224 protein-coding genes, 4 pseudogenes and 2 riboswitches (1 of these 230 only partly in view) are annotated in these 226,349 nt (G+C 62.0%); of the genes and pseudogenes, 89 read left to right on the forward strand and 139 right to left on the reverse strand.

Going from position 1 to position 226,349, the window contains the following annotated elements; all coding sequences use genetic code 11:
• Positions 1-756 carry the 5' portion of a nicotinate-nucleotide--dimethylbenzimidazole phosphoribosyltransferase gene (cobT, locus tag LG281_RS05300; RefSeq protein ID WP_404405083.1) on the reverse strand. It extends 261 nt beyond the left edge of the window, so only the first 756 of its 1,017 coding nucleotides appear in the window; it begins with the start codon at positions 754-756; the stop codon falls past the left edge of the window.
• A 174-nt stretch (positions 757-930) separates the two neighbouring features.
• Between cobT and LG281_RS05305 the strand changes: the two genes are divergently transcribed.
• Together LG281_RS05305 and LG281_RS05310 are read left to right on the forward strand one after the other, a co-directional pair.
• The gene (locus tag LG281_RS05305; protein ID WP_404406628.1) at positions 931-1,752 is read left to right on the forward strand and encodes an adenosylcobinamide-GDP ribazoletransferase; all 822 of its coding nucleotides are present in this window, start codon (positions 931-933) and stop codon (positions 1,750-1,752) included.
• 12 nt (positions 1,753-1,764) lie between these two features.
• A complete protein-coding gene (locus LG281_RS05310; protein ID WP_404405085.1) occupies positions 1,765-2,451 on the forward strand; it encodes a TIGR02281 family clan AA aspartic protease in 687 nt (228 codons plus the stop codon).
• Positions 2,452-2,460: 9 nt separating this feature from the next.
• On the opposite strand, the gene LG281_RS05315 is transcribed toward LG281_RS05310, so the two are convergent.
• A complete protein-coding gene (locus LG281_RS05315; RefSeq protein WP_404405087.1) occupies positions 2,461-3,345 on the reverse strand; it encodes a LysR family transcriptional regulator in 885 nt (294 codons plus the stop codon).
• 64 nt (positions 3,346-3,409) lie between these two features.
• On the opposite strand from LG281_RS05315, the gene LG281_RS05320 reads away from it, so the two are divergent.
• Complete coding sequence (locus LG281_RS05320) at positions 3,410-4,072, forward strand: class I SAM-dependent methyltransferase (RefSeq protein WP_404405089.1); 663 nt, start codon at positions 3,410-3,412, stop codon at positions 4,070-4,072.
• Here the strand turns inward: LG281_RS05320 and sigJ are convergent.
• The 3 genes from sigJ to dusA form a co-directional block, all read right to left on the reverse strand.
• On the reverse strand, positions 4,069-5,007 hold the full coding sequence (gene sigJ, locus LG281_RS05325; protein WP_404405091.1) for an RNA polymerase sigma factor SigJ: 939 nt from the start codon (positions 5,005-5,007) through the stop codon (positions 4,069-4,071). The two genes, LG281_RS05320 and sigJ, sit on opposite strands and share 4 nt — an antisense overlap.
• Positions 4,991-6,178, reverse strand: coding sequence for an NAD(P)/FAD-dependent oxidoreductase (locus LG281_RS05330; protein ID WP_404405093.1), 1,188 nt, complete (start codon positions 6,176-6,178; stop codon positions 4,991-4,993). Before LG281_RS05330 ends, sigJ begins: the two co-directional genes overlap by 17 nt.
• Before the next feature lie 521 nt (positions 6,179-6,699).
• Positions 6,700-7,698: a tRNA dihydrouridine(20/20a) synthase DusA gene (gene dusA, locus LG281_RS05335; RefSeq protein ID WP_404405095.1), complete on the reverse strand. Its 999-nt coding sequence runs from the start codon at positions 7,696-7,698 to the stop codon at positions 6,700-6,702.
• A 130-nt stretch (positions 7,699-7,828) separates the two neighbouring features.
• On the opposite strand from dusA, the gene LG281_RS05340 reads away from it, so the two are divergent.
• Genes LG281_RS05340 through LG281_RS05350 form a run of 3 tightly spaced genes read left to right on the forward strand, consistent with a single transcriptional unit; the run spans position 7,829 to position 9,102 of the window.
• Positions 7,829-8,485, forward strand: coding sequence for a hypothetical protein (locus tag LG281_RS05340; protein WP_404405097.1), 657 nt, complete (start codon positions 7,829-7,831; stop codon positions 8,483-8,485).
• Positions 8,448-8,756 carry a tyrosine-type recombinase/integrase gene (locus tag LG281_RS05345; RefSeq protein ID WP_404405099.1) on the forward strand — a complete coding sequence of 103 codons (309 nt, stop codon included), beginning with the start codon at positions 8,448-8,450 and terminating at the stop codon, positions 8,754-8,756. Before LG281_RS05340 ends, LG281_RS05345 begins: the two co-directional genes overlap by 38 nt.
• 4 nt (positions 8,757-8,760) lie before the next feature.
• A complete protein-coding gene (locus LG281_RS05350; protein ID WP_404405101.1) occupies positions 8,761-9,102 on the forward strand; it encodes an XRE family transcriptional regulator in 342 nt (113 codons plus the stop codon).
• A gap of 74 nt (positions 9,103-9,176) precedes the next feature.
• Here LG281_RS05350 and LG281_RS05355 read toward each other — a convergent pair.
• The 6 genes and pseudogenes from LG281_RS05355 to LG281_RS05380 form a co-directional block, all read right to left on the reverse strand.
• Positions 9,177-9,877, reverse strand: a pseudogene (locus tag LG281_RS05355) (ABC transporter ATP-binding protein).
• A 148-nt stretch (positions 9,878-10,025) separates the two neighbouring features.
• A complete protein-coding gene (locus LG281_RS05360; protein ID WP_404405103.1) occupies positions 10,026-10,247 on the reverse strand; it encodes a hypothetical protein in 222 nt (73 codons plus the stop codon).
• Positions 10,248-10,732: 485 nt separating this feature from the next.
• Positions 10,733-12,085, reverse strand: a complete 1,353-nt coding sequence (locus tag LG281_RS05365; protein ID WP_404405105.1) for an aminotransferase class III-fold pyridoxal phosphate-dependent enzyme — start codon at positions 12,083-12,085, stop codon at positions 10,733-10,735.
• Positions 12,086-12,102: 17 nt separating this feature from the next.
• Positions 12,103-12,759, reverse strand: a complete 657-nt coding sequence (locus LG281_RS05370; protein WP_404405107.1) for an HAD-IA family hydrolase — start codon at positions 12,757-12,759, stop codon at positions 12,103-12,105.
• Positions 12,756-14,021, reverse strand: coding sequence for a Tm-1-like ATP-binding domain-containing protein (locus tag LG281_RS05375; protein WP_404405109.1), 1,266 nt, complete (start codon positions 14,019-14,021; stop codon positions 12,756-12,758). The genes LG281_RS05370 and LG281_RS05375 overlap by 4 nt, the downstream gene beginning before the upstream one ends.
• 20 nt (positions 14,022-14,041) lie before the next feature.
• Entirely contained in the window at positions 14,042-14,812 is a 771-nt protein-coding gene (locus LG281_RS05380; RefSeq protein WP_404405111.1) for an IclR family transcriptional regulator, read from the reverse strand.
• Between the two features lie 99 nt (positions 14,813-14,911).
• Here LG281_RS05380 and LG281_RS05385 point away from each other — a divergent pair, with 99 nt between their 5' ends.
• The 9 genes from LG281_RS05385 to LG281_RS05425 all read left to right on the forward strand — a co-directional run bounded on the left by LG281_RS05385 (position 14,912) and on the right by LG281_RS05425 (position 24,433).
• Positions 14,912-15,922, forward strand: coding sequence for a tripartite tricarboxylate transporter substrate-binding protein (locus LG281_RS05385; RefSeq protein WP_404405113.1), 1,011 nt, complete (start codon positions 14,912-14,914; stop codon positions 15,920-15,922).
• 80 nt (positions 15,923-16,002) lie between these two features.
• Positions 16,003-16,542, forward strand: coding sequence for a tripartite tricarboxylate transporter TctB family protein (locus tag LG281_RS05390; RefSeq protein WP_404405115.1), 540 nt, complete (start codon positions 16,003-16,005; stop codon positions 16,540-16,542).
• A gap of 9 nt (positions 16,543-16,551) precedes the next feature.
• Positions 16,552-18,057, forward strand: a complete 1,506-nt coding sequence (locus LG281_RS05395) for a tripartite tricarboxylate transporter permease (RefSeq protein ID WP_404405117.1) — start codon at positions 16,552-16,554, stop codon at positions 18,055-18,057.
• 16 nt (positions 18,058-18,073) lie between these two features.
• Positions 18,074-19,264 (forward strand): cytochrome P450, encoded by a 1,191-nt coding sequence (locus LG281_RS05400; RefSeq protein ID WP_404405119.1) that lies wholly within the window; start codon positions 18,074-18,076, stop codon positions 19,262-19,264.
• A 15-nt stretch (positions 19,265-19,279) separates the two neighbouring features.
• Positions 19,280-20,764, forward strand: coding sequence for an aldehyde dehydrogenase (locus tag LG281_RS05405; RefSeq protein ID WP_404405121.1), 1,485 nt, complete (start codon positions 19,280-19,282; stop codon positions 20,762-20,764).
• Positions 20,761-22,140: a transaminase gene (locus tag LG281_RS05410; RefSeq protein WP_404405123.1), complete on the forward strand. Its 1,380-nt coding sequence runs from the start codon at positions 20,761-20,763 to the stop codon at positions 22,138-22,140. The genes LG281_RS05405 and LG281_RS05410 overlap by 4 nt, the downstream gene beginning before the upstream one ends.
• A gap of 1 nt (position 22,141) precedes the next feature.
• The gene (locus LG281_RS05415; protein ID WP_404405125.1) at positions 22,142-22,933 is read left to right on the forward strand and encodes an SDR family oxidoreductase; all 792 of its coding nucleotides are present in this window, start codon (positions 22,142-22,144) and stop codon (positions 22,931-22,933) included.
• Complete coding sequence (locus LG281_RS05420; protein WP_404405127.1) at positions 22,930-23,703, forward strand: SDR family NAD(P)-dependent oxidoreductase; 774 nt, start codon at positions 22,930-22,932, stop codon at positions 23,701-23,703. The genes LG281_RS05415 and LG281_RS05420 overlap by 4 nt, the downstream gene beginning before the upstream one ends.
• Before the next feature lie 64 nt (positions 23,704-23,767).
• Complete coding sequence (locus tag LG281_RS05425) at positions 23,768-24,433, forward strand: TetR/AcrR family transcriptional regulator (protein ID WP_404405129.1); 666 nt, start codon at positions 23,768-23,770, stop codon at positions 24,431-24,433.
• Positions 24,434-24,445: 12 nt separating this feature from the next.
• On the opposite strand, the gene LG281_RS05430 is transcribed toward LG281_RS05425, so the two are convergent.
• The 9 genes from LG281_RS05430 to LG281_RS05470 form a co-directional block, all read right to left on the reverse strand.
• Entirely contained in the window at positions 24,446-25,549 is a 1,104-nt protein-coding gene (locus tag LG281_RS05430) for a hypothetical protein (protein ID WP_404405131.1), read from the reverse strand.
• An 82-nt stretch (positions 25,550-25,631) separates the two neighbouring features.
• Positions 25,632-27,116, reverse strand: a complete 1,485-nt coding sequence (locus LG281_RS05435) for an amidase (RefSeq protein WP_404405133.1) — start codon at positions 27,114-27,116, stop codon at positions 25,632-25,634.
• Positions 27,117-27,155: 39 nt separating this feature from the next.
• On the reverse strand, positions 27,156-28,133 hold the full coding sequence (locus tag LG281_RS05440) for a branched-chain amino acid ABC transporter permease (protein WP_404405135.1): 978 nt from the start codon (positions 28,131-28,133) through the stop codon (positions 27,156-27,158).
• On the reverse strand, positions 28,130-28,996 hold the full coding sequence (locus tag LG281_RS05445; protein ID WP_404405138.1) for a branched-chain amino acid ABC transporter permease: 867 nt from the start codon (positions 28,994-28,996) through the stop codon (positions 28,130-28,132). Before LG281_RS05445 ends, LG281_RS05440 begins: the two co-directional genes overlap by 4 nt.
• A complete protein-coding gene (locus tag LG281_RS05450; RefSeq protein WP_404405140.1) occupies positions 28,993-29,649 on the reverse strand; it encodes an ABC transporter ATP-binding protein in 657 nt (218 codons plus the stop codon). The genes LG281_RS05445 and LG281_RS05450 overlap by 4 nt, the downstream gene beginning before the upstream one ends.
• 25 nt (positions 29,650-29,674) lie before the next feature.
• The gene (locus LG281_RS05455) at positions 29,675-30,415 is read right to left on the reverse strand and encodes an ABC transporter ATP-binding protein (RefSeq protein WP_404405142.1); all 741 of its coding nucleotides are present in this window, start codon (positions 30,413-30,415) and stop codon (positions 29,675-29,677) included.
• An 11-nt stretch (positions 30,416-30,426) separates the two neighbouring features.
• A complete protein-coding gene (locus LG281_RS05460) occupies positions 30,427-31,722 on the reverse strand; it encodes an ABC transporter substrate-binding protein (protein WP_404405144.1) in 1,296 nt (431 codons plus the stop codon).
• 121 nt (positions 31,723-31,843) lie between these two features.
• Positions 31,844-32,161 carry a 2Fe-2S iron-sulfur cluster-binding protein gene (locus LG281_RS05465; protein ID WP_404405146.1) on the reverse strand — a complete coding sequence of 106 codons (318 nt, stop codon included), beginning with the start codon at positions 32,159-32,161 and terminating at the stop codon, positions 31,844-31,846.
• A gap of 18 nt (positions 32,162-32,179) precedes the next feature.
• A complete protein-coding gene (locus LG281_RS05470) occupies positions 32,180-33,427 on the reverse strand; it encodes an NAD(P)/FAD-dependent oxidoreductase (RefSeq protein WP_404406630.1) in 1,248 nt (415 codons plus the stop codon).
• A 173-nt stretch (positions 33,428-33,600) separates the two neighbouring features.
• Here LG281_RS05470 and hpaR point away from each other — a divergent pair, with 173 nt between their 5' ends.
• From hpaR to hpaI, 8 genes are all read left to right on the forward strand, one after another.
• Complete coding sequence (gene hpaR / locus LG281_RS05475) at positions 33,601-34,140, forward strand: homoprotocatechuate degradation operon regulator HpaR (protein ID WP_404405148.1); 540 nt, start codon at positions 33,601-33,603, stop codon at positions 34,138-34,140.
• A gap of 87 nt (positions 34,141-34,227) precedes the next feature.
• Entirely contained in the window at positions 34,228-34,647 is a 420-nt protein-coding gene (locus tag LG281_RS05480; RefSeq protein WP_404405150.1) for a 5-carboxymethyl-2-hydroxymuconate Delta-isomerase, read from the forward strand.
• Positions 34,634-36,151, forward strand: coding sequence for a 5-carboxymethyl-2-hydroxymuconate semialdehyde dehydrogenase (hpaE, locus tag LG281_RS05485; RefSeq protein WP_404405152.1), 1,518 nt, complete (start codon positions 34,634-34,636; stop codon positions 36,149-36,151). Before LG281_RS05480 ends, hpaE begins: the two co-directional genes overlap by 14 nt.
• An 82-nt stretch (positions 36,152-36,233) precedes the next feature.
• The gene (hpaD, locus tag LG281_RS05490) at positions 36,234-37,214 is read left to right on the forward strand and encodes a 3,4-dihydroxyphenylacetate 2,3-dioxygenase (protein ID WP_404405154.1); all 981 of its coding nucleotides are present in this window, start codon (positions 36,234-36,236) and stop codon (positions 37,212-37,214) included.
• A 12-nt stretch (positions 37,215-37,226) separates the two neighbouring features.
• A complete protein-coding gene (gene gabD / locus LG281_RS05495) occupies positions 37,227-38,681 on the forward strand; it encodes an NADP-dependent succinate-semialdehyde dehydrogenase (protein WP_404405156.1) in 1,455 nt (484 codons plus the stop codon).
• Positions 38,678-39,538 carry a fumarylacetoacetate hydrolase family protein gene (locus tag LG281_RS05500; RefSeq protein WP_404405158.1) on the forward strand — a complete coding sequence of 287 codons (861 nt, stop codon included), beginning with the start codon at positions 38,678-38,680 and terminating at the stop codon, positions 39,536-39,538. Before gabD ends, LG281_RS05500 begins: the two co-directional genes overlap by 4 nt.
• Positions 39,538-40,344, forward strand: a complete 807-nt coding sequence (hpaH, locus tag LG281_RS05505) for a 2-oxo-hept-4-ene-1,7-dioate hydratase (protein ID WP_404405160.1) — start codon at positions 39,538-39,540, stop codon at positions 40,342-40,344. The genes LG281_RS05500 and hpaH overlap by 1 nt, the downstream gene beginning before the upstream one ends.
• Before the next feature lie 9 nt (positions 40,345-40,353).
• The gene (gene hpaI, locus LG281_RS05510; RefSeq protein ID WP_404405163.1) at positions 40,354-41,166 is read left to right on the forward strand and encodes a 4-hydroxy-2-oxoheptanedioate aldolase; all 813 of its coding nucleotides are present in this window, start codon (positions 40,354-40,356) and stop codon (positions 41,164-41,166) included.
• Between the two features lie 57 nt (positions 41,167-41,223).
• On the opposite strand, the gene LG281_RS05515 is transcribed toward hpaI, so the two are convergent.
• A complete protein-coding gene (locus tag LG281_RS05515) occupies positions 41,224-42,102 on the reverse strand; it encodes a helix-turn-helix domain-containing protein (protein ID WP_404405165.1) in 879 nt (292 codons plus the stop codon).
• Positions 42,103-42,213: 111 nt separating this feature from the next.
• On the opposite strand from LG281_RS05515, the gene LG281_RS05520 reads away from it, so the two are divergent.
• Both LG281_RS05520 and LG281_RS05525 read left to right on the forward strand, forming a co-directional pair.
• Positions 42,214-43,776 (forward strand): 4-hydroxyphenylacetate 3-hydroxylase N-terminal domain-containing protein, encoded by a 1,563-nt coding sequence (locus tag LG281_RS05520; RefSeq protein WP_404405167.1) that lies wholly within the window; start codon positions 42,214-42,216, stop codon positions 43,774-43,776.
• 10 nt (positions 43,777-43,786) lie between these two features.
• Positions 43,787-44,299 (forward strand): flavin reductase, encoded by a 513-nt coding sequence (locus LG281_RS05525; RefSeq protein WP_404405169.1) that lies wholly within the window; start codon positions 43,787-43,789, stop codon positions 44,297-44,299.
• A gap of 895 nt (positions 44,300-45,194) precedes the next feature.
• Here the strand turns inward: LG281_RS05525 and ftsH are convergent.
• On the reverse strand, positions 45,195-47,066 hold the full coding sequence (gene ftsH / locus LG281_RS05530; protein ID WP_404405171.1) for an ATP-dependent zinc metalloprotease FtsH: 1,872 nt from the start codon (positions 47,064-47,066) through the stop codon (positions 45,195-45,197).
• Between the two features lie 319 nt (positions 47,067-47,385).
• On the opposite strand from ftsH, the gene groL reads away from it, so the two are divergent.
• The gene (gene groL, locus LG281_RS05535) at positions 47,386-49,011 is read left to right on the forward strand and encodes a chaperonin GroEL (protein ID WP_404405173.1); all 1,626 of its coding nucleotides are present in this window, start codon (positions 47,386-47,388) and stop codon (positions 49,009-49,011) included.
• 91 nt (positions 49,012-49,102) lie between these two features.
• On the opposite strand, the gene LG281_RS05540 is transcribed toward groL, so the two are convergent.
• Positions 49,103-51,691 (reverse strand): cation-translocating P-type ATPase, encoded by a 2,589-nt coding sequence (locus tag LG281_RS05540; protein ID WP_404405175.1) that lies wholly within the window; start codon positions 51,689-51,691, stop codon positions 49,103-49,105.
• Positions 51,692-51,711: 20 nt separating this feature from the next.
• Entirely contained in the window at positions 51,712-54,183 is a 2,472-nt protein-coding gene (gene ppsA, locus LG281_RS05545; RefSeq protein WP_404405177.1) for a phosphoenolpyruvate synthase, read from the reverse strand.
• A 167-nt stretch (positions 54,184-54,350) separates the two neighbouring features.
• On the opposite strand from ppsA, the gene glk reads away from it, so the two are divergent.
• Complete coding sequence (gene glk / locus LG281_RS05550) at positions 54,351-55,376, forward strand: glucokinase (protein WP_404405179.1); 1,026 nt, start codon at positions 54,351-54,353, stop codon at positions 55,374-55,376.
• Between the two features lie 12 nt (positions 55,377-55,388).
• On the opposite strand, the pseudogene LG281_RS05555 reads toward glk, so the two are convergent.
• Positions 55,389-55,681 (reverse strand): annotated as a pseudogene (locus tag LG281_RS05555) (transposase); the annotation flags it as partial.
• A gap of 225 nt (positions 55,682-55,906) precedes the next feature.
• Between LG281_RS05555 and LG281_RS05560 the strand changes: the two are divergent.
• Positions 55,907-57,943, forward strand: a complete 2,037-nt coding sequence (locus LG281_RS05560) for an FAD-dependent oxidoreductase (RefSeq protein ID WP_404405181.1) — start codon at positions 55,907-55,909, stop codon at positions 57,941-57,943.
• A 1-nt stretch (position 57,944) separates the two neighbouring features.
• Complete coding sequence (locus tag LG281_RS05565; RefSeq protein WP_404405183.1) at positions 57,945-58,973, forward strand: proline racemase family protein; 1,029 nt, start codon at positions 57,945-57,947, stop codon at positions 58,971-58,973.
• 30 nt (positions 58,974-59,003) lie between these two features.
• Here LG281_RS05565 and LG281_RS05570 read toward each other — a convergent pair whose 3' ends face one another.
• The 8 genes from LG281_RS05570 to dctP form a co-directional block, all read right to left on the reverse strand.
• Entirely contained in the window at positions 59,004-59,975 is a 972-nt protein-coding gene (locus tag LG281_RS05570) for a LysR substrate-binding domain-containing protein (protein WP_404405185.1), read from the reverse strand.
• Positions 59,976-60,049: 74 nt separating this feature from the next.
• A complete protein-coding gene (locus tag LG281_RS05575) occupies positions 60,050-61,396 on the reverse strand; it encodes an NAD(P)/FAD-dependent oxidoreductase (protein WP_404405187.1) in 1,347 nt (448 codons plus the stop codon).
• The gene (locus LG281_RS05580; protein ID WP_404405189.1) at positions 61,397-62,170 is read right to left on the reverse strand and encodes an NAD(P)-binding domain-containing protein; all 774 of its coding nucleotides are present in this window, start codon (positions 62,168-62,170) and stop codon (positions 61,397-61,399) included. It lies immediately after the preceding gene.
• Positions 62,170-63,678, reverse strand: coding sequence for an aldehyde dehydrogenase (locus LG281_RS05585; protein WP_404405191.1), 1,509 nt, complete (start codon positions 63,676-63,678; stop codon positions 62,170-62,172). Before LG281_RS05585 ends, LG281_RS05580 begins: the two co-directional genes overlap by 1 nt.
• Positions 63,679-63,681: 3 nt before the next feature.
• On the reverse strand, positions 63,682-64,599 hold the full coding sequence (locus LG281_RS05590; protein WP_404405193.1) for a dihydrodipicolinate synthase family protein: 918 nt from the start codon (positions 64,597-64,599) through the stop codon (positions 63,682-63,684).
• Positions 64,600-64,701: 102 nt separating this feature from the next.
• Complete coding sequence (locus tag LG281_RS05595) at positions 64,702-66,000, reverse strand: TRAP transporter large permease (protein WP_404405195.1); 1,299 nt, start codon at positions 65,998-66,000, stop codon at positions 64,702-64,704.
• A 6-nt stretch (positions 66,001-66,006) separates the two neighbouring features.
• Complete coding sequence (locus LG281_RS05600; RefSeq protein WP_404405198.1) at positions 66,007-66,525, reverse strand: TRAP transporter small permease; 519 nt, start codon at positions 66,523-66,525, stop codon at positions 66,007-66,009.
• Positions 66,526-66,608: 83 nt separating this feature from the next.
• Complete coding sequence (dctP, locus tag LG281_RS05605) at positions 66,609-67,619, reverse strand: TRAP transporter substrate-binding protein DctP (RefSeq protein ID WP_404405200.1); 1,011 nt, start codon at positions 67,617-67,619, stop codon at positions 66,609-66,611.
• Positions 67,620-67,887: 268 nt separating this feature from the next.
• Here dctP and LG281_RS05610 point away from each other — a divergent pair, with 268 nt between their 5' ends.
• Genes LG281_RS05610 through LG281_RS05620 form a run of 3 tightly spaced genes read left to right on the forward strand, consistent with a single transcriptional unit; the run spans position 67,888 to position 69,268 of the window.
• Positions 67,888-68,832: an ornithine cyclodeaminase family protein gene (locus LG281_RS05610; RefSeq protein ID WP_404405202.1), complete on the forward strand. Its 945-nt coding sequence runs from the start codon at positions 67,888-67,890 to the stop codon at positions 68,830-68,832.
• Positions 68,833-68,871: 39 nt separating this feature from the next.
• Positions 68,872-69,090, forward strand: a complete 219-nt coding sequence (locus LG281_RS05615) for a proline racemase family protein (protein ID WP_404405204.1) — start codon at positions 68,872-68,874, stop codon at positions 69,088-69,090.
• On the forward strand, positions 68,999-69,268 hold the full coding sequence (locus LG281_RS05620) for a proline racemase family protein (RefSeq protein WP_404405206.1): 270 nt from the start codon (positions 68,999-69,001) through the stop codon (positions 69,266-69,268). The genes LG281_RS05615 and LG281_RS05620 overlap by 92 nt, the downstream gene beginning before the upstream one ends.
• Positions 69,269-69,302: 34 nt before the next feature.
• On the opposite strand, the gene LG281_RS05625 is transcribed toward LG281_RS05620, so the two are convergent.
• From LG281_RS05625 to LG281_RS05645, 5 genes are all read right to left on the reverse strand, one after another.
• Complete coding sequence (locus LG281_RS05625) at positions 69,303-69,476, reverse strand: TIGR02186 family protein (protein WP_404406632.1); 174 nt, start codon at positions 69,474-69,476, stop codon at positions 69,303-69,305.
• 9 nt (positions 69,477-69,485) lie between these two features.
• On the reverse strand, positions 69,486-69,794 hold the full coding sequence (locus LG281_RS05630) for a transposase (RefSeq protein WP_404406634.1): 309 nt from the start codon (positions 69,792-69,794) through the stop codon (positions 69,486-69,488).
• A gap of 352 nt (positions 69,795-70,146) precedes the next feature.
• Positions 70,147-70,617 (reverse strand): 6,7-dimethyl-8-ribityllumazine synthase, encoded by a 471-nt coding sequence (locus LG281_RS05635; RefSeq protein WP_404405208.1) that lies wholly within the window; start codon positions 70,615-70,617, stop codon positions 70,147-70,149.
• Positions 70,618-70,683: 66 nt separating this feature from the next.
• Positions 70,684-70,814, reverse strand: a riboswitch (FMN riboswitch).
• Positions 70,815-70,898: 84 nt separating this feature from the next.
• Positions 70,899-71,081: a hypothetical protein gene (locus LG281_RS05640; RefSeq protein WP_404405210.1), complete on the reverse strand. Its 183-nt coding sequence runs from the start codon at positions 71,079-71,081 to the stop codon at positions 70,899-70,901.
• A gap of 49 nt (positions 71,082-71,130) precedes the next feature.
• Complete coding sequence (locus LG281_RS05645) at positions 71,131-71,376, reverse strand: TetR/AcrR family transcriptional regulator (protein ID WP_404405212.1); 246 nt, start codon at positions 71,374-71,376, stop codon at positions 71,131-71,133.
• Between the two features lie 132 nt (positions 71,377-71,508).
• A riboswitch (TPP riboswitch) is annotated at positions 71,509-71,632 on the forward strand.
• A 91-nt stretch (positions 71,633-71,723) separates the two neighbouring features.
• On the opposite strand from LG281_RS05645, the gene thiC reads away from it, so the two are divergent.
• The 8 genes and pseudogenes from thiC to LG281_RS05685 all read left to right on the forward strand — a co-directional run.
• Positions 71,724-73,526 carry a phosphomethylpyrimidine synthase ThiC gene (thiC, locus tag LG281_RS05650; RefSeq protein ID WP_404405214.1) on the forward strand — a complete coding sequence of 601 codons (1,803 nt, stop codon included), beginning with the start codon at positions 71,724-71,726 and terminating at the stop codon, positions 73,524-73,526.
• Positions 73,527-73,531: 5 nt separating this feature from the next.
• Positions 73,532-74,539, forward strand: coding sequence for a glycine oxidase ThiO (thiO, locus tag LG281_RS05655; RefSeq protein WP_404405216.1), 1,008 nt, complete (start codon positions 73,532-73,534; stop codon positions 74,537-74,539).
• Complete coding sequence (thiS, locus tag LG281_RS05660) at positions 74,508-74,705, forward strand: sulfur carrier protein ThiS (protein WP_404405218.1); 198 nt, start codon at positions 74,508-74,510, stop codon at positions 74,703-74,705. Before thiO ends, thiS begins: the two co-directional genes overlap by 32 nt.
• 4 nt (positions 74,706-74,709) lie before the next feature.
• Positions 74,710-75,498, forward strand: a complete 789-nt coding sequence (locus LG281_RS05665; RefSeq protein ID WP_404405220.1) for a thiazole synthase — start codon at positions 74,710-74,712, stop codon at positions 75,496-75,498.
• A 245-nt stretch (positions 75,499-75,743) separates the two neighbouring features.
• The gene (locus tag LG281_RS05670; RefSeq protein ID WP_404405222.1) at positions 75,744-76,358 is read left to right on the forward strand and encodes a thiamine phosphate synthase; all 615 of its coding nucleotides are present in this window, start codon (positions 75,744-75,746) and stop codon (positions 76,356-76,358) included.
• Positions 76,355-77,326, forward strand: coding sequence for a ThiF family adenylyltransferase (locus LG281_RS05675; protein ID WP_404405224.1), 972 nt, complete (start codon positions 76,355-76,357; stop codon positions 77,324-77,326). The genes LG281_RS05670 and LG281_RS05675 overlap by 4 nt, the downstream gene beginning before the upstream one ends.
• The gene (thiD, locus tag LG281_RS05680; protein ID WP_404405226.1) at positions 77,323-78,066 is read left to right on the forward strand and encodes a bifunctional hydroxymethylpyrimidine kinase/phosphomethylpyrimidine kinase; all 744 of its coding nucleotides are present in this window, start codon (positions 77,323-77,325) and stop codon (positions 78,064-78,066) included. The genes LG281_RS05675 and thiD overlap by 4 nt, the downstream gene beginning before the upstream one ends.
• Before the next feature lie 100 nt (positions 78,067-78,166).
• Positions 78,167-78,531 (forward strand): annotated as a pseudogene (locus LG281_RS05685) (IS481 family transposase); the annotation flags it as partial.
• 557 nt (positions 78,532-79,088) lie between these two features.
• Here LG281_RS05685 and LG281_RS05690 read toward each other — a convergent pair.
• From LG281_RS05690 to LG281_RS05710, 5 genes are read right to left on the reverse strand one after another with little or no spacing between them, the layout of a single operon-like run.
• Entirely contained in the window at positions 79,089-80,105 is a 1,017-nt protein-coding gene (locus LG281_RS05690) for a branched-chain amino acid ABC transporter permease (protein ID WP_404405228.1), read from the reverse strand.
• Positions 80,102-81,055: a branched-chain amino acid ABC transporter permease gene (locus tag LG281_RS05695; RefSeq protein ID WP_404405230.1), complete on the reverse strand. Its 954-nt coding sequence runs from the start codon at positions 81,053-81,055 to the stop codon at positions 80,102-80,104. Before LG281_RS05695 ends, LG281_RS05690 begins: the two co-directional genes overlap by 4 nt.
• On the reverse strand, positions 81,048-81,770 hold the full coding sequence (locus LG281_RS05700; protein ID WP_404405232.1) for an ABC transporter ATP-binding protein: 723 nt from the start codon (positions 81,768-81,770) through the stop codon (positions 81,048-81,050). Before LG281_RS05700 ends, LG281_RS05695 begins: the two co-directional genes overlap by 8 nt.
• The gene (locus LG281_RS05705) at positions 81,767-82,513 is read right to left on the reverse strand and encodes an ABC transporter ATP-binding protein (protein WP_404405234.1); all 747 of its coding nucleotides are present in this window, start codon (positions 82,511-82,513) and stop codon (positions 81,767-81,769) included. Before LG281_RS05705 ends, LG281_RS05700 begins: the two co-directional genes overlap by 4 nt.
• 4 nt (positions 82,514-82,517) lie before the next feature.
• Positions 82,518-83,843 (reverse strand): ABC transporter substrate-binding protein, encoded by a 1,326-nt coding sequence (locus tag LG281_RS05710; protein WP_404405236.1) that lies wholly within the window; start codon positions 83,841-83,843, stop codon positions 82,518-82,520.
• 142 nt (positions 83,844-83,985) lie between these two features.
• Between LG281_RS05710 and LG281_RS05715 the strand changes: the two genes are divergently transcribed.
• The gene (locus LG281_RS05715) at positions 83,986-84,126 is read left to right on the forward strand and encodes a hypothetical protein (RefSeq protein ID WP_404405238.1); all 141 of its coding nucleotides are present in this window, start codon (positions 83,986-83,988) and stop codon (positions 84,124-84,126) included.
• Positions 84,127-84,458: 332 nt separating this feature from the next.
• Here LG281_RS05715 and LG281_RS05720 read toward each other — a convergent pair whose 3' ends face one another.
• The 3 genes from LG281_RS05720 to LG281_RS05730 all read right to left on the reverse strand — a co-directional run bounded on the left by LG281_RS05720 (position 84,459) and on the right by LG281_RS05730 (position 86,346).
• Positions 84,459-84,665 (reverse strand): hypothetical protein, encoded by a 207-nt coding sequence (locus LG281_RS05720; protein WP_404405240.1) that lies wholly within the window; start codon positions 84,663-84,665, stop codon positions 84,459-84,461.
• Positions 84,666-84,757: 92 nt separating this feature from the next.
• A protein-coding gene (locus LG281_RS05725) for an IS5 family transposase (protein WP_404400528.1) occupies positions 84,758-85,512 on the reverse strand; the annotation gives its coding sequence in 2 pieces (ribosomal slippage) (positions 84,758-85,179 and positions 85,179-85,512; 756 coding nt in all).
• Positions 85,513-85,591: 79 nt separating this feature from the next.
• Positions 85,592-86,346, reverse strand: a protein-coding gene (locus tag LG281_RS05730; protein WP_404400528.1) for an IS5 family transposase whose coding sequence is annotated in 2 segments (ribosomal slippage) — positions 85,592-86,013 and positions 86,013-86,346 — 756 coding nt in all. Because the reading frame shifts where the segments join, the coding sequence is not laid out codon by codon here.
• Between the two features lie 287 nt (positions 86,347-86,633).
• On the opposite strand from LG281_RS05730, the gene LG281_RS05735 reads away from it, so the two are divergent.
• Positions 86,634-86,771, forward strand: coding sequence for a hypothetical protein (locus LG281_RS05735; protein WP_404405242.1), 138 nt, complete (start codon positions 86,634-86,636; stop codon positions 86,769-86,771).
• A 246-nt stretch (positions 86,772-87,017) separates the two neighbouring features.
• On the opposite strand, the gene LG281_RS05740 is transcribed toward LG281_RS05735, so the two are convergent.
• From LG281_RS05740 to LG281_RS05755, 4 genes are all read right to left on the reverse strand, one after another.
• The gene (locus LG281_RS05740) at positions 87,018-87,845 is read right to left on the reverse strand and encodes a 3-keto-5-aminohexanoate cleavage protein (protein WP_404405244.1); all 828 of its coding nucleotides are present in this window, start codon (positions 87,843-87,845) and stop codon (positions 87,018-87,020) included.
• 75 nt (positions 87,846-87,920) lie between these two features.
• Positions 87,921-88,142, reverse strand: a complete 222-nt coding sequence (locus tag LG281_RS05745; protein ID WP_404405246.1) for a GDCCVxC domain-containing (seleno)protein — start codon at positions 88,140-88,142, stop codon at positions 87,921-87,923.
• Positions 88,100-88,327, reverse strand: a complete 228-nt coding sequence (locus LG281_RS05750; RefSeq protein WP_404405248.1) for a DUF3179 domain-containing (seleno)protein — start codon at positions 88,325-88,327, stop codon at positions 88,100-88,102. Before LG281_RS05750 ends, LG281_RS05745 begins: the two co-directional genes overlap by 43 nt.
• Positions 88,225-88,512, reverse strand: a complete 288-nt coding sequence (locus LG281_RS05755) for a hypothetical protein (protein ID WP_404406822.1) — start codon at positions 88,510-88,512, stop codon at positions 88,225-88,227. The genes LG281_RS05750 and LG281_RS05755 overlap by 103 nt, the downstream gene beginning before the upstream one ends.
• Before the next feature lie 190 nt (positions 88,513-88,702).
• Between LG281_RS05755 and LG281_RS05760 the strand changes: the two genes are divergently transcribed.
• The 4 genes from LG281_RS05760 (at position 88,703) to LG281_RS05775 (ending at position 94,212) form a co-directional block, all read left to right on the forward strand.
• Entirely contained in the window at positions 88,703-89,671 is a 969-nt protein-coding gene (locus LG281_RS05760) for a TAXI family TRAP transporter solute-binding subunit (RefSeq protein ID WP_404405250.1), read from the forward strand.
• 116 nt (positions 89,672-89,787) lie between these two features.
• Positions 89,788-92,430: a TRAP transporter permease gene (locus LG281_RS05765; protein ID WP_404405252.1), complete on the forward strand. Its 2,643-nt coding sequence runs from the start codon at positions 89,788-89,790 to the stop codon at positions 92,428-92,430.
• A complete protein-coding gene (locus LG281_RS05770) occupies positions 92,427-92,855 on the forward strand; it encodes a universal stress protein (RefSeq protein ID WP_404405254.1) in 429 nt (142 codons plus the stop codon). Before LG281_RS05765 ends, LG281_RS05770 begins: the two co-directional genes overlap by 4 nt.
• 13 nt (positions 92,856-92,868) lie before the next feature.
• Complete coding sequence (locus tag LG281_RS05775) at positions 92,869-94,212, forward strand: aspartate aminotransferase family protein (RefSeq protein WP_404405256.1); 1,344 nt, start codon at positions 92,869-92,871, stop codon at positions 94,210-94,212.
• A 45-nt stretch (positions 94,213-94,257) separates the two neighbouring features.
• Here the strand turns inward: LG281_RS05775 and LG281_RS05780 are convergent, their stop codons facing one another.
• From LG281_RS05780 to LG281_RS05805, 6 genes are all read right to left on the reverse strand, one after another.
• Complete coding sequence (locus LG281_RS05780) at positions 94,258-95,271, reverse strand: Gfo/Idh/MocA family oxidoreductase (protein ID WP_404405258.1); 1,014 nt, start codon at positions 95,269-95,271, stop codon at positions 94,258-94,260.
• Positions 95,272-95,309: 38 nt separating this feature from the next.
• Positions 95,310-96,212: a sugar phosphate isomerase/epimerase family protein gene (locus tag LG281_RS05785; protein ID WP_404405260.1), complete on the reverse strand. Its 903-nt coding sequence runs from the start codon at positions 96,210-96,212 to the stop codon at positions 95,310-95,312.
• A gap of 72 nt (positions 96,213-96,284) precedes the next feature.
• Positions 96,285-97,076 (reverse strand): ATP-binding cassette domain-containing protein, encoded by a 792-nt coding sequence (locus tag LG281_RS05790; RefSeq protein WP_404405262.1) that lies wholly within the window; start codon positions 97,074-97,076, stop codon positions 96,285-96,287.
• Between the two features lie 39 nt (positions 97,077-97,115).
• Positions 97,116-98,132, reverse strand: a complete 1,017-nt coding sequence (locus LG281_RS05795; protein ID WP_404405264.1) for an ABC transporter permease — start codon at positions 98,130-98,132, stop codon at positions 97,116-97,118.
• 108 nt (positions 98,133-98,240) lie between these two features.
• Positions 98,241-99,185: a sugar ABC transporter substrate-binding protein gene (locus tag LG281_RS05800; RefSeq protein ID WP_404405266.1), complete on the reverse strand. Its 945-nt coding sequence runs from the start codon at positions 99,183-99,185 to the stop codon at positions 98,241-98,243.
• Between the two features lie 95 nt (positions 99,186-99,280).
• Positions 99,281-100,099 carry a TIM barrel protein gene (locus LG281_RS05805; protein WP_404405268.1) on the reverse strand — a complete coding sequence of 273 codons (819 nt, stop codon included), beginning with the start codon at positions 100,097-100,099 and terminating at the stop codon, positions 99,281-99,283.
• A gap of 216 nt (positions 100,100-100,315) precedes the next feature.
• Here LG281_RS05805 and LG281_RS05810 point away from each other — a divergent pair, with 216 nt between their 5' ends.
• Positions 100,316-101,347 carry a LacI family DNA-binding transcriptional regulator gene (locus tag LG281_RS05810; RefSeq protein WP_404405270.1) on the forward strand — a complete coding sequence of 344 codons (1,032 nt, stop codon included), beginning with the start codon at positions 100,316-100,318 and terminating at the stop codon, positions 101,345-101,347.
• 253 nt (positions 101,348-101,600) lie between these two features.
• A complete protein-coding gene (locus tag LG281_RS05815) occupies positions 101,601-102,908 on the forward strand; it encodes a GGDEF domain-containing protein (RefSeq protein WP_404405272.1) in 1,308 nt (435 codons plus the stop codon).
• A gap of 16 nt (positions 102,909-102,924) precedes the next feature.
• On the opposite strand, the gene LG281_RS05820 is transcribed toward LG281_RS05815, so the two are convergent.
• The 3 genes from LG281_RS05820 to LG281_RS05830 all read right to left on the reverse strand — a co-directional run bounded on the left by LG281_RS05820 (position 102,925) and on the right by LG281_RS05830 (position 106,479).
• Positions 102,925-103,812: an alpha/beta hydrolase gene (locus LG281_RS05820; RefSeq protein ID WP_404405274.1), complete on the reverse strand. Its 888-nt coding sequence runs from the start codon at positions 103,810-103,812 to the stop codon at positions 102,925-102,927.
• 10 nt (positions 103,813-103,822) lie between these two features.
• Complete coding sequence (locus LG281_RS05825; RefSeq protein WP_404406636.1) at positions 103,823-104,923, reverse strand: NAD(P)-dependent alcohol dehydrogenase; 1,101 nt, start codon at positions 104,921-104,923, stop codon at positions 103,823-103,825.
• A gap of 83 nt (positions 104,924-105,006) precedes the next feature.
• Positions 105,007-106,479, reverse strand: coding sequence for a benzaldehyde dehydrogenase (locus LG281_RS05830; protein ID WP_404405276.1), 1,473 nt, complete (start codon positions 106,477-106,479; stop codon positions 105,007-105,009).
• 335 nt (positions 106,480-106,814) lie between these two features.
• On the opposite strand from LG281_RS05830, the gene LG281_RS05835 reads away from it, so the two are divergent.
• Entirely contained in the window at positions 106,815-108,572 is a 1,758-nt protein-coding gene (locus LG281_RS05835; RefSeq protein WP_404405278.1) for a sigma 54-interacting transcriptional regulator, read from the forward strand.
• Between the two features lie 42 nt (positions 108,573-108,614).
• On the opposite strand, the gene LG281_RS05840 is transcribed toward LG281_RS05835, so the two are convergent.
• Positions 108,615-109,091 carry a YbaN family protein gene (locus LG281_RS05840; protein WP_404406638.1) on the reverse strand — a complete coding sequence of 159 codons (477 nt, stop codon included), beginning with the start codon at positions 109,089-109,091 and terminating at the stop codon, positions 108,615-108,617.
• Positions 109,092-109,288: 197 nt separating this feature from the next.
• Positions 109,289-109,742, reverse strand: a pseudogene (locus tag LG281_RS05845) (ATP-binding cassette domain-containing protein); the annotation flags it as partial.
• A 463-nt stretch (positions 109,743-110,205) separates the two neighbouring features.
• Here LG281_RS05845 and LG281_RS05850 point away from each other — a divergent pair.
• The 3 genes from LG281_RS05850 to LG281_RS05860 all read left to right on the forward strand — a co-directional run bounded on the left by LG281_RS05850 (position 110,206) and on the right by LG281_RS05860 (position 112,980).
• Positions 110,206-110,616, forward strand: coding sequence for a DUF3775 domain-containing protein (locus tag LG281_RS05850; protein WP_404405280.1), 411 nt, complete (start codon positions 110,206-110,208; stop codon positions 110,614-110,616).
• A gap of 25 nt (positions 110,617-110,641) precedes the next feature.
• Positions 110,642-112,363, forward strand: a complete 1,722-nt coding sequence (polX, locus tag LG281_RS05855; RefSeq protein WP_404405282.1) for a DNA polymerase/3'-5' exonuclease PolX — start codon at positions 110,642-110,644, stop codon at positions 112,361-112,363.
• A gap of 62 nt (positions 112,364-112,425) precedes the next feature.
• Positions 112,426-112,980: a PadR family transcriptional regulator gene (locus LG281_RS05860; RefSeq protein ID WP_404405284.1), complete on the forward strand. Its 555-nt coding sequence runs from the start codon at positions 112,426-112,428 to the stop codon at positions 112,978-112,980.
• 10 nt (positions 112,981-112,990) lie between these two features.
• Here LG281_RS05860 and LG281_RS05865 read toward each other — a convergent pair whose 3' ends face one another.
• From LG281_RS05865 to LG281_RS05875, 3 genes are all read right to left on the reverse strand, one after another.
• On the reverse strand, positions 112,991-114,100 hold the full coding sequence (locus LG281_RS05865; RefSeq protein WP_404405286.1) for a M24 family metallopeptidase: 1,110 nt from the start codon (positions 114,098-114,100) through the stop codon (positions 112,991-112,993).
• A gap of 75 nt (positions 114,101-114,175) precedes the next feature.
• Complete coding sequence (locus tag LG281_RS05870; protein WP_404405288.1) at positions 114,176-115,774, reverse strand: ABC transporter substrate-binding protein; 1,599 nt, start codon at positions 115,772-115,774, stop codon at positions 114,176-114,178.
• A 2-nt stretch (positions 115,775-115,776) separates the two neighbouring features.
• Positions 115,777-116,445 (reverse strand): helix-turn-helix domain-containing protein, encoded by a 669-nt coding sequence (locus LG281_RS05875; protein ID WP_404405290.1) that lies wholly within the window; start codon positions 116,443-116,445, stop codon positions 115,777-115,779.
• A 136-nt stretch (positions 116,446-116,581) separates the two neighbouring features.
• On the opposite strand from LG281_RS05875, the gene LG281_RS05880 reads away from it, so the two are divergent.
• Genes LG281_RS05880 through LG281_RS05900 form a run of 5 tightly spaced genes read left to right on the forward strand, consistent with a single transcriptional unit; the run spans position 116,582 to position 120,668 of the window.
• Positions 116,582-117,664, forward strand: a complete 1,083-nt coding sequence (locus LG281_RS05880) for an ABC transporter permease (RefSeq protein ID WP_404405292.1) — start codon at positions 116,582-116,584, stop codon at positions 117,662-117,664.
• On the forward strand, positions 117,664-118,566 hold the full coding sequence (locus LG281_RS05885; protein WP_404405294.1) for an ABC transporter permease: 903 nt from the start codon (positions 117,664-117,666) through the stop codon (positions 118,564-118,566). The genes LG281_RS05880 and LG281_RS05885 overlap by 1 nt, the downstream gene beginning before the upstream one ends.
• Positions 118,566-119,402, forward strand: a complete 837-nt coding sequence (locus LG281_RS05890; protein ID WP_404405296.1) for an ABC transporter ATP-binding protein — start codon at positions 118,566-118,568, stop codon at positions 119,400-119,402. Before LG281_RS05885 ends, LG281_RS05890 begins: the two co-directional genes overlap by 1 nt.
• Positions 119,399-120,151, forward strand: coding sequence for an ABC transporter ATP-binding protein (locus LG281_RS05895; protein WP_404405298.1), 753 nt, complete (start codon positions 119,399-119,401; stop codon positions 120,149-120,151). The genes LG281_RS05890 and LG281_RS05895 overlap by 4 nt, the downstream gene beginning before the upstream one ends.
• 10 nt (positions 120,152-120,161) lie before the next feature.
• On the forward strand, positions 120,162-120,668 hold the full coding sequence (locus tag LG281_RS05900; protein ID WP_404405300.1) for a GAF domain-containing protein: 507 nt from the start codon (positions 120,162-120,164) through the stop codon (positions 120,666-120,668).
• Here LG281_RS05900 and LG281_RS05905 read toward each other — a convergent pair.
• Genes LG281_RS05905 through LG281_RS05915 form a run of 3 tightly spaced genes read right to left on the reverse strand, consistent with a single transcriptional unit; the run spans position 120,665 to position 124,995 of the window.
• Positions 120,665-121,879 carry an efflux RND transporter periplasmic adaptor subunit gene (locus LG281_RS05905; RefSeq protein WP_404405302.1) on the reverse strand — a complete coding sequence of 405 codons (1,215 nt, stop codon included), beginning with the start codon at positions 121,877-121,879 and terminating at the stop codon, positions 120,665-120,667. The two genes, LG281_RS05900 and LG281_RS05905, sit on opposite strands and share 4 nt — an antisense overlap.
• Positions 121,880-121,883: 4 nt before the next feature.
• Complete coding sequence (locus LG281_RS05910; protein WP_404405304.1) at positions 121,884-124,247, reverse strand: ABC transporter permease; 2,364 nt, start codon at positions 124,245-124,247, stop codon at positions 121,884-121,886.
• Positions 124,248-124,266: 19 nt separating this feature from the next.
• Positions 124,267-124,995, reverse strand: a complete 729-nt coding sequence (locus LG281_RS05915; RefSeq protein ID WP_404405306.1) for an ABC transporter ATP-binding protein — start codon at positions 124,993-124,995, stop codon at positions 124,267-124,269.
• Positions 124,996-125,080: 85 nt separating this feature from the next.
• On the opposite strand from LG281_RS05915, the gene LG281_RS05920 reads away from it, so the two are divergent.
• On the forward strand, positions 125,081-125,557 hold the full coding sequence (locus tag LG281_RS05920) for a GbsR/MarR family transcriptional regulator (protein ID WP_404405308.1): 477 nt from the start codon (positions 125,081-125,083) through the stop codon (positions 125,555-125,557).
• 4 nt (positions 125,558-125,561) lie between these two features.
• Here LG281_RS05920 and cfa read toward each other — a convergent pair whose 3' ends face one another.
• Together cfa and LG281_RS05930 are read right to left on the reverse strand one after the other, a co-directional pair.
• Positions 125,562-126,677 carry a cyclopropane fatty acyl phospholipid synthase gene (gene cfa / locus LG281_RS05925; RefSeq protein WP_404405310.1) on the reverse strand — a complete coding sequence of 372 codons (1,116 nt, stop codon included), beginning with the start codon at positions 126,675-126,677 and terminating at the stop codon, positions 125,562-125,564.
• Positions 126,678-126,778: 101 nt separating this feature from the next.
• Entirely contained in the window at positions 126,779-127,033 is a 255-nt protein-coding gene (locus LG281_RS05930; RefSeq protein WP_404405312.1) for a hypothetical protein, read from the reverse strand.
• Between the two features lie 184 nt (positions 127,034-127,217).
• Between LG281_RS05930 and LG281_RS05935 the strand changes: the two genes are divergently transcribed.
• From LG281_RS05935 to LG281_RS05950, 4 genes are all read left to right on the forward strand, one after another.
• Positions 127,218-127,592, forward strand: coding sequence for a YciI family protein (locus LG281_RS05935; protein WP_404405314.1), 375 nt, complete (start codon positions 127,218-127,220; stop codon positions 127,590-127,592).
• Positions 127,589-128,860: an RNA polymerase sigma factor gene (locus LG281_RS05940; protein WP_404405316.1), complete on the forward strand. Its 1,272-nt coding sequence runs from the start codon at positions 127,589-127,591 to the stop codon at positions 128,858-128,860. The genes LG281_RS05935 and LG281_RS05940 overlap by 4 nt, the downstream gene beginning before the upstream one ends.
• Positions 128,861-128,933: 73 nt before the next feature.
• Complete coding sequence (locus LG281_RS05945; protein WP_404405318.1) at positions 128,934-129,851, forward strand: alpha/beta fold hydrolase; 918 nt, start codon at positions 128,934-128,936, stop codon at positions 129,849-129,851.
• 115 nt (positions 129,852-129,966) lie between these two features.
• Positions 129,967-130,371: a GFA family protein gene (locus LG281_RS05950; protein ID WP_404405321.1), complete on the forward strand. Its 405-nt coding sequence runs from the start codon at positions 129,967-129,969 to the stop codon at positions 130,369-130,371.
• A gap of 10 nt (positions 130,372-130,381) precedes the next feature.
• On the opposite strand, the gene LG281_RS05955 is transcribed toward LG281_RS05950, so the two are convergent.
• The 6 genes from LG281_RS05955 to LG281_RS05980 form a co-directional block, all read right to left on the reverse strand.
• Positions 130,382-132,001: a methyl-accepting chemotaxis protein gene (locus LG281_RS05955; protein ID WP_404405324.1), complete on the reverse strand. Its 1,620-nt coding sequence runs from the start codon at positions 131,999-132,001 to the stop codon at positions 130,382-130,384.
• 304 nt (positions 132,002-132,305) lie between these two features.
• Complete coding sequence (locus tag LG281_RS05960) at positions 132,306-133,856, reverse strand: GNAT family N-acetyltransferase (protein WP_404405326.1); 1,551 nt, start codon at positions 133,854-133,856, stop codon at positions 132,306-132,308.
• A gap of 143 nt (positions 133,857-133,999) precedes the next feature.
• Positions 134,000-135,139, reverse strand: coding sequence for a PQQ-dependent sugar dehydrogenase (locus LG281_RS05965; protein WP_404405328.1), 1,140 nt, complete (start codon positions 135,137-135,139; stop codon positions 134,000-134,002).
• Positions 135,140-135,248: 109 nt separating this feature from the next.
• Complete coding sequence (locus LG281_RS05970) at positions 135,249-135,959, reverse strand: D-lyxose/D-mannose family sugar isomerase (protein WP_404405331.1); 711 nt, start codon at positions 135,957-135,959, stop codon at positions 135,249-135,251.
• A gap of 63 nt (positions 135,960-136,022) precedes the next feature.
• Positions 136,023-136,394: a VOC family protein gene (locus LG281_RS05975; protein WP_404406640.1), complete on the reverse strand. Its 372-nt coding sequence runs from the start codon at positions 136,392-136,394 to the stop codon at positions 136,023-136,025.
• An 85-nt stretch (positions 136,395-136,479) separates the two neighbouring features.
• Complete coding sequence (locus LG281_RS05980; RefSeq protein ID WP_404400978.1) at positions 136,480-137,451, reverse strand: IS110 family transposase; 972 nt, start codon at positions 137,449-137,451, stop codon at positions 136,480-136,482.
• Positions 137,452-137,789: 338 nt separating this feature from the next.
• On the opposite strand from LG281_RS05980, the gene LG281_RS05985 reads away from it, so the two are divergent.
• A complete protein-coding gene (locus LG281_RS05985) occupies positions 137,790-138,743 on the forward strand; it encodes an IS5 family transposase (protein WP_404400976.1) in 954 nt (317 codons plus the stop codon).
• A gap of 197 nt (positions 138,744-138,940) precedes the next feature.
• On the opposite strand, the gene LG281_RS05990 is transcribed toward LG281_RS05985, so the two are convergent.
• Positions 138,941-141,421, reverse strand: coding sequence for a glycosyl hydrolase 2 galactose-binding domain-containing protein (locus LG281_RS05990; RefSeq protein WP_404405333.1), 2,481 nt, complete (start codon positions 141,419-141,421; stop codon positions 138,941-138,943).
• A 153-nt stretch (positions 141,422-141,574) separates the two neighbouring features.
• On the opposite strand from LG281_RS05990, the gene LG281_RS05995 reads away from it, so the two are divergent.
• The gene (locus LG281_RS05995) at positions 141,575-142,057 is read left to right on the forward strand and encodes a methyltransferase family protein (RefSeq protein ID WP_404405335.1); all 483 of its coding nucleotides are present in this window, start codon (positions 141,575-141,577) and stop codon (positions 142,055-142,057) included.
• Between the two features lie 27 nt (positions 142,058-142,084).
• On the opposite strand, the gene LG281_RS06000 is transcribed toward LG281_RS05995, so the two are convergent.
• The gene (locus LG281_RS06000; protein WP_404405337.1) at positions 142,085-143,977 is read right to left on the reverse strand and encodes an ABC transporter ATP-binding protein; all 1,893 of its coding nucleotides are present in this window, start codon (positions 143,975-143,977) and stop codon (positions 142,085-142,087) included.
• An 88-nt stretch (positions 143,978-144,065) separates the two neighbouring features.
• Positions 144,066-145,937, reverse strand: coding sequence for an ABC transporter ATP-binding protein (locus LG281_RS06005; RefSeq protein ID WP_404405339.1), 1,872 nt, complete (start codon positions 145,935-145,937; stop codon positions 144,066-144,068).
• Positions 145,938-146,375: 438 nt separating this feature from the next.
• Between LG281_RS06005 and LG281_RS06010 the strand changes: the two genes are divergently transcribed.
• A complete protein-coding gene (locus tag LG281_RS06010) occupies positions 146,376-147,815 on the forward strand; it encodes a sensor histidine kinase (protein ID WP_404405341.1) in 1,440 nt (479 codons plus the stop codon).
• Here the strand turns inward: LG281_RS06010 and LG281_RS06015 are convergent.
• From LG281_RS06015 to ccmI, 9 genes are all read right to left on the reverse strand, one after another.
• Complete coding sequence (locus LG281_RS06015; RefSeq protein WP_404405343.1) at positions 147,812-150,712, reverse strand: bifunctional [glutamine synthetase] adenylyltransferase/[glutamine synthetase]-adenylyl-L-tyrosine phosphorylase; 2,901 nt, start codon at positions 150,710-150,712, stop codon at positions 147,812-147,814. The genes LG281_RS06010 and LG281_RS06015 overlap by 4 nt on opposite strands.
• A 24-nt stretch (positions 150,713-150,736) precedes the next feature.
• A complete protein-coding gene (locus LG281_RS06020) occupies positions 150,737-152,155 on the reverse strand; it encodes an ATP-binding protein (RefSeq protein WP_404405345.1) in 1,419 nt (472 codons plus the stop codon).
• Positions 152,156-152,415: 260 nt separating this feature from the next.
• On the reverse strand, positions 152,416-153,087 hold the full coding sequence (locus tag LG281_RS06025; RefSeq protein WP_404405348.1) for a winged helix-turn-helix domain-containing protein: 672 nt from the start codon (positions 153,085-153,087) through the stop codon (positions 152,416-152,418).
• 98 nt (positions 153,088-153,185) lie between these two features.
• Positions 153,186-154,703 carry a Do family serine endopeptidase gene (locus LG281_RS06030; RefSeq protein WP_404405350.1) on the reverse strand — a complete coding sequence of 506 codons (1,518 nt, stop codon included), beginning with the start codon at positions 154,701-154,703 and terminating at the stop codon, positions 153,186-153,188.
• Between the two features lie 341 nt (positions 154,704-155,044).
• On the reverse strand, positions 155,045-155,803 hold the full coding sequence (locus LG281_RS06035) for a sulfite exporter TauE/SafE family protein (RefSeq protein ID WP_404405352.1): 759 nt from the start codon (positions 155,801-155,803) through the stop codon (positions 155,045-155,047).
• 88 nt (positions 155,804-155,891) lie between these two features.
• Positions 155,892-156,356, reverse strand: coding sequence for a cytochrome c-type biogenesis protein (locus LG281_RS06040; RefSeq protein WP_404405354.1), 465 nt, complete (start codon positions 156,354-156,356; stop codon positions 155,892-155,894).
• A complete protein-coding gene (locus tag LG281_RS06045) occupies positions 156,353-158,326 on the reverse strand; it encodes a heme lyase CcmF/NrfE family subunit (RefSeq protein WP_404405356.1) in 1,974 nt (657 codons plus the stop codon). Before LG281_RS06045 ends, LG281_RS06040 begins: the two co-directional genes overlap by 4 nt.
• Before the next feature lie 9 nt (positions 158,327-158,335).
• A complete protein-coding gene (gene ccmE / locus LG281_RS06050) occupies positions 158,336-158,767 on the reverse strand; it encodes a cytochrome c maturation protein CcmE (RefSeq protein WP_404406642.1) in 432 nt (143 codons plus the stop codon).
• Between the two features lie 6 nt (positions 158,768-158,773).
• Positions 158,774-159,853 carry a c-type cytochrome biogenesis protein CcmI gene (ccmI, locus tag LG281_RS06055; protein WP_404405358.1) on the reverse strand — a complete coding sequence of 360 codons (1,080 nt, stop codon included), beginning with the start codon at positions 159,851-159,853 and terminating at the stop codon, positions 158,774-158,776.
• Positions 159,854-159,977: 124 nt separating this feature from the next.
• Here ccmI and LG281_RS06060 point away from each other — a divergent pair, with 124 nt between their 5' ends.
• Together LG281_RS06060 and LG281_RS06065 are read left to right on the forward strand one after the other, a co-directional pair.
• A complete protein-coding gene (locus tag LG281_RS06060) occupies positions 159,978-161,048 on the forward strand; it encodes a hypothetical protein (RefSeq protein ID WP_404405360.1) in 1,071 nt (356 codons plus the stop codon).
• Positions 161,045-163,039 carry an FAD-dependent oxidoreductase gene (locus LG281_RS06065; protein WP_404405362.1) on the forward strand — a complete coding sequence of 665 codons (1,995 nt, stop codon included), beginning with the start codon at positions 161,045-161,047 and terminating at the stop codon, positions 163,037-163,039. Before LG281_RS06060 ends, LG281_RS06065 begins: the two co-directional genes overlap by 4 nt.
• 159 nt (positions 163,040-163,198) lie before the next feature.
• Here the strand turns inward: LG281_RS06065 and LG281_RS06070 are convergent, their stop codons facing one another.
• The 16 genes from LG281_RS06070 to LG281_RS06145 all read right to left on the reverse strand — a co-directional run bounded on the left by LG281_RS06070 (position 163,199) and on the right by LG281_RS06145 (position 176,702).
• The gene (locus LG281_RS06070) at positions 163,199-164,446 is read right to left on the reverse strand and encodes a hypothetical protein (protein WP_404405364.1); all 1,248 of its coding nucleotides are present in this window, start codon (positions 164,444-164,446) and stop codon (positions 163,199-163,201) included.
• A gap of 136 nt (positions 164,447-164,582) precedes the next feature.
• Complete coding sequence (locus tag LG281_RS06075; RefSeq protein WP_404405366.1) at positions 164,583-164,936, reverse strand: hypothetical protein; 354 nt, start codon at positions 164,934-164,936, stop codon at positions 164,583-164,585.
• A 206-nt stretch (positions 164,937-165,142) separates the two neighbouring features.
• Positions 165,143-166,501 (reverse strand): ATP-binding protein, encoded by a 1,359-nt coding sequence (locus tag LG281_RS06080; protein ID WP_404405368.1) that lies wholly within the window; start codon positions 166,499-166,501, stop codon positions 165,143-165,145.
• Positions 166,501-167,160 carry a response regulator transcription factor gene (locus LG281_RS06085; protein WP_404405370.1) on the reverse strand — a complete coding sequence of 220 codons (660 nt, stop codon included), beginning with the start codon at positions 167,158-167,160 and terminating at the stop codon, positions 166,501-166,503. The genes LG281_RS06080 and LG281_RS06085 overlap by 1 nt, the downstream gene beginning before the upstream one ends.
• Positions 167,161-167,178: 18 nt before the next feature.
• Positions 167,179-167,475 (reverse strand): hypothetical protein, encoded by a 297-nt coding sequence (locus tag LG281_RS06090; protein ID WP_404405372.1) that lies wholly within the window; start codon positions 167,473-167,475, stop codon positions 167,179-167,181.
• Positions 167,476-167,553: 78 nt separating this feature from the next.
• Entirely contained in the window at positions 167,554-167,904 is a 351-nt protein-coding gene (gene mazF / locus LG281_RS06095; protein WP_404405374.1) for an endoribonuclease MazF, read from the reverse strand.
• Positions 167,888-168,130, reverse strand: coding sequence for an AbrB/MazE/SpoVT family DNA-binding domain-containing protein (locus LG281_RS06100; protein WP_404405376.1), 243 nt, complete (start codon positions 168,128-168,130; stop codon positions 167,888-167,890). The genes mazF and LG281_RS06100 overlap by 17 nt, the downstream gene beginning before the upstream one ends.
• Before the next feature lie 52 nt (positions 168,131-168,182).
• A complete protein-coding gene (locus LG281_RS06105; protein WP_404405378.1) occupies positions 168,183-168,932 on the reverse strand; it encodes a glycoside hydrolase family 108 protein in 750 nt (249 codons plus the stop codon).
• Between the two features lie 30 nt (positions 168,933-168,962).
• The gene (locus LG281_RS06110) at positions 168,963-169,907 is read right to left on the reverse strand and encodes a DUF2793 domain-containing protein (protein ID WP_404405380.1); all 945 of its coding nucleotides are present in this window, start codon (positions 169,905-169,907) and stop codon (positions 168,963-168,965) included.
• A complete protein-coding gene (locus LG281_RS06115; RefSeq protein ID WP_404405382.1) occupies positions 169,904-173,662 on the reverse strand; it encodes a glycoside hydrolase/phage tail family protein in 3,759 nt (1,252 codons plus the stop codon). The genes LG281_RS06110 and LG281_RS06115 overlap by 4 nt, the downstream gene beginning before the upstream one ends.
• A gap of 61 nt (positions 173,663-173,723) precedes the next feature.
• The gene (locus LG281_RS06120) at positions 173,724-174,158 is read right to left on the reverse strand and encodes an NlpC/P60 family protein (RefSeq protein ID WP_404405384.1); all 435 of its coding nucleotides are present in this window, start codon (positions 174,156-174,158) and stop codon (positions 173,724-173,726) included.
• The gene (locus LG281_RS06125) at positions 174,155-175,033 is read right to left on the reverse strand and encodes a DUF2163 domain-containing protein (RefSeq protein ID WP_404405386.1); all 879 of its coding nucleotides are present in this window, start codon (positions 175,031-175,033) and stop codon (positions 174,155-174,157) included. Before LG281_RS06125 ends, LG281_RS06120 begins: the two co-directional genes overlap by 4 nt.
• Positions 175,030-175,662, reverse strand: coding sequence for a TIGR02217 family protein (locus LG281_RS06130; RefSeq protein WP_404405388.1), 633 nt, complete (start codon positions 175,660-175,662; stop codon positions 175,030-175,032). The genes LG281_RS06125 and LG281_RS06130 overlap by 4 nt, the downstream gene beginning before the upstream one ends.
• Positions 175,662-176,195 (reverse strand): hypothetical protein, encoded by a 534-nt coding sequence (locus tag LG281_RS06135; protein WP_404405390.1) that lies wholly within the window; start codon positions 176,193-176,195, stop codon positions 175,662-175,664. The genes LG281_RS06130 and LG281_RS06135 overlap by 1 nt, the downstream gene beginning before the upstream one ends.
• Complete coding sequence (locus LG281_RS06140; protein ID WP_404405392.1) at positions 176,179-176,391, reverse strand: rcc01693 family protein; 213 nt, start codon at positions 176,389-176,391, stop codon at positions 176,179-176,181. Before LG281_RS06140 ends, LG281_RS06135 begins: the two co-directional genes overlap by 17 nt.
• Entirely contained in the window at positions 176,388-176,702 is a 315-nt protein-coding gene (locus tag LG281_RS06145; protein ID WP_404405394.1) for a gene transfer agent family protein, read from the reverse strand. The genes LG281_RS06140 and LG281_RS06145 overlap by 4 nt, the downstream gene beginning before the upstream one ends.
• 84 nt (positions 176,703-176,786) lie before the next feature.
• On the opposite strand from LG281_RS06145, the gene LG281_RS06150 reads away from it, so the two are divergent.
• Together LG281_RS06150 and LG281_RS06155 are read left to right on the forward strand one after the other, a co-directional pair.
• Positions 176,787-177,047, forward strand: coding sequence for a CopG family ribbon-helix-helix protein (locus LG281_RS06150; protein ID WP_404405396.1), 261 nt, complete (start codon positions 176,787-176,789; stop codon positions 177,045-177,047).
• Between the two features lie 2 nt (positions 177,048-177,049).
• Entirely contained in the window at positions 177,050-177,322 is a 273-nt protein-coding gene (locus LG281_RS06155; RefSeq protein WP_404405398.1) for a type II toxin-antitoxin system RelE/ParE family toxin, read from the forward strand.
• Here the strand turns inward: LG281_RS06155 and LG281_RS06160 are convergent.
• From LG281_RS06160 to LG281_RS06230, 15 genes are all read right to left on the reverse strand, one after another.
• Entirely contained in the window at positions 177,319-177,732 is a 414-nt protein-coding gene (locus LG281_RS06160; RefSeq protein WP_404405400.1) for a phage major tail protein, TP901-1 family, read from the reverse strand. The genes LG281_RS06155 and LG281_RS06160 overlap by 4 nt on opposite strands.
• A 94-nt stretch (positions 177,733-177,826) precedes the next feature.
• Positions 177,827-178,231 (reverse strand): DUF3168 domain-containing protein, encoded by a 405-nt coding sequence (locus LG281_RS06165; RefSeq protein WP_404405401.1) that lies wholly within the window; start codon positions 178,229-178,231, stop codon positions 177,827-177,829.
• Positions 178,231-178,572 carry a phage head closure protein gene (locus tag LG281_RS06170; protein WP_404405403.1) on the reverse strand — a complete coding sequence of 114 codons (342 nt, stop codon included), beginning with the start codon at positions 178,570-178,572 and terminating at the stop codon, positions 178,231-178,233. Before LG281_RS06170 ends, LG281_RS06165 begins: the two co-directional genes overlap by 1 nt.
• Entirely contained in the window at positions 178,569-179,147 is a 579-nt protein-coding gene (locus LG281_RS06175) for a head-tail connector protein (RefSeq protein ID WP_404405405.1), read from the reverse strand. The genes LG281_RS06170 and LG281_RS06175 overlap by 4 nt, the downstream gene beginning before the upstream one ends.
• 79 nt (positions 179,148-179,226) lie before the next feature.
• On the reverse strand, positions 179,227-180,471 hold the full coding sequence (locus tag LG281_RS06180; RefSeq protein ID WP_404405407.1) for a phage major capsid protein: 1,245 nt from the start codon (positions 180,469-180,471) through the stop codon (positions 179,227-179,229).
• Positions 180,472-180,648: 177 nt separating this feature from the next.
• Positions 180,649-181,143, reverse strand: a complete 495-nt coding sequence (locus tag LG281_RS06185; protein ID WP_404405409.1) for an HK97 family phage prohead protease — start codon at positions 181,141-181,143, stop codon at positions 180,649-180,651.
• Positions 181,140-181,289, reverse strand: coding sequence for a hypothetical protein (locus LG281_RS06190; protein ID WP_404405412.1), 150 nt, complete (start codon positions 181,287-181,289; stop codon positions 181,140-181,142). The genes LG281_RS06185 and LG281_RS06190 overlap by 4 nt, the downstream gene beginning before the upstream one ends.
• On the reverse strand, positions 181,289-181,477 hold the full coding sequence (locus tag LG281_RS06195) for a hypothetical protein (RefSeq protein ID WP_404405414.1): 189 nt from the start codon (positions 181,475-181,477) through the stop codon (positions 181,289-181,291). The genes LG281_RS06190 and LG281_RS06195 overlap by 1 nt, the downstream gene beginning before the upstream one ends.
• A 2-nt stretch (positions 181,478-181,479) precedes the next feature.
• On the reverse strand, positions 181,480-182,601 hold the full coding sequence (locus tag LG281_RS06200; protein WP_404405416.1) for a phage portal protein: 1,122 nt from the start codon (positions 182,599-182,601) through the stop codon (positions 181,480-181,482).
• A gap of 419 nt (positions 182,602-183,020) precedes the next feature.
• Positions 183,021-183,455 (reverse strand): type II toxin-antitoxin system HicB family antitoxin, encoded by a 435-nt coding sequence (locus LG281_RS06205; RefSeq protein ID WP_404405418.1) that lies wholly within the window; start codon positions 183,453-183,455, stop codon positions 183,021-183,023.
• An 11-nt stretch (positions 183,456-183,466) separates the two neighbouring features.
• Complete coding sequence (locus tag LG281_RS06210; protein WP_404405420.1) at positions 183,467-183,655, reverse strand: type II toxin-antitoxin system HicA family toxin; 189 nt, start codon at positions 183,653-183,655, stop codon at positions 183,467-183,469.
• A gap of 240 nt (positions 183,656-183,895) precedes the next feature.
• A complete protein-coding gene (locus tag LG281_RS06215; protein WP_404405422.1) occupies positions 183,896-184,189 on the reverse strand; it encodes a hypothetical protein in 294 nt (97 codons plus the stop codon).
• 76 nt (positions 184,190-184,265) lie between these two features.
• On the reverse strand, positions 184,266-185,495 hold the full coding sequence (locus LG281_RS06220; protein ID WP_404406643.1) for a DNA-packaging protein: 1,230 nt from the start codon (positions 185,493-185,495) through the stop codon (positions 184,266-184,268).
• Positions 185,496-185,549: 54 nt separating this feature from the next.
• Positions 185,550-185,981 carry a hypothetical protein gene (locus LG281_RS06225; RefSeq protein ID WP_404405424.1) on the reverse strand — a complete coding sequence of 144 codons (432 nt, stop codon included), beginning with the start codon at positions 185,979-185,981 and terminating at the stop codon, positions 185,550-185,552.
• Between the two features lie 168 nt (positions 185,982-186,149).
• Complete coding sequence (locus LG281_RS06230) at positions 186,150-186,629, reverse strand: SRPBCC family protein (protein ID WP_404405426.1); 480 nt, start codon at positions 186,627-186,629, stop codon at positions 186,150-186,152.
• 143 nt (positions 186,630-186,772) lie between these two features.
• On the opposite strand from LG281_RS06230, the gene LG281_RS06235 reads away from it, so the two are divergent.
• Both LG281_RS06235 and ilvA read left to right on the forward strand, forming a co-directional pair.
• Positions 186,773-187,567, forward strand: coding sequence for an ion transporter (locus LG281_RS06235; RefSeq protein ID WP_404405428.1), 795 nt, complete (start codon positions 186,773-186,775; stop codon positions 187,565-187,567).
• Positions 187,568-187,627: 60 nt separating this feature from the next.
• Complete coding sequence (gene ilvA, locus LG281_RS06240) at positions 187,628-189,145, forward strand: threonine ammonia-lyase, biosynthetic (RefSeq protein WP_404405430.1); 1,518 nt, start codon at positions 187,628-187,630, stop codon at positions 189,143-189,145.
• Between the two features lie 154 nt (positions 189,146-189,299).
• Here the strand turns inward: ilvA and LG281_RS06245 are convergent, their stop codons facing one another.
• Positions 189,300-189,683 carry a VOC family protein gene (locus tag LG281_RS06245; RefSeq protein WP_404405432.1) on the reverse strand — a complete coding sequence of 128 codons (384 nt, stop codon included), beginning with the start codon at positions 189,681-189,683 and terminating at the stop codon, positions 189,300-189,302.
• A 112-nt stretch (positions 189,684-189,795) separates the two neighbouring features.
• Between LG281_RS06245 and LG281_RS06250 the strand changes: the two genes are divergently transcribed.
• The gene (locus LG281_RS06250; RefSeq protein WP_404405434.1) at positions 189,796-190,323 is read left to right on the forward strand and encodes an NADPH-dependent FMN reductase; all 528 of its coding nucleotides are present in this window, start codon (positions 189,796-189,798) and stop codon (positions 190,321-190,323) included.
• Positions 190,324-190,330: 7 nt separating this feature from the next.
• Here the strand turns inward: LG281_RS06250 and LG281_RS06255 are convergent, their stop codons facing one another.
• The 3 genes from LG281_RS06255 to LG281_RS06265 form a co-directional block, all read right to left on the reverse strand.
• The gene (locus LG281_RS06255) at positions 190,331-190,684 is read right to left on the reverse strand and encodes a DUF1304 domain-containing protein (RefSeq protein WP_404405436.1); all 354 of its coding nucleotides are present in this window, start codon (positions 190,682-190,684) and stop codon (positions 190,331-190,333) included.
• 81 nt (positions 190,685-190,765) lie between these two features.
• On the reverse strand, positions 190,766-191,149 hold the full coding sequence (locus tag LG281_RS06260; RefSeq protein WP_404405438.1) for a VOC family protein: 384 nt from the start codon (positions 191,147-191,149) through the stop codon (positions 190,766-190,768).
• Positions 191,150-191,218: 69 nt separating this feature from the next.
• Positions 191,219-191,857 carry a type VI secretion system-associated protein TagO gene (locus LG281_RS06265; RefSeq protein ID WP_404405440.1) on the reverse strand — a complete coding sequence of 213 codons (639 nt, stop codon included), beginning with the start codon at positions 191,855-191,857 and terminating at the stop codon, positions 191,219-191,221.
• Between the two features lie 146 nt (positions 191,858-192,003).
• Between LG281_RS06265 and LG281_RS06270 the strand changes: the two genes are divergently transcribed.
• Complete coding sequence (locus tag LG281_RS06270; protein ID WP_404405442.1) at positions 192,004-194,910, forward strand: insulinase family protein; 2,907 nt, start codon at positions 192,004-192,006, stop codon at positions 194,908-194,910.
• 19 nt (positions 194,911-194,929) lie between these two features.
• Here the strand turns inward: LG281_RS06270 and LG281_RS06275 are convergent, their stop codons facing one another.
• Positions 194,930-195,442, reverse strand: coding sequence for a DUF1697 domain-containing protein (locus LG281_RS06275; protein ID WP_404405444.1), 513 nt, complete (start codon positions 195,440-195,442; stop codon positions 194,930-194,932).
• Positions 195,443-195,585: 143 nt separating this feature from the next.
• On the opposite strand from LG281_RS06275, the gene corA reads away from it, so the two are divergent.
• From corA to LG281_RS06295, 4 genes are all read left to right on the forward strand, one after another.
• A complete protein-coding gene (gene corA / locus LG281_RS06280) occupies positions 195,586-196,557 on the forward strand; it encodes a magnesium/cobalt transporter CorA (protein WP_404405447.1) in 972 nt (323 codons plus the stop codon).
• An 18-nt stretch (positions 196,558-196,575) separates the two neighbouring features.
• On the forward strand, positions 196,576-196,773 hold the full coding sequence (locus LG281_RS06285) for a dihydrofolate reductase family protein (protein WP_404405449.1): 198 nt from the start codon (positions 196,576-196,578) through the stop codon (positions 196,771-196,773).
• 713 nt (positions 196,774-197,486) lie between these two features.
• Entirely contained in the window at positions 197,487-198,032 is a 546-nt protein-coding gene (locus LG281_RS06290) for a TetR/AcrR family transcriptional regulator (protein WP_404405451.1), read from the forward strand.
• Between the two features lie 2 nt (positions 198,033-198,034).
• Positions 198,035-198,724, forward strand: a complete 690-nt coding sequence (locus LG281_RS06295; RefSeq protein ID WP_404405453.1) for a DUF1295 domain-containing protein — start codon at positions 198,035-198,037, stop codon at positions 198,722-198,724.
• Positions 198,725-198,729: 5 nt separating this feature from the next.
• Here the strand turns inward: LG281_RS06295 and LG281_RS06300 are convergent, their stop codons facing one another.
• Together LG281_RS06300 and LG281_RS06305 are read right to left on the reverse strand one after the other, a co-directional pair.
• Entirely contained in the window at positions 198,730-199,641 is a 912-nt protein-coding gene (locus tag LG281_RS06300) for an alpha/beta hydrolase fold domain-containing protein (protein ID WP_404405455.1), read from the reverse strand.
• A 113-nt stretch (positions 199,642-199,754) separates the two neighbouring features.
• The gene (locus LG281_RS06305; RefSeq protein WP_404405457.1) at positions 199,755-200,816 is read right to left on the reverse strand and encodes a hypothetical protein; all 1,062 of its coding nucleotides are present in this window, start codon (positions 200,814-200,816) and stop codon (positions 199,755-199,757) included.
• Positions 200,817-201,159: 343 nt separating this feature from the next.
• Between LG281_RS06305 and ilvD the strand changes: the two genes are divergently transcribed.
• The 3 genes from ilvD to LG281_RS06320 all read left to right on the forward strand — a co-directional run bounded on the left by ilvD (position 201,160) and on the right by LG281_RS06320 (position 206,251).
• Positions 201,160-203,007 carry a dihydroxy-acid dehydratase gene (ilvD, locus tag LG281_RS06310; protein WP_404405459.1) on the forward strand — a complete coding sequence of 616 codons (1,848 nt, stop codon included), beginning with the start codon at positions 201,160-201,162 and terminating at the stop codon, positions 203,005-203,007.
• A gap of 135 nt (positions 203,008-203,142) precedes the next feature.
• Positions 203,143-204,108, forward strand: coding sequence for a DMT family transporter (locus tag LG281_RS06315; protein WP_404405461.1), 966 nt, complete (start codon positions 203,143-203,145; stop codon positions 204,106-204,108).
• Positions 204,109-204,445: 337 nt separating this feature from the next.
• Positions 204,446-206,251: an ABC transporter ATP-binding protein gene (locus tag LG281_RS06320; protein ID WP_404405463.1), complete on the forward strand. Its 1,806-nt coding sequence runs from the start codon at positions 204,446-204,448 to the stop codon at positions 206,249-206,251.
• A 119-nt stretch (positions 206,252-206,370) separates the two neighbouring features.
• On the opposite strand, the gene LG281_RS06325 is transcribed toward LG281_RS06320, so the two are convergent.
• From LG281_RS06325 to LG281_RS06335, 3 genes are all read right to left on the reverse strand, one after another.
• A complete protein-coding gene (locus tag LG281_RS06325) occupies positions 206,371-207,054 on the reverse strand; it encodes a hemolysin III family protein (RefSeq protein ID WP_404405466.1) in 684 nt (227 codons plus the stop codon).
• An 89-nt stretch (positions 207,055-207,143) separates the two neighbouring features.
• Entirely contained in the window at positions 207,144-207,956 is an 813-nt protein-coding gene (locus LG281_RS06330) for a glycosyltransferase family 25 protein (protein ID WP_404405468.1), read from the reverse strand.
• 91 nt (positions 207,957-208,047) lie between these two features.
• A complete protein-coding gene (locus LG281_RS06335; RefSeq protein WP_404405470.1) occupies positions 208,048-209,100 on the reverse strand; it encodes a diguanylate cyclase in 1,053 nt (350 codons plus the stop codon).
• Positions 209,101-209,286: 186 nt separating this feature from the next.
• On the opposite strand from LG281_RS06335, the gene chrA reads away from it, so the two are divergent.
• On the forward strand, positions 209,287-210,681 hold the full coding sequence (chrA, locus tag LG281_RS06340; RefSeq protein ID WP_404405472.1) for a chromate efflux transporter: 1,395 nt from the start codon (positions 209,287-209,289) through the stop codon (positions 210,679-210,681).
• On the opposite strand, the gene LG281_RS06345 is transcribed toward chrA, so the two are convergent.
• The 3 genes from LG281_RS06345 to LG281_RS06355 form a co-directional block, all read right to left on the reverse strand.
• Positions 210,678-211,481 (reverse strand): class I SAM-dependent methyltransferase, encoded by an 804-nt coding sequence (locus LG281_RS06345; RefSeq protein WP_404405474.1) that lies wholly within the window; start codon positions 211,479-211,481, stop codon positions 210,678-210,680. The genes chrA and LG281_RS06345 overlap by 4 nt on opposite strands.
• 67 nt (positions 211,482-211,548) lie before the next feature.
• Positions 211,549-212,769 carry a lytic murein transglycosylase gene (locus LG281_RS06350; RefSeq protein WP_404405476.1) on the reverse strand — a complete coding sequence of 407 codons (1,221 nt, stop codon included), beginning with the start codon at positions 212,767-212,769 and terminating at the stop codon, positions 211,549-211,551.
• A 205-nt stretch (positions 212,770-212,974) separates the two neighbouring features.
• Positions 212,975-213,937, reverse strand: a complete 963-nt coding sequence (locus tag LG281_RS06355) for an SEL1-like repeat protein (RefSeq protein ID WP_404405478.1) — start codon at positions 213,935-213,937, stop codon at positions 212,975-212,977.
• Positions 213,938-214,052: 115 nt separating this feature from the next.
• On the opposite strand from LG281_RS06355, the gene aac(3) reads away from it, so the two are divergent.
• Positions 214,053-214,889 carry an aminoglycoside 3-N-acetyltransferase gene (gene aac(3) / locus LG281_RS06360; protein WP_404405480.1) on the forward strand — a complete coding sequence of 279 codons (837 nt, stop codon included), beginning with the start codon at positions 214,053-214,055 and terminating at the stop codon, positions 214,887-214,889.
• Here the strand turns inward: aac(3) and LG281_RS06365 are convergent.
• Positions 214,886-215,362: an SRPBCC family protein gene (locus LG281_RS06365; RefSeq protein ID WP_404405482.1), complete on the reverse strand. Its 477-nt coding sequence runs from the start codon at positions 215,360-215,362 to the stop codon at positions 214,886-214,888. The two genes, aac(3) and LG281_RS06365, sit on opposite strands and share 4 nt — an antisense overlap.
• A gap of 295 nt (positions 215,363-215,657) precedes the next feature.
• Between LG281_RS06365 and LG281_RS06370 the strand changes: the two genes are divergently transcribed.
• The gene (locus LG281_RS06370; RefSeq protein WP_404405483.1) at positions 215,658-216,452 is read left to right on the forward strand and encodes a prephenate dehydrogenase/arogenate dehydrogenase family protein; all 795 of its coding nucleotides are present in this window, start codon (positions 215,658-215,660) and stop codon (positions 216,450-216,452) included.
• On the opposite strand, the gene LG281_RS06375 is transcribed toward LG281_RS06370, so the two are convergent.
• Positions 216,437-216,820: a DUF779 domain-containing protein gene (locus tag LG281_RS06375; protein WP_404405485.1), complete on the reverse strand. Its 384-nt coding sequence runs from the start codon at positions 216,818-216,820 to the stop codon at positions 216,437-216,439. The genes LG281_RS06370 and LG281_RS06375 overlap by 16 nt on opposite strands.
• 111 nt (positions 216,821-216,931) lie before the next feature.
• Positions 216,932-218,452 carry an aldehyde dehydrogenase gene (adh, locus tag LG281_RS06380; protein ID WP_404405487.1) on the reverse strand — a complete coding sequence of 507 codons (1,521 nt, stop codon included), beginning with the start codon at positions 218,450-218,452 and terminating at the stop codon, positions 216,932-216,934.
• Positions 218,453-218,729: 277 nt separating this feature from the next.
• On the opposite strand from adh, the gene LG281_RS06385 reads away from it, so the two are divergent.
• The 4 genes from LG281_RS06385 (at position 218,730) to LG281_RS06400 (ending at position 222,204) form a co-directional block, all read left to right on the forward strand.
• Positions 218,730-220,565 carry a sigma-54-dependent Fis family transcriptional regulator gene (locus LG281_RS06385; protein ID WP_404405489.1) on the forward strand — a complete coding sequence of 612 codons (1,836 nt, stop codon included), beginning with the start codon at positions 218,730-218,732 and terminating at the stop codon, positions 220,563-220,565.
• Between the two features lie 81 nt (positions 220,566-220,646).
• Complete coding sequence (locus LG281_RS06390; protein WP_404405491.1) at positions 220,647-220,994, forward strand: ArsR/SmtB family transcription factor; 348 nt, start codon at positions 220,647-220,649, stop codon at positions 220,992-220,994.
• Positions 220,994-221,476 carry an SRPBCC domain-containing protein gene (locus tag LG281_RS06395; protein WP_404405493.1) on the forward strand — a complete coding sequence of 161 codons (483 nt, stop codon included), beginning with the start codon at positions 220,994-220,996 and terminating at the stop codon, positions 221,474-221,476. Before LG281_RS06390 ends, LG281_RS06395 begins: the two co-directional genes overlap by 1 nt.
• Before the next feature lie 2 nt (positions 221,477-221,478).
• Positions 221,479-222,204, forward strand: a complete 726-nt coding sequence (locus tag LG281_RS06400) for a DNA alkylation repair protein (RefSeq protein WP_404405495.1) — start codon at positions 221,479-221,481, stop codon at positions 222,202-222,204.
• 62 nt (positions 222,205-222,266) lie between these two features.
• Here LG281_RS06400 and LG281_RS06405 read toward each other — a convergent pair whose 3' ends face one another.
• Positions 222,267-222,680, reverse strand: a complete 414-nt coding sequence (locus LG281_RS06405; protein ID WP_404405497.1) for a curlin — start codon at positions 222,678-222,680, stop codon at positions 222,267-222,269.
• A gap of 180 nt (positions 222,681-222,860) precedes the next feature.
• On the opposite strand from LG281_RS06405, the gene LG281_RS06410 reads away from it, so the two are divergent.
• Both LG281_RS06410 and LG281_RS06415 read left to right on the forward strand, forming a co-directional pair.
• The gene (locus LG281_RS06410; RefSeq protein ID WP_404405499.1) at positions 222,861-223,271 is read left to right on the forward strand and encodes an antitoxin Xre-like helix-turn-helix domain-containing protein; all 411 of its coding nucleotides are present in this window, start codon (positions 222,861-222,863) and stop codon (positions 223,269-223,271) included.
• Positions 223,265-223,963: an RES family NAD+ phosphorylase gene (locus LG281_RS06415; RefSeq protein ID WP_404405501.1), complete on the forward strand. Its 699-nt coding sequence runs from the start codon at positions 223,265-223,267 to the stop codon at positions 223,961-223,963. The genes LG281_RS06410 and LG281_RS06415 overlap by 7 nt, the downstream gene beginning before the upstream one ends.
• A 75-nt stretch (positions 223,964-224,038) precedes the next feature.
• On the opposite strand, the gene csgH is transcribed toward LG281_RS06415, so the two are convergent.
• The 4 genes from csgH to LG281_RS06435 form a co-directional block, all read right to left on the reverse strand.
• A complete protein-coding gene (csgH, locus tag LG281_RS06420; RefSeq protein ID WP_404405503.1) occupies positions 224,039-224,449 on the reverse strand; it encodes a curli-like amyloid fiber formation chaperone CsgH in 411 nt (136 codons plus the stop codon).
• A gap of 204 nt (positions 224,450-224,653) precedes the next feature.
• Positions 224,654-225,088, reverse strand: coding sequence for a curlin (locus tag LG281_RS06425; RefSeq protein WP_404405505.1), 435 nt, complete (start codon positions 225,086-225,088; stop codon positions 224,654-224,656).
• A 178-nt stretch (positions 225,089-225,266) separates the two neighbouring features.
• Positions 225,267-225,728, reverse strand: coding sequence for a preQ(1) synthase (gene queF / locus LG281_RS06430; protein WP_404405507.1), 462 nt, complete (start codon positions 225,726-225,728; stop codon positions 225,267-225,269).
• Positions 225,729-225,868: 140 nt separating this feature from the next.
• Positions 225,869-226,135: a hypothetical protein gene (locus LG281_RS06435; protein WP_404405509.1), complete on the reverse strand. Its 267-nt coding sequence runs from the start codon at positions 226,133-226,135 to the stop codon at positions 225,869-225,871.
• Between the last annotated feature and the right edge of the window lie 214 nt (positions 226,136-226,349).

Below are 226,349 nucleotides of genomic sequence, written 5' to 3' on the forward strand. Positions count from 1 at the left end.
GAAACCGTCGACGATGACCGGGATTTTCTGATGCCGGGCGGCGATGATCGCGCCGAGCATGGCCGCGATCTCGCGGCCGCCGAGATTGGCGAGAACGTCAAACGGCGTATTGAGCTTGCCCGCGTGCCGCTCGAGCGCCCGGTCCACAGCGCCCGCCTTACGCTTGAGCCCATCATCGTCCACACCGGTACCGCGCCCGACCCAGTCGGCTCCAGTGCCACCGAAAAGGCCCGCATAGACCGCCGCCGCAACCGTCGTGTTCCCGATCCCCATTTCGCCGAGGCAGAGTAAATCCGGCTCCCCGGCGATGGCCTCCATACCGTAGGCGATGGTCGCCGCGCAGGTTTTCTCGTCCATTGCCGGCACCACCGTGATATCTCCGGTGGGCACGTCGAGCGCCAGCTCGAACACACGCAGGTTGATCTCGTGCAACGCGCAGATCTGCGAGATTGCCGCGCCGCCCTTGGTGAAATTCGCCACCATTTGCTGGGTCACCTCACGCGGGAACGCTGAGACGCCTTGGTCGGTCACCCCGTGATTGGCAGCGAAGATCGCAACCATGGGATCGTCCATGGTAGGCTCGGGCTTGCCCTGCCAGCGCGCAAGGAATTCGACGAGCTTTTCAAGCTGTCCCAGCGACCCCGCCGGCTTGGTCAGCTGCGCGTCGCGCGCCCTCACGGCCTCTACCGCCTGCGCGTCGCCCTCCGGGCCGAGCATCAGAAGATCTTCGAAATCGGCGAAGGCAGAGGCAGACATGGCGGCTCCCGGATTCGGATGCGAAAGCGTTTCCAGGAAAAGTTGGCAGACTTTTCCTGGAAACGCGGCAAGACAAAATGCCAACGCATGTTCGCGATTCAGAGAATCGCGAACATGCGTTAGGTAGGGAAGAGACTTTTGAGCCATCCGAAAGGGAAACGCAAATTGAGTTCAGTGGACCCGTCCAATTCTCCACGCAACGATAATGCCGCGCCCCCGCAATCGGGGAGCCTCAAGGCCGATCTGGTCATGGCGCTGCGCTTTTATTCGCGCTTGCCCTCAGGCTCGGCACCGCACGAACGCCCCGATCTCAAGAGAATCGCAATGGCGCTGCCCTTCGCGAGCCTCGTGATCGGCATTGGGCCGGCGGCTGTGCTGTTTATCGCGACCGTAAGCGGCATGCCGCCCCTCTTCGCCGCCCTCCTCTCGCTCGCGATTTTCGCGATCGTTACCGGCGCGATGAGCGAGGACGCTGTCGCCGACGCAGCGGACGGGCTGTTCGGCGGCGCGACGCGCGAACGCCGGCTCGAAATCCTCAAGGATAGCCGTCACGGCACCTATGGCGTCCTCGCCATCGTTTTCGTTATCGGGCTCAAGGCCGCCGCGCTTTCGGCCATTGCCGCGCGCAACCCGCTTGCCGCGATGCTCGTCTGGCTGGCGGCAGCAACGCTCGCGCGCTCGGCGTCGTTCTATTTGCCGCTGACCCTCGGCCAGGCCCGGACCGACGGCGCGGCGGCGACGGCGGGCGTAGTGAGCCGGAACGCGTTTGCCATCGGCTCGGTTTTCGCCGCGCTCGTCGCCTTTGTCCTCGCCGCGCCATTTGCCGGCATTCTCGGCTTCGTGCTTGCAATCGTTCTGGGCGGGCTCACCCTTTTCGCCTGGACACGGCTTTGTGACCAACTCGTCGGCGGCGTTACGGGCGATTTGATCGGAGCGGCACAGGCTCTGGTTGAAATCGCCCTTCTGGCTACCTTTATGCGTATGATCGTGACCTAGTCCGGGCTCCAGATGCTCATTGTCGCCATAGCCCTTCTGATCACCATCGGCCTTGCGCTCGCCATCAGCGCGGATGCCGGCGCGTTGTTCGGACTTACCCAGGGCGAAACCGCTCAGGTTATCCCGTTGCTCGTCATCGGGACGCTGATCGCTTCGGCGGTGATCGGGCGCCGGCAGCGCTGGGGCCAGGCGGCCGCAAACATGGTCATCTGGGTTACCATCGCCGGGGTTCTGATGCTGGGCTATGCCTACCGGTTCGAACTCTCCAACATAGGCCAGCGGATCATGGGCGAACTGCAGCCGGGCGCCGCACTCGTCGATCCATCGACAGGCAACGTCCGCATCACCCGCTCCATGGGCGGCAGCTTCCACGTCGACGCCGAAATCAACGGCACCAGGATCCCCATGATCTTCGATACCGGCGCCTCGGCCGTCGTTCTCACCGCCAAGGACGCCGCCGGCGCCGGACTCAACCCCGGAACCCTGCGCTATACAATCCCCGTCCAGACCGCCAACGGCACCGGTTATGCCGCTCCGGTCACCTTAGATGAAATCACCATCGGCAACATCACCCGCACCAATATCCGCGCCTTCGTCATCCAGGACGGTTCGCTCGACACGAGCCTATTGGGCATGACCTTCCTCGAAACGCTTTCGCGCTACACGGTGAGCCGCAACGCGCTCGAGTTGCACGATTAGGGGCAGGACCTAGCCCAACGCCTCGGCCAGAAAATCATAGACGAGCCGGATTCGGCGGCTCGTGTGCAATTCGCGATGCGTCACGAGCCAGAGCGGCACCGGGATCGGCTCTATCCCCGGCACAACCGGTTCGACGCCAGGCACGGTTTTCGCGATGCTCTCGATCATCATGCAAATCCCGAGCCCTTGCCGCGTCATTTCCCACGCGACAAGGAAATTCTTGGTCGTCCATTTGAAGTTCCGGTGCGTTACGGGCACACCCCGCGCATTGAGCTCGGCGAGATAGCCGCCGTCATCGGCAAATCCGATAAAGGCTCTGTCCGCAAGATCCTCCATCGTTCCGGGCCGGCCATACCGGTCGAAATAGGATGTAGCAGCGTAAAGCTGCGCCGTCGTGGCAGCGCAGCTCTTGGCGATGAGATCGTCCTGCTCGGGCTTAACGTGACGCAGCGCGATATCGGCCTCCCGCCGCATCAGATCGTCGATATCGTTGGATGCGATAACCTCGACCTGGATGCCCGGTGCCACCTCATAAAGCTGCCGCAGGATATCCGGCAGAATATAAGCCGCAACGGATTCGCTCGCGGTGATCCGCACCAAACCCTCGACGGCCTGCGATTGCCCCGATGCGACCAGCGAAATCCGGCTTGCCGCGTCCCCCATTGCGCGAACATGCTCAAGCAACTCGCGCCCTGCTCCCGTGAGCGAGAGCGACCGCCCTACCCGCTCGAACAGCATCACCCCCAGATCGTCCTCGAGCGCCGCGACCTGCCGGCTCAATGTCGGCTGGGTCAGCCGCAACGCCCGCGCGGCAGCCGACAGCGATCCCGCCTCAACCGTGGCGAGAAACGCCCTGATCTGGTTCCAATCGAACGATACAGCCTGCCAATTCATGCATATATGTATATTGAAGCTGCAAATTTCCGCAATTCCCTGCGGTCCTCGAATATGAAATGCTTTGCTCGACGACAAATGGAAGCCGGACAGCGCAATGGCCGAACTGAGTAGATTCTGGGACAACATAGCGGACAAATACGCCAGCCAGCCCGTAGCGGATGAGGACGCGTATCAGACCAAACTCAAGGTCACGCGCACCTATTTCACGCCCGAGAGCGAGGTGCTCGAGTTCGGCTGCGGGACCGGCTCGACCGCTATCGCGCACGCTCCCTTCGTCAAGCACATCCGGGCCATCGATTTTTCTGCGCGCATGCTCGAGATTGCACGGAGCAAAGCCGAGGCGGCGGGGACCGCCAACGTCACCTTCGAGCGCGCCGACATCATCGCACTCGACGCCGCTGACGGGTCTTTCGACGCTGTCCTTGGCCTGTCCGTCCTGCATCTGCTCAAAAACCGCGACGAGGTCATCGCGAAAGTGTATCGACTGCTCAAGCCCGGCGGCGTGTTCGTTACGAGCACGGCCTGTCTTGGCGACACGATGCCGATGAGGCTGTTCGGCGCCATCGCCCCAATAGGCCGCGCCTTTGGCCTACTGCCCCAAATCAACGTCATGACGCACGAAAGTCTCCTGCGGGCCTTCACCGATGCCGGCTTCGACATCGTCCACAATTGGCGGCCAGGCAAGGGCAAGGCCGTATTCGTCATCGGCAGGAAGCCAGGCTAACCCGCGCGCCGGTCCTCCACCGTGCGGAACCCGAGCGCCCTTGCGAGATGGGCCAGTTTGTGCGGGTTGAGCACAGCAATGATGCTGCTGATCCGCCCGTCCTCGGCCGTGATCTGGATCACCGAAACGAGCACGCCGCCTTCGGCGATGAGAATTGCCGGACGGCCATTGACTGTCCGGACGAGAACTTGTGTCGCCCCTGAGAGCTGTCGCGTCAGGCCGATATAGAGCTTCGCCACAGCGTCGGGGCCCTCGATTACGCGCCGCGCCGCGCTGACCACCCCCCCGCCGTCAGATTGCGCTACGACGTCTTCGCTCAGCAACGCCACGAGCCCCGGCAGGTCACCGCCACGGCAGGCGTCGATAAAACCGTCGAGGAGACGCCGGTGCTCGTCGGGGTCGACCGAGAAGCGCGGCCTTGCCGCCTTCATGGCTCTGCGTGCGCGGGCGTGAACCTGCCGGCAGGCGGTTTCGGTGCGCCCGACGATCTCACCCACTTCGGTGTGCGAATAGTCGAACACTTCCCGCAAGAGGTATACCGCGCGCTCGAGCGGCGAGAGTTGCTCCATCGCCGTGAGCAATGCGGCGGAGACGGTTTCGGCCATCAAGAGATCGGCTTCCGCAGGCGGCTGGACGGCCTCGGCGCCAGACCGGTCGTCTTCGCCTTCGGTCAGAAGCGGTTCGGGCAACCAGGGGCCGACATAGACTTCCCGCCGCGCGCGGGCGCTTCTGAGGCGATCGAGGCATAGCCGGGTGACTGCGGTGGTCAGGAACCCCGCCGGATTTTTCACCGTTCCGCGCGGCTGGGCATACCAACGCATGTAAGCGTCCTGCACGACATCCTCGGCTTCGCTCGCCGCGCCGAGCATCCTGTATGCCAAGCCGCACAGGCGTGGCCGATGCGCTTCGATTGTGGCCTCAGGCTGCTCTCTCATCGTCCGCTTCTTTTACCGGCCTATGGGGCAGTGCCCGTGGCGCATGACCCGTGCGGGCCGAAAAGTTGAAAGGAATGCCCTTCGCTTCAAGGGCCAGCGCGCGCCATGTATACCGGCAAATTGCCTCCTTGAACCATGCGGCGCGCCGTCCCGTGAGGATTTTCCCTGTTGGCGTGGCGGGCGTGTCCGGTGTGCTGCGCGCGGCCCATTGAACCAGACCGTCGCGGCGGCCGAGACTAACGCAGTAAAACGCCAACCCGAAATCGAACGGCTCAAGCATCGGATCACCACCTTGGCCCGCGGCAATCTCGCGGGTCAGGTTGTCGCCGGCATGCGCGCCCGAAGGCAGCGCGCTTTTGCAGCCTAGGGGCATCGGATCGCCCGGATCGACCGCCGGCGCGCAGATATCGCCCGCTGCGTAGACGTTGGGGTGCGAGAGCGAACGCAAGAACGGATCGACCATAACCTGACCGGCGCCGTTGATGGCAAGGCCGGCATTTCGCGCCAAGGGTGGCACGGTGAAGCCGGCGGTCCAGATGCTCAGGTCACAGGAAAATTCGGCCAGCTCCGTTACCGAACGCCCTTCCTCGAGCGTCACGCCCATCCGGTGGAGCGCGCTCAGAAGATAGTCGCGTGCGGGCACCGACCATCCGCTCCCGACGGGCCCGCGGCTGATCAGCCGCACGTCGAGATGGGGCCACGTTTCGGCAATTTCCGTCGCCGCTTCTATGCCGGTCAACCCGCCACCGACAACCGCCACACGGCCCCGCCCCGTCTGCGCAAGCGCGCGGAGCCGGTCGCGAAGCGGAATGGCATTGCCGGGATCGAGCGTGTGCATGTCGTTGGTCTCGGGTGCGCGGGTGCGCGATCCGAGAGCGAGGACCAGCCGATCCCAATCGTGCGGCTTTCCCTCGACGGTCAGCGTTTGGCGTTCGGCATCTATGCTTTCGATATGGCCAACAACCAGGTCAACCCCGGTGCCCTTGAGCAGTGCCGAAAGGAAGCGCGGGACCGGCGCTTGCCCTGCTGCGACCTGATGCATCCGAATACGCTCTATAAAGTGCTCCGAGTCATTAACGAGCACGATCCGCGCGGCGCGCGGTTTCCGACGCGCAAGCCGCAGTGCCGCTGCCGCACCAGCGTAGCCGCCACCGGCAATGAGGATGTTCATCTCACGTCCTTTCGTTTCGTCTATCTGTCCCTATGACGAAACAGCGGGCTGAAACGTGACGCCGGGTTGACCCGGCGGGGTCAATCGAAAATGCAATCCGATAGAAGCCTTTGGCACAAAGTTATCTCCGCACCTTCAAGCTGAACGATACTGTCCGTACGGTTTCGCTTGTGATGAGCGCAGGTACCACGAATATCTGGGCGGGACCGGTCCGGGTCCGATGGGAGTCGTCCCAGCGGAGGCCCAAACGTCACCGTGGCCAGCCACAGCGATCCTGTGGTCACCGGGGAAACCTGGCGGGGATTGGCCCCAGCCCGAGCGGACGCCAAGCCAAAAATCCCGGACGTATGCGGCGAGGCTCGCTTCGCATTTATATAATCAGTATGAGGCGCGTCTCGCCGCATACCGCTCACGTTATTTGACACCGAGGCTTAAAGGCCATCGGACGAATAGGTGTGTTTTCCAAAGCCTGTTAACACTTATGGATAGGGGTTAACAGGCCCTGGTTTCGGCAGGACCGCTCAGGCAACTTTCTCGTGGACCGTGTCGATATTCACGCACGCGAAGGCATCGGCGATCACCTCGGGTCCGGCGCCAGGCTTGGCGGCGTCAACGCTCAGGATTTGCCGGAAGCGGCGTGCGCCGGGCAGCCCGTTGGCGAGCCCAAGCATATGCCGCGTGATCTGGTTAAGCCGCGCGCCCTTCGTCAGCTCGCGTTCGGCATAGGCCATCATCGGCTCGGCGATATCTCCGAGGCGCGGCGCGGGGTCCGTCGTACCGAAAAAGCGCGCGTCGACATCCGCAAGGATCATCGGATCGTGATATGCTGCCCGCCCGAGCATGACGCCATCGACGTGTTCGAGATGCAAAGCGCTATCGTCGAGCGAAGTGATCCCACCATTGATCATCACGGGAAAATCGCCGAGCCGCTGCTTGAGCCGGTAGACCCGCTCGTAGTCGAGCGGCGGGATATCCCGGTTTTCCTTGGGCGAAAGCCCCTGCAGCCAAGCCTTGCGCGCATGGACGTAAAGCGCATCGATGCCGGCGGGAAGTACCGCGTCGGCGAAGCGATTGAGATCCTCCTCGCTGTCCTGATCGTCAATCCCGATCCGGCATTTGACCGTCACCGGCGTGTCTGTCGCATCGATCATCGCCCGCACGCAATCTGCGACCAGTTCAGGTTCGGCCATCAGGCACGCGCCGAACCGTCCCGACTGCACCCGATCGGACGGGCAACCGACATTGAGATTGATCTCATCAAACCCATTCCGGTCGCAAATCGCGGCCGCCCGCGCGAGTTCATCTGGATCGGACCCACCGAGTTGAACGGCGATCGGATGCTCGGTCTCGTCATAGGCCAGCAACCGCTCGGTATCTCCGTGCGTCACCGCCGCACTCGTCACCATCTCCGTGAACAAGAGCGCCCGCCTGGTCAAAAGCCGGTGCAAATAGCGGCAATGCCGGTCCGTCCAGTCCATCATGGGTGCAATGGAGAATCTATGTGCTTGATTATACTGCATTATTCCTGCATTATCATGGGACTAACCGAGAACGTGTGCACTGGTTTTTGGACCAAATTGCACACGTTTGTACCACTTTTGATCTCTCTGTGCACACACAGCGCACACGACGGAAAGGAGTGCACACGCAATGGCGACCTTCGTAAAACTGGGGTCCGGGAATTGGCGGGTGCAAGTCCGGCGCAAGGGCCGATATATATCCGAGACCTTTCGAAGACGAAAGGACGCCGAAGAGTGGGCCCTCGATATCGAGCGACGGATCGACAAAGGCCAAGAGCCGTCCGCGCTGAAAAAGAGCCAGGTTAAGCTGCTATCCGATTTGATTGCTTTGCACCTTGAGGACATGCACGAGGTCGGGCGGCCTATCCGTCGCTCTAAGGCAGCGGTGATGGAGGCGCTAAAGGCCAAGATCGGAAAGGTTCGCATCCGTGATCTCACTCGAGAACGGCTTGTTGAGTATGGACGAACCCGTGCCAAGGAGGGGGCTGGCCCCGCAACTCTGGCTATCGATTTCTCATTTCTGCGGACGATCATCACTCACGCTGCTGCGGTTCATGGCATTGACGTTTCTGCGGAGAACGTGCGTCTTGCACGCGTAGCGCTTACACGACTGGGCCTCATCGGTCGTTCGTACGAGCGCGATCGCAGGCCTCTGGAATCCGAGCTTGAAAATCTGATTGATCATTTCGAATCCAATCCACGCCAACTCATCCCCATGGGGAATCATCCGGTTTGCAGTTGCTACAGCCATGAGGCAAGCAGAGATTTGTTCCCTGCACTGGGCTGACGTTGATCTTAAGAGGCGCGTTGCCACTATTCGCGATCGCAAAGACCCCAGGCGTAAAGTTGGCAACCATCAACGCGTGCCGCTGATCAATCTGACCGGGTATGACACCTGGCAGATGCCCTTGGAACAAAAGATCGTCACGCGCGGTAAAGGACGGGTCTTTCCACATAACAGCAGGTCGGTGGGAACAGCTTTTCGGCGCGGTTGCAGAGTCAGGGATCTACACTTCCATGATCTTCGACATGAGGCGACAAGCGGAGGGAGGGGTTGATTAAATGAGTGGACGTCGTTCTTTTAACGATCTCACCAAGGACTTTACTTCGGACCGCCGCGAGCGTGTCGAGGTCAAGAAGGCCGCCTTGCGTACAGCGATGCCTTTATATGAGTTGCGACAAGCTCGTGCGTTGACGCAACAGGCGTTGAGTGAAGCTTTAAACGTCAATCAGCCGGCCATTGCGAAAATGGAGCGCCGAACGGACATGTATGTCTCAAACCTGCGCTCCTATATCGAGGCAATGGGCGGGCAACTCAAGATCGTGGCCAAGTTCACCGAAGGTGACGTTACGATTACGAATTTCGCTCAGGTCGGAGATAAGCAAGACGCTCCAGTCCAATAGCGAAGAGGACTACTACCCTCGCCGCCCACACGCCTGCCAGACGTATGCCACAGGTTCCGATTGGTTTCGCGCCGTCAGGCGAGATAGGCCTTATGCAAAATATCGGGACTGGTGTTGAGCAGATGCGGCTCGCCCAATAATGTGAACCGCCCGCGCGACATCACGTGAACCTCGACAGCGTTTTTCAACGCCAGCGCTGTAAACTGCTCGATCAGCAACACCCCGACACCATCTTCCGTCAGGTTGACCAGCCCGCCCGTCAGCCGCTTGACGATCAGCGGCGCCAGCCCCAGGGACATCTCATCGACAAGAATGAATTTGGGCCGCGCCACGAGCCCCTGCCCCAATACCAGCATCAGCTGCCGACCACCCGACATCGAGCCGGTGCGCTGCGTCTTGCGCTCGGCCAGTTCGGGAAAGATGGCGAACACATCCTCGACCGCCCGGGCCGCATCAGCCGGTGTGTGCTGGAAACCGGCAGCATGCAGATTGTCCTCGACGCTCTGCCCGCTGAGCAACCTATGCCCCTCCGGCACGGCGGCGACACCTGCCGACCGGTTCGCCTCGGGCGTCTTTCCCGCCAGCGGAACGCCATCGATTTCGACCGTTCCGGCCGCAACAGGCAAAACCCCGCCAGCACCAGCGAACTCTTGCCCGTACCGTTGGCACCGAGCAGCGCAGTGATGCAGCCACTCTGCAAGGTGAAGGCCAGGTCGTGAACCACCTGCTTTCCACCGCGCCTAATGGCCAAATCGCGAATGCTCAATGTACTCATGCCAGTTCCTCATCGACGCCCAGATAGACCGCGCGCACCACCGGATCGATGAAAACCTTTCGGGTCTCGCCGACTGCGATGAGCTTGCCGAAATCGAGCACCATCGTCTGCACGCAGACCGCATGGATGAGATCGACATCGTGATCGATCAGAACGTAACCGCGCCGTTGAACCCGTGAAGCGGGGCCACCTGGCGGTTATCCGCCAGCGCCCGCATCATCAGGCCGGTTCGCGTCCGGCTGAGGAAAAGCCCCATCCCAACCGTGACCACGATGCCTGAAACGAGGGCGATCAGCCGGGTTGCGGTCACGCGGACCGTCAATGGGTCGATGGCCCAGCTAAAGGAAATACTGTCGGTCGCAAGCGACACACATAACGCGTCGGCCCGGAGAAAAGCGCCCAGGCGCTTGCGAGCAGGACATAGCCTGTCATTCCCAGCAGCAATCCCACGCCCCAGGCACCGAGCGGCGGTGGCAACCAGGCAAGCTCCGCGAGCGCGGCAAGGATAAGCACAATCCCGGAGATGGTACGGCTCATTTGCGCACCACCTTTTCAAAGAGCCCCGAGGACCGCCACAACAGAATCGCCAGAAAAATCGCGTAGGTTGCCACCAGCGTAAGGCCGGGCTCAACATAGGTCGCCACCAACGTTTCGACGAGCCCAAGCAAAAGCAAAGCGCGCTGTATGGTTGACGTCGATGCCAACGAGCGGCGCAGAATCCGGTGCCACAGCGATCGCCCGGATCGTCGCCCCCCTGCGCAGTCCCTTCTCGGCGGTTCCTAGAACCTTAATAGCGCCCATCGACGGGGTGTCTTCAAGACCCCGAAGTACGCCGGGCGCAAGAGGCATGAGACCTTACCCCACGCAACGCAAGCCAGTATCCAACGCTTCGCCGATCTTTCGGATATCTCTGGCACTGAGGACAAGCGGAGGGGAGAGGATGATGTTGGAACCGGACACGCGCAGCATGACGCCGGCGTCGTACGCCGCATCTGAAACCTTCCCCATGATCGCCTTGTCGGCCGGCTTCTTGGTCTCGCGATCGGATACAAGTTCCAACGCCGCCATGAGCCCCTTGTAGCGAACATCGCCAATGACCGCGTGCTTGCGTTTGAGCCCTTCGAGCATGTCCGCCAGCTCAAGCCCGCGCGCAGCGGCGTTTTCGTCGACCTTCAGGCGCCGGGTTTCGGCAAGCGCTGCAAGCCCGGCGGCGCAGCCAACCGGATGGCCGGAATAGGTGTAGCCATGCCCAATGGAGCCGAAGCTGGTCTTGTCAGCCTCGAACACATCGGCGACCTTCTCCCCGATCATCGCCGCCCCAAGCGGGAAATAGCCGCAGGTGACCGCTTTGGCGATAGTCATCATGTCCGGCTTTACACCGTGAAGGCGAGAACCGGACCATGCGCCAGCGCGCCCGAAACCGGTCACGACTTCGTCGGCGATCAGCAGGATCTCGTGCCGGTCACAAATCTCGCGGACCAGCCGCATGAAGCTTTCATGCGGTACGATCACCCCGCCCGCGCCCATCACCGGCTCCATTATGAACGCCGCGATGGTATCGCCTCCCTGGAAGGCGATTTCATCTTCCAGCGCCTTGGCACAAAGCCGGGCCAGCCGCTCGGGATCGGTCTCATCGAACGGGTTGCGATAGGTATAGGGCGCCGGGACATGAAACACGCCCGGCATTAAAGGCTCATAGTTCCGCCGGAAATTGGCATTGCCATTTACCGACGCACCGCCGAAATGGGTGCCATGATAGCCCTTTTTCAAGGCGATGAATTTCGTCCGGTCTCCCTGCCCGCGAATCTTCCAATATTGCCGGGCCAGCCTGAGCGCGGTTTCCACCGAATCCGATCCCCCGGATGTGAAGAACGCTCTTGCCATTCCGTCCGGGGCAAAGAACTCGACCAACTCATAGGCCAGTTCGATCGAGGGGCCAGTCGAGGTGCCGCGAAACCCCGAATAATAAGGCAACGCATCGAGCTGCTCGGCAATCGCACGTTTTATCGGATCGCAACTGTAACCCAGATTGACGTTCCACAGCCCGCCCACGGCATCGAGCACGGTGCGGCCTTCGATATCGGTGATATGGGTCCCCTCGCCCTTCATGATGACGCGCGGCGGAGCCTTCCGCATTTCCGCCGGATGGGCCATGGGATGCCAGATCGGCTTGCCGTTTTGTTCAATGAGAAAATTGCTGTCGCGCATGGAACTTCCTTGGAAATTTAAAGAACGAGGCCGAAATGGGTGAGGGCTTCGGCATAGGATTGACGGGGCGCAAGCACATCGAAATGGACCGCCCGCATGCCGGCCTTTTTGGCGCCGGAGACGTTGCGCTGTTGGTCGTCGACAAAAACGCACGCCTGCAGTGGCAAGCCCAGCGCCTCCCCGACGGCGGCGTAGGCCCTCGGGTCGGGCTTTAGAATGCCGGTATAGGTGGCATCGACGATTGTCTCGAAAAGCGGGATGATCGAAAGCCGTTGGCGAAGTTCGGTCCCGTAGAAGAGGTCCAGTTCATTGGACAGGATGGCCAACCGGACACCGCTCTCATGCGCGCGTTTTATCGCAGCCACCGCCTCGGGCCGGATTGTGGCGTCCGGGTCGGCACCGCGGGCGCGCTTGACGAAGGTTTCCATCCGGTCCCAGTCTTCGCCAACAAGTTTGCCGACTTCGCGCGTACGGGTCAGCCAATAGTCGCGTTCGCTGATCTCGTCGGCTTGCATGGCTTGCCAGAGCGGGTCGGACGCCGGGTCGAACGGGCCGCGCCACGTGAGACTGCCCGGCGCCAGCGCGAGCGCCTTTTCCGTCACATCGTGCGTCTCGAAAAGGGTACGCGTGACGACTCCGCCGAAGTCGAGCACCAGGGCTTGGGGTTGCGTCATACCACGGTCTCCGGTCGCGCTGGTACGCCGGGCGGGACGACGCCTTCGGCCACCCACGCGTCGAAAATCTCGAGGGCCTTGGCGACGAAGGCAGCGCTGTTGATGTGTTCTTCGAGTTCATGGAGCGCAACGCCAGCCGGAACGGCTCGACGCATTTCATCGACAAAGGCCGCGAGCGCTTCGGGCTCGTAGAGCGGCTCGCCTTCCTGATCCCACTGCTCGATACCGCCCGTCGGCAGAATGAAGGCGGTCGGCCCCTGAGCGACGCCCAATTTCTCCCCGATGGCGCGCGCAACACGGCGGCGCGTTTCCCCATCGCTCGTCGCCGAGGCAATCAAGCGGTTATGGGCATGATAGGGGCGATCCTCGTATCCCTCGGGCGTTGGCTGCCAGGTGGGAAAATCAACCATATCTATGGCGCCGGGCGCAACGATTTGCGGGGTGCCGGAACGACCGGCGTTCTCCAGCCTGTCGGCCCCGGAGGTGACGACTGAACCTGCCAGGTGATTGGCCACTTCCTGCAAGCTGAAATCCATGACTGCAGCCAATGCATTTTGTGCCGCAAGCCCTTCAAGGGCACGCCCGCCCATGCCGGTGGTATGAAATACCACCGGTTCATAACCACGCTTCTCGAGCTCGGGACAAAGCGCGACCATATAGGTGAGGCAGCTCTTGCCCAGCGAGCTGATCGCCACCACCGGGCGCCGCTTCGTGTCGATCTTGCTGGCGCGCGCTGCGCCGACCACCGCGCCACAGGCCTGGGCCAGAACCGATTTGCACGCTGAATTCAATCCATAGAGACCACCGGCCCAAAGGATCATCATCAAATCCGGGGCGATGCGATCGGGGGGAATGAGGTGTGAATAGGCGATGGTCGAGACCACAAATTTCGGGACGCCGATGGGCAGACCCAGCGCGACGTCGAGCGCCAGATCTGTCCCCATGGTGCCGCCGATCGCCAGCATACCGTCAATTTTTCCCTCGTCGTGAAGGTTGCGCGCAAGGCGCGCCGCTCCATCCGACATTGCCGTCATGGCCTCGTTCTCGTCGCCGAGCGCAATGATGTCCGGGACCGTCGTTCCCGTCGCGGCGGCGACTTCGTGCTTGTCAAATTCTGGCTGATATGGCGGGTCGCCGAGAATGCTGACATCGAGCATCAGCGGCACGCCTCCTGCCTCGGTAAGGCACTTGCGGATAAATTCGAGCTCGTCGGCCTTGGTGTCACCGGTCCCGATCACCAATATCCTGGGCGTTTCCCCCATCCCTAACTCCTCTATCAACCTCAAGCCCGCAGCGCGACGCCATATCTGCGGTCGCCATTGAGCAATTCAGAAATCTCCCGCGCCGCTTGGGCCGCGGCCCGTCCGCGCGCCGATACGGAGGCTTGGGGCGTTCGCGCCAGGGGCGCGGCAACCGCCAGCGTACCGAGCGCGAAACCATCCGCACCCAATATCGCTGCGGCGACACTGTAGACGCCCTCCTCATAGCCTTGGGCATTGGTGGAATAGCCCTGCCGCCGGGTCGCTTCGATAATGGACATAAGGGCAGCCGGATCGGTAACTGTGTGCACGGTGAACGCAGTAAGCGGCTGCGCCAGTGCCTCCTTGCGTATGGAGGGGTGCGCCTGCGCCAAATACGCTATTCCGGATGCCGTCGAATGCAGCGGCAGAAAAGCGCCCACGTCAACATTGACCCTGTTGGCACGCGCCGGGTGCTCGACATGAATGGTTGCCAGCGTTCCGTTTCCGGCTTCAGCGAGATGAACAGTCTCGCCCGTTTCCTCCGCCAATGCGCGAAGGAAGGGCAGTGCTGTCTGGAGGAGAGGCAACCGGACTTCACGGATGCGCGCCAGCCGGGTCAAACCGGCGCCCAGGCGATAAAGGCGGGTTTCGCTGTCCTGCTCGATGAACCCGTGGCTCGACAGGGCAACAAGCAGCCGCCGGACAGTCGCCTTGTCATAGCCTGCCCGGCGCGACAGCTCGGTCAGTCCGAGTTCCAGTCCGCCGACGTCAAATACCTCCAGCAACGCAAGCGCCTTGCCCACCGTGCTCATCTCAACTCCATATACTTAACATGCGAAATACCTTGACAGAGGCGCGCGATCCTTGCAAGTCTATATTTAAAATACAGGTTCAAATAATGAACCGACGACATGCGTAAAGCTAACGGCGCCACCGCTACACACCGCCGGCGCAGATACCAAAGAGAGGGACCTTCGATGAAAACAAACATTCTGCTTCCACTTGCGGCGAGCGTTCTGGCGCTTGCCGCCGCAATTCCGGCATATGCCGAGTATCCTGAAAAGCCGGTGAGCTTTGTGGTGCCATTTCCGCCCGGCGATCTGGAAGACGTGCTCACCCGCATGATTGCGGAAGACTTCCAGGAAAAGTACGGTGTCGCCGCCGCCGTCGTGAACAAACCCAGCGAAGGCGGTCCCTTCCCCGGCGCGGTGGATGTGGCGGTTGCGCCGGCGGACGGCTATACGATCGGGTCTTTCGTGATGGACGTCCCTATCATCGGACCGGAGGTCGGTATCCCGGCCCTTGCGGATTCCCCGTTTGAGCCTCTCGGCATTTTTCTGACCTACCCCTTCGTCATCGCCACTGACGCAGATGCGCCATACTCCACGATGGAAGAGCTCGCCGACTACGCGCGGGAAAACGAGGTTTCCCTCGGCCACTTCGGCTCGTTCCTTGTACCGACGCAGGCCACGTTCGCGGCGTCGAAAATCATGGGCTTTGAATGGGGGACGGACGCATCGAGCGCCGCGCTGGATTGCAATACGCTCGCTTCAGGCGATTTCGAAGTCATCAACACCACGATTCAGCAGATTTTCCCCTGCCTCGATCAAGTAAAAATTCTGGCATCCATTACCCAGGAACCTCTAGAGGTCGTTGACAACGTGCCGATGCTCGGCGAGGTCACCCCCAGACTCAATCTCAACCTGTGGAACGGTCTGTTCGTGCATAAAGACACGCCACAGGACGTGCGCGACAAGATCATCGCGGTTGCGCAGGAGACTATGGCTTCCGAGCGCGCGCAGCAATTGGCAGCCGACACCGGTGCCCTGATCTATTGGATGGATGCAGAGCAATCTGTCCGGCAAATTCAAGGCGATACAGCGACCTTGAATGATATCAACACTCTGATCGAGGCCCACTAGGATCAGTTGTCCTTGGAAGCGGGGGCGAACCGGCCCCCGTCTTTGCCTCATCACTCTGCCTCGCTGCTACCGGACGCACCATGGAACACGAAAACGCAAAGCCGCACGTCTTCCCCAATGCCCGAAAGCCCGGCGAACTTCTATTCGCCATTCTGATCCTGATCATCGCTCTTCTGCTCATCAGCCAGATTGGCGAACAGACGACGTGGCTTGAGGGGAAAGGCTGGTCGGCACAGCCGCGTCTATGGCCACTGGTCGGACTCGGGACGATGTCGATTTTCGGCGCGCTGCACCTGTGGTGGACGAGCCGCAGTCGTCGCACCCCCGGACGGTGGCGAGAGGCCCTGGTTTGGGTTTCATCGCTCGAATATGTGCTCTGGTATCTCATCTACGTCGCCTCGGTGCCCTACGCCGGATACCTGCTCTCGACTGTGGTTTTCTGCCTGTTTCTAACCTGGCGCGCCGGCTATCGCTCCACCCGCATCTTCCTTGTGGCGGCGCTATTCGGACTGGGGGTCGTGCTGTTCTTCAAGTCGGCACTGAACGTCAAAATCCCGGGCGGTGCTATCTACGAATACCTGCCCGCCTCCGCCCGCTACTTCATGCTCCGCTATTTCTGAGGACCGGCGATGGACCTTCTGCTTTCAAGCCTTGCCATTATCGGCCGTCCGGACGTGATCCTGGCGCTGCTGGTCGGCTCCATCGGCGGTGTCGTCGTGGGGTCAATGCCGGGTGTCGGCGCGGCCGTGGCCATTGCCATCATGTTGCCCGCAACCTTTTCGCTCGAACCAATCGTGGGATTGACCGCCCTCCTCGGGATTTACGGCTCTTCCATGTTCGGCGGAGCGATTCCAGCCATTCTCATCAACACGCCCGGAACCCCCGTCAACGCGCTCACCACCTATGACGGCTTTCCGATGACCAAGCGCGGCGAAGGCCGTCGCGCGCTTTCGCTCGCCTATTCGGCATCCTTTTTCGGCGGCATCTTCTCGATTCTCTGCCTTATGCTGATGGCACCGCTTTTGGCGGAAGTCGCGCCAATGTTCGGCGCACGCGAGATTTTCCTCGCGGCACTTCTCGGCATCGTATTGGTCGTCCTCACGCATCGCGGCCAGATCCTGAGCGCGGCCATGCTGGCGGGCTTTGGCATTTTCCTTGCCACCGTTGGATTGGAGCCAACGGCTTACACCCAACGATTCACCTTCGGGGCGACCTGGCTGACCTCGGGTATCGATCTCATCGTTGTGGTGATCGGGCTTTTCGCCCTCTCTCAGGCGTTCCTGCTTCTGACCGGACGCGATGCAAGCCATAAGATGCCGCCCGTGAGCGGACGCTTTCTGCAAGGGCTGGCAGAGCTCTTTCGTTACAAGCGGATCGCGGCCTTTGCCTCGTCCTGCGGGGTCGTATGCGGTATGATCCCGGGCGTCGGCGAATTCATGTCGCAATTCCTCTCTTATTCCTACGCCCAGCGCACCTCGAAGACGCCGGAGCTTTTCGGCAAGGGCAATCCCGAGGGCATCGTCGCCTCGGAAGCGGCCAACAACTCGGTTCCCGCAGCCGCCATGGTCCCTCTCCTCGCGTTGGGCATTCCAGGGGAAGAGCTGACCGCAATGATGCTGGCGGTCTTTTACGTGCACAACGTCATTCCCGGTCCGCAGCTCTTTGCCGGGCAGATGGACTTCGTTCTGGCGCTCTACATCGCGCTCCTGCTGCTCAACGTTCTGGTCATCGTCTTTTTGATGTTTTCGACCAATCTGCTCATGCAGGTGATGCGCATCCCGCACCGCTTCTTGGGGATGATGATCCTCACATTCAGCCTGATCGGTGTTTATTCCTTGCGCAACTCGCTGACCGATTGCGCGGTCGCCGCTGCGATTGGCGTGTTCGGCTTCATCTTGAAACGACTGGAATTGCCCACCTCCCCCATCATCCTGGGCATGGTGTTGGGCGGGCTTATGGAAGACAAGCTGCGCACCGCCATGGCTCGGGTCAAAACGCCTTGGGACTTCATCGACCGCCCCATCGCCTTCATTCTCTTTTGCATGCTCGTGCTGGTCATCGGGCTGCATATCTGGGCAACGGTCAGGGCGCGGCGAGCCGCGGAACGAGGGTCGGAGGATGCCGTCAATGTCTGAGCGAGGAGGATCGTCCATGAGTATTGCACACGAGATCACAATCGAGGCGCTCGAGCGCGATCCCTATCCGATCTACGCCCGGCTGAGGCAGGAAAGCCCGGTGGCGTGGGTTCCCGCCGCGAACGTCTGGTTCGCAACCCGTTGGGAGGACGTCGAGGTGGTGACGAAGTCGCCCGATATCTTCACGGCGGAAGCGCCAACATCTCCCGTAGAGCTTTCCTTCGGCAAGCCGACGATCCTGACCGTGGACGGCGATCAGCACAAGCAGTTGCGCGGTGGCATCGATCCGCACTATCGCCCGCGTAAGGTGGCGGAGTATGTCCAAGCTCTGGTGACGCCGATTGCGGAGGAGTTCTTGGCCAAATTCGAGTCCGCTGGCCGGGCGGACCTCATGGCCGATTATTTCGAGCCTATTTCCGTCCTCAGCCTCGCCCGGTCCTTCGGGTTCGGCGATCTCGATGTGGCAACGTTGCGCCGCTGGTTCCACGGCCTGTCCCAAGGCGCGATCAACTACGAGCAAGACCCCAAACGCCAGGAGATTTCCGACAAGACCTGTGCGGAAATCGATGCAGTCACGATCCCCATGCTCGAAAGGCTCCGAGAGGCGCCGGACAGCTCACCCCTTTCACACATGTTGCATCACAACATGCCGGAAGGTGAAACGCGGCCTGCCGAGTTCATTCTGCCTTCCGTCAAAGTAACGCTTCTCGGCGGCATGCAGGAGCCCGGCCACGGTGCCGGGTCCACCCTTGTGGGCCTCTTGCAAAACCCCGAGCAAATGGAGGCGCTGCTGGCCGATACCGATAGGCTGTTGCCCAAGGCAGTGGCCGAAGGCCTGCGCTGGGTCGCGCCCATTGGAACGCAGATGCGCCTGGCGCAGACCGATATCGAGCTTGGCGGCGTCACCATTCCCGCCGGCAGCCCTGTTGCCGCCATCCTTGCGTCCGCCAACCGCGACGAAAGCCGTTTTGCGGCACCCGACCGGTTCGACATTCATCGTGAAGAGACCAGCATGGCGACATTCGGCTTTGGCCACCATTTCTGCGCCGGACGCTGGTTCGCCGCGGCACAGATCGAAATTGCCCTGCGCCTCCTGCTTTCCAGGCTGCCGCACCTCAAGCTCGATCCCGACAATCCGCCCGAGTTTCGTGGTTGGGAATTCCGCGCGCCTACAACGCTTCATATCACCTTCCCGCCTGCGCACTGATCGAAAGACCAAGAGATGGATCAAGCAGCAATAGATCGCCTGCGCACGACACCAGTCGCCGAAGGACATCTCTGGATCGACGGCAAGACCTGCCCCGGTGCCGATGGCGGGCGCATGGACGTCATCTCCCCGATCGACGGCACAGTGCTGACGACGATCGCCGATGCCTCGGCACAGGACGTGGACCGCGCCGTCGCGGCGGCCCGGAGCGCGTTCGACACGAAGAGTTGGTCGCGCGCGGCGCCGGCTGAACGCAAAAAAGTCATGCACAGGATCGCCGATCTGATCGAAGCCCATGCCCTCGAGCTCGCCGTGCTCGGAGTGCGCGACAACGGCACCGAGATTTCGATGGCGCTCAAGGCGGAGCCCGGCAGCGCGGCGGCCACCTTCCGCTACTACGCCGAGGCCATCGACAAGGTCTATGGCGAGATTGCACCGACGCCAGACAATGTGCTGGGCCTTATCCACCGCGAGCCCGTGGGCGTAGTAGGTGCGATCGTGCCGTGGAATTTCCCGCTGATGATCGGTGCATGGAAGATCGCACCGGCGCTCGCGGCGGGCAATTCGGTAGTTCTGAAACCAGCGGAAACGGCTTCGCTGTCCCTTCTGCGCCTTGCTGAACTCTGCCATGAAGCAGGCCTGCCGGACGGCGTCCTCAACGTCGTCACTGGGCGCGGCGCTGTGGCTGGCGAGGCTCTCGGCCTCTCGATGGATGTAGATGTCCTCGCCTTCACCGGCTCGGGGGGTGTTGGCCGGAAACTGCTCGAATACTCCGCCCGCTCCAATCTCAAGCGCGTCTATCTCGAACTGGGCGGCAAATCGCCGAACCTGGTCTTTGCCGATGCGCCGGATCTCGATGCCGCCGCCAAGACTGCGGCCTTCGGCATTTTCCGCAATTCAGGCCAAGTGTGTGTCGCCGGATCGCGTCTCTTGGTTGAGCAGTCTATCCATGAAGCGTTCGTCGAAAAAGTCGCGGCCATCGCGGCGAAGATGAAGGTTGGCGATCCGCTGGACCTCACCACCCAGGCCGGAGCGATCAACAGTTTGGGGCAGCTTGAGAAAAATCTCTCCTTTGTGGCGCAGGCGCAGGCGGAAGGAGCAATCCTCGCTACAGGCGGAGAACGCATCCTGCGCGATACCGGTGGCTTCTACATGGCCCCCACGGTGCTCGACGCCGTAGCGCCCGAAATGGAGGTGGCGCGCGAAGAAGTGTTCGGGCCGGTTCTCACCGTACAGACCTTCGAAGACGAGGCAGAGGCGATCCAGCTCGCCAACGCCACCGCCTATGGCCTCGCATCCGCCGTCTGGACCGCCGACCTTTCACGCGCGCATCGTATGGTACGCGCGATCAAGGCGGGCGTGGTGCACGTCAACACTTATGGCGGTGCGGATGCCACTGTTCCGCTGGGCGGCGTGAAACAGTCGGGCAATGGCCACGACAAATCCCTCCACGCCCTCGACAAATTTACCGATCTCAAAACTGCGTGGATTGCCCTGTGACCACAAGTGTCTCCCGGATCGTCGACCATCTGATCGACGATGAACAAGCCCGCTTCGCGGCCAGCCACCCCCGTTCCGCGCATGCCTGGAAAACGGGCAGAAGGACCTTTCTTTACGGTGGCCCGTCCCACTGGATGCGCCGCTGGGCGGGTGGTTTTCCGATCTATGTGGATGAGGCGCGCGGCTGCCATGTGCGCGACATCGACGGCAACAACTATGTCGACTTCTGTCTTGGAGACACCGGCGGCATGTGCGGGCACGCACCGGAAGCCGTAACCCGCGCCGCCGTCCGCCAGCTCGAGCGCGGTACCACCCATATGATGCCGACCGAGGACAGCCTGTGGGTGGGCGAGGAACTCGGACGCCGTTTCGGCCTGCCCTATTGGACCCTCACGACATCGGCTACCGACGCCAATCGGGGCGCGATCCGTATCGCCCGCATGATCACCGGCCGCGAGAAGGTACTGGTCTTCTCCGGCTGCTACCACGGCGGCGTGGAAGAAGCCCATGTGGAGTTGCGCGACGGGAAAATGGGCATGCGTAACATGATCCACCCCAATGGGTTCGATCATGCGCGGCTATGCAAAGTCGTCGAATTCAACGATGCAGAAGCCCTCGAAGCAGCCCTCATGGACGAGGACGTCGCCTGCGTCCTCATGGAACCGCTGATGACCAATTTCGGCATGATCCCGGTGGCGGACGGCTTCCATGACGCCGTGCGGGCGGCAACGCGGCGGACCGGGACGCTTCTCATCATGGATGAGACGCACACGATTTCCTGTGGGCCGGGCGGATACACGCGAGACCACGATCTTGAACCCGACATCTTCGTCGCTGGAAAGGCCATAGCCGGCGGCATCCCGGCGGGCATATTCGGTTTGTCCCGCGAGACGGCGGAACGGCTGTGGCAACAGATACCGCACGTCAATCCGCGCCAGCGCCAATCCTCCCATTTCGGCATCGGCGGAACGCTGGCGGGCAATGCGCTGACAGTTGCGACCATGCGCGCGGTTCTCGAAGAGGTGCTGACCCCCGAGAACTATGCGCGCATGCACACCCAAGCGGAACGGCTCGCGCAAGCGGCGGAAAGCGTCATCGCCAAACACAGCCTGCCCTGGCACGTCACACGCATCGGTGGGCGGGTCGAAATCATGTTCGCGCCCGACCCGCCACGGAACGCCGCGGATTTCCGCGCCACCCGGCGCAGCGATCTCGAAACGCTGCTGCACGCCTTTTACATGAACGAGGGCATACTCGTGACACCCTTCCACACCATGTTCCTCATGTGCCCCGCGACCGAGCCCGCAGATGTGGATCGCCACACCGAGGTTTTCGCGCGCTTCGTTGATAAACTCACTGACGCGGGGCTGGCCTGACATGGCCTTCGATCTTTCCGGTCAAATTGCTCTGGTGACCGGCGGCGGACGCGGCATTGGCGCCGCCATCGCGACGCGGCTGGCTGAACACGGCGCTCACGTGACAATCGTCAACCGCACGGCGGAGGCGGCGCAGGCAGTCGCCGACGCTCTGTGCGGCCGTGGGCTCTCAGCCGGCACACTACCCTGGCCCGGCTCGGAGCGCGCGGCGCTTAAAGGCCTCGTGGATGAGGCTGTAGGGGGGAAAGGCCGGCTCGATATTCTCGTCCATAACGCCGGTGGCTGTCCCTGGGCGGGTGTCGAGGAGTTGACCGAGAGCCAATTGGCGGACGCGCTCGATATCAACCTTAGAGCCTTCATATGGCTCGTTCAGGCGGCGATTCCGCATATGCGCCGCCAGGAATATGGCCGGCTTCTCGTCACCTCCTCGGTATCGGCCCGTGTGGCCATGGGCGGCGGCGCGCATTATTCCGCCGCCAAGGCCGCCGTAAATGCCTTCACGCGCGGCGCGGCCTTCGAGGTGGCACGCGACGGGATCACCGTGAACGGGGTCGAACCGGGCTTTATCGCAAAACCGGGGCGCGGAACCCTGAGTACACCCGAGAAACAGGCGGAGATCTCCCGCTACGTTCCGATGGGCCGCATGGGCGAGGCGGACGATATCGCCAACGCCATGCTGTATCTGGCTTCTCGGGAAGCCAAATATGTCACCGGGCAGACGCTTATCGTCGATGGCGGCTCCACCCTGCCGGAGACCGGCTATGCGGTAGAAAACCAATGGGGGCTCCGATGAGCGGAAAACTTACAGGCCGCACGGCCCTGATTTCGGGCGCCGCGACAGGGATGGGACGCTCCACGGCAATGCGGTTCGCCAATGAGGGGGCACACGTCATCCTGTTCGGGCTCGGCGGCCCCGACCTCGATGAAGCCGCGGCGTTGACCGGTGGCACGGCGATACATGGCGATGTCACTCAAAGCAGCAACGTAGAGCGCGCCGTCGACGCCTGCGACGGGCGCCTCGACATCGTCGTCAACGCGGCGGGGATCATTCTTCTCGACGAACCCGAAACGGTCTCCGACGAGAGCTGGGAAAAGAGCTTTGCCGTCAACTTGACCGGCGCGATGAAAGTCTGCCGCGCAGCGCTGCCGCTCCTCAAGCGCCAGGGCGGTGCCATCGTCAACATCGCTTCAGTCGCTGCCTTCAACGCCAGCCCGGCCAACGCCGCATACGCCGCGAGCAAGGCGGGGCTGGTTTCCCTGACCCGCACGCTTGCTTACGCCCACGGGGCGGACGGCATCCGCGCCAATGCGGTCGCGCCGGGTTGGGTCCGCACACCGATGAGCGAATACGAAATGGTGGAAGCGGCACGGGCCAACGGGACGACGCCGGAGGACGAGTTCACGCAGCTCACCTCCCGGATCGCGCTCAAGCGGGTGGCCGAGCCCGACGAGATCGCCGCCTGTTGCCTGTTTCTTGCCTCCGATGACGCATCGTTTGTCACCGGAACCGTACTGGTCGCCGATGGTGGAGGTCGGTCGCCGACCCAAAACAGGGCGGTTTAGGGGTCAACACGCTGCCCTTTAGAGGGTAGTGTAGCCTCAGTATGCCAACTACCTTCAGATATCCATGCCTGCACTGACGATCGAGAAAAAGTCTGGCTATCATCACAAGGATCTGCGCCAGGCCCTGTTGATGGCGGCGCTCGCCTTGACGGTCGAGCGCAAATCCCCCTCATTTTCGCTGCGCGAACTGGCGGCAAAGCTCGGGGTCAGCCATTCGGCGGCCTATCGGCACTTCCCCGACAAGGCCAGCCTGCTCGACGCTCTGGCGACCGAGGGCTTTCGCAAGCTGACCGACTATCAACTGACCGCTATGAGCAAGGCGGGAGACGATCCGCTCGCGCAACTTTACGCGCTCGGCACAGCCTATGTCCGTTTCGCACAGGAAAATGAGGGCTTTTTCGTTCTGATGTTCAGTCCGGATTTACCGCCCGCGGGCACCGGGAGCGACCGGGTTGTGGAAGACGACAAGGCGTTCGGCAACCTGACAGCGGCCATTGTCAGATGTCAGGAGGCCGGTATCGTGATGAAGGCTGACCCCGAAAAGCTCGCGTCCTACCTCGTCCTTTCCGCCCACGGGCTTGCGTCCTACGCGGCGCAAGGCCGCGCAGGACGCTTTGCCACGGACTATGAGCGGGACGATTTCCCGGCCCGCGTCGCCCGGCTCACCCTGACGCCCCTGCTGACGAAGCCGCCCGCTCCCAGAGAGATCGCAGCACTCGTGCAGGGGTGATGGGCTGATCGCTCAAAACGAGACGTTGAAGGACGCCAGCAGCGTCTGGTTCGAACGGTTGCCGTTCAAGCCCTGGTGCCGGGTATAGCCAAGCACGACTTGGTGACCGTCACTCGTCATCATCGATGCGCCGACTGAGCCGACGACATATGTGCTCTCGTCCACGTAGGCGTTGAGGTCGTTGATATATTCATGCTCCAACCCGAGCGAGGCGTTCAGGGCCCACTGGCCGGGCGCCGCCTGTTGCTGCACCCCAAGGCTGCCCCAAACCATGCCGTAATCCTCGGTATCGCCCACCACGCCGGAGGATACGGCACCAAAACTGTCCGCGGTGGCCTCGATGAAGTTGCGCTGGAAGTTCGCCCCGAGGATCGGGCGGAGTACCCAACCCTCCGGCATAAAGGCAATGTCGTCGGCGCCGAAGGTCCCAACGAGTTCCGTCTGGGCGTAGAACCGATTGTCGCCTTGAACATGGCTGTAGCCGATGGCGGGAATCTGAAGGTCGGACTCGCCCACAGAGTATTCCGCCCGTGCAGAGACGCCCCAATTGTCAGTGAACCTGTGCAGCACGTCGCCGCGGATCCCGAACCCATTTCGCTCAATTGTGCCGGGAAGTGTGCCAGTCCCAGCGATCGCGACGTCGGCGCGTTCTATAAAGGCACCAGCGCTCACCATCGTGTCGACGCTCGGAAAGGTCATATATTGAAGGCTGGCGCTGGGATTGAATGCGTTCTGCTGCACCTGGTTGGGCGCACCATTGGGCGCGGCAAGTGTCGCCACAAACCGCAGATAAGAATTGCCGTCGGGCAAAGCCTTGAGCACCGAGAAAGGCAGGACGGCATCCGTGCTGGCATCCTTGTAGCCGGTGGTGGACCCGCCTGGCGCGGTCGCTGCGCCGATAGTGCTACGCGATTGGCCGATGCGGCCCTGCGTCGTGCCCCATTGCTCATTGGAATAGAACGACCCGAGCAATCCGGCCTGGCCGAGATTGATCTGGGCAAGCACACCGGGCGGCAGCGGCGGCATGCCCGGCGGTGGGCCATCCTGGGCGACTGCAGTGCCTACGCTTAAGCAACAGGCGATTGCCCCGCAGCTCAACATTGTTCCGATCTTCATATGCCCCCTCCTCCGTTGGGTTCTTTTTTGACGGCACAGCGCCGCCGATTTCGTTGCCCGGGGTACGGGCAACGGTTTTGAGTCATGCCTCTGTCGCGGATAATTCCGGCGCGCTGAAGCCGCCGAACGCTTCATCGCAGAGCTGCGCAAACCGGATGGTCGTATGGTCTTCGAGCTGGGCGCCCATGATCTGAATGCCCGCGGGCATTCCATCCACACGGCCATCGAGCGGACGGACGGTGCTGGGCAGGTGCCCGAGCGTGGCCACTCCCGGCCAGAGCAGATTGTCGAGATAAGGCCGTTTCCCACCGCTGACACTCAGGGTGCGGTTTAGCTGGGCGATGGGGCCGTGGCCGTCTTCCGTCATGTGCGGAAACGCAACATTCATCGACACCGGACACAGCAGGACATCGAAATTGGAAAACCATTGCTCCCAATCGGCAAAGAGCTTCGCCTGCCGGCTGGCGAGGCCTGCCCAGTCGCGCAACGACTGGTGGGTTGCCCGTGCCAGGCGCGCTTCATAGCTTCCCGCCGGCTTACCGTCCGCCACTGCCTTATAGGCCGCCAGTTCAGCTTCAGGCGAACCCGATCCGATCACGCCAAAGAGCATGTCGAGATAAAGCGCATCGGTCCCTTCGAGATGGTCGGGGGTCTTGGCCAGCCGCGTGACGCTGGCGCCTTCCCGCTCGAGATTACCGGCGAATTCCTCGATCAGAGCGGCATATGTGTCGTCCACCGGATAACCGCCCGTCCAGACAGCGACGCGGAAATCCTTCAAATGATTATGGCGGGCCTTGGGCAGTGCGAGCGACCATGCATTTGCCGTCGCACCGCCCGGCCCGGCCAGCAATCCCAGCGCCAGTTCCAGATCCTCCGCACTGCGCGCGAGGGGCCCGCATACGGACAAAGGGGCAGCGGACAGTTCACCGGGCGCGGGCGGAATATGGCCACGGGCGGAGACGATGCCATAGGTCGGCTTGTGCCCGTAGACCCCGCAATAATGGCTTGGAATGCGGATCGACCCGCCGATGTCGCTGCCGAGTTCAAGCGCTGAAAACCCGGCTGCGAGCGCTGCTGCCGAGCCACCCGACGAGCCGCCGACGCACCGGTCGGGGTTCCACGGATTGCGCGTGGTGCCGTAAATCGGGTTGTAGGATTGATGATCCGAGGCGGCGACCGGAACGTTGGTCTTTCCGTATATCACCGCCCCTGCCCCGCGCAGGCGGGCGACAGCATCCGCATCGTCCTCGGGGCGGTAGCCGGCGAGGTCGGGGATGCCCGCTGTCGTCTTGAAGCCGCGAACCTCGAAAGTATCCTTGATAGTCATCGGCAATCCATCCAGCGGACCTGCCTTGCCCGCGGCCCGGCGGGCATCCGCTTCAGCGGCCGCCGCGCGCGCTCTCTCGATGTCGCGCTCGACCACCGCGTTCACCTTGTCGCCATGCCTCGACAGGCGCGCCAGATAGTGGTCGAGGATTTCGACGGCGCCGATGCGGCGCGCATTCAGCGCGTCGAGCGTTTCGGTTGCACTCCAATAGTGCGGCTCTGCCGTGTTCGGCGTTTTCATCAGGCTTTCCTTTCCTTGGAGCGTGTCCAGAAAAAGTGGTCACCACTTTTCCGGTTCGGACACGCGACGAAACAGGGATTTTCGGCGGGTCGCCAAATTCGTAAGAGCGGGCCACAAGCCGCGCGGCGCGAGCAGCAGGGTGGCGATGGCGATGACACCCATCACGATCCAGTAGGTGCCGCCCGAAAAGCCGAAGGCCGCCATGGTTTCTCGCAAGCCGATGAAGATTGCGACGCCGAGAACCGGTCCCGCCAGCGTGCCGAGACCACCGACGACGGCGATGAACATCATTGCGACTGCCCAATTGACCTGGAAGGCATCCGCAGGCGCAACGTAGAGTGCCGTCATATAGAACAACGCGCCCGCAGCAGCGCAGCCACCGGCGGATAGAGCGAAGACGAAAAGATAAAGGACATACACGTTGACCCCGGCGCTGGCGGCAGCCGGCTCGTTGTCGCGCACACACAAAAGCGCAAGCCCCAGGGGCGAACCGAGAAAGCGCCGTAGCGCGACCATAAGCGCCACGCACCCGAAGGCACCGATAAAGAAGATCAGTTGCTCGGGATTGCCGGCGAAGATTTCCCCGTTCGGACGCAGCACCATGCCAAAGCTGCCACCGAGCCACTCCGCCCTGAACGTGAGCGCTTGCGCAATCTCGGCCACCACCCACATGCCGATGGCGAAATAGGCGTGTTTGAGATTGAAGACGATCGCGCCCAGGGGAATGGCGATAAGCCCCACGAGGACGGGGACGATCAACAGCACGAGCCAGGGCGACAAGGCCGTATTGTTCGCTATGAAGAACAGCGCGTAAGCCCCCATGCCGACAAAGGCCTGATGCCCGAGGGAGACCTGCCCGCCATAGCCGGCCAAAAGGTTCCACATCTGCGCGAGAAAGAGGAGAACCAGCACCTCCGAGAAGAGGAACAACAGCCCCGGATCGATCAAAAGGGCACCCGCCCCGGCAAGCGCTGCTCCCACGGCGAGCGTCAAGCCGTCACGCACCATGGCGTTCATGACAACCTCCCCAATGCGGAACGGATAAGCAGGCCTGCAAAAAAGAATATGTGCACATAAAGCAGGCCCGCATTGCCGTCGATCCGAGTGCTGACGACCTGCACCAAGCCCAGAACAACCCCGGCAATCAGCGCCCCGCGCATCGACCCCAGCCCGCCCAGAACGACGACCTCGAACGCTATGATGAGATGGGCGACGCCGGAGAATGGTGATACGCTCGCACGCATCGCAAGCAACACGCCCGCAAGCGCCGCGAGACCGGCCGAAAGCGCGGCAACCTGGATATGGATTTTCTTCACCCGGATGCTCATAAGCGCGGCGATATCGGGAAGGTCCGATACCGCTCGGACCTGGCGTCCGAATTCCGTTTTCGCGATGACGAACGCCAAAATGCCGAAAGCGATGAGGGCCAGCGCCAGGGTGAGGACTGGCAACAGGCCGATAGACAGGCCGAAAAGCGCGAACCGCGCCTGCCCCAACCCCTGAACGTCCAGGCCGCGCAGGTCGGCTCCGAGGGTTTCGACAAGCAGATTGCGCATGATGATGGCGATGCCGAATGTGACCAGAAGCGGCACCATCGGATCGCGGAACGACATTGCGCGTTCGATGAACACAACCTGTAATCCCGCGCCGATCGCTGCACACCCCAGGCCCGCAATAGGCAGGACGAGCCAAAGTGGCAAGCCGGGCACCAGCGCCAGACTGCCGACGGTGATGAAAGCACCCAAGGTGATCATTTCGCCGTGGGCGAGATTGACGACCCGCAAGACCCCGAAATTGAGCGCAAGCCCAGCGCCGATCAGGCCATAGAGTCCCCCAAGGGTGAGGCCGTGGAGCAGGATTTCGAAGACTGCGCCAATCATGCGGCAACTCCGAAATACGCGCTTTTGAGACTATCGGCCGTTACACCATCGGCGCTGCCGCGGTGAGATATCCGTCCCTTGAACAGGCAAACGACATCGTCCGCATGCGCGCACACGCGCTCCACGTCCTGATCGACGATGATGAGCGAAACGCCTTCCGCCCGCACCCGATCGAGCGCCGCATAGACTTCCATGGTGACGCGCGGAGACAGGCCGAGCGAGATTTCATCGCAGAGCAGAATGGCCGGATTGGAGGCGAGGGCCCGGCCGATCGCGACCATCTGTTGCTGCCCCCCGGACAAGGTGGACGGGCGCTGCCGCCTCTTTTCCTTAAGGATGGGAAACAGGGTGTAGATCGTTTCGAGCGTCCAGGGCCCGTCGCGATGACCGCGACCGATCATCAGGTTTTCCTCAACCGATAAGGACTCGAACAAGAGACGCCCTTCGGGCACCAGCGCCAGGCCCAGGCTGGCGGACGTCAACGGATCACCCGCCTTTAGCTGGTGCCCGTTGATTTCTGCCCGTCCGCTCCAGCGCGGGACCAGCCCGCACAGCAGCCGGAGCAGGGTCGATTTTCCGGCGCCATTGGCTCCCACCATGGCCAGGACTTTTCCTGCATCCAAGCTAAGGCTCACGCCGTCGAGCGCCTGCATTTCGCCGTGCCAGGCGGCAACGCTGTCAATTGTCATCAATGACGTCATCGGGCACACCCAGATAGATTTCCTGAAGATCGTCGCTTCCCCACACTACGTCGAATTCCCCGTCGAGTTTCTTGGCGCCGCCATCCATCACCACGAGGCGGTCGCAAACGCCGTGCAGGGCGAAGGGGATATGCTCGACCCAGACGACCGTGCGATCGGTCTTGAGCTGTCTCACCAGATTCATCATGGTTTCGATCTCCGGCTCGGTGAGACCCGCCGCGATTTCGTCGAGCAGCAAAACTTTCGGGCGGGCGGCTATCGCCTTGGCAAGTTCGAGCCGTTTCCGGTCCAAAAGGCCGAGCGACCCGGCTTGCGCCATTCCGCGCCCGGTAAGCTGACAGAGACCGAGCACCTCCTCGGTCCACTCCTGCGCCTGCCGCCTGGGTAGGCCGGCCCCAAAGAGCGCGGCGACGCGCACGTTGTCCATCACGCTGAGCCGCGCAAAGGTTTGCGGGATCTGGCTGGCGCGGGCTATCCCAGAGCGCACGCGGGCATGGATCGGCAGGCGGACGATATCGCGCCCATCCAGCACGATCTCGCCACGACTGGGCCTGATGGAGCCCGCCAAGAGGGCGAGGAGCGAGCTCTTGCCGGCCCCATTGGGGCCGATCAGTCCCACGCACTGGCCGGGCACCAGATCCAGGTCGACGTTGTCGACCGCCGTGACCGCTCCGAACCGCTTGGACAGCCCCCTTGCTTGGAGGACAGCGCTTTCCATTCCGAGCCGCGCTAAAGCGAGGTCAGCGCCACCATCTCGTCATCGAGAGGGATGGCCGGCATGTTGGCATTGTTCACGACACGCAGGTCGTAGTCATACTGACCCGAGCTACGCCGCCATTGCCCGCCGACGATGGGCGTGATGGCAACGCTTTTGACCGGGCTGGACGCGAAATTGACCGGACCGATAACGGTATCAACGTTCAGCGCCGCTATGGCATCGCGGATGGAATCGTTGTTGGTGGGGTCGTCCGCCTTCGCCAATGCGGCAAGCCCAACCTCCCACAGCGCATGGCCATAGCCGAGCGGCTGCGTCCATTGCTTGCCCGTCTCCTCCTCCCACTGCCCGGCAAGGTCGGCAGCGCCCTGGCCAGTGAGCGATGAAGCAAAGGGGAAATTCGGGGTCCACCAGACCTCGGTCGCCATGCCGTCGCCACGATCTCCGAGCGCCGAAACCGCGCTGGGGAACAGGAAGGCAGCCGCCATCGCGCACGCCTTGGGCGTGTAGCCTGCCTGCGCAACCTGGTTCCAGAACGGAATGAAATGGTTCGGGTACATGAACCCCGACACGATGTCGCACTCCGCTCCCGCGAAGGCTGAAACGGCGCGCGAAAAATCGTTGGTCGCGAGCTGGAACATGCCGGCACCGACTTCTTCATAGCCCGCTTGACTAAGCGCGGCGGGAAGACCAAGCGCCGGATGAGCCAGCCCCTGACCCGCGGGATTGTCGAGATATGTCGTTCCAACCTTCTTATTGGTTTCAAGGGCATCGAACATGCCCACGAAACTCTGCATCACCGCATCGGAGCCGGCAAAGAAGTGGAAGGTATAGGGAAAGCCTTTGTCGGGCGTGCCGCCGCGCGGGAACATCCAGCCTTGCCAGGGCACCATGCTCGAGATCGTCGGTACGCCACGCGCATCGGCCAGCTCGCCTATGGCAGCCGCTGCCTCGCCATCCTGGGCGAGAACCAGATTGCACCGCTCGCGCATGACCAATTCGCTGGCGACCGAGGCCGAGCGATTGGCATCGGACTGGTTGTCTCGCACCACAAGCTCGACATTGTAGGTCTTGCCATTGAGCACCAGCCCGCCGCTCAGATGCTCGCGCATCTTTTCGATAGTCCAGTTTTCGGTCTCACCGAACGCAGCGCGGACGCCGGACAGGGACCCGACATAGCCGATCTTGATGGTGGAATTGGCCGCTCGTGCAATCGCTGGCGCATACAGCCCGGAGGCTAGAACAGCGGCGCCTCCCCTCTGCAGCAGCTTCCGGCGCGATATGACGCTTGAGTGATTTGATCCGGACATGGTTCCTCCCAAAACCCAATGTAACCAGTGGTCACATTATGGACACACCTTGATGTACCCGTCAACGCGTCGGGGACAAAATAATACACATGTGAATTATTAGGTCAGATGCATATTCGGGCTAGGCGCCCGCTACTTGGACGGTCAGCCCCTCGAGACGATCCGACACGGGAATTTGGCAGGCCAAACGGCTATTGCTCTGTCGTTCGGTTTCCGCAAAATCGAGCATCTCGGACTCGTTCTCGGAGATCTCGGGCAACCCGTCGAGAAAGTCGGGCGCCACCAGAACGTGGCAGGTCGCACACATCGCCGAACCGCCGCATTCACCGACAATTCCGACAATGCCGTGTGCAACCGCCGTTTGCATGAGCGACGTGCCGGTCGTCGCCTCGATCGTGCGATGGGTTCCGTCGGGCTGGATGAAAGTGATCGTGGGCACGGTTCCTCCTCCTATTCTTTATTGAGCGGCCGCCGAGGCAGCCTTCAGGCTGGCCTTGAGATCGAAGCCGGGGCTGCCCACGTGTTCGGGCGTGATCCGGATATCCCTGACCAAGACTTGGCGGGCCGCAAGGTGATCCCCTGGCCGTCCGACACTTTCCACGGCTGCGATGTTGCCATTGCGAAAGCGGAAAACCGAGAAGGCACCGGCATCCGGATTGCCGCACACCACACGGTCGTCGCCCGCCGCGCCAAGGCCGGCAATCTGAAGTTTCGCTGGGCCCTGGTCACTCCAGAACCACGGCACAGCACCATAGGGCTCGTGTGCAAGACCGAGCAGACGCCTTGCAAGGACGCGCGCCTGATCGGTTGCGTTCTGTACCGATTCCAGACGAATCAAGCCGCCGGCATGCGGATTGGGATGGCGTGCGCAGTCGCCGATGGCGGAGATATCCGGATCGCTTGTCGCCATATGCGCGTCGACCACGATCCCGTTCTCCGCCTTTAGCCCGCACTCCTCCCCCAGTTCGGTGTTGGGAACGACCCCCACGCCGGCGAGCACCAGATCAGCTGCCACCTCTTCCCCGCCATCGGTCTCGATCGTGAGCGCCGTGCCGTCGACATCCGTTATGCGCGCAACCGTCGCGCCGAACAGGAACCGGGTTCCCCAGCCTTTGTGCAGCCGTTCAAAATACGACGATATCTCGGGTGAAACCGCGCGGGCCATACCTCGATCCGCCTGCTCTATCACCGTGACGTGCACTCCGCGGCTGGCGGCGACGGCGGCAAATTCGAGGCCGATAAAACCCGCTCCGATCACAGCAATATTCCGGCAATCCTCGAGGCGCGCCCGTAGCCGCCGCGCCTCTTGCGCCGTGCGCAGGTAGGTCACGCCAGGATGATCGGCGCCCTCAACGGACAGGCTGCGGTTCCGGGCTCCCGTCGCAAGGACGAGATGGCCGTAATCGAGATGCACCCCCGAGGACAGCGCCACCGTATGCGCTTTCCTGTCGATAGCGACCGCGCGGCAGGATGTAAAAAGTTCGATCCTGTTTTCGGCAAAGAACGCGTCCGGACGCTGCCGGATCACGCCGTCGTCCGCTTCGGGTTTCAGATAGGCTTTGGAAAGGGGCGGACGCTGATAAGGCGGCCCCGCCTCATCACCCACAAGGCAAAGACGTCCACGATATCCCTGTTGCCTGAGTTCCACGGCAAGCTGAAATCCGGCATGGCCCGTCCCTATGACAACGATGCTATCCACGGTCACCCCCGCGCGCGGTTTCAACGGCCGGGAGCCTCACATAAATTAGATAACATGTAAACTAGCCTGATTCCGGGTTCTCATCGCTGGACCGCGAAACGCTGGCGACAGGCAGCAATTAACATGTATAACGCGTAGAGACAGATGAATCGAAAGGCCGGAAAATGGGCGAACGCAGCATGAAAAGCGCAAGCGAAAAGAGCGAGCCAGCCGCACGGAGGCACGTACGGTTGCGCGAATTTTCGCGCTCCCTGCCCATGTCGCTCCTCAAGGCCCGTGAAGCCGTTATGGGGCATTTCCGCCCGAGCCTGCACTATTTCGGTATTACCGAGCAACAATGGCGCGTGCTCCGTGCGCTCACCTCGATCGAGACGATAGAGGTTATGGAGCTCGCAAAAGCGACGTTTCTGCTGCCTCCGTCACTCTCGCGCATTCTCAAGGATCTCGAGGAGCGGGATCTCATCACGCGCCGCACGTCTCCCGAGGACATGCGCCGTGGCCTCATCTCCATCAGCGAACGAGGACGCACGCTGATCGATCAAGCAGGGAGCCATTCGGAAGCGATCTATGCCGAGATCACGCGCAGGTTCGGCGCCGAGAAACTTACGCAACTCCAGCAGATGCTGCGCGAACTGGAGACGGCACTGGCCGATCCGATCGAGATTGCCAGCATTCCCAAGGAAGCATTTCAGGTCGATTCGCCCCCGCCGGACAAATAGGTCCGCGCGCCTTAAGCTGAGAAGCGGCTTGACAAACGCGCATAAATTTAACATGTGAATTATAGTGACAACGCAGGATAGCGATCCATGCCGCATCTATCCGTGGAATATTCCGCCAATCTCGATAGCCGAACGGACATCGGTCAGTTCTGCGATCGCCTGTTGCAGGCGATTCTCGAAACTGGCCTATTCGAGGTCGGGGCGGTCCGCGTGCGCGCCATCCGATGCGCGCACTACGCCATTGCTGACAAGAACCACGACAATGCCTTTATCGACCTCAACTTCCGCATTGGCGTGGGGCGCACTCCCGAGGAAAAGAAGCGCGCGGGCGAAGCGATTTTTGCCGCAGCGCAGGAGGCTCTCGCACCTCTGCTCAAAACGCCCCACTTCGCGCTGTCGCTGGAGATCCGCGAAATTGACCCGGAACTGAGCTGGAAGCGCAACACCATGCACGCACGTCTGCGCAATTCGGAAGACCAAGGAACAACACACCATGTCAAAGCTTGAGGAAAACATTGCCAAGGCGGAAGGTTATCTTGCCCGCTTCCGTGAACAGGGCGTGCTCAATCACATCAACGGAGACGCGGTTCCTGCTCTCGATGGCGAGACCTATGAGACACTCTCGCCCGTTGATCTGAAGCCGCTGGCCAAGGTTGCTCTCGGCAAGGCTGCGGATATCGAGCGTGCGACGAAGGCGGCCAAAGACGCGTTTCCCGAATGGGCCGCCATGAGCGGGACCAAGCGCAAGGCATTGCTGCATCGGATCGCCGACGCCATCGAGGCGCGCGCCGAGGAGATCGCCTTCGTTGAGTGCATGGACACCGGCCAGGCGCTGAAGTTCATGTCAAAAGCCGCATTGCGCGGCGCGGAAAACTTCCGGTTCTTCGCCGACCGCGCACCCGAAGCCCGCGATGGAAAGGCACTGCGCGCACCCGGCCAGGTCAATATGACGACGCGCGCGCCTATCGGACCGATTGGGGTCATCACGCCCTGGAATACGCCGTTCATGCTTTCGACCTGGAAGATCGCCCCGGCGCTCGCCGCCGGCTGCACGATTGTGCACAAGCCCGCGGAATTTTCGCCGCTGACGGCGCGGCTGCTCATCGAGATCGCCGAAGAAGCGGGCCTGCCCAAGGGCGTATGGAACCTCGTCAACGGCTTCGGCGAGGATGCCGGCAAGGCGCTGACCGAGCATCCCGACATCAAGGCGATCGGATTTGTCGGCGAAAGCCGTACCGGCTCGCTGATCATGAAGCAGGGCGCCGACACGCTCAAGCGTGTCCACTTCGAGCTCGGCGGCAAGAACCCGGTGATCGTGTTCGCCGACGCCGACCTGGAGCGCGCGGCGGACGCCGCCGTCTTCATGATCTATTCGCTCAACGGCGAGCGCTGCACCTCGTCGTCCCGCCTGTTGGTGGAAGACAGCGTCTATGACCGCTTCACGGCGATGGTTGCCGAGAAAGCAAAACGCATCAAGGTCGGGCACCCGCTCGATCCCGAGACGGTGATCGGGCCGCTGATTCACCCGGTCCATGAGAAAAAGGTGCTGGAATACATCGATATCGGCAAGGCCGAAGGTGCCACAGTGGCCGCTGGCGGCGAGAAATTCGATGGTCCGGGAGGCGGTTGTTATGTTTCCCCCACGCTGTTCACCGGCGCGACGAACACCATGCGCATCGCACAGGAAGAAATCTTCGGTCCCGTGCTGACGGCCATCCCCTTCAAGGACGAGGCCGAAGCCCTCACGCTTGCCAATGACGTCGACTACGGCCTCACCGGCTACCTTTGGACCGCCGATGTCGCCCGCGCCTTCCGTTTCACCGACGCACTGGAAGCGGGAATGATCTGGGTGAACTCCGAGAACGTCCGTCACCTCCCTGCCCCCTTCGGCGGCGTAAAGGCGTCAGGCATCGGCCGCGACGGCGGCGACTGGTCGTTCGACTTCTATATGGAAACCAAAAACATCGCCTTTGCCACAGTGCCCCATGCCATCGCCAAGCTGGGCGGTTGACGAACACCGGAAAGTTTTCGCGTTTTCAAACAGCAAAAGTGGTTTCCACTTTTGCTGAAAACGCTCCAGAGGAGGAGCCCTCATGCCCGTGCCACAACCTAATCTTTATCCGCCGTTCAACATCGTGCGGCTGTCCCATGTAGAGTTCGGTGTCACCGATCTCGCACAGTCTCGCGCCTTTTATGCCGACACGCTGGGATTGCAGGTGACCCATGAAGATGGTGACTGCATCACGCTGCGTGCCATGGAGGAGCGCGGGCACCATTGCATCCTGCTCCGCCGCGCGAAGGAAGCGTCGGCACGGGCGCTCTCGTTCAAGCTTTATGACGAGCCCGATCTGGACAAGGCGCACGACTGGTTCAAGGCGCAGGGCCTGCCCGTCGCGTGGGTGGAGCGCCCTTGGCAGGAGCGGACGTTACGAACGACCGACCCGCACGGCATTCCGCTCGAATTCTATGTGAAGATGGAGCGCCTAGAGCCCATCCATCAGCAATACGCGCTCTACAAGGGCGTAAAACCGCTTCGCATCGACCACTTCAACTGCTTCTCGCCCAATGTCGATGAATCGGTCGCCTTCTACAATTCCATCGGCTTCCGCGTGACCGAATATACAGAGGACGAGGTGACGAAAAACCTCTGGGCGGCCTGGATGCACCGCAAGGGCGGCGTGCACGACATGGCGTTCACCAACGGCGCGGGACCGCGTCTGCACCACACGGCCTTTTGGGTGCCGACGCCACTCAACATCATCGATCTTCTGGATCTTATGGCCACAACGGGCTGGCTTCCGAACATCGAGCGCGGGCCCGGACGGCACGGCATTTCCAATGCCTTCTTCCTTTATGTCCGAGACCCCGACGGCCACCGTATCGAAATCTACTGCTCGGACTATCAGACGGTCGATCCCGACCTCGAGCCGATCAAGTGGGATTTGAAGGATCCGCAACGCCAGACCCTTTGGGGGGCGCCAGCGCCGCGCTCGTGGTTCGAGGAAGGCAGCCTGTTTGCCGACACCCCGGTGCGCGAGGCCGACCTCAAGGCCCAGCCCATCGTCGCACCCTGATTGGACGCCATCATGCAGCTTGAGGATATGGGTCTGTTCCGCGAAGCCGCCCTTGTCGGTGGCCATTGGATCGACGCCGACAAGGACACCGGCATTGCCGTCACCAACCCGGCCACCGGCGCGGTGATCGGCTACGTTCCCAGGCTGGGCGCCGCTGAAACCCGGGAGGCCATTTCTGCCGCCGAGGCGGCCCGAAAGGACTGGGCCGCCCGCACGGCAAAGGACCGCGCCGGTATCCTGCGGCGTTGGTACGATCTCATGATGGCGCATCAGAACGATCTCGCCAGCATTCTAACGCTCGAACAGGGTAAGCCGCTCGCCGAAGCCAAGGGCGAGATCGCCTATGGCGCGAGTTTCATTGAGTGGTTCGCAGAGGAAGGCCGCCGCGTCTATGGCGACATCATCCCCGGCCACCAGCCCGACAAGCGTATCCTCGTGATGAAACAGCCTATCGGTGTGGTCGCCGCGATCACGCCGTGGAATTTCCCCAATGCTATGATCACGCGCAAGGCCGGCCCGGCGCTCGCGGCAGGCTGCGCAATGGTACTCAAGCCGGCCTCGCAGACGCCCTTCTCGGCCATAGCGCTCGCCGTTCTTGCCGAGCGTGCCGGATTGCCACGAGGGCTGTTCAGTGTTCTCACCGGCTCGGCCCGAGAGATCGGCGCCGAGATGACCGCCAACCCCGCCGTGCGCAAACTGACCTTCACCGGCTCGACCGAGATCGGCGCCGAACTCTATAAACAGAGCGCGCCGACCATCAAGAAGCTCGGTCTCGAACTTGGCGGCAACGCCCCCTTCATCGTCTTCGACGACGCCAACCTCGACGCGGCGGTCGAAGGCGCACTCATCGCCAAGTTCCGCAATAACGGACAAACCTGCGTCTGCGCCAACCGCATCTATGTGCAGGATGGCGTCTATGACGCGTTTGCCGAAAAGCTCGCGACAGCCGTTTCAAACCTTAAGACCGGCAATGGCATGGACGATGGCGTCGTCCTGGGCCCACTGATCGATGCGACAGCCCTTGCCAAGGTCGAAGACCATATCACCGACGCTCAGGCCAAAGGCGGACGCGTGATTGCGGGCGGCCAGCGTCATGCGCTGGGTGGCACCTTCTACGAGGCGACGGTTATCGCCGATGTCACCTCGGACATGGCAGTGGCGCGCGAGGAGACGTTCGGGCCCGTCGCGCCGCTGTTTCGGTTCAGTGACGAGGCCGACGTCATTGCAAAGGCCAATGACACCGAATTCGGCCTTGCGTCCTACTTCTATGCCAAGGACCTCTCGCGCGTCTTCCGCGTGGCCGAGGCCCTTGAGTACGGCATGGTCGGCGTTAACACCGGCCTCATCTCGACCGCGGAAGCGCCTTTCGGCGGCGTCAAGTCCTCCGGCCTCGGACGCGAAGGATCGCGCTATGGCATCGAGGAATTCGTCGAAATCAAATATGTTTGCCTCGGAGGTATCCAGTGAATCTTGTCTCCTTTACCGCCGAAGGCCAGCACTTTTGGGGCGTGAGCGTTCCCGGAGGGGTCGTTGCGCTGTCGGCAGACTTCCCGCAATGGAAGACACTGCGCGACGTGATCGATGCCGGTGCCATCGCGACCGTTCTCGCGGCCGGACAGGGCCGCGCCGCGAGCCATGCCGAGGGCCATTTTGCCTGGACCATCCCCATCCCCGATCCCGAAAAGATCATCTGCGTCGGCGTCAACTTTCCGGACCGCAACGCCGAATATAAGGACGGCCAGGAAGCGCCGCCCAACATGTCGCTGTTTGTGCGCTTTGCGCGCAGTTTCACCGGCCATGGGCAGTCACTTGTCCGGCCCCCGGAAAGCCACCAGCTCGACTATGAGGGCGAAATCGCCATTGTGATCGGCAAGGGCGGCCGGCGCATTCCCGAGGCGGAAGCGCTCTCGCATATCGCTGCGCTGACCTTGTGTAATGAAGGCACGATCCGCGATTGGGTGCGGCACGCCAAGTTCAATGTCACGCAGGGCAAGAACTGGGACCGTTCGGGCGCCCTCGGGCCGTGGCTCGTGCCCTTCACGGACCCATCCCAGATCGTCGATGTCACCCTCGTCACGCGCGTCAACGGGGAGGTGCGCCAAAAGGACCGCACGGGCAGAATGCTGTTCCCGGTCGCGCGTCAGATCGCCTACATCTCGACATTCACCACATTGGTTCCGGGCGATATCATCGTCACCGGCACGCCAACCGGCGCCGGAGCGCGCTTCGATCCGCCCATATGGCTCAAGCCCGGCGATGTCGTCGAGGTCGAGGCTGAAGGCGTTGGCACGTTGTGCAACACAATTGCGGACGAGGTCATCTGATGCTCGCGCCAACGGACATCAACGCCGCCGCCGATGCCCTGCTTGAGGCCGAAGCGAGCCGCAAGCAGATCGGCCTTCTCTCGCTCCAATATCCCGGCATGACCATGGATGACGCCTATGCGGTTCAGTCCGCGCTGGTCAAGCGCAAGTGCGAGGCGGGCCGCAGGACGATCGGCTGGAAGATCGGGCTGACTTCCAAGGCGATGCAATACGCACTGAACATCGATACCCCCGATTCCGGCGTGCTGTTCGACGACATGGTGTTTGAGGACGGGAGCACGATTCCGGCCAACCGCTTTATCCAGCCGCGTGTCGAAGCGGAGGTTGCCTTCGTGATGAAGGCGCCGTTGCGCGGGCCCGGCATTACCGTTTTCGACGTGCTCAACGCCACGGATTACGTCGTTCCCTCACTGGAAATCCTCGACACACGCATCCTGCGCATTGATCCCGAGACGAGAACGACCCGCACCATCGTCGATACCATCGCCGACAATGCCGCCAACGCCGGGATCGTCTGGGGCGGGCGCGCCATGCGGCCCGACGAGATCGATCTGCGCTGGATGGGCGCCATCGTCTCGCGCAACGGCGAAGTCGAGGAAACAGGCCTCGGCGCCGGCGTCCTCAACCATCCGGCGCGCGGCATTGCATGGCTCGCCAATCGTCTTGCCCAATACGGTGAGGATGGTATCGAGGCCGGACAGATCGTTCTGGCAGGCTCGTTCATTCGCCCTATCGAGACCCCACACGGTTCGACCATCCATGCGGACTTCGGTCCATGCGGTTCCGTAAGCCTTCATTTCGCGTAAGGATTGCCAATGCCTGCCCCCGAGAACCGCTTCAAACAGGCCTTGCACGCAGGCCAAGTGCAGATCGGACTGTGGCTTGGGCTTGCCAATGCCTATACAGCGGAGATTTGCGCCGGCGCCGGCTTTGACTGGCTGTTGATTGACGGCGAACACGCGCCCAACGACCTGCCGCTGATGATGGCGCAGCTACAGGCTATCGCCGCCGGTCGCGGCGAAGCCGTTGTCAGGTTGCCCATCGGCGAGGCCTGGCAGATCAAGCAGGTGCTCGACATCGGCGCGCAAACCCTGCTGATCCCTATGGTTGAAACGGCCGAACAGGCACGGGCTCTCGTGCGCGCCACGCGCTATCCACCACATGGCGTTCGCGGTGTCGGCGCGGCGCTGGCGCGTGCTTCCAACTTCAACCGCATCGGTGACTACCTCCAGACCGCCGATGAGGAAATCTGCCTTCTCCTGCAGGTGGAAAGCCGCGCCGGGCTTGCCGCAATCGAGGAGATCGCGGCAATCGAGGGTGTGGATGGGATATTCATCGGCCCAGCCGACCTCGCAGCCGATATGGGCTATATCGGCAAGCCCGGTGCGCCGGAGGTCCAGGAGGCGGTGGAAAATGGCCTTGGCCGTATCCTTACGGCAGGCAAGGCGGCGGGCATCCTCACCGCGGACCAGACACTCGCCCGGCGCTATATCGCACTCGGTGCAACCTTCGTGGCCGTCGGTTCCGATGTCGGGCTGTTGACGCAAGGTCTCACGCAACGCCGCGATGCCTTCCGCGCCGATACGGAAGAAACAGGCGGAAAGCCGATCGGCGGCGGCACTTACTGAGCGTGTCCAGAAAAAGTGGTTCCCGCTTTTTCGGTTCGGGAACGCGATAAAACAAACCTAAGAAATGGCCCGGCGGCCATGCCGCTCCCGCCAGGCTTTGGGAGCTTCACCGGTCAATCTGCGGAAAAAGCGTGAGAAATAGGCCGGGTCGTCGAACCCGCAGTCGCGGCCGATATCCTCGACAGAGCGTATCGTAAAGAGAAGCAGCCTCTTGGCTTCCAGAAGCCTGCGCTCCATCACCAGGTCCTTGACCGACATGCCCAGAACCGCGCGGGCTGCTTTGTCCAGCAAATGAGGTGTCGTGGCCAGCTCTGCGACATAGCGGGCAACCGTCCAGTCCTCCCTGAAATGCCGATCGACCACCCGGCGCAGGTCAAGTGCCAGCTTCACTTCGGGTGACGCCGCAGGCAGCGCAACGCTTCCGCCAAGCTGACGCATGAGAGAAAGTACGGTCGAAACCAGGCCGGTCAGCACTTTCTCCCCGGCTCCGCCGTGCTCGCGATAGTCTTCCCGGATCAGACCGATCAGAAGGTCGATGCGGTTCCAGACCGGGCTCTGCGGCTCACCGGTCAGAAATACCGGCGCATCGAGCGCAAGGTCGGTTTGGGGAGCAATCACCTTTAACACATCGTCCGAGACGGAAACCACCACCGCGTCCGACTGCAATTCCACGTCGAAGCCGTGAATGATGTCGCTGGGCACGAAGCTGATCGCAGGAGCAGAAAATGTCCAAGATTGCTCCTCGATCATATATACGCCCGCGCCCTGAAACCAATAGGTAATCTGCCCCATCAGAGGGTGCTTGTGTGGCGAAACATGCCCAAAGTGCGCGCTTTTCCGCTCCATGACGGTTTCGACGTGGAGGAACCCGACATCGAGCGTCTGCGCCGGCTCGCCATAGACGAAGTAACTGGGGACGTCGTAACGCTCATTCATACCGGAAAAAGTACCAGCTATTTGCCCCTTCTGTCCATGTTCATCAGCCCCATCGCGACACATCATAATTAACATGTGAATGAGGCATACCAACGAGAGAGGGAGGGTGCCATGCGCGCCGAGGACGTCAGGGCCGACAAGCAACGGCCGTTTACCGGTCAGGAGTATCTCCAGTCGCTACGCGACGACCGCGAAGTCTATATCAATGGCGAACGGATTGCGGACGTGACGACGCATCCCGCCATGCGCAATTCCGCCCGGTCGATCGCGCGGTTATACGACTCGCTTCACGACGAAAAGTCCAAAGACCGGCTGACCGCGCCGACCGACACGGGCTCAGGCGGTTACACGCACAAATATTTCCGCGTCGCACGCTCGAGCGAAGATCTGGTCGCGCAGCAAGGGGCCATCGCCGATTGGGCCCGGATGACCTATGGTTGGATGGGCCGGACCGCCGACTACAAGGCGGCGCTCATGAACACGCTAGGTGCAAACGCGGACTGGTATGGCGAGTTCAAGGACAACGCGCAGGCCTGGCACAAGCGCGCGCAGGAATCCGTTCTGTTCATGAACCACGCTATCGTCAATCCGCCAATCGACCGGCACAAACCGGCTGATGCGGTCAAGGACGTCTTCGTCCATATCACCAAGGAGACCGACGCCGGCATCTACGTTTCGGGCGCCAAGGTCGTGGCGACGTCCTCGGCGCTGACCCACTACAACTTTCTGGCACAAAGTTCGGCGGCCGTTACCGAGGATCCGTCCATGTCGGTGATGTTCATCCTTCCGATGAACGCGCCGGGGGTCAAAATGTTCTGCCGCGTCTCCTACGAGCAGACGGCCAACACGGTCGGCCATCCCTTCGACTATCCGCTGTCGTCCCGCTTCGACGAGAACGACGCCATCCTCGTGCTCGACAACGTGTTCGTGCCCTGGGAGGACGTTTTGGTGCTCCGGGATGCCAGAAAGATCCTGTCCTTCCACCCGGCATCCGGCTTCATGCACGGCTATTGCTTCCAGGGCTGCACGCGGTTCGCGGTCAAGCTCGACTTTCTGGCCGGTCTTCTTGCCAAGGCGTTGCGGGCAACCGGTGGCGATGCGTTCCGGGGCAATCAGGCGATGCTGGGCGAGCTTATCGCCCTGCGGCACCAGTTCTGGTCGTATTCGAACGCTATGGCGTACAACCCCATTCCTTGGGCGGATGGCGCGGTGTTGCCCAATCTCGAAGCAGCGCTGAGCTACCGCACCTTCATGTCGGAAGCCTATCCTAAAGTGATCGATATCGTGCGCCGCGTCGTCGCATCGGGCCTGATTTACCTGCCTTCTTCGGCCAAGGATTTCACCAATCCCGCGATCAACGACTATCTCGCCAAATACGTTCGCGGCTCCGACGATATGGGACACATCGAGCGTATCAAGATCATGAAGCTCTTGTGGGACGCAACCGGTTCTGAATTCGGCGGGCGGCACGCACTTTACGAACTCAACTACGCAGGCTCGCCCGAAGAGGTGCGTTTGCAGGTGCTGCGCGGCGCGGAACGCGGCGGAACGCTCGCTCAGATGGAGGCCCTGGTGGATCAGTGCCTCGATGATTACGACGAGAGCGGTTGGACCGGAGACACATGGCTACCGCCGCTCGACGCCGCCGCACCTGTGAACAAAGCCGCCGAATAAAGGAGGCGATATGTCCACCCCCGTTTCCAAAACCGAATTTCGGGACGCAATGGCCCGGGTCTGCGCCCCGGTCAACGTGATCACGACCAACGGACCAGCCGGGCGTGGCGGGTTCACCGCCACCGCCATGTGCTCGGTGACTGACGAGCCTCCAACTCTTCTGGTGTGCATGAACACACGTTCGGCGCAAACCGCCCTTTTCACTGAAAACGGCCGCTTCTGCGTCAATGTGCTGACCCAGGAGCACAAGGATCTCGCCGCACGGTTTGCCGGAGGAGAACAGGATATGGTCAGCCGCTACGCAGCGGCCGACTGGTTCGAGATGGCCTCCGGCAATCAGGCTCTCGCCGACGCGATCGTTTCGTTCGACTGCCAGATTACCGATGTTCATCGGGTTGGCACGCACAACGTGCTGATGGGCCAGGTTTCGGACATCCGCTGCCGCAGAGATGGACACGCGCTTCTCTACTTCGACCGGAACTATGTCCACGTCCCGACACAAGCCGGCAGCTTCGGCGGATAAGGATGCTTCGTGCTCTACAGCCATGGGTCGACCATATTAGGACAAGGCACGGTAGGCCGTGTTTCCAGGACCGTCGAGGTGCTGTGGCAAATCGCTGGTCGGTCGAAATTTGGACGCATAGCTGATCTCAATGCAAGGGTATGTTGAGATTCAACGCAAACGTATCGCGGTTGCAGCGACATAGATCATTGCACGATAGCTATCATCGGTTACGATATGGCGCCATTTGCATATCTCTTCATCGATATCGAGGGGCTCTCGCCTCTGTGACCGCTGCGCGATAACGATCTTTGCACCCTGCGCGTTCAGGCGGTCCAATTGCTGTCGTAGGTTTGTCCTCGAGCAGCGCCCCGAACTCGATCCCAGAGATCAGTGGCGCAACACCAACGGTGTCGTACCGATTACCGGTCAGAAGGGTGAAACGGACAAGATTTCCGAGTGCGTCCGTCAGGGCTAGGATCTTAGTCGTCCACCCGCGTTTGGGCTTTCCGATGGCCTGATTTTGAGTCCCCCGTTAGCGCCGTGAACATGGACGATGGCGGCATCGCTCATGGCATACTCTATGTCCGGATCGTCTGATAATACATTAAAAATCCGCTTGAAGACGTCCCCCCCCTCTGCCCAGTAGCGAAAACGCTGGAACACCGTGTTCCAATTATCCAATTCCGCCGGAACCCGCTAGGTAGGCGACAGGTAACACCAGTGCAACGACCGACGCCGCAACGAGCGTCAAGAGGTAAAGCGGTCCAGGATGATGGCCGCACCGCTGGCCGTCGCCGCCGTGCAAACCTGTTGCATATCGCTCGAAGAACGGACTGTGCCTCTCCTCGCCCTGCCAGTCATTGGTCCGTGTCAACTACACTTTGACACTGAGAACAAGGCTGCGCGCAACGCATCATCCGTGTCGAAATCCAGAAGGGGCCGGATTGCCATCTCTTTCGTCAGGCGATCGCCGCACCGCCGTTTGGCTAGCCGGTGGGTTTAGCGCCGGGAAGTCGTCGGGCGTTAGGACCTCGCGGGTCAACAGCAGTTTGGCTCCTGCCTCGAGTTCGTCCGCTCGCTCAAGGAGAATCTGTCTGGCGGAATTGTACGCCGTATCGATCAAGGCCCGTATGGCCGTGTCGATTTCCCGGGCTGTCTCCTCGGAGTAATCTCTTATCTCACTGGCGAACCGCGTGTCCGAGAGCCAGGCTGGAGGTGCCCTTTCAAATGTGCGCTGTCCCACCGCCTCGCTCATGCCATACCGACAGACCATCTGCCAGGCGATATCCGTGGCCTTGGCAAGATCGTCGGTGGCTCCTGTCGAGATCTCCCCAAACGTCAATTCCTCGGCAGCCCGCCCCCCGAGGAAAACGGTCAGCCGGTTTCTCAGTTCGGTCGCAGTCACGAGATACCGGTCCTCGGTGGGCCGCTGGAGCATATGCCCGAGCGAACCAATGGTCCGCGGGATGATCGAGACTTTTTGCACTGGATCGACACCAGGTAAGGCCGACGCGACCAGCGCGTGTCCCATCTCATGGTAAGCGACCCGGTGGCGCTCTACGAGCCCCAGAATGCGGCTGCGCCGTTCAATGCCAGCGACAATGCGCTCGATGGCGGCGACAAAATCGTCCAACGCAACTACACTCGCGTCCCGACGGGTCGCACACAGCGCTGCCTCGTTAACGAGATTAGCGAGATCGGCACCAGTGAAGCCCGGTGTCAGCCCCGCCACATCCTCGAGCTTGAGTTGCGGGTCGAGCCGTACATTGCGGGCATGGACCTCCAGGATGGCTGCGCGCCCCATCCTATCGGGGAGATCGAGGGCCACCTGACGATCGAAGCGTCCTGCACGCAACAATGCGGGATCGAGAATCTCAGGCCGATTGGTGGCACCCAAAAGCACAATCCCGACACGCGGGTCGAACCCGTCGAGTTCCGCCAGAAGTTGGTTGAGCGTGTGCTCCTTTTCGTCATTCCCCCCGAACCCGCCAAAAGCTCCGCGCGCCCGGCCCAAGGAATCCAATTCGTCGATGAATATGATGCACGGGGCGGCTTTGCGGGCCTGTTCGAACAGGTCCCGGACGCGCGCAGCGCCGACGCCCACAAACATCTCCACGAATTCCGAGCCGGAGATCGAAAAGAAGGGAACACCCGCCTCCCCTGCGACGGCACGCGCCAGCAATGTCTTGCCGGTGCCGGGCGGTCCGATGAGTAGAATGCCTTTGGGCACATGGGCGCCTAGGCGGCCATAACTTGCCTTGTCTTTGAGGAAATCAACGATCTCCTTGAGTTCGAGTTTGGCCTCCTCGACCCCCGCTACGTCAGCAAACGAAACGCCAGTGTCGGTTTCGACATAGACTTTTGCACTCGATTTCCCAATCGATGTGAGCCCACCGATGCTCTGGCCGGCAATGCGACGGAAGAACAGCGCCCAGATTCCGATCATAATGACGGCCGGCACCGTCCAGGAGAGGATGGCGGCGAACAGCGTGTTTTCGGTCGCCCCCGTCACCTCCACACCAGCCGCCTCAAACCGATCAGCCACATCGGTATCCACGCGCCGCGCCGTGAAATAGCGGAACCCATCCACCGGCTGCGCGAATTCACCCTCGATCATGCTTTCGGAAATCGTGACCGAGACAATATTCCCGCTATCAAGTTCGTCGAGCGCCTTCGAATACGAAAGGCGCGTGGTCGAGGAAACCGCTGGCCACAGCTGGATGGCAAAGATCAGCAGGAGCGTGCCAAAAAAGAAGGCTATATTGACCAGTTGCTGACGATTCATACTCGGCATCCCGCATCTGCCGGACCGTTCAAATCCATTGACATCTCCCGGGGAATGCAAACGCGTTTGTTCGCCCCCTCCTCCGCAATCACCCGGATACGCAGTTTTCATGCGCGTGTATTATCGGAGGAGGAGGTAACAGGCACACGTTGGGCACGTAACGCCGCGTAACAATCTGTAATAAATTCCGGGTGCGGGCCTGTTTGCGGCACACAAGCACATGAGTCTTTGACGCCGATCAAATACACGCCGGCTGTCGCGCGCCATGATTTCGCGCACATGGCGCCTCCTCGGCGCGGTTCAACTCGGGAATTCGCATATGGCCAAGAATGTTCTGTTTCGGTCCGCGGCACGCGAAAAGGTTCTGCACGGTGCCGCACAGCTCGCCAACGCTGTGCGAGTCACACTCGGACCGCGGTCAAAATCGGTGTTGATCGAAAGGAAATGGGGCGCCCCGATCGTCTGCAACGACGGCGTTACAATCGCCAAGGAATTCGAGCTCAAGGACCCAGAAGAAAACCTCGGCGCACGCATGCTGCGCCAGGCGGCCGAGCGCACGGGCGAAATGGTCGGCGACGGCACGAGCACTGCAACGTTGCTTGCTCACGCGATCCTTGCCGACGGCATCCGCAATGTCGTCGCCGGTGCGAGCGCGGTCGACATAAGGCGCGGGCTCGATCAGGCGTCCCGCCGCGCCATCGAAACGCTCAAGTCGATTTCCAAGCCCGTCTCCACACGCCTCGAAAAGGCCCAGATCGCAGCGCTTTCCGCCCACAACGACGCTGCCATCGGCCAACTGGTCGCCGATGCGATCGAGAAGATCGGTAACGAAGGCGTGGTGACGGTTGAAGAATCCAAGACCACGGATACCGTGCTCGAGGTCGTGGAGGGTATGCAGTTCGACCGGGGATTCATCTCGCCCTATTTTGTGAGCGATCCCGAAAAAATGGAGGCCGTACTCGAAAATGCGCTTGTGCTGGTCGTAGACAGCAAGGTCTCAACCATGACCGACATGATCGCGCTTCTGGAAACGGTGGCCAAATCGGGCCAGCCGCTCCTGATCATCGCCGAAGATGTCGAGGCCGAGGCACTGGCCACGCTCGTGGTCAACCAGTTGCGCGGCACATTGAGGAACTGCGCTGTCAAATCGCCGGGATTCGGCGATCGGCGCAAGGCGATACTCGAAGACATCGCTGTTCTCACCGGTGCTCAGGTCATTTCACACGAACTAGGTTTTCGACTGGAGAATGCAAAACTCGAGCAACTCGGACGGACCGAACAAGCCGTCATCGATAAGGACACAACCACGATCATTGGCGGCGCGGGAGACAAGAAGGCTATCGACGGTCGGATAGAACAGATCCGCCGCCAGATCGCCGATACGACGAGCGATTATGACAAGGAGAAACTCGAAGAACGCCTAGCCAAGCTCTCGGGCGGTATTGCTGTCATCCGTGCCGGTGCGCCCACTGAGGCCGAAATGAAGGCCAAGAAGGACGCGCTGGACGACGCGATCAGCGCGACCAAAGCCGCGATTGCCGAAGGTATCGTACCTGGCGGCGGGTTGGCCCTCTTGCGTTGCATCTCCGCGGTTGCGGAGGAAGAGACCAAATGCGAGGGCGACGTGCGCACCGGCGTTCAAATTCTGAAGCGCGCGCTTGAAGTGCCAGCTCGGCAAATCGCCGAGAATTCGTCCATGGACAGTGGCGTCGTCATTGCGAAAATGCTTGAAGCCAAGTCGGGAACAATTGGCTTCGACGCCAGCCGGCAGCGATATGTCGACCTGATCGAGGAAGGGATTATCGACCCGACCAAAGTGGTCCACATCGCGCTCGAAAATGCCGTCTCGATCGCCGGGACGCTGCTTCTGACCGAAGCAACGATGACCGAGATCCCGGAAGAGCCCGAAAACAGGGCACGGGCGATACCAGATATGGGGATATAAGCCCGAGCACCCGCCCTGCGGCCGACCGGTAGCGCGGAGTGGGCATAGCGCCAAGTCTAGTAATGGAGCGTTTCGGTGCTTTTTTCGCTGGTTATCGCTCTGCCAGGCGGCAGGAAGCGACGCCCAAACCAGATTGAATGACGAGGAGCGGCAGGAATGCTGCAACAACAGCCAGCGCCCAACCTGCCGCACCAGGCATGGTATTGCCGATGACGAAAGCAGCCGCAGGGATCTCAACGACGGCGGCGATCAGCCCCGTGCACACACCCAGCGCGCCCCAGACGAAAGGGTTGGCCACGACCTGGTTCCGAAACAGGTCGACCGAGGCGCGGCGCATATTGAAGACGTGCAAGAGCTGCGCCAACCCGAGTGTGACAAATGCGATGGTGCCGGCCTCGGCGTGGGAGAAGCCCAGCCAGGTACGCGCCAGAATGAAGGCACCGAGCGTCGCCACGGTAATGACGGCACCATAAAGCACGATGGCGATCCATCCGTCGCGCATGAGCAGGGGTTCTTTGGGATCACGCGGCGGGCGGCGCATGACGTCGGGGCTCCCTTCGCCCAGCCCCAACGCAAAAGCCGGAAAGACGTCCGTAACGAGGTTAAGAAAGAGGATCTGCAGCGGCAGCAGGGGAAGCGGCAGGCCCACGAGCGTCGCGAAACCGATGACGGCGATCTCGCTGAGGTTGCACGAGAGCAGATAGGTTACGAAAATCCGGATATTGTCGAAGGTTACCCTTCCCTGCTGCATGGCCGCCACGATCGAGCCTAGCGCATCGTCCCGCAGCACGATATCCGCCGCCTCGCGCGCGACCTCCGTGCCGCGCTGCCCCATGGCAACCCCAACGTCGGCCTTGCGCAGCGCGGGCGCATCGTTGACCCCGTCGCCGGTCATAGCGACCACCTCCCCGCTGCGCTGGTAGAGTGCGACCAAATCCAGCTTTGTTTCGGGCGTGACGCGCGAGAGCACCGCAGCGCCAATGACCTCCCCTTCCTGCCCCGGTTCAAGCGCGGCGAGATCGCCCATCTCGGCAGCGTCGAGTGCGGTGTCCTCCTCGCCGAAAAGGCCAACATCCCGCCCGATCGCCCGCGCGGTTTCCTTATGGTCGCCGGTGACCATGACCACGCGAACACCTGCATCCTGGCACGCTGCGATTGCCTCACGCACGCCGTCGCGTGCCGGATCGCTCAGCCCCGCGAGGCCAATCAGCGTAAGAGCGGCGAAGGGCTCGGCATCGGGCTCGTCCGTCTTTCGAAACGCCAACGCCAGCACGCGCAGCCCTGCGCTGGCCATCGCGCTGCTCTCCGCGAGCCAGTTTGCGCGCGCCGTATCGTCGAGCGGCCGTGCCGCCTCTCCAGCGAGAACCTCTACAGCGAGGCCGATCACCGCCTCCGGTGCCCCCTTTACGGATATCAGGTATCCCGATCCGCTCCTGTTGACGCTCGCCATCATCTTGGTGGCGTGGGAAAAATCGACCTGGTGATGCTCGGGATAGTCCTCAAGCAAGCGCTCTCGGCCAATCCCCGCTTTACCGGCTGCTGCACGCAGTGCGGCGTCGATTGGATCAGCTTGTCCTCCGGCACCGCTAGAGTCGGCCGTACACAGCGCCGCGACCGTCAGCGCCATTTCCCGTTCGGAATCGCCGGTTTGCGGATCGCGCATGTCATGCACCCCGGCACTGAGGCGCAGTTGGGCGAGCGTCATTCTGTTTGCCGTAAGCGTACCCGTCTTGTCGGCGAGAATGACCGTCGTCGCGCCGAGCGCCTCAACGGCAGATAGCGTACGCACGACGGCATTACGTCGGGCCATCCGCCACATGCCTCGCGCCAGAACGAGTGTCGCTACGACCGGTAACCCCTCGGGCACGGCAGCCACTCCCAGCGCGATGGCGGTCTTGCCCATATCCTCGGGGTTTTGTCCGGCAAGGATACCCATCACAAACAGCACCACGATCAGCGTCGCCGTCGCCCAGACCAGTTGTGCACCGAGCCGGTTGAGTTGGGTGAGGAGCGGTGAGCTCTCAGGCTGCGCGTGCCCGGCCAGTTCCGCGATGCGGCCGAGTTTGGTCTTCATGCCTGTGGCGATAACTATCCCTGCCCCCGAGCCGCGGGTGACTGCAGTGCCCTGGAAAGCCATTTCATCGGCATCAGCCTCTGACTCACCGACGCCCTTTGCAACGGGCACCGACTCGCCGGTGAGCGCAGATTCATCACACTGGAGATTGGAGACCTCAACGAGTTTCAAATCTGCGGGCACGATATCGCCGGCAGCGATCAGCACGCGGTCGCCGGGCACGATGTCGCGCGAGCGGATCACCTGCTCGTGCCCATCGCGAACGACCACCGCGTTGGGGACCGTCAGATCGCGCAGCGACTGCATGGCGCGCATCCCGCGCAACTCGCTGGAAAACCCTATCGCCGTGTTGATCACCAGAACTAGGGCGATTGCGGCGGCTTCGATCAGATCACCCGTAAAGACAGAAAATGCTGTCGCTACGACCAGGATGAAGACAATGACGCTCTTGAACTGATCGCTGAGGATGGCCCATGCGCTCTTTGCCCGCATCCGGCGCAGAAGGTTCGGTCCATATCGGGCAAGCCGCGCATGAGCCTCGGCGGTTGTCAGTCCACCGAGATGCTCCGGGGCATCAGGAGCGGGCAATGGCGCGAAGGCCGTCATTCTTGCTCTCTTTAGACGTTTCAGAGGGTGGTACTGCCGTGAGGGCGCGTGGCGGCTCCTCCCCTCTTGCGTTCGCGCTCACTCTTGCCGGATGGTGCCAATGCTTTGTGCATCAGCGCTTCAACCGAGGCGACCCGGCGTTTGACGGCGATAAAGCTGTCCGGGCTCACGGAGATCGAGTCGATCCCGCATTCGACAAGGAATTCGGCAAAGTCCGGGTGGTCGCTCGGGGCTTGCCCGCATAACCCGATCTTGTCGCCCTCCCTATGCGCGGCCTCGATTGCGTGAGCGATCATCCATTTGACCGCAGGGCTTTGCTCGTTGAACTGTTCGGACAGAAGCTCGGAGTCCCTGTCGACGCCGAGCGTCAGTTGCGTCAGGTCGTTCGAGCCGATGGAGAAGCCGTCGAAGCGCCGGGCAAAGTCCTCGGCGAGGATCACGTTGGCCGGGATTTCAGACATGACGTAGACCTCAAGTCCGTTCTCGCCCCGCTTGAGGCCATACTCGGCCATGACTTCGAGCACCTTGTCGGCCTCGCGGACCGAACGGCAGAAAGGGATCATGACGACGACGTTGGTGAAGCCCATATCCTCCCGCAAGCGCTTGATCGCTCGGCATTCGAGCGCGAAACCCTCGCGGTAGTGCTCGGAGTAGTACCGCGACGCACCCCGGAACCCGATCATGGGGTTCTCCTCGTCCGGCTCGAATTCGCCGCCGCCGATCAGACCGGCATATTCGTTGGTCTTGAAGTCGCTCAACCGCACGATGACCGGCTTGGGATAGGCGAAGGCGGCGATGCGGGACAGCCCGCGCGCTAGTCTGTCGACGAAGTATTCCGCCTTGTCAGCGTAGCCGCGCGTCAACTCTGCGATTTTGGCCTTTGCCGCAGCGTTCTTGAGCGTATCGAATTTCAAAAGCGCCATCGGGTGCGCACGGATTGCGTTATTGATGACGAATTCCATTCGCGCAAGCCCCACCCCGTCCATAGGCAGTCGCCACCAGCGGAAGGCCGCGGCTGGGTTGGCGAGGTTGAGCATGATCTGCGTCTTAGTTTGCGGGAGATCCGAGACGTCGAGCTGGTGCTCGGTGATCTCGGCACGCCCTCCGTAAACAAACCCTTCGTCTCCCTCTGCGCAGGAGAGCGTGATCTCCTGGCCCGAATGCAGCAGGCGGGTCGCGTCACCCGTGCCGACGATCGCTGGCAAGCCCAGTTCCCGGCTGACGATCGCGGCATGCGACGTGCGCCCGCCATGGTCGGTGACGATCGCGGAGGCGCGTTTCATGATAGGCACCCAGTCCGGATCGGTCGTTCGAGTAACAAGGATTGCGCCGTCGACGAACTGATCGATATCCTTCACGTCCTCGATCAGGCACACGTCGCCCACCGTGGCGGCGTCGCCAATGGCTATTCCACGGGTCAGCACCTCGCCCTTGCCGGTGACGCTGAACGAGCGGAATACACCCGCAGCCCTATGCGCCTGGACAGTCTCGGGCCGCGCCTGAACAATGTACATCGTGCCGGTTTCCCCGTCGCGTGCCCATTCCATATCCATGGGGCAGCCATAATGCTCCTCGATCGCCACCGCCCAGCGCGCGAGGGTGAGGATCTCATCGTCCGCAAGCACATACTGCTCGCGCTCGGCCTTGGAGGTAGGGACGACCCGGGTCGGCATTTCGCCGCGCCCGTAGATCATCTTGATCGCCTTGGCACCGCGCTTCTTTTCGATGACCGGCACGCGCCCAGGTTCCGCCAAAAGCGGTTTGAAGACCTGATACTCGTCTGGATCCACAGCACCCTGAACGACATTTTCGCCCAACCCCCAGGCGGCGTTGATCAGAACCACCCGGTCGAACCCGGTTTCAGTATCGATGGAGAACATCACCCCGGATCCGCCGGTATCGGAACGCACCATCAGCTGAACGCCGATCGAAAGCGCAACCTTCATGTGGTCGAAACTCTTGGTCTTGCGATAGCTGATGGCCCGGTCGGTAAAGAGCGAGGCGTAGCAGCGGCGGCACGCATCGAGCAGCTGCCTTTCGCCGGAGACATTGAGAAACGTTTCTTGCTGTCCAGCAAAGCTGGCGTCGGGCAAATCCTCCGCAGTCGCACTGGAGCGGACGGCCACGGCAGGATTTTCCTGGCCCACGCGCGCGCCGAGTGCACGATAGGCCTCCACAATACCGTCCGCCACGGCATCGGGAAGGTCTGCGTCAAGGATCATGGACCGGATCTGCTTGCCGGCCTCGGCAAGAGTAGCCGCGCCGCTTTCCCAGCGCGCGATCTGCCCCGCTATGCCGGCGGGCAAGTCGGCGGCTTCAAACGTTCGCCAATACGCCGTTGCCGTGGTTGCGAATCCAGGCGGTACGGCGATGCCTTTGGGTTCGAGCGCGCGGATGAGTTCCCCGAGCGATGCATTCTTGCCCCCTACCGCGGCGACCTCGCCGCGGCCGGTGTCCTCAAACCATACGATCAGCTTTTTGTCAGTCTCCACAGCCGCCTCGCCATCGCAGTTGACTGCGCGGCAGGGTCGCCGCGCCCAGGTGGTGACATTAAGGGTAGAGAGCGGAACCGGCTTTGATACGGATCAAACGCGGCCGCCCGCGCTCGTGCTATTCGGGAAGGCAGGTTGGACCGATACCATTTTACGAGGATGAGCCGATGCCGCCCCTTGCTGACAGCACTTCGCACGCCGATACGCGCCAATCCGGCGCCTATCGCCCCCGCGCTCTGGTGGCTGATATCGGGGGGACGAACATGCGGTTCGCGCTCTCGGACCTCGATGAGCTGACGATCTCCAACTATGCGCTCTTTAAGAACGACCTGTTCGCCTCCCCTTTCGAAGCGCTGTCAGCCTATCTCAAGACCACGCCTGAGCGTCCCGACCATGTCGGCTTTGCCATTGCAGGTTCCGTCGAAGGCGATAGCGTAACGCCGACCAACAAGCGCTGGACGCTGACCGCAGAGGAGGTCCGGCGGGCGACCGGAGCCAAGGATGTGTGCTTCATCAACGATTTCGAGGCTATCGCGCTTTCCCTGCCCACTCTGCCACGCGAGGACCGCGTGCAAATCGGCGGCGCGGTTTCGCGCAACACTGCCCCGATGGCCGTCCTTGGCCCAGGTACAGGGCTCGGTGTTGCAGGGCTCGTGCGCGGGCCCGACCGGGACATTGCCCTTGCTGGTGAAGGCGGCCATGTCGGGTTCGCTGCGCGGACGGCGGAGGACTTCGAGATCGTGCAGGCACTCCAGGCCGATCTCGATTTCGTCTCCGCCGAACAGCTCATTTCAGGGCCCGGTCTCGTTGCACTCTACCAGTTGCTCTGCGAGCGCCATGGGCTGACAACGCCCTCCGTCACACCTGAAGACGTGGTCAAAGCTGTCGACGAGAACGGTGACGTTCACGCCAGGCACGCGCTCACGCTCTTCGCGCGATGGCTCGGCAGCTTCGCGGGGGATGTTGCGCTAACCTTCGGCGCACGCGGCGGTGTCTTTATCGGCGGCGGAATTGCGCCGCGCATTCTGTCCGTGCTCAAGGACGGCCCTTTCCGCCAAGCCTTTGAAGACAAGGGGCGGCTCTCGCGCTACCTCGAGGCTATTCCGATCCATGTGATCACGACGCCCAATGCCGGCCTCAAGGGCGCAGCGCTCGCCGTCTCAGATCGCGCCGCCCGGCCGAGTCGCGGCTAGAACAGATTCGACTTATTCCGGATCATATGCCGCCTTCGGGGTGAATGCTGTGAGGCAGTCGGCGACGACGGACAAGAGTTCGTCGATGGTGCGGGCTGCGGCCTTCCCAAGAAGGGCTTTGAGTTTTGAGAAAGCCATCTCGATCGGGTTAACGTAGGGAGAATAAGGCGGCAGGAACAAGAGCCCTGCGCTAACCTTCTCGATCAGCTCGCGCGCACCGCTGATCTTGTGGCTGGCAGATTGTCCATGATCATGATGTCGCCGGGGCGAAGCTCCGGTGCGAGAACCTGCTCGGCATAGGATTCTGATTGTCTGACCAGGTTACCCGTATTCTTCTCGCGACACCCGCCTCGAGCAGCGCATTGTACGCTGCCTCCCACCACAGGTCCGCAGACCCCCGCCAGCCGCTCTCGTTCATGGTCCGCTCCATATGCCCATCGTATTGAAATGTACATAATCGTCAACACAATTGACACTAATGTACATTTCCAATTATGCTTCCGGCAAATCTCTAGCCCGGAGCCCGGCCGATGTCGAACGACCCCCTCCTTCAGCCGTTCCAGCTCAAGCATCTCACACTGCGCAATCGCATCATCATGACGGCGCACGAGCCGGCCTATCCGGAAGAGGGCATGCCCAAGGCGCGCTACCGCGCCTATCATGTCGAGCGCGCCAAGGGTGGGGTCGCCATGACCATGACGGCGGGTTCGGCGGCCGTTTCCAAGGATAGCCCTCCGGTCTTCAACAACCTGCTCGTCTACAAGGACGAGGTTGTGCCGTGGATGAAGGACATGACCGACGCCGTGCACGAGCAGGGTGCCGCCATCATGATCCAGCTGACCCATCTCGGCCGCCGGACGCGCTGGGACAAGGCATTCTGGCTGCCCGTCGTCTCACCCTCGCACCGCCGCGAGGCGTCCCATAAAGCCTTCCCCAAGAAGATGGAAGACTGGGACATCGAGCGGATCATCACCGATTACGCCGACGCGGCCGAACGGATGAAGGCCGGCGGCATGGACGGCATCGAGCTGCAGGCTTATGGCCATTTGATGGACCAGTTCTGGTCCCCCCTGACCAACGAGCTCGATGCTCCCTATGGCGGCTCGCTGGAAAACCGGCTGCGCTTCACCTTCGATGTTCTCAAGGAAATCCGCAAGCGCGTCGGCCCCGACTTCATCGTCGGGGTGCGCTATACGGGCGACGAGATGCTTGAGGGCGGGTTGACCAAGGCGGATGGCCTGGATATCTCCAGGCGCCTCAAGGAGAGTGGCCTTGTCGATTTCCTGAACGTCGTCCGGGGGCATATCGACACCGATGCCGGGCTGACCGACGTCATCCCGATCCAGGGCATGGCCAATTCCCCGCATCTCGATTTTGCAGGCGAGGTGCGCGCCGCCACCAATTTCCCCACCTTCCATGCGGCCAAGATCCCGGATGTAGCCACTGCGCGCCACGCGATCGCCTCGGGTAAGCTCGACATGGTCGGCATGACCCGTGCCCACATGACCGATCCCCATATCGTGCGAAAGATCATCGAAAGGCGCGAAGATGACATCCGGCCCTGCGTCGGCGCGAACTATTGCCTCGACAGGATCTACCAGGGTGGCGCTGCCTACTGCATCCACAACGCGGCGACCGGGCGCGAACTCGACATGCCGCACACGATCGCGCGGGCGGAAACGCGCAAGAAGATCGTCATCGTCGGCGCGGGCCCCGCGGGCCTCGAGGCCGCGCGGGTCGCCGGGGAACGGGGTCACGAGGTCGTCGTCTTCGAGGTGGCCCCGGATCCCGGCGGCCAGATCCGCCTGACCGCGCAGAGCGAGCGGCGCAAGGAAATGATATCCATCATCGACTGGCGCATGGCACAATGCGAGAAATACGGCGTCACCTTCCACTTCAACACCTGGGCCGACGCCGGGACCGTTCAGGCGGAAAACCCCGACGTCGTCATCATCGCCACGGGTGGCATGCCGCATACCGAGGTCCTGACCAAGGGCAACGAACTGGTCGTCTCGAGCTGGGATATCATCGCCGGCGATGTGAAGCCCGGGTCCAATGTGCTGGTCTTCGACGACGCGGGAGATCATGCCGGGCTTCAGGCCGCCGAAATCCTCGCTGATGCTGGAGGCAGGGTCGAAATCATGACCCCTGACCGGTCCTTTGCGCCCGAGGTCATGGCGATGAACCTGACCCCTTATATGCGCGCGCTCCAGAACAAGGAGGTGACCTTCACGGTCACCTACCGCCTCGAGGCTGTCGAAAAGGACGGCAACCAACTGATTGCGTATGTGGGGAGCGATTATGGCGGGGTTTCCAAGCAACGCACCTTCGACCAAATCGTGGTCAATCACGGCACCGTCCCCCTCGACGAGATCTATTTCGACCTCAAACCGGCGTCCACGAACCTCGGCGAGGTGTCCTATGAGCAACTGATTGCGGGCGTTCCCCAGTCTGTGATCCGTAATCCCGATGGCGGTTTTCAGCTGTTCCGGATCGGCGATGCAGTCTCTGCCCGCAACACCCATGCCGCAATCTACGACGCGCTCCGGCTCATGAAGGACATCTGACATGCGCTCATCCAAGACCATTCATGTGATTTCAGCCCATGCGGAGGGCGAGGTCGGCGATGTGATCGTCGGCGGCGTCCTTCCTCCTCCGGGTGACACGATCTGGGAGCAGAGCCGATGGATCGCCCAAGACCAGACGCTTCGGAATTTCGTCCTGAACGAACCGCGCGGCGGCGTCTTTCGGCATGTCAACCTTCTGGTGCCTCCTAAGCATCCTGAGGCGCAGGCGGCTTGGATCATCATGGAACCTGAAGATACGCCGCCAATGTCCGGCTCCAATTCCATCTGCGTTTCCACCGTTCTGCTCGATGCCGGCCTTGTCGAAATGACCGAACCGGAGACCCATCTGGTGCTCGAAGCACCAGGCGGCCTTGTCCGCGTGCGGGCGGAATGCCGCGACGGCAAGGCCGAGCGCATCTTTGTTCAGAACGTGCCGTCCTTCGCCTCCCGCCTCGATGAGACGCTCGAGGTCGAAGGCCTCGGAACGCTGGCCGTCGATACCGCCTATGGTGGTGATAGTTTCGTGATCGTGGACGCTGCGGCGCTAGGGTTCTCGCTCAATGAAAGCGAAGCGCACGACATCGCAAAGCTTGGCGTCAAGATCACCAATGCCGCCAATGCGCAGCTGGGCTTCGAGCACCCCGACAACCCGGATTGGCGGCATATTTCCTTCTGTCTCTTCGCCGGCCCGCTTTCCCAGGGAGTGCAGGGCCTGGAGGCCGGTGCTGCTGTGGCGATTCAGCCCGGCAAGGTTGACCGGTCGCCTACAGGCACCGCGCTTTCCGCCCGCATGGCGGTCTTGCATGCGCGTGGCCGGATGAAGACGGGAGATCGCCTCACCACGCGCTCGCTTATCGGCTCAACCTTCTCGGGCAAGATCTTGAGCGAGGCGAGTGTTGCCGGCCATCCCGCCATCAATCCGGAGATATCCGGCCGCGGCTGGATCACCGGCATCCACCAGCATATGCTCGATCCATCCGACCCTTGGCCGGGAGGATACAGGCTCTCCGACACATGGGGCGCGCGTTAGTCGCGCCCTAGCCGAGACAATCTGCAGAGCCTACTGCTGTGCAAGCACTTCAAGACGGCTATTTTGCTTCGCGCCCGCAAGACCGGATAAGACGAAATCGATAAATTGGCGCACGAGGGGTCTTTCCAGCGATGCGGCGTTCAGCTTGAGGTAGTAGCCACGATCCACTTGGAGGGGGGCGTCGAAGAGGCGGCAGAGCCGGCCCGCACTAAGGTGTGTGTTAACAAGGTGATGCCAGCCAAGAATGACGCCCCCTCCATTCACAGCGGCATCCAGCAGTAGAGGATAGTTGTTGGTGACCAGGGAAGGTACGGGGAGAGAAATCGCAACACCTGTTGCACGACACCAATCTTCCCAGGTTACAGGGTGCCAGCCGATTGCATTGGCGGACCAATGGGTGCGATGCAATTCGAGCAGATCCGCGCGTTCAAGGCTGTTCGGGCCATCGAACGGGCCGTGCGTTTTCAAGTATTGAGGACTGCACATTGGCTCGACCGTCTCGGGGAAGAGATAGTAAAGCCTTTCGCCGACATCGCAGCGCTCGTTGCCACAGATTATGGATACATCGACTTCGTCGAAGTTCCGCAATGCGTCGTCCTCGTCCGAGGCCAGCATCACGAACCTCACGTCCGGATTGTGAGCCCGAAACTGCTCGACAAAAGGCTGCAACCAGCAAGCCACAGCGGCATTTGTACCCGAACAGGTGATCACTGCGACATCCGGCGGCGACACGATCGCGTCGATACCATCGCAGATATTGTCAAGTCCTCGGCTGACGGCTCTCAGCAGGCTTTCACCGGCGGGCGTCAGTTCAAGACTATTGTGCTTTCGTACGAAAAGGGTGGTGCCGAGAGCCTTTTCCAGCCCACGGATCTGCTGGCTTATTGCCGCCTGCGTGACATTGAGTTCGGTACCCGCCATGGTAAAGCTCAAATGCTTCGCGGCCACCTCAAAAGTGGCAAAGGATCCGAGCGATGGAAGATATCGGCGTTTGGGCAGCATGGCTCAGGTTAAACATTCTTGCTGAATGCAGCAAGCGTGCGACTCTACGGTGGCCGCACCCGCGCCTGTGCGCATCATTCGTGTCTCGCCCGCCATCCCTTCCAGTTCAGATATGCTGTCGCGCCCAATTTCGCCAACGGAGAAGGCGGGAGAACCGATGGTTTCGCTTGCCGCTCAAAGAACTTGGTAATGACAGAACGTTCCCCGCTGGCAAGTTCCGCCGCGGCGATTCCGGTCAATGTTCCGCGCGTCGTCCCCAAACCGTTCTGGCAACAGGCAGCATAGACGCCGTTGTCGATCTCTCCCGTCACCGATACGCCATTCTGAGACAAGCATAAGGGTCCCGACCAAACGTATTCGATCCTGACGTCCCGGAGTTGCGGGAAACGTTCATCGAGTTTTCTACGCATGATCTTCGCCGCGCGACGCATCTTGTATTCGGTGCTTTCCATGCCGGGGCAGAATTCGGCGCAGGTCCGAACGGAAATTCGATTCCCCCCCTGCCCCATGTCGATCCGGCGAACCGTCGTTCCCATCGGATCGGACGGCGTGATCCCCCATCTTTGTTGCCCACCGAGGCGACTGAGAGCGTCCGTGCTCAACTCCTCAGTCATACTGGCAAAGAGGAAAATGTGCATGAGGCGGCCGCGCGCGATGCCGAAGCTTTCGAGTTGACCGTTATTGGCGAGAATTATCTTGCCGGTCGAGACGGCCCCACTGGCGGTTTCGACCCGCCAATTCGCGCCTTGCCGTCGAAAGGCGGTAACCGGGCTGTCTTCATGGACGACGACCTGACGTGACAGACCTTGGGCAAAACCCCTGATGTAGCCCGCGGGCTGGAGCATGACGGTCCCTGGGGTATAGAGCCCCGATACGTAGTACCGGCTGCCCGTTACGTCGAACATTGCCTGTTCGTCCAGCATCTCGTAGCACTCGTCGAGTTCCTGCAGATGAGCACCATAAACCTCGTTCTGCGCGTGACTGCTCGCAGTCGCGGCGCCGTTGATCTTGCCGGCCGGATCGAAATAATTGGCATCGATCGCATACTCCTCGACCGCCTCGCGCGCGAACCTGATCGCCATCCGGTTCAGATCGATCAGGGTGCGATCCAGGCCTCTATTCGCACCGACGTAGTTTTCCGAGGCCAGGTTGTGGGGCAGATCGATCATGAATCCCGAATTGCGCCCGGTGCCTCCCTCGCCAACGCGGGTCGCGTCGAGAACGACGATTTTTGCCCCGGGGTTCAACTGAGCGAGACGCCGTGCCGCGGATAGTCCCGCAAAGCCGGCACCGATCACGGTAAAGTCGGCCGTCACATCGCCCTGTAGGGGCACGGCCGGAGGCAGGGTGCCAAGAATTGCATTCCAGGCCGCGCGTCCGGCGAATGCGGGCAGCCTTCTCGCAACGTATTCGCGCTGCATTTACTGATCTTTCGGAGGCAGATGAAGTCTTGCCCGAAGGCTGTCAAGGCCAGCTTCGAGGGTGGCGAGCGTCCCATTGTCCGCCAGCGCCTTGCTCAACGTCTGGTTCAATCCGCCTTCGGTGCCCAATCCAGCGCGCAATTGCGCAAGATCGGTTCCGGCCTCTTGCGTGAGCACCGTGCAGTATGCGCCGACGAGCCCCGCCACATAGCGCGCAGCTTCACCACGATCACCGGTGAACGCCGACAGCCAGCTTGCAGCGACATCGATCTGGTCAAGCAAGGGCAGCAATACACCGGTGGCCGCAAAATGCGCATTGAGCATCGTTTCCGAAGCGCAGGCGTGGATATGCGCATGCGCGCCGAATATTTCCCGGAGGCGGGTATTGTCTGGATAAACCGCCAGTGGCGTGCCGCCCAGAGGCATCGGTGGAAGCGGAATGGCGACGCAGATCTCGGTGGCCGGCGCGCAAAGCCGCCCAAGCTCGGCAATCGGCATGCCGGCCATCACGGAAATCACCGTCTTGCCGCCCTCGAACGTCAGATTGGGCAGTTCTTTGCGCGCGATATCCGCCAGCAGGCAGAGCACTACGACATCGCTTTCGTCCACGACAGTCTGGTTTGGAGCCCGGCGGAGCCCAGGATACCTTGCCTGCAGCTCCATCGAAACCCGCTCGTTGCGTTCGGAGACGACAATGTCATGACCTGCCTCGGCGATGGTTTGAACCATCGCCGAGGCGATCTCTCCGGCTCCGAGGAAGCCAATTCGCGCCATTATTCCACCTCGGAATCCGATGGATCGCCAAGGTCGATCCAGATGGTCTTGAGCTGGGTATACTGGTCATGTGCATGGATCGAGTTGTCGCGCCCGCCAAACCCGGACTGCTTGTAGCCGCCGAAGGGCGTTGTGATATCGCCTTCGCCAAAGCTGTTGACGGTTACAGTTCCGGCGCGAAGCGCACGCGCGCCACGGATCGCGCGGCGTCCGTTGGCGGTGAAGATCGAGGCCGCCAGGCCATACTGGGTATCGTTGGCCACAGAGATGGCCTCCTCGTAGCTCGATACCGTGATGACAGACAGGATTGGGCCGAAGATCTCTTCGCGGGCGAGCGTATCGTCGTTGCTGCCCACGTCGACGATGGTGGGCTCGACGAAGGCGCCGCCGATGTCCTTGCCGCCAAGCACGATCTGGCTCTTCTTCGCCAGCTTGAGATAGCCGCAGACCTTGTCGTAATGCGACTTCGAGACCAACGCCCCCACCCGCACGGACGGATCCAGCGGGGAACCGACGTTCCATTGACGCGCCGCGGCCTTCACCCGTTCTAGAAGATCGTCCTTGATGTCCTTGTGAACGATCAGGCGCGCGGCGGCCGAGCAGTTTTCACCCATGTTCCAGAAGGCGCCATTGACCACATGCTCGGCGACCGAGTCGAGGTATTCCGCGTCATCCATCACGATGCAGGGGTTCTTGCCCCCCATTTCCAGAACGACTTCCTTGAGGTTGCTGTCCGCCGAATAATGCAGGAACCGCCGCCCCGTCGCCGTCGAGCCGGTGAACGACACCATGTCCACATCAGTGTGCTTGCCCAGGGGCTCACCCACGGCGGAGCCGCTGCCGGTCACGATGTTCAAGACGCCGGCAGGGACGCCCGCCTCGTGCGCCAGTTCGGCGATTCGAAGCGCGGTGAGGCTGGTTTCCCCCGCCGGCTTGACCACGAGCGAGCAGCCTGCAGCCAACGCCGGGCCGATCTTCCAGGCCATCATCAGAAGCGGGAAGTTCCAAGGCAGGACGAGCCCCACGACACCGACCGGCTCGCGCACGATCATTGCAATATGATCGTCCGATGCCGGTGAAACCTGATCGTAGATCTTGTCGATCAGTTCCGCGTGCCATTTGATGCAATGAATGGTCTCGGGCACGTCCACGGTCTCGCAATCGTAGATCGTCTTGCCGCTGTCGAGGCTTTCCATCACCGCAAGTTCGTGCCGGTCGCGCGTCATCAGCTTGCACAGCCGGATCAAGACATCCTTGCGCTCGGCAGGATGCATTTTCGACCAGCGGCCATCGTTAAACGCCTCGCGCGCCTTGGCGACGGCGAAATCCACGTCCTCCGCGTCGCACGCCGCCACATCGGCAAGCTTCACGCCAGTCGCCGGGTTCACGGTCTCGAAGGTCTTGCCCGAGATCGCAGGGCGGAAGCTGCCATCGATGAACGCGTTCACCGGCAGGGTCAAATTGGCCGCGATGGCCTCGTATTCTTCGCGGGTCAAAAGGTCACTCATCGATCAATTCTCCGCCTTGATAGCCGCAATGGTAGTTTTTAGGGTTCGGATGACCTGCTCCAACTCCCGCTTGTCATCCTTGTTGAGGCCGCGCAAGGGCGGGCGCATCGCACCGGTCCGCAGGCCCGCCACTTCAGTCCCATGTTTCACGCACTGGATGAACTTGCCGCCCTGTTCGAGCACGCGCATTAGCGGCATCATGGCCGACATGATCCGGCGGCCCTTGGCGAAATCCCCATGCACGACACAGGTCTCGTAGAGAAAAACATGCTCCTCGGGCAGGAAGTTCGAGCCCGCGCAAATCCAGCTGCGCGCGCCCCAAGCGAAAAATTCCAGCGCCTGGTCGTCCATGCCGCAGGACATCTGGATATGGGGATAGTCGCGGGCCAGAAGGTGCACGCGATTGATATCGCCCGAGCTTTCCTTGATGCCGATGACGTTGCGCGACCGGCAGACGCGATCGAGAAACTCCTCACCCATCTCGACGCCCATACGGCCCGGATAGTTGTAAAGGATGATCGGCAGGTCCGCCGCGCGATCGATAGCGAGGGCGTTCAGCGCATTCTCACGCTCGGTCGGCACCGAATAAGGCGGCGTTCCGAGCAGAAGCGCGTCGGCACCCATATCGCGCGCGCCTTTTGCGAGCGCGATCGAGTCCGGTGTCCGCATGGCACCCGTGCCCACGATCAGCGGTAGACGGCCATTCAGCCTGTCCTTGATAAAGCGGGCCAGTTCAAGCCGCTCTTCCACTGTCTGCGCGTAGTTTTCGGCGGTGGACCCTCCGGAAATGATCCCATGGACACCGTTTTCGACGAGGTGCTCGACGATGTCGGCCAGAGCGTCGAGATCGAATGCGCCGTTGTCGCCGAACGGCGTTACGATAGGCGTGTAGATTCCTTCAAGCGTGAACCTGAATGTCATTGCGTACTTCCATTGACCATATGTGTCGGTTTCGGGAGGCGTTGAGCGCCTCCCGACATTGCTCCGCATCGAACCGGCGGACGGGGTGATGCCGGCTTGCCTTTACGGCATGAACCCGAGAAGGCGCGGCAAGAACAAGGCCAGCGGCGACCAGTAGGTCGTGACGAGCATGACCGGGAATGCCGCAAAGGCCATGAAGTAGAGCGCGGGTTTGATGACTTCGGACATCCCCACATTGCCGACCCGGCAGGCCATGAACAGGATTGGCGCCATCGGCGGACTGTTTGCCCCGATCACGATGCTGGTCCCGATGATCGCTGCAAAATGAACCGGGTCCACGCCAATCTCGGCCATCACCGGCACCATCAACGGGCTGATAATGGCGATCACGCTCACGTCGTCCATGATCATGCCGATCAGGACAAGGAAGATGTTGACCATGAACAGGATCAGCAGCGGATCTTCAAACGTGCCCAATAGAATATCCGTCAGTTCCTGCGGCACGCGCTCCAGCGTGAGGATGCGGCTCGCAACGAAGGAAAAGACAAGAATGATCATGATGACGCCGGTCGTCGCCGCCGCATGGATCATCGACTCCGCGATCTTGCGGAAGCTCAGTTCGCGGTAGACGAACAACCCTACCGGAATCGCGTAAACGACAGCGATTGCAGCGGCTTCGGTCGGCGTGAAGAACCCGCCATATATGCCGCCCAGAATGAGAACCGGCAGCATCAGGGCCGGAAGGGCACGCCATCCGGTTGAGGCGCTTTCCGAAAGCCGCATGCGGAACGGCACCTTCTCGTCATTGCCGCCCAGATTGCGCTTTACATGCACGATGTTGAAGATCGAAAGCGCGATCATCAAAAGGATGCCCGGCCCTATGGTTGCGAGGAAACACGCCGCAACCGATTGCCTTGTGACAACGGCGTAGAGGATCATCGTGATCGAGGGCGGGATCAACAGACCCAGCAACGACGATACGCCAAGCAGCGCACTGGTATAGCCGCGTGAATAGCCGTGCTTTTCCATTGGATCGAGCATGATCGATCCAATGGACGCAACCGCGGCAGAGGCGGTGCCGGAAATGGCGCCGAAGATGCCGCAGGATACGACCATGGACGTCCCCATGCCGGTCTTGGACCGCCCCACGACCGCTTCGACGAACTCGACGAGGCGGCGGGCAATGCCACCCGATTGCATGAGATAGCCGGTCATCACAAACAAGGGCAGCGCCACCAGGATGACCGAATTGACGGACCAGAATCCCGTCGTCATCAGCGAAGAGATATCGACATCGTAGAGGATCGAAAGGATCAGGGTCATGGCCGCGAATGAGAATACGACCGGGACGCCGATCATCATCAAGACGACGACAGCGACAATTGCGATTATTGCGCCCATCCTAGATCACTCCACTTCCGCCGACGGATCGCCGGGCTGAATTGCCTTCCCGGTGATCTCGAGGATCAAGTCCCGGGTTAGATAGATGACGAACAGAATCGACGCGACGAACATGCTCGACTGCGATACCCACCACGGAATTGCAAAAACCGGAGTGGCTTGACCGCGCTCCAGCCCGAAGGAAAAAAGCGACCACGCCCAGGTGACGAACATGATCGCGACACCGAGCGAAATCGCGGTCGACACGATTGACGCCGCACGCCACACCTTGGGGTTCTTGGACAGGACCCGCACGAAATCAGCTGCCAGATGCGAACGGTCGCGGGACGCCAGCGCAGCGCCGAGCATGTAGAACCACATGATCGACAGCAGCATGATCTCCTCCAGCCCGAAGATCGGCGTTTTAAGAACGACTCGGCTGAAAATGCCAACTGTCAAAAGCGCGGCGACGAGGAGTCCAACGACTATCAATATTGGTTGAATGATACGAACGACGATAGCGTCGAGCGTCTTGAGAAACTGCACCGGCTTGCCTCCCCTTCTTGCCTGCTCGTGCATATGTGCTACGGGGCCGCGGTGACCGCGGCCCCGATTGCCATTTCCGATCCTTATTCAGGAACCGAAGCGTTGGCGCGGACGACGTCCATGATTTCGGAGCCAAGGGCTTCCTCGACCTGTGGCCAAACCTCGGCGCGAACACGCTCGACCCAAGCGGCTTTTTCTTCCGGCGTAGGAACGATGTATTCCATGCCCGCCTCTTGCGCGGCTGCAATCCACCTTTCGTCCTCGGCACGCGCCTCGGCGAATTGCGCATCGATCACAGCCGTTGCAGCGTCCTCAACGATCTGACGATCCTCCTCGGACATCCCCTCCCACGTGCCGGCATTCATAAGCAGCGAGTAGGATGAAAAATTGTGCGAGGATTGCACGAAGTAGTCGAGCTGATCGCGGAAGTATTCGTAGTCCCAGTAAATCACGTTGGAGCTATCGCCATCCACGACACCGGTCTGGAGCGAGGTGTAGACCTCTGCCCAGTCGATCGGAACGGCCTGAAAGCCCATAGCCTGAACCGTCTGCGGCAATGGAAAGATCGGCTGCGACCGGACCCGCAGGCCCTCGGCTTCTTCAAAGCTGGTAGCATAGCGCCCCTTGGTGGCGATACCGCCAAAGCCCTCAGGGAACGGACCGAAGTATTTGAGGCCAATTTCCTCATAGACGGGCTCGATGACGTCGCGCACCCAGCCATCCTTACCGAAGGATTCGATGGCATCATCCCACCCCAGAACGAGATATGGGATGTAGTTCACTCCGATGCGCTGATCGTATGAAGTCTGTGGCCAGGTAATCATCATGTCGACGTTGCCGCGAACAAGCTGGTCGAAAAGCTCCTGCTGCCCTCCGAGCTCGCCTTGATAGAACACGCTGACCTCGATGCGCCCGTCCGAGTTTTCCTCGATCATCGACGCCCAGTTCTGCATGGCCTGGCCAAGAACAGAGTCGCGATCCCCGGCTTCACTGGTCAGAACGAGCTCATATTCCTGCCCGTTAGCCTGCACTGCGAAAGCGCCCAACGTTGCGGCAGCGAGTGCTATTGCGGAAATGTTGAAGAGTTTCACCATGGTCCTCCCTTGAACGTAGTGGCATTGGGCAAAATCAGATTACCCCATCCAATCATCATCGGAGGCAGAGTGGCTGGAGCACAAACGAGAATATTCATCGCTCCTGCATAAGTTGAACCTAATGCCCATCGGCAGGATACTCTTGCTTGCTTGGCTTTCGGCATTAGGCAAGATCAATACAGCAATCCAGTAGATCGTTACGGAGCCGCGAAACACGAATCCGCGTCGCGCCTCCGTAACGCAACGTACGACAATCGAGAGAACCACGATGACTTCACCCCGTCTGATCACCTACGATGACGCCGCTGCCCTCGTGGACTGGCCCGGTGCCGTTGCCGCGCTGCGCGAGGGCCACGCCCGCCCCAAGGCCCAGGTGGGCGACATCTTCCTCGGTCCCTCCGAGGGCTCGTTACTCAGCCGCGGCGCGTTTATCGAAGGGCTCGGATTCGGTGTAAAATCGGTCACCGTCTTCGGCGGCAATCCGGCTGCGGGCCTGCCCAGTATTCAGGGCGCGATGTTGATGTTCGAGCCCACGCACGGGACCCTGACCGCGATCATCGACAGCAGGCTCGTCACCGAGCTAAAAACGGCGGCGGATTCCGTTCTGGGCGCCTCCCTGCTCGCCCGGCCTGACAGCGAAACGCTGCTGATCGTAGGCGCTGGTGCGGTGGCGCGTAGCCTGATCGACGCCTATACGGCGCTGTTTCCATCGATCAAGCGCATCCGGATCTGGGCACGCCGAAATGAGCAGGCCGAAGCGCTGGCGCGCGAGGTTCAGGTTGCGGGCATGGACATTGTGGCGACGGCCGATCTCGCCGAGGCGGCGGGGAAAGCCGACATCATCTCGTCGGCCACCATGGCGCGCGAGCCGGTGCTGCGCGGCGCCTGGATCAAGCCCGGTACGCATGTGGACCTGATCGGCGCCTTCAAAGCCGATATGCGTGAGGCGGACGATGCGCTGATTTCTGAAAGCGCGCTCTTTGTCGACAGCCGCGATACCACGATCCATCACATCGGCGAGTTGATGATCCCGATTGCCGCTGGTGTCATCACCGCGGATAGCGTCAGGGGCGACCTTTACGATCTGGTCGGCGGCACTGCACCGGGGCGTCAGTCGGAGACCGAAATCACACTCTTCAAGAACGGCGGCGGCGCTCATCTCGATCTCATGATCGCCGAATACATCGCGCAAGCGATGGAGCACGGAGCCTGATTTCCCGGCGCATACGCCAACCCCGAGGACACAACGAAAATGGCATTCAAGAGAACGATCCATGCTGTGGACACCCATGCCGGCACGCCTATGCGCGTCGTGACCGGCGGTATTCCGCATATCCCGGGGAAAACCGCTTACGACAAGATGAAATGGATGGAGGCGAATGACGACGGATTGCGCAAGCTGCTCCTGCGCGAAGATGGCGGTCCTTCATGCCAAGGGGGAGTTGCCACTCAACCAGGATTTCCGCCATGAGGGAATTCTTGGCAATATCTACATCGGGCAGCTTGTCGAACCCGCAAGGATCGGCGACCGCGCCGCCGTTGTTCCAACGGTCAAGGGCACCAGCTGGATTTACGGCATCAATACGATCGTCCTCGACTATGACGATCCCTTCGTCGAGGGCTTCACCGTTGGCGACACCTGGGCTTGATGAACGGGCTTCTGGGTGATCGGCTACGGCTCTGTCAGCGTCTGAACAGCACGCCACCGAGCCACCCGGTTCCTGCGGCGATGAGGACGGCCGCAACACCGTACAGCGAGCGGACGAAGGCAGGGCGCGAAATGGCGCGCTCGAACAACCCCTGGGTGCGAACGAAGAAGCTCGATGAACTCGAACTTACGACGTCGCTATCGACGATAGCCGGGAGCTAAGCCAAATACGCCTTGTCCTCATGGGAGCCGAGATTGTCCATGCCGACGATATCGCCAGGCTTCAGCGTCGGCATGAGCACGTGTTCGACGTAGAGCAGGAACGGCTCGCCGTTGATCGGCCCGTCGATGAGCCATGGCGCCTCGACCCGGTCGTGGCGCAAGGCGGCAATGAAGGTGGATGTCTTCCAGTGCCTGTGCGGAACCGTAGCCTTGAGGCGCTGACCGCGCGTCGGCCTGCCACGCAGCGCCGCCATGTCCGTCTTGGCCCAAGCCTCATCGATGAAGACGAGGCAGGAAGGGGCGATCCGGCCCCGATACCTGGCGCATTGTGCCCGTCGGCGGGCGACATGGGGGGCGTTGCTGCTCGTTGGCGATCAGCGACTTTTTATGCGTAGGCCCTCCGGCGCGGACGAACTCCCAAACCAAGCAGTTGTCGACAATCAGGCCGTGCTCATCGGCCAGTTCCTTGACAAGGCTGCGCAGCGTGAAGGGCCTCTCGCCGCAAGCGGCGACGCAGCCAATCGGCGTGCTCTCCTGAAAGCTTCTTCGGCTGGTGGCCACCCGTCTTGCCCGGCGTGACACTGCCGCTCTCCTCAAAGCACTTCACCCAACTGATCGCAACCCCGAAGCGCCGTCTGCCGACGGCGCGCGAGTGTTTCAAGCTGCAGCCGATGCAGTGCTGAAGGTGTGACCGGCGTAAAACCCCGTAACCTCAATGGCCGCATCTGCGGCCTCGATGCCCTTCTTTTTGAAGTGTTCAAAGAAGAAGTGATGGTGTTCTTCGGTAGGTTGAAAGTGGTGCGGGGTGAGCGATACCGAGAGTACCGGAACATTCGTTTTCAATTGCACGTCCATGAGCCCTGAAACGACAGCCCCGGCCACGAAATCGTGGCGGTAAATACCGCCATCGACCACAAGCGCTGCAGCAGCAATCGCTTCGTAATGTCCGGTCTGGGCAAGGTTCTGCGCAAGAAGCGGCATTTCGAACGCTCCCGGCACGTCGAAAACCTCTATTTCCGCCGTGGGCGCGCGCTCGGCGAGCCTCTGCTTGAAACCAACCAACGCCTGGTCAACGATTTCGCCGTGCCAGCGTGCTTTGATGAATGCGAATTTGAGGGATTTTGTCATAGCTCAAGATCCTTTCCACATGACAAGATCCCAGAGCGCGAAAAGCGCACAGCCAGACAGCTGCACACTCATTCTCTACCATCCGGACTATTACCGTCGGCCTCGGAATTTCACCGAAGTCTGCTGACCCCTCCAAGGGAAGGCGCTCGCGGGCTATCACCGCCGGTGGGGACTTTCACCCCGCCCTGAGAACACAGCCGAGGTAAGTCAGACCGAGAGGAAAGTCAAACCATGTAAAATGCCAGCGTCAGTTGGAGCTCTCTCCCTTTCGTCCGATCGCCTCAGGTTGCGCAGCGGACGACCATTCGCGTCAGGCTTTGGAGCATGTCATCGAGGTGGGCTTGATCGCGCACGTCATATTTCACTGCCGATGCGAAGTTGACGATTGCGTCGGCGAGCTGCTGGGGTGTCATGCAGGACGCGTGAATTTCATCCTCAGCCGACATCACGAGCTTCTCTACCACGCGGCGAACCCCTTCTTTGGCCTCATCGATTACATTTCTGCTTTCAACCCTACCCCCCGATGATGTCTTCAGCGTTGGATGTCGCATGAAGCATCGCATAGGGTCGCGCCAGATGCTCCAAAACGACGTCGAGCTGTCCGCCGAGGTCGCTGCAGCCTGCCAGTTCTGCCTCGGTTTGCCGGAGCTCGCGATCCATCAAGAAGCGAATTGTCGCCACCAGGATCGCATCCTTGTTAGGAAACGTGTTGTAAAGGGTCTGCCATGCTATGCCCGCCTCAAGAGCGATGTCGTTCATGCTCCTGCTCCATTAATAAAGCTTCGCGTTGCGCAGTTGCGACGCAATCCAGGACAAGCGCCCAGCTTCTGAACGCGCAACGGATGCCTACGGCGCGAGGTTGACAGATCGGCTTAGCCGTTCCAATAATTCGAGCATAGCCAGGGGAGCTCCGGCAAGGAGCTGAGAGGCCGATAGATGCGCAAGGCATCGGCGCGGCGACCCTTTGAACCTGATCCAGTTAACGCTGGCGGAGGGACGGTTGAACCGCAACGGGCGCGTCGTGTATGCACGCGTCCGCGATCGCGGCAGGAATCTCCACATACCGCACGCGTGAATTGGATCTCCAACTGGTCAGGGAGAGCCAAATGAACGCAATAACGCCCACGATCACTGAAGGGCCTTTGCCCGCGTCGCGCAAAATCCATATCGCCGGCACGCGCCATCCGGATATCCGTGTGCCCTTGCGCGAGATCGCCTTGCATCCGACCGCCGACGAGCCGCCGGTTCGGGTCTATGACAGTTCCGGGCCCTACACCGATCCGGATGTCAGGACGGAAATCGAGGAGGGCCTGCCGCGCCTGCGGGAAACGTGGATCGCCGGGCGCGGCGACGTGGAACCCTATGAGGGCCGCGTCGTGCGCCCCGAAGACAACGGCTTCACAAGCGGGGCCAAGCTCACCCCGGAATTCCCCAATCTCAAACAGCCCTACCGCGCCAAACCCGGTCAGGCCGTGACCCAGCTCGCCTATGCGCGCGCCGGCATTGTCACGCCGGAGATGGAGTTCGTGGCCATCCGCGAGAATCTCGGACGCCAGCAGCTCAAGGAGCAGCGCGCGCGAGACGGCGAGAGCTGGGGCGCGGCCCTTCCCGACCACGTGACGCCGGAGTTCGTGCGCGACGAGATCGCCCGCGGCCGCGCCGTGCTGCCAGCGAACATCAATCACCCCGAAAGCGAACCGATGATCATCGGGCGCAATTTCCTCGTGAAGATCAACGCCAATATCGGCAATTCCGCCGTTACCTCCTCCATGGCCGAGGAAGTCGAGAAGATGGTGTGGGCGATCCGGTGGGGCGCCGACACGGTGATGGACCTGTCCACGGGCCGGAATATCCACAATATCCGGGAGTGGATCATCCGCAATTCGCCGGTCCCGATCGGCACGGTGCCGATTTACCAGGCACTCGAAAAGGTCAACGGCATCGCCGAAGACCTCAGCTGGGAGGTGTTCCGCGACACGCTGATCGAGCAGGCCGAACAAGGGGTGGATTATTTCACCATCCATGCCGGGGTGCGGCTGCCTTATGTGCCACTGACCGCGGAGCGGACGACGGGCATTGTCTCCCGCGGCGGCTCGATCATGGCGAAGTGGTGCCTGCATCACCACAAGGAGAGCTTTCTCTACGAGCATTTCGAGGAGATCTGTGACATCTGCCGCAGCTATGACGTCGCCTTCTCACTCGGGGACGGTCTGCGCCCCGGATCCATCGCCGACGCCAACGACGCAGCGCAGTTCGCCGAGCTCGAAACCCTCGGGGAACTGACACGAATTGCCTGGAAGAAGGATTGCCAGGTGATGGTCGAGGGCCCCGGTCACGTACCGATGCACAAGATCAAGGAGAACATGGACAAGCAGCTCGCCACATGCGGCGAGGCACCCTTCTATACGCTGGGCCCGCTCACGACCGACATTGCGCCGGGCTACGACCACATCACCTCCGGTATCGGCGCGGCGATGATCGGTTGGTTCGGCACGGCGATGCTCTGCTACGTCACCCCCAAGGAGCATCTGGGCCTGCCCGACCGCGACGACGTGAAGACGGGGGTCATCACCTATAAGATCGCCGCCCACGCCGCCGATCTGGCCAAAGGGCATCCGGCAGCGCGGATGCGTGACGACGCCTTGAGCCGGGCACGGTTCGAATTCCGCTGGGAGGACCAGTTCAACCTCTCGCTCGATCCCGACACCGCACGGGCTTTTCATGACGAGACGCTGCCGAAGGAAGCGCACAAGGTCGCCCATTTCTGCTCCATGTGCGGTCCGAAATTCTGCTCTATGCGCATTTCGCACGATATCCGCGACGAGGCGCGGCGGGACGGCATGGAAAGGATGGCGGAAAAATATCGCCAGTCGGGCGATCTCTACATGCCGGTCGACCCGGCAGAGTGACCAACATGCGCGTTACCGTGATCGGAGCCGGCGTGGCCGGCCTGGCAGTTGCGGCAGAGCTGATGGCGCGGCAAATTGCCGTCGAGGTGATCGAGCGCGGGCCCGCTCCGGGTCCGCAATCGTGCTCGTGGTATGCCGGCGGCATGCTCGCGCCCTGGTGCGAAGGTGAGACCGCCGAGGAACCTGTGGTCCGGCTCGGGCAGCAGGCAGCGGACTGGTGGCAGGCGCAAGGCGTTGAGGTCACCCGGCGCGGCACATTGGTCGTCGCCCCGTCCCGCGACGGCGGGGAACTTGCCCGTTTCGCGCGCCGGACGGAACAGCATCAATGGCTCGAACGCGACGCGCTCGGTGCGCTCGAGCCCGAGCTGGCGGCGCAGTTTGCAAAGGCTCTCTATTTTCCGCGCGAGGCGCATATCGATCCGCGTCAGGCGCTGGCCGTGCTTGCGCACAAGCTCGAAGCTGGCGGCGTGACGATACGCTACGGCTCAGAACAGGCGCCACAAGCACAGGACAGTACCGTCATCGATGCCAGAGGCTTCGGCGCGCGGGACGAGTTGCCGGATCTGCGCGGTGTCAAGGGCGAGATGCTCGTCCTCAAGACGCGCGATATCGCGATCTCGCGCCCGGTTCGGCTGCTGCATCCAAGGGTCCCGGCCTATCTCGTTCCGCGTGGCAACGGCGTCTACATGCTCGGCGCAACACAGATCGAGAGCGAGGACCGGCGCCGGATCACGGCACGCGGGATGGTCGATCTCCTCAATGCCGCCTATGCCGTCCACCCGGCGTTTGCCGAGGCCGAGATCATCGAAACAGGTGCGGATGTGCGGCCCGCATTCCCCGACAACCTGCCACGGCTTCGATGGCGCGGCGGGACGCTGCACGTCAACGGCCTGTTCCGTCACGGCTTTCTGCTTGCGCCAGCCTGCGCGCGCTTGGCGGCGGAAGCGATTGCGAACCCTGACAACATTCCGGAGATGATGGATGAAGATCGTGGTGAATGGAGAACCGCGTGAGGTCGAGGCATTGCACCTCGAAGCGGTCCTTATGGAACTCGGCTATGGCGATGGGCGCGTCGCGACCGCGTTGAACGGGGAGTTCGTGCCAAAGCCCCTGCGCGCCACGACGACACTCGGCGACAACGACCGCCTTGAGGTTCTTGCGCCGATGCAGGGCGGTTGAAGCGATGCAGCTCTATGACGTGAACATCGCTTCGCGGCTCCTGCTGGGGACCGCCCAATACCCCTCGCCGGCAGTGCTTGCCGGGGCCGTCAAGGCGTCGGGAACCGAAGTCGTAACCGTATCGCTCCGGCGTGAAGCCGGCGGGAACCAACACGGCCAGGCGTTCTGGCGGCTGATTTCCGAGCTTGGTGTGCGCGTACTGCCCAATACCGCCGGCTGCCACAGCGTGAAGGATGCCGTGACCACGGCCCATATGGCACGCGAGGTGTTCGGCACTGCCTGGATCAAGCTCGAGGTCATCGGCGACAACGACACCTTGTGTCCGGACGTGTTGGCGCTGGTGGAAGCAGCACGGATCCTGTGCAGCGAGGGGTTCGAGGTGTTCCCCTACACAACCGAAGACCTCGTGGTTGCCGAACGCTTGCTCGAGGCGGGCTGCAAGGTGCTGATGCCATGGGGCGCACCCATCGGCACGGGACTCGGCCTCAACAACATCTACGGCCTGCGCACCTTGCGTGCTCATTTTGCCGAGGTTCCACTCATCGTCGACGCGGGGATCGGACTGCCCTCACATGCCGCGCACGCGATGGAACTGGGCTTTGATGCCGTGCTGCTCAACACGGCCATCGCGCGCGCCGGCGATCCGGTCGGCATGGCGAAAGCCTTTGCCAGCGCCATCGCAGCCGGCGTGGCAGGCCGCGCCGCCGACCCGATGGAACCGCGCGACATGGCGCGCCCGTCGACACCTGTTTTCGGTTTGGCGAGCCTAGGACCTGTCATCAATTATGGATAGGGGTTTGATTATGCATAAATCGTTCAATACCAAGCGTTTTCCGGAGGGCGGGGTTATCCCCCGTTCTGCGGAAAACGGGCCGGCAGTGGGCGATTTATGCATAACCCTTCGGGCGCGCCATAGTCCGGCCCTTTTCGCGGAAAGTCCCGCTTGTGGACATCAGTCCACGGCACGGCACTTTCCGCGAAAATCGCTCGGACTATGGCGCGTCAAACCCCTATCCATAATTGATGACAGGCCCTAGCATGACACACCTGCTCGACCCGTTCTACCTGATCGTCGATAGCGCCGCCTGGATGGAACGGCTGCTTCCGCTGGGCGTGAAGCTCGTGCAACTGCGGCTCAAGGACCATTCCGATGCCGTGGTGCGCGCAGAAATTCAGCGCGCCAAGACACTCTGCGCGCGCCATGGCTGCCAATTGATCGTCAATGATCACTGGCGCGCGGCGATCGCGCTGGAGTGCGGCTTCGTTCATCTCGGTCAGGGCGATTTGGACGCCGCGGATATACCCGCAATCCGCAAGGCAGGGCTCCGCCTTGGGCTATCGACGCACGATCATGCCGAGCTCGACCGCGCCCTATCCCATGATCCCGACTACGTCGCGTTGGGGCCGGTTTACCCCACCATCCTCAAAAAGATGCCGTGGGCGCCTCAGGGCCTGGCCAGAATCGCCGAATGGAAATCGCTGATCGGAAAACGCCCCCTCGTTGCGATAGGCGGTCTCAATCCCGAGCGCCTGGCCGGCGTCTTTGCGGCCGGAGCCGACAGCGCGGCAGTGGTGACCGACATCACCCTGAGCGCGAATCCCCGAGCGCGCACCCGTCAGTGGCTGAACGCAACGCACAAGAGGCGAAAATGAGCCGATATGCACGTCAGATGATCATGCCTGAATTCGGGGAAACAGGGCAACGGAAACTGCGCGACGCGCGCGTGGTCGTGGTGGGCGCGGGCGGCCTGGGTAGCCCCGTCTTGAGTTATCTCGCCGGTGCCGGCGTCGGACAGATTGCAATTATCGACCCCGATAGCGTCGAAGAGAGCAATCTCCACCGGCAGCCGCTCTTTCGCATGGCAGACATCGGCAAGCCCAAGGCGCAGGCCGCGGCAGCGGCGATCGCACACTACAATCCCGATGTTTGCGTGACGGCACACGCGGAAAGGCTCGAGCCCGCCAACGCGGCGGCGCTGTGCGATGGCGCGGATGTCGTCATCGATGCCGCCGATAGCTTTGCGGCAACCTACACATTGTCCGACCACTGTCTGGCGAGCGGACAAACGCTGGTCTCCGCCTCCGTGCTCGGATTTACCGGCTATGCGGGGGGCTATTGCGGTGGCCGCGCCCCAAGCGTGCGGGCGGTCTTCCCCGATTTACCGCGAAGCGCCGGCGATTGCGCGACGGCCGGCGTCAGCGGCCCGGCGGTCGGCGTTCTGGGCAGCTTGCAGGCGCAAATGGCGATGAACTACCTGCTGGGCATTGCGCCATCACCGCTGGGGATCATGATCCGCGTCGATCTCATGCGGCTATCGGTCTCAAACTTTTTCTTCACCGACGCCGGGGAGCCCGCTGAAGGCCTGCGATTCATTTCCGCCTCCGATCTCCGCCCCAACGACCTGCTTATCGATTTGCGCAGTACGAACGAAGCGCCCGATCCCGTTGCCCCGCAGGCCCTCAGGACGCAAGCGGATCAAGTCGTCAATGTGGTGTCCAACGCCGCTGGCCGTCGCGTCGTGCTGTGCTGCCGCAGCGGGCTGCGCGCCTGGAACGCAGCCCTTTCGCTCAGACAGACCGGACATGAAGACCTCGCGCTGATCGCAGCGGGCCCTGCATGACGTCGCATGTGATCGTCATCGGCGGGTCCGATTCCAGCGGTGGCGCGGGTCTGTCGCGTGATGTCGCCACGCTCGCCGAGCTCGGCCGCGAGGCCCGGCCCGTGCTGACGGCCGTCACCGCGCAGACCCATCGTGCCGTTGCAGCAATCACGCTTATGGACCCTCAGCTCGTCGCCCGGCAACTCATCGCCGCCTTCGAAACCGGACCGGTCGGCGCCGTCAAAATCGGCATGCTTGGCAATGGCGCAATCGTGGCGGCGATCGCGAAGGTGCTCGCGCAATATCGGCCGGTCCCCGTCGTCATCGATCCCGTAATTGCGTCGTCCTCCGGTCGGAGATTGCTTTCCGACGACGGACTTGAGGCACTCAAGCATATATTGATACCGCTCTGCCGTGTGGTGACGCCAAATCTGCCGGAGGCGTCCATCCTGACAGGCACGGATTTGGCGGCATGCGCCCAGGACGTTGAAGCTCAGGCCCGTGTTCTACAAAGCTATGGCGCGCAATTCGCTCTCATCAAGGGTGGCCACGGCGAGGGCGCCGAGGCCATCGACTGGCTGTTCGGCGGCCCTGCCCCACACCGCTTGAGCGCGCCCCGCCTGCCCGTTACCCTGCGCGGCACAGGGTGCACTCTGGCCGCGGCAATCGCGGCCTATCTCGCAGACGATCAGACGACCCGCCGATCATGTTCTTTGGCAAAAGATTTCCTGAGCAAAAAGCTACGCCGCCGTGTGACTTAAGCGCCACCGTGGCATTTCATCGCCCAAGCGCCGAGAGGCTAGGATGTTTGATCCCAGGTTTTGATGGGGCATTCTTATCTTACGAATCAAAGGATGCGCCATGGGCCAAGTTCACCATGGGAGCGCCACGACGACAGCGGCGGTCCGTCGAGCGATACAACATAGTCAAGAGAGCCTGAGGGTGCTCTCGAAGCGGTACGGAATCAATCAGAAAACCGTCGCCAAGTGGAAGAAGCGGTTATCGTCGCTTTCCGGCGCTATACGCTGTTGCCGTTCGACAACTGCCTCTTTGCCCTACAGCCGACAATCCCGCATCTGACACGCTCGTCACTGCACCGCTGCCTGCAGCGCCACGGCATCGGCCGACTGCCCGAAGTCGAAGCCGACCAGCCTTCGAAGAAAAAGTTCAAAAGCTATCCGGTCGGCTACTTCCACATCGATATCGCCGAGGTGCGCACCGAACAGGATAACCCTACACTCAGGCACCCCAATGTCGGGATCCCTACCTTCCAGTCGATGGACACCTTGAGCTGCGACCGATCGATCTGGCTGGGGGGTGAGATCGATATCGATGCAATCAAAGCCAACGATTATGTGCATTGGGAATGTAAAGAGACCAACGAGGGGATGGTTCGACAGGTTATCCGTAGAATTTCTGCCGCTTCAACCTGGTCTACCAAAGGGAAGTATGCGCGTTAAATATATTCGACTCGAAATGGGCACAAACTTTTGCATTCCTTCGGACCGGTCGTTACCATAGATGGCGAAACATCAGAACATATATACAGATACGCTAGACTTATCCTATTCCTCGCTATTATTACTGAATAGCATGCAAGTTACGAACAATTAATTCGCCAATAAGTCTTCGAGATATTCTAATGCATTGACGGTTTTCTGCTCACGAGGCGCGAGGGAGATGCGCAATACTTAACACGCCCACTTCGGCCACCTCGTTGAGATCATCCAATCGACCGAATGCGCATACGACATCGCAAACGCCCGACTTGCCTCAAAAAACTCTAGGCAACCCCACCGGGATCACCGTCGGCTCTAAGTTTGGCTCTTGTGGGCAGAAGCTCTATGCTGGTTTTGCGGCTCAATGTTCCCCATAGCCCATCGGGAAGAAAAAGGGCGAATGCCACGGCAACGGCACCGAGGCCCGCCAGGTACCAGGCGCCAAAGTCTCCAAAAAACTCCTGCAGGAGGAAGAAAACGACTGCCCCGAGGATTGGTCCTTCATAAGTTCTCAGTCCACCGACAAGAACCATAAAAAGCATGAAAACGGTCCACTGGATGCCGAAATTCGTGCGTGGCTGGAAGGTGATGGAGGTGGCCAACCAGATCACGCCGGCCAACGCGCAACCGAACGCCGCAAGCACGAAAATGATCCGCTTTACGCGCATCACATCGATCCCGATGGACGCCGCAGCGTCCTCGTCATCCCGGATCGCCTGGGCGGCCGCGCCAATGCGGCTGCGCAACAGCCAGAAGGTCGCCGAGAGGACGGTCGCGAGCAAACCCAGGCCCATCCAATAGTTGAGATTGCGCCGAGTGTCCGGATCAAACACGTTGAGCGCCAGAAGCGACGTTCCGGTTTCCCCTTGTACAAGGGGGTCGGACATCACGCCAATACGCAAGACTTCCGCGACGACCCACATCGCGATGGCGAATTCGCCCCCCTTGAGACGCAGTACAAAAATCGAGATGGGGACCGCGATCAATGCGGCACCGCCGGCGCCAACGAAAAAGGCGGGATACGGGCTCATCCCGGCTTCCACGAGCCGTAGCGCGAAATAGGCTCCGATGCCGAAAAACGCCTGCTGGCCGACGGAAACCAGACCTGCATAGCCCGCCAGCAAATTCCACATCACGGCGAGAAGAATGTAGACGATGAGCGTTGTCAGCTTGTCGATGACCAGCCCGCTGGCAAGCGCCGGCAGGAATGCCAATGCAATCAAGGCCAGCGTGGCTGCGAAGACCGTTACTCGCCCTGCCCGCGTCCAGCGATCGACGACAAATCCCCCCATATGACTCATGTCTGACTTTCCCCCGATTGCTCGGCAAGTCTCATCCTCGCCGCCGTTCTGCTCCTACCTCTTCCGCCGAGCGACACCCGCAAGCCGCCATGTCTAGCCGCGTGCGCCAGAAACAACCGGCTCGCCAGAACGGCGAGAAACACAAGGTGTCCCGAAAGCTGAAACCATTGCGCGGAAACGGTCGCACCCAGGCTTTGCGCCACGCCCAGCACGATTCCGCCGACAAGCGTTCCCCAAAGTGAGCCGATACCCCCGATCACTACGGCCTCGAACGCAAAAATGAGTTGTGCCGGCCCTGCGTAGGGAGTGATGAGCGCGCGCATGGCGAGGAACGCACCGGCAAGACCCGCAAGCGCGAGCGCGATGGCGGCGGCAGCGCGATGCACGAAACGGGCGTCGATGCCGCAAAGTTCGGCCGCTTCAGGATCGCTCGAGGTCGCGCGGATGGCCCGCCCCAGCTTGGTGAAGCTCAGCGTGAGCTGAAGGGCGACGAGTACCGCCACCGCGACGCCAAAGGTGATAACGGGCAGTTTGCCCACGGAAATGCCGAAGGGCAGTTGCCAGCTGGCCCAGGACAGGCTTCCGATGTGGTTGCCCAAAGACTGTGTATCGGGACCGAACAGGCCGAACATGCCGTTCTGCAACATGGCCCCGAGCCCAAACGTGGTCAGAAGCGGGAGCAAGACGCCGCCGCGCGCGGTGCGCGCGAACAGACCGGCCTGTAGTATCCAGCCCAGCGCCGCCATGGCCGGCAACACGCCTATGAGCGCTACCCAAGGGGAAATACCGAGAATCTCGACCGCGAACAAAACCAGATAAGCGCCGAAGATTGCCAGATCTCCGTGCGCGAGGTTGATGAACCGGACGACACCGAACATCAGCGAGAGCCCTGCGGCGAGGATCGCATAGTAGCCGCCAAGCAATATGCCCTGAATGAACGCATCAAGCATCGGCCATCTCCCTGCCAAGACCGAAATAGGCGTCCGTGATCGCCGACTTTCCCAGCGCGGAAGGCGCGCCCTCTAGCGCGACCCGCCCTTCAAGCATGCAGACGATCCGGTCCGAGAACGCCATCGCGCGGTCCAGGTCCTGCTCAACGACGATCATGGTGGTTTCTCTCGCGCTCTTGAGCGCGCCTAGCGATTGGTACAGTTCCTCCACGGCGACCGGAGACAACCCCAGAGACACCTCATCAAGAAGAAGCACGAGCGGATTGCTCATCAGCGCCCGGCCGATGGCGACAGATTGCCGTTGCCCGCCTGAAAGCCCGCCAGCAGGAACGCGAAGGAGCGGCTTGAGCGCCGGAAAGGCCCCGAGCACGCTATCGAGGTTCCAGGAACCTATCCGACCATTCTCTCCGGCGACCTGGAGGTTTTCCCTGACGGTCATATCGGAAAACAAGCGGCGTCCTTCAGGAACCATGGCGATGCCAGCGGCTACGCGCCTGGACGCCGTCAGCCCGGCAATGCTTTGGCCCTCGAGCGCAATTGTGCCGGATGTCATGGGATGCACACCCGATATGGTCCGAAAGAGCGTGGTCTTGCCCGCGCCGTTCGCACCGACCACACCGAGCACCTCGCCGCGCCCTACCGTTAGCGACACCTCCTGCACGGCGGTCAGCAAACCGTGTCGTGCAATGAGGTTTTCAATCTCGAGAATGGTCATTCGACCCCGCTCCCCAAATACGCCCGCCGCACATCCGCATCGGCCATCACCTGCCGTGGCTCGCCCTGGGCAATCACTTCACCCGCGCTCATGCACACGAGCCGGTCGATGATCTTGAGGAGCGCGTGGAGAATGTGCTCGATCCAGACAATCGTCAGTCCGCCGGCCTTGAGCCCGGCGATCAGGTTCACGAGGCGGTGCAGTTCAGCCTCGGTGAGCCCGCCGCCGATTTCATCGAGAAGGATGACGCGCGGACGTGTTGCGAGGGCCCGTGCAAGCTCGAGCCGCTTGCGGTCGAGCAGGCCGAGCGCGGCGGCAGGGCGGTTGGCGTGATCGAGCAACTGCGTTCGTTCAAGCGCTTCGGCAGCGCAATCACCCGCCTCTCTTCCCGTGAGCCCGCCGCCATTATTGGCGCCCGTCAAGACGTTCTCGAACACCGTCATCCCGAGAAAGGGGCGCGGAATCTGGTGGGTACGGGCAAGGCCGTGACGGCTGCGGCGCGCGGCGGTCCAATCGGTGATGTCGTGCTCCTCAAAGGCGACAGAACCTGCGGTTGGCGGGAAAGCTCCCGCCAACACGCCGAAAAGCGTCGTCTTTCCCGCGCCGTTTGGACCGACGATGCCAACCGCCTCGCCGGTATTCACGCGAAAGTCCACCGCCTTGAGCACGCGGAAGGCGCCGAAATTCTTGTCGATCCCAACCCCGTGAAGAACGGGGTTGGTCACCGGTAACGCTTCGGGCATAGGGTTAACCTTGCAACGTATAGGGCGTCATCTCGCCGGTCAGGGGCACCGCCGGATGATCGGCATTCGAGACGATGTTGAGCGCAAACTCCCATGGGCCCTCCTCGGCCTTGACCCATTGGACGCCGACAAGCCCCGTGGTCGCGCAGTTGGGCACCGGTCCCGTCGTGAAGTCGACAGTGCCGACCGCTGTGTCGGCCTTTAGCGTCGAAAGCGCATCGGCCAGCGCCGCCTTGTCCTTGGGGTTGCCAGACGCGGCCAGCGCAGCAACAGCCGCATCCAGGAGCGACGCGTTTGCACCGACCTGCTGGTTCCACTGCTTGCCGACCTTTGCCTCGTAGCCGGCGGCCAGGCTCGCACAGTCCAGCCCGGTCGAGGGCGAAGCGAAGGGAAAGTCCTTATGCCAGTAGGCGCCTGCGTGAAGCCCGTATCCAAGTCCACCCAGCGCCTCAAGCTCGGACGCGAACAGCCCCGCTTTGGCCAATTGCACGATCTTTGCCTGCTGGGCGAAACCCTTCTGGGCCGCCTGCCGCCAGAAAACCGGAAAGTCCGGCGGGAATGGGAAGGTGTTGAAGATCTCACAACCTTCCTGACGGTAGAGATTGATCTGCGGCGTGAAATCTGCAGCGCCGTTCTCGTACGGACCGGGATCTACGATGGTGTATCCCGCATTCTCAAGCTCGGGCAGCAGCAGGCCCCGAATGGCATTGCCGTCGGCGTCGTTGGGCAGGAGAACGCCGACCTTTTTATTGGTCTCGACTTTACTCCACTGGTCCGCATAGAGCGTCGCGAAGTTCCCGACACCGAAGCAGAAATGGTAGGTCCACCGGAAGGGCGAGGGTTCGCCGGGTTTTGCGCCACGGCCGAAATAGAAGCTCTCCCACGGGGCCGTCGTCGACAGGCACGGCACGCCGGCGGCCTCGCAGGTATCGGCAACCGGATTTACGGTTTCCGGGGTCGATGAGGTGAGCATCATGTCGATCTGCTCGGCGTTGATCATGTCCTTGGCGACCTGGCTCGCTCGGACCGGATCGGACTGCGTATCACCGAGAACGAGTTGAATGCCATAGCGCTTTTCGCCGGCCTGAACGCCTTCGGCCATATGCATATTGAACTGCTCGATCAGAACCGCATCGCCTTCCCCGAAGGGGCTCAACGGACCGGAACGCGGGCCGATAAACCCGATCCTGATAACGTCGTCGCCCTGTGCGAGGGCCGGCCGGACCATCGCTGGCACGGTGATGGCCCCTGCTGCAGCAATACCCGCAGTCTTTATGAAACGGCGGCGCGTCATCCCGCCTTGCATGCTGTTCGATGTCTTCTGGATCATGTTTTCCTCCCGATGTTGAAAATTTCGACCGACCTCCCAACCGGTCGAATGAAAGTCTGATACAGCGCGATTTTGCGACGCTGCCCGCCTCCCGGATCGACGCCATGCCTTCCTCGAGCATGGGCGCGAAGAGCTACCGGGAATGAACAGTCCCGTCCCAGACCTTGAACTCGGCGTTTCCGCCGGCGGCCTTGATGCGCTCGACGATAACCGTGGCGTCGTCACGCAGGATTTCCCGCGAGCCAATATGAATGAGCTCCGGCTTACGGGGCCTCTTCGCTAACGAACGCCTTGTCCGATCAGCGCCTAACTGCGTGGAACCCGTTCCCTTGAATATTCATATCTCCCCTCCTGGCCTTTTGCTTTGTCAGCGCATCAGACGAACCGATCCCCCCGATGCCAAAGGTATCTTCAACGGCACCACGCTGGTTTTGCCGACTGACGGCTCCTCCGTTTCTCGCCCGCTCCTCCGCGGACTTGAGGTTATGGATTGCAAAGCCCGTGCCAGAAACGCCGCCCGCTACGGAGCGTCATAAAAAGTTATAGTTCATAACAATTTAGGATCGAGAATTATGGGGCGATGCCAGGGCATCTCGCATTGTTGGTTTCACCAAATCAGAAATTCAATGGTAATTTCCATGAAATCATGAAATTCCCGTTGGAGAATGGAAAGTCCATTTGCCATGCGGCGCTCAGGCGCTGTAGCGGCAACATCTCGGTGGCGTGCAACATCAACCGGATGCGTCCGACGCAAAGTGAAGGGATGCGGCTCTCGCCCAGCCGTTCAAACTCATCGTCGAATGGCTTTTTCGGACGCTGCATCCGGCGGTCTTCACCGTACCAACAATTTCGTCGGCGACCCGCCCTCGCCTGATGTTGCGAAACGCGCTGAACCTAGGCTCAGGACTCATTGATCAGAGCCAGAAGATGACGGCTGCTGCGATGCAGATGGCCGAGAAGAAGGTGTGGGCGCATCGGTCGTAGCGGGTTGCGATGCGCCTCCAGTCCTTGAGCTTTGCGAAAAGGTTCTCGACCTTGTGGCGCTGACGGTAGAGCGCCTTGTTGTAGTCATACGGGACCTTGCGGTTGCGGCTCGAGGGAATACAGGGCTCGATGCCTCGTGCTTGAAGTTCCTGGCGGAACCAGGCGCTGTCGTAGCCGCGATCGGCGATCAGATGGGAGGCCGGCGGCAAGGCGTCGAGCACGAGGCGGGCGCCCGTGTGATCGCTCATCTGGCCTTCCGACAGGAGCAGGATGATCGGCCGACCTTCACCGTCGCAAACGGTGTGGAGCTTCGAGTTCAGTCCGCCCTTTGTTCGCCCGATGCGACGGGGAACAGCCCCTTTTTGAGCAGGCTCGCCGCGGTGCGGTGAGCCTTGAGATGCGTCGCGTCGATCATGATGCGCTCGGGTTTTGGCCCTTTGCCGGCGAGCCCGGCGAAGATGCGGTCGAAGACACCCATCCGGCTCCAGCGGATGAAACGGTTGTAGAGCGTCTTGTGCGGCCCGTAGCCGGCCGGCGCATCCTTCCACTGCAAACCGTTGCGGATCACATAGACGATGCCGCTCACAACCCGTCGGTCATCGACCCGCGGCACCCCATGCGACAGCGGAAAGAACGGAGATATCCGCGCCATCTGGCGCTCGCTCAGCAAAAACAAATCACCCATCAAGGCCTCCTGTTGGAAGCCGTGAATCACATCTCAAACGAAATTAATAGGTCCTGAGCCTAGGCTCAGGACTCATTGATCAGAGCCAGAAGATGACGGCTGCTGCGATGCAGATGGCCGAGAAGAAGGTGTGGGCGCATCGGTCGTAGCGGGTTGCGATGCGCCTCCAGTCCTTGAGCTTTGCGAAAAGGTTCTCGACCTTGTGGCGCTGACGGTAGAGCGCCTTGTTGTAGTCATACGGGACCTTGCGGTTGCGGCTCGAGGGAATACAGGGCTCGATGCCTCGTGCTTGAAGTTCCTGGCGGAACCAGGCGCTGTCGTAGCCGCGATCGGCGATCAGATGGGAGGCCGGCGGCAAGGCGTCGAGCACGAGGCGGGCGCCCGTGTGATCGCTCATCTGGCCTTCCGACAGGAGCAGGATGATCGGCCGACCTTCACCGTCGCAAACGGTGTGGAGCTTCGAGTTCAGTCCGCCCTTTGTTCGCCCGATGCGACGGGGAACAGCCCCTTTTTGAGCAGGCTCGCCGCGGTGCGGTGAGCCTTGAGATGCGTCGCGTCGATCATGATGCGCTCGGGTTTTGGCCCTTTGCCGGCGAGCCCGGCGAAGATGCGGTCGAAGACACCCATCCGGCTCCAGCGGATGAAACGGTTGTAGAGCGTCTTGTGCGGCCCGTAGCCGGCCGGCGCATCCTTCCACTGCAAACCGTTGCGGATCACATAGACGATGCCGCTCACAACCCGTCGGTCATCGACCCGCGGCACCCCATGCGACAGCGGAAAGAACGGAGATATCCGCGCCATCTGGCGCTCGCTCAGCAAAAACAAATCACCCATCAAGGCCTCCTGTTGGAAGCCGTGAATCACATCTCAAACGAAATTAATAGGTCCTGAGCCTAGGCGAGATTCAGTTCACGAGAGCCTGGGCGAAGTTCACCACCCAAATGTCAAGCCCGCCCCCCTACATGCGAGAGAGCAAAACTCACAAGAAGTTGGATGCCATTTGACCGCTTAAGCTCAGGATTTATTAATTTTCTTGCGGAGCGAGTTCCGGTTTGACACTGAGGCCAGCGATCTGCTTGCCGAACTCGCGCTGCTGGCGACCCGCCCGGCCGGATCAGAAATTGCTGCGGTTTCACACACGGGAATATCTCGACCGGATCGTCAGGATGAGCGGTAGCGGCGATGCCGGCGAGGCTGTCGCGTTCAGGCCGAACAGCGACGAGGTGGCGCGTCTGGCGTCCGGTGGCTGTGTCAGGTGATGGACACCGTGCAGAACAGTGTGGCCGCGAGCGCTTATGAAGGCGAGAGTTTCTTTCGTCGCCTCTTTCGCCGTAAAGTCGGTCTGCATCCGCACGCCTACCGCGTACGTCGCGATGGAACGATAGCTGTAGGCCGCGACTGACGGTCGGAACCAGCAAGATGCGTCACAAGCGCTCTTCATTCCAGCGCGGTGATAGCTTGGGTCGAAGGTGCGCGAATTTGGGTAACGATGGTCAACTGCGCGACTACATCACACAAAGGATGCGTTTTGCGTCGTCTGCTGTTGCCAGATCGCGCCCCGCCCGTTTCGCCAGTTCGGCAACCATGGATACGCGCTCGGCATTGTCGCGTGCGAGGCGGCCATGTTCGTCGACGATTGCATTCTCGAAGCCGACCCGGACGTGACCACCGAGTTTGATCGTTTCCTCAAGGCAAGCCATTTCGCCGCGGCCAAAGGCGCATGTCATCCAAACGGCATCGCGATCGAGACCGCGAGCGGAAAGACGGCTGTAGAGGTCCATAAAGTGGTCGAAGGTTGAACCCTCAGCCTCGCCATACCGACCCGCTACGAGAATAAGACGCGGCGGCGTGGCTGGCGAGAGCACCTTACGGGCACGCCAGTCCGCGAGGGTATCGATATCGGCCCCATCGTAAAGAATGAACTGGATTGCGATCCCCTCACCCGCTGCCCAGCGCAAGAACGCCAATGCGAACGCTTCGCCGCCGCGAAGAATCTCCCGGACCGACAACGAGATAGCGGTAGGCCGTAGAGCACGAACGGCGGCAGCCTGCTCTTCAGGCGCAAATAATCCCGCCGCCTCGGTAGTTACCTGAATGACCATCCCGTCACCGCATTGCTCGCGGATTTGGCCGATGGCGTCGCGGTAGAGTCCGGCGTCGAGCGAATGGACACCGGATGCGTCGCGCACATGGGCATGGATGGCCGCAGCGCCCGCCAGCATGCATTCCCGAGCCGCGATGCCAATGTCCCGGGCGGTCAGCGGAATACGCGGATGATCGCGCTTGGTGCGCCGCGCGCCATTGGGCGCAACCATGATCAGCAGTCTATCCACAAACGCCCACCTTCCACCCGCATTTCAAACCGTCGGTACTCGGCCTCGCGATCGCGTCTGGCCGATATCCAGTACCTACTGCTTGCGCTGTACCTGCTGGACTGGCGGGCACGGCACGTCGCCATAGGAACAGAACACACAGCAATCCCCCGTTTGAGATGTCAAAACAGTACCGCACGCGGCGCACTCGTAGAAGTGAGTGCAGGCGTCCGAGGGCATAGCCTCAGTTGCCTTGTGTCCACAGGACGGACAGGTCAGCGTTGAGGTCGTGGTGATGTTTGGCTGACTATTGGACATGAGATCATCATGGGTGCTGTGTTCGATATCGGCGTGCGGCTCTCCTGTCTTTCAAAGCCCATGTTGACAATTTCGTGCCAAGTCAGAACCCGTAGCGGATAGGCGTGTGCGATACCATCAAATTCAAGCTGGATGACAGACTCGTTAGGACCGATATCGCCGACCCGGGACACCGGTCTGAACACCAGGACGGCGATGGCAGGAATGCCGTCTTTAGGCAGGCGCCGGAAACGATCTCGTCGAGATTTACCTCAGCACTGGAAAAATCGGTCGTCCAGCCCATGCCGCGCCGTTGCGCCGGATCCGCATTGGCGGCACCCGCGGCAAAAGCTGTCACGAGGGCGATCAACGCTCCCAGGATTTTCATCATACCAGTTTGCCACTCAAACCGTACACGCGCGATTCACATGGGAGCGAGGGGATAAGTCGTTGCCATAATTACGCGAAAAAGCGCAAACAACTTCTAGGATGGTTCAGCTCCGCGGTTGACGAGATGGAATTGCTGTGCGTTGATCTTGGTGCAGTTGGAAATACAACTGATCTCAAAGGGAGAAACGATCATGAACAAAATTGCTATCGGGACCGCCATAGCCATCATGGCTGGCGGCATGTCCTTTGGCGCATCCGCGCAGCAGCAGTTTATTACGATCGGGACCGGCGGCGTGACCGGAGTCTATTATCCGACCGGCGGCTCAGTCTGCCGGTTGGTCAACCGCGATCGCGCCGAACACGGTTATCGTTGCTCGGCGGAATCGACCGGCGGATCGGTCTACAACCTCAACACCATCCGTGCCGGTGAACTCGATTTCGGTGTCGTGCAGTCGGACTGGCAATATCACGCCTATAACGGCACATCGGAGAATTTCGAGGATGCCGGACCCAATGAAGATCTCAGGGCCGTATTCTCGATCCATCCCGAGCCCTTCACGCTCGTTGTTCACCCCGACAGCGGGATCGAGTCCCTCGAAGACCTCCAGGGCAAGCGCGTCAATGTCGGCAATCCCGGCTCCGGCCAACGCGGCACCATGGAATTGCTGATGGGCGAACTGGGCTGGACCATGGACGACTTCGCCGTGGCCGCCGAACTCGCCGCCGCCCAGATGCCGGCAGCGTTGTGCGACGGACAGATCGACGCCTATGTCTATGTGGTCGGCCATCCGAGCGCCAACATCACCGAAGCGGTGACGACCTGCGGTGCCCAGTTGGTGAATGTCGAGCACGAAGTGATCGACCAACTCGTCGCGGACAACCCTTACTACCGGATCGCGACGATTCCGGCGGGCACCTATGAAGGCCAGGACGAGGACGTCACGACCTGGGGTGTCGGCGCTACGCTCGTCACCTCGGCGACTGTGCCTGAAGATGCCGTCTACGCCGTGGTCAAGGCCGTCTTCGACAATTTCGAGGACTTCAAGGGACTGCATCCTGCGTTCGCAGGCCTCGTGGAGGAGGAAATGATCTCCGACGGTCTGTCCGCGCCGCTGCATGACGGTGCGGTGCGCTACTATGAAGAACGCGGCTGGATGTAACCAGCCATACCATACGCTTTTGTGCCGGACGGCTCCGTCCGGCACATTTGATGCACGTTGCGCGGCCATGGCAATAGGCCGCCGTTGGGGAACGGCGGATCAGGAGGGGAATACCGATGTCTGATGCTGGTGGGGACCGCAAGCCCACAGTCGATGTGGACGTGCTCGTCGCGGAAACCGAAGGCGGCGCGCGCCAGGCCCAGGGGTGGGCCGGACGCATTATCGTCATCATCGCTTTCGCATGGTCTGCATTTCAGCTCTACAACGCATCGGACCTGCCTTACGTCTTTGCGGAGGCTACAGGGCTCAATCTGGTTCTGAACAATCTCCAGACGCGCCGTGTACACTTGGCCTTCGCTCTGGTACTGGCAATGCTCGCCTACCCCCTATTCCGATCGAGCCCGCGCGACCGCGTGCCCTGGTACGACTGGGGTCTCGCGCTCTTGGGCGCCATCTCCACCTTGTACCTGTTCTGGTTCAATAGAGAGATCGGCAGCCGTGCCGGACTGCCCACTACTACGGACCTGATCATCGCAACCATCGGCCTCGCATCGGTTGGCATCGCTGTCTACCGCGCTCTTGGCCTGCCGCTGGTGGTCGTCGCCTCGGTGTTCATGCTCTATGTCTTTTTCGGCAATGCCAGCTGGCTGCCCGACGCCATCCAATGGGCCGGCGCGAGCTTCAACAAGGCGATGTGGCATTATTGGATGCAGACCGAGGGTGTATTTGGCGTTGCGCTTGGGGTCTCGGCCTCGCTGATCTTCCTGTTCGTACTGTTCGGTGCCCTGCTTGAGCGCGCGGGCGCGGGCAATTACTTCATCAAACTCGCCTTCGCGTTGCTTGGGCACCTTCGCGGCGGACCAGCTAAGGCTGCGGTCGTCGCCTCGGCGTTATCGGGGCTCTACTCGGGGTCCTCCATCGCCAATGTGGTTACCACCGGCACCTTCACCATACCGTTGATGAAGCGAACCGGATTCAAGCCGGAAAAGGCCGGCGCCATCGAGGTCGCCTCCTCCACCAACGGCCAGCTCACACCGCCGGTGATGGGTGCAGCAGCGTTCCTCATCGCGGAATTTACCGGCGTCGCCTATCCGGACCTCATCGTACACGCGCTGTTGCCCGCGCTGATCTCCTATATCGCGCTCGTTTATATCGTCCATCTGGAGGCCCTCAAGCTTGGTCTAAAAGGGCTTACCCGTCCGACGCCTCTGGGAACATTCGCACAGCGCCTTTCGGGCGTCCTGTTCGGTTTCATCGCCACGGCAGTTCTGGCGGCCATCGTTTATTTCGGGCTTGGCTGGATCAAGCAGGCCTTGCCCCAGTTCACATTCTGGTCGGCAGCACTGCTGTTCCTCGTGGGCTATCTGGTCCTGCTGTGGGTTGCGGCGCGTCACCCCGACCTGTCGGAAGACGATCCCGATGCGCCCGTCCTCGAGCTTCCGCGCCCGCGCGACGTTGCCGTCACCGGGCTCTATTTCGTGCTGCCCATCATCATCCTGATCTGGAGCATCATGCTCGAACGCATGTCGCCCCAGCTCGCCGCCTATTGGGCCACGATGGCCATGCTGGTCATCGTTCTGACCCAGCGCCCGCTCAAGGTGCTCATGCGAGGGACAGGAGACTATAGTGCTGCCATTCAGCTCGGCATCACCGACTTCGCCGCGGGCATGATCAACGGCGCGCGCAACATGATCGGCATCGGCGCGGCGACTGCGGCCGCAGGCATCATCGTGGGCACGGTCTCACTGACGGGCGCGCATCAGGTGGTGGGTGAGTTCGTCGAATTCCTGTCTGGCGGCAACCTGCTGCTGATGCTGTTCTTTGTTGCCGTGATGAGTCTCATCCTCGGAATGGGTCTGCCGACGACCGCGAACTACATCGTTGTCTCCTCGCTTATGGCACCGGTCATCGTCTCGGTGGGTGCGCAGAACGGGCTGATCGTGCCGCTGGTCGCGGTGCACCTGTTCGTCTTTTACTTCGGCATTCTCGCGGACGATACGCCGCCGGTTGGCCTGGCGGCCTTCGCGGCAGCTGCAATTTCCGGAGGTGATCCGATCCGTACGGGTGTCCAGGGGTTCACATACGACATCCGAACGGCGCTGCTGCCATTCCTGTTCATCTTCAACACCGAACTGCTGCTCATCGATGTGGGACCGGTCCGTGCCGTCTTCGTGTTCATCGTCGCTGCGATTGCCATGCTGCTCTTCGCGGCGGCGACGCAGGGTTATTTCCTCGCGCGCAGCCGATGGTGGGAATCCATCATCCTGCTCGTCGTCGCTCTTACCCTGCTGCGGCCCGGCTTCTGGCTCGACCAGATCCAGCCGCCATTCGATGAATTTCCCGGCAATGAGGTTGTCGAGATTGCAGCCGAGGCGCCATCCGACGACATGCTGCGTCTTGTGATCCGTGGTCCCGACTTCGACGATATCGGCGAAATCTCCCAGCTCAGTATCCAGGCCCCGCTCGGCCCGGCCGATGTGGACGGCATAGAACGGCTGGAATCCGCAGGCCTCACGGTGATAGAAATGAACGGCATGGCCGTGCTCGAAGAACCGTTACCGGGCACGCGCTTCTTCACCAAGTTTCAGATGTTCGATTTCTACGCCGACGAGCCGGTCAGGATCGAAACCGTGAAATTGCCGGCGGACCGCATGCCGAAGGAAATTTTCTTTATCCCCGCCCTGTTGCTTCTGGGGCTGGTGTGGTTCGTGCAACGCCGCCGGCAGACCGTGCCGGCATTCTGGGGGAAGGCCGCATGACGCGTATATATCTGCTCGCGCTCGATCTGGGCGATCCAGATTCCATCGGTCGCGTCTTCCCCGTTGCCCAGGAGCTTGCCCGCAATGCCGGCGCCGAACTGCATGTGGTGACCGTCGTGCCGACCTACACCATGCCGATTGTCGGCTCTTTCTTTCCAGCCGACTATGAGCAGAAAGCGCTCGACGCGGCACGCGATGAACTGGAAAACGTGATCCGCCGCTCCGCCGACAATCCCGACGAGGTGAAAGGTCACATCGCGCATGGCACGATCTACGAGAAAATCCTGCGGACGGCGGACGACATCGGCGCCGACCTGATCATCATGGAATCGCACCGCCCCGCGCTCAGCGACTACCTGCTCGGGCCGAATGCCGCCCGCGTCGTCCGCCACGCGCGACAGTCAGTCTACGTCCACCGCTCCTGAGGAGAGCCCGGGAATGGCGTCGTCGCATGTTTTCGGACGTGACACCCGCAGATCCCTTCCCGTCATCGCCGGAGGTGACGGCTGCTGGTTGATCGATGCCGAGGGGAAGCGCTATCTCGACGCCAGTGGTGGCGCGGCAGTCTCGTGTCTGGGCCACTCCTGCCGACCCGTTCTCGACGCCGCCAAGGCTCAGCTCGACGCCATTGCCTACGCCCATACAGGCTTTTTCACTTCCGAGCCTGCCGAGGCCCTGGCCGACGCTCTGATCGCCCGCGCGCCCGAACCGCTTAACCGCGTCTATTTCGTCTCCGGCGGTTCGGAGGCGGTCGAGGCGGCGATCAAGCTTGCCCGCCAATATTTCCTCGAGATCGGGCAGCCGGAGCGGACCGAGATCATCTCGCGCTGGCAGAGCTATCACGGCAACACGCTCGGCGCGCTTGCGACCGGCGGCAACCGGTGGCGACGTGCGCAGTTCGAGCCGCTACTCGCCGACGCGATGCATCATATCTCGCCTTGTCACTATTGGCGCTGGGGCGAGGCGAACGAAAGCGCGGAGCAGTATGGGCAGCGGGTCGCCGAGGAGCTCGAGGCACGCATTCTCCAGATCGGCCCCGAACGGGTAGCGGCGTTCTTCGCCGAACCGGTCGTCGGCGCCACCATGGGGGCCGTCCCCCCCGCGCCGGGCTATTTCCAGCGCATCCGCGAAATCTGCGACCGCTACGGCGTCCTGCTCATCCTCGATGAGGTCATGTGTGGATCGGGGCGCACCGGCACCTTTTTCGCGTTTGAGCAGGACGATATTGTCCCCGATATGGTGTGCATCGCCAAAGGGCTTGGTGCGGGCATCCAGCCCATCGGCGCCATGATTTGTTCTTCGGTCATCTATGGCGCTATTGCAGCGGGCAGCGGCTTTTTTCAGCATGGGCACACCTATATGGGCCACCCGACCGGCTGTGCTACAGCGCTGGCCGTATTGGGGGAAATCGACCGGCGCAACCTCCTTGGCAATGTGCGCGAAATGGGCGAGCGCCTGGATGCGGGGCTGCGCAGGCGCTTTTCTGATGTTCCCTTCATCGGCGATATCCGTGGCCGGGGTTTGTTCCGAGGTCTGGAACTCGTCGCCGATCCGGACACAAAGGCACCGTTCGACCCTGCGCTGGGCGTGGCGGCGCGCATAAAGGCCGCCGGTATGGCGCGGGGCTTGGCCTGCTACCCCATGGGCGGCACTATAGACGGCCGTACCGGGGACCATGTGCTGCTCGCACCGCCGTACATTGTTTCCGCCGACGAGGTGGATATTATCGTCGACCGGCTTGGCGAGGCAATCGTATCCGTACTGTCCGAGACCGACGCATGAACCGTGCAACTGCAGTTCGATCGCGTCGAACGGCAAACGCTTCGCTCAGCCGTAGAGTGCGGGCTTGTCGGCCATTTCGATGTCGACCGGCTTGCCGCTGTCGGCGGCCTTCAATCCCGCGTCTGATACAACCTGGATCGCATAGCCATCCCAAGCGCTCGGCCCGGATGCGCCACCTTGTTTGGCGGCCTCGATCCAGTCGGCTAGCTCCTTATCGTACGCCTCGATGAATCGCTCGCGCCAATCCGCTGGAACACGACCGGAAAAGCTGTCGCCGGCTTTGAGAACGACGTTATTGGATTCAGAGAGTTCCACAGTGCCCTTCTCGGCCGAAATTTCGCCCCGGATATCGTAGCCGTAGCCGATGTTCACCGAAACCTCGACGGTCGCGACGGTACCGCCGCGCATTTCCATGATCCCGAGGATCGGATCGCGCAAGTTTTTTCCGACCGAGTTGCGTTTACCGGCAATCACTTGGATGCGGGCGACTTCATCGCCAAGCAGCCAGCGCGTTACGTCGATATCGTGGACCATCGTGTCTGCCACCGCCATATCGTCGGTGTAGAGCCCCTCCCGCACGGAGGCGTTGCGGTGAACCGAATGGAACATGAGCGGTTCGCCGATGACGCCCGACTCGATGGTTGCTTTGAGGTCCGCATAGGCCCGGTCATAGCGGCGCATATAACCGACCTGGATCAGGCGCTTGCCCAGCTTTACTTCGGCGTCGATGATGCGCAGGCAGGCTTCCTGTGTGGTGGCCAACGGCTTTTCACAGAAAACCGGCTTGCCCGCGGCGAGCGCCGGGAGGATAGCTTCCTCATGTGCCGGTCCCCAGGAACAGACGAGGACGGCGTCCACGGCGTCCGAGGCAATCAACGCGTCGGAGCTATCGAAGACCTCGATGCCTCCATATGTCTTGGCGACTTCTTGGGCGCGGCTGCGATCGGTGTCGGTTACCGCAGTTACCTCGCCGCCTGCAAGGACGTGGGTTATGCGCCGGATGTGATCCTGGCCGATCATGCCGGTGCCAATGACACCGATTTTCAATTTGTCAGTCATGTTTTCTGCACTCTAGGAAAAATGCGCGTCATGCCGCGTCATTTGGGAAAGTACTTTTCGACGTAGTCCTGCATGGTCTTGCGCATGAACTTGCCGCTTTCGTCGGCGCGCTCCTCCCAGGCGAAGACGCAAGCGGTCATGATGCCGTCGAAGCCCACCTCGGCAAGGGTCCCGAAGAAATCGTCCCATGGCACCTCGCCCTGCCCGATATCCAGATGCTGATGCACCCGGGCTGACGAACCCGGCGGGTTGATGATATAGCGCAGTCCAGAAGACGCCTTGTGATTGAAGGTGTCCGCCACATGCACATGCGCCAAAACATCGGCGCACTCGCGAAGCATCGCCTTGGTGTCGTCGCCGAAATAGAAGGTGTGCGGCGAACAGTAGAGGAATTTGACCCTCGGGGAATTAACCGTGCGGATGAGGTCGACCGAAGGCTGCAGCGTTTCCACCCAATCCTCCGGGTGCGGTTCGATATGGAGATTGATGCCTTCCTTTTCAAAGATAGGCACCAACTCTTCCATCGAACGCCACCAGGCGTCCTCGCACGCCTCGATCATCGAGCCGGTATGGCAGCAATAACAGGTGCCTTTGTCCGGATGCGGGCCGCGGCCGAACTCGGAATTCATCGTTTCGACCTCCAATTCGACGGCGATCTCGATGGCGCGCTTCCAATGCTTGACGGCGGCCTTGCGCTCGTCCTCGTCATTGGACGCCCAACGGTACATAGGCAGAAGCGAGGCGATGCCGACGTTTTCGGCCCTCAGGGCCTTTTTGAAGCTTTTGAGCCGCTCAGGATAAACGCGGGGTGCCTTGAACCATTCAAGGAAGTCGCCGCGAGGTGAGAGTTCGATCCAGTCATACCCCAATTCGCGCACTTTTTTAGGCAGGTCCTCGAGAGAGAGATGCCGATGCATGAACGGGTCGAGGGCAATCTTCATCGTTTGCGCTCCTTGAAATCTGGCGGGCACAATGAAATGGCGCGCAGCGCGCCCGGACGGTGTTCTGGAAGATCAGGCGAAAGCCGGCTCTTCCTTCTGGTCGGTCTCGGTCTGGATGCCGGTGATCATGGCGACGATCTCGTTGCCGTGCGTCTTGTCTTTATCGACCGACCCGACGATCCGGCCACGCCGAAAGACCCAGATGCGATCCACCAGATCGAAGACCTGCCGCAGGTTGTGGCTGATCAGGATAAGCGGCACTCCCCGCTCCTTGAGGCCACGGATGATGTTTTCGACCTGACCGGTTTCCTGGACGCCAAGCGCCGCTGTCGGTTCGTCCATGATGATCATCTTGGACGCAAAGGTCGCCGCGCGGGAGATCGCGACGCACTGGCGCTGACCGCCGGACATGTTCCGAATCTTGTTCTTGAGATCGGGGATTTTCACACCCGTCGTCCGCAAGGCTTCCTCGGATTTCTTGGTCATCAGTCGCTCGTTGAGGAAACTGAACGGTCCGAGATTGAAGTATTTCTCCTCTCGCCCGAGGAACAGGTTAGAGGGGACGTCGAGGTCGTCGGCAAGCGCGAGATTCTGGAACACGGTCTCGATCCCCATCTCGCGGGCAGCGATCGGGCTGTCGAACGCGACCTCCTGTCCGTCGAAAAAGATTCTGCCGCCGGTCGGTTGCTCGACGCCTGTAATCTGCCGGACGAATGTCGATTTTCCAGCGCCATTGTCCCCCACGATGGCGACGTGCTCGCCATCGCGGAGATAGAAATCGGCGTCTTCAAGGGCATGCACGCCGCCATAGTGCTTGGTGAGCCCCTCGGTCCTCAGGATGACCTTCGTGTCTTCGCCAGTCATTGGATTTCTCCCTGAATGCTTGGTTCGGCCTCGGTATTGTCAGCTTCTGCCACGCAGCCGCTGGCGATAGACGTCGAGTACAACGGCACCGACGATAATAGCACCCAACACCATCTCCTGGTAATAGGCATCCAGACGCAGGAACGTGAAGCCGGATGTTATGACACCAATGATCAGCATACCGAGCACCGTACCCACAATCGAGCCCCTGCCGCCGGTCAGCGAGGCACCGCCGATGACTGCCATTGAGATGGCGTGGAGCTCATACATCAGCCCCATGCCTGCCTGGGCGGTGAGACCGCGCGCCGAAATGACAATAGCGGCAAGCCCCGAAAGCAGGCCGGCAATCGCATAAACCAGGACAATATGCCGTTCCACATTGATACCGGAAACACGAGCAGCTTCCGCATTGGATCCGATGGCATAGGTACGCCGTCCGTAAAGTGTGTACCGCAAGAGAACCTGGAAGATGACAGCAACGGAGAGGAGGATGAGCACGGGCATCATTCCCGCACCGATGGCGGCAAAGTCGTCTGTCGGGAATGAGATGGGCTGGCCTTTGGTATACCATTTGGCAACGCCGCGCGCAGAGACCATCATGCCCAGCGTCGCGATGAACGGTGGAATTTTCGTGTAGGCTATGAGCAAGCCGTTTATGAGGCCCGCAAGAAGCCCGAAACCCAGCCCCACTGCAATCGGGACAATGACGGGAAGGTCCGTAAGCCCGGGATAGACAGCTCTTGCATAGGTACTGACCTGGGCGAAACTCATCGCGATCATTGCCGCCGCAGCGACAATCGAGCCCGAGGAGAGATCAATGCCGCCGGTAATAATCACCTGCGTTACACCAACGGCGATAATGCCGATCACCGAAACCTGCAGGATCATGATCGAGAGGCGTTGCCAGTTGAGCAGGAAGCTCTGCCCCTGAAACAGCCAGCCCAGCACCTCAAAAATGCCTGCAATCACGATCAGTCCAATAAGGACGTTGACCTCCGGGGGGCGCTGCCGTTTCGGCTTCGCCTCGAGGGCCGGTGTTGCAACCACGTCTGTCATTTCGACTACTCTCCCTTTTTTGGCCCCATCGCTACTTTGCTTCCGGAAAGAGCCAATATCGGGGGCAGCCTGCCGCCGCCCCCGCCTTGCTCCGTGACAACCCGCCGCTTAGTTCTTGTCGAGATACTGATCGATGTTCTCGGGAGTGACGAGCTCGAACGGCACCCACACCTTCTGTTCGACATCCTCGCCAGCGGCGAGCGCGAGAGCAGCGTCAACAGCACCCTGCCCCTGTCCTGCCGCATTCTGGAACACGGTCACGTCGAGATCACCGGCCTGCATGGCGGCAAGCGCGTCCTGAGTGGCATCGACGCCGCCGACGATCATCTCGTCCATGGAGATACCAGCAGCTTTCATTGCCTGGATGGCACCGATTGCCATTTCATCGTTGTTGGCGACCACGGCGTCGAACTCGATGCCGGCGGACAGCCAATTGGTCATCAGGTCCTGACCTTCGATGCGGCTCCAGTTCGCCGTTTGCTCTTCTACGATTTCCATAAACGAGCATTCGTCCGTGGCGATCACGTCATGAACGTCCTGCGTGCGCTGACGCGCAGCCTGGTTGGACAATTCGCCCATCATGACGACGATCTTGGCTCCGTCGCCCTTACCCTGCTCCTTCAGCAGCCGGCAGATCTCCTCAGTTTCCAGCGTACCGGATTCAACCTCATTGGAGGCCACGAAAGCGTGAAAATCCGGCATATTGTCAACATTGATCGGCTGGCGATTCACATAGACCAGCGGAATGTTGGCTTCCGCCGCCAGATTGGTCATGGCTTCGGTCGCGTCGGTATCGACAGGATTCACAATGATCGCATCGACGCCGGAAGCGACAAAGTTCTGGATCTGATTGAGCTGCCGCCCAACGTCGTTCTGGGCGTCCTCGATCTGAACATCGACACCATCGAGCGTATCGGCGTAGTCTTGGATACCATTGCGCAGAACAGTCAGGAAGTTGTCGTCGAACAAGGCCATGGAGACACCAATGGTCTCAGCCATCGCAGTGGTCGACATCAACGACGCCATTCCCGCAGCTAAAAGCAATTTCTTCATTACTCTCCTCCCAAGAGTGATCATGACAAAATGATGTTCGTGGCCGGCATCCACGGAAAATCGCCGGAATTCCTCCGCCGCTCGGCGGAAGGAAACTATGCCGCCGCAGCCTTTATCCTCGCCTTTATAAAATCTATCGACTGACGCAATTGCGCCTCGGGATCGGCCAGCTTGTGAACAGCGGGCGAAAATGGTTCGAAGGAGAACGGACCATTATATCCGGCTTCGAGCAGCGCATCGATCTGCTCGATATTGCCCAAGACGTCGTTCTCGTCGACGAGCACGCGGTGCTCGTCGCGAATGTCGGAAATGGCAATCCTAGAATCGGTGACCCCCGAGATATGCACGATTCCAGTGTAGCTTGCGAAGAAAGACCCGCCGCCGGAAAGGTAGTGATGGAACGTGTCGTGCACGAGCTTGAAGCGATCGGCTGCGCTGAGACTTTCGATAACCTCGATCGCCTCAGCCTTACTCCTGAGCGAGGACATCTCGAACCCGAGGGGCTCAACCAACGCTACCAGATCGGCCTCGTCGAGCAGCGGTTTGATTTCGCGCAACGCAACCCGAAGATTGGCCCGCCGCTCACCATTACCCAATCCCTGGCCATCATTGCGCGGGATCAGACTGATGGTTTCGGCACCGCATGCCTTGGCCTGGGCGATCAGCGTGGTTACCTTTTCTAAAACAGCGTCGGACCAGTCGTTGAACGGATAGACCTGCGACAGACCGACTATCCGCTGATTATGGCCTGCGGCAACCTTCGCAACTTCCTCCGGCGCGTCGCCATCGAACAGAGGTCTGGCAAGATCGTTGCGCAGTTCGACACCCAAGCATCCGAGACGCCCTGCCAGGGTAAACAGCTGCTTGTAGTCCAGCCCCGGCACGGCCATGTGATTGATCGCGAACCGCAGCATGCGTGCCTCCCTCCCTTGCGCCGTTCGAGACGCCGTCATTGCTTGCAGGAAAAGTGACCCCGTACGGCAAAAACGTCAATATCTATGATGCATTTCACATCATTAATGATGAAATTTGATTATCGGCAGCCAATTTTCCATCAAAACACATCAACCGCCTCTTGCACTCTGGTCTGGCTTGCGTCCTAAATGACGTCAGGGTGAAAGAAGGAATCTATGGCGAACAGACCAACTGTCGTTGACGTCGCGAGAGAAGCCGGCGTGAGCGTTTCTACCGTCGACCGGGTCATGAATGGCCGGCAGACCGTGCGCGCGGATACTGCCAACCGCGTTTTCGAGGCTGCGGAGCGCGTCGGCTATCACGCGACGGCATTGATCGGGCGGCGGTTACGCGAAGACCTTCCCGTAGTCCGGCTTGGCTTCGTGCTGCAAAAACAGCGCCAAAGGTTTTACCAAAGCTTGGCTGAGCACCTCGAACATGCCGTCAGCGTGGCATCCGGCATCCAAGGCAAGGCGGTGATCGAATTCTGCCATTCGCAAACACCGGGCGACATCACTGAGATGATGCGCGACGTTGGCTCCAGGGTCGACGTACTGGCTGCTGTGGCGCTCAATCATCAGCAGACAACCGATACCGTGCTCGAACTCAAGGCGAAGGGCATTCAGACCTTTTCGTTGCTGTCGGATTTCGGTCAGGGTGAGCGCGCCAACTATATCGGGCTCAATAACCTGAAGGTGGGTCGTATCGCGGCGTTCATGATCGCAACGGCGGTGCATGATCCCGGCAAGATCGCGGTTTTCGTCGGCGGTCATCGCTGGCACGGCCACGAATTGCGCGAGACGGGCTTTCGGAGCTACCTGCGTGAATACCATCCCAGTTTCACGGTGCTGGATACCTTGGTCAATCTGGAAACGCGGCGACTGACGCACGAGGCCACCCTCGATCTTCTCGAAAGACATCCTGACCTCAAAGGTATGTATGTTGCCGGCGGCGGCATGGAAGGCGCAATTGCAGCCATACGCGAAGTCCGCAAGCCGGGCGAAGTCGCTCTCGTCGTCAACGAACTGACGCCGGAGTCGCGTGCCGCACTTTCCGACCGCTACCTGCTAATGGCCATTGCCACGCCCCTCGCCGAATTCAGCCGCGATCTTGTATCTTTAATGATCGAAGCCGCCGGCGGGGAACATAGCGGCCTGCCAGGGCAGCACTTCCTGGCGCCGCAACTCTACCTGCCTGAATCCTTGTAGATCCGACGTTCCTGCGACAAGGGCAGCTCTCTGCCCGTGGCAGCTTTTCAGCACTCTTGCGAGAGATTGCGTCAAAACGTGCAAATGCCTCGCAGAGCTTCAGTGATCGGTAGGAATTGTCTCTCATAATCGGCGAAGGGCGCGGATTGAATGTGCGGGCATATGGCCCGCGCGTCGAACAGTAGCGGGACACGCGGTAGACTGCGATCGCACAGCCGATGAGACATCTCCGTTTTCCTGGCCGAGGTGAGCCATGACCGACCCGAGGGTCCGGCCGTCCGTTGTCGGCCAAGGCTCGGCTATTCTGGATCTCTTGATGAAGGATCCAGAGATCATGGCTGAAGCCAACCGGCTATTGTCGGGGAGAACGCGCGACATCTGGCTTAAGGGCAAGATTGCACGGGCCTATCGAGAGCGCTCCTGGCGCCAGTCGGCCAAGGTCATCCGGTCCTGGATGATCTGGGTGATTATCCTCGACTTGATGATGCTGCTTCTCAACATGGCGCTACTGCCCCGAAATATCGCGGTCGATATGCTGGCGCCGGGCGTACTGATGGTACCTGCCGCGCTCGGCGTTGTGCTCGTATGGAGCAAGCACCGAGGCGAGGCCATCCTGAGCGGCGCGCTTGCGGCGGGCATGATGGTGATCCTGCTGTCAGTGTGTCTGTTCGGGGTCACAGCGGGCGACGCGTTGCTCGAGCGCTATCTCAACATCATGCTTTTCGTCGCTTTGACGGGGATTATCATCTTCAACGTGCCGTTCGCCCTGACCCAAGGCATTGCCGCTGTAGCGCTCGGGCTTTATTTAGCGTTTCTGCTCCAGAGCCCAGGCGTGGATGTCAAGAGCGCTCTGTCGGGGTTTTTCTTTTTCGCCTCCGGCGTCGGTGCCACAGTCGTCGCAAGACGGACTATGACGATCCTTGCCCAGAAGTCGTTCCTGCTCGAACTGCGCGACCGCCGGAACATGATCGAACTCGCGGAATCTCATCGACACCTCGAGCAGATCGCCAAGGTCGACGCGTTAACCGGCGTCGCAAACCGGCACTGGATGCAGGAGAAACTCGACGCGCTGTGGCAACAGGGCGCCCCCATCGCGCTGCTCATGTGCGATATCGACGACTTCAAGGCGCTTAACGACCACCTGGGGCATATGGAAGGTGATCGCTGCCTGACCCGTGTGGCGAGAGTTATCGAAGAATGCGTCAGATCCGAAATGGATTGCGTGGCGCGGTACGGTGGCGAGGAATTCCTGGTCCTGCTGGCCGACGCCACCGACGCTGAGGCCATGACTACGGCTGAGCGCATTCGCCAACGCGTCGCGGCGGCGCGCATGCCGAACCCTGGCTCGCGCGTATCGTCTTACGTCACCTTGAGTATCGGTGTTGCGGTCAGCAACACCCGATCGAACGCGCTTACCGCGGAGAAACTTCAGACCCAAGCGGATACCGCACTCTATTTCGCCAAGCGCGCCGGTCGGAACCAGGTTCGGCTTTGGGACGCGAACACGCACACTATGGGGAATAGCGAGGAGGAAACCTATCACGTCAGGCGCCTCGGATAGGTTTCTCCTCGAGACATCAGCCGAAGCGGCTTCTGATGAAATCTCCCGCCTCCTCTATCGAGGCCATGCCCTCGTCGAGCATGGGTGCGAAAAGCTGCCACGAGTGGACCATGCCGTCCCAGACCTTGAGTTCGGCGTTTCCACCGACGGCCTTGATACGCTCGACGATAACGACACTGTCGTCTCGCAGGATTTCCCACGATCCCACATGGACGAGTATAGGCGGCAAGCCGGACATCTCGCTATGGAATGGCGTTACAGCGGGAGATCGGCGGTCACCGTCTCCGACATAGATCGCGTTGAAGAGCCCCATCAACTCCAGTGTCAGGAGCGGCGCATCTGTAACTGTGCGGTGGGATTCCATTTCATCTGCCAGATCAAGCGCCGGCGACATCAGAACGATCGAAGACGGTAGCGGCAGCCCAGCATCCCGTGCTCGGATGGCAGTTGCGAGCGCGAGATTTCCACCCGCCGAGTCCCCGGAAAGCGCGATTGCCGAGGGGACAAAGCCCTTTTTGAGCGCCCAGCCATAGGCAACAAATGCATCCTCATGCGCGGTCGGCGCCGGATGTTCCGGAGCCAACCGATAGCCGACGCTCAGAACCGTGGCGCCGGACGTACGGGCGAGATTGCTGGCGATGACTCTGTGCGATCTCGGAGAGCCGATCATGAACCCGCCGCCGTGATAGTAGATCACTAGGCGAGAAGGCTCAGAACCGGGCAAAGTTATCAGTTCACCCTCGAAATCGCCGAGCGATGTGGGTTCGATCTTGGCGCCTTCGGCAACCGGCGTCATGGCATTGATCGCCTCGAACCATTCGCGCAGTATCTCTGGGTTTGCGTTTTCAGGCGGTGGATTCTCTGCATTGACCTGCAGGATTTCCGTGAGTTGTGCCTTGGACATAGTCTTTCCCTCAGGTCATCCGCACAATCGGCTTGATAACCTTGCCGGTCTCCGAATCGTGGATGGCGTCATTGATCGCATCGAAATCGTAGAAGCTGACGATCTTGTCGAAGGGAAAGCTGCCCTTGCGGTAGAGGTCGATCAGCATCGGGATGAAGACGTCCGGGTTGCTCTCCCCCTCAACGATCCCGATCAGCTTACGGCCGGCGCTCATGAAATGCGTTTCATTGAGAATGATCTCCGCGTCTGGCCCGGATGCACCGAGGATGCCGCACGTGCCACGCGGCGCGAGACTTTCGACCGCACTGCGGATGACGGCGGGAATGCCAGTTGTATCGAGCGCGAAGTCAACGCCATACTTGGTGACCGCCATGATCTCCTCGGTCGCGGTCGCATTGCCAGGATTGATCGTGTGGGTTGCTCCAAGCTCCCGCGCCGTCGCGAGCCGCGCGTCGTTCATATCTACGGCGATGATCGTGGTCGCGCCGACGACCCTGGCTGCCATCAGCGCCGAAAGCCCCACCGATCCGGCACCAAAAACCACGAAGGACTTGCCGGCGCTCACCTTCAGCGCGTTCATCACCGCCCCTGCCCCGGTCTGGATACCGCACGCGAGTGGACCGAGCAGATCAAGCGGTACGTCATGGGGCACTTTGACAACGTTGACCTCGTGGCAGAGCGCATGAGTGGCGAAGGAGGATTGCCCGAAGAAGTTCGAATGGATCGCTTCGCCGTCAACGCTCAGCGCCGTCGAACCATCTGCCCGCGTCGCGAAGAAATTGCGCGGAAAGAACTCGTGGCAATAGGTGATGGCGTGATCCTGACAGCTCGGGCAGGTGCCGCAGGAATTAAACGTCATAACGACATGGTCGCCCGGCTTCACCTTGGTGATGGCGCTGCCGACGGCCTCGACGACGCCAGCACCTTCATGGCCGAGCACAACCGGCATGGGTGTGGGAAGAAGGCCATCGCGTACGACGAGGTCGGTATGGCAGACGCCGGTCGCGGCGACCTTGATCAGGATTTCATCGGGGCGCGGGGCTTCGAGGTCTACCTCTTCGAGGCTCAAAGGCGTGGCCTTCTCGCGCGCTATCGCAGCACGAACTTTCATCGCATAAATCTCCGGATTGTCGGAAAAATCGGGTTCGGCCCGCCGGGTGCCCATGGAGGATGCACCCGGCGGACCAGGGAGACTCAGAAAGGATAGGCCGTCGCCTCGTCCTTTACCGAGATCCACATCCACTGGGTGAATTCCTCGAGATCGGCCGGTCCGCCGATCCGCGTGCCGTTGCCGGACTTTCCGCGCCCGCCAAAGGGGGCGAAGGGGCCACCATTGACGGTCTGGTCGTTGATGTGGAGCTGGCCAACATGGAGTTCTTCGCCCAGCGCCATCGCGCGCCCGACGGATTGGGAGAGCACGCCCGCAGCAAGGCCGTATTCAGACATATTGGCAAGTTCGATCGCCTCCGCGTCCGACGAGAACGAAACGATGCAAGCGACCGGGCCGAAGATTTCCTCCTCGAACGCACGCATGCCCGGTTTCACATCCGAGAGCACGGTCGCGGCGTAGAACCGTCCGTCATGGGTGCCGCCCGCCAGTAGCTTGGCACCCTTGGCAACTGCATCGTCCACAATGGCCTGAATGGTCTCGACCTGATTGTCCGAAATGATCGGCCCCAACGCGACCTGCCCAGTGGAGGGATCGCCCGCCGGCAAATGCGCTGCCTTGGCGACAAGGCGCTCAGTCAAGCCGTCGACGATGTTTTCATGGGCAAGGACCAACCCCGTCGCCATACAGATCTGCCCCTGATGCAGGAATGCGCCCCAGGCGGCGTTGGACGCCGCGACGTCGAGATCGGCGTCATCGAGCACGACGAGGGCATTTTTGCCCCCGAGTTCGAGTTGCACCCGCTTGAGGTGCTTGCCGCACAACTCGCCGACTTTCGATCCTCCGCGCGCCGAGCCGGTGAACGAGACCATGGCGATGTTGGGATCTGAGCAAAGCGCCTCGCCCGCCTCCGCGCCACCGGGCACGATCTGGAGTACCCCCTTGGGCAAGCCGGCTTCCTCAAAGATGCGCGCGAGAATGATCCCGCCGGAAATCGGTGTGCGTGGGTCGGGCTTGTGGACCACAGCATTGCCAACGGCGAGCGCGGCGGCGATGGCTCGGACCGAGAGTACCAACGGAAAATTGAACGGCGAGATCACGCCCACGACGCCATGCGGCACGCGCTTGGCGTAATTGGTCCGATCATCGAATCCGGACAGCATCAGCCCCATGGGCTGGATCGCGAGATTGGCGGCATGCCGGATGAACAGTGCGCCGTGCTCAATTTCGATCCCAGCCTTGGGCTGGATAGAGCCGGATTCCCTAATGATCCAGGGAATAAGCTCCGCTCCGTTCTGCTCGAGCAAATCGGCGGCCTTGCTGAGGATGGCGGCGCGGGCCGTCGGCAGCATCTTCGCCCATGCGCGCTGTGCTTGGCGCGCCTCGGCCGCTGCGCGCGCGATGTCAGCCGCGCCGCCCAATCCGACGCTGGCGATGACCTCGTTCGTCGCTGGATCGCGAACCTCTACGGCACCGGCCTGCGTCACCTCCCATTCGCTGAAAAGTGCCTTGCCCGACCAGCGCTCGACCGCGATGAAATTGCTTCCTTGAACGTTCATATCTCTCCTCCTTATGGCCTCGGCCTTGTTGGCGCATCAGGCAAACCGATCCTGGCGGCGTCGCGAGTGATTTCCGCGATACCGTGCTGTTTTTGCTGACTGACGGCTCCTCCGTCCCTCGCCCGTTCCTCCGCGGGCTTGCGATTATGGACTGCAAGGTCTGTGCCAGATACGCAGCCGACGGCAAGAGGTGGAAAAACGTTATGATTTATAACAATTTAGGACAGGACGTGCGGTTGTGCATCATTGACCGCGCACGACTCGATTCCATGAAAACACGAAATTTGTTGGCAATTTCCATGAAATAATGAATCCTCTCATCGGGAGGAGAGCAGATGCCGAACAAAGACAGTATGATTTCACTTGCCGAAGCGTCGCGGCGGGCTGGTCAGATCCTGACGCGCGGGGCGAGCAGCGAACTTGAAACCGGCGCAGCGCCGACCTTCGAGGATCTCACCGAAGTGCTCCACTTCGCGTTAGGGGATGGGCGCATCTGGCTCAACGACCAAAGGGTCGTTTTGATGCAATCCTCGGTTCTTGGGCGCATCCGTCAGGAAATCATTGATGCTTTTGGCGTTGAGACGGCCCGGGCAATGTTCATGCGCATCGGCTATATGCAGGGTGTGCGAGACGCCGAGCTCATCCAGAAGCGCTGGCCACAGGAGGACCTGACGCACGCGCTCGCCGCGGGCCCACGCGTTCATACGCTTGAAGGCTTCGTCAAGGTTACGACCAAGCATTTCGCGTTCGACCGCGACAAGGGCACGTATTTTGGTGAATTCTACTGGGACGACTCCTCGGAAGCCGCCGAGCATCTTGCAAATTATGGCGTTGCGAGTGAGCCAGTCTGCTGGCTTCAGACAGGCTACCCCTCCGGTTATACGAGCCAACTCTTTGGCAAGCCCGTCATCTTTCGGGAAACCGAATGCGCCGGGATGGGACACAAGCGTTGCTTCGTGGTCGGCCAGCACGCCGAGGCGTGGGGCAAGGACGCGCCCGAGCGAGAGTTCCTCGGCCTCGAGTGGAAAAACCGGCGCGTTCACCCCACGCGACGCGGTGTGGCGGATAAGCCGGACATGACGCCGCTGGCGGACGATACGGGCGACGTCTCGGTTGGGGTGTCGGCAAGCTTCGTGCGTACACGGCACCTGCTCGAAAAGGTCGCCTCGACCGATGCAACCGTTCTGTTCGTCGGAGAGTCCGGGGTCGGCAAGGAGCTCTTTTCAAACCAGCTCCACCAGATGAGCGCACGGGCCACCGGCCCGTTCGTCGCCATCAACTGCGCGGCCATTCCCGATACGCTAGTGGAGTCGGAACTTTTCGGGGTGGAAAAGGGCGCGTATACTGGTGCCGTCAATTCGCGCGCAGGGTATTTCGAACGCGCTGGCGGTGGCACGTTGTTTCTCGACGAAGTGTCCTCGCTCGCCTATTCGGCGCAGGGCAAGCTGTTGCGTGCGCTACAGGAACGTACCATCGAACGGGTCGGCGGCGCCAGAACCATACCCGTCGATGTGCGCGTGGTCGCGGCCTCGAACGTCGACCTCGCCGAGGAAGTGGCCAAGGGTAAGTTCCGGCAGGATCTGTATTTTCGGCTCTGTGTTTTCCCAATCGCGATCCCGCCGCTGCGCGAGCGGCGCGACGATATTCCGCTTCTGATGGCGCACTTTCTCAAGCTCTATTCGGAACGCCATGGCCGCAATGTCCATGGCTTCACCCGCCGCGCGACCGATGCGCTTTTGAAATACGACTATCCGGGCAATATCCGCGAATTGCAAAACCTCATTGAGCGGGGTGTGGTCTATGCGGACGATGGTGGACACATTGATATCGTTCACCTTTTCAGCGGCTCCGAGCTGCTGCCGCCATTCACCGTGCATCTCTCGCCCGATGGCCGGCTCAACCGGAATCCGCTCAATGAGGACAACTCGCCTTCAGGCGATATCGACGGCAAGTCGTTCTCGGATATGGAAAAATCCATCTACCGCGCGGCGCTCGAGCGTAATGGCGGCAACATCTCGGCGGCGGCGCGCGCGCTTAAGATCAGCCGCGCGAGCCTGGACTACCGGCTGGGCAAGCTGGGCTTGAAACGATGACGACAATGAAACCATCGTGGAGCTCATACCGCGTCCACGCGCTCACGTCTTTGCCTTCGACCGCGGGGTTGGGCGACTGAGGATGTAAAGGGCGCAAGCGCCCATGATGATTGCGACGATGACACCCACGATGACGCCGGGTTGAGCGCCGATAAAAAAGAGCACATAGCCCAGCGCAATGCCGACGCAGGCAAAGACCTTCGCCCGGCGCGGTACGGCGCCTTGCTCCTGCCAAACCCGCAGCGTCGGACCGAAGCGGGGATGCTCGAGCAGCCAGCGCTCCAAGCGCGGCGAAGAGCGGCCGAAAAACCAGGCGGCGAGGATCAGGAAGATGGTGGAGGGCATGACCGGCAGGAACGCCCCCGTGATGCCGAGCGCAAGCATTAGCAGGCCGAGCAGGAGAAAGCCCAGACGCCGGCTCTCGTTGAGATGATAGCGCAGTCCAGCCGCGCGCACGGGCCGCTCTTCGGCGCGTTCATCCGTGCCGGGGGTTTCGTCAGCCTGCCCGTTGCCGTCCATTGCCGCGATCCCCAACCCGAACGCCACCCTCAATATCTTGCTTTGTCGCGTGTCCGAACCGAAAAAGTGGGAACCACTTTTTCTGGACACGTTCTAGCGTCCCCACAATATAGGTACGTCAGCGGGCCATGCATCCCGCCGGATGCACAAAAACGAAAGTTGCGCCTGTCAAGAATACTTAACTTATGAACTCATGTTTAGACAAGAGTGACATCCGCGCGCGCCATCTCGTGACGCGCTGCCTGTACGTCGGGATCGGGATCGAGGCCGGCTGCAAGTAGCTTTTGGGTGTAGGCTTCCCTCGGGCGATTGAAGATTTGTTCGGCAGAACCGCTTTCCACAATCCGTCCCGACTGCATGACGATGACGTCGTCGGCAAAATCCCGCACCACAGGCAAGTCGTGCGCAATGAAGAGGAAGGCGATCCCCCCGTTCGTCGCGCAAACGGCCCAGAAGCGCGATGACCTGCGCCTGGATCGAAACGTCGAGCGCGGAGACGGCCTCGTCGCAGACGATAAGTTCAGGCTCGAGCGCTAAGGCGCGCGCGATGGCGATGCGCTGACGTTGTCCGCCCGAGAACTGGTGCGGATAGCGTTTCGCGTGCTCGGGCCGCAGCCTCACCTGCAGGAGCAATTCCTCAACCCGTTCCTTCCTTGAACCGCGAGTCCACCTTCTTGAAAAGCCGTGTCCCTTGCGGCAGCACGGCGAGCACCTGCGCGACGCACCTCCTCGCCGGGAATTTCCCGGCTCGCCGTATTGACCGCGAGAATATCGGGCGCGCGCGAAAGCGCTTCGCTAACACGGTCGACGGTGACTGCGACAGCCGTTCGCAGACCGCGACCGGCAAACGGCGCAGAAGCGTCGAGCGCTCCGCTCAGTCGTCAGCGATTATGGCCTGGGTTATGGGATACGCAGATCTGTATTACACCTTTACAACAACTTGCCCGATTTACATGACGCCATCAAGTTCGGTTTGGCGTCAGCTACGGCAATCGGCGTAAGCGGCGACGCGCAGATGTGATCATATTTGATTTGGAGCAAAGCGCCTGCGCTCCAACCTTTCTAGTATCCTTCTTCCGTCCATGGCCGAAGCCAGGCGGGAAAGGCGAAACTGATGGATGAACTCACCATTGACCCAGGATATCTGCGCGAATTGATCTTGAAGGTGCGCGCGCTCATGGTCAAAGAGGACCTGGTAACGCCGGATATCGGCGACAATCCGACCGACGACGCGCGCCCCGAGGCGCTGCAGGAATGGGAGGGCGATCTCAGTTATGAAGAGGTCGTCGAAGAACTCGAGGGCCTCGATGACGACCAGCTTGCCGAACTCGTCGCGCTGATGTGGCTGGGCCGGGGCACCGCGGATGCCGAGGATTGGGAGGAAACCGTGCAACTGGCGCGGGAACGGCACGAGGGATCGAGCGTGACCTATCTGCTCGGCCATCCGCTCGTTGCCGACGAATGGGCCGCAGGCCTCGAAATGCTGGGACACGGCACGCGGGTGCTCGAGGAAGGCGACTATTGACCGGCTCACGCGCAACGGTGCCACGATGTCCGTCGAGAATGCCGAAGTCGCAGCCATTTTCAGCGAAATGGCCGACCTCCTGGAAATCGAGGGCGCCAACCCCTTCCGCGTCCGCGCCTATCGCAACGCCGCGCAGATGGTGCGCCGCAAGCCGCAACGCTTTGCGGATCTGGTTAAAGAGAATGCCGATCTCGAAGCATTGCCCACCATCGGGGAGGACCTTGCCGAAAAGATCGCGGAAATCGTCGCGACGGGACACATGTCGGCGCTCGACGACCTCAAGCGAGAGGTTCCTTCAGAGCTCGTCGATCTCGCCGCGCTGCCGGGGCTGGGGCCCAAGCGGGTCAAAGTCCTTTACGATCAATTGGGCGTCCGCGGCCTCAAGGACCTGCGGCGCGTCGTGGAGAGCGGCGAGATCGGCACCCTTCGCGGGTTTGGCCCGAAGCTGACAGAAAGCCTCGCCGTAGCGCTGCGCGATACGCCGAGCAAAGCGGAAAAGCGCTTCCTTTTGGCCGACGTCGAGGGGGAAGCCGACACGTTGGCCGACTATCTGCGTGAAGCGCCGGGCGTCGAAAGCGTCACCATTGCCGGCAGCTTCCGCAGGCGCCGGGAAACGGTGGGCGATCTCGATGTGCTCGTCGTCGCCGAGGATGGCGAGGCCGTCAGCGCGCATTTCGTCGCCTTCGAGAAGGTTGCAAAAACGCTTTGGGCCGGAACGACCAAGGTATCGGTCGTGCTGCGTTCGGGGCTTCAGGTGGATCTGCGCGTGGTTCCCAGGGAAAGTTTTGGCGCGGCGCTTCTTTATTTCACCGGGTCCAAGGCCCACACCATCGCCTTGCGGAATATGGCTGTCGAGCGGAAGTGGAAGCTCAACGAATATGGGCTTTTCTCTGGCGATGACCGCATCGCGGGCAAGAGCGAGGACGAGATCTACGGTAAATTCGGGCTTGAGCTTATCCCGCCGGAATTGCGCGAAGATCGCGGGGAAATCGCAGCGGCCCGCAAAGGCACGTTGCCAAACCTGATCCACCAATCGGACATTCGGGGCGATCTGCACGCTCATACGGATTGGAGCGACGGTACGGCGACGCTGGAACAGATGGCGGAGGCGGCGCAAGAGCGCGGCTACGCGTATCTCGCCATTACAGACCATAGTCCGCATCTCGGTGTCGTGCATGGACTCGATGCGGAACGCCTTACAAAGCAGATCGTGGAAATCGATCGCATCAACAAAAGGCTCGATGGCTTCACCCTGCTCAAGGCCGTCGAGGTCGATATCCTCAAGGATGGCACGCTGGACCTGCCCGACGACATTCTCGAACGCCTCGATATCGTCGTTGCGTCGATCCACTCGGCATTCGACCTGCCGCGCGATGCGCAGACCGAGCGTATGCTGCGCGCTATCGACCATCCGCTGGTCACTGTCATCGGTCATCCGACCGGACGGCGCATCGGGAAACGGGGGCCCTATGCCATCGACATGGAGCGTGTCATTGGCGCGGCGGCGAAAGCCGGGTGCTGCCTTGAGATCAACAGCCAACCCGACCGCCTCGATCTCGACGACGGGACGATCAAGGCCGCCAAGGACGCCGGCGTCAAGCTGGTTATCTCGACCGATGCGCACGGCACCGAAATGCTGGAGTTGATACGCCATGGGGTCGACCAGGCGCGGCGCGGCTGGGTGGAAGCACGCGACGTCGTCAACACGCGGCCGCTCGCGGATTTGTGGAAGCTTCTCAAACGATAGTCTCCCCCTTGACATAACTGCATCAAGATATATCTTGACATAATTACATTAAGGAGGCGACAATGAATTTCAATGAACGCCGCCGTCGTCACGCGCCCTATGGCGGGCCGCATACCCGCACGCACGGGCCACATGGCGAATTTGGCAGGCGCCGGCGCAAGGTTTTCGACTCGAAGGAGTTGCAACTGGTGCTGCTCTCGCTGATCGCGGAGACGCCTCGGCATGGATACGAGCTCATTCGCGAACTCGAGGAACGCTCCAACACCGCCTATTCGCCGAGCCCGGGGATGGTCTACCCCAACCTCACGCTCTTGACGGAGATGGGGCACGCGGAAGAAGCGGAGACGTCGGGCGCGCGCAAGATCTTCACGGCCACCGAAGCAGGCAGGAAAGAACTCGCCGACGAGGCCGAGCGGCTCAGCGAGCTCGTGAACCGGCTTTCCATGCTGGCCGAGCGGACGGGCCGTGTGGACGCCGCACCGGTCCGGCGTGCGCTGGGCAATCTCCGGAGCGCGATCCGGGGCCGGCTGTCGAAGGAAGGCGTCGAGGACGAAACGATCTTTTCGGTTGCACAGCTCATCGATGAGGTCGCGGGGAAGATCGAAAGGTTGAAATAGCCTCGGATCGCTAAGCTATCCGGTTCCACGCGACGACGGCGGCGCGCGGGAACTCCGAGAGGATTTCGGGCCCGTCGGCGCGCAGGATTACGATTTCCTCGAGCCGGATGCCGAATTTTCCAGCGAGGTAGATGCCCGGCTCGATGGAGAACACCATACTCTCTTCGAGCACTGTGTCCGACGTGCCGGTGATATAGGGCGGTTCGTGGATGTCGAGGCCGAGGCCATGGCCGGTGCGGTGGAGGAAGTGCTCCCCGTATCCGGCCTTTTCGATGACGGTCCGGGCCGCCTTGTCGACGTCGCTTGCCCGGACACCGGGCCTTGCCGCAGCGAGCGCCGCCGCGACGGCGCTTTCGACAACGGCATGAACGGCGGCGAAGCCTTCGGGGGCGCTGCCGAGATAGCCAACGCGGGTCATATCGCTGGGGTAGCCGTCGATCCGGCCGCCGGTGTCGATGAGGACGGCATCGCCCAGGGCGAGCTTGGTTTCGCCGACCGCGTGGTGTGGAAAGGCGCCGTTTGCGGAAAAGCAGACGCTGGTGAATTCCGGCATAGCGCCGTGGGCTTTGTAATAGTCGCGAATGATTGTCGCGATCTCGCGCTCTGTCACGCCGGGGCGCAGGGCCTCGAAACCCGCGCGCATGGCGGCGTCATTCAGAAGGGCGCTCTTTTTGAGCGCGTCGTATTCGGATGGGTCCTTGCGGGCGCGGAGCGCGCCGACGGTATCGCCGGTGAAGCGCCGCTTTGCGCCGGGGAGCGCGTCGAGCAGCAGGAGCGCGAAATCGGCGCGCATGGTTTCGTCGATGACGACGCTCGGCGCCATCCGGTCGATCTTTGCCTCCTGCAATAGCGTTTCGAGCGCTGCATTGGGGCCTTCGGCATCGCCCCAGGTTTCGAACGGCAGATCGGTCGCCTTGCGGGCGGCGTCGGCGTTGAGCGCGGGCATCAGGAAGCCGGCATAATCCTGGCTCACGAGCAATAGGACGGGGCGCTCATCGCCATGCGGGGAGACGCCCGAAAGCCAGATCATATGGCTCGAGGGGCCGAGGGCGACGAGGTCGGTCCCCGTCGCCTTCATGGTGTCGCGCAGGCGGGCGAGGCGGTCTGAATAGGCGCTCATTTGGGTGTGTCCTTATGCATAACACAAGGAAAACCGCCCCTGAGGGCGGCCTTCCGATTTGGGATGGGGCGTCGGTTATTCGCCGTCCTTGGTGACGAGACGGTAGAACACGAAGTCCGACGTCGCGCCGTTCACATAGCCTTCGACATCGGCGTCCATGCCGACCTGATAGGCCGCCTGGAACATGATGACGATGGGCGAGTTCTCCTGCACCCGTTCCTGCAATTCGAGATACATCTCATTGCGGGCCTCGGGGTCGGATTCCGCGAGGGCGGCCATGGTCATTTCGTTCATGTCGTCCGGCACGGCCCAGGCGTTCCGCCAAGTGGTGGTGGCCTGGTAGTTGTCGTCCGAATTGTCCGAGTTGTAGGCGAAGGCCTTGGCGTTCGAGTGCGGGTCCATAAAGTCCGGGCCCCAATAGAGCAGCATGGCTTCGTGCGTGCGGTCGCGGTACTTCGTGATCACCTGCGCGCCGGTGCCCGGGATGATCTCGAAGTTGATCCCGGCCTCGGCGAAGGTTGCCTGCAGCGACTGCGCCATGTCCGTGAAGGGCGCGGCATTGATGACGTCGAGGGTGACGTCGATCGGGGTTTCGATGCCCGCTTCGTTGAGGATTTCCTCGGCCCGCTCCGGGTCGTAGGTGAAGGGGGTATCGGTCAGCGCGCCGGGGAAGCCCTCAGGCCAGAAGGCCTGGTGGATCTCCATCTGGCCGTTGAGGAAGGTGCTGGTCATCCCCTCATAGTCGACGAGATAGCGCGAGGCTTCCCAGAGAGCTTCGGGCTGCAGCGCTTCGGTCTTCTGGTTGAAGGAGAGGAAATGCACGGCGGCCTGCGGGAAGGTTTCGACCTTGATATCCTCGCTGTCGATCGAGGCGATCTGATCGGGGGTGAGGTTGCGGGCCATGTCGACGTCGCCGGATTCGAGCAGAAGCTGCTGGGTCGCTGCTTCGGCGACGTGCCGGATGATCACCGAATCCACATTGGGGCCATCCTTGAAGTAGTCCGGATTGGCATTCAGGCGGATGATCTCGGCTGGACGGTAGTCGGAGAGGACGAAGGGGCCCGAGCCGGCGGAATTGGCATTGAGCCAGGCATTGCCCATGTCGCCATCGACTTCATTGGCCATGACGGTCGCCTCATCGACGATGGAGGCGGGACGCGCGGCGAGGACGTTCATGACAAAGTTCGAGGAGAAGTCGCCGTCATAGCGGATGGTGACCGTGTTGTCGCCCTCGACCGTCACCATCTCCTCGATGTTCTCGGGCGTCCAGCCGAGCTGGGCGAGGATGAAGGCCGGAGTGAGATTGAGGTCGATCACGCGCTTGAGCGAGAAGACGACATCCTCCGGGCGGACAGGATTGCCAGAGTGGAAGGTCGCCCCGTCGCGCAAGGTGAAGGTGATCGCCTTGTTCTCCTCGTCGATCTCCCATTCGGTCGCGAGGCCGGGCGCGAGTACGGTGGGATCCTCGGCGTCGTACTGGACGAGCCGGTCATAGACGTTGGTGACGAGTTCGCCGGAGGTGAATTCGTAGGCCTGCGCGGGGTCGATGGCGACGATATCGTCGATGTTCTGCGCGACCACGAGCACGCCCGGGGGCGTTTCGGCCAGAATTGCGGCGGGAGCCAGCGGCAGGCTCAGCGCCGTTGCCAAAAGGGCAGCTCGAAAGAGCTTCATGACTATCTCTCCTTGAGTTTGACGTTCGTTTTTGTTTCCGCCGGCTTGGCGCCGGACTGGTTATTCGCATTGCGGCCGGGGCGGGCCGTCGAGCGCAGAAGCGCCAGCGTCCCGGTCCACAAGAGCCGTGTCGGCTTGTCGGTATGGTTGGCCCAGGCATGGGGCAGATTGCCCCGGAAGTGCAGACTGTCGCCGGTGCGCATGATCATTTCCTCGCCCGCGAGCCATTGGGTCAGCTCGCCTTCGAGGACGTAGAGGATCTCTTCGCCCTCGTGGCTCACGGTCTCGGACCGGTAGCCGGGAGGCACAGTCATGAGGAAGGATGAGAGCGTGTTGCCGGGGAATTCCACACCCAGCCGCTCGTAGACGATCGAGGACCCGTCTATGGAAAAGCGCTGGCGCTCCCCGGCGCGGGTATGGGCTTGGGCCGGGTTCGGCGTGGCGATGAAATAATCGACGCCGACATCGAGCGCGCGGGCGATCTGCGCGAGCGTGCCAAGAGACGGCGTCGCGTGGTCGCGTTCGAGCTGGCTGAGATACCCCACCGAAAGTTGTGCGACATCCCCAAGCTGCTGCAGCGTGAGATGCTGCTTCTTGCGCAGGGCACGGATGAGCGCGCCGACCTTGGGTTGGCTTTGGGTATCCGCCGCTGTGGACTTTTGCTGACCCACTTTTGCTCCTCATCAAAATTTTTTTGATGTAAGCAAATTTTTTTGTATGATCCAAGGGGAAATATGACAAAAAATGTCCGGGCGATATCTAGCCGGAACGCGGTAAGCTATTGCAGAAAAAGGGGAAACTGCCACAGTGTCATTCGAGCCGACGACAGAGCCCACCAGCGCCACGCCCGCCCTTTCGGGGCAAAGAGGGCGCCGCGCGCTCAAGACGGCGGGATCGTTCGTCTGGTTCGTGGTGACCGTTGCGCTCACCTTTCTGGGGCTTCTTGCGATCACCTTTTTCATCGGGCGGGTTATCCCCATCGACCCCGTGCTCTCTGTCGTTGGCGACCGGGCGACGCCGGAGGTCTATGAGGCCGCGCGGATCGAAATGGGGCTCGACCGCTCCCTGCCCGTCCAGTTCCTCGATTATGTCACCGACGTCCTGACCGGCGATTTCGGTATGTCGGTCTCGACCGGACGGCCCGTGATTTCCGATCTTGCGCGGGTTTTCCCGGCAACGCTCGAAATGGCGACCATCGGCATTCTGATGGGCATCGCGTTGGGCGTGCCCATGGGCGTTGTCGCGGCGGCGCGGCAGGGAAGCTGGGTCGATCAGACGATCCGCGTTTTCGGGCTTCTGGGCTATTCGGTGCCCGCCTTCTGGCTCGGCCTCGTCGGGCTCGCGGTATTCTACGCGCGCCTGCGCTGGGCGAGCGGGCCGGGGCGGCTCGACATCTTCTATGATGGGCTCGTTCCGCCCGTCACGGGGCTGATGCTGGTCGATACGCTCATTGCCGGGGATTACGACATCTTCTGGAACGCACTCGACCACCTCATCCTGCCCGCCTCGGTGCTGGGATTTTTCTCGCTCGCCTATATCGCGCGGATGACGCGGTCGTTCATGCTCGACCAGTTGAGCCAAGAGTTCGTTACCACCGCGCGGGTCAAAGGCGTGCCCGAACGGGTCGTTATCTGGCGGCACGCATTCTATCCGATCCGGATCCAGCTTATCACGGTAATCGGGCTCTCCTATGCCGCGCTGCTCGAAGGCTCGGTGATGGTCGAGACGGTGTTTTCCTGGCCCGGCATCGGCAATTATCTCACGACTGCGCTCCTTAACGCCGATATGAACGCCGTGCTCGGCGCGACGCTGGTGATCGGCGCGGTCTTCATCTTCATCAACAAAATCTCGGACGTGCTCTACCGCGTCCTCGACCCGAGGGCCCGCTGATGGCATCCACACGCGCCTGGCTTCTCGCCGATTCTCCCACCTCCCGCCTGCAGGCCAATCTCGGCCGGCTCTACCGCATCACCGGCATGCTGTTGCGCAACCCGCTGGCGGTCGTCGGCGCGGTGATCGTGCTCGCGCTCATCCTCACTGCGATCTTCGCGCCATGGATCGCGCCCTATTCGCCAATCGGACAATCGCTGTCCGAGAGGCTGCTGCCGCCGAGCGCGGAGCACTGGATGGGCACGGACGAGCTTGGCCGCGACATCTATTCGCGAGTCATCTACGGCTCGCAGATCACGCTGACCATCGTCCTGCTCGTTGCCATCATCGCCGCACCGGCGGGGCTCGTGATCGGCGCGATTTCGGGCTATTTCGGCGGCTGGATCGACCGGGTGCTGATGGGGGTGACAGATATCTTCCTCTCGATGCCCAAACTCATCCTCGCGCTCGCCTTCGTCGCCGCGCTGGGGCCGGGTATCAACAACGCGATCATCGCCATCGCGATTACCGCCTGGCCGGCCTATGCCCGCATTTCGCGCGCGGAAACGCTCACCTTCCGCAATGCGGAGTTCATCGATGCGGTGCGGTTGCAGGGCGGATCACCCGCGCGGATCATCGTCCGGCACGTGCTGCCCCTGTGCACCTCCTCGATGATCATTCGCGTCACACTCGACATGGCGGGGATCATCCTCACCGCCGCAGGGCTCGGCTTTATCGGCCTTGGCGCGCAACCGCCGTTGCCCGAATGGGGCGCCATGATCTCGCGCGGGCGGACCTTCATTCTCGACCAATGGTGGGTCGCGACCATGCCGGGCTTCGCGATCATCCTCGTGAGCCTTGGGTTCTGCTTTTTGGGCGACGGGCTGCGCGACGTGCTCGACCCCAAGCAGGGGGAGAAATAATGACCCGCCCGCTTCTCGACGTTCAGAACCTCCGCGTTTCCTTCCCTACGCCCCATGGCCGGGTCGAGGTGGTCAAAGGCATCTCGTTCACACTCGGACGTGAACGGCTTGGGATCGTGGGGGAATCGGGGTCGGGTAAATCCATGACCGGGCGTTCGGTCTTGAAGCTCATCCGCGCGCCGGGGCGCGTCTCCGCCGACAGGCTCGATTTCGATGGCATCGATATCCTGAGCCAATCGGAAAAGCAGATGCGCCAGATCCGCGGTGCGCGGATTTCGATGGTGATGCAGGACCCCAAATTCTCGCTCAACCCGGTGATTACGGTGGGTGACCAGATTGCCGAGGCGCTCCGCTTCCGCACCAAACTCCCGGGCCGCGAAATCCGCGACCGCGTGCTTTCGATGCTGGAATCGGTGCGCATCAACGATCCCGAGCGCGTTGCCGGGCTTTACCCGCACGAGGTTTCCGGCGGCATGGGGCAGCGGATCATGATCGCGATGATGCTCATTCCCGAGCCGGACCTGCTGATCGCCGACGAACCCACCTCGGCGCTCGACGTTTCGGTGCAGGCGCAGGTGCTCGATATCATTGACGATCTGATCCGTTCCAAGGGCATGGGGCTGATGCTCATCAGCCATGACCTCAATCTCGTTGCGCGCTATTGCGACCGGATCGTGGTTATGAACGCCGGGGAGATCGTCGAAACCTGCGTCGCAAGCGAATTGCACAACGCAACGCATCCTTATACGCGCGGCCTTCTCGCCGCGATGCCGACAATCGATGAAAGCCGGGAGGAACTCCCCGTTCTCGACCGGGCAAGCTGGGGCGGCACATGAGCGCCATCACGTTAAAAGACCTCGATATCTCCTATGGCGAGACGCAGATCACCGATGGCGTGAGCCTCGAGATCGCCGAGGGCGAGAGCTTCGCGCTTGTGGGCGAAAGCGGGTCGGGGAAGACAACCGTGCTGCGCGCCATTGCCGGGCTCGCGCCCGAATGGACGGGCACGATCGAGGTTTTCGGCAAGCCCCGCAGCCACGGGATCGACAAGGCGGTGGTCCGGAGCTGCCAGATGGTGTTTCAGGACCCGTACGGATCGATCCATCCGCGCAAGACCATCGATGCGACGCTCTCCGAGCCGCTCGCCATCCACGGCATCGGCGACCGGGGCAATCGTGTGGAAGCCATGCTCGAAGCGGTCGGGCTCGACCGGCGGTTCCGCTTCCGCTATCCGCACCAGCTCTCCGGCGGCCAGCGCCAGCGCGTGGCGATTGCGCGGGCGCTGATGCTGGAGCCGAAAATTCTCCTGCTCGACGAACCGACCTCGGCGCTCGATGTGTCGATCCAGGCGGAAATCCTCAACCTTTTGAAACGTCTGCGGCGCGAGCAGAACCTTACCTATCTGATGGTGACGCATAACCTGCCGGTCGTCTCGTTCATGTGCGACCGGCTGGCGGTGATGCGGCACGGGCGGATCGTTGAGACCGCGACAGTTGACATGCTCAAGACCGGGGCGTTCAAGGACGCCTATTCCCGCGAACTCTTCGCTGCATCGGGCGGTCCCGCGCCCGTTCTTGCCACATAGGAACCGCTTCATGCTCCAGCCCGACCCGACCGCGCCGCTGCGCGCCTTCGATGCCGCCATTGCCAAGGCCAGTAACGACGCGGCGGCGTTCGCGGCACTGCACGCGCTCGCCGATGCATTGGTCGGCGCGAAGCTTTTTACGGTTATGACCGTCGATATGCCCGCCGGGCTCGCGCGCCGCGCGTATACAAGCGACACGGAGAATTACCCGGGCGCCGGCACCAAGCCGATCGTGCGCAATGCCTGGTTCGATGTCGTGCATCGCGAGCGCAGAACGTTTGTCGCCAATACAATCGCGGCGATTGCAGAGGTGTTTCCGGACTATGAGCTGATCGACTCGCTGGGATGCCAGTCGGTGGTCAATCTACCGGTGGTGCTGGGCGATGAACTCATCGCCACGGTCAACATGCTCGATGCCGCCGGGCACTATACGCCCGAACGGGTTGCGGCGATTGAAGCGTATCTCGCGGCCCCGGCCAAGCTCGCCTGCCTTCTGACACGCAAGCGGTTGAGTTAACCGCCCTCTGCCGTCCGCGCTTCCACGCTCACGCCATCCGCGATTTCGGGGCCGGGATAGAGGATCAGCGTATCGCCTTCCTCAATGCCGCCCAGAATCTGCGCGCCCGAACCATTATTGCGGCCCACCTCGACCGGCGTCAGATGCGCCTCTCCATCCTCGACCCTGAACACGGCCCAGCCTCCACCCTCGCGGAAGAGCGCGCTCGAGGGGGCGATCAGCGCGTTCTCTTCCTCCCAGACGACGATTGAAACCTCGACACGATAGCCGGCGCCAAGGCGCTCCCTCTCCTCGGCTCCGTTGGTAATGTCGATGATGACGTTGACACGCTGCTCCTCGACGCCGAGTGCGGAAACCTTGGTGAAGCCGCCCGGCTCGATCCGCGCGACGGTGCCCTCGAGCGGACTGTTGCCGCCCCAGCCACGGATCGTGACCCGGTCGCCGGGTTCGACCTGGACCGCGTCGGTCGAAAGCAGCTCGGCGACAATTTGAAGGTCCTGTCCGATATCGCCGATATGCAGGATCGGCGTGCCGGGGGCGAGCGGTGCTGCGTTTTTCTGGTCAACGCGCAGGATCGTGCCGGAGATGGGCGCGGTCAGCGTAAGGTTGTCCTGGGCTTCGCCGTCGGGGAGGTCCGGACCGACGAGCCGCGCCCGCGCGCTTTCCAGCTCGGCCTCGCGCCCAGAAACCGCCGCGACAGCCGCCTCGTAGGCGGCGTTCGCCGCACGCCAGGCACGTTCCGCCTCATCGAGTGCCGACTGCGTGGCCGTTCCGGATTCCCTCAGCCGGCGCGTGCGTTCGAGTTCTTCCGCGGCGAGGCTCCGGTCGGCTTCAGCGGCCTCGCGTTCCGCCCGCGCACCCGCAAGTGCAGCCTCGGCCGCGGCTATGGCCGCCATAGCTTCGGCGCGCGTACGTTCGTCGAGCATCGGAGATGCAGATGGCACCATGCGTGCGACGGTTTCGCCCGCCTCGACGGTATCTCCCGGCTGCGCCACGACCCGCAGCAGCCATCCGGCAACCGGCGCGACGACAGTGAAGGGATCGCGAACGCGCGTGCGCGCTTCTTGCGAGATGCTGACCGAGATCGGCCCGCGCGTCACCGTGCCCATGTCGACCTGCACCGGACGGGGCCAGAACGCGTAGGCCAACGCCGCGGCCAGAACCGCCGTGCCGCCCACCGTGATCCAGAAGCGTGATCTCTTTTTTGCCAAAGCTCTATTCTCTCGTTTTCAATGCGGAGACCAGGTCGATCCGGTCGACATCGCGTTTGACCAGCCAGCCTGAAATCGCCGCAGCACCAAGCACCGCGATGGCCGCCAAGCCGTAGCTCGACGGCACGAAGACCGCGGGAATGTGGTAAAGATCGGTGCTGAACCCGGCGGCAATCGCGGCCGCAAGATAGTATCCGAGTGCCGCGCCGACCGGCAGCGCGAAGACCGTGACCACGGCCAGTTCGCCGAGTAGAACGAAGGCTGCCTCGCCTTTGGTGAACCCCATCACCCGCAGGCTCGCCAGATCGCGCTCACGCTCGGCAAAGGCGATGCGCGCGCTGTTGTAGACGATGCCGAAGGTGATGACCCCGGCAATCGCCGCCATGATGAAGCGGATTGCTCCAGCGCCGGTGTTCATGAGTTTCTCGAATGACGCCCGCGCGTCGCTTTGGAGGCTGACGCCGGCGACCGCGGGCATGTCCTTGAGCGCGGTATAGATCGCGTCGGCATAAGCGGCATCGATGCTCAGATGTGCGCCCGATATCCGGTTTGGCTCACCGAGCGCGCGGTTGAGCGCTTCGAGTTCCAAATAGGCGGGCGATCCCAGAAGCGCTTCGGCGACACCGACGACGGGCATCTGGAGAACGGGGCGCCGGCCCTCCTGAACCTCGATGGTCAATGTTCCGCCCGGTCCGGTCCCGAGGACATTCGCCAGGCCCGTGGCAAGGATGATGCCGTCGTCCCGGATATAGATCATATCCATATCGGCATTAACGGCGCGGTTGAGTTCAGGCTCATGGACAAGCCCCTGAATGGCCCCGCGATGGGTTTCGAGCCCGCTGCGCAGGATCGCCGGAACGGTCCGGAAAGGCTCGACCGACAACACGCCATCCATGCTCTTGAGCGTGTGAACCGCATCCGCCGCCAGCGGCTGCGTGAAGCTGACGGTCACGTCTCCCCTGTCGATGACGCTGAAATTGAGCATCAGCGTCCGGTCGAACGACCCCATGAGGCTCAGCATGGCTGCCGAGAGCGCCATACCTGCGCCAATTCCGGCGATTGAAGCCAGCGTCCGGCCCGGCTGCCGGATCAGGCGGCGCGCGACCATGCGGCTGGGCTGATCAAGCCACGCGCCGACGATGCGGCCCAGACGGGCCGAACGGCTATAATCGGCTGGCGCGGGCGGACGCATCGCTTCGGCTGGCGCCAGCGCGAAAACCCGTCTCAGGACGACGAAACCACCCGCCGATGCCGTGAGCACGCTGACGAGAAACCCGAGGATGAACGCGGCTGGATCGACGCTGAACAAGAGGAAGGGGAATTTATAATAGACCTGATAGAAGCCTGCGAGATTGATCCCCGAAAGGACCCCCAGCATACACCCCAGCACCGCGCCTGCCACGGCGATGACGAGCACGAATTTGAGGTAGTGGATCCCAACACCAATGTTCGAATAGCCGAAGGCCTTGAGCAGGCCGATTTGTTCGCGCTCGGATTCGATTGTGCGGGAGATCACGATATAGAGCAGGAACGCGGCGACCGTGAGGAAGATCGGTGGAACCACACGGCTCGATGCGCGCAGGCTGTTGATTTCTTCGGTCAGGAACCGGTTCGATACGTGCTCGTCAAGGCCATAAGCTCCAGTGCTGCCATAGCGTTCGAGAATACGGTCGGCGGCCGCAAGAACTGCTTCGAGCCTTGCGTCTCGCGTCAACGTCAGGAGTGCCTCGTTGAAGGCTCCTCCCAAATCGTATGCCGCCTGCAGCGCGCTTTCGTTCATCCAGATGACCGCGAAGCGCGCATCGTCCGGAGCGAGTTCGCCGGGCGGGGTCGTGTAGAGGAACTCGGGGGACTGGGAGAGACCAGCAATCTCGAACGTGCGACGTGCGCCGTTCATCGTTACTGTCAGGGTATCGCCGGGATTCAAGCCATGCGCGTTGGCGAACCCTTCGAGCAGCAGAATTTCGTTGTCCCGCGCCGGATCGATGGCGCGCCCTTCAGCCAGGTAGTAGGCGTTGAGCGCCGGCTCTCCGAATTCGGGCACCGAAACGGCCTGAGCGCGAACCGGGACGTTCTGGCCGGGCAGGTCGATCAGCGCCGCGCCGTTGACCCGCCCTTCGACCGCGGCGACACCGGGAAGGGCTGCAAGGTCGTCGAGAACGCGTTCGGGCGCACGAGTGACCGGAGCAAAGACGTCAGCGAGCCGGTAGCGGTCGTAATAAGCGGTTTTGGTCTCCTGGAGCGAGTTGACCAGCCCATCCATCATGATCAGCATCATGACGCCAAGGGCGATCACGACCGCAATGGCGGCGGCTTGGCCCTTGATGTGCCAGAGGTCGCGCAGAAGCTTGTGGTCGAGCGGGCTCATCCTCGGTACCAGCCTTCCGTCACCACCGGATCTCTTCGGCGGAGACCTTGCGGGTGTTGACCGAAACGTTCCGGATCCTGCCATCGGCAAAATCGATAACCCGGTCGGCCATCTCCGCGGTCGCAGCGGCGTGCGTGATAATCAGAACGGTGGCGCCGGTCTCGGCGTTCACATCCTGGAGCACGCGAAGAACGGCCTGGCCAGTCTTGCTGTCGAGCGCACCAGTCGGCTCGTCGCAGAACAAGACGTTGGGCCGCTTGGCGACAGCACGGGCAATCGCCACGCGCTGTTGTTCGCCGCCCGAAAGCTGGGAAGGGAAATGATCGACCCGTTCGGTGAGCCCCACCAGCGAGAGCGCATCGCCTGCATCCATCGGATGGTCGACGATCTCGGTGACGAGTTCGACATTCTCGCGTGCCGTGAGGCTGGGCATCAGGTTATAGAACTGGAAGACGAAGCCGACATCGCGGCGGCGGTAGCGCGTCAATTGCGCGTCGTTCATCGCCGTGAGGTTACGGTCGAAGAAGTATACGGTGCCGTCGGTCGCCCGGTCGAGGCCGCCCATGATATTGAGAAGCGTCGACTTCCCGCTGCCGGATGGGCCGAGCAGAACCACGAGTTCGCCCGCGGGAATATCGATATCGACGCCGCGCAGCGCGTGGACCGCCGTATGGCCGGAGCCGAAGATCTTGGTGAGACCTTCGATCCTGAATGCGGGCCCCTCGGGAGCTCTGGAGCCATTCTTCATCCGCCACCTCTCGGTCCCGGCCCGGAGGCGGATATCCGCGTCCAGCACCTTGCGTCATGCGGCTTACATATGGAATATTCGATTTATGCCGAATATGTCAAATAACGAACTGACGAGACCGGAACAGCGTTTTATCGAAGACGTTGCCCAGCTTTTCGTTCCGTGGGGCGTGCCGCCCACCGCCGCCCGGCTTTACGGCTATCTGCTCTTGAGCGAGGAACCAGCGAGTCTCGACCGCATCGCGGCAGTTCTCAAAGTCAGCAAAAGCAGTGCCAGCGTCGCGGCGAAGCTTTTGGAACGCTATACGCTCGCGCGGCGCCGGCCTGTGCCCGGCAGCAAGCGTATTCTCTATGAAGTTTCAGATTCTTATGAAGAAATGCTGGCTGGCGAAACCCGCATGTTGCGGGACCTTGGCGCTCTTTTAGCGGGTGCCAAGCCGATTGCGCGATCGGACGCGACTCGCGACCGGCTTGAGGAAATGGCCGAGTTCTATGCGCTGGTCCGGGAAGCCATCTCGGTTGTCCAGCAGCGTTGGCGCGAGCGCCGACACGGCCCGCGCTGACGACCTACCGGATGCTTTCGTATCCGCCTTTGACGCCGTCTTTCGAATAAACGATCTGCCAGAGGTGGATCCACCGCGCGCGGAAGATAGCCGCGCAGCACTGGAGGTAATAGCGCCACATGCGCCCGAAGCGCTCGCCGTATTTCTCCTGCAGGTCGGGCCAGGCTTTGTCGAAATTGTCGAGCCAGGCGATCAAGGTCTTATCGTAGTCCGCCCCGAAATTGTGCCAGTCTTCCATGATCAGCTTGCCCTCGACCGCGGTCGTCACCTGCTTGGGCGATGGCAGCATGCCATTGGGAAAGACGTACTTTTCAATCCAGGGATCGCCGCTCCGGCGCGAGAGCGCGCCGCCTATGGTATGCAGGAGAAAGAGCCCATCATCTTTAAGGAGCTCACGAACCTTGGCGAAATAGGGCGCGTAGTTCTTGTACCCGACGTGCTCGAACATCCCCACCGAAACGATCCGGTCGAACTTTCCGTCGAGTTCCATATAGTCCATGAGCCTCGTTTCGATGGGCAGGTTGCCGCGCGTATCGTTGGCGTAGCGCATCTGCTCCCTGGAGACCGTGACCCCGACACCTTTGATGCCGTAGCGTTCGGCGGCGAATTTCAGGAAGCCGCCCCAGCCCGAACCGATGTCGAGCACGGTCTGGCCTTCCTTCAAGCCGATCTTGCGGCAGATGAGGTCGAGCTTAGCCTCCTGTGCATCGGTCAGGTTGTCCGCCTCGCGCCAATAGCCGCACGAATAGATCATGCGCGGATCGAGCATGCGCTGATAAAGATCGTTGCCGATATCGTAGTGCTTTTCGCCAACCTCGCGCGCACGGGCGCGTTGCGGGTTGAAGACGATTGCCTTGATCGTCAGCAATGCCAGCGCCGGATCGATCCTGACCTTGGACGGCAGGTCGGCTGTAAGCACATGGTAGAGAAACTGGTCGACCGATTCGGCGTCCCACCAGCCATCCATATAGGCTTCGCCGAGCCCCAATGAGCCTTGCGTCATGACGCGCGAATACAGGCGGTCGTCGTGAACCTGAATGTCCCAGGGTCTGTCGCCGCCTACGGTAATGTCGGCCTGCCGCAACAAGTCGGTGATGAAGCTTTTGAATTTCGAAGACATGGAAAATTGAAGTAAGAATTGCCCCCGCGCGTCCGCGCGTCGAGTGCCTATTTCAAGTTGATTTTCGCCGACTTGTCCAGACCCGGGGTTCGACATGGTTCTTAGGCCTCGGGAACCGGTGCCGCGCCGGGGCGATATTCATCTTCCATCTCGGCGCTTTCGAGAATTTCGATCAGTTCAGCGACTTTCCCGGTCGGCATATGCGCGCCCTCATTGACGAAGGCCTCATCGGAATTGACCCAGAAGAGAGCCCTTGCGAGCTCTTCGGCCGAAGCACCGACGGAGAGAATTTCGGTTGCCATCTGGTTGTCGACAGGTCCGAGAATCTTTTCCATTTCGCTGCGAGTGATCGGCATGGCGCACCCCTTACGCTCATTCTTGTCCGTTACTCTAACGCTCGAAATGTGTGTTTGGTTGCGGGTTTTCAAGCCTCTGGCCCTGGCGTGATTTTAACGGCACAGTCAGGATGGAAGATTTTTCGTTTGCGATGTCGGGACGCGGCCATGGCCAACGTCCTTAGAAGGCAAGAAAGGACCGCATATGCTTTACGCCATCCTTTGTTACAACGACGAAGCCGTTGTTGGCGCATGGACCGAGGAAGAGGACAAGAAGGTGATGGACGACCTGCTGGCCGTCCAGAAACCGCGTATCGAGAATGGAACGCTCGGGCCGGTCGCACGGCTTTTGCCCACGACATCGGCGACCACGCTGCGCAAAACGGCAGGTGAGCCCATGGTGCTCGATGGACCGTTCGCCGAAACCAAGGAGCAGTTCCTGGGCTTTTACGTTGTCGAGGGCGAGAGCCTCGAAGAAGTGGTGGGCTTTGTGCGGGACCTTGCGGAAGCCAATCCGGGGACCGGCTCCTATGAAATCCGGCCGGTCTCCTTTTACGCACCGGGAACGTTATCGGGATGAGCCAGGACACGCGCTGGATCGGGATCGCAATCGACGGAGCACGGGCGAAGGCCGTCGCCGCTCTTTATCGCTATTTCCGCGATCTCGATCTTGCCGAGGAGGCCTTTCAGGAGGCCTCGCTCAAGGCTCTGACCAATTGGCCGAAGAACGGCCCTCCGCGCGATCCGGCGGCGTGGCTCATTTTCGTCGGGCGCAATACCGGCATCGACGTATTGCGCAAGCGCGCGCGGCATACCGCCCTGCCCGACGAAGCGGTCCTTTCCGATACCGACGATGCCGAAAGTGCCATCGCCGACAGGATCGACGAATCGCACTATCGCGACGACATCCTGCGGCTCCTGTTCGTGTGCTGCCATCCCGAATTACCGGCCACCGGGCAGATCGCGCTGGCGCTGCGGGTCGTCTCCGGGCTTTCGGTGAAACAGATCGCGCGGGCGTTCCTCGTCTCCGAGGCGGCGATGGAGCAGCGTATTACCCGCGCCAAGGGCCGCATCGCCAAGGCCGGCGTGGCGTTCGATACGCCCGACGCCGCCGAACGTGCCGAGCGGCTGGATGCCGTAGCGGCGATGGTCTATCTCATCTTCAACGAAGGTTATTCCTCGGCCAGCGAGCGCGGGGACAACGCCAAACCCTTCTGTGAGGAGGCTATCCGGCTCGGACGATTGCTCTTGGGGCTGTTTCCGTCCGAACCCGAACTCATGGGCCTTCTGGCGCTCATGCTTTTGCAGGGTTCGCGCGAAAGGGCTCGGTTCGACGCGGACCGGCATATCATCCTGATGGACGATCAGGACCGGAGCCTCTGGGACAGGATCATGATCGCCGAAGGCCTGACTCTCATCGACAAGGCCATGCGGCATCGGCGTCCCGGTCCGTTCCAGATCCAGGCAGCCATCGCGTCGCTGCACGCACGGGCGAAGACGGCGGCGGATACCGACTGGGTCGAAATCGAGCTGCTCTATCGTGCGCTCGAACAGATGCAGCCCTCACCCGTCGTCACGCTCAATCGCGCGGTGGCGGTCTCGAAGGTCAGAGGTCCACAAGCGGCGCTCGATCTCATCGATCCGCTGGCCGAGGCGCTCTCGGGCTATTTCTATTTCCACGGCCTGCGCGGCGGGCTCCTGATGGAGCTCAAGCGCGACAAGGAAGCGCGCGAAGCTTTCGACAAGGCGATGGCGCGGGCGACGACGACCGCAGAGGCGAACCACATAAGGCTGCACATCGACAAGCTCGAGGCGCGGGGCCGCGCGGGGCGGTTCGTGTATCCGTAAAAAATCGGCCGGCCGGTGTCGGCACCTCCCCTGCCCGTACGTCCTATGGACAGTTCAACCCCAGGAGGACACTATGCTCAAACACACGCTTTCTACCGTCACCGTGGCCCTCGCCGCCGGCCTCTCTCCGGTCGCGCCCGCCCAGGATACGCCGCCAATCGACCCGATCAATCTCGGCTTCGAAATGCCGGAACCCCGGGAAGCGGGGTATGAGACCGTCAATGGGCTCGACATATATTACGAGGTTCACGGCGAGGGCGAGCCGCTCCTGCTGATTCACGGAGGGCTCATGACGATCGAGGCGCTCGGGCCGATCGTTCCGACGCTCGCCCAGACACGTGCGGTCTACGCGGTCGAACTGGAAGGGCACGGCCGTACCGTGGACCTCGACCGCCCGCTTTCGATGCGCCAGATGGCCGAGGACGTCGCGGGGTTCATCACGCAGCAGGAACTGGGACCCGTCGACATCGTGGGCTACTCAATGGGCGGCGGAACTGCGCTCGGCGTGGCGATCCTGGCGCCTGAACTCGTCGACAGCATGGTCGTGATCTCGGCCTCTCATCAAGCGGATTCGATCTATGAGTCGGTGCGTGCAGGGTGGCCGCACATGACGGCGGAGATGATGGAGGGTACGCCGATGCAGGAGGCCTATAATGCGGTCGCGCCCGAACCCGAGCGTTTCCCCGGCCTCATCGACAAGATCAGAGAAACCATGCTCGCGGGCCCCGCCTGGTCGGATGAGGAGATCGCCGCGATCGATGTTCCGACGCTTCTGATTGTCGGGGATAACGACATCGTGCAGCCCGACAAGGTGCTGGAAATGTATCGGCTCATGGGAGGCGCCACGAGCACCGAACCGATGGGCCCGGTGGTCGACCCCGACCTTCAGTTCGCGGTTTTGCCGAAGACGACCCACTACGACATGCTCTTCCGCCTGGACGTGTTGATGCCCGTCATCGGGCCGTTCCTCGACGCGCATAGCGGCCAGTAGCGCCACTCGCATTCCGATTCAGGTGTCTGATCGCCTGAATCGGATTTTCAGCTCAAGCCATTGTGCTTGCAGCGAGAAATTGAATGAACTGAACACGATTTGTTTGGGAGGCATCATGAAAGCCACCTATCACGGTAGTTGCCACTGTGGCGCTGTCACCTTCAGCGCCCGGATCGATCTTTCGCGGGGTACGAGCCGATGCAATTGTTCGAGTTGCGCGAAATCGCGTTTCTGGAAGGCTGTGCTCCCAGCAGGCGATTTCGCGCTCAAGACGGGCGAAGACATGCTCGCCGACTACACTTTCGGCGGGCACGTCATCCATCACCGGTTCTGCACCCGGTGCGGGGTCAAGCCGTTCGGCTCGTTCGATATGCCCGAATTGGGCGGTGCGATGGTCGCTGTCAACGTCGCGTGCCTTGATACCATCACACCCGAAACGCTTGCCTCGCTTCCCCTTAGTTATGAGGATGGACGGCACGACGCGTGGGAGCGTGCGCCCGAGGTTTACGATTACCTCTAGCCCGGATTTCTCAGAATTCGTCCCATTCGCGGCTGACAAGGGCGATATTTCCGGCGACCGGAACGGGGTGCGCGGATGCGGGGGCTGCAACAGCCGGGGCAGGCCGGCCCGGCACCGCTCGCACGGCCGAACGGCCGCCATTTCCGTTGCCGATCGCGAAAACCTCAACGATGGAATCGAGCTGTTTGGCCTGATCTTCGGTTTGCTCGAGCGCGGCGTTTGTCTCCTCGACCAGTGCCGCATTGTGCTGTGTCATTTCGTCCATTTGGCGGACGGCCAGGTTGACCTCCTCGATCGATGAGGCCTGGCCTTTGCTGTCTTGCGCAATGATTTCCAGCAGGTCCGCGTTTTCCTTGACGGCACCGAGCAGGGTTACGAGCTTGGAGGACGCATCGGCCACGAGCTTGGAACCGCATTCCACTTCGTGGTTGGATTGCTCGACCAGTGCTTTGACTTCCTTGGAAGCCTGTGCGGCCGATTGTGCAAGGCGGCGTACTTCGACGGCGACAACCGCGAACCCCTTGCCAGCTTCGCCCGCACGCGCCGCTTCGACTGAAGCATTGAGCGCCAACAGGTTGGTCTGAAAGGCAATATTGTCGATAAGCCCGATTATATCGGACACCTTTGACGATGAGGTCCGGATTCGTTCCATAGCCGCGGTCGTTTCGCCCATAACCCGGCCACCATCCTCGGCAGTGCGCGAGGCGGCCGGTGCTTTGACGCTTGCGCTGTCGGCGTTCTCGGCGTTGCGCGTGACCGTGAGGGCCAATTGCTCCATAGCCGCCGAAGTCTGCTCGATCGTCGCGGCTTGTTTGGTTGTGCGATCGGATAGGTCGTTGGCGCCCGAAAGAATTTCCGAGGTCGCCGTCTTGAGAGCGCCCGAGGTTACCCGAAGCTGACTAACGATCTCGGCCAGCTTGTCGCCGACCGCATTGGTGTCATCCTTGATCTTCTGGAATTGCGGCTCGAATTCTTCACTGATCCTTACAGTCAGATCGCCATCGGCATAGGCACGCAGCACATCACCTGTGAGGGTTACGACGCGGTTGATCCGCGCGGCGTTTTCCTTTTCGGCGCGTTCGGCTTCGGCTGTCATTTTGTCGAAATATGTCGAGACGGCAATATCAACGTCGAGCATGATCGCGCGAATGATCTCGACAATCGCACCGGCCATGACGTCGACTTCGGCCAAAACCGCGTCGTGCTTGAGTTTGCGCATCTTGCCCAGTTGCTCGGCCATGTAGTCGTGCACCACATTCTTGACGAGCGTGTCGATGATCACCCCATAGCCACCGATATACCAGCGCGGTTCGAGCCCGATCTGAGCGTGGCGCATACCGACCTTGGTGCTGGCGGCAAGATAATCTGCATCGAACTTGCCCGAAGCAATCGCCTTCCAGTGTTCGACTTGCCGATTTTGGGCACGGTTCATCTGCTCTTTGCCGGAGAAGAAGCGTGCAACTTCGGGTACCGTTGCGATCTTGTCATAAAACCGGTCCAACGCTTTGGGCAGATGAACGTCGACCTGCTTCTGAATCTTGTTAAGCCGGGACAAACCCGCGGCATCGAGCCCGATGAAATCGAGGCGTGTCTGAAGCTCAGAATAGGAGTCGTCGTATTGATGTGTCACGGTCGTTTTTCCGTCGCATTGCCCAGGTGTCAAGCTGACGTGGCTGCGCAACCACGTCTGTCCCATTTGATTTTGCATAGCGTCCGAGCGGATGCGATGATGCCTAATGACCCCTTAAAAATCCATTAGGGATCGCGCACATTCAGGCGGGACCAGTCCTGGTCGAAAGAGGGTCACAACCTCTAAAGGTTGCATGTGAGACCAAGTCGACACCGAGGACATCGGTTAGTCGCCAATGGCAAGCCAACCAGTCATTTCAGCTCTCGATCTGTCGGGCTGGCGGGAGCCCTGATCCGATGGCGCGTTATCCCCCATCCTTCCAGCGGACGCGGTAAAGGTCGAAACGCCGGTCGCGCAAATTGCGAACGGCCCCTTGTGCCCGAGCCCATTGCAAGGTCGAGACGTTGAGGTCGGCGACGACGACCATCTCAACGTTCTCGCTGGCTTCCGCAGCGATACCGTCGCGGGCAAACGGCATATCGGAAGGGGTGAGGATGGCCGAGTGGGCGTAGTTGATGTCGAGGTTGTCGACATTGGCGAGGTTGCCCGTGATCCCGGAGGTGACGACGTAGCACTGGTTCTCGATGGTCCGCGCCTGGCAGCAATAGCGCACCCGCAAATGGCCCTGACGCGTGTCGGTGCAATAGGGCACGAACATGATCCGGGCGCCCTGATCGGCAAGCCGCCGGGCGACCTCGGGGAATTCGGCGTCGTAGCAGATCATCACGCCGATGGGCCCGCAGTCGGTGTCGATCACGTCCACCGTATCGCCGCCGACAATGCCCCAATAGTCGCGCTCGTCCGGCGTCGGGTGCATCTTTTCCTGAGCGTGGATCGTGCCATCACGCAGGAAGACGTAGCAGACGTTCTGGATATCGCCGTCATCGGTGATCGTAGGGTGCGAGCCACCGATGATGTTGATGTTCCAGGCCAGCGCCATCTTCTGCATACGCTCGACGAATTCAGGCGTATATTCGGTCAGGCGCATGACCGCCTCATGGGGCGGCCGTTCGGGTTCGCTCGATAGCAGCATCAGCGTCAGGAGCTCGGGGAACGCGATAAAATCCGAGCCGTAATCGGCGGCGACCTCGACGAAATACTGCATATGTTCGAAGAACGCATCGGCGGTCGGGAAGCGCCGGGCTTCGAGCTGAACCGTCGTCACGCGCACGGTTTCCTTGGAGCGCATATGCGCGGGCCGTTGCTCGTCTTCCGGATCGTAGCGGGGGTTGCGCCAGACCATCAATGCGGCGTGGCCGCCCGAGGCCTTGTCCTCGGGATGGTAATTGCGCAGGAGCAATTCGGGCTCGAAACCCAGCTTCATCTGGAAGCTCGCGACGGGATCGCGCACCTCGCGGTCCCTGACGGCTTCGAAATAATCCTTGATGCGTGGATAATCTTTCTTGTTGCGCCGGAACCCCGGCAGGCGCCCACCGAAGGCGATGCCCTTGAGCCAGAGCTCGTCGCACAGGCGCTGGCGGGCTTCGTAGAGTCGCTTGCCGATCCGCGCACGGCGGCGGCCCGGATCGACACAGACCTCGACACCGTAGAGCCATTCACCCTTGGCGTTGTGGAGGCTCGCATAGCCCGCGCCGGTGATGTTCTCCCAGGTGTGCTGGCGGAAAATCTGCCGCTCGGCCAACCGCAATGTCGCCGCATAGCCGACGATTTCGCCGTCGTAGATCGCCACGAACTGCCCTTCGGGGAAGGCGTTGATCTGCCCCCGTATGGTTCCGGGAAGGTACGGTCCTTCGTCGGGGTAAACTCGGGCGGCGAGCTTGATGATGTCGGAAATGTCGGAAATCGTCGCGTTACGGACTTCAAGGAGCGGCTTGGACGCGAGCTTTGCGGACACTGGGCGCGTTTCCTTCGTTTTGATGGCCGACGGAGAACCGCCGGTTCAAGCATGTTGACCGGTTCGACCTGCGGTGGGGTCGGGATGGCTTGTAGCGCGATGAACTGTCCCAATCCAAGCCCCGATTGCCCTGGCGCCCTCGCCTACGGCGCCGACACCCGGAGAACCTGGCCGTTACCCTCATCGGTCAGGAGATAGAGCGCGCCGTCCGGCCCCTGGACCACATCGCGGATACGCATACCGAAGTCGGTGAAGAGGAATTCATCCCCAACAGCCCTGTCGCCGTCCATGTCGATGCGGATCAGGCTCGTACCCGCCAGCGCACCCATGAAGGCATCGCCCTGCCAACCGGGGAACATGGCGGCATCGTAGAACGTCAGGCCGGACGGTGCGGGAGATGGCACCCAATAGGCGATTGGTTCGACGAGGCCTGGCGGGAGATCGGCGGGCGGGTTGATCGGCGCGCCGGAATATTCAGTGCCTTCGGTGACGAGCGGCCAGCCGTAATTGCCGCCCTCTTGGATGCGATTGAGCTCGTCCCCGCCGCGTGGCCCATGCTCATTGATCCAGAGTGCGCCGGTTTCCGGGTGCAGCGCCGCGCCCTGTATGTTGCGGTGACCATAGGACCAGATTTCCGGCAGCGCGCCCTCCTGCCCCACGAACGGATTGTCCTCCGGTACGGAGCCATCGGGGTAGATCCGGATTACCTTGCCCAGGTGCGAATTGAGGTCTTGCGCTTGCACACGGAATTGATCGTGCGACCGCTCGCCGGTGGTGATGAAGAGGTGACCATTGCCATCGAAGACGAGACGCGAGCCGTAGTGCATCGTCGATTGCACCTTGGGCCGCTGGGAGAAGATGACCTCAAGGCCGCCGAGCCCGGTCAGGTCCTCGCTCAGCGTGCCGCGTGCGACGGCGGTCGAGGTTGTGCCACCATCGCCGGGCTCGGCATAGCTGAGGTATACGAGCCGGCTGGAGGCAAAATCGGGATCGAGCGCGACATCGAGCAGGCCGCCCTGGCGGCGATTGTCGACCTGCGGCACGCCCGCAATCGGGCCGGACACCGTGCCGTCCGCAGCTACATACCGTAACCGCCCCGGCCGCTCGGTAACCAGCATGCCCCCCTCCGGCAGGAAGGCGAGGCCCCAGGGATGCTCAAGACCCTCGGCGACCGTTGTGAGACGCACGGCCCCCTCTTCGGTCTCCACGGTTTCATCGATAGCAAAGGCGGGGGCGGCAAGCGCGGCGGTGCACGCGAGACCGGCGAGAACACGAATGATCATCGGGCGGCTCCTCTTCATGGGTCGGACACACAAGCGCCGAGGCGCCCCGTGCGTTCCCAATAAGAGCAAAGGCAGGCGCCTCCGCCCGATCACAATCGGGTTATGCGGTTTAGTACCCCGAGCCGCCGCCGACGCCGAACCATTTGTCGTAGTCCGAAACCAGCAGGTGGATGGGGTCCTCGTCCTCTTCGATCTCGGAGAACCGGCCGATGGGATCGAGGAAAGTGTTGTCGGTCCGGTCGTCGTTGACGGTCGAGACCTCGCCGATCAGGACGTCCCCGCCTTCGCCCCAGAATTTGTGCCAGTTGCCAGGCAGGAGCGTGACGCTTTCGCCGGGCGAGAGTTTGAGGATGCCGCCGGCGGGCAGGACGCGTTTGATGCCGTCGGTGTAGACGACAACATCGGTTTCCTCATCGATGCCCTTGTCGGTGCCATCGTCGTTGTAGAGCTGAAGCGCGAGCTTGGCGCCGCCGCGGTTGATGATGTCCTCGGCCTTGATCGTGTGCCGGTGCATCGGGGAAATCTGATCGTGGCGGGAGATCATGATTTTTTCGGCGTAGAGCATGCCGCGGCCCTTGCTGAGGTCTGCGGCATCGCCATTGCGGACGGTAAAGAGGAACAGCCCGAGATTGTCGAAATCGCCCTGGCCGTAGTCGGTCACGTCCCAGCCGAGACCGGCCTTCAGGATGTTCTGGATGTCGGCCTGCCGGTCCTTCATCTCGCCGGGCGAGAAATAGGCGAAGGGCGGCATGATATAGCCGAACGAGCGGATGAACTCATCGCCCGCCTTGATGATCTCATTGACACGGGAGCGTTTCATGGATTGGGTCATAGCGTTTCCGGTATTTTCTGCGGTTGTCGGTTCATACAGCGTATGCTGCGTCTATTCCATCGGTTCGCCGATTTCGATGGCGTGCCCGTCCGGATCATGGAAGCGGAAGACGCGCTGCCCCCAGGCCTCGGTCCGGATGGGGTGGATAAGCTGGACGTGTGGCGCGATGGTCTCGAAGACACGGTCGAGATTGGTATCCTCGAAATAGAGCAGCACATTTCGGCGCCCATAAGGACCGCCCGGCTGCTCGATGTCGCCCCAAACCGTTTGCTGAAGCGCTTCGCCCTGATGGACGGCGAAACCACCCTCGAAGATGACGACACCACCGTCCTGCTCTTTGACGGTCAGCCCCATCACCTCGACATAGAACCGTCGCGAACGCTCGAGATCGGAGACGAAGACCAGCGGGTTGACGAAGCGCATCATGGTTGCCGCGCGCGCTTGTTCCCTTCTCCCCTTGAGGGAGAAGGTGGCCGCGAAGCGGTCGGATGAGCATCTGTGTTTTGTGTCAAGGCGCGATTGGGTGCCATTTCCGGTTTTGGGCGATCAGGGTATTTGCGAGCACGATGAGTTTTCGCATGACTGCGACGAGGACGACCTTGGGCCGTTTTCCGGCTGCCTTGAGGCGTTTGGCGAAGATGGCGAGGCCGGGTGCGTGGCGGCTGGCGGAGAGGGCGGCCATGTAGAGCGCGTTTCGCACATGCCGGCGCCCGCCGCGAATGAAGCGCGGAGCTTGGGCTGCGCCACTGTCGCGTGCGAGCGGAGCGAGCCCTGCAAGGCTGGCGGCCTGCTTGGCCGAACACGTGCCGAGTTCATCCATGCCGGTCAGCAGGGCGGTTGCGACGACCGGCCCGATGCCGGGGATCGAGAGGAGGATGGCCCGTTTGTGTGCCAGGACCTCATCGGCGGCGATCCGCGCCTCGATTTCGGCGTCGAGCCTGCATATATGGGTGCGGCAACTGGCGATGCGGCGGCGCAGCTCGGTGCGCAGAAACGCCGTGGTGGTGCAGGACAACCGATTGACGAGCGCGGTGTGTTCGGCGGTTGCCGCGGTGCGCGCACCCACCAGTTCGCGCAAATGCTCCAGAGCGATCGGACACGGCGCGGTGACGCCGGGATCGAGCGCGGCGCCCATCCGCGCCACCATCCGGGCGTCAAGCGCGTCGGTTTTGGCCAGCGTGCCGCTCGCCTCGGCAAACAGCCGGGCCCGCAGGGGATTGACGAGACAAACGGGCAGGCCCGCGGCGTGCAGGCTGCGCTGTACGGCACGATGGTACTTTCCGGTCGCCTCCATCACGACCCGTGCCACCGGCTGGCCGCTCAGAACACGTTTGATCCGCTTGTGCCCGACGCGATCATTGCTCACGCGCAGGCTTTGGCCGGAAGGATGCAGGTACACGTCCAGCCAGTCTTTACATACGTCAATACCGACATACACTGGCGGTATCGCGTTGGGTTCGGGCATTTCCCTGCCTTGCATGCGGGACTCGCTCCCATTCATCTGTTCAGGACCAGCGCGAAGGACGAACGGACCCATCTCATCCGCGGATCCCAAATCCAAGGGGTGCTCGGTCCCGCTCGTCCGGCTTCCGGCGGATGGCCATCCGCCGGGAGCCACCGCAACAGTTTCACAAACGCGGCAAAAACAACATGCAAGGGGTGCCTGCGGCGTTGCGAACAGCACAAAAGCCGAGCTTTGCTGCCGCGCACACCCCTCATTCGACCCTCGCTTCGCGAGGCCCACCTTCTCCCTCAAGGGGCCTGTTGCACAATTTGCGAATTGTGATTCACTGCTTGTATCTGATTTGGGAGATCGTCATGGCGGTGAAGCGGACAGGTCAGCTTGGGTTTGCGGACGGGGTCGTCGGCGCGACGGCCGGGTCGACGGCGCTGGATCGGCTTTCGGGGCTGGTGAAGTGGTACCGGTTCGAGAAGTTTTTGGCGCCCTTGCGCGACAGCGGACCGGGCCGGGCGGCCTGGCCGCCGCTGGTGTTGTTCAAGGCGCTAATCCTGCAATCGCTCTATGGGCTTTCCGACCGGGAACTGGAGGAGGCGCTTTGCGACCGGCTGTCGTTCCGGCGCTTCTGTGGCCTATCGCTGGAGGAAGGCGTTCCCGACCACACGGTGCTGTGCCGTTTCCGCAACGAACTGTCCGCCGGCGGGCATGTGGAGCGGCTTTTCGGAGAACTCGACCGGCAGTTGGAGAAGGCCGGGCTGATCCTGAAGCGCGGCACGATGCTGGATGCGACGCTGATCGCGTCCGCCTCGGCGCGGCCAGGCGACGGGCGCCCGGCCGTCGACGCGGATGCCCGCTTCGCCAAGCGCCAGGGCAAGGGCGGCTCGGTCTACGGCTACAAGGCCCATGTGGGCGTCGACGAGGGCTCCGGCCTGGTGCGCGCAGTGATCACCACACCGGCCAATGTCAACGACACCACGCCGGCCGACCGGCTGATCCGCGGCGACGAGAAGGCGGTATGGGCGGATGCGGCCTACCACACCCATGCCCGCGAAGCAGCGCTCAAGGCACGTGGCGTCAAGGCACGGCTGGCGAGACGGCCCAACAAGCACCATCCCAAACTGTCACCAAGGCTGAAGCGCTTCAACCGCCTCGTCGCAAGACGCCGGGCGGCGGTGGAAACAACTTTTGCCACATGGAAGAACCGCATGCGCTTGACCCGCATTCGCTATCGCGGTCTCGCCAAGGCAACCGCCCAGGTGCTCCTCGCCGCCATCGCCTTCAACATGCGACGTTGGGCGGCGATCACGCCATAGCTGCGTCCGCCATCCGGCAAAACCGCAACAAAACAGCCGAAACCGCCCAATCAGGCAAACCGAAAACCGCCTCCGTCGCCGTTGCGCCTGCCGCATCAACCTTCCCGTAAACTGCGCAACAGGCCCTCAAGGGGAGAAGGGGAGAGTGCGTGTGACCGCTCGGTGTGCACGATTGATGTCTCAAGGCGCCAAATCCCTTAATAGGTTTGCGCCAGATGGCGGACGGTGAGCGACGCCTCGAGCGTGGTGCGAACGACGGCCTCGCCCATGCGCGGCGTGAAGCTAAGCCGGACCGGGCGGCCCGGCAAGAGGGTCAGGCAGTTGTCAGAGAAATAGCCCGGAATATCGACCGACGCGGTGACGAAGAAGGCCGGTGCATCGGTTTCGAGCGTCAGGACGGGACCGGTCTCGCCGTCGCTCCAGCTTGCGGTAATGCCCGCCTCGGGCAGGTCGTAATATTTGTAGGCGCGCGGGAAGAAATCGTTCCGGCCGATGAGCGTGCCGTCGTGGCCGCGCCATTCGAGGAACAGGAACTGGCCCTCGCCGACCTCTTCAAGCGGAATGCGAGCGAGTTCGGACGCTGATTCAAGTTCGAGCGAAACGTCGAGTCTTTTCAGGCTCTTCTCGCCGCCTTTGATATCGGCACGGATGACGTCGAGCGTAATGTCCGCAGGGCCGCGCCCGTCATTGATGCCCTTGATGACGATCTCGTCGCCCTCGGGCACGGCGACGACGTTGACCGGCAGGTAAAAGCGTCTGGCGAGGTAATGGAGCAGCTTCCACTGTCCGCCATAATCGAGGCTCGACCAGCTTGCCACGGGCCAGTTGTCGCCCAACTGCCAGTAGAGCGTGCCCATGCAACGGGGTTTAGTCGAGCGCCAGAATTCGATGGCCGTCTTGATCGCAAGCCCCTGCTGGACCTGCGAGAGGAACACCATCTCCTCAAACCCCTTGGGGAAGCGGAAATAGCGGCACATGGTTTCGAGGATGCGGGCATTGCCGCCCTCGTTGCGCTGGTGGGTTTCCATCACCGGTGAAGAGGGGTTGCGGTCGCCGGGCTCGGTGAAGCTTTCGATGACGTTCATCGAGGTGAAGGACTGGAAGCCGAATTCCGAGGCGAAGCGCGGCTTGACCGTGCGGTAATGCTCGAAGGGCTTGGCGGAATGCCAGACATCCCAGAAGTGTATGTCGCCGCGCGTGTCGGTGTGCCAGCCGTCGGAGAAATCGAGATAGCCGAGCGAGGGTGAGGACGGCCAGAAGCGGCGCGCGGGATCCTCGTCCTCGACGATCTCGCCGAGCATGGAATTGAGCCGGTCGTAGTTGGCGACGTAGCGCTCGGGATCGGCCTTGGTTTCGGGGAACCAGCCGAGCGAGCCGATCACTTCATTGTCTCCGCACCAGAGCGCGATCGAGGCGTGGTGCGAGAGGCGGCGGACCTGCTGGGTGATCTCGGTGCGGACGTCCGCAAGGAAGGCGCGGTCGGACGGGTAGCTCATGCAGGCGAACATGAAATCGTGCCAGATGAGCAGGCCCATCTCGTCACAGAGATCGTAAAAATAATCCGGCTCGTACTGGCCACCGCCCCAGACGCGGAGCATGTTGTAGTTCGCTGCCACCGCGCTTTCCAGGAGATCGCCGACGGTTTCGGGTGTGATGCGCGAGGGGATGGCGTCGGCGGGGATCCAGTTGGCGCCCATCATGGCGATGTCGCGGCCGTTGATGCGGCATTTGAAGCAGTGGTCAATTTCGTCTTTCTCGACCACCCATTCGAGTTTCCTGAGCCCGATCCGCCGCGTCGTCGTCTCCCCGTCGAGATCGGTGACGAGGTCGTAAAGCGGCTGATCCCCCTGCCCCGCCGGCCACCACAGCTTCGGGTCGGCGATGGTGACGGCATGGGTAAAGACGTTCTCGCCGGGAGCGACCGCCACGGTGCCGCCGACGGTCTGGCCGTCGACGGTGTGGGTGAGGCTCACCTCGCCCGCCGCAAAGGCATGGATGCGGGTCTTGATCGAGAGCGTCACGCGGCTATCCGCGTGCTCCTGATCGACCTGCACGCTATCGGTGCGCGCTAGCGGGCAGCGGCGCAGGTCCATGCGGCCATAGACCCCGATGGGCATCAAGCAGATGCCCCAGTCCCAGCCGGCGTGGCAGGCGGTTTTGCGCACGAAATTGAGGTGGGCGACCTTCTGGTTCATCGCGGCATAGGGGATCGGGAACGGATGCGCGTCGGCGCGGGCCTTGGCGATTTCGGGCACGGCGGCGAAATCGATCCGGAGGGTGTTGGTTCCCTCGCGCACCTTGCCGGTGACGTCGATATCATAGCGGATGAACTGGTTCTGCGTTTCTCCAATCACCTCGCCATTGAGCGAGACGGTGGCAATGCAATCGACTTCAGAAAGCGTCAGGGTGAGGAAGCCTTCAGCCAGGTCCGCATCGGCCTCGAAGGTCCGCTCGACCGACCAGGGCGCACCGTAGACCCAGGCGACGGTGTCTTCGTTGTTGCCGAAATAGGGGTCGGGAATTTTTCCCGCGTCGAGCAACGCGGTGTGCACGTCACCCGGCAGCGCAATCGAGAGATTGCCGGCCAATGCGGGAGAGGACAGCGCATAATCGCCACCGAGCGGCACCGTCCTGTAATCGATTGCGGCACGCGTGGCCGCTTGCGATGCATTCGCCATCCTATCCTCCCCGAACGAAAAGCTGTGCCGGATCTCCCGCCCGGCATATGCGACGTGGTGGGTTCTACTTTAGTTGCAGAACGCGATAAAGGCGAAAGTTGCAGTTTGCCGGTCCGTGCCCCATGTTGGGGCCTGCTAACGAAGGAGACGCCTATGGCCGAAGCCGAACGCGACAATCCGGGTCTTATCATGCCGCCGCCTTTCTTTCCCCTGATTGCGCTCATCGTGGCCATCGCGCTCGAATGGCTGGCCCCTTTGCCAATTTTTCCGGCACCCGGTATCGGACAACTGCAGTTCTGGCTCGGGATCGTCCTGATCGTCGGCGGGATTGCGATCGCGATTCAGGCGGTGACCACCTTCCGCGCCGCGGGCACCAATGTGGAGCCTTACAAGCCCTCCACGAGCCTGGTCACGAGCGGGCCTTATCGGTTTACGCGCAACCCGATCTATCTGGGTTTCCTCGCCTTCTATACCGGCCTCTGCCTCACCTTTGCACTCGAATGGGGCTTCCTGCTCCTGCCGTTTTTGTGGCTGGCGCTTGACCGGCTGGTCATCGCGAAGGAGGAGGATTATCTCAGCCGCAAATTCGGCGATGCCTATGCGCGGTATCTCACGCACACGCGCCGCTGGATCTGAGAGCCCGATTCAAAAGTCGGGCACTGATCATTCGGCAGCTTCTTCCTCGTCGAGATCGAGGAACCCGCCCGACTGACGCGACCAGAGCCGCGCGTAGTGGCCGCCACGATCCAGGAGCTCGGTGTGCGTCCCCTCTTCAACGATATGGCCGCGCTCGAGGATCACCAGCCGGTCCATCGCCGCTATGGTCGAGAGCCGGTGGGCGATGGCGATGACGGTCTTGCCTTCCATCAGTCCTTCGAGCTGACTTTGGATCGCCGCTTCTACCTCGCTGTCGAGCGCGGAAGTCGCCTCGTCGAGCACAAGGATGGGCGCGTTCTTCAAAAGCACGCGCGCAATCGCGATGCGCTGGCGCTGTCCGCCCGAGAGCTTCACCCCGCGCTCGCCGACATGGGCGTCATAGCCTTTACGGCCACGATGATCCTCGAGTTCCATAATGAATTCGTGCGCCTCGGCGCGTTTTGCCGCCGCGATCATTTCGGCCTCGGATGCTCCAACCTTGCCGAACATGATGTTGTCGCGCACTGAGCGGTGCAGAAGCGCGGTGTCCTGGCTGACGACGCCGATATTGGCGCGCAGCGACTCTTGAGTGACCTCGGAGATATCCTGCCCGTCGATTGCGATACGGCCGCTTTCGAGATCGTAGAAGCGCAGCAAGAGGTTGACGAGGGTCGATTTCCCCGCACCCGAGCGCCCCACGAGCCCGATCTTCTCGCCCGGGGCGATGGATATGCTCAGCCCCTCGATGACACCCTTCTCCCGGCCATAGTGGAAACGGACGTTTTCGAAATCGACGGCAGCGTTCCCGACCGCGAGCGGTTTGGCGTCCGGTACGTCGACCAGTTCGAGTGGCTTGGCGATTGTTTCCATGGCGTTCTGGACGATGCCGAAATGCCGCATCATGCCGTTCAATTGCCCCATCATCCGGCCCTGCATCATGTTGAGCCGCAGGACCAGCGCCAGCGCGAACGCCACTGCGCCGACTGTGATGGCGCCGGCGGTCCAGAGCTGGATCGAGAGTACGCCGAAGGCGACGATCATCACCGTGCTCAGCAGGGCCATCGCCGTGCGCACGCCGGTCATCAACCGCCCCAGCCGGGTTGCGGAATCGAGGAAACGCTTGAAACCCTTGCGGACATACTGGTCGTTGTCCTCGTCGTTACCGAACAGGCGGAGCGTCTGGATGTTGGCGAAGCTGTCGGTGATGCGCCCGTTGAGCATCGAGGCGTTTTCGGCGTTCTCGGTAGCGCGGGCGCGCATGCGGGGGACGAAATACCACGCGAGCACTGAAAAGATCGCGATCCAGACGACGATGAGGCCCGCCATGCGCAGATCGAGCTGGGCGAAGAGAAAGAGCGTGGTTCCCGCAAAGATCGTCAGAGCCCAGGCGACCTGAACGACGCTGGCGATAAAATCGTTAAGCGATTGGGAGGCCTGGGAAACCTTTGTCACCAGCCGGCCGGCGAAGTCGTCGTTGAAGAACCGCATCGACTGGCGCGAGACGTAGAGATAAGCCTGCCAGCGCACGAGCGTCGTGAACCCGCGCCCGATCGTCTGCTCTTCGACGAGTGACTGGATCGCGGGCGCAAGGAAGCGCCCGACGATCACGACGCCGAGCATGACAAGCAATTCGGTGCCGTGGCCGGCGACGAGCCCGGTCCACCCGGCGGCGGCATTGCTCGTTTCGAGCAGGTCGATCAGGCGGCCCATGTAGAAAAAGAACAGCGCCTCAAAGAGCGCCGTGAGGCCTGCCAGCATGGCCGCAAGCAGATACGGCCATTTGGCCTGCTGCAGATAATGCCAGAGAAAACCCCGGACGGTTTCGGGAGGCTGCATGTCGTCCTGGGGGCGGAACGGGTCGATCCAGGTTTCGAAAAGGTGCGAAACCCAGAGGATCGGATTGGCGATTGTCTTGCTCATGGCGTCACCGTGCGGCGAACTCAAGAATAAGTCAAGATATATCTTGAATGCGGTTCTATAGCGGCACTGGCGGCGATGCCACCACGGGCTATTGCGCCGCTACGCCGCCCTCTTCGGCTCCGTCCACGTCGATGAAGCCGCCGGACTGCCGCGCCCAAAGCCGGGCATAGGTGCCACCGGTCTCGACGAGTTCGGCATGCGTACCTTCTTCGACGACCTTGCCTTCATCGAGGATAATGAGCCGGTCCATCGCCGCGATCGTCGAGAGCCGGTGGGCGATGGCGATCACGGTCTTTCCTTCCATCAGCATATTGAACTGGCTCTGGATCGCAGCTTCAACCTCACTGTCGAGCGCGGACGTCGCCTCGTCGAGCACGAGGATCGGCGCGTCCTTCAAGAGCACGCGCGCAATCGCGATGCGCTGGCGCTGGCCGCCGGAAAGCTTCACGCCGCGCTCGCCCACATGCGCGTCATAACCGGTGCGCCCTTTAGCGTCCGCAAGCCCGAGGATGAAGTCGTGCGCCTCGGCCTTTTTTGCCGCGGCGATCATGTCCTCATCGGAGGCGTCGGGCCGGCCATACTTGATATTCTCGCGGACCGAGCGGTGCAGCAGCGATGTATCCTGGGTCACGACGCCAATATTGGCGCGCAGCGAATCCTGGGTGACTGTCGCGATATCGTTGCCATCGACGAGGATTTCGCCCGCCTGCCGGTCATAGAACCGCAGCAGCAGGTTGACGATTGTCGATTTGCCGGCGCCCGAGCGGCCGACGAGCCCAATCTTCTCGCCAGGGCGGATATCGAGGTTCAGCCCTTCGATGACGCGGCTCTGCTCCTGCCCTTTGCGATCGTAGGTAAAGGCGACATCGCGAAATTCGATATGGCCCTTGACGCGGCCCAAAGGCTTGGCCCCCGGCGCATCGCCCACCATCCTGGGCAGCGAGATCGAATTGATCCCGTCGCGCACCGTGCCGATATTTTCGAAAAGCGCCGACATTTCCCACATGATCCAGTGGCTCATACCCTGAAAGCGCATCACGAGGCCGGTGGCTACAGCAATGGCGCCGGCGGTCATCGCACCACCCAGCCACAGCCAGATGCCGAGGGCTGCGACGGAGAAGAGAAGGAGCGCGTTGAGCGTTGTGATTGAGGTGTCGAGGATCGTCACCATGCGCATCTGCCGGTGTACGGTTTTAAGGAACTCGTCCATGCTCTCGCGCGCATAGGTTTCCTCGCGCGTCGAGTGCGAAAAGAGCTTGACGGTCGCGATATTGGTGTAGCTGTCGACGATCCGCCCGGTCATCATCGAGCGCGCGTCCGCCTGAAGCTGCGACACCTTGCCGAGCCTGGGGATGAAGTACGACAACACGGCTCCGTAGGCCGCGAGCCAGACGAGGAAAGGCAGCATGAGCCGCCAGTCGGTCAGCGCCACGAGAACGATGGCGCCAATGAAATAGATGACGACGTAGTTCACCACGTCGAGCAGCTTCATCACCGTTTCGCGCACCGCGAGCGAGGTTTGCATCACCTTTGTCGCGATGCGGCCGGCGAATTCGTCCTGGAAATAGCTCATCGACTGCCGGATGAGATAGCGGTGCGCCATCCAGCGGATACGCTGGGGGAAATTGCCCAGCAGCGTCTGATGGATGGTAAGTGCACTGAACAAGGCCAGCACAGGGATGACGATCACGACGAACGCCGCCATCAAGACAAGGAAAGGCCCCTCGTCCGCCAGGAAGGTTTCCCGGTTCGCCGAAGCCAGCCAGTCGACGATATCGCCGAGAAACGCAAACAACATCACCTCGGCCAGCGCGATGCTGGCCGAGAGCACGGCCATCGTCGCGAGCGGGAGCCGTGCGCCCTGCATATAGTGCAGACAAAAGGCTAACAGGCCACGCGGCGGTTGCGCGGGCTGCTCGGGCGGATACGGCTCGAGCCGGCTTTCAAACCAACGGAACATAACTGTCACCACAAACGGAAACCGGAATGCCCCATTGCGCGCCTCCCCATGAGAACGCCATCGGGGCGGATCGATGTCCCGGTTTATTTAACAAGTATGTACTTGATAAATTGCCGTCCGGCAATCCGTCAAGCCTCATTCATACCGCCGTCCACCGGCAAGCCTGGCAGGATACAGCAGAGCGCGGTGCGTTGTCCCAAGGTCTAGACAACGAATCGCTGCGAGCATGAACAAGAGCAGACAAACGTAACGCAGACATGATCGGGATGGCTGCAGAATAATTTTTCTCGACCTTTAAGTGACTCTGCGGACTCGCGAATTTTCTGCCGCGCGCCGGTTGGCGATTTTTGCCTCTGGACAAGAGTCATCGTGTTGATTCAATGTCTTACCTATACAGGACATTTTGAGGCAACTGCCTTCAGTGCGGGTGTTGAGGCAATGAATTCGGCGGACAGATCCGGCGTCAGCGATGGGAGATTCTCAAGTTCCCCGGCACGCGCCATCGACTGCGCTTCCGTCTCCGGTCAGTGCCCGCAAATCACCGTCAGAACTGCTCTCTTTGCCCTGGCGTTCATAGCCGCCACGGCTTTGATGGCCTACGAAATCTACCGCACGATCGCCACAACACCCCACCCGGCGCTCGTTGCCGCGCTTGCCCCGAAGCTGGGCTTTGCGCTGGCGCTGGGCCTGCTTGCCGTCCTCATGACAGCGCAGCGCAGGACGGATGCCGTACCGGTAGCACCCCTTGCCAATGCTTTCGAGCCGGCGATCGAGGTCATGCCGCAGGGGCTCGCCCGTTGGACGGCTGACGGGCGGCTCATCTGCGCCAATGCAGCCTTCGCGCGGCTCCTGCGGATCGCGGAGTCGACTCCCGTGCCCGGTGCGGATTATATGCTCGTCTCACACGCAATGACCGGCAGGATTGCCACGCGGCCGCTTATCGAGACCGATCACAGGCGCCTCGTCGAACTGACGCGTGCCGATGGTAGCGTCATTACTCTCGACGAACGCCCCTGCCCCGGCGGCGGCTTCGTTACGATTGTCACCGACATCACCGAGCACAGGGCTTCCGACCGTATGCTTCGCGCCGTTCGGGAGAAGCAACACCAGCTCGTGCAGCGGTATCACGAGGAGAAAATCCGCGCCGAAGCTGCAAGCCGCGCCAAGAGCGCATTCCTTGCGCATTTGAGCCACGACATCCGCACGCCGCTCAACCACATCATCGGCTTTGCCGACCTGATGCGCCTCGAAGCCTTCGGCCCTCTGGGCGACGACAATTACCGCACATATCTGGCGGACATCAAAACGTCGGGCGAAAAGCTGCTTGAGCGGCTTGCCGCGATCCTCGAATTCGCCGAACTCGAAAGCGGCTGCAAGGCGCTCGAATGTGAAGCTGTGGCTCTCTCCGGCTTCTTCAACGACACACGGGCGCGCTACGTCAAGAAGGCGGCGAGCGCCGGCATACGGCTTCAGGTGGCGGCACGTGTGGAGGGCGAAATTCGCGGCGACCGGCACTATCTCGACCTCATGGTCGGCCATCTCATCGACAATGCCATCCGGCATACCCCGCGCGGCGGTGAAATCCGCATGGCGGCGTGGACCGCCCAGGACGGGGTGGTCATCGAGCTCACAGACACTGGCTCCGGCATATCGCCGGAATTGCTCTGCCAGCTTTCCCAGCCGTTTGCGCTCACCGACGCCTTCGCAGCGCGGACGCATGAAGGCGCGGGATTGGGGATCGCAATGGCACGGACTATTGCGGAGTTGAGCGGGGGACGCTTCGCAATCGACTCCATGGAGGGCGTGGGTACGACAGTCGCGATCTGCCTGCCGCTTCACGCCCGAACCGATGCCCTGTCCACACAGGAAGCCGCCTAGCCTTCCAGCATCCTCGCGTAGAACACCTCCGCTGCTTCGGCGACGTCCTTGCGCATGGCCGCGATATCGGCCTCAAGCAATGCGAAGGAGGGATAGTTGGTGCGCCGGGCCAGGAGGTCGCGGAAGGCGCCGGTCCAGCCTTCATCCTTGAGCGGGTCGAGGAGGCACGCGCTCATCAGTTCGAGGACGGATGAATAAACCCCGTGGATTTCCGCGAGCCGTTCGCCCTGGGGCAGGATGCCGGTCTCGGCGAGGCGCATCAGGACTTTGGCAGGCGGCGCTTGTGGGACGTCGAGCTCCCGGCCTTTGATCAGTTGCGCGGTCTGGGCGATGAATTCGAGATCGACCAGCCCACCGTCGTGAAGCTTGAGATCGAAAGGGTGGCGCGGAGGACGTTCGCGCGCCATCAATGCACGCATGTTGCGCACGTCGGTCACCGTCTTTTCCGGGTCGCGGTCGAGCGTCATGATCGCGGCGATCTCCTCATCGACCGTTTCGGCCAGTCCGGCATCCGCGATCGTCATACGCGCACGGGTGAGCGCCAGATGCTCCCACGTCCAGGCTTCCTCGCGCTGGTAGCTTTTGAAGCGTTTGAGGTTCGTCGCCAGCGGTCCCGCATTGCCCGACGGGCGCAGACGCATGTCGGCGTCATAGAGCACGCCCTCGGCGGTCGGGGAGGTAATGGCAGCCAAAAGCCGTTGCGTGAGCCGGGTGAAGTAGGATGCCGGGTCGAGCGGTTTTTCGCCATCCGAGCCCTTGGTGCCTTCGGGGACATCGTAGAGGAGAATGAAATCGAGGTCAGAGGTCGCCGTCATTTCGCGGCTGGCCATCTTGCCGAAGGCCAGAAGCCCGACGCGCGCGCCCTCGATTACGCCGTGGCGCTCGGCGAAGGTCCGGCGCACGGCGTTGAACAGCCGCCCCATCAGCGTTTCGGCGAGCGCGGTGAACTGGCGCCCCGCCTGCTCGGCGCTGAGTGCGCCGCCGACGAGGCCGGCCGCGATCAGGAATTTCTGCTCCTGGCCGATGATCCGCGCCCTGTCGATCAGGTCTTCGTAGGAACGCGCATCGGCAAGAAACGCATCGACGCTCGCAACGAGGGATTCGGACTCCGCGATATCCCCGGCGAAGGACGGATCAATAAGCCCGTCCATGACATGTGCGCGATGGATTACTGCCTCGGCGAGCCGCGGCGCGGAGGCCATGAAGTCGATCAGAAGTTGGGCGAGGACTTCGTGATTGTGCAGCAACGCGAACATCTGAACGCCGGCGGGCAGGCGTTTGAGGAAATCATCGAAGCGCGCGAAGGCCGCGTCGGCATTGCCCGTAGCCGCGATGGTCTTGAGCAGTGTGGGCATGAATTCGGTCAGGTGCTCGCGCGCCTTGGACGCGCGCGTGGCGGAGTATCCGCCATAATGCCATTTGCGGATCGTGGCGGACACTGCCGCGGGGTCCGAGAAGCCCAGTTCCTGGAGCGTTTCGAGCGTGCCCGGATCGTCATCCGAGCCTGTAAAAACGAGGTTACCCATCTCTCCTGCCAACGAGGCGCCTTCGGTAAAGAGCTCCGAATAGTAATTGACCACGCGCCCCAGCGCGGCGCGGTACGCATCTTCGAACGCTTCGCGTGTGCCGTATCCCATCAGCAACGCGATCTCGGCAACGCCCTCCTCGGTCTCGGGCATCGTATGGGTCTGTTCGTCACGCAACATCTGTAGCCGGTTCTCGACCGCGCGCAGGAACCAGTAGGTCTCTTCCAGATCCTTCGCCGTCTCGGCGTTGATCCATCCGCCGTCGACGAGGGCGGCCAGCGCCTCAACGGTAGGTCGCGCCCGCAATTCCGGATCGCGGCCGCCCGCAATCAGTTGCTGGGTCTGGACGAAAAACTCGATCTCGCGGATCCCGCCACGCCCGAGCTTGACATTATGCCCCAGAACACGCTCGCCACCGACCTTGCGGTGAATGTTGATCTGGCGCTTCATCGCCTGGATATCGGCGATGGTGGCGAAGTCGAGATGTTTGCGCCAGATGAACGGCGCAAGCTCCTTCAGGAACCGCTCACCGACCTTTTTGTCCCCGGCGCAGGGCCGCGCCTTGATCCAGGCGGCGCGCTCCCAGTTCTGGCCGCGCGACTCATAGTAACTCATCGCTGCGTCGACCGAGATCGCGACAGGGGTCGATCCCGGGTCGGGGCGGAGACGGACGTCTGTCCGGAAGACATAGCCATCCGCCGTCCGGTCTTGCATCATCGAGACCAGATGCCGGATCATCCGCACGTAAATCTTGTTATGATCCGCGTCGGCGGGAAGCGCCGGGCTTTGCGGGTCATAAAAGGCGACGATGTCGATGTCGGAGGAATAGTTGAGTTCCTGTCCGCCGTGCTTGCCGAGCGCGAAGATCGCGAGGCCGGAATTGGCCGCCGTGGCTTCGTCCACCGGCCGCGCCAGATCGCCCCGTTTTGCCGCTTCGCGCATCATCAGATCGAGGCACGCTTCGAGCGCGGTATCGGCAATATCCGACATCGCCCGTGTCGTTTCCTTGGCGGTCCACACGCCACCCAGCTCGGCAACCGCGGAAAGCAGCGCCCCGTGCGCCTTGCCAACCCGGAGAAATTTGCTGGCCTCCGCCTCGGTTTCCGCTTCGTGGCCGGCGCGTGCCATTTCGGCAAGCAGCCTCTCAAATGTCGTTTCGGGAGCCTCGTTCAATGCCCTGGCAAGCCAGTCGCCATGCCGGGTCGCGAGTTCGTTGAGATAGGGCGCGGTGGCGAGAATTGGGCCGAGCGTTGCCCCAGCCCGTTCGAGCGTTGCGCGCGCGGGCTCTGAGGCCGACTCAAGAAGCGCCGCGAGAGCTTCAGCGGCGCCTTTGGCGTCGGGAAGCGGTTTGAGGCTGTCGAGAAGCGCCATTACAGCGGCCCTCCCGCTGTCACCTTACGCGTTGGGAAAAACGATAACTGCCTTGGCGCCGGGAGCGTTGTCCTCAAAGTGTACCGTGCCCTTGTGGAGCCGCACGACTGCGGAAACCAGCGCCAGCCCGAGCCCCGCGCCGTGCTCCGTGCGGCTGGCTTCGAGCCGCGCGAACCGCTCGAACACACGCTTGCGGTCTGGCTCGGGAATACCCGGCCCCGTGTCGGCAACCTCAATGACGATACTCCCATGCTCGCGGCGTGCGACAATGGTGATCCGCCCGCCCTCATCTTGACCTTCCACGCTATACTTTATTGCGTTTTCGACAAGATTTACAAGGGCTTGCCCAATGAGTTCACGGTTTGCCGTCAGTGTCAGACCGGCCTCGACATCGGCTTCGAGCGTGAGCCCCGCGTCCTCGGCAACCGGGCCGTAAAGCTCGGCGACATCGGAGACGACCTCCGAAATATCGGTCTCGCTCAGCGCCCCGGACGGGGTTCCGGCCTCGGCTCGGGCGATGAGCAGAAGCGCGTTGAACGTGCGGATGAGCTGGTCGGATTCGGCAATCGTCGTTTCGAGTGCCGCGCGCTGGGTTTGCGCGTCCGTACCCTCGCGCAAGGCCGACTCCGCACGATTTCGCAGGCGGGTGAGCGGGGTCTTCAGGTCGTGGGCGACGTTGTCGGTCACTTCCTTCATGCCTGCCATCAACTGTTCGATCCGGTCGAGCATGGCGTTGAGGCTGGTGGCGACGGCATCGAACTCGTCGTTGCGGCCGGTGACGGGAACGCGTTCGGAGAGGTTGCCGGACATGATCTTCATCGAGGTGTCGGTGATCCCGTCGATCCGGCGCAGCACGTAGCGCGAGGTGATCCCGCCGGCGACCACCGAAAGCAGGATGATGGCGACGGCGCCCCAGAAATAGGTCGAGAAGATGATCGCGGTGAAATCGCGCCGCTCGCCGATATCGCGGCCGATGACGAGGCGCAGTCCGTTGTCGAGTTCCAGCGATTCCACGATGGCGCGCCCCTTGGTGGGATCGCGGTCGTCCGGATCTCCGTAGATCTCGAGCCCGCGCTCATAGGTAAGCTCGTAGCGCCCCTGCTCCGCGAGCACTGCGGGCGGGAAATCCGTTACGTTGCCGGCCAGCATCGTGCCGGTGGAGTCGCCGAGATAGTAGATGCCCGGACCGGGCCGGTCGGCGAGACGCTGGACGGCGAAAATCATCGTATTGATGTTGCTGCGCGTGGCCAGCAGGCGGAGCTGTCCGGCTTCCCGTTCGATGGCATAGCTCTGCTGGCGCTGAATCTGCACCGATGTTTGAAAGGCAAGAAACGAAAGCAAGATCAGCGCGAAGCCGACAAAAATGGCGATGAACATCGCCGTCAGGCGAACCGTCGTGGTCCGCCAGAGCTTACCGAGCGAGAAAGACCGCTTAGCCCGCATTTCTCACACTCCTTGTGCCCTGCGCCGGTCCAAAATGGCGAGAGGGCAGGAAGAGAGCGCAGTGCGATGCGGGACATCGTGCAAGCTCTCTGACGCCCCCTGTCGCCATTTTCGACCGGCCCTTCGGGTCGGATTTTGGCGGCCGCCTACGGGCACGAAGCGGAAAACCGTATAGACATACGCTTTCCCGCTCCGCACCCGTATCCGTCTCGCCAAAATCCGACGCAGGGCGCAAGGAGTGTGAGAAATGCGGGCTAGCCTCAGTCACGGATCATATACCCCGCACCGCGCACGGTCTGGAGAAGCTGGTGGTCATGGCCTTTGTCCACCTTCGCGCGCAGGCGCGACATGTGGACGTCGATCACGTTGGTCTGGGGATCGAAGTGATAATCCCAGACGTTTTCCAAAAGCATCGTGCGCGTCACCACACGTCCGGCATTTTTCATCAGGTATTCGAGCAGGCGGAATTCGCGCGGCTGGAGCAATACGACCTCGCCGGCACGCTCGACGCGGCGCGAGAGGCGATCGAGCGTCAGGTCCGCCACCTGGTATTGGGTTTCGGCCTCAGCCGGGGCCGAGCGCCGCGCCAGCACTTCGATGCGGGCGAGAAGCTCCGAAAACGCATAGGGTTTGACGAGATAGTCGTCGCCTCCGGCCCGGAGGCCCTTGACCCGGTCGTCGACCTCTCCGAGCGCTGAGAGGATCAGCGCGGGCGTCTTGTCGTCTTCGGCACGCAGGGACTCAATGATCGAGAGCCCGTCACGGCGGGGCAGCATGCGGTCGACGATCAGAACGTCGTAGTCCATGCCCGACGCCATCGCATAGCCGGTTTCGCCGTCGGCGGCGTGGTGGGTGATATGGCCGCATTCGTCCAGCGCCTGGACGAGGTATGACGCAGCTTCCCTATCGTCTTCAATCAGCAGAATCTTCATCGTTCCGACCCCCAAACCCTTGTGGCGAACCAGCCCGGCTACAGTTAGGGCGGCCCCGGACAGACCGGCGCCACCCTCGCTTCGGGTTATAGCGAAGTTTACTCGTTCGCGAACGGTACGCCGAGGAAGCGCACGACGCCGTCGCGGGCCACCTTGAGCGGAACCGCTTTACGGCCGCTCTCGCGGACCGCGGCAAGCACTTCCTCGAACTGACTCATTGAGGTGAGCGCTTCGCCATCCGCTTCGAGCACTACATCGCCGGGTGCCAGACCGCGGGTCGCCGCGGGACTGTCGGGCTCGATATCCGTGACAACGAGGCCTTCGCCATCAGGATTGGGCTCGAGCACGATGCCGATGCTGGAGCTTGTCGGCGCGGCTTCGTCCTCCTGGCTTTGCTCAGACGGTGCCGGGGCGGCGCCGAGGTCGTCGGGCAGCCGGTCGAGTGTCACGTTGACCGTGATCTGCTCGCCATTGCGAATGATACCCAATTCAACCGGGGTGCCCGGCGCGATCTGGGAGATAACCCGCGAGAGCTCACGGCCATCCTCGACGTCCTGGTCATTGACCGAGACGATCACGTCGCCGGATTCGACACCCGCGGCACCCGCCGGTGCGTCCGCGATGGTTTCGGTCACCAGTGCGCCATCGGTGCTTTCAAGCCCCAGGCCGGCGGCCAGGTCCTCGGAAATGTCCTGCAGCGAGACGCCCAGGAAACCGCGGGTCACCGTCCCCGTATCGCGCAGCTGCGTGATGACGTTCTGCGCCACATGGGCGGGGATCGCGAAGGCGATGCCGACATTGCCGCCCGAGGGCGAGAAGATCGCGGTGTTGACCCCGACCACCTTGCCGCTGAGGTTGAACGACGGACCGCCGGAATTGCCCCGGTTGATCGGCGCATCGATCTGGATGAAGTCGTCATAGGCCGAGGCGTTGATGTCGCGGCCACGCGCGGAGATGATGCCCGCCGTCACCGTGCCGCCGAGGCCGAAGGGGTTGCCGACGGCAACGACCCAGTCGCCCACGCGGCCTTCGTCTTCGGCGAATTCGACGTAGGGCAGGTCGTTGATGCTTTCGTCCTGGACCTTGAGCAGCGCAAGATCGGTGCGCGGGTCCGTGCCGACGACTTCGGCCGCCAGCTCGGTATCGTCCTGCAGGACCACGAGCACCTCGGAAGCATCCGCGACGACGTGGTTGTTGGTGACGATGTAGCCGTCCTCGGAAATGAGAAAGCCCGATCCGACGGCTTGCATGAAGCGGCGCGGCGCCTCGCCATTAGGCGCGCGGGGCGGCATGAATTCGTCCTCGAACTGGTCGAAGAACCGGCGCAACGGATGGTCTTCAGGCAGATCGGGGAAGTCGAACTGGAAGCCCGGGCCCCGGCGCATGATGTCCTGGCTCGGCACCTCGGCACGGACCTGGATCGCCACGACGGCGGGACTCACGGCCTCGACGAGATCGGCAAAGCCGAGATTGGGCGCGCCGGTCTGCACTTCGATCTGCGCATTGGCCGGATGGCTGGTGAACAGATTGGTCGCGACAGCGCCGCCCGCGATAACGAGCGCCAGCGTGGACGCCGCGATCAGCTTGCGGCTGGGCGTTAGAAGCAATGAACGCATAATTGGTCTTGTCCCTTTCTAGAGGCGGATATGAAGCCCGGCGTCCTCCGGACCTTGCATGGAGATATAGTGTCCAACGCCTTTCCGCGGAGTGTCGTTCACATTAAATCTCCGTAATGGACACGGCCAAAACGTGGCTTTGGGCGGAGGATTTGACGGTTTAGCCTTTGCTTCTCTCTCCCCCCGTCATCATCCGGCTTGTCCGGGTGATCCAGATCAGCGTCTGCGCCAAGCGCGGCGTCATGAAGAGTCTTCCGCGCGCCAGACGGCGCGCCGCTGGATCACCCGGACAAGCCGGGTGATGACGGGAGGGGGGAACCCGCCATTTTCAATGACGCTGGCTACCAGAAAACCGCCGAACGAAGCATTTCGATCGCCATAAGGGACAATACCAGCCGAAAACCGAGGCGGAAGGCTTTTTCCGGCATGTGCTCGAGCAGACGGCTGCCGAGGAGCGTTCCGGCGAATCCGGAGGCGATCATAGCGAGAACGAGGGGAAGGTAGGTGGAAAAGGCGAAGCCCAAAGCCGAGAATACGGCAACCTTGGCAAGGTTCGACGAAGTCATGATCGTCGCGTGGGTTGCGATCAGGCGGCGGCGGTCGTCGATCTTCCTGAGGAAATTCGCAACCAACGGGCCGGAGACGCCGGTGATCATGCCCAATCCGGAAATGAGCACACCCGCCATGAGGTTGGCCAACGGCCCGCGTCCAGTGATGTCGGGCTGCGGTCCCCAGAGGCTGTAGAGGATGAAAGCGGCGATCAGGACCCGGAACAGAGTTTCCGGTAGCGCGACCGCAAAACCTCCGCCAACCATCGCGCCGGGGATGGCGCCGAGGGCGAACCAGAGCACTGTGTGCCATTGGATGTGCCGGCGCTGAACCATGGCGCGGCCCGCGTTCGAGCCCAGCTGGATCGCGCCGTGAACGGGCACCAGGATCGCCGGAGGCATGACGAGCCCCAACGCCGCGAGCATCGCCATGCCGCCGCCCAATCCGAAGGCCGCGGTCAGCGCCGAGGTGAAGAAACTCAGAGCAATGAGCACAATCGCCGCGCCAAGCGCCAGCCCATCGGGCAGGAATGCGAAAGTGTCGAAAGCCATTGGTCACCCGGTCCTTTTCCAGACAGGGTGTGCGGCCGGATGGCGCAAAAGGCAATTGCCGGACGGCGATGGCGGGTGACGCGTGTCGCTATGACTTGGACAGGCGATCAAGTGCTTTCTGCTCTTCGGGGGAAAGCTGGCTTGTTCCCGTCTGCACCCGTCGCCTGCGCATCGCGCCGATGAGGACGGCGACAAGTCCGATCATGAGCAGCGCAGGCGCCGCGACCCACAAGAGGATCGTGTGGAGCCCTATGACCGGCCTCAGAAGCACGAATTCGCCGTACCGTGCGACCACGTAATCGTAGACCTCCTGGTCGCTGTCTCCGGCAACGAGACGCTCGCGGACAAGGATGCGCAGGTCGCGCGCCAGTTCGGCGTCGGAATCGTCGATCGACTGGTTCTGACAGACGAGGCACCGCAGATTGCCCGAGATCGACCGGGCGCGCTCCTCGAGCACGGGATCGTCGAGCACTTCGTCGGGCTGAACGGCAAGCGCAATCCCCGGCCACGCGAGGAGAAAAGCGATCAGCAGAGCCTTGAGCCAGCGGGTCATCGCGCCGCCTCGGCGTTTTTGCGGGAGGCCTTGGGGGCGCCGACGCGTACGCGGCGGTCGGTCAGCGAGAGCACGCCCGCGCCGGCCATGATCACGGCTCCAAGCCAGATCAACGTCACGAGCGGTTTGTGCCAGAGCCGGACGACGCGGCCTGTTTCGCCCATACGCTCGCCGAACTGGATATAGAGCTGGGAGAACCCGTAGGTATCGATGCCCGCTTCGGTCGTCGGCATGCGGCTCACCAGATAGACGCGGCGCTCAGCCATGATCTGATGTGTTGTCCCCCAAGGCGATGCCACGGCAAAAATGCCCCTGTCCGCCGAGAAATTCTGGCCCGCGATCTGGCTTTCACCCTCATAGGTCACCGCATAGCCCGCGACATCAACCGTTTCGCCCGGCTCCATCGAGGTGATGACCTCCGTCTCGAATGCCGTCGCGCAGACGATTCCAATCACGGTCACGCCAACGCCGAAATGCGCGATGGCGGTCGAATAGACCGAACGCGGCAAGCCTCTGAGGCGCTGCCAGCTTTCGGCAAGGCTGCGCCGGCCCAGCGCGGCACGGTCCGCGAGTTCGGCCAGCGCGCCGATCATGATCCAGAACCCGATCGCGAGCCCGAAGGGCGCGAGCGACATCGGGAAGCCCATCAGCGCAAAGACTATGATCGAGACGATAATGGCCGCGAGAATGGCAAAGCCGAGCCGCTGGACTACGGCGAGGAGGTCGGCCCGTTTCCATGCAAGGAAGGGGCCGAATGGAATGATCAGGAGGAGCGGCACCATCAGCGCGCCGAAGGTGAGATCGAAGAAGGGGGCGCCGACGGTGATCCGCGCGCCGGTCAGCGCTTCGAGGATGAGCGGGTAGAGCGTACCAACGAGCACGCCGGCGGTCGCCGTCGAGAGGAAGAGATTGTTGAGGATCAATGCCCCCTCCCGGCTGACCGGCGCGAAGAGGCCGCCGGCGCGCAGGGACGATGCCCTGAGGGCGAAAAGCGCGAAGGCGCCGCCGATAAACACCGCAAGCATACCGAGAATCACAGTGCCGCGCGTCGGGTCGGACGCGAAGGTATGTACGGAAGTGAGAATTCCCGAACGCACGAGGAATGTGCCCAAAAGCGAAAGCGAAAAGGTGATTGTCGCGAGGAAGATCGTCCAGATCTTGAGCGCATTGCGCTTTTCCATGACGATCGCGGAGTGCAGAAGCGCCGTGCCCGCGAGCCACGGCATGAAGCTTGCGTTTTCCACCGGGTCCCAGAACCACCAGCCGCCCCAGCCGAGTTCGTAATACGCCCAGTACGATCCCATCGCGATCCCGAGGGTCAGAAACGACCAGCTCGCCAGCGTCCAGGGCCGCACCCAGCGCGCCCACGCCGCATCGATCCGCCCCGAAATGAGCGCGGCGGCGGCGAAGGAGAAGCAGATCGAAAAGCCGACATAGCCGAGATAGAGCAGCGGCGGATGGATGGCGAGGCCGAGGTCCTGCAGGATCGGGTTGAGCTCCGCGCCGTCCATCGGTGCGGGATCGAGCCTCCAGAAGGGGTTGGAGGTAAAGAGCACGAAGGCTGAAAATGCACCGACCAGCAGGCCCTGGCACGATAGCACCAGTGTCAGAAGATCGCGCGGCAGGTTGCGCCCGAACGCGGCCACCGCGGCGCCGAAAAGCACGAGGATCAGCACGAAGAGCAGCATCGAGCCCTCGTGGTTCCCCCAGACGCTGGTGACCTTGTAGATGAGCGGCTGCAGGGAATGGGAATGCTCGACGACGAGCCGGACCGAAAAGTCCGAGCTCACGAACGCCTGCGTGAGCGCTGCGAAAGCAAGCCCCACAAGCAGGAATTGCAGGATCGCCGCCTGCTGGACGAAGCGCGTCGCCGTCCCCGACGCGCGCCAGAAGACAAAGCCGAACCCGGCCTGCGCGATCGCGAGAACGCAAGCAAGAACGAGTGCGAAATGGCCGAGCTCTATGAGCACGCGCTGCTCCTATTCTCCCTGCCAGACGCCTTGGTCGCGCAACGTGCCGGCGACCTCGCGGGGCAGGTAATTTTCGTCGTGCTTGGCGAGCACATTGGTTGCTTCGAACGTCCCGTCGGCCCGCACGCTCCCTTCGGCAACAACCCCCTGCCCCTCGCGGAACAAATCGGGCAAGATGCCGACATAGTGCGCGGTCATTTCGGTCGCTCCGTCGGTCACGACGAAGGTGTTGTTCTCACCGTCCCGCACCCAGCTCCCATCGACAACCAGTCCGCCTATGCGGATCGCCTCGCCCGGTGCGACGCCTTTTTCCATGATTTCGCTGGGCGAGTAGAAAAAGACGATCTGGTCGCGCAGTGCCATCAGGATCAACCCGGCGGCAATAGCAAGGACAACACCCAGTCCGGCGATAATGCTCAAACGCTTCTGCTTGCGGGTCAAGGCCACCTATTGCTGCTCCGTCATCAAACCGAGTTCCTCAGCGAGCGCTTGGAGCGCCAGCCGGTCTTCGCCTTCGAGTGCCGCGAGCCCGCGTTCGAGGTCGTCGCGGGCAGCTTCGGCACCGTCGAGAACATTACGCGAGCGGACGAGCTGCATCCATTCCTCTGCGCTCCCGCCCTCATCATAAAGTCGTGCGGCGAGGCCTTCCACCATACCCCGGATCATGATGTCCGTCGTGGCGTCGGGGACCGGTTCGTTCAATTCGCCCACCCTTTGCCCGGCCAGGGCCGCATCCAGCCCCGCCCGCGCCGTCGCGATCCACGGCTCCTCGCCGGTGCCGAGCGAAAGCAGGTACTCCCATGCAGGAATTGCGGAGGCATAGTCACCGCTGCGGGTCAGCTCTCCGGCGATATAAAAGCGCGAACGGACGTGTTCCGGGTCCCTTTCAGCCGCACTGCGCAAAAGCGTCATGGCCTCGGGCGTCATGGCGCCTTCGTTGACCATGATCATGGCTTCGGCGAGATCGGTCTCCCGATCCGCCGTCGCACCGTCGAGATCAATCACACGCCGATAGGCGTTGACCGCCTCGGTATAGCGGCCCGATTGCATATAGATCGGCGCAAGGGCGAGCCACCCACGCACGTCGTTGGGCGTTTCCACCATCTGGGCTTCGACCCGGGCCACCGCCTCTTCGAGCGTTATATCGGTGTTCGTCGCGATTTCCCGTTCTGCGAGCGGCTGGGCCGGCAGATCGGCGCGCCCGATGGCGAGATACAATCCGAAGCTGGCGGCCAGCACACTGGCCAGCACGCCTCCGATCACGACCGGTCCCGGTCCAGCGGCTGCCTTGGCTGTTGCCTCCTGCTCGTGCCGCATGAACTCGCGTGCGAGTTCGGCCTTGGCGGCCGTTGCCTCCTCCGGCGAAAGCCGTCCCGCTTCCGCGTCTTCGTCAATCCCGGCAAGCTGGCTGCGATAGAACGCGGTCGCGGCGGCATCGCCGTCCACACCCACGCCTTTCCGGCGCGTCACCCAAAAGAGAGCGCCGCAAACGACGATGGCCAGTAAAAGGGCGGTTATCCAGAGCAAGAGTGAGGCTGACCCTTGAAATAAAAAGCAATGCTGCTTCTATAGGCGAATTGCGCACAAAATGCAGGCACCCGCCGCCGCGCGCATTGCCGCACCAGCAATAAAAAGAAAGTGAACGGACGCCTTGGCGGCTCAAGAGCGCAAAATTAACTCAAGAAGCACGATCGCCGTTGTCGGTGACAGCCCGTTCGCGGCTTTCCTCGCCGGATTGCTCGCAGCCGAGCGTGAGCGCGATGTCACTCTGGTTGCATCCGCTCCTTCCCCTCTGCACCTTCCGCGCGCACCGGCGATCTCGATCGCGCCGCTTCTGCGCCCGGAGAGCTGGCGGCTTTTGCTCGACACAACGCCCGAAGCATTGAGGCATCTTTCCCGCATCGGCCCACGCGTGAGCGTACGCACGGACGTCGTCCTGAGCGCCGCCGGGCCATCGCAAGCCCATGCGCTCGAACATGTCCGGCATCTTGCCGCAGGCTTCGACCGCATGATTGAACCCGCCGTTCCCGCCCCCGCAGGCTTCGATGCCGCTTACCGGATTCGCGACAGCCATCGGCTCCTCGAAGCGCCGTTCCGGGCTGCACTTCCGGACTGGCTCGCGCGCCGGAACGTAACTGTCATACCGCCCGGCGAGCCGCTCGACCTTCGCCGTAACGGTTCGGCCATGATTGGCGAGAGGAAAATCGATCACGTCGTCCTCGCCGATGAGGCTGCGATCGCAGACCACTGCCCCCCTTACGATCTCGGCACTATCGCGCACCGCATCGCGGCGACGGCATTCCGGACCGAACCTGTCGCCCCACTCGCCGATCCGGTTCTCCTCTCGATGGCCGGCGATTTCACGCTCACGCAGACGCCTGAAGGCGCCCTCGATATCATCGCCTACGGAGCGCCGGCCGAGGCCGCGCGGCGTGCGGGGCGTTTCATGTCCAATACTGCCGATGCCCGTCTTGCCGCTCAAGCGACCTTCGAAACGCTCGTCCCGCGCGACGGCGCGCCGGTTATCGGCCAATTACGCCAAAGCCGCGCCACCGTGGTCTTGGGGCTTGGCCCGCTTGCGATCTTCCTGGCGCCGGTTATCGCCCGTCTTGTCGCCGACCAAGCAGCCACCGCCGAGCGCAGCTGGGCCGAGGCGCGACGCCCGAACCGCAACTTCAACCGCTCATCCGTCTCCGAATATGTGCGGGAGGTTGTGGCATGAAGCAGCCCAACCGGATGCCGGATCCGCACGCGGCGGATTTCTCCGCGCCGCTCATCGACCCAGGTGCGCCAGTAACCTTTCGACTCGACGGGCGGCAGTTTACGGGGTTTGCTGGCGACACGGTCCTTTCCGCCCTTATCGCCAACGGAATCGACACCGTCGGCATCCATTTGGGGCATCCGCTCGCGCTCGACGACACCAGCGCACCGCCTGTCGCATTGCGCGGCAATGAAGGCCAGCCCGATCTCGCCATGCCCATGGCGCTATGCCCTGTCGTCGAGGGCGCCGAATTCGTTACCTGTGCGCCCAAAAAGGTACGCACCGCACTGGGTAAGGCGCTCGCCGGCCTCCGCGGTCAGCCTGTCAACCTCGATCTCGATCTCTCGCGCGGTCTTGCGCCCGCGATGCCATGGATCGCCGGATCAACGGAAATCCATGAGACTGCGGACATCGTAATCGTCGGTGGAGGACTCACCGGCATGGCTGCAGCCTTGCGAGCCTGCACGCGCGGCGCGCGCACGGTGCTCATCGAGCGCGCGCCGCGGCTAGGTGGCATGGCGGAGTATTTCGGGAAGGTCGAAGGCGAGGAGACGCCCCGGGATATGATCGGCACGCTGGTAGGCGACCTCGCCGGACATGAAAACGCAACGCTCTATCCGGGCACCGACGCTTTCGACCTTGCCGACGGCACCGTACACGCGGTCCGCGTGCTCGTTGAAAACGGCATCCCGCGTGCCCAGCGCATCGCGGTCACGGCGCGCCATGTCGTTCTCGCCACGGGCGAACAAGAGCGCCTTCCCATATTCCCGGGTAACCGGCTGCCTGGCGTTTTGGGTTCGGCCTTCGCCTGGCGTCTGGCCGCGCGGTATTCGATCTGGCGGGGCACGAGTGCGCACATCCATTCGACCACGAATGCAGGTTACCGGCTTGCGCTGTTGGGTGCGGATTGCGGCAAGGCGATCCACCGCGCCAGCGATCCGCGCGGCAATCCCCAGACCCGGTTTATCGAATTTTCGAAAGCCTACGGCTTCCGCCTCGGCTGGGGTGTCAGACTCGATACTGTCGGGACAAAAGACGGTCACCTCGAAATTCGCCACGCCGACGCCGTAACCGGCAAAACGGCGCAAGGTGCCGTCAATGCGGATACGCTCATCGTTTCTGGAGGCTGGCAGCCGGACCTGACGCTTTGGCTGCGCACAGGCGGCAAAGCGGTATGGAACGTCGACCGAGAATGCCTTGTGCCCGATGGCGAAGTATCCGGCGTCGTTTTCGCGGGGTCCGCCGCCGGTTATGCGAGCCAGACGGGCTGTATCCAGAGCGGTGAGGCGGCGATTGACGCGCTGTTTGCCGGCAAGCAGCGGGAAATCTCAGATCCGCGGATCGATCCCATCTTCGAAAGCCCGGACGGCCCACTGACCCTCGCGCGGCCGGACCAGCACGGTTTGCCGCCCGCCTACCTCGCATCAGGTGCCGCGCTCAACGTTCTCGCGGCGCCGATGGAAGCGGGTTTTCGTGCTGCATTCAAACGGGCCGCGCCATCGTCCCAGCCGGTCATGGACAGAGCGCTGTCGCCCTTGGAAGCCGCAGGTCTCGTCCGCGCGGGACTGGCGCCGGCCGAATCGGCCCGGACCCTCTGCCGCGAACGCGTTATTCTCCCGCGCGGATTTCCGCAAACGCCGGCAACCCGAACGGCGAGTGCGCCAATGCCGGATGAAATGCCCGCCTTTCTCAACGGCCGATTTGGAATGAGACAGGCACTTTGGGTCCTAACCCCCGAGGCCGGCCGCATCTTCGGGCCAGGCTGCCTCGTCTTCGTCAACACCGACGACACGGATCCCGCAAAAGCCATCGGCGTGGTCGTATCGGACGGCGCATTGACCCCGCGAGCGCTCATCGCGTCAGGGTTTTTGAAACGTGGCGAGACGGCCTTTATCCGCGAGGGCCTTGTCGCCGTCCCGGCTATTCTGACGGAGCGGTTAAGAGCAGACTGAATATAGTGGTTCTGCACCGTGATTATGACAGGTTGGCACCGTATCTGTCCCTCGACCGCCGTCATCCTCGCGCTTGACGCGAGGATGACGGCACAGTGGAGGCGAAGGTCGTGCCACCTGTCAAAATCACTGTGCACCACCAATAGATGGGGTAACGCCCTAAGCCTGCTGCACCGTCCGGCGTCCGGCGCCATCGCGGGCACGCCGGAGAATATCCGCATATTCGGGATTGAAGCGCAGCTCGGCGAGCTTGATGCCGGCATCGAGCCGCTCGCGCGCCACAGGATCGGAAGGATTGGCACGGAACATATCGAGCGCGCGCGTTACGAGAACCTCGACCGCCTGCCCCGTCTCGGACCAGGCTTTTTCGAGCAACGCATTGACTGCCAGCGAGTCGCGGCTGTTGCGTACGGTGATCAGGAGATATATGCCGTTGAGCGCACCGAGAACATCGTCGGGATCAACCCGGTCGGCGCCCTCGCGCGGTTTGCGCAGCGCCTTTGTGACGTTGGCGGTGATCTCCCGCATGGGCCGGTCGAGCCGTTCGGCGACCCGCCCGGTCAGGTCCGCGATGATCATACCCCAATGGGATTTCCGGTCGATTTCAAGATTGTAGTTGATCGCGCGCATCAGCCGGTGGAACCGGTCGATCGCCTTACAGGCGAGATCGTTGTCGGCAAAGACGCCCGGATGCGTGCCCAAAAGCGCGATCTGGCTCTGCGCGTGCGAGAGCATCGCATCCACGAGCGGCGCGAATTCCCCGTTGGCGATCCGGACTTCGTCTCCTCCGCCCGAAAGGCTGGCGGCGGCGGCCATGACACGGCTGGGATTGGCGGTCGTCGACATCATCGCCTGCATCCACAACGCGCGCGTCACCGGATTGTTGATCGCGATGGACTGAAGCGCCGTGGCGATGGCGGCTTCATCCTGAAGCGTGCTGATGGCCTTGCCGAAGACCGCTGCCTGATCGAGCAGCTTGTGACGCCTGAGCGCCATGATCACATATGGCAGACGCTTTCGCGTATCCTCGCCGCCCATTTGAATGGTGTTGCGGCGCTCGAGTTCGTAATCCTCGGCCTCTTGCCCAAGCATCGCCTTGAGCGCATCGAGGATTTCAGGAAGCATGGCTTCGAAAGCTGCGCCCGGCTCTGCGCCGGATTCGATCCCGTCGGCGAGCCGCGCCACGGGATCGACGGCAACATCGCGCGCGATCCAGGTCCAGATCGCGCCGGCAATCTCGCGGTCGATAGCACCAGGAAAATCATGGGCCACCGGCGGGTCGACGAGCACACCGGCGAGCGCAGCCTCAAAGGCCGGACGCGAAATCACTTCCCCCTTGGACGCCTTGGGCGCACCGGGAGATGCGGAAGCGTCTGCCGCACGTTTGCGTTTTTCGCCTTTGAGCATGAACTAAGCCGGACCGTCGCCAATTCGCTTGGGAGCGGTTCAGCCTACGCCTGGAGAGTAAACAAAGATTTGTTCATCGAGCGCAATAAGCCGGGCGTTGCGCCCGGCTTACTCAAGGCAGAAATACCCTGCGATATCAGATTTCTGCGACGGCCCAGGCGCCCGTCGCTTCCCGGCAGGCGGTACCGGAACGCGAATAGGTCTGGCCGTTCGCCGTCACGCGATGGCTGAACTCGCGGCAATCGAGGTTGTTGACCCGGACATAGGGACCGACAGAAACCTGGCCCGACGCCGAACCGCTCGACCAGCTACGCGGCGCGCCGGGCCGGCCAAACTGCAGTGCGTAGAACTGGGCATCGTTGGCGGCCGAAAGCGCGGCGCTCGAGAGGAGCGGCACGACAGCAGGATCGAGATAGTCGTAGTTGCCCGGAGTGAGGCTCGCGGGCTGAATCGGCGTCGAGGACGGTGTCGGCGTTTGCGTTTCGGGCAAGGTAGGCGCGCTCGTCACCGGCGGCGTCAGCAGCGTCGAAGACGGAGGCGTATACCCCCCCATTCGCGAACACGCTGCGACACTCAAAGCCAAACCGATCAAAGCAATAGTCCTTAACACAGTCATCGTTCAAACCTTTCAACGGACGCCGAACCCCGTCCAAAATCCTATTCCTGCCCCCCGGCTGGGCCGCAACCTATCACAGCTTAAGCGCGTCCGCTGCGCGCCGCGGGAAGAAAAAGCTCAACTTTGAGCCCGCCCATCTCCGAGCCCGCCATGGTCAGATCACCCCCATAGACATCCACCAGTTCCTTGACAATATCGAGCCCCAGCCCGCTTCCGGGTGTTTTTTCGTCCAGCCTGACGCCGCGGCGCAACACTTTTTCGGTTTCCTCGGCGCTCAAACCGGGTCCATCGTCTTCAACGACGATGTGGACCTGCCTGTTCCCGTCCCTGACGATTTCGGCGGCACTAAGGCGAATCGCAGAGCGCGCCCACTTGCATGCGTTTTCCAGCAGATTGCCGGCCATCTCCTCGAGATCGGCTTCGTCCCCTCGGAACCACGGCGTCGTTTCGGCGACGGAAACCCCCATATCGTGTTCTTTATGGAGCTTGGCCATCACCCTTCCGAGCCGGTCGAGCACCATTGCAGTATCGGCGCGCTTGCCGACCACGCTCGTGCGCGCGGAAAGCCGCGCGCGGTCGAGATAGGTCGCTACGATCTTGGACATGTTGGTGGTTTCGATCATGACCGTCTGGCCGAGCGCACTCTTGTCGCCATCGGCTTCATTGCGCAGCACTGCAAGTGGCGTCTTGAGCCCGTGCGCAAGATTGCCCACCTGGCTGCGGGCGCGTTCGATGATCTGGGTGTTGGAGCGCAGAAGCTCGTTCACTTCCTCGGCAAGTGGCGCAATCTCTTGGGGGAACTCCCCTGCAACGGTCGGCGCGTCGCCCTCGCGGACAGCTTCGACCGCCTCGCGCAGCCGTTCGATCTGGCGCAGCGCGAACCGCGCGATCATAGCGCTCATGGCCGCGAGAATCAGGCCCACGACGGCAAGAACAATGATCGCTTGCTCCCGGAACGCTTCGGTACGCTCGTCGAGGTCCGTGAGGTTTCCTGTGACCATGATCGAGAATCGCCCGATATCGGCCAGCGTCACCAGCCGTTCGACGGCCTGCAAACGTTGTCCGTTCGTGTCCTCAATAACGCCCGAGCGCGTATTGGCTGTATCAAAGCCGGTGTCCAGGTCGGTCAGCACCGTTCCAAGGAGCGAAGTGGAGAAATTGACCACGCGGCCCTGGTCATCGTGGATCTGCCAGTACCAGCCGGATGTCGGACGGGAAAAGCGCGGATCCTCGATCCCTATGGCGTCCGACGAAGGCGACTGAGCCTCGAACGTGCGTCCGGCCAGCGTGGCGATATGGAATTCGAGGGTTTCGTTGAGGTCGCGGATAAGCGCCTGAGAATAGAGTTCGGATAAAAGAAAAGCGGTCGCGACCAGCGTGACAATCAGCCAGCCAGCCGAAAGCCAGAATAGGCGGAATGCGATCGAACCCTTGCGCATCACTCGGCGGTAATCTGGTAGCCGAGCCCTCTGATCGTCTGGATCAGCTCATCGGGAAGCTTCTTCCGGAGACGGCCGACGAAAACCTCGATGGTGTTGGAATCGCGGTCGAAGTCCTGATCGTACAGGTGTTCGGTCAACTCGGTCCGCGAAATCACCTTGCCCTTGTGCATCATCAGATACGACAGCAGGCGGAATTCGTGCGAGGTCAGTTTGATGGCCTTGCCATCGACCGTTACACGCCCGGCCTTCACGTCGAGCCGTACTTGTCCGGCGGTGATTTCGTTAGAGGCATGGCCGGCGGCCCTGCGGACGAGCGCCCGGATGCGCGCCAGCACTTCTTCCATATGAAAGGGCTTGGCAACGTAGTCGTCGGCCCCCGCATCGATCCCCTGAACCTTGTCGCTCCATCGGTCGCGCGCGGTCAAAAGCAGGACCGGCATCATCCGGCCATCCCGCCGCCACGCTTCGAGGACTGAAATACCGTCCATCTGCGGCAGGCCGATGTCGAGCACCACGGCGTCATAAGGCTCGGTATCGCCCAGAAAATGCCCTTCCTCGCCGTCTGTCGCCGTATCGACGACATAGCCAGCATCCGTCAGGGCTTCGGCGATTTGCCGGTTGAGCGTTTCGTCATCTTCAACGACCAGAATGCGCATGGTTCCCCCGCCCCGTTCCTATTGCGCGTTGAGCGTTAAATCGCGGGTTTCGCCCGAGGCGTCATAGACGGTGAGCACATAGACGAGCGTTCCGCCCTGCTCGCACACCTTGACGTCCAGCACCTCGGTCGAAGACGGAATGCCTTCCCGCGCCCGAACCTGTCCCACATCCCGAATCCGTCCCTCCGCAACCGCCGCCTGAATCTGGGATCTGTCCCAGCACGCCGACTGCGCGGCAGCCGGAGTCACGGACACGGACAAAGGCGCGGCCGCAAGCAGCGCCATTGTCAGGATATGGGAAAGGGCGTTTTTCATGCCCTGATGTTTAGCGCGGATTGGCTGAACTGCAAATGAACGTTGTTGTCGGGCCCCTAAAAGTCGGCGACTGGGCTCTCAATATTCAAGAAGCGACCCGATCTTTGCGAGCACCTCGTCGGCTATTTCGGCACACGAGCAGATATAGTCCGCGTTCCGGGCCCGCCACGAAAGCGATTTGACGTGATCGGCGAGAACCGCTCCGCCGACGCGGTATCCCCCAGGCACAAGCACTTCGAATGGATATCCCTTGATTTGATTGGTCATGGGACAGACCAGAAAGAGCCCTGTAACCCTGTTATATTCGACCGGCGAAAGCACGTAGGCTGGCCGTCGGCCAGCCTGTTCGCGCCCGGCTTGCGGATCGAAGTCGAGCCAGACCACATCGTAGCGGTCCGGCACGTAGGGCCGACTAGTACTCGTCGGCACGGGCCGGACCAGTTTCGGTTTCGCCGTGCAGATTTTCCGGCGTGATCTGCCCGATCAGATCGTCCAGCGCGTACCGCTTACGCCCCGCGATAGGCCGCACAACGAGAACGCCTTCTTCAATGGTCAAATCGACCCTCGCGCCGTCCTCGATATGCAAGGTCTTGGCCATTGCGGAGGGGATACGGAGCGCAATACTATTGCCCCATTTCGCGACGTTCGCCTGCACGGATGTGCTCCTTTATTCGACGTATATACAATGGCTATCCGCAATCGCTACGTCAAGCCTGCCCCAGATCGGTCTTGATCCCCTTGCGCAGGAAAATCACCGCAAGTGCCTCCATCACGAGTTGCACACCCGAATATTCCCCGAAAGCAGCAATATCGACGCCGAAAATCGAAGCAATCCCGACGATCAGCATCAACACGCCCACCGCATAAGTCTTGTAGCCGGAAAAAACATTCATCTCATTCACTCCTTGGTTTGATGAACTGGGAGGGCTCAGCGGTGCATCGGCCAGGGCTGCCGAGCGGATTTCCGCTACTCGGCGCGTCCAGCCCCGCCCGAAGACGGCGAATGTGCGCAACCGCTCCAGGAAGCCCATGCGCGCGTCGCATAGCGCGCCGATCAAAGTTCTCGTGTCCCTTTTGGCGACCGCTGCCAGCGTGACCGGCCCGATGAACCCGTCCGTGACGACGCCCACCAGTGCCTGCAGCGTCTTGACGGCCCGAGCAGGCCCGGAATTGACCGCATAGTCGAACACCGCAAGATCCAGCCCGGCTGGCAGCGCCGCCGCCTTGCAGCGATCCCAATAGAGCGCCTTGTAGATCGCCCCGGCCTCTGCACGCTTGAGCGTCTGGACGTCCGCCTTTGGCAAATCCCACCAGGGCGACACCCCACGCCAGCGCGCGAGCGTCTTGCGCGTGATCCCCATATTGGTTGCCCCGCCCGGATCGGCGGGATGATCGGCATAGCCACCCTCGTGCTTCAAAATCTGCGCAAGGCAATACCCCCATCGCGACGTCGCCATGGCGTAAGCTCCTTAAAAGATTCAAGAAAATCAGGCGTTACCGGCGTAACTCAGTTCGATCCAGTCGGTACCGCGCTTGATCAGCATAAGGCTGTCCTCGAACGTATCGAGCACCCGGTCCGCACCGAGCTTTAAATTCCCCGTGCCGTCCCGAAACGTCAGCGTAATCCCCGCTGTGCCGGTCACGATCAGCACCGCGCCGTCGAACCCGCCGGAAATCGTATCGATATCGTCGCTCGTGCCGCTCTCGGGTGCCGGTACCGCGTAGCTCGTCTCAACCGTCAGCACGCCGCCCGAAACCGACGGGAAGCCGGGTTTCGCTCCCATCATGCGCTCGAAACCTATGAACCCCTCACCCGCATCGAGCGTAAACGCCGTCGTGAAGCTCACGCCGTCAGGGCTTACCTTGAAGGCGAAATCGTCGTCACCCGAGAGCCCGATCTCCGCCCGCCCCGACCAGCCGGACTGGAATAACAGCGTTGCGCTATCGCCTGCGGTCTCCTTGTTGAGCGTCAGCCGCACATCGCCGCTGCCGCCGCCCGCGGTCTCGATAGCGGTAAACAGTGCCACTTCGCTCTTGACCAGCAATCGGTTGGTCGCATCCGCATCGGCCCCGATACCGACACGCGAAAGGCTCTGTGAGAACGGAACCCAGTTTCCACCGCGCAGGACCAGTAGGTCGCCCGACGCTACGTCCCATGCCAGCCATCCCTCGGCAGGTGTGGCAAACCGCCATCCGCCTGCCGTCCAGCTGGCAACCTCCCCATCATGCCCTAGCCAGGCGTCGGTCGCCCCCACGCCGACCGAATGCGTTTCGCCATCGGCCGGCACACCCGGCGGAGAGATCGTCCCTACCCCATCAAACCGAAGCTGCACCAGCGCATCGAGCAGCACCAGCGCCTCGTTGTGCGTGATGTATTTTTGCGCCTGTTCGGACGCGAGAAGCGGTAGGCCGAGCCGCGCTGTCATCGTCATGGAAACACCCCCTGAGCCGCAGGGCCGGGGCCCAGAACGGCGCTTATTTGCTCAACGGAAAAGGAAAAACCCGACGCCAGGCCGCCGAAATCGTCGGTCTGCTCGGCTGCGGAATAAAGGAAGGCAGGTGTCGAAACGGTCTCCGCTCGTTTTACCGCCGCGCCCTGGTGGATCGTCACGCGATAAGCCTCCGGTGCAAAATCGAGCGGAGTATCGCCATAGGTCCACGCATCCCCGCCGACCCGGCTGCGCCGTACCCAGGAGATTGCCACGTCCCCCGTTCCCGCATCGCGCTCGGCCCGTAGATGTACAGGTGTCAGCGGCAGCGCCGGTCCCGCATCGATCGCAACCTGATGCTCCGTCCCTGTGAGATCGCGCGCACCGGCATAAGCCCGGACACTGCGCACACCGCCGAGATCGTCATCCGGCACCGCGACCGCCACCAGCCTCCCGTCGAGCACCACGATACGGTTGCCCGCCCCCGCACTTCCAGGCGCCGTCATCCGCAGCCCGCGCAGGAGCCCCGAAAGCACATACGTCCCTGCCGAGACCAACTCGGCCGCGGCAAATCCGATCACTTCCCAATGCCCGTCATCGCACGCAACCGCGATCCGGTTGCTCCCGGCCATCACGGCGGCTTCATCGAGCGCGGAAAGGTGTCCGTGCGCAAGCGTTACCGTCAGCGAACTGTCGCGCGACCACAGTAGACCGGTCCCAGCCGCCATAGGCGCCGCAAGGGTCCCGAACCGCATCGGAGAGGTCAGTTCGGCCACCGTCTCTCCCATGACCGCATCGGCCAACGTCACCCGCCCCGGCCAGGGTTCGGCGTATGCCCCTATAAGCAACTCCGAACCGCCGCCAGCCTTGGGCAAATGCACGAACCGCAATAGCGGCTCGACTGGCACCGTCGGCCCCGACATCACGATGGCCCGCTGCGCCGATGCCGTCACGGCGACAGCCCCCACATCCTGCGCCAGTGCCGCCGCCTTCACCGCGACCCCCGCGCCTGTCCGCATGTCGTCAAGCACGTACCGGCCCGCCTCGCCCGCAAGCGCAATCACATCGCCCGCATCGAGCATCGAAAGCGATGGGGGCAGACGCGTCTCCAGCGTCTCGCTCCCCCGCCGCATCCGCTCGAGCGCGCCGACCGCCGCCGCCCGCGCCGCGCCCTCACCGAGCACGAGCCCGGTTTGCGTGACGACCGCCCGATCCCCCTCATGGGCGACCGCATTGACGCTCGCGGCCTGGTAATCCCGGGCGCGGTCGAAGAACTGCATCGAGAGCCGCCCCGCCTGCTCCGCCGCCTCTCCCCGGCGCCGCGCGATCAACGGCCCGTCTTCCCGCTGCAAATCCTTGATGTTCAGTTCCACTGCCGTCGCCGTATCGGGCCGCATCCAGGCAACGCCGTCGATGCCGTCGCGCACGACCAGCCCACCCGCGTCCGCCAGCGGCGCGATCGCGTCGCGCAGGCTCATCACCTGGTCGAGCATCATGCCCTCGACATGCGGCCCGCCCGGCGCCACGTCCACAGGCGCCACGCCGTAGTCCGCACTTACCACGGCGATCAGTTCGTCGGGGCTCGCTGTCCCCAGCCGTCCGTTAAGCCAGTGCCCAGTTGCATAGTTGGCCGCGTCCGACCACACGTCGACCATCCCCGGAAACGCCGGAAACGGCCGCGCATCCCAGCACCACAGATACATCCGGTCCGTATCGAGCATCCGCCCGGAATATACCGAAGAGACCGGATTGCCCGAGGCTTCCTTCCAATACTGGTGCACCGCCCGCAGTGCCTGCCGCTGCACCAGCGGATCGGGCACGCCGGAAGAAAACGGCGGGCGTTTGTCTTCCGAGCTCTTGGGATCGCCAAACGCGTTGGGCGCATTCGGTCCCTTGTCCACCGCCCCGCAGCCGACTTCCGTCAGCCAGATCGGCTTACTCTCGGGCACCCACGCCGTGGCGCTCGCCGCGCGCACTCCATCCACACGGTTGTGATGCGGCTGGCTCCACCAGTTGACGAGGTCCTTGTACCGATAGACCCAGTCCTCCCCGTGCGCTCCATCGACAATCGGCGTTCGCACCCCCGCGTCGCGGTCGGCATCACTGGCATAGTACCAGTCGAACCCCTCCCCGCCCGCAATATTGCCCTTGAGATAGTCGAGATCATAGATCGTCGCGGCCTCTGCCCCATCCGCATGATCCCTCCCATCGCGCCAATCGGCCATAGGCATATAATTGTCGATCCCGACCGCATCGATATTGGCGTCCGCCCACAGCGGATCGAGGTGAAAGATCTTGTCCCCCGGCGCGTCCTCGGGCTGAAGTCCGGAATATTCCGACCAGTCCGCCGCATAGGTGATCTTGGTCCCGCCCCCGACGATCGCCCGCACATCGGCGGCAAGGTCCTTGAGCGCATCGACGAAGGGAAAGCTCGTCGCGCCCGACCGGACCCACGTCAGGTGCCGCATTTCCGAACCGATCAGAAAGGCGTCCACTCCGCCCGCCTCCTGCGCGAGTTGGGCATAGTGCAAGATCATTTCGCGATAGCCGTTGGCGATGAATGTATCGACCTGCGCCACCGCGCTCGCGGACCCGTCGGGCGACCCCGTCACGCCCGGCGCCGGCGAACATGTGATGCGCCCCCGCCAAGGATAAGCCGGCTGCCTTACGCCAAGCGTATAAGGATCGGTCAGCGTGTTATCCGCCGGAATGTCCATCATCACGAACGGATAAAGCGTCACCGAAATCCCGCGCGCGGAAAGGTCGGCGATCGCTGCCTTGACCGCCGCGTCAGAAGGCGTCCCACCATAGGCTGGCGCGCCATCGGCCAGCGAGACCGTATTCGCGGTTGCCCGCGTCCGCCCCGCCACCGCCCATTCGGTATCCTTGATCTCTCGCACCGCCGCCTCGGTCCGGGGTTCGACGACGCACTGATCGCACCGCAAATCCGTCCCGAACCAGGCCACGACGAGCCCCACATGTTCGAGATTGGGGCAAAGCGCCGTCAACTCGTCCACGGAAAGATCCCAATCCGAGCGCTCGGCGCTCACATGCGTATTCTCCGCCGCCGCGCGCCCTTCCCCGAGAACCCGCACGCGGGGCGTCGGATCGTACCCGAACTCCGTCGAGCCAGGGATCACGCACACCGCCTTTATCGACGCCTCGAGATCCCCTACCGGCCTACAGATTTCGACGCTGAGATTGGGAATGCGGTTGCCGAACGGCTTGAGCGGCAATTGCTCGAAAACGAGATAGGCAACGTTCCGATACCCCGGCGCATTCCCTACCCCCTGCTTGGCCGCGATAAAACTGTCCGGCTGCTGATCCGCCGTCCCGCGATAGAACCGGATCTTCAGCCCCTCGGTCTCCAATAGCTTCCCATCCGCCCAGATCCGCCCCAGATGCGCGACTTCACCCTCGCACAGCGCCAGCGCGAAACTCGCGGCAATCACCTCCTCGTCACCGCCACCGAACCCCTTGGCCCCCGCACTCTCGGACGCGATTTTCTCAAGGTCCGTCGCCCAGATGATATTCCCCGCAACCCGGCTCCAACCATAAACGCGCGGAACGGCGATGCCCTCGGTCGACCCGAACAGCCGGATATCCGTCCCCGAGCGCTCCGGACGGGCGCCGAAAATCGCCTGATCGACGGCGTTGCCGGCCAGAGCGCCAAGCGCCCGCCCCACGACGGCGCCAAACGGCCCGCCAATAGCCCCGCCCAGCGCCTGCCCGGCGAGGGATAATGCAAGTGTCGCCAATGGAATGTCCTCAACAACTCGTTCGAAATTGGCACTGCTGGCCACGGGCACGCTGCCCTCATCAGCGCGCGTTGCCGCCTGACATCTCTGGAAAATCGAAACACCCGGCGACCCGACGCGCCCAGGCCTCTCCCAGATACGCCTCGACGACCCCGATCTGTTCCTGCGCGTGGATGAACCGATCGTCCGCCACCATGATCCCGCAGTGCCGAGCCGGATATTTCCGCATCAGCCGAAACAGCACGAGCTGCCCCGCCTTCGGTCCGCGAGCGGGCACGAAATACCGCTCTGCGGCCACTTCCAGTGCGTCGCGCGCATCGTTACGCCGCCAGTCGGCGGCATAGGGCGGCAAGGGCTCGGGGTCGGCGGCATAGAGCGCCCGCCACACTCCGCGCACCAGGCCCAGGCAGTCACAGCCTGCGCCCAAAGCGGCCCCTTGATGCCGGTAAGGCGTCCCCAGCCAGCGCCGCGCTTCGGATACGACCCGCGCCTTCATTTGACGAAGCCCTCGCCCGTCATCGGGTCATCCTCACTGGGATAGCGCATCAGGAAATCGTTGCCCGGAATATGCGGAAATCCCTGGAAATTGACCGCGTTGTTGAACTTGCTCTTGCAGGTCGAAAACTGCTTGTCGCACCCCGCATAGACAGTCAGCGCGTCACCCACCGCAATACTGTCGGCCACCGTCTGGTCGAGCGTGATCACCGCGCCGGAATGAACGGAAATGCCGTCCTCGATTCCGGTCCGCGCACCGCTCGTCCACGAAACGTGCCCATAGGCGAACCAGCCATCGGCAAACCCCGAAAGCCCCGAAACCGTAATTCGCGCGCCACCCTCGACCGCCGTTACCACCGCATCCGCCTTGAACCCTGTCGGCCCGAGCACAAGCCCGCACCGCCCATCCCCGAGCCGGGCGTCGCACAAATGGTGATAGACCCGCCCCTTGGGCACGTTGAGCGCATACTGCCCCGAGCGCAGTTCAGCCCGAAATACCCCGTCCTCGCGCACGATCTCCCCGATCGTATCCGCGCGCATCAGATGCCGTTCTCCGACGTCCCTCCAGTTGACGCGCCAGCTCTCGACCCGCGCGCCATCATACCGCCCCATGGCGATATCGGCTTCGGTGATCGCATCGGCGTGCAATACCCCCAGAACCTCGGCGGTCTGCGTCTGCGCGCCCGTCCGCGCCACGGTCTCCCCGCCATCGAGGCCATGCGCCGGCGTATATGTGACCCCATCGAAGCTCAGCGCAACGTCATGATCCGTGAACCCGAGCGTCACCCCATCGGCGCGCACCAGTTTCCAGCACCAGCATAGCGTGGTCGCACCGGATCCGACATGCGCGGCAAAGCCAGTCGAAAAATCCCTCATTCGCCGATCACCTCGATCACGGGAATATTGGGCGCAATCGCGCCGTCGAAATCGGCCAGTTCGATATCGAGCCTGTCAGTATCAAACCGCACCGGCACGTCGAAGGTGAACCCGGCCGTCACCGTCGCGCCCAATGCCGGTGCTGCATCGAGCGTGACGATCCCGGCCACGGTGTCGACGGAGAAGGCCCCAACGTCCGTAACCACCCCATCCACCGCGACCGAGACCGAACCGGAAACGGGCTTGGTGATCGCCCGCCAATACGGATCGAACCCGGCACCATAGCGCTTGCGCAATGGGAATGCGGTTGCGTTCCCGTCCCCCGTCCCCAACACCTGGTCGCTCGCTGAAGGTGCGCCACCATCTGCCGCCGAGGAATAATCGAGCGCATCGCGCCACCGGAAGCTATGAAACCGCCCGCGCCGCTCCTCGAAAAACTCAAGCACAACGCGCATATCCGCCCGCGACTTGATCCCGTACCCGGCATTGTACCGCCGCCGTGCGTGCGCCCAGCGCGCATTGCGCTCCTCGCGTCCGGAGGCAAGCGTCACGATATCCGTCAGCCGCTGCGGCCCGCCCTGAGCGCCAAGCGCGATATCGAGCGGAAATCTCACATCGTGAAACGCCATCACGCCCCCCGCGTCCCGCGCCGCACCGCGCGCAGGAGCATCGCGCTCACCTCCGCCTCTGCGGTCGCAAAGCTCTGCGCGTCACGCGTTGCAACATTGAACGTCACATTGACGCCGGGCGCTGCGGGAGCGCTCGCGGCGCCCGGCAATCCTCCCACCGTTCCAACCATGCCCGCGTTAGACGAGAGGCCGCCCCATTGCCCCTCGCCCGGCAGATAGCGCGGCGCGGCCAGCCCGCCGCCGCTGGATAGCGAGGAACCGCCGAGCGCCGGATTGAACCCGGCAAAGACGCTCTCGACGACCCCCGAAACCAAATTCCCGATTGGCGCCAGCGCCGCCTTGAGCGCAATCTGCGCAAACGCCGCCGCGATATCGCCCAAAAGCCCCTTGAGCGACCGCCCTTCAAGAATCGCGCCGCGCAAAGACCGCGTCAGCGTATTGCCCACGGCATCCCCAAGATCGCGGATGCGCTCGAGTTCGTCGGAAATCGCATCGAGCTCACCGTCGAAATCATCGTCAAACCCGTCGGCCATTCTCACCTCCATCCGGATGCGCCGCCATCAGCCGTTCAAACCCCGCGCGGTCGAGCGGCTTAGCCGTCCCGCGCCCCGTCAGCCCCGCATGTGCCGCCGCCAGCTCGCGCGGCGTCATCGCCCAAAATGCGGTGGGCGGCAGCCGTAGCGTCCCGAGCCCGAACCGCATCGCCTCCTGCCAGGGAAACCGGCTCATGTGCCCTCCCCGAACGTGGCTTCGAGCAACCGCACCGCAATCCGTGCCGCGCCCTTGAGCCCGCCTTCGATCTGCATCCGCGCAAGGTCGTCATCGGTCACCGCATGCCCGCCTCCGCGCAGCCCCGAACCGATGATCGCCGTCAGATCCCGCGCCGAAATGCGTCCCTGCGCGAACCGTTCGGCGAGCCCATTGAGATCCCCCGCGCCCAGCCGCGCCTCGAGTTCAGCCAGCGCGCCGAGCGTCAGGCACAGCGTCATCGTCTCCCCGCCAATCTCGGCGGAGATTTCACCCCTTAGGGGATTGGCCATTTGTGCCGCTCCTTGATTGTGTTAATTTGTGTTCAGAGTGATTGTGTTGTGTGCACATGTGCACACCTGCCTCAGGAGGCCGCCATGCCCGAAACCACTACCCTCACGGTCCGTATCTCGCCCGAGACCAAGGCCAAGCTCGACCGCATCGCCGAACTCACCCAACGCTCCAAATCCTTTCTCGCCGCCAAGGCGCTCGACGCCTATGCGACGCGCGAGTTGGAGATTTGCGAAAAAATCCAGGAGGGAATCGAGGATGTGAAAGCCGGTCGGGTGGTTAGTCATGAAGACGCGATGGCCGAGCTCTACGCCGAAATTGAAAAGGCGAACAAGAAAGCAAGCTGACCGTGAAGGTAAGGTGGTCGCGTAAAGCGCTCGACGAATTGCGCGGACAAGTTGCCTATATCGCGCGTGACAATGAAGCCGCCGCTCTGCGTGTAGCCGACGCCATAAATCTTGCTGGTGAAAGGCTGGGCAAATTGTCCACCGGGCGACCGGGCAGACAAGCAGGCACCTACGAAAAACTCGTCCCGCGCCTGCCTTACATTCTCGTCTACGGCATCGACGAAAACACCGTCACCATCCTCCGCGTCATCCACACCGCCCGCGACTGGCCTTAGCCTGCAGCAAACGTCAGCTCCCCCGCGCTCTCAAGCGCCAGTTCGAACGTCACCTCACCGGCATGGTCCCCGGCAAATTCCAACGCCACGATCTGGAACGGCCCCTCGACCGTCCCGAAATCGGGCAAGATCAACTGCCAATCCCGGATCGCCCCGGCAAAGAACAGCGACCGGATTTCCGCATCCGACGCCTTGTCCTTGAAAATCCCCGCCCCGGACACCGACGCGCGTTTGATGCCGCCCCCGGCGAGCAGCTCCCGCCATCGCCCCGCGCTCTCGGCATCGGTCGTATCCACGCTCGCCGCGTTGAACGCCAGCGACCGTGTGCGCAGTCCCGCCACGGTGAGAAAACTCCCCGACCCTGTCTGGTCGAGCTTCAAAAGCATATCCTTGCCGCTTTGGGCCGCCATAGTCGTGTTCTCCTACGAGCGTTTCCAGCAAAAGCGGGAACCACTTTTGCGGTTCGGAAACGCGACAAAATAAAGACTTGGAGCGCAACGCGCTCTAATTGATGGGCTCGGAATGAACCCGCAAATGCACCGCCGCCCGCGCCCGACCTGTCGCCAGGTCGACCACGGTCTCCGTCCGCATATGGCGGCGCAGCGTGATGGTGTTTTCCGCGGGCGCCAACGCCCCCGTCACGGCAACCCGCTCGATCCGATGCGCAATTTCTAGCGCCGCCCGTCGCGAGGGATGCGGTACCCAGCAATGAATGACGAGCCGGTGCGCCAGCCCCGGCGTCTCGTCTCCGTCGCGCGGGACCGCGTCGTGTCGAAAGATCGCTGCATAAGGGGGTGTTTTGTCCCTGGGCGGGCTATCGAACATCGCATCTCCGACCAATAGCGTTAGCGGCGCATCCGCCTTCCACGCGGCCACGAGCGCGGCCTGAATATCGTTGAGCGCGCTCATCACCCCACCATCGCCGTTTCGTTGCACAAGCAGGAGAGATAGGCCCGGCGCCCGTTGATATCCTCGGTCGCCACCACCTCGAGCCGCCGCCCGCGATAGACGATCCGGTCCCCCGGCCTGAGATCCGACCGATACCGCATGACAACCACATGCGAAGATGCCGCCGCGCGCCCGTCATTGATCGCCGCGAACCGCGCCGACCGGCTCGTCACCCGCGCCCAGACGCTGGTCAGCGGCACATAAATCGCCTCGTGTCCGCCACCGGCATCCTCCACCGTTTGCCGCGATTGTAATTGCACCCGGTCGCGCAGCGTTCCGACCGGGGGGATTTCGGCTCTCACAGCCGCACCCGTTTGTAATTGGCCACCAGCCGGTCGAACCCGGCTGGCACAACGGCGCCCGCTCCAGCCATCAACACCGCATCGCGATGCTCGTACCAGTACGCCACCAGCGTCAGCAGCGCCTGGACGAGATCGGCAGGGACATCCGCCGCTCCGGCCCCGAACCCGGCGACATAATCGATCTCGATCCCCATCCGCTCGCGCAGAACAGGTGTGCCATCGATATTCGCGGGCATAATCAGCCGCGCGGGGACCGCCTGCCCATCCGGCAGAAACTGGGCGGCATCTATGATCGTTGCGTTGCCCGCATCGTCGTAACCCCGCACCTCGGTCAGCGCGATCAGCGGCGAAACCGGCAGCCGGATCACCCGATCCTCGGGCCACCCATCCAGCACCACCCGCCAGCTCTGCGCAATCAGCGCCCGCCCCGTCGTGCTCTCGACATGGATCCGCGCCGCCGTAATCAGCGCCTCGATCAGTCCGTCCTCGGCCGTATCGTCGACGCGCAGGAATTCCTTCGCCCGAACGAGCGAAACCGGCTCCTCCGCCGGCCCGGCGAGAAGATAGGAAGTCATCTACTGTTCTCTTTGATTTGTTGGGAGAAAAGCCCCTCACCCAACCGGATGAGGGGCCGCGCCGGCTTTCGCCAGCCGATCAGCTGATGCCGAACTTCAAGAGCTTGATCGCGTCATAATCCGCAATCCCGCCGCCCACGCGCTTGGTCGTATAGAACAGCACATAAGGCTTGGCGCTATAAGGATCGCGCAAGACGTTCACGCCCTGCCGGTCGACGATCAGATACCCCCGCCGGAAATCCCCAAACGCAATCGGCGTCGTATCCGTGCCGATATCCGGCATGTCCTCCGCCTCGACCAGCGGGAAGCCCATCAGCGAAGCGCGCCCGTCGGCCTGCGCCGCCGGCTGCCAGAGATAGTTCCCATCCGCGTCCTTGAGCTTGCGCACCGCCGCCTGCGTCGAGCGGTTCATCAGCCAGGTCGCGTTCTGCCGGTAGCCAGCCTTGAGCGCATAGACGAGGTCAATGAGCACATCCGACGCGTCCACCGGAGCTGTCCCGCCAGGGAAATCCCCGTCGACGCCCGTCGCGACATACCCCAGATTGTCCCAGGACCAGCTGTCCTCGGCCACAATCGTCGCATCGAGGAAGCCCGTCGGCTTATTGACCCCGTCCCCCGCGATGAACGCGCTCGTTTCCTGCTCGGCGAACGCCGCATTCACCTCCTCGGCGATCCAGCGCCCGACATCGACCGCCGCGTCGTCGAGGAAATTCTGCGTCGCCGCCGGCATCGCATAGAGCTCCATCGTCGGGAAGCTCAATTCGTCGATGGTCTGCGACGTCGTCTGCGCCCGCGCGCCGGTCTCCCCGACCCAGCCCACCTGCGGCCCCGAAACCGTGATCGGCTTCTTATAGACCGAGGAGGACACCTGCCGCACACCGCAGATCGCCCGCATGGGCGAGACCGTCGTCAGAAGCCGCGTAATCTCGGTCTCCGTCTCGGCGGGCACCAGATATCCGCCATCGGGGTTCGACCCTATCGAAAGCGCCTTCTCTTCACCCCGCTTCACATAGGCGGAAAACGCATCCTTATATTCGTCGCCCCCGTGCGCCACGCCACCTTCGAGCGCCGGACGTGCCCGCTCCACCGCGGCCTTGTCGAGCGCCGCTTTCTGCCCGTCGAGCAGGGTATTGAGCCTATCGAGCTTGTCCTCGAAAAGCGCATCGGCGCCCCCGCGCTTCTCGATCTCGGCGAGCCGCGCGTCGTTGGTCGATTTGAATTCCTCGAACGCCGACATGAACTCGGCAAAAAGCGCGTTCACATCGCCGCCAGCAGGCGTTGCCGCCGCCTTGTTTTCAAGGCGCGGTTCCTCGGTCTTGATCATCGATCGTCCTTTTTCAGTTTTGAGAGCCTGACCCAAAAGTCTGCGGTTGAGGATTGGCGAGGCATTTTTGGTCAGAAGCAGGGGGGAATTTGGGGCAATATTGAACATATTGGCTCAAATTCCCCCCCTGCTTCTGGGCAATAAAGGCCCGCCAAGCCGACCCGTCAGACTTTTGTGTCAGGCTCTAAAGAGTTGCGCCGCCGCGCCCAGCGTTGCGGCCAATTGCGCGGTCTCCGCGCCCGAAGGCACGGAGGCAATCCGCGCCTGATCCATCATCGGAAAGGTGACGATGGAGATTTCCCAAAGGTCCACGGCCCACAGCCGCCGCGTCCCCGTCCGCCCGTCGCGGCTCGCGCGCACGGCGCGGAACCCGATGGAGAGCCCGTCGATCGCCCCCTTGGCGATCAAGGCCCGCAAGCTCTGCGCCCGCGGCACCCCGTCGAGCAGCCGCCCGGAAACCCGCAACCCCCGCGCGTCCTCGGCGATTTCGTCCCAAAGCCCGATGGGCTCCTTGGGATCGTGCTGAAACAAAAGCCTCACCCTCGCAGGTGTCCGCGCCTTGAGCGAAGCGGAAAACGCCCCCGGCATCACCACGTCCCCGCCCTGGTCGGGCACCGAAAAGATCGAGGCATAGCCGGAAAACCGCCCATCTGCGTCAATCGCAACGCTCATGTGCGCGCATCCGGCTTGGCCGCAGGCGCTGCCTTCACGCCGGGCTTTTTCAGCGTTCCGGCGAGGTTCCAGGCAAACTGCCGGAACACGTCCTCCGCCTCAGCCCCGCGTGCCGTCCCCTTGCGCCTGGTCGTCTTTTTCCCCATCAGTCCTTGCTCCTGAACAGCTTGTTGAGATGCGCGATTTCGGTCACGAAGGTGTTGAACCGCCGGTTGGCTGCGACAAGCTCGCGCAAAACAAAAACGAGCGCCGCACTCGCGCCGCTCGCCCACAAAAACAGCGCCAAATGCGCCAGATCGCCCCTTTCGAGGACGGCTTTGGTGATCTCGTCCATGGCTACCTCCTTCCGAACCCCAGAAGCTCCCGCTTCTCGGCGTCGCTCAAGAAATCCGCCTCCCCGACCCGTTTCCACTCCGCCGCCCGCTCGGCGGCCAGTTCCTCGATGCCGTCGAAATCCGGCACCAGCTCTGCCCCCTCGAACGCCGGCGCCAGCCAGGCCGAAAGCTCGGCGGTCACCCGCCTCACCAGCGGGATGACCGTCTGGCGCCACAACGCCCGGCTCGCCTCCGCGTAATTGGCGTACGTATTGTCCCCCGGTATGCCCAACAGCATCGGCGGTACCCCGAAGGCCAGCGCGATTTCCCGCGCCGCCGCGTTCTTGGCTTCGAGAAAATCCATGTCTCGCGGCGAAAGCGCGATCGACTTCCAATCGAGCCCGCCTTCGAGCACCATCGGCCGCCCGGCATTGACCGCCCCGGCGAACCCCTCTTCGAGTTCCACCTTCAGCCGCTGATACTGATCCTCGGTCAAATTCCCCGCCGCCGCGCTATAAACCAACGCACCCGAAGGCCGCGCCGCGTTCTCGAGCAGCGCCTTGTTCCACCGCGAAGCCGCATTATGCGTCTCAAGGCTTGCCTGCGCCGCCTCGACCGGCGCGAAGCCATAATGATCGTCGAGCGGATGAAAGAGCGAAAGGTGCAGCACCCGCGGGATGGGCTCGGTATCGAGCATCAGCTTCATCGTCCGCCCATTGGCGGTATAACTGAACCCCACCGGCCATCCGTCGCCCCCGGCGATCACCGCCATCCGGTCGGGCCGCAGCCCATAAAGCCCTTTGACCGCGCCCTCGACCAGCGCCGCATCGAGATAAGCATTCCCCGCGGTCTGCAGGTAGCTATAAACGCTCTCCAAAAGCGCCGCCCCCGTCTGCCGCCGGTTGGGCCGGGCGACGAGATCGAGCACCGGATGATCCGTCAGAACCCGCGCCCCATCGCGCACCTCCAACGGCACCCGCGCCGCGCTCTCGGCGACGAGCCGCACACAGCGATAAACCACCGGGTTTTTCGCAAACCCCTCATTGGCCAAGGCCACGAACCCCTTCCGCGTCACCCCGCCCGTCCCGAGCGGGCTCAGCGCAAAAAAGCTCTGGCTCCCGGCCATCTTGGTTTCAGTAGGCAAGCGCGATCGCCCGCCCCAAAGGCGGTTCCACCAGTGCGGCATCGGGTCCTCGTTTTGTTTTTTGGAAAATCCTGGCGGGTCAGCGGCCCACCTGGCCGCATCATCCCCACCGTACAAGCATCATACCCCGGCGCCGTGACGCGGGGATAAGTTTGTCACCAAAAAAGTCTCACCAGCTTGGCGCAAGCATCTAGTGCCGTGCTGGTGTGGAGTTATTCAGCGTCAGGCGAGCCGCCTAATTTCTCCTGACATCAGCGCGCAAGCCGTCGATTTTTCGACGAAAATCATCCTCGCCCCGCATCTGCCAGATAGAGCGACCTACCCAGACAACGACAGCTACCAAGTAGAGCCACCAGGGTAGATCCAGACCGTAGATTATTAGGCAGGCAATAAATAGGGTCATGGTGAATGATCGCTCGTCAGGCCGCGTTCGGAAATTTCATATCGAAGCGCAAAGGATGGCCCAACGCCTTGAACGCGTCTTCAAGGCTGTCCAGCCGCGAATTGTGTTCGAGCCGGAAAAGCCGATCCACATGCTCACGCTTGCAGTCGAGCGCCCGCATCAAGTCCGCCCGCGTCCATCCTTTTTCCCGCATGATCATATAAAGCGCCGACTTCAGCAGCACCAAAGCGGACATCTCGACGAACCAGCCACGTCCAGTCGTTTCGTCGAGCGGCGCGGGAATATCCTCGCCATGCGCGATCCGGCGGGCAATCGCCTCCTCAATGGCGTTGCGGGCGTTCCGGTAGGCATCCTCCTGCGCTTCCCCAAAGCTGACCACTTCCGGGAATGCGGGCGCCGTCACCAGCCACGTTCCATTGTCGTCGGGTTTTAGGACAACTTCATACCACATACTCTGTCCTTTCACTTGAGGCCCAAATCCTTCTTGATCTTGTTGACCAAGCCGGTACCAAGCTCTTTGGCCCCACCGTGCATAGGCAATTGCGAAGTCTTTCCGTCTCGGTGCACGGTTAAATGGCCGCTCCCGCCCCGATGCCTCTCGAAGGTGCAGCCTTGCTTGGCAAGCCATCGTTTGAATTCGCTGGCATTCATGAATGTAAGCTATTCAACACTTCTGTGGAAGTCAACACAAGTGTGGAGCCACCGAAGCGCAAGCGTCTCTATTCCGTCCCGTCCGGGTCCCTCAGGAAAAAACCGGTCTTCGGAATAATCGAGTACCTTGTTCTCGAAATGAACCGCGCGGATCGGCCTTGACCACGGCGATCATCCGCTTGGCGCTATCGCTGATTGTGAAATTGACCGGGGGGCCGATGTAATCAGTCACGAGCGACCTCAATCTGAAATCAGAAGGTGCTCTATGGGCAAGTCCTGCAGGCGTTCGCGCGCGTTTTCACTGACCTGCCAAACGCCGGGGTTCTCCTCCACGGCCCGACCATGCCAATATTTTGCCTCTCGCATCCGACCCATTGCCTCATAGCATTCAGCGATGCGCATGCCCAGATAGCCGGCATCGAGCGAAGGGTCTCCATCGGCCATGAACATATAGACCTCCAGCGCATCCTGGAAACGTCCCATGTCCTGGAGCTTCGCAGCAGAACGCTCGAAGATATTGAAGTCATAAGCCATGGACACTCACCTATAAATCGGAATCAGTCAGCCTCACACCCAATAGTATTGCTCTCGCCGTTCTTACGCGCGCCCCTCAAAACCGTACCTTCGGCACACTCCCCCGCAGCAGCAATTCCCCCACCGCCCACACCAGCGCATCCACCCGGTCCGGCGAGTGCCCCTCCGCGAGCCCGTCCGGCCCGAACGCACACATCTCATCCTCAAGCGCGTCAAACGCCCCGCAGTGCACCACCCGCCCCTGCGCATAAAGCGCAGCGACCGGCTCGGCCCGTACCCATTTGCCGCGATTGGCCCGCACGGCCACGACCGGCACCAGCGGGTCCACCTGCGCCAGCACCGCCTTGACCAGATCCCCGCCCTGGTTCACCTCGGCGATGATCGCGTCGGCCGCGAACTCGTAAAACGCCTTGATCGCCACCCGCGCCCAGCCGGTCGGCGTGAGCTTGGAGGCCGTCCGGTCGGCGAGGACGAAGGCCATGTCGCCCCTGCGTCCCGCCACGACGATCCCGCACGCGTCCGATTTCGCGCTGCCGGTCATCGGCGGATCGACGGCGACGATGACGCGCTCGCATTCGGGCACTGCGTCGGTGCGCCGCCGGTCGAAATCCGCGCGGCTCCAGAGCGCGCCCTCGATTTCCTCGATAATCTCGCCCTCGAGCTCCTGCCGCCCCAGCGCCGTCTGCCGATAGCGGTCGACGATGGCGGCGAGGAAATGCGGCGCCAGATTGTCCTTGTTGGCGTCCGTTTTCATTCGCGCGCTCACCGTTCCCGGATCGGCAATCAGCCGCTTGATCAGCCGCGTGGATTTCGGCGTCGTGGTCACCAGCTGGCGCGGATGCGGGCCCAGCCGGAGCCCGAACTGCAACATATCCCACGCCGCTTCCGCCTTGGGCCATTTGGCCGTTTCGTCGCACCAGGCGGCGGCGAATTGGGGTCCGCGAAACCGCTCGGGGTCATTGGCCGGCAGCAGAAACGCCTTGGCGCCGTTGGGCCAGACGACCCGGTCGCGGCCCGCATCGAAACGCGGCCGGTCCTCGCGCGGATGAACCCGCAGGAGCCCCGAAACGCCTTCGACCATGATGGCGCGGGCCTCGGTCATGGTTTCGCCCACCAGCGCGATGGGCGAAACCGGCTCCTCGCCGGTCGCCAGCATTCGGATCCATTCGGCCCCGGCGCGGGTCTTTCCCGATCCGCGCCCGCCGATCAAAAGCCAGGTTGTCCAGTCCCCGTCAGGCGGCAATTGCTCGTCGCGCGCCCAGATGTGCCAATAATACATGAAAGCCCTGAGCTCTTCGGGCGTCATCGTCGCGACGCGGGCCAGCAGCCTCAGCTTTTGGGCCTTTGTGAGCGGCTTCACCTATTCGGTCTCGAGCGCCTGAATGCGGCTTACCAGCCGCTCGCGGATCGCTTCGAGCTCGGGATCGGGCTTTTGCTCCGGCTTGGCGCGTTTGCCGCTTTCGGTCGTATCCATCGCGATCAGCCGGTCGATCGTCTTGGTCATGGTTTCGAGCGTTCGGATTTCGGTTGCGCTCATGCTGCCTGCCTTTCGCATTTCCTCTTCGAGCGCGGCGACCTGGATGTCGATCAGCCGGATCATGCGCCGGATGATGTCGAGCCCCACCGGCCGGTTCGCGCCGGGGCGGCGTTTTGGCCAGCACGCCTTGGCGCGGTAGTAGTCGATCTGGTTTTTGGTGACGCCGTGACGCGCGGCGATTTCCTCGACATCGATGATGCCCGCCACATAGTCACGCCGCACCGCGTCCCAATCGGGACCGGAGAGTTCAGTCATCGGTTCTGCTCGGAAGATGTGTTTCATGCGGCAAGAGCGGCGCCATCGGGCGCAACAATCTCACCGTGCCACAACACTAACCGAACCGCGTGACGCGGGGATAAGTTTTGGATTTTTTTCGCGGAGGAAAGCGTGCAACGCCCGGCTTCCGGGCGTTGTGAGGATCGTTCAAGCCGCCTGGGCCTGCATGGCCTCTTCCATCCGGTCGAAGCTCTGCGCCATACCGTCGGTCATCCCGGTCGCCACCGCGCCGTCGCGCGCTTCGCGGCTGTCGAACACCATCGAAGAGATCATCAGCGTCTTGCCGCCGGCTTCTTCGAGCGTCAGCGTACACAGGCTTTTGCCGTCGAACCCGTCCATGCGTTCGGTATTGACGATGCGGGTCGGGGCCTCGATCTCGTGATATTCCCCGGTGGCGCCGAATTCGTGCGAGTCGTCATCGGCACGCCAGACATAGCGATAACCGCCGCCAACCCGAAGATCGATCTCGCACACCGGCATCGACCACCCATCGGGCCCCAGCATCCACTGCCGGACGAGCTCGGGCTTTGTGTAAAAGTCGAACACCATCTCGGCCGGCGCGTCAAAACTGCGCTTGACCACGATCTCTGTGTCGTTGGGGAGAGTGACATCCACTGGTTTGGGCATGATCGGCTCCTTCCGTGTACTGTACCGCCTTAAATATCCAAAGTGTTATATAAAAACTTGGAAATGTAAAGACCCATCTTGACCGCCGCACCGCGTTGAGCTTTCCCTTCTTCGCCAATGTGACACATGCCCGATCGGACCCCATGCGCGACAGACTCATAGCCATCGTAGCCTCCCGACGCTGGGAGCAATTCATCGTCACTGTCATCGTTATCAACGCGGTCACGCTGGGGCTCGAGACCGTGCCCGAAATGATGGCGCGTTTCGGCGGCTTCCTCATGGCGCTCGATACGCTGATTTTGGGCATCTTCGTCGTCGAAATCGCGGTGCGGCTCTATGCCCATCGCCTGCGCTTTTTCCGCGACCCTTGGTCCGTCTTCGATTTTGTCATCGTCGCCATCGCGCTTTTGCCCTCGACCGGCGCCTTCTCGGTCCTGCGCGCGCTACGCATTTTGCGGGTGCTGCGACTCATCTCGGTGGTGCCATCGCTGCGCAAGGTCATCGGCGGCCTCATCGCGGCCCTGCCCGGCCTCGCCTCGATCATCGTCCTGTTGGCCCTGGTCTTCTACGTCTTCGCCGTCATGGCCACCAAGCTCTACGGCGAGAGCTTCCCCCAATGGTTCGGCTCGATCGGCGCATCGCTCTATTCGCTCTTCCAGATCATGACGCTCGAAAGCTGGTCGATGGGCATCGTGCGGCCGGTGATGGAGGTCCACCCCTACGCCTGGGCCTTCTTCGTGCCCTTCATCGTCTGCACCGCCTTCGCGGTCCTCAATCTCTTCATCGGTGTCATCGTATCGGCCATGCAGGAGGAGCACGACTCGGCAGCCGACGACTCGCGCGCCAAGATGCTCTCGGAGACCGCCATCCTGCTCGACGAGGTCCGAGCCCTCCGCGCCGAGGTCGCCGAGATGAGGGGTGAGCGGCGCGCCGGCTAGCGGACGGTTGCATCGCCAAGCCAGAGGTCTATGGTCCGGCCATCAACCGGACCATAGACCATGCAAGACGACTATATCCGCCGCATCCTGACCTCCTCGGTCTACGACGCTGCCGTTGAAACCCCGCTCGAAAGAATGGGGCCGCTCTCGGACCGCTTGGGACGCGCGATTTACTTGAAGCGCGAGGATCTCCAACCGGTCTTCTCGTTCAAGCTGCGCGGCGCCTACAACAAGCTCGCCAGCCTTTCAGCGGACGAAAGGGCCCGCGGCGTCATTTGTGCATCGGCGGGCAACCACGCGCAAGGCGTCGCCTATTCGGCGACCCGGATGGGCGTGCGTTCGGTCATCGTCATGCCCACCACGACACCCTCGATCAAAGTCGAGGCCGTCAAGCGGCTGGGTGGCGAGGTTGTCATCCATGGCGATGCCTTCGATGATGCGCGGCTCCACGCGCTCAAGCTGTGCGAAGACGAAAACCTCGTTTTCGTCCACCCCTACGACGACCCCGATGTCATCGCTGGCCAGGGCACTATAGGGGTGGAAATCCTGCGTCAGCACCCATCCGACATCGCGGCCATCTACGTTCCCATCGGCGGCGGACTGGCTGCGGGGGTTGCGGCCTTCACGAAATTCCTGCGCCCCGGCATCAGGGTTATCGGCGTCGAACCCAACGATGCCGCCTCGATGAAAGCTGCAATCGCAGCAGGCCGGCCCATCCCGCTCAACGAAGTCGGCATCTTCGCCGATGGCGTTGCGGTCAAACAGGCGGGCGAGGAAACCTTCAGGCTCTGCCAGCAATATCTCGATGATATCGTCACGGTCTCCACCGACGAGATCTGCGCTGCGATTAAGGACATCTTCGACCACACCCGCGCCATCGCCGAACCTGCCGGCGCGGTATCGCTCGCCGGGCTGCGCAAACACGCGGGCAGGCTCACCGATCCGGGAGCGGCGATCGCGATCCATTCGGGTGCCAACATCAATTTCGACCGGCTACGCCACGTCGCCGAACGCGCGGAAATCGGCGAGCGCGCCGAAGCCATCCTTGCCGTCACGATCCCCGAAAAGCCCGGCGCCTACCGCGCCTTCATCCAGCTTATGGGCGCCCGCGCCATCACCGAGTTCAACTACCGCTTCGCCCCGGGCGCGAACGCGCAGATCTTCGTCGGCGTCAAGCTCTCGGGTGGCGACGCCGAAACTCGCGCGATCATCACCGAGCTCGAGGCGCATGGCCATCACGTCCTCGACCTCACCGATAACGAAGTGGCCAAGCTCCACATCCGCTATATGGTCGGCGGCCGCGTCGAGGGATTGGAAAACGAGCTTCTCTACCGCTTCGAATTCCCCGAACGTCCAGGCGCCTTGCTGCGCTTCCTCGAAGGCTTGCGGTCGGATTGGAACATCTCGCTCTTCCATTACCGCAACCACGGCTCGGACTATGGCCGCGTCCTCGCCGGCATCCAGGTGCCGCCACACGAGCGGGCGATGTTCGAAGCCTATCTCGATGAACTCGGCTATCCCCATTGGGACGAAAGCGACAATCCGGCCTACCGGATGTTCCTTGCCGCCAGCGATTAGGGCTTGGCCAGAAATAACTGCGCCGGATTGCGCCGGGATTTTCGGTCCTGGCCAGGAGCGATCAGCCGGGAATATCGAGATATTTCCGGCTCTCGCGACGCCGCCAGGGACGAAAAGACCAAGCAAGATGGCGCAGTTATTTCTGGACAAGCCCTTAGGCGCTATTGAGGTGAATAATGTTCCCGTCCGGATCCTTGAACCAGACCATCCGGAAATCACCGGCCTTGTGAATGCCGTTCTCGAAGGTGACACCCTCGAAGTCGTACTGTTCGAAGGTTACGCCCTTGGCGCGCAGGTCCTCGACGATAGCCTCGATATCGTCACCGCAATCGAACACGACAGCGTTCGCTTTATTGGTTCCGGCGAACTCGGACCCGTAAACGAGCAGACGGGTATCACCGGTCTTATAGACCATAACGCCGCCCATACCCTCTTCGACCAGCTCGAGTCCAAGGGTTTGGGAATAAAACGCGCGTGCCCGATCGATATCGCTTGTCGCGAGCATCGCCGATGACGATTTGGTGTTCAGCCCACCCATGGCGGCCTCCTCTTTGCGGTTGTTAACCCACCAAGGACGAGCGGCAGGGTTGCGTTCCGACAGTTCAGCCGGACCAGTTGACTATCGCGCCCGAACCGCGCCAACTCGTGCCATGCGATTCTTGGCTATCTCCGGCAGCGCCCGGCGCGATTCTACCAACACCGCGTTGCTACACTCCGTTCGGCAGGCTGCGCCTCCCGGCGTAGAGGTTGTCGTTTTCGACGGCATTGCGAGCTTGCCGGTCTTTTCACCGGATCTCGAAGGGGCGGTTCTGCCCGCTCCCGTGCAGATGTTCATGGATGCTATTGCCGCAAGCGACGGGGTGATCATCTCCAGCCCGGAATACGTGCGCGCCATTCCCGGCGGCCTCAAAAATGCAATCGACTGGCTCGTTTCCGGCGACCTCATCATCGCAAAGCCGATCGCGCTCCTGCATGCCTCACACCGGGGCGACGACATGCTCGCCAACCTTCGCGTGGTCCTATCGACCGTGAGCTACCGGTTCAACGAGGAGCTATTCCTGCGGCTCCACCTCATGAAGATGTCACCAGACGAAATCGCACGCACGCTGGCAGAGCCGGAGAACCGGGCCAGAGTCCAGCAATACCTGCAGGCTTTCGCCGAATATTGCCGGGGTTAGGTGTGCCTCACCACCCCGCGAGCAACAGCGCCAGCGCAACGAGGGCCGGCGCTGCCTGAACATAGAGGATTTTCCGGCTCACAGTAGCCGCGCCAAAAACACCGGCGACAATCACGCAGCCAAGAAAGAACACCTTGATCGCAAAGCCACCGTCGCCCAGCCACAATCCCCAGACCAGCCCGGCCACCAGAAAGCCGTTATAGAGCCCCTGGTTGGCAGCGAGCGTCTTGGACGCCTTGGCGAACTCCTCGGTCGTTCCGAACGCCTTGCGGCCCTGCGGCTGATCCCACGCGAACATCTCAAGATACACGAAAAACGCGTGCAACAGCGCCACGACGCCGATCGCGATACTGGCCAGCATGAGATCACCCTCTTTGCAAATCGATTCCCTACTCAGCTTTGAGCATGCCGATCCGCATCGAGCAAGCTGCAAGGCGGCCGATCAGCTATTGTGCAACAAGATGATGTTGCCGTCCGGGTCCTTGAACCAGGCCAACAGCATGTCATCCCACGTGTGCACGCCATCCTTGAACGTAACCCCTTCGAAGTCGTACTTTTCGAAGGTGACGCCTTTGGCGCGCAGGTCATCGACAATGGCCCGAATATCCGCGCCGCAGTCGAACGACATCGCGTTGGCCTTGTTGGTGCCGGCGAATTCCGAAGGATAGAGCTCCAGCTTCGTCAGACCGGTCTTGTAGATCACGGCATCGCCCATCCCCTGGCTCTCGGCTTCGAGCCCCAGAGTTTCGCCATAGAACTTTTTCGCTCGTTCCATGTCGCTCACCGCGAGCATCGCCGAGGAATTCTTATCTTTTAGTCCGCTCATGATCGTCCTCCTTTATCGGTCAAAAAAGAGTGACTTCGCAGCGAACGGTTCAGGGCAAAGAGCGAGTCCCTACCAGCCACAGGCCTCCCGCACCGGTTGGAGCGCCTGTTCAATCCCCTCGATCTGAAAACTCACCGTCACCGAGCGCTCACCCTGAGGCTGCGCGCGGACAATCAGCCGGTTGGTGACGAGCAGACGGTCGATAAACGCACGCGCGTCATCCTCCGAAAAGAACCCCAGCGCGGTGCGATCCCCCGAGAGGTCGAGCGATTGCGATCGCGGCGGCTGGCGGTCGAACTGGATTGTAATCAATCCCGAGCGCGATGTCTCGGTGCCCATGAATTGCCCGGCAAAACTGAATTGCACGACCGGCTGCTCGTCCTGGCACAGGATGGTCAGCCGCGCCGGCGCCCGTCCGCGGGGTTGGGCGGGGATCAGTTGCTCGGATTCGAGCGAGGCGAACGGTCTCTCGGTGCCCTCGATCTGGGACACTTCGACACCTGATGCCCACAACCCCATTTCGGGATTTCCTTCCTCATTGCCGCCGCTGAAGCGACCCGACCGGAAAATCGAATCGTAGCAGTCAAGCCGCTCGCTTGCCGGTCCGATGGCCGCACATTGCTCCGGATTGAATTGCTGGCCCACACCAGGCGAAGCATGGAAAAGCGCTATCATCACCGTTGCTGCAGCTAGAATCGCCCGGCGCATTCCGCGTCTCCCCAACTGTTGTCCTTATGGCTAATCTGGGGCGCCCCGCCCGGCAAGTCCATAGCGGGTAACATGAAAGTGGCCTTGGCATGCGCCACAGGCCGCCCTACATGTCACCTTCGACGCCAATCCAAGAGGAGCCCCCTATGAGCGCTGCTGAAGCCTTCGAGTTGATCCGGGAAGAACAGATCGACGAGGTGAACGCGCTCGCGCGTTACTACAGGCACAAGAAAACCGGCGCGGAAGTGCTCTCGCTCATCAACGACGACGAGAACAAGGTCTTCGGCATTGCCTTCGCCACGCCGCCGGAGGACTCCACGGGTATAGCACACATCCTCGAACATTCGGTCCTATGCGGATCGGAACAGTTCCCGGTCAAAAAACCCTTCGTCGAGATGCTCAAGGGCTCGCTCCACACATTCCTCAACGCCATGACCTTCCCCGACAAAACGGTCTATCCGGTGGCGAGTCAGAACCTTGCGGACTTCCACAACCTCACGGAAGTCTACCTCGACGCAGTCCTCTTCCCGCTCCTCACCCGCGAGACCTTCGAGCAGGAGGGCTGGCATTACGAACTCGAAAGCGCCGATGCTCCGCTCATCTATAAGGGTGTGGTGTTCAACGAGATGAAGGGTGGTTATTCCTCGCCCGATCAGGTCCAGCGCACCTATGCGCAGAACGCACTTTTCCCCGACAACACATACGGATTTTCCTCCGGCGGCGACCCCAAGGTAATGCCTGAACTGACCTATGAGCAGTTCGCGGCCTTCCACAAGCGCTACTACCACCCGTCCAACGCCCAGATCGTCTTCTATGGCGACGACGATCCCGATCAGCGCCTCGAGATCCTCGAAAAATACCTCTCGCGCTTTGAGAAAGCCGAGCGCGCGCCGGTCGTGCCTATCCAGCGGAAGTTCGACGAACCGCGCTACGAGGTCCGTACCTATCCGGCGGACGAGGAGAACAAGCGTTCCGCCTTCGTCACGCTCAATTGGCTGATTGCGGAAACCCACGACCACGTCGAAGCGCTGCGCCGCTCGGTTCTCGCCCACGCGCTCTTGGGCAATTCGGCAGCCCCACTCTATAAGGCGCTCACCGAGTCCGGGCTTGGGGAAAGCGTCATCGGCGGGCTCAACGGGCACTATCGCGAGCCGTGGTTCAATGCCGGATTGCGCAACGCGGACGCCGACACGGCAGAGCAGATCGAGACGTTGATCCTCGACACGCTCGCGTCTCTGGCCGAGCACGGGATCGACAAGGCAACCGTCGAATCCACGGTCAACACCATCGAATTCTCACTGCGCGAGAAGAATACCGGCGGGTATCCGCGCGGCATCATGTATTTCTTCGCCGCGTTGGGTGATTGGCTCTATGGCAAGGACCCTCTCGAAGCGCTCAAATACGAAGACGCGCTTGCAACGCTCAAGGCCGAGCTTGCGGCTGGCAAACCAATTCTCGAAGACCGCATCCGCTCCCTCCTGCTCGATAACGCCCACCGCGTGACGCTCGTCCTCAAGGCCGATAGGGAACAGGCCGCACGCGAGGAAGCCGCCGAACGGGCGAGGCTCGATGCCATCCGCGCTGGGTTCAGCGAGGAGGATATCGCCGGGGTCGTTGCGACCACGCAAAAGCTCAAGGCGCTCCAGAACGCGCCGGACAAGCCTGAAAATCTCGCCAAAATCCCGACGCTCACGCTCGACGATCTCGACCGCGAGATCAAGACCGTCCCGACGGAGGAACTTTCGCTCGCGAAGGTTCGCACGCTCTATCACGACCTGCCGACCAACGGCATCGTCTATTTCGACCTCGGGTTCGACCTCAAAACCCTCCCGTGCGAGTTGATCCCCTATCTGCCGATCTTCTCGCGCGCTTTAACCCAGACAGGCACGAGTACCGCCGATTATGTCGCGCTATCCCAACGCATCGGGCGGTCAACTGGTGGTATCGGCGTTCAGCGGTTCGCGTCGTCTCTGGTCGATGGCGCCGGCTCGGCAGCGATGCTGATCGTGCGTGGCAAATCGATGGCGGACAAATCCGACGAGTTGCTCGCGATCACCCACGACATCCTTACCGACGCCCGGCTCGACAACCGCGACCGTATCCGCCAGCTTGTGGCGCAGGACAAGGCACGGCTGGAAGCCGGTCTCGTACCGTCCGGGCACATGATGGCCTTTTCCCGGCTCCGGTCTGCTATGACCGAAGCCGATTGGCTGTCCGAGCAATGCGGCGGAATTTCACAGCTCTTCTTCTTGCGCGATCTCGCACAGCGGGTCGAGAACGACTGGGAGAGCGTCGAAAGGGCTCTGACCGCGATCCGCGAGCATGTCGTCAACGCCACCACTGCGATTGCGAACGTCACGGCGGACGCCGAAACCTGGACCGTGTTCCAGCCCCGGCTCGAAACCTTCCTCGCTGGCCTCCCCACGCATCCCGCCGTCCTCGCCGATTGGGGCGATTTGCCGGCGCCGAAAAACGAGGGACTCACGATCCCCGCGCAGGTCAACTACGTCGCCAAAGGCGTCGACCTCAGAAAGCTCGGCCATGAACCGTCCAGTGCGCTTTCGGTCGTGACCAAATATCTCGGCACGACCTATCTTTGGGACAAGATCCGCGTCGAGGGCGGCGCTTATGGCGGGTTTGCCCGCTTCGACCCGACCGCCGGCATCTACGCCTTCGGCTCCTACCGCGACCCGAACCTCACCGCCACGCTCGACGTCTACGACAAGACGCCGGAAAAACTCCGCGAGGAGATTTCCGACGCCGATCTCACCCGCTCGATCATCGGCACCATCGGCGATCTCGACGCCTACCAGCTCCCCGACGCCAAGGGCTTCACCGCGCTCGTGCGTGAGCTGACCGGCGCGACGGACGCTTACCGCCAGAAGCGGCGCGATCAGGTGCTCGCGACCAGCAAGGCTGACTTCCGCGAGGCGGCCGACCTGCTCGAAGAGGTGGCGCGGAACGGCCATATCGTCGCCATCGGCTCGGAAAGCGCGATCAACAAGGCCAATGCCGAGCGCAACGGGTTCCTCGAGGTGACCAAGGTGCTTTAGAGCTTTTCCTGGAAACGCTTTAGGCGTCCTTGGCCATCTCCGCGAGCTTGGCGACGGTGTTCAGGTTACGCGCTGTTCCGGCTTTGGCGGCTTTGATCGTGAGTTTCGAATTGCCCATGCCCGAGGGATAGTGGATGTAGATTTCTCGTCTTCCCGCCACGGCTTCCTCGTCGGCGTGCCCCTGCATGGCGTCGAGTGCATCCGCGGGCGGCGGAACGTCGAGGAAGGTCGCCGTTACCCTGTTGCCCGGCGCATCGGGGAACGGATTGTCCTTGAGGATCTGCGCAATCTCTTCGGCGGTGCGGATCATCACGCCGACGGGCTTTCCCGCGTATTCTGCGAGCCTGTCTTCGAGCGCCGTCTTGACCTCATCCGCACTCCTGTCGCTCCGCAGTACGACATTGCCGCTCGCGATGTAAGTCTCCACATTCTCAAAGCCCAGTTCGGCGCACATGGCACGCAACGTTTCCATGGGCAGTTTGCCCGTGCCGCCGACATTGACGGCCCTCAAAAGTGCGACGAATACGGTCACTGCGATCTCCGTTGCCCGTGAAACTGGTTTGGCCTCGAGTGTTGCATCACGGACCAGCCTTGTGAAGCGGAGGCTGTGTCTTGTGCTTGCCGGCCTGGCGCAGTACGCAAATGGAGACCGGCATCGCTAAGAAGGGTTCCGCCATGCTCAAAGCCTACAGCTCCGTTTCCGGCCACCTCGAGCCCCACGACGGCGCACCGGAGGATTTCGCCGATGCGATCTGGCTGGACCTGCTCTCGCCGACCCGCGAGGAAGAGCGCGCGGTTGAAGATGGGCTGGGGCTTTCAGTGCCCACGCGCGCAGATATGGAGGAGATCGAGGTCTCGTCCCGGCTTTACGCGGAAGACGGCACCTATTTCATGACCGCGATCCTGCCCGCCTATACCGATGCTGACGATACCGAAATGGCGCCGATCACCTTCGTTTTGTCGGGCGACCATCTCATCACCATCCGTTATCACGACCCACAAGCCTTCCGGACCTTCGCGACGCGCACCCAGCGCGCGGATGTCGGATGTACTGACAGCGAAACGGTGCTGATCGGGCTTTTGGAAACCATCGTCGACCGGCTTGCCGACGTCCTCGAACGTGCCGGCGGGGACATCGATACGCTCTCGCATGACATTTTCCAGCGCCCGGACAACAGGAAAGCCCCCAAGGCCGACTTCAACGCGACCCTCAAGGCGCTCGGGCGCAAGGGCGACCTCAACTCGAAAATCCGCGATAGCCTCGTCACGCTCGAACGGCTTTCCGGCTATCTCGGTCATGTAACGCTTCAGCGTGCCTCAAACCGGGATATCCGCGACCGGGTCAAGACGCTCGGGCGCGACATCCGCTCGCTTGCCGACCATGCCAACTTCCTCTCCCAGAAAATCACCTTTCTGCTCGATGCGACGCTGGGGATGATCAACATCGAGCAGAACGGCATCATCAAAATCTTCTCGGTGGCCGCCGTCATCTTCCTGCCACCCACGCTCATCGCGTCGATTTACGGGATGAATTTCGCCATCATGCCCGAGCTCCACTGGGCCTTCGGCTACCCTCTGGCGATAGGGTTGATGGTGGCGTCGGCGGGCGGCACGTTCTTTTACTTCAAGCGCCGCGGCTGGCTTTGATTTCGCGGCAGCGCGGATTTGGTCAACCAGCTTCTCGACCTCGGGCTGGTCGATGAGTACCGGGTTTGCATCGCACCGATTCTGCTGGGTAAGGGTACCCCGCTGTTCAGAACCAGCACGGTGACGCCCCTGAAGCTGACCGAAGCCAGGCCCCTCGAAACCGGCGGCATCCTCGCGCGATACGTGCCGGAGCCGCGTGCGGAACATGTTGGCTGAACGGCCAACCGGCGGTCGTTTGCGAGAGCATGCTTATGCGTCCGGCGGCCCTCGGGTCCCGGATGTCAAACAACGTGGACGGTATGCGGCGAGACACGCCTCATACTGATTTTAGATGCGAGACGAGCCTCGCCGCATACGACCGGGATTTTTGGCTTGGCGTCCGCTCGGGCTGGGGCCAATCCCCGCCAGGTTTCCCCGGTGACCACAGGATCGCTGTGGCTGGCCACGGTGACGTTTGGGCCTCCGCTGGGACGACTCCCATCGGACCCGGACCGGTCCCGCCCAAACGTTCGTTGCGCCTGCGCCCATCAAAAGCGGGTCCGTGAGAGGTATAGTAATCGAGGTTTTGGGGGCGGGGATAAGTTTTGAGCCGGAAACTTCGGCTTGTGCCGAATGCCCCCTCCCATCCTCCCCCGCAAGGGGGGAGGTGCTACTCAGTGCTTGTGGTGATGCAGTGCTCAACCACAAGCACTGAGTAGCACCCTCCCCTTGGCGGGGACTTCGAGCCGACCCGAAGGGGCCAATCGTGCCAGTGGCACGATTGGAGGGGAGAAGGCCATGAGGCCTATGGCCGAATGGCGGGGAGGGGTGGAGCAACGTGCATCGTGCCACGCCCTCGTAGTTCGAGGCCCGCTTCGCGGGCGCTTCCCATCTTGACTGCGCCGCCAGAGCACGCTACATACAGACCAGTCGGTTTGTTTTGTCGCACCATGCCTCCACCTCCTGAATCAAACACACGCTCCCGCATTCTCCACACCGCTTTCGGGCTGTTTCTCGCCCATGGCTATGACGGCACGGGGATGGCGCAGCTTCTGTCAGCATGTGGAGTGTCCAAGGGCGCCTTCTACCATCATTTCGCGAGTAAGGAGGCGCTCTATCGGGAAGTCGTTGCGGACTTTTTCCTCAAGCCGTTCGTCGAGATCGCGCCCGACGCGCTCGTAACGGGCTCGGTGGAGGACAGCCAGGATGCGCTGGCCGCGCTTTACGCGCATTTGCCCGAACAGGTGGCAGAGGCCACGGGCCAGGACATGGCGCGCTATTTTGCGTTCTTTTTCGAGAGCCTGTCGCGCCTGCCGGATGTCCGGACAACGATCCGCGCCCGTTACGATGCCCTCATCACCCGGCTTGCCGAAACCATCCGCGCCGAGCGCGGGATCCCAGCCGCCGATGCCGAGCAAGAAGCGCGCGCCATCGTCGCGCGGTTCGAAGGCGAACTCTATCTCGCCGCCGTTTTCGAGAACAAGGAGACAAGCTGACCATGGATCTCTATCAACGCAAAGCCTCCGCCCTGCCCCAGAAAATCGCCGCGAACCTCGTCGAGATCGCCCTTTTGGCGCTTTCGGCGTGGCTGCTGTTTGGCCCTGGGGAGACCTATGCCGCCGCGCTTTTCGGCTTCAGCCCGTCTGCGGCGGTTCCGGCACGCCACATCGTCATCTTCTGCTTCTCGGTGATCACCTTCCTGCGTTTTTTGTTCATGATGGTCTTCCTGATGAAGCGCGACATGGCCTGGGAAGAAGCGTTGAGCATCTCCATCGCGTTCTTTGTCTACTATGTCGGCTTCGCGCTGATCGCCCTGCCCAACACTGCGCCGCTGGGCTGGCCCGCCTCTCTCGGCATTGCGCTTTTCGCTCTCGGCGCGTTCCTCAACACCGCCTCGGAAATCCAGCGCGACGCCTTCAAGAAAAAGCCCGAGAACAAGGGCAAGCTCTACACCGGTGGTCTGTTCGGGCTCTCGATGCACATCAATTTCTTCGGCGATATCCTCTGGGTGACCGGCTATGCACTGGTCGCCGGCAATCCGTGGGGCGGGTTGATTCCGGTGGGCCTGACGCTGTTCTTCGCCTTCTACAATGTGCCCCAGCTCGACCGGCATCTGGCGGCGCGGTACGGGGCAGCGTTCGAAAAGTATGCGAGGCGGACGAAACGGCTGGTGCCGTTTGTGTGGTGAGGGGACTACACGCGCAGATAAACATCGAAGAACCGGACGACGCTCGGCATGATCGCCGAGGTATCCACGCCCCGGAAGCAGTGTTCGGCGCCTTCGATGAGCTCAAGCTCTGCCGGCACGCCGGCAGCCTTCAACGCATCGAACAGGGCAATGCCCTGCCCCGAAGGCACGATGCGGTCCAAAGTGCCATGCTGGATAAGGCAGGGCGCCGAACGCGCGTTGACCCAGGTGATCGGCGAGGCGCGGCGGGCCAATTCGAGATTGTCCGAGATGGCGCCGCCGATCAGGCGGCCCGCAGCTGAATCCGCCGGCTCGTGGACGGCGCGCGCATCGGGCAGCGCCTGGGCATCGAGGTTAAGAAAATCGATGACGCCATACCAGTCGACCACCGCCTTCACCGCGCTCGACGGTCCGGTGATGCCGACCTTGCCTTCGAACTCGGCAGGTGTTTCGAGACCAAGCATCACCGCCAGAAGGCCGCCCGCGCTCTCGCCCATCGCGCCGATCCGCTCGGGATCGATGTTGAACACACCGGCGTGGTGCCGCAAATAGCGCACCGCCGCTTTGCAATCGTGCAGCTGGGTGGGGAATTTCGCCTCACCCGACAACCTGTAAGCCGGACGCGCCACCGCATACCCGGCAGCAAGCAGGTTATCGGCAATCTTCATGTTCTCGAGATTGTCGTTGGTCACGTTCTGATGCCCGGCCATCCAGCCGCCGCCGTGAATGTAGACGACGAGCGGATGCGGCCCCGGCCCGGCAGGCACCATCAGCGTCATCGTCAGCGCCCGGACGCCGATCGGCTGCGCGAAATAAAGCTCACGCCACACCTTGCTGCCTTCCGCCCGCGCCTCGAAGCGCTCGAGGCAAACGTCGAGCTCGCTGAGTATCTGCTCGTGCATGCTTTGGGTGGACACTGAATGCTCCTTGGTTGAGCTAAGGTTGATTACCCACCGCCCTCCAATCGTCAACCCTGCGGGCACCGCTCCGCAACTCTCGCCGTGATCTCGATCCTTTCTCCCGAGCGGTTCTAGCGCATCAGCGCTCCACCAGGAAATACATGCGTTACCCCGGTCGGTGACCGACCTAGCGGCTGCCCATCCTCGCGGCGATCACCGAGAACAAGATAAGACTGAACAGTGACAAAGGTCCGATCATCGTAGATGCTCTTATAGCTTACGCCACACAACAAGAGACAGCCATATCTGAAGACCTGCTCCCCCAGATTCGCACGGCTCGCCTGCTCAAGCGGAATAGTCGCTTTAGGATTAAATGTATCTCTTCCATCAGGAACAACTAGAACGTCAGTAGGCACATCTAAATTGCCCTCAAGCACATCTTCCACAAAATTTCGAACTATTTTCTTTATATCAATTTCGCCAACGACCGAATACGCCTTTCCAGACGCGCGCACCTCGACCGCCGGGGACCGCCCAATATTGGTGAATGTAAAATATGTGTCTGTAATCATATCACTACCGGAGAACTTAGGAGAAGGTCGACTGTCGGCGTGGATATGCAGCCAAGGCCTTATCTCCCTAAAGCTTGTCGCTCTGGCGATCTCGTTGGCTTGTCGGGCTTGATCCGCGGTCTCGTGAGCGGCAAGGGCAGCCCTAGCCGACTGCCTTGCGCCATGCAGGGACGTTGCGTTGGCCGCCCTGGTCTCGTCCAGAGTACGCGCTATGTAATAGATACCCCCAATGCCAATAAGAGCTTGAATGGAGGCTAAGCCCCATAGCCAAACGGTGGCTCTACCCACGTCCTTTTGAGCCTGCGTTTCTTCTTCCTGCAACTGCCGCTCGCGCTCGACTGCTAGATGCCGGTTGATGCAAGGCTGCGCGCCTCTCGGACCAAGGGGAAGACATTCGATTTGGATGTTATTGGCGGTTATCTGCTGCTGGTTCCATGCGGCTGCGCCGGCCCTACGCTCGTCTTGTTCGCTCTGTTGCAGCAAATACGTCGTGCCTAGTAACCCCAGCATCGCCACTGCAATAAATACCACGGCAAACGCAAGGTCTCTGATCCGATTGCTTTGAGACATGCCAAAAGATAAACCGCTAAGAATCCCCAAAAGAAGCGGATTATACCGCACGTTGTCCTCGTCCCCGTCAATGGCTGCTGGTCAATCTACTACCTTGAGCCAAATTACTTCTCGTCGATTTGCAGGCCGCGGCGGATCCCAGGTTTGGCCTAGGGAGTCGGAGGGATTGAGCTACCTTCAACCTAAGGCAGGGCCCCGTCGCTCATAAAGGTCCCTTGGAACCTCTAATCTTACCGTACCGTACGTTACGGTACGGTTTCCCTTTACATCGCCCCGCCCGAGGTCTAAGTATAGGGCTAACGCGCCAATGGACCGTGCCACATTCGAGGAGGATGTGGCGGATATCCGCGTCCCGGCGCCGCGACCATTCACCCTCGGCAACAGGTTTTGAACGATGCCCGCATATCGCTCCCGCACCACCACTCACGGCCGCAACATGGCCGGTGCGCGTGGCCTTTGGCGCGCCACCGGGATGAAGGAGGGGGATTTCGGCAAGCCGATCATTGCCGTCGTCAACTCCTTCACCCAATTCGTGCCCGGCCATGTGCACCTTAAGGATCTCGGGCAAATGGTGGCGCGCGAGATCGAGCGCGCGGGCGGGGTGGCCAAGGAATTCAACACCATCGCGGTCGATGACGGCATCGCCATGGGCCATGACGGCATGCTCTATTCGCTGCCCTCCCGCGAGGTCATCGCCGACAGCGTCGAATATATGGTCAACGCGCATTGCGCGGACGCGATGGTGTGCATTTCGAACTGCGACAAGATCACCCCGGGCATGCTCAACGCCGCGATGCGCCTGAACATTCCCGCCGTTTTCGTTTCGGGCGGACCGATGGAGGCCGGCAAGGTGATCCATCGCGACAAGCTCCAGGCGCTCGACCTCGTCGATGCGATGGTCGTGGCCGCCGACGACAGCTACACCGACGAGGAAGTGCAGGCGATCGAAGAGGCCGCCTGCCCCACCTGCGGGTCGTGCTCGGGCATGTTCACGGCCAATTCGATGAACTGCTTGACCGAGGCGCTGGGGCTTTCGCTGCCGGGGAACGGGTCGACGCTCGCCACCCATGCGGATCGCAAGCGGCTGTTCCTCGAAGCCGGGCATCTGATCGTCGATCTGGCGCGGCGCTATTACGAACAGGACGACGAGAGCGTTCTGCCGCGTTCGATCGTCACCAAGGAGACGTTCAAGAACGCCATGGCGCTCGATATCGCCATGGGCGGGTCGACCAATACCGTGCTGCATATTCTGGCGGCGGCCTATGAGGGCGGGGTGGATTTCACGATGGACGACATCGACCAGCTTTCGCGGCAAGTTCCCGTCCTGTGCAAGGTCGCGCCGGCCAAGCAGGACGTCCATATGGAAGACGTGCATCGAGCCGGCGGCATCATGAGCATTCTCGGCCAGCTCGACCGGGCGGAGCTTCTGGACCGTACGCGACCGACCGTCCACAGCGCGACGCTGGGCGATGCGCTCGACAAATGGGATGTCTCGCGGACCAATTCGGACAGCGTGCGGCAGTTCTTCATGGCCGCGCCGGGTGGCGTGCGGACCACGGAAGCGTTTTCGCAGGCCAATCGCTGGGCCGAACTCGATCTCGACCGCAAGGATGGCGTCATCCGTTCGGCGGAGCATGCCTTCTCCAAGGATGGTGGTCTTGCGGTCCTCAAGGGCAATATCGCAGAGAACGGGTGCGTGGTGAAGACCGCGGGGGTGGACGAGTCCATTCTCAAATTCACCGGCTCGGCGGTGGTTTATGAGAGCCAGGACGCTGCGGTTTCGGGTATTCTGACCGGCAAGGTGAAGGAAGGCGACGTGGTCGTCATCCGCTATGAAGGCCCCAAGGGCGGACCGGGGATGCAGGAGATGCTGTATCCCACGAGCTATCTCAAGTCCAAGGGTCTCGGGAAAGCCTGTGCGTTGCTCACCGATGGCCGCTTCTCGGGCGGCACCTCGGGGCTCTCGATCGGGCACGTTTCGCCAGAGGCCGCCAATGGCGGGGCGATCGGGCTCGTCGAGCCGGGCGACAAAATCGAGATCGATATCCCCGCGCGGACGATCAATCTGCTGGTCTCCGATGCCGAACTCACGCGCCGCCGCGCGGCGATGGAGGCCAAGGGCGCGGACGCCTGGAAGCCGGCGGAAAAGCGCAAGCGCAAGGTGACGACCGCGCTTAAGGCCTATGCCGCGTTCGCGTCGAGTGCCGATATGGGTGCCGTTCGGATTCTGCCTGAGGATTGAGGCAATTCCCAAGAGCCCCGGCGGGCACCCCGTCGGGGCTCTCTTGGGCTTCGCCAACTAACATTTTACTTGGCCCGCCCGCCCATCTCCGCTAGCTTCTTCCCTCACCCGTCCCCTCCCCAGCCGGACCCGCACATGTCGACCACACTCGCGCCGCAGCAGGAGCGCCCGCTTTACGCCATCGGCATTGTGCTTTTCACCTATTTCTTCTTCACGCTGTGCGACACAGCGGCCAAGTGGCTCGTGCTTTCGGGCATTCCACCGCTCGAAACGGCGTTCATGCGGTATCTGGTGCAGCTGGCGTTCATGGCTGGCCTCACCCTGCCCCGTGCCGGGCTTTCGGCGTTCAGAACACAGAGGCCGGTGCAGCAGGTCGCCCGCGCGCTGGCGCTTTTGGGCATGACGGCGTTCAACTTTTTCGCCGTGCTCTATCTGCCGCTGACGATCACCTCGACCATCATGTTCGGCATCCCGCTTCTGATCACCGCGCTGTCGGTGCCGTTCCTCGGAGAACAGGTCGGCTGGCGGCGCTGGACGGCTGTCGTCGTGGGGTTTACCGGCATCCTCATCATCGTTCAGCCCTGGGGCGCCGAGTTCCATTGGGCGGTGATCTTCTCGCTCTGCTGCACCCTCTCGGGGAGCATTTACTACATTTTCACGCGCAAACTCGCTAAGACCGAAACCACGGTCTCCATGCAGCTTTATGGCGGGCTCGTCGGCGCCGTTCTGCTCCTCCCGTTCGCGGCGGCAAACTGGGTTTGGCCCGATGCGTTCTGGACCTGGGTGGCGTTTTTCGGCGTGGGGCTGGCGGCGATGACGGGGCACCAGATCGCGATCATCGCGCACCGGTTCGCGCCCGCCTCGACGCTCGCGCCGTTCGGCTACACGCAGATCATCTGGATGAGCCTTTCGAGTTGGCTTATCTTCGCGCAGCCGCCCGATATCTGGCTGTTCGTGGGGGCGCCCATCGTCGTGGGGTCCGGGCTTTACATCTGGCTGCGCGAACGCAAGCTCGCCAAGGCGACGGTGCGCCCGGTCACGACAGCGGATGCGGATCTGCCGGTCGAGGAGAAAGCAGCGGTAAAACCGCAACCGGCCTGACCCGTGTGACCTTTCCGCAACGCCTTGCCAATACGCAAAATTTTTCTTCCCTCGGACCCTTGGCGAGACAATTTGTCTCATCTATAAGGCACTTCCCTTTAACGCGAACCCTAGGAGGCGTTGCATTGACGGATTTCCCCATGCCCTCCCTGGGTTATGAGCGCCACCGTTAGGTCGCCCTCCTTACCCCGCGTCCGCCGCCGCTAGGCCGCGCACCTTTCCATAACTTCGACACGACCGGCACACGGGCACGAGTCCGTCCGCCGTTCGCGAAAACCATTTTCAGCTTATAGGACCGGTACGTCCGCATTGTCTTGCGGCAACCGGTATCGGACACATGACTCGCAAGAAACTCGATATGGACGGGACGACCTATCGTGCCGTCCTGGGATACACCTTCAGGCACTGGCGGCGTCAGCCCTGGCGCATCGCCGCGATCCTCGTCTTCATCATGCTCGCGACACTGGCGGATGTGGCGACGCCATATTTTGCCGGCCGGCTCGTTGAGGCGATTGCGTCCGGCACAGCGAGCGAAGCGGCGACGTTCGATGCGGCGCTCTCGGCCTTCGTCATGCTGCTTGGCCTAGGGGCGACGGCGGTCGTCCTGCGATTTGGGGCGTTCCGCAACATCATCCGGCTGACGCTCGTACAGATGGGGGACGTAGTCAACGAGACCTTCCATCGTGTGCAGCGGTTCTCGACCGACTGGCATGCGAACACCTTCGCAGGTTCGACCGTGCGGAAGATCACGCGCGGTATGTGGTCGCTCGACCTTTTGAACGACACCCTCCTCGTCGCGCTCTTCCCCTCGATGATCATGCTTATCGGCACCACCGTGCTGCTGGCCTCATTCTGGCCGGTGATGGGGCTGGTGATCGGGCTTGGATCGCTGATCTTCATCGCCGGGACGATCGGCTTTGCCGTAGCTTACATCTCGCCCGCGGCAACGCTGTCGAATGCGTGGGACACCAAGGTAGGCGGCGCGCTGGCCGATGCCATCGGCTGCAATGCCGTCGTCAAGGGCTTCGGAGCCGAGGAGCGGGAGGAAAGCCGGCTTGGCGGCGTCGTGGCCAAATGGCAGAAACGGACATTGCGGACCTGGAACCGGTACAACCTTAACGGCGTCTCGCAGGATACCGCGCTCCTGATTCTGCGCGGGACCATCCTCGGAACCGGTGTCCTGCTCTGGCTCGGCGGTATGGCGAATGCGGGCGATATCACCTTCGTCCTCACCTCGTTCTTCGTCTTGCAGGGCTATCTGCAGGACGTGGGCATGCATTTTAGGAACCTGCAACGCTCAGTCAACGAGATGGAGGAGCTGGTTGAGCTCGATGCCGAGCCTTATGGCGTCGCCGACCGTCCCGGCGCGACCCCGATCCGTATCGGGGACGGCGCGGTCGCGTTCAAGAACGTCACCTTCCAGTATGGCGGGCACGAAACGCCGCTCTACAAGGACTTCTCCGTGACGATTCCTTCGGGTCAGCGCGTCGGCCTCGTCGGCCACTCGGGTTCGGGCAAAACGACCTTCGTCAAGCTCATCCAGCGCCTGCATGACATCAATGGCGGTGTCATCGAGATCGACGGGCAGAACATCGCTTATCACACCCAGTCGTCCCTGCGCAGCCAGATCGCCATCGTGCAGCAGGAACCAATCCTGTTCCACCGGACGCTGGCCGATAACATCGCCTATGCCCGCCCCGGCGCCACACGCGCCGAGGTCGAGGAAGCGGCGCGGCAGGCCAACGCGCACGAGTTCATCATGGCCCTGCCCAAGGGCTATGAAACACTCGTAGGCGAGCGCGGCGTAAAGCTTTCCGGCGGCGAACGTCAGCGCGTGGCGATTGCCCGCGCGTTCCTGGCGGATTCGCCGATCCTGATCCTCGACGAGGCCACGTCAAGCCTGGATTCGGAAAGCGAATTGCTGATCCAGCAGGCCATCGAACGTTTGATGACGGGACGGACCACGCTGGTCATCGCGCACCGGCTTTCGACCGTCCGCGCGCTCGACCGGATCCTTGTCTTCGACAAGGGCCGGATCATCGAGGAAGGCACGCACGACAGCCTGATCCGCACGGACAAGGGCATCTACCGGAGGCTGTTCGAGCGGCAGGCTCTGGAACTGACCAAGGGACTTGTTGCATGACGAGAAAAGCCCGGTCCCTAATGGGGCCGGGCTTTAGGGCTCGACCAGAAATCGCTCTGTCAGATTGCGCAGGGATTTTTGTTCCTGGCAAGATGACGCAGCTGTTTCTGTTCGAGCCCTTACAACCGGCTGATCACCGCCACGTCGTAGATCGCGATCAGGTGCAGACTTGCCCCGATGACCACAAAGATGTGCCAGAGCACGTTCTGGAAGGCCAGACGCTCCCAGAGATGGAAAACGATACCCGCCGAATAGGCAACGCCACCGGCAAGGATCAGCCAGAGCGCTGCGGGTGGCAGGGTTGCGGTGAGGGTTTGGAAAGCGACGATGCCGCTCCAGCCTATGGCAAGATAAAAGATGATCGCGATGCGCCCGAAATGCCTGGGTGCAAGAAGCTTGAGGGCGACACCGACAATGGCGCCGGCCCAGACGAAAACGAGAAGCTTGTCAGCAATAGGCGCGTTGCCGGCCGCGGCCAGGAAGGGCGTATACGTCCCTGCGATAAAAAGGAAAATCGCTGCCTGATCGAAGCGCGCCAGCCACGCCTTGGTGCGGCCTTTCGGCCAGAGGTGAAATGCCAGCGAGACCGATAGCACGCCCACCAGTGTCCCCACATAGACTGAAAGCGGGACGAACGCCTCGGGCGCGGTGCGCACCAGCGCGAGCGTCAGCAGCACGCTTCCCGCGACCATCGCCATGACGAGCCCGATCCCGTGGACGACCCCGTCCGCGATCAGCTCGGCGAGCGTATAGGTCCGCGGCGTAAACAGGAAATCGCGTGCTCTTTCGCTGACCTTCGACATCCCTCTTTCTCCCAATCGGACCTCATAGTCTGCCACAAAAATGGTAACGCGCGGTATGGCAATATCGTGAACAAAAGGTGTTCCTGGGACTATTCGGCCCGGAACCGAATGGTCTCTTTGGCAATACCCCTCGGGAGGTTGACCAGATGGTCGACCGCATTCCGCACGCCATCGACGATCCCCCGCCGCGTCCGTATCAGAAAATGCAAGATCGGATGCCTTTGGGCAAAGATGTGGGCCATTTTGACGCTATTGAGATCACTCCAGCCGATCCCGCCGCGGCGATTGTCCTGCGAAATATCGCCAACCTGGATGCACAGCGCAGGGTCGGAGTGCAAGCGCACGAAGTCTTTCGCCGGCGCGGCCAGCGCACCGTAAAGAACGAGGTCCCCAGCCAATACACGCAATGCGGGATGCCCGAGCAGGACGCGCGCGGCATTCGCGCCGATGACATAACCCGACGCGCCCGAAAGCGTCGAGCGAAACGGTCGCAGCGCGATGCCCGGACCGACATGGGCGACCGGTGGAAAAACACGGATTCTTCGAACCGGCGCTTCGAAGCGCAAAACGTCGAAGGGAACACCTTCCAAATCCGCCAGGAACGCCGGAAGCAAGGACGAGAGCAAGGCGTCGTCTTCCATGACGACTGCCCGTTCATGCCCGGCTTCGAGCATGGCCCGCCACACCTTTTCGTGGCTCATCGAACAGGCAAGCTGGTTGGGGCGCAGATAGGTGGGCCGGGTGTTGTCGCAATACCGGGCGATATCGTCTGCCGGGATGTCGGCGGGCGTAACGGCCTCGACCCTCTCTGCTTCCAGCCCCAGCCGCGCGAACTGCTCCTCCATGAACGCGCGGCGGTCGGTACGGCTCGAAAGGTTGATGTAGTAGATCGGTATGCGCAAGCGGACGGCCTCCGGCGGGTACAAGGAGGCGGACGCTACAAGGGGTGGCAACGGCTGTAAAGACGGATGCTCCCCGCGGACCGAATGCAGGCTAATGCAGCTTGGGCAGACCGATATCGGGAGGTGGAAGGTCGTCGCCCGTGAGCGTCGCTTCGTCCTCCGCGCTTACGGGCGCGAAGGAGACGCAGTTGCGCCCCGCCCTTTTGGCCGCGTAAAGCGCGACGTCGGCCTGCGCGAACCAGTCCATCGCCGACCGGATGGCAGGGCTCAAAGGCGCGACACCAAGGCTGGCAGTGATCGAGAGCACACCGGATTCGGTGCGGAACCGGAGCTTGGAGATGATCTCGCGGAGGCGCTCGGCGCATTGGCTGGCTTCATAGGCCATGGTCTCGGGCAGGAGCAGGCCGAATTCCTCCCCGGCAACGCGGCCAAAGCTGTCCGGCGACCGAATCGCTTCCATGCAGCGATTGGCAACGGCCTTCAAAACCTCGTCCGCGATTTCCGGGCCGACCGCCTTGTTGATTTCGGCGAACCCGTCGATGTCCACGAAAATCAATGCGGCGGGACGTTCGTAGCGCACGGCGCGCTCATATTCGCGCTCGACATCGAGCTGGAAGCGCCGGCGTGTCAGCGCACCGGTGAGATAGTCGAAACTCTCGGGCTGACGGCTGGCCATCTGCGCCATGGCAAGGTTGGCGAGATTGATGAGGATCGTCATCTGGTCTTCGGTGAAAGCCCGCGGTTTGGTGTCGATGACGAACAGCGTGCCCAGCGCGTACCCATCTGCGGTTGTGAGCGGAACGCCGAGATAGGCCTTGGCCCCGACCGCGCCCGTAACCAGCGGCGTGCCGGCAAAGCGGGGATCGGCGGCGAGATCTTCGACGATCATCGGCTTGGCTGCGGCGACCGTCTGGTCGCAGATCGCATCCTCGCGGGGAATCGGTGCATCGTCCATGCCGCGCACAGCAAGAAAACTCTGCTTGTCGCGTTCGATCACGGACACACCTGCAATCGGAGCGCCGGTGCTGGCCATGGCAATCTTTATAATACGGTCCACGGCCTCGCCCAGATCCACCCCGGGGATGCCATGCCGATAGAGCGCGCCGAGACGACCCTCCTCATCGGTCTGCGGATTGGACACCATGTTTCCTCTCACGCTGTCGCCAGTTGCGGGCAATCTAGCGCATTTAGCACGAAATGGGGCCACGCGTGGCGGCTATGGTTACGAAGGGGTTGAACGGACACCGGTTGCCTTTCGTCATGAGCCGTATACACAAGCGGACGATGCTGCAGCGGCGGCGCAACTGCGCCATTTGTTCCAAGGCTTGATATGACTCCCGACGATAACGCAACCGCCGCCCCGGACCGACGGGCCTTTCCGACGATTGCCGAAGCCTTCCGGGTGTGGATGCGGATCGGCCTGCTCAGCTTTGGTGGCCCGGCAGGCCAGATTGCGCTCATGCACAGGATTCTCGTTGAGGAGAACAAGTGGCTTGGCGAGCGCCGCTTTCTGTACGCTTTGAATTTCTGCATGTTGCTGCCCGGGCCCGAAGCGCAGCAACTGGCCGTCTATATCGGATGGCTGATGAACAGGACGCTTGGCGGCATCATTGCGGGCGTGCTGTTCGTCCTGCCCGGCTTTGCCGCCATCATGGCGTTGAGCTGGGTTTACGCGCTCTATGGCAATGTCGGCATCGTCGAGGCTGTGTTCTTCGGGCTTAAAGCCGCGGTTCTTGCCATTGTCGTTCATGCGGTCGTGCGGATCGGACGCCGCGCCCTTCGCAACGGCGCGATGCTCGCGGTTGCCGCCGGTTCCTTCATCGCCATCTTCGCGTTCGACGTACCGTTCCCGTTGATCATCGCAACGGCTGGTGCCATCGGCTACTTCGGCGCACGATCCGGGTTCACGGCATTCATGCCCGCCGGCGGGCACGGTTCGGTCGGCGGCAAAATTGTCGAGGATGCCGACACAATCCTGGGCGAAAGCATTCCGCCACATGCGCGCGTCAACGCGCGCTGGGCGCTTCGGATCGGAGCCATCCTGGCGCTCTTGTGGCTCGGCCCTACCCTTTTGCTGCTGGGCGTATTGGGGCCGGACAGCGTCTTTGTCGATATCGCCACGTTCTTCAGCCAGATGGCCGTCGTCACCTTCGGAGGCGCATATGCGGTGCTCGCCTATGTCGCCCAGGAGGCGGTCGGTAATTTCGGGTGGCTCGCACCGGGCGAGATGCTCGACGGTCTGGGGATGGCGGAGACGACGCCCGGCCCACTCATCATGGTCACCCAATTCGTCGGTTTCATGGGAGCGTTCCGCGATCCCGGCACCCTGCATCCGCTGGTGGCCGCCACGATGGGCGGCGTACTCACGACATGGGTCACCTTCACGCCGTGCTTTCTCTTTATCTTCATCGGCGCACCGTTCATCGAGCGTCTGCGCGCCAATAAAGCCCTCTCCGCCGCCCTGGCCACGATCACTGCCGCCGTCGTCGGTGTGATCCTCAACCTTGCCGTGTGGTTCGGCCTGCATGTCATTTTCGAGGAGGTCGTCTCCTGGCGCGGCTTCGGTCTTTCCATCGACCTGCCGGTTCCCGCGAGCGTCGACCCGTTCGCGGCGGGCCTGTTCATTGCAGCATCCATCGCGCTGTTCCGGTTCCGGCTGGGAACCGCAACAATTATTGCATTGAGCGCGGCGGCCGGCTGCGGACTTTATCTCGTCAGCGGCTAGCGGCCGGCGAGCTTCGCGCTCAGAAATAGGCCTGTTTCCTTCGACACGTCGAGCACGCCATCCCCCTTTTCGAACGCATCTTCGATGGCCGCGCGGAAGGCGTCGAGTTCGGCAGCGCTTGCAGTTTCGCCCGGAGGATAGGAGGTGAGCGCGAGGAAGACGTCTTCGGGGTCGGTGACCCGCATGTGCGCGGGATGTCGTGCCAGCGCCACGTTGCCGAACTGTGCCCGCATCAGCCGCTCGGCGTCCTCGAAGCCGAAGGCGACACCGGCGGGATTGGCCGGGGCGCTGCCGAATACGGCCGCGAGGGCGTACATCTCACGCATATCCCCCGCGCTGTTCGTGGTGACTGCGAGGGTACCGCCGGGCTTGAGCACCCGGAACATCTCGGCAATCCCGACCGCCGGATCCGGCAAATGGTAAAGCATGTGCATGGCGATGACCGCATCGAACGTGCCATCATCGAAGGGGAGTGCCGTTGCGTCGGCCTGCCGGCCTTCGATGGTGCCCAGTTGCAGTGCGGTGCACCGCTCCACCGCTTCGGAAACCATGCCGGGTGAGACATCTGCCAGCGTCAGCGCCATACCCTCCGGCACATCTTCCGCCGCACCGGCCCAGAACCAGCCCGGGCCACAACCGATGTCGAGAACCCGGTCACCGGGGTGCAACGGAAGCTGGCGCGCGACCCAGGCGAACCACGGGGTCTCGGCGATCAAATATTCGGTATGCAGCCGCGCCCGCGCAGCGAGCTTGCGGCTGTCGCCGTATTGCTTGTCCAAGCCGGTCGTTATCGACGACATGTTCCGTTCCCCGCCCGGTTGCAACCGGGGGCAAGACTAAACCGCCGCCGTTGCGCGCGACAACCTTCTAGCGCAGCTGCGCCAGCAGCGCCCCCGACGCGTGTCCATCGGCAGTCATCCCGACGCTGCGCTGGTAGGCTATGATCGCCTCGCGCGTGCGCGGACCGACGACGCCATCGGGCGTTCCCGCGTCGAAGCCATAGGAATTGAGGAGGTTCTGCAACTCGCGGCGCTGGTCCTTATTGAGCGCGACCTCGTTGGGCGGGAAGGGCTGGCGAAACGGCCCCGCGCCCAGGATACGGTCGGCGAGATGGCCTACGGCTAGGGCATAGTTGTCGGAATTGTTGTAGCGCTTGATGACTTCGAAATTGTGCAGCAGCAGAAAGGCTGGGCCGTTGGCGCCTGAAGGCATGAAGATGCGCGCCTCGTCCGTCGGTCGCGGGAACGCCATGCCGTTGGCGCGCACGGCACCCATCGCCTGCCATTGCGCAAGCGATTGCCGGCCGATGTCCCAGGCGCGGCCATAGTCGAAGTTTGCCGGCAGGCGGACCTCGTAGCCCCAGGTTTCACCCGGGCGCCAGCCATGTTCCTTCAAATAGTTCGCGGTCGAGGCGAGCGCGTCGGGTACCGAATTCCAGATATCGCGCCGCCCGTCGCCGTTATAGTCGACCGCATAGCGGGCAAAGCTCGAGGGCATGAACTGGGTCTGGCCCATCGCGCCCGCCCAGGAGCCGATCATGTTCTGCGGCGTCACGTGCCCGGCCTGCAGGATCTGCAAGGCGGTCAGCAGTTCACCCTTGAAATAGCTCGCGCGGTAGTCGCCATAAGTGAGCGTCGCCAGCGCGTGGATGACGTTGTTGCCGCCCAAATAGTTGCCGAAATTGGTCTCCATGCCCCAGATGGCGAGGACGACTTCGCTCTGAACGCCCCAATGGCCCTCGATCCGCCCCAATGTCTGGCTCCACTCCCCGCGCATGCGCCGTCCGAGATCGACCTGCCCCGACGTTACGCGCCTGTCGAGATAGGCGCCGACAGTCTGGGTGAACTCGGGTTGGCTGCGGGTGAGCTCCATCACCCGGTCGGACGGGGTGAAGCCGGAAAAAGCCGCCTCGAAGATGGCGCGCGAGACCCCGCGCGCCTGTGCCTCCGGCCATAGCGCGGCAACGAACTGGCTCGGATTGGCCGCAGCGGGCGCGGCGCCGCCAAGGGTCGCCGATACGCCCAGCGCAAAAGCGACGGCAAAACGGGATAGGGTCCGGGCGAAGGGGGCTCGGGCAACGGTACGCATTGGTTGGCCTCTTTATTCCAATCCGCATGCTCTCCCTTACGCCACTATTGTGGCAAAATGCGGCTCCCCTGCCCCCGTTTAGGGTCGCCGCTGGATGGCATGCGTACGCAACTCACAACGGGGTTAAGACTGCCCCCTTTCGCTTAAGATCGCGTTAAGCACGTTTCCAAGCGGAAGCTTAACCACCCCACCCTGCGCGTTTGCGCTATTCAATCCCGCGTGGCTGCCAGGCGCGGGCCTTGGCCTCGATATTGGCGATCTGGGACGCGGTCAGCTCCTCGGTGGTGAGGGCGATATCGCCGTCTATATATTCATCGGTGCCATCGCCATTTTCCCGCGCCAGCCAAAGCCAGTAATAGGAAAGTTCATAGTCGAGCGGCACGCCCTCGCCGTAATAGTACATGAGCCCCAGATCCTGCATCGCCGGTGCATGGCCCAGTTCCGCGGACCGCCGATACCAGCGCGCAGCCTCAACGAAGTCTGTTTCGACACCGCGGCCATTATCGTACAATAGCCCGATATTGCGCATGGCGATCGGCAGCCCCTGATCGGCAGCGAGCCGGTACCAGCGCATGGCTTCGGCATAGTCCTGCGCAACGCCCTCGCCGTTGTCGTACATCACGCCGATCGAATTCTGCGCGCCGGCGTGGCCTTGACCCGCGGCGCGCTCGAAATAGTGCAGCGCCTGATCGAAATCCTGTTGCACACCGTCGCCTTCGAGATACATCAACCCCAGATTGAACTGAGCTGGCGCGTGCCCGGCATCGGCGGAAAGCGTGTAGAACTCGGCTGCAGTTTCGTAATCGACATCGAGCCCATAGCCGAAATCGTAAAACACGCCGATCCGGAACAGCGCCTCCGCGTCGCCCTGCTTGGCCGCAAGCTTGTACCATTCCAGCGCCGTGCCGTAGTTCTGCTCGACGCCGTCGCCATATTCGTAGAGATCTCCGAGGTAGAACTGCGCGTCCACATCGCCGCCTTCGGCCAGGGGTCGCCATATCTCCACAGCCCGCTCATAATCGCCGGCCTCGAACGCCTCATAGCCGTCGTTCACCGTCTGCGCAGCTGCGGACCCGGCAAAGCCCGCAAACACCAGCAGGCCCGAGAGAAGCACTCGTAGGATCTGCCAATCCCAGCGCCGACGCCGTTCTGTGCAAAAAGAAACCATTTCTCCGTCCCCTGTGCTTGTGCCGGTCTTTGCGCCACACAACAATAGTTTGTGAGTCCACAAGAAGCGCCCGGCTATTGCAAGCCTAAATTCGGCGCACAAAGAGATGTGAAAGATGACATTCGAACGTTCTTCCGGCGCAGCGCCGCGCACACCGTTCATGACCCGCGCCGCGCTCGTCGACGACCTCCGCGCGATCGGGCTCGCCCCGGGGGATATCGTCCTTGTCCATGCGGCACTCTCGAAGGTCGGACCGCTGCTCAACGGTCCCGACGCCGTTATCGGCGCCTTGCTCGACACCGTTGGCCCCGAAGGCACCGTGATGGGTTATACCGACTGGGACGCTCACTACGAAGACCTGCTCGACGCTGAGGGCCGCGTCCCCGACGCGTGGAAGTCGCACATCCCGCCGTTCGATCCCCTCCGGTCGCGATCTGTCCGCGACAATGGTGCGTTCCCTGAATTCCTGCGGACTACCCCCGGGGCGCTGCGCAGCGGCAATCCGGGCGCCTCGATGGCAGCCTTGGGCGCGAAGGCCGAGTGGCTCACCGCCGATCATCCGCTCGACTATGGCTATGGCGAAGGCTCGCCGCTGGCAAAGCTCGTCGAGACGGGCGGCAAGGTGCTGATGCTCGGGGCGCCGCGCGATACGATGACCCTCATCCACCACGCGGAACACCTCGCCCGGCTCGCGGGCAAGCGCATCAAACGGGTCGAAGTGCCGTTCGCGACGGACGCCGGTACGGTTTGGCGTTGGGTGGAAGAGTTCGATACCGGTGACCCAGTCATCCCGGCGCTGGACGGCGTCGACTACTTCACCGAGATCGTGACCGAATTCCTCGAAGGCGGTTCGGGCCGGCAGGGAAAAATCGGGCATGCCGACAGCATCCTCGTCGACGCTGCCGCCATGACCGCGTTTGCGGTGGATTGGCTTGAGAGCCGGTCCGCCTAAAGCGTCTTCGCCAGCGCTTCGAGCTGGTCCGCACAAATGCCCCAACCCTCGTGGAACCCCATCTTCTCATGCTCGAGCTTGTCCTCGACACGCCAGTGTTTGGCCCGTGCGATGTAGCGGGTCTTGCCGCCTTCATCCTGGAACGTCAGCTCGCCCACGAAGAACGGCTTTTCCGAAGGCTCCCAGGCGGCGGTAAAAGCGTCGGTGAACACCAGCCGCTCATTCGGCACGACGTCGAGATAGACACCGGGATTGGGATATTCATTGCCATCGGGGTCAGCCATTACCACAAAGCATGTACCGCCGGGGCGCACGTCGAGTTCGGCGCGCGGGGTCGTCCAGGGCTTCGGCGCGAACCACTTGGGGAGCAGTTCGGCGTCGGTCCAGCAGCGGAAGACCTTTTCGCGCGGGGCGTCGATCAGGCGGTTGAGAACCAGAATGCGGCTTTCATCGGAATTGGCATCAGCAGACATTGTCGTTTCTCCTCGTTTAGTGCCGTTGATGCCCCTAGGACGCGGCAGGATCGGGCGAGCCGACAGCGTAGGGCAAAAAATTGATCGGATGGCGAACGACAGGCTACCGCGATTGACTTTTCACGCGAGGGCTCGTACTGCCCCATACATGACAACAGCACAGCGCATCGCCGGACTGTATTACGCCCCGCTTTCATAGCGGCGGTGTGCTTTGTCATTGTTCAACCGCTGCATTGGCCAGCGGTTGATTTCCAGAAGGACGCCTCTGGCCGTGCGGCTTGTGAGAGGTCTGTCCATGTCACACGACAATCCTGAAGATTCGAATATCACGATAGGCATCATCGGCTTTGGCGCCTTTGGGCAGCTCATCGCGCGACACGTTGCGCCCCTTTTCCGGATGCTGGCTTTTGACCCTGCGCCGGATGTCGCGGCGATTGCGCAACACTTCGGTGTCGTGCCCGCGAGTCTCGAGGCGGTCGCGAGTTGTCCCGTCGTCGTGCTGGCAATGCCGGTCGAGCGCCTCGAAAGCGTTGTCGAGGCGATTGCGCCTCATATTCAGCGCGGCGCGCTGGTGCTCGATGTAGGGTCGGTGAAGGCTGGGCCAGCCAGGATCATGCAGACACGGCTTCCCGGCTACGCAGACATCGTCGCCACGCATCCGCTTTTCGGTCCGCAAAGCGCCCGGGAAGGTATAGCGGGGTTGAAGATCGCCGTGTGCGCGGTGCGCGGCTCCGGTCACCTTCGCGTGGGTGCCTTCCTGCGCCGGCATCTGAGGCTGACCGTCATCATGACGACCCCGGAGGATCACGATCGCGAGGCGGCGACTGTACAGGGGCTTACGCACCTCATCGCCAAGGTGCTTGTCGAAATGGAACCCTTGCCGACACGCATGACGACGAGGAGCTTCGACCTTCTGCTTCAGGCTGTCGAGATGGTGCGCCACGACGCGCCGGAAGTCTTTACTGCCATCGAGCGCGCCAATCCGTACGCGGCGGGCGTACGCAAGCGCTTTTTCGAGTTGGCGTCGGCGCTAGAGGCCGAGTTTGTTGAGGCGGGCGGCCCCGTCCTTGAAGATCACACCGGCCCGTAGGCCAACGGTGCAAGGCGATTGAACTCGCTTTCGTCGTAAATCCGCGAGCGGGTGAGAAATCGTTTTTCGGTGCCGTTGTCGAGCGAGAACATACCACCGCGCCCCGGGATGGCGTCGATGATCAGTTGGGTGTGCTGCCAGTATTCGAACTGGCTGGGACTCATATAGAAGGGATGCCCGCCGATCCGGCCCATGAGCACATCCCTGTCTCCGACGATAAACTCGCCGCGCGGATAGCACATCGGGGCCGAACCATCGCAGCAACCGCCGGACTGGTGGAAGAGCAACGGGCCATGCCTGCCTTCGAGTTCGGCGATGAGGGCGAGGGCGGCGGGCGTGGCGGTGACGCGTTCGACGATGGTGGTCATTGGTCTCTCCTTCTCTTCCCTGGGGCTCTTCTTCTGCCCTCCCCCTTGAGGGAGAAGGGAAGAATGCACCGCCGGCTGGCAAGAGCATCGGCCGGCGGCGCCAGGGGGAGATCAGAAGAAGCCGAGCTTTTTGGGCGAGTAGCTTACCAGCATGTTCTTGGTCTGCTGGTAGTGGTCGAGCATCATCTTGTGCGTCTCGCGCCCGATGCCGGACTGCTTGTAACCGCCGAAAGCCGCGTGGGCGGGATAGGCGTGGTAGCAATTGGTCCAGACGCGCCCGGCGTGGATGTTGCGGCCGAAGCGATAGGCGCGGTTGCCGTCGCGGGTCCAGATGCCGGCGCCCAGCCCGTAGAGGGTATCGTTGGCAATCTCGAGCGCTTCGTCCTCGTCCTTGAAAGTCGTGACCGAAACGACGGGACCGAAGATTTCCTCCTGGAAAATCCGCATCTTGTTATGGCCCTTGAAGACCGTCGGCTTGACGTAGTAGCCCTCGGCCAGATCGCCTTCGAGCATATTGCGCCCGCCGCCGGCCAGAACCTCGGCGCCTTCCTGCTTGCCGATGTCGATATAGGACAGGATCTTTTCGAGCTGCTCGGAGGACGCCTGCGCGCCGATCATGGTTGCGGGGTCGAGCGGGGAGCCCTGCACCACGGCCTCGACGCGTTTGAGCGCGCGTTCCATGAACCTCTCGTAGATCGACTCTTCGATGAGTGCGCGGGAGGGGCAGGTGCACACCTCGCCCTGGTTGAGGGCAAACATCACGAAGCCTTCGATGGCCTTGTCGAAGAAGTCGTCATCCTCGGCCAGCACATCCTTAAAGAAGATGTTGGGCGATTTGCCACCGAGTTCGAGCGTTACGGGGATGAGGTTCTGGCTGGCGTACTGCATGATCAGCCGGCCCGTTGTCGTTTCACCGGTAAACGCGATCTTGGCGATGCGATCGGAGGACGCCAGCGGCTTGCCCGCTTCGAGCCCGAAGCCATTGACGATGTTGAGGACGCCGTCGGGCAGAAGGTGCCCGATCAGTTCCATCAGCACGAGGATCGATGCCGGGGTCTGTTCGGCGGGTTTCAGAACCACGCAGTTGCCGGCGGCGAGCGCCGGGGCGAGCTTCCAGGTCGCCATCAGGATGGGGAAGTTCCAAGGGATGATCTGGCCGACCACGCCCAAGGGCTCGTGGTAGTGATAGGCGACGGTGTCGTGGTCGATCTCGCCGATCGAGCCTTCCTGCGCGCGGATGACGCCAGCGAAATAGCGGAAATGATCGATAGCGAGCGGCAGGTCGGCAGCGGTCGTTTCGCGGATCGGCTTGCCATTGTCCCAGGTCTCGCAGGTTGCGAGCAGGTCGAGATTGTCCTCCATGACATCGGCGATCCGGTTGAGGATCAGCGCGCGTTCGACCACGGAGGTCCGGCCCCAGGCGTCCTTGGCCTTGTGGGCGGCGTCGAGCGCCAGTTCGATGTCCTCCTTCTGGCTGCGTGCGACCTTGCAGATGACCTGTCCGGTGACCGGCGAGGTGTTGTCGAAGGTCTGACCGGCTACGGCGTCGACCCAGCGGCCACCGATATAGTTGCCGTATTTCTCCTTGAACGGGTTCTTGGCCTTGAGGCTCAGGAATTCGGGCTTGTTCATTTTCTCCTCCGGGTGCGCATCTGTTGCGATGCGGGTGATTTTGTTGCCCGGAGCGCATTGCAACGGCTGTGCCAGCAAATCGGCGCCGGAAGGAGCGGGTAGAACGAACGACTTACACGATTGAAAGAAAACGCTTTTCCCACCAACCCGCGCAATGTTCTGGACGCGGCGGGAAAAAGGGTGTCACACTTTGATTTCGGTCAATGAGGGATGGCGCAACACCTGTTGCAATATGCCACACTTTGTTGCCCGGGCGGCTCTATGGGAGGAGATCGCGATGCATACCGTGCCAAGCGAGGCCGACCTCGCGGCGGCCCGCAAGGTCTTCCTGAGCGACGGGACGCTGCCTGACGGTCTGGTGCCCGATACCATTCTGCGCTCCTGGCAGCGTTGCGCGGCGAGCGGGCTCGACATGACGACGCCCGGCGTGTTCGAACCGCTCGATCAGGCACATCTCAAGGAACTCTGGGAGCGCAACGAACGGCTGCGGCTTCTGAGCCGCCCCGAGCTCGCCACCTTGCGGACCGACGCCAAATCCACCGACAGCGTCGTTATCTTGACCGATGCGACCGGGCTTGTGCTCGACACCTCCGGCAGCCCCGACTTCGCCGCACAAGCGGCGCGGGTCGCGCTGCAGCCGGGAGTAGCGTGGACAGAGACCAACACCGGCACCAACGCCATCGGCACGGCCATCGTCGAGCGCCGTCCGGTGGAAGTTCTGGGCGCCGAGCATTTCTTCGAGCCGCACCAGATTCTGTCCTGCGCGGCCGCACCGATCATCGATCCCTATGGCCGGCTGGCGGGGATACTCGATATGTCGGGGCACGCGGCGGTGCACCATGTCCATGCGATGGGTCTCGTCCGCCTCGCGGCCGAGCAGATCGAGCACCGCTATTTCCGGCACGGGTTCGATCACTGCACGCTCGTGCGCTTCCACAAGGCAGGCGCATTCCTTGGCACTCCGAGAGAAGCCGTGCTGGCATTCGACGGCGACAGGCTGGTCGCGGCCAACCGCCGTGCGCTGGCGGCGCTGGGGCTCGACCGTTCGGCGTTCGCGGCCATGGCGATCGACGACATCTTCGAAGCGATCAATCGCGGCGGCGGCAAGCAGAAGCTCATGACTCACAGCGGTGACGCCTTCATTGCCAGTGTGCAGGTGCCGCGCAAGCCGCTCCGGCGCGCGGTGCCTCGCCCTGCCCCGGCGCGTGAACCCGCGCCGGTCTATGACCCCCCTACCCGTGCCGCGCTCGACAAGGCCATCAAGCTCGTCAACGCCGATATCCCACTGCTGGTCACGGGCGAGACGGGAACGGGCAAGGAGTTGTTCGCGCGGCAGGTGCACGCGGCCTGCATCCGTGCGCGAAAGCCCTTCGTCGCGATCAACTGCGCCGCCCTGCCCGAGGCGCTGATCGAATCCGAACTCTTCGGCTATGCCGAGGGCGCTTTCACCGGCGCGCGCCGGGCGGGCCGCGATGGACTCGTCCGGCAAGCCGATGGCGGCATCCTGTTTCTCGATGAGATCGGCGACATGCCGCTCGCGCTCCAAAGCCGGCTCTTGCGGGTCCTGCAGGACAAGGAAGTTATTCCGCTTGGCGGCGGCAAGGCTGCGAAGGTCGATTTCGCCGTCATCTGCGCCACACACCAGCCGCTCAAGGATCTGGTCGATGCGGGCCGGTTCCGGGCCGACCTTTATTTCCGTATCGCGCAATACGCCATCGCCCTGCCGCCCTTCCGCGAAGTGCGCGACAAGGCGCATGTGATCGGCACGCTCTGGCGGCAATTGAAGGGAGAAACCGGCGGACCAATCACCGACGACGCACTTGAGGCGTTGATCCGGTACACGTGGCCGGGCAATTTCCGGCAACTCGTCGGCACGCTGCGCGCCGGGGCGGCGCTCATCGAGGAGGGCGCCCCCCTCGACTGCACCGCCCTCCCCGCCGATATCTTCGCCCCCGCTCCGGCCGATCCCGGCAGCAGCCTCGACGCCATCACCGAAACCGCCATGCGGGCCGCACTCGCGGAGGCCGATGGCAACGTCTCGCGTGCGGCCCGGAAACTGGGCATCGACCGGTCCACCTTCTACCGCCGGGTCATCCGGAAGGACCGGCACTAACCGATCCGTGATCGCTTTAGCGTTGACGTTCAGGGGCGGACCCTATAACTGTTAAGATATCAAACTTTATGGTTATATAAAATGACAGAATCCGAACGCCTCGACGCCACATTCATCGCCCTTGCCGATCCCACGCGCCGCGCGATCCTCGCGCGGCTGACCGAGGGCGAAAGAACCGTGATGGAGCTTGCCGAACCTTTCGACATGAGTCAGCCTGCCATCTCCAAGCACCTCAAGATGCTCGAGCGTGCCGGGCTCATTTCGCGCAGCCGCGACGCACAGCGCAGGCCCTGCAAGATTGAAGGTGCCGCACTCAAGGAGGCAACCGACTGGCTGGAGAATTACCGCAAGGTCTGGGAAGCAAATTTTTCCCGTCTCGACGACCTGCTGGACGATCTCAAGGCCAAGCGCAAGAGGGAGCAGCATTAATGACCGGGCACCGTCTCGCGGTCACCGCGCCGAGTGAAACCGAGATTCGGGTCGAGCGCGACTTCGACGCGCCGGTTGATCTCGTATTCGACTGCTACACCAAGCCCGAATACGTGGCCCGGTGGGCGACGGGACCCGAAGGCTGGTCGTTCTCCAAATGCGAGATCGACCTCAGCGTGGGCGGCAAATACCGCTACGAATGGACCGGCCCCGACGATGCTTTTCTCGGGCTGACGGGCGAATTCCACGAGATCGAAAAGCCCAACCAACTGGTGAGCACCGAGGTTTTCGACGACGAGGAGGCCATGGGCGCCATGCTCGTGACGATCCAGTTCTCGGCGCTCGTCAACAAGACCAAGATGACCCAAACCATCCTCTTCGAATCCCGCGCCGCCCGCGACGCCGCGGCCGCCTCCGGCATGACCGAGGGCATGGGGATGAGCCTGGATGCCCTCGACAGGCTGCTCGCCGAGCTGCAATAGCCATGACGGCAGAGACCTTCACCGCCGATGCGTTCAAGGCGCGGATGGAGGCGCTGCAATCGGACGCCGAGCGGGAAAAATACAACCGCTACTTCAAAATGGGTGAAGGCGACTATGGCGAGGGCGACATCTTTATGGGCGTGCGCATGGGGCACGTCTTCGACCTCGCCAAGGCATTCGTTTTGATGGATCCCAGCGAGATCGAAACCCTGCTCGAAAGCGACATCCACGAGCACCGGGCCGGTGCCGTCTCCATCATGGCCAAGCAGTATAAGCGCAAGACCACCTCGCCCGAACGCCGCGAGGAACTGTACCAGCTCTACCTGCGACGGCACGACCGGATCAACAATTGGGATCTGGTCGATCTCGGTGCGTGGCACATCATCGGCCCCCACCTCATCGACGGCCCCCGCGATCTGCTCTACCGGCTGGCGCAATCAAAGAGCATATGGGAGCGCCGCACGGCGATCCTCGCCACTTACGCCTTCATCAAACGCGGCGAATATGCCGACACGCTGGCGATTGCCGACACTCTCCTTAACGACCCCGAAGACCTCATCCACAAGGCCGTCGGCTGGATGCTCCGTTGCATTCCACAAAACGACCCCGCGCTCATCGCCTTCCTCGATGCCCACGCCGCAACTATGCCCCGCACCATGCTCCGCGCGGCACTCGAGAAGTTCGATAAGGGCCGGCGCGCGCATTATATGGCGCTGGGGAAGCAATAAGGAAAACGGCGTGGCGCCCCTCGCGCCACGCCGCCTCAGCGCCCCCTTTTTGCGTCCCCGGCTTACCAGCCGAAGGCGAACCCGACACCCGACTGGCCGTTGCCGGTCTGGTTGACGTGGGCTTCGGTGCCCTTGCCGAACTGGAACAGACCGTAGGAATTGCCGTGGCCGTGCTGCTGCAGCGTCCCGTTGTGGCCGTTGCCTTCCTGGTGCACGACGCCGTAATTGCCCGCGCCGTTTTGCAGAAGGCCGGCGATATTGTTCGCGCCGTTCTGGGTGATGCCCGAGCCTTCGATCTCCGAGAAGATCGAATAGATTGCAAGGCCGGCATTGATGGCTTCGGCCTCTTCGGAATTGGCGGCGTTGATGCCGATCGAGATCTGGCCGCCGGCCTGCGCGGGCTCGGTTAGCGCGGCAGCGCCGAGAGTGACGGCGAAGATGGTGGCGATAGCGGTCTTGTAAGCCGTGTTGGTCATGGTCCTCGTCCTTTGTCCTTGTGCGTTGCGTCCCGGTCCTCAAAAACCGATGACCCCACACTGGCAGGGCGCGGCTGAACTCACCTCGAAGGGGGCGTTTATCTGACATTAAGGTTGGCTGACCGTACCCTTGCCAAATGGCATAAATTTACATATATTGTGCCAAACGAGGTTTTCGCCATGCTTGTCGAAATCGCCAAGACATCATCGGTTCCCAGTGCGGACCGGATCACGGACGAAGAAAGCGCTGCGCTTGCGCGGGCGGTGGTCAATCTCTTCGCCCGGTGGAACCTTTCGGACGGTGAGGCGCGGGAGATTCTCGGCGGACTGCCGGCGCGGACCTATGCGCGCTGGAAAGCCGGTGAGATCGGACGGATAGACCGGGATCTCGCGACGCGGCTGTCGCTGCTGATGGGTATCCACAAGGGGTTGCGCATCATGTTCACCGAGCCCGAGCGCGGCTATCGCTGGATCAAGGCGCCCAATACCGTATTCGGCGGTAAGACGCCCGCCGAGATCATGGCAGCGGGCGATATCTTCTCGCTCGCGCGCGTCCGGGATTATTTGGACGCCGAGCGCGGCGGATGGTGAGTTTCGCGGACGTCCCCGTCGCGCGGGTGAACTGGCCGCAAGCCTACCGCATCATCCGCTCGGTCCATCCGCCCATCGACCTTTTCGAGGACATTGCCGACCCCCGCGACTGGGAGGCGCTCGCTTCAGCCGAGTCCAAAACCAATCCGCGCTTGCGCGAGCAAATGGGCGCGCTGGCGCTGGTGCCGCCCGAACGCCGGGTGAGCGGGCCTGGCGCCTCTTACCTCATGGCGCCGTTCGTCCATGTCAGCCGGGATAGGCCCGGCCGATTTACCGATGGCAGCTATGGCGTCTATAGCGCGGGAAACAGCGAAGAGGTCGCGCTGCGCGAGGTTGCGTACCACCATGGCCGCGCGATGGCGGCGAGTGCGGAAGAGTCGGGCTGGACATCGCAATTCCGGGTTCTCGTCAACAGCCTCGATGTAAGCCTGCACGACGTGCGGGGGCTCGCCTCCTATCATAAGCCGGATGACTACGCTGCGTCTCAAAAGCTCGGCAAGGCTCTACGCGGCGCAGGGAGCAATGGTGTGGTCTATGACAGCGTGCGGTGCCCGGGTGGCGAATGTGCGGGGATTTTCTGGCCCGATCTCATCCCCATCCCCGTCCAGGGCGATCACTTCGATTTCCATTGGGATGGGGATCGCGTGGATCAGGTGCACAACCGCCGGACAGGGCAGCTTTTCGCGTTGTAGGGCCTGCCATCAAAAAGACCTTCCATACGGCGTGTACGGAAGGTCTTTCGTCAGAGGCGCCCGGAAGCGAGATGGTCACTTGGCGCCGATGCGGCTGCTGCATTCGAAAACCTCGCCTTCGATCTCGATCACCAGCCGGGCGTCGTAAACTGCACCCGAGCCACCGAGGTTCACCCTGCCGAGCACGGCGGTATCCTCCGCCTCAACAACGAAGCCGCCGCCCTGGGAGATGGTGGAGGAATTGGCTCCGCCGACGCTCTGGACGGTGAAGCGGTACGTGCCCTGAAAGTCTTTTTCGGCATGAAGCAGGCCTTCAAGCGCAATCATCGATCCGCTCTGGGTGGCGGCGATATCGCAATGGGCCGAGCCAGCCGCGTTGGATGCGGAGCTGTTGGCATAGCCCGCGCCGCCAAGCGCGACCAGTGCGGTGAGCGCCGCGCCGGCGGCCAGAGCCTGCATCCCGAACGATTTATCCTTGCCAAACATTGTCAATTTCCTTTCTCACCGGGTTGGACCCGGGAGAGGCGAACCTCTCCCGATCAGAGCGTGTCCAGAAAAAGCATGTCCTCGGACGGGATCCGGGGATGGTTTCCACTTTTTCGGTTCGGACACGCGACAAAACAGGAACTTGAGGGTGCCGGGCTGAATGCAATTCAGCGCGGCACGCTCCAGTATTGGGCCATGTCCCGATCAGGGGCAGGTCTGGACGAAGGCGGCGACGTTGCCCGAGCCCGTCTGGTCGACCTCGGCGGAGCAGCCATTGCCGACCTGCACGCCAGCAGCCACGTTGCCATTGCCGTCCTGGGTGAGGATCGACGTGTGGTGACTACCGAACTGGGCGACGCCTGCGGCATTGCCGTTGCCGTTCTGCCAGATATCGGAGGCGTTGTGGTGGCCATCCTGGCCGGTGGCGGCCACGTTACCGTTGCCGAACTGCTGGGAGACGGAGTCATTGCCCCAGCCGTTCTGGAAGACGCCGATGGCGTTGCCGTTGCCCGCCTGGTTGCCGCCGGCGGCGTTCGCCCAGCCCCATTGGTTGATGTGGATGCTGCTGGCCATGGCCGGAACCGAGGCGAAGCCGACGATGGCGGCGATGGCGGTCGAGATAATCAGTTTGCGCGACATGTTCTCTCTCCTGATCCTGTGGCGGTTTATCCGCCTGTGCTGCGTTGAACAGGATCAGGAGTAACGGGGTGCACCGGAACCGGCGCTGAAGCGCATGTTCAGAAAGCGTTCATGCGGGAAAAACAGTACAGAAATGATCGGACGGGCTAGGAGCGGACCCCTTCGCTCAAATCCGGGCCTATCCGCGCCCGCGATAAGGCGGCACGCCCTGATCGGGGAGCCATACCCCTTCGGGTGGTGTGCCGGTTTGCCAGAAGACATCGATGGGAATACCGCCGCGCGGATACCAGTAGCCGCCTACGCGCAGCCAATGGGGTTTGATCGCCTCGACGATCCGTTTGCCGATATCGACCGTGCAGCCCTCGTGGAACGCGCCGTGGTTGCGGAACGATCCCAGAAAGAGCTTTAGCGATTTGGATTCGACCAGATGCTGGTCGGCCACATAGTCGATGACGATATGCGCGAAGTCCGGCTGGCCGGTCACCGGGCACAGCGAGGTAAACTCGGGACAGACGAACCGGGTCACATAGAGCGTATCGGGGTGTGGGTTGGGCACCGGATCGAGCACCGCCTCTTCCGGCGAATTGGGTGCCTCGGTGTGCTTGCCCAGTTGCAGCGAGCCGCTATCGATATCCGCCATGGCCGTATCCTTTGGATGGATCCAGTGCCTTGCCTCACCTTCAATGCGGGTTCAACCCGCCATTCAAGGTGAGGATAACAAGGCCACGTCAAAGACAATCTAGGCGCGGTTTATCGACTCGCGGCGGTCGCGGCAAGCGGTCAGGCGACCAGGTCGGGCGCTGCGGCGCTTTTGCGCGGCAGGGGATAGGCCGGGTTTGCATAGAGGGCGCGGATCGCGTTGCCCGAATGCCCTTCGGTGCCCACGATAAGCAGCGCGCCGCGCAGGCTCACGGGCGCAGCCTCTTCCACCGCGAAGCGGATGGCCGCGGCTGCGGTCTTGAACGTCTTTGCCCCCAGTGAGAGGGCGGTGGTCCGGTCGCTGCCGAGATAAAGGCGCGCACGGGCGGTATAGTCGAAATTCGTCATTTTCGTTTTCTTCTCTTTTGCCGGACATTTCGCGCCCGGCCATCGGCTTTTCATTTCGGCTCCGCTGCCACGCTGCGACCGGCATCGATGCCGATGCGCCTGCGCGGACGCCGTTTCTCTGTGAGGTGGATTTGAAATCCCGACCGTTATGGCCTTCGCCAATCTGGGGTGCGCGCGCTTCTCTGCGCCGCAACGCGGGATCACTGCGATTTGC

Source organism: Pelagibacterium halotolerans (assembly GCF_044811015.1).
Classification (GTDB): Bacteria; Pseudomonadota; Alphaproteobacteria; order Rhizobiales; family Devosiaceae; genus Pelagibacterium; species Pelagibacterium halotolerans_A.

Coding starts and splice junctions, on each gene's coding strand:
- LG281_RS05310 (WP_404405085.1), top strand. CDS start 1,765: ATGCTCATTGTCGCCATAGCCCTTCTGATCACCATCGGCCTTGCGCTC.
- LG281_RS05315 (WP_404405087.1), bottom strand. CDS start 3,345: ATGAATTGGCAGGCTGTATCGTTCGATTGGAACCAGATCAGGGCGTTT.
- sigJ (WP_404405091.1), bottom strand. CDS start 5,007: ATGAGAGAGCAGCCTGAGGCCACAATCGAAGCGCATCGGCCACGCCTG.
- LG281_RS05330 (WP_404405093.1), bottom strand. CDS start 6,178: ATGAACATCCTCATTGCCGGTGGCGGCTACGCTGGTGCGGCAGCGGCA.
- dusA (WP_404405095.1), bottom strand. CDS start 7,698: ATGCAGTATAATCAAGCACATAGATTCTCCATTGCACCCATGATGGAC.
- LG281_RS05340 (WP_404405097.1), top strand. CDS start 7,829: ATGGCGACCTTCGTAAAACTGGGGTCCGGGAATTGGCGGGTGCAAGTC.
- LG281_RS05345 (WP_404405099.1), top strand. CDS start 8,448: ATGAGGCAAGCAGAGATTTGTTCCCTGCACTGGGCTGACGTTGATCTT.
- LG281_RS05350 (WP_404405101.1), top strand. CDS start 8,761: ATGAGTGGACGTCGTTCTTTTAACGATCTCACCAAGGACTTTACTTCG.
- LG281_RS05365 (WP_404405105.1), bottom strand. CDS start 12,085: ATGCGCGACAGCAATTTTCTCATTGAACAAAACGGCAAGCCGATCTGG.
- LG281_RS05370 (WP_404405107.1), bottom strand. CDS start 12,759: ATGACGCAACCCCAAGCCCTGGTGCTCGACTTCGGCGGAGTCGTCACG.
- LG281_RS05375 (WP_404405109.1), bottom strand. CDS start 14,021: ATGGGGGAAACGCCCAGGATATTGGTGATCGGGACCGGTGACACCAAG.
- LG281_RS05380 (WP_404405111.1), bottom strand. CDS start 14,812: ATGAGCACGGTGGGCAAGGCGCTTGCGTTGCTGGAGGTATTTGACGTC.
- LG281_RS05385 (WP_404405113.1), top strand. CDS start 14,912: ATGCGTAAAGCTAACGGCGCCACCGCTACACACCGCCGGCGCAGATAC.
- LG281_RS05390 (WP_404405115.1), top strand. CDS start 16,003: ATGGAACACGAAAACGCAAAGCCGCACGTCTTCCCCAATGCCCGAAAG.
- LG281_RS05395 (WP_404405117.1), top strand. CDS start 16,552: ATGGACCTTCTGCTTTCAAGCCTTGCCATTATCGGCCGTCCGGACGTG.
- LG281_RS05400 (WP_404405119.1), top strand. CDS start 18,074: ATGAGTATTGCACACGAGATCACAATCGAGGCGCTCGAGCGCGATCCC.
- LG281_RS05405 (WP_404405121.1), top strand. CDS start 19,280: ATGGATCAAGCAGCAATAGATCGCCTGCGCACGACACCAGTCGCCGAA.
- LG281_RS05415 (WP_404405125.1), top strand. CDS start 22,142: ATGGCCTTCGATCTTTCCGGTCAAATTGCTCTGGTGACCGGCGGCGGA.
- LG281_RS05420 (WP_404405127.1), top strand. CDS start 22,930: ATGAGCGGAAAACTTACAGGCCGCACGGCCCTGATTTCGGGCGCCGCG.
- LG281_RS05425 (WP_404405129.1), top strand. CDS start 23,768: ATGCCTGCACTGACGATCGAGAAAAAGTCTGGCTATCATCACAAGGAT.
- LG281_RS05430 (WP_404405131.1), bottom strand. CDS start 25,549: ATGAAGATCGGAACAATGTTGAGCTGCGGGGCAATCGCCTGTTGCTTA.
- LG281_RS05435 (WP_404405133.1), bottom strand. CDS start 27,116: ATGAAAACGCCGAACACGGCAGAGCCGCACTATTGGAGTGCAACCGAA.
- LG281_RS05440 (WP_404405135.1), bottom strand. CDS start 28,133: ATGAACGCCATGGTGCGTGACGGCTTGACGCTCGCCGTGGGAGCAGCG.
- LG281_RS05445 (WP_404405138.1), bottom strand. CDS start 28,996: ATGATTGGCGCAGTCTTCGAAATCCTGCTCCACGGCCTCACCCTTGGG.
- LG281_RS05450 (WP_404405140.1), bottom strand. CDS start 29,649: ATGCAGGCGCTCGACGGCGTGAGCCTTAGCTTGGATGCAGGAAAAGTC.
- LG281_RS05455 (WP_404405142.1), bottom strand. CDS start 30,415: ATGGAAAGCGCTGTCCTCCAAGCAAGGGGGCTGTCCAAGCGGTTCGGA.
- LG281_RS05460 (WP_404405144.1), bottom strand. CDS start 31,722: ATGTCCGGATCAAATCACTCAAGCGTCATATCGCGCCGGAAGCTGCTG.
- hpaR (WP_404405148.1), top strand. CDS start 33,601: ATGAAAAGCGCAAGCGAAAAGAGCGAGCCAGCCGCACGGAGGCACGTA.
- LG281_RS05480 (WP_404405150.1), top strand. CDS start 34,228: ATGCCGCATCTATCCGTGGAATATTCCGCCAATCTCGATAGCCGAACG.
- hpaE (WP_404405152.1), top strand. CDS start 34,634: ATGTCAAAGCTTGAGGAAAACATTGCCAAGGCGGAAGGTTATCTTGCC.
- hpaD (WP_404405154.1), top strand. CDS start 36,234: ATGCCCGTGCCACAACCTAATCTTTATCCGCCGTTCAACATCGTGCGG.
- gabD (WP_404405156.1), top strand. CDS start 37,227: ATGCAGCTTGAGGATATGGGTCTGTTCCGCGAAGCCGCCCTTGTCGGT.
- hpaH (WP_404405160.1), top strand. CDS start 39,538: ATGCTCGCGCCAACGGACATCAACGCCGCCGCCGATGCCCTGCTTGAG.
- hpaI (WP_404405163.1), top strand. CDS start 40,354: ATGCCTGCCCCCGAGAACCGCTTCAAACAGGCCTTGCACGCAGGCCAA.
- LG281_RS05515 (WP_404405165.1), bottom strand. CDS start 42,102: ATGAATGAGCGTTACGACGTCCCCAGTTACTTCGTCTATGGCGAGCCG.
- LG281_RS05520 (WP_404405167.1), top strand. CDS start 42,214: ATGCGCGCCGAGGACGTCAGGGCCGACAAGCAACGGCCGTTTACCGGT.
- LG281_RS05525 (WP_404405169.1), top strand. CDS start 43,787: ATGTCCACCCCCGTTTCCAAAACCGAATTTCGGGACGCAATGGCCCGG.
- ftsH (WP_404405171.1), bottom strand. CDS start 47,066: ATGAATCGTCAGCAACTGGTCAATATAGCCTTCTTTTTTGGCACGCTC.
- groL (WP_404405173.1), top strand. CDS start 47,386: ATGGCCAAGAATGTTCTGTTTCGGTCCGCGGCACGCGAAAAGGTTCTG.
- LG281_RS05540 (WP_404405175.1), bottom strand. CDS start 51,691: ATGACGGCCTTCGCGCCATTGCCCGCTCCTGATGCCCCGGAGCATCTC.
- glk (WP_404405179.1), top strand. CDS start 54,351: ATGCCGCCCCTTGCTGACAGCACTTCGCACGCCGATACGCGCCAATCC.
- LG281_RS05560 (WP_404405181.1), top strand. CDS start 55,907: ATGTCGAACGACCCCCTCCTTCAGCCGTTCCAGCTCAAGCATCTCACA.
- LG281_RS05565 (WP_404405183.1), top strand. CDS start 57,945: ATGCGCTCATCCAAGACCATTCATGTGATTTCAGCCCATGCGGAGGGC.
- LG281_RS05570 (WP_404405185.1), bottom strand. CDS start 59,975: ATGCTGCCCAAACGCCGATATCTTCCATCGCTCGGATCCTTTGCCACT.
- LG281_RS05575 (WP_404405187.1), bottom strand. CDS start 61,396: ATGCAGCGCGAATACGTTGCGAGAAGGCTGCCCGCATTCGCCGGACGC.
- LG281_RS05580 (WP_404405189.1), bottom strand. CDS start 62,170: ATGGCGCGAATTGGCTTCCTCGGAGCCGGAGAGATCGCCTCGGCGATG.
- LG281_RS05585 (WP_404405191.1), bottom strand. CDS start 63,678: ATGAGTGACCTTTTGACCCGCGAAGAATACGAGGCCATCGCGGCCAAT.
- LG281_RS05590 (WP_404405193.1), bottom strand. CDS start 64,599: ATGACATTCAGGTTCACGCTTGAAGGAATCTACACGCCTATCGTAACG.
- LG281_RS05595 (WP_404405195.1), bottom strand. CDS start 66,000: ATGGGCGCAATAATCGCAATTGTCGCTGTCGTCGTCTTGATGATGATC.
- dctP (WP_404405200.1), bottom strand. CDS start 67,619: ATGGTGAAACTCTTCAACATTTCCGCAATAGCACTCGCTGCCGCAACG.
- LG281_RS05610 (WP_404405202.1), top strand. CDS start 67,888: ATGACTTCACCCCGTCTGATCACCTACGATGACGCCGCTGCCCTCGTG.
- LG281_RS05615 (WP_404405204.1), top strand. CDS start 68,872: ATGGCATTCAAGAGAACGATCCATGCTGTGGACACCCATGCCGGCACG.
- LG281_RS05620 (WP_404405206.1), top strand. CDS start 68,999: ATGACGACGGATTGCGCAAGCTGCTCCTGCGCGAAGATGGCGGTCCTT.
- LG281_RS05635 (WP_404405208.1), bottom strand. CDS start 70,617: ATGACAAAATCCCTCAAATTCGCATTCATCAAAGCACGCTGGCACGGC.
- LG281_RS05645 (WP_404405212.1), bottom strand. CDS start 71,376: ATGAACGACATCGCTCTTGAGGCGGGCATAGCATGGCAGACCCTTTAC.
- thiC (WP_404405214.1), top strand. CDS start 71,724: ATGAACGCAATAACGCCCACGATCACTGAAGGGCCTTTGCCCGCGTCG.
- thiO (WP_404405216.1), top strand. CDS start 73,532: ATGCGCGTTACCGTGATCGGAGCCGGCGTGGCCGGCCTGGCAGTTGCG.
- thiS (WP_404405218.1), top strand. CDS start 74,508: ATGAAGATCGTGGTGAATGGAGAACCGCGTGAGGTCGAGGCATTGCAC.
- LG281_RS05665 (WP_404405220.1), top strand. CDS start 74,710: ATGCAGCTCTATGACGTGAACATCGCTTCGCGGCTCCTGCTGGGGACC.
- LG281_RS05670 (WP_404405222.1), top strand. CDS start 75,744: ATGACACACCTGCTCGACCCGTTCTACCTGATCGTCGATAGCGCCGCC.
- LG281_RS05675 (WP_404405224.1), top strand. CDS start 76,355: ATGAGCCGATATGCACGTCAGATGATCATGCCTGAATTCGGGGAAACA.
- thiD (WP_404405226.1), top strand. CDS start 77,323: ATGACGTCGCATGTGATCGTCATCGGCGGGTCCGATTCCAGCGGTGGC.
- LG281_RS05690 (WP_404405228.1), bottom strand. CDS start 80,105: ATGAGTCATATGGGGGGATTTGTCGTCGATCGCTGGACGCGGGCAGGG.
- LG281_RS05695 (WP_404405230.1), bottom strand. CDS start 81,055: ATGCTTGATGCGTTCATTCAGGGCATATTGCTTGGCGGCTACTATGCG.
- LG281_RS05700 (WP_404405232.1), bottom strand. CDS start 81,770: ATGACCATTCTCGAGATTGAAAACCTCATTGCACGACACGGTTTGCTG.
- LG281_RS05705 (WP_404405234.1), bottom strand. CDS start 82,513: ATGCCCGAAGCGTTACCGGTGACCAACCCCGTTCTTCACGGGGTTGGG.
- LG281_RS05710 (WP_404405236.1), bottom strand. CDS start 83,843: ATGATCCAGAAGACATCGAACAGCATGCAAGGCGGGATGACGCGCCGC.
- LG281_RS05715 (WP_404405238.1), top strand. CDS start 83,986: ATGAACAGTCCCGTCCCAGACCTTGAACTCGGCGTTTCCGCCGGCGGC.
- LG281_RS05720 (WP_404405240.1), bottom strand. CDS start 84,665: ATGCAGCGTCCGAAAAAGCCATTCGACGATGAGTTTGAACGGCTGGGC.
- LG281_RS05745 (WP_404405246.1), bottom strand. CDS start 88,142: ATGTCCAATAGTCAGCCAAACATCACCACGACCTCAACGCTGACCTGT.
- LG281_RS05755 (WP_404406822.1), bottom strand. CDS start 88,512: ATGATGAAAATCCTGGGAGCGTTGATCGCCCTCGTGACAGCTTTTGCC.
- LG281_RS05760 (WP_404405250.1), top strand. CDS start 88,703: ATGAACAAAATTGCTATCGGGACCGCCATAGCCATCATGGCTGGCGGC.
- LG281_RS05765 (WP_404405252.1), top strand. CDS start 89,788: ATGTCTGATGCTGGTGGGGACCGCAAGCCCACAGTCGATGTGGACGTG.
- LG281_RS05770 (WP_404405254.1), top strand. CDS start 92,427: ATGACGCGTATATATCTGCTCGCGCTCGATCTGGGCGATCCAGATTCC.
- LG281_RS05775 (WP_404405256.1), top strand. CDS start 92,869: ATGGCGTCGTCGCATGTTTTCGGACGTGACACCCGCAGATCCCTTCCC.
- LG281_RS05780 (WP_404405258.1), bottom strand. CDS start 95,271: ATGACTGACAAATTGAAAATCGGTGTCATTGGCACCGGCATGATCGGC.
- LG281_RS05785 (WP_404405260.1), bottom strand. CDS start 96,212: ATGAAGATTGCCCTCGACCCGTTCATGCATCGGCATCTCTCTCTCGAG.
- LG281_RS05790 (WP_404405262.1), bottom strand. CDS start 97,076: ATGACTGGCGAAGACACGAAGGTCATCCTGAGGACCGAGGGGCTCACC.
- LG281_RS05795 (WP_404405264.1), bottom strand. CDS start 98,132: ATGACAGACGTGGTTGCAACACCGGCCCTCGAGGCGAAGCCGAAACGG.
- LG281_RS05800 (WP_404405266.1), bottom strand. CDS start 99,185: ATGAAGAAATTGCTTTTAGCTGCGGGAATGGCGTCGTTGATGTCGACC.
- LG281_RS05805 (WP_404405268.1), bottom strand. CDS start 100,099: ATGCTGCGGTTCGCGATCAATCACATGGCCGTGCCGGGGCTGGACTAC.
- LG281_RS05810 (WP_404405270.1), top strand. CDS start 100,316: ATGGCGAACAGACCAACTGTCGTTGACGTCGCGAGAGAAGCCGGCGTG.
- LG281_RS05815 (WP_404405272.1), top strand. CDS start 101,601: ATGACCGACCCGAGGGTCCGGCCGTCCGTTGTCGGCCAAGGCTCGGCT.
- LG281_RS05820 (WP_404405274.1), bottom strand. CDS start 103,812: ATGTCCAAGGCACAACTCACGGAAATCCTGCAGGTCAATGCAGAGAAT.
- LG281_RS05825 (WP_404406636.1), bottom strand. CDS start 104,923: ATGAAAGTTCGTGCTGCGATAGCGCGCGAGAAGGCCACGCCTTTGAGC.
- LG281_RS05830 (WP_404405276.1), bottom strand. CDS start 106,479: ATGAACGTTCAAGGAAGCAATTTCATCGCGGTCGAGCGCTGGTCGGGC.
- LG281_RS05835 (WP_404405278.1), top strand. CDS start 106,815: ATGCCGAACAAAGACAGTATGATTTCACTTGCCGAAGCGTCGCGGCGG.
- LG281_RS05840 (WP_404406638.1), bottom strand. CDS start 109,091: ATGGACGGCAACGGGCAGGCTGACGAAACCCCCGGCACGGATGAACGC.
- LG281_RS05850 (WP_404405280.1), top strand. CDS start 110,206: ATGGATGAACTCACCATTGACCCAGGATATCTGCGCGAATTGATCTTG.
- polX (WP_404405282.1), top strand. CDS start 110,642: ATGTCCGTCGAGAATGCCGAAGTCGCAGCCATTTTCAGCGAAATGGCC.
- LG281_RS05860 (WP_404405284.1), top strand. CDS start 112,426: ATGAATTTCAATGAACGCCGCCGTCGTCACGCGCCCTATGGCGGGCCG.
- LG281_RS05865 (WP_404405286.1), bottom strand. CDS start 114,100: ATGAGCGCCTATTCAGACCGCCTCGCCCGCCTGCGCGACACCATGAAG.
- LG281_RS05870 (WP_404405288.1), bottom strand. CDS start 115,774: ATGAAGCTCTTTCGAGCTGCCCTTTTGGCAACGGCGCTGAGCCTGCCG.
- LG281_RS05885 (WP_404405294.1), top strand. CDS start 117,664: ATGGCATCCACACGCGCCTGGCTTCTCGCCGATTCTCCCACCTCCCGC.
- LG281_RS05890 (WP_404405296.1), top strand. CDS start 118,566: ATGACCCGCCCGCTTCTCGACGTTCAGAACCTCCGCGTTTCCTTCCCT.
- LG281_RS05895 (WP_404405298.1), top strand. CDS start 119,399: ATGAGCGCCATCACGTTAAAAGACCTCGATATCTCCTATGGCGAGACG.
- LG281_RS05900 (WP_404405300.1), top strand. CDS start 120,162: ATGCTCCAGCCCGACCCGACCGCGCCGCTGCGCGCCTTCGATGCCGCC.
- LG281_RS05910 (WP_404405304.1), bottom strand. CDS start 124,247: ATGAGCCCGCTCGACCACAAGCTTCTGCGCGACCTCTGGCACATCAAG.
- LG281_RS05915 (WP_404405306.1), bottom strand. CDS start 124,995: ATGAAGAATGGCTCCAGAGCTCCCGAGGGGCCCGCATTCAGGATCGAA.
- LG281_RS05920 (WP_404405308.1), top strand. CDS start 125,081: ATGCCGAATATGTCAAATAACGAACTGACGAGACCGGAACAGCGTTTT.
- cfa (WP_404405310.1), bottom strand. CDS start 126,677: ATGTCTTCGAAATTCAAAAGCTTCATCACCGACTTGTTGCGGCAGGCC.
- LG281_RS05930 (WP_404405312.1), bottom strand. CDS start 127,033: ATGCCGATCACTCGCAGCGAAATGGAAAAGATTCTCGGACCTGTCGAC.
- LG281_RS05935 (WP_404405314.1), top strand. CDS start 127,218: ATGCTTTACGCCATCCTTTGTTACAACGACGAAGCCGTTGTTGGCGCA.
- LG281_RS05940 (WP_404405316.1), top strand. CDS start 127,589: ATGAGCCAGGACACGCGCTGGATCGGGATCGCAATCGACGGAGCACGG.
- LG281_RS05945 (WP_404405318.1), top strand. CDS start 128,934: ATGCTCAAACACACGCTTTCTACCGTCACCGTGGCCCTCGCCGCCGGC.
- LG281_RS05950 (WP_404405321.1), top strand. CDS start 129,967: ATGAAAGCCACCTATCACGGTAGTTGCCACTGTGGCGCTGTCACCTTC.
- LG281_RS05965 (WP_404405328.1), bottom strand. CDS start 135,139: ATGATCATTCGTGTTCTCGCCGGTCTCGCGTGCACCGCCGCGCTTGCC.
- LG281_RS05970 (WP_404405331.1), bottom strand. CDS start 135,959: ATGAAACGCTCCCGTGTCAATGAGATCATCAAGGCGGGCGATGAGTTC.
- LG281_RS05975 (WP_404406640.1), bottom strand. CDS start 136,394: ATGCGCTTCGTCAACCCGCTGGTCTTCGTCTCCGATCTCGAGCGTTCG.
- LG281_RS05980 (WP_404400978.1), bottom strand. CDS start 137,451: ATGCAAGGCAGGGAAATGCCCGAACCCAACGCGATACCGCCAGTGTAT.
- LG281_RS05985 (WP_404400976.1), top strand. CDS start 137,790: ATGGCGGTGAAGCGGACAGGTCAGCTTGGGTTTGCGGACGGGGTCGTC.
- LG281_RS05990 (WP_404405333.1), bottom strand. CDS start 141,421: ATGGCGAATGCATCGCAAGCGGCCACGCGTGCCGCAATCGATTACAGG.
- LG281_RS05995 (WP_404405335.1), top strand. CDS start 141,575: ATGGCCGAAGCCGAACGCGACAATCCGGGTCTTATCATGCCGCCGCCT.
- LG281_RS06000 (WP_404405337.1), bottom strand. CDS start 143,977: ATGAGCAAGACAATCGCCAATCCGATCCTCTGGGTTTCGCACCTTTTC.
- LG281_RS06005 (WP_404405339.1), bottom strand. CDS start 145,937: ATGTTCCGTTGGTTTGAAAGCCGGCTCGAGCCGTATCCGCCCGAGCAG.
- LG281_RS06010 (WP_404405341.1), top strand. CDS start 146,376: ATGAATTCGGCGGACAGATCCGGCGTCAGCGATGGGAGATTCTCAAGT.
- LG281_RS06015 (WP_404405343.1), bottom strand. CDS start 150,712: ATGGCGCTTCTCGACAGCCTCAAACCGCTTCCCGACGCCAAAGGCGCC.
- LG281_RS06020 (WP_404405345.1), bottom strand. CDS start 152,155: ATGCGGGCTAAGCGGTCTTTCTCGCTCGGTAAGCTCTGGCGGACCACG.
- LG281_RS06025 (WP_404405348.1), bottom strand. CDS start 153,087: ATGAAGATTCTGCTGATTGAAGACGATAGGGAAGCTGCGTCATACCTC.
- LG281_RS06030 (WP_404405350.1), bottom strand. CDS start 154,703: ATGCGTTCATTGCTTCTAACGCCCAGCCGCAAGCTGATCGCGGCGTCC.
- LG281_RS06035 (WP_404405352.1), bottom strand. CDS start 155,803: ATGGCTTTCGACACTTTCGCATTCCTGCCCGATGGGCTGGCGCTTGGC.
- LG281_RS06040 (WP_404405354.1), bottom strand. CDS start 156,356: ATGACCCGCTGGCTCAAGGCTCTGCTGATCGCTTTTCTCCTCGCGTGG.
- LG281_RS06065 (WP_404405362.1), top strand. CDS start 161,045: ATGAAGCAGCCCAACCGGATGCCGGATCCGCACGCGGCGGATTTCTCC.
- LG281_RS06070 (WP_404405364.1), bottom strand. CDS start 164,446: ATGCTCAAAGGCGAAAAACGCAAACGTGCGGCAGACGCTTCCGCATCT.
- LG281_RS06080 (WP_404405368.1), bottom strand. CDS start 166,501: ATGCGCAAGGGTTCGATCGCATTCCGCCTATTCTGGCTTTCGGCTGGC.
- LG281_RS06085 (WP_404405370.1), bottom strand. CDS start 167,160: ATGCGCATTCTGGTCGTTGAAGATGACGAAACGCTCAACCGGCAAATC.
- LG281_RS06090 (WP_404405372.1), bottom strand. CDS start 167,475: ATGAAAAACGCCCTTTCCCATATCCTGACAATGGCGCTGCTTGCGGCC.
- LG281_RS06105 (WP_404405378.1), bottom strand. CDS start 168,932: ATGGCGACGTCGCGATGGGGGTATTGCCTTGCGCAGATTTTGAAGCAC.
- LG281_RS06110 (WP_404405380.1), bottom strand. CDS start 169,907: ATGACGATGACAGCGCGGCTCGGCCTACCGCTTCTCGCGTCCGAACAG.
- LG281_RS06120 (WP_404405384.1), bottom strand. CDS start 174,158: ATGAAGGCGCGGGTCGTATCCGAAGCGCGGCGCTGGCTGGGGACGCCT.
- LG281_RS06125 (WP_404405386.1), bottom strand. CDS start 175,033: ATGAGGGATTTTTCGACTGGCTTTGCCGCGCATGTCGGATCCGGTGCG.
- LG281_RS06130 (WP_404405388.1), bottom strand. CDS start 175,662: ATGGCGTTTCACGATGTGAGATTTCCGCTCGATATCGCGCTTGGCGCT.
- LG281_RS06135 (WP_404405390.1), bottom strand. CDS start 176,195: ATGGCCGACGGGTTTGACGATGATTTCGACGGTGAGCTCGATGCGATT.
- LG281_RS06140 (WP_404405392.1), bottom strand. CDS start 176,391: ATGAGCCGGTTTCCCTGGCAGGAGGCGATGCGGTTCGGGCTCGGGACG.
- LG281_RS06145 (WP_404405394.1), bottom strand. CDS start 176,702: ATGGCCAATCCCCTAAGGGGTGAAATCTCCGCCGAGATTGGCGGGGAG.
- LG281_RS06150 (WP_404405396.1), top strand. CDS start 176,787: ATGCCCGAAACCACTACCCTCACGGTCCGTATCTCGCCCGAGACCAAG.
- LG281_RS06160 (WP_404405400.1), bottom strand. CDS start 177,732: ATGGCGGCCCAAAGCGGCAAGGATATGCTTTTGAAGCTCGACCAGACA.
- LG281_RS06165 (WP_404405401.1), bottom strand. CDS start 178,231: ATGAGCGCGCTCAACGATATTCAGGCCGCGCTCGTGGCCGCGTGGAAG.
- LG281_RS06175 (WP_404405405.1), bottom strand. CDS start 179,147: ATGACTTCCTATCTTCTCGCCGGGCCGGCGGAGGAGCCGGTTTCGCTC.
- LG281_RS06180 (WP_404405407.1), bottom strand. CDS start 180,471: ATGATCAAGACCGAGGAACCGCGCCTTGAAAACAAGGCGGCGGCAACG.
- LG281_RS06185 (WP_404405409.1), bottom strand. CDS start 181,143: ATGAGCGTTGCGATTGACGCAGATGGGCGGTTTTCCGGCTATGCCTCG.
- LG281_RS06190 (WP_404405412.1), bottom strand. CDS start 181,289: ATGGGGAAAAAGACGACCAGGCGCAAGGGGACGGCACGCGGGGCTGAG.
- LG281_RS06195 (WP_404405414.1), bottom strand. CDS start 181,477: ATGGACGAGATCACCAAAGCCGTCCTCGAAAGGGGCGATCTGGCGCAT.
- LG281_RS06205 (WP_404405418.1), bottom strand. CDS start 183,455: ATGTGGTATGAAGTTGTCCTAAAACCCGACGACAATGGAACGTGGCTG.
- LG281_RS06210 (WP_404405420.1), bottom strand. CDS start 183,655: ATGAATGCCAGCGAATTCAAACGATGGCTTGCCAAGCAAGGCTGCACC.
- LG281_RS06215 (WP_404405422.1), bottom strand. CDS start 184,189: ATGGCTTATGACTTCAATATCTTCGAGCGTTCTGCTGCGAAGCTCCAG.
- LG281_RS06220 (WP_404406643.1), bottom strand. CDS start 185,495: ATGACGCCCGAAGAGCTCAGGGCTTTCATGTATTATTGGCACATCTGG.
- LG281_RS06225 (WP_404405424.1), bottom strand. CDS start 185,981: ATGACTGAACTCTCCGGTCCCGATTGGGACGCGGTGCGGCGTGACTAT.
- LG281_RS06230 (WP_404405426.1), bottom strand. CDS start 186,629: ATGCCCAAACCAGTGGATGTCACTCTCCCCAACGACACAGAGATCGTG.
- LG281_RS06235 (WP_404405428.1), top strand. CDS start 186,773: ATGCGCGACAGACTCATAGCCATCGTAGCCTCCCGACGCTGGGAGCAA.
- ilvA (WP_404405430.1), top strand. CDS start 187,628: ATGCAAGACGACTATATCCGCCGCATCCTGACCTCCTCGGTCTACGAC.
- LG281_RS06245 (WP_404405432.1), bottom strand. CDS start 189,683: ATGGGTGGGCTGAACACCAAATCGTCATCGGCGATGCTCGCGACAAGC.
- LG281_RS06250 (WP_404405434.1), top strand. CDS start 189,796: ATGCGATTCTTGGCTATCTCCGGCAGCGCCCGGCGCGATTCTACCAAC.
- LG281_RS06255 (WP_404405436.1), bottom strand. CDS start 190,684: ATGCTGGCCAGTATCGCGATCGGCGTCGTGGCGCTGTTGCACGCGTTT.
- LG281_RS06260 (WP_404405438.1), bottom strand. CDS start 191,149: ATGAGCGGACTAAAAGATAAGAATTCCTCGGCGATGCTCGCGGTGAGC.
- LG281_RS06265 (WP_404405440.1), bottom strand. CDS start 191,857: ATGCGCCGGGCGATTCTAGCTGCAGCAACGGTGATGATAGCGCTTTTC.
- LG281_RS06270 (WP_404405442.1), top strand. CDS start 192,004: ATGAGCGCTGCTGAAGCCTTCGAGTTGATCCGGGAAGAACAGATCGAC.
- corA (WP_404405447.1), top strand. CDS start 195,586: ATGCTCAAAGCCTACAGCTCCGTTTCCGGCCACCTCGAGCCCCACGAC.
- LG281_RS06290 (WP_404405451.1), top strand. CDS start 197,487: ATGCCTCCACCTCCTGAATCAAACACACGCTCCCGCATTCTCCACACC.
- LG281_RS06295 (WP_404405453.1), top strand. CDS start 198,035: ATGGATCTCTATCAACGCAAAGCCTCCGCCCTGCCCCAGAAAATCGCC.
- ilvD (WP_404405459.1), top strand. CDS start 201,160: ATGCCCGCATATCGCTCCCGCACCACCACTCACGGCCGCAACATGGCC.
- LG281_RS06315 (WP_404405461.1), top strand. CDS start 203,143: ATGTCGACCACACTCGCGCCGCAGCAGGAGCGCCCGCTTTACGCCATC.
- LG281_RS06320 (WP_404405463.1), top strand. CDS start 204,446: ATGACTCGCAAGAAACTCGATATGGACGGGACGACCTATCGTGCCGTC.
- LG281_RS06325 (WP_404405466.1), bottom strand. CDS start 207,054: ATGTCGAAGGTCAGCGAAAGAGCACGCGATTTCCTGTTTACGCCGCGG.
- LG281_RS06335 (WP_404405470.1), bottom strand. CDS start 209,100: ATGGTGTCCAATCCGCAGACCGATGAGGAGGGTCGTCTCGGCGCGCTC.
- chrA (WP_404405472.1), top strand. CDS start 209,287: ATGACTCCCGACGATAACGCAACCGCCGCCCCGGACCGACGGGCCTTT.
- LG281_RS06345 (WP_404405474.1), bottom strand. CDS start 211,481: ATGTCGTCGATAACGACCGGCTTGGACAAGCAATACGGCGACAGCCGC.
- LG281_RS06350 (WP_404405476.1), bottom strand. CDS start 212,769: ATGCGTACCGTTGCCCGAGCCCCCTTCGCCCGGACCCTATCCCGTTTT.
- LG281_RS06355 (WP_404405478.1), bottom strand. CDS start 213,937: ATGGTTTCTTTTTGCACAGAACGGCGTCGGCGCTGGGATTGGCAGATC.
- LG281_RS06365 (WP_404405482.1), bottom strand. CDS start 215,362: ATGTCTGCTGATGCCAATTCCGATGAAAGCCGCATTCTGGTTCTCAAC.
- LG281_RS06370 (WP_404405483.1), top strand. CDS start 215,658: ATGTCACACGACAATCCTGAAGATTCGAATATCACGATAGGCATCATC.
- LG281_RS06375 (WP_404405485.1), bottom strand. CDS start 216,820: ATGACCACCATCGTCGAACGCGTCACCGCCACGCCCGCCGCCCTCGCC.
- adh (WP_404405487.1), bottom strand. CDS start 218,452: ATGAACAAGCCCGAATTCCTGAGCCTCAAGGCCAAGAACCCGTTCAAG.
- LG281_RS06385 (WP_404405489.1), top strand. CDS start 218,730: ATGCATACCGTGCCAAGCGAGGCCGACCTCGCGGCGGCCCGCAAGGTC.
- LG281_RS06390 (WP_404405491.1), top strand. CDS start 220,647: ATGACAGAATCCGAACGCCTCGACGCCACATTCATCGCCCTTGCCGAT.
- LG281_RS06395 (WP_404405493.1), top strand. CDS start 220,994: ATGACCGGGCACCGTCTCGCGGTCACCGCGCCGAGTGAAACCGAGATT.
- LG281_RS06400 (WP_404405495.1), top strand. CDS start 221,479: ATGACGGCAGAGACCTTCACCGCCGATGCGTTCAAGGCGCGGATGGAG.
- LG281_RS06405 (WP_404405497.1), bottom strand. CDS start 222,680: ATGACCAACACGGCTTACAAGACCGCTATCGCCACCATCTTCGCCGTC.
- LG281_RS06410 (WP_404405499.1), top strand. CDS start 222,861: ATGCTTGTCGAAATCGCCAAGACATCATCGGTTCCCAGTGCGGACCGG.
- LG281_RS06415 (WP_404405501.1), top strand. CDS start 223,265: ATGGTGAGTTTCGCGGACGTCCCCGTCGCGCGGGTGAACTGGCCGCAA.
- csgH (WP_404405503.1), bottom strand. CDS start 224,449: ATGTTTGGCAAGGATAAATCGTTCGGGATGCAGGCTCTGGCCGCCGGC.
- LG281_RS06425 (WP_404405505.1), bottom strand. CDS start 225,088: ATGTCGCGCAAACTGATTATCTCGACCGCCATCGCCGCCATCGTCGGC.
- queF (WP_404405507.1), bottom strand. CDS start 225,728: ATGGCGGATATCGATAGCGGCTCGCTGCAACTGGGCAAGCACACCGAG.
- LG281_RS06435 (WP_404405509.1), bottom strand. CDS start 226,135: ATGACGAATTTCGACTATACCGCCCGTGCGCGCCTTTATCTCGGCAGC.